Origin of the sequence: Deinococcus rubellus (assembly GCF_025244745.1) — a bacterium.
GTDB lineage: Bacteria > Deinococcota > Deinococci > Deinococcales > Deinococcaceae > Deinococcus > Deinococcus rubellus.
This window is the reverse complement of sequence record NZ_CP104213.1, coordinates 427501-644970: the sequence shown is the minus strand read 5'-3', so window position 1 is coordinate 644970 and position 217470 is coordinate 427501. Positions and strand designations below refer to the sequence as shown.

235 protein-coding genes, 4 tRNA genes, 2 other RNA genes and 1 pseudogene (1 of these 242 only partly in view) are annotated in these 217470 nt (G+C 64.8%); 97 read left to right on the top strand and 145 right to left on the bottom strand.

The features are described 5' to 3' along the window. Positions 1 to 26 precede the first annotated feature (26 nt). From N0D28_RS03440 to N0D28_RS03415, 6 genes are all read left to right on the top strand, one after another. Positions 27 to 269 (top strand): helix-turn-helix domain-containing protein, encoded by a 243-nt coding sequence (locus N0D28_RS03440; protein ID WP_260560986.1) that lies wholly within the window; start codon positions 27 to 29, stop codon positions 267 to 269. Beyond that, entirely contained in the window at positions 266 to 505 is a 240-nt protein-coding gene (locus N0D28_RS03435) for a GIY-YIG nuclease family protein (protein ID WP_260560985.1), read from the top strand. Before N0D28_RS03440 ends, N0D28_RS03435 begins: the two co-directional genes overlap by 4 nt. Positions 506 to 652: 147 nt before the next feature. After that, positions 653 to 805, top strand: coding sequence for a hypothetical protein (locus N0D28_RS03430; RefSeq protein WP_260560984.1), 153 nt, complete (start codon positions 653 to 655; stop codon positions 803 to 805). A 243-nt stretch (positions 806 to 1048) separates the two neighbouring features. Next, positions 1049 to 4300, top strand: coding sequence for a type I restriction-modification system endonuclease (hsdR, locus tag N0D28_RS03425; RefSeq protein WP_260560983.1), 3252 nt, complete (start codon positions 1049 to 1051; stop codon positions 4298 to 4300). 57 nt (positions 4301 to 4357) lie between these two features. Next, complete coding sequence (locus N0D28_RS03420; protein WP_260560982.1) at positions 4358 to 5833, top strand: class I SAM-dependent DNA methyltransferase; 1476 nt, start codon at positions 4358 to 4360, stop codon at positions 5831 to 5833. Further along, positions 5830 to 6366 (top strand): DUF1016 N-terminal domain-containing protein, encoded by a 537-nt coding sequence (locus tag N0D28_RS03415; RefSeq protein WP_260560981.1) that lies wholly within the window; start codon positions 5830 to 5832, stop codon positions 6364 to 6366. Before N0D28_RS03420 ends, N0D28_RS03415 begins: the two co-directional genes overlap by 4 nt. Positions 6367 to 6379: 13 nt before the next feature. Here N0D28_RS03415 and N0D28_RS03410 read toward each other — a convergent pair. Further along, positions 6380 to 7389 (bottom strand): IS630 family transposase gene (locus N0D28_RS03410; protein ID WP_376777651.1). Its coding sequence is split into 2 segments (ribosomal slippage): positions 6380 to 6915 and positions 6915 to 7389, totalling 1011 coding nucleotides; the frame shifts between segments, so codons are not numbered across the junction. Positions 7390 to 7475: 86 nt separating this feature from the next. Here N0D28_RS03410 and N0D28_RS03405 point away from each other — a divergent pair. Continuing rightward, a complete protein-coding gene (locus tag N0D28_RS03405) occupies positions 7476 to 7916 on the top strand; it encodes a PDDEXK nuclease domain-containing protein (protein WP_260560979.1) in 441 nt (146 codons plus the stop codon). Then, positions 7906 to 9468 carry a restriction endonuclease subunit S gene (locus N0D28_RS03400; RefSeq protein ID WP_260560978.1) on the top strand — a complete coding sequence of 521 codons (1563 nt, stop codon included), beginning with the start codon at positions 7906 to 7908 and terminating at the stop codon, positions 9466 to 9468. Before N0D28_RS03405 ends, N0D28_RS03400 begins: the two co-directional genes overlap by 11 nt. Positions 9469 to 9640: 172 nt before the next feature. On the opposite strand, the gene N0D28_RS03395 is transcribed toward N0D28_RS03400, so the two are convergent. After that, the gene (locus tag N0D28_RS03395; protein ID WP_260560977.1) at positions 9641 to 10675 is read right to left on the bottom strand and encodes an SIR2 family protein; all 1035 of its coding nucleotides are present in this window, start codon (positions 10673 to 10675) and stop codon (positions 9641 to 9643) included. Between the two features lie 66 nt (positions 10676 to 10741). Between N0D28_RS03395 and N0D28_RS03390 the strand changes: the two genes are divergently transcribed. Both N0D28_RS03390 and N0D28_RS03385 read left to right on the top strand, forming a co-directional pair. Beyond that, a complete protein-coding gene (locus N0D28_RS03390) occupies positions 10742 to 11182 on the top strand; it encodes an IS5 family transposase (protein ID WP_260559548.1) in 441 nt (146 codons plus the stop codon). Beyond that, positions 11140 to 11619 carry a transposase gene (locus tag N0D28_RS03385; RefSeq protein ID WP_260561831.1) on the top strand — a complete coding sequence of 160 codons (480 nt, stop codon included), beginning with the start codon at positions 11140 to 11142 and terminating at the stop codon, positions 11617 to 11619. The genes N0D28_RS03390 and N0D28_RS03385 overlap by 43 nt, the downstream gene beginning before the upstream one ends. 27 nt (positions 11620 to 11646) lie before the next feature. Here the strand turns inward: N0D28_RS03385 and N0D28_RS03380 are convergent, their stop codons facing one another. The 5 genes from N0D28_RS03380 to N0D28_RS03360 all read right to left on the bottom strand — a co-directional run bounded on the left by N0D28_RS03380 (position 11647) and on the right by N0D28_RS03360 (position 13153). Beyond that, a complete protein-coding gene (locus tag N0D28_RS03380; protein ID WP_260560976.1) occupies positions 11647 to 12180 on the bottom strand; it encodes a hypothetical protein in 534 nt (177 codons plus the stop codon). A 97-nt stretch (positions 12181 to 12277) separates the two neighbouring features. Continuing rightward, positions 12278 to 12676 carry a hypothetical protein gene (locus N0D28_RS03375; protein ID WP_260560975.1) on the bottom strand — a complete coding sequence of 133 codons (399 nt, stop codon included), beginning with the start codon at positions 12674 to 12676 and terminating at the stop codon, positions 12278 to 12280. After that, positions 12673 to 12858, bottom strand: a complete 186-nt coding sequence (locus tag N0D28_RS03370) for a hypothetical protein (RefSeq protein WP_260560974.1) — start codon at positions 12856 to 12858, stop codon at positions 12673 to 12675. Before N0D28_RS03370 ends, N0D28_RS03375 begins: the two co-directional genes overlap by 4 nt. 119 nt (positions 12859 to 12977) lie before the next feature. Next, a tRNA-Val gene (locus tag N0D28_RS03365) sits at positions 12978 to 13052 on the bottom strand. A 27-nt stretch (positions 13053 to 13079) separates the two neighbouring features. After that, positions 13080 to 13153 (bottom strand) — tRNA-Cys (locus N0D28_RS03360). A 127-nt stretch (positions 13154 to 13280) separates the two neighbouring features. On the opposite strand from N0D28_RS03360, the gene N0D28_RS03355 reads away from it, so the two are divergent. The 4 genes from N0D28_RS03355 (at position 13281) to N0D28_RS03340 (ending at position 18181) form a co-directional block, all read left to right on the top strand. Beyond that, positions 13281 to 14609: a glycogen synthase gene (locus tag N0D28_RS03355; protein ID WP_260560973.1), complete on the top strand. Its 1329-nt coding sequence runs from the start codon at positions 13281 to 13283 to the stop codon at positions 14607 to 14609. 360 nt (positions 14610 to 14969) lie between these two features. Then, entirely contained in the window at positions 14970 to 15761 is a 792-nt protein-coding gene (locus N0D28_RS03350) for an RNA methyltransferase (protein WP_260560972.1), read from the top strand. A gap of 141 nt (positions 15762 to 15902) precedes the next feature. After that, a complete protein-coding gene (locus N0D28_RS03345; RefSeq protein WP_260561830.1) occupies positions 15903 to 17642 on the top strand; it encodes a GAF domain-containing sensor histidine kinase in 1740 nt (579 codons plus the stop codon). A 44-nt stretch (positions 17643 to 17686) separates the two neighbouring features. Continuing rightward, positions 17687 to 18181, top strand: coding sequence for a YbjN domain-containing protein (locus N0D28_RS03340; protein WP_260560971.1), 495 nt, complete (start codon positions 17687 to 17689; stop codon positions 18179 to 18181). 7 nt (positions 18182 to 18188) lie between these two features. Here N0D28_RS03340 and apaG read toward each other — a convergent pair whose 3' ends face one another. Then, positions 18189 to 18593 carry a Co2+/Mg2+ efflux facilitator ApaG/CorD gene (gene apaG / locus N0D28_RS03335; RefSeq protein WP_260560970.1) on the bottom strand — a complete coding sequence of 135 codons (405 nt, stop codon included), beginning with the start codon at positions 18591 to 18593 and terminating at the stop codon, positions 18189 to 18191. Positions 18594 to 18645: 52 nt separating this feature from the next. On the opposite strand from apaG, the gene N0D28_RS03330 reads away from it, so the two are divergent. Then, on the top strand, positions 18646 to 19731 hold the full coding sequence (locus N0D28_RS03330; protein WP_260560969.1) for a M20/M25/M40 family metallo-hydrolase: 1086 nt from the start codon (positions 18646 to 18648) through the stop codon (positions 19729 to 19731). Positions 19732 to 19944: 213 nt separating this feature from the next. Further along, a complete protein-coding gene (locus tag N0D28_RS03325; protein ID WP_260560968.1) occupies positions 19945 to 21309 on the top strand; it encodes a class I SAM-dependent methyltransferase in 1365 nt (454 codons plus the stop codon). 8 nt (positions 21310 to 21317) lie between these two features. On the opposite strand, the gene N0D28_RS03320 is transcribed toward N0D28_RS03325, so the two are convergent. From N0D28_RS03320 to N0D28_RS03310, 3 genes are all read right to left on the bottom strand, one after another. After that, on the bottom strand, positions 21318 to 21671 hold the full coding sequence (locus N0D28_RS03320) for an ArsC/Spx/MgsR family protein (RefSeq protein WP_260560967.1): 354 nt from the start codon (positions 21669 to 21671) through the stop codon (positions 21318 to 21320). A gap of 521 nt (positions 21672 to 22192) precedes the next feature. Next, positions 22193 to 23413, bottom strand: a complete 1221-nt coding sequence (locus N0D28_RS03315) for a 2,3-bisphosphoglycerate-independent phosphoglycerate mutase (protein WP_376777650.1) — start codon at positions 23411 to 23413, stop codon at positions 22193 to 22195. Between the two features lie 98 nt (positions 23414 to 23511). Beyond that, a complete protein-coding gene (locus N0D28_RS03310; RefSeq protein WP_260560966.1) occupies positions 23512 to 23739 on the bottom strand; it encodes a hypothetical protein in 228 nt (75 codons plus the stop codon). Between the two features lie 492 nt (positions 23740 to 24231). Here N0D28_RS03310 and N0D28_RS03305 point away from each other — a divergent pair, with 492 nt between their 5' ends. Then, positions 24232 to 24957, top strand: a complete 726-nt coding sequence (locus N0D28_RS03305) for a tetratricopeptide repeat protein (protein WP_260560965.1) — start codon at positions 24232 to 24234, stop codon at positions 24955 to 24957. 56 nt (positions 24958 to 25013) lie between these two features. Here the strand turns inward: N0D28_RS03305 and N0D28_RS03300 are convergent, their stop codons facing one another. The 47 genes from N0D28_RS03300 to N0D28_RS03070 form a co-directional block, all read right to left on the bottom strand. Next, the gene (locus N0D28_RS03300; protein ID WP_260560964.1) at positions 25014 to 25403 is read right to left on the bottom strand and encodes a hypothetical protein; all 390 of its coding nucleotides are present in this window, start codon (positions 25401 to 25403) and stop codon (positions 25014 to 25016) included. After that, positions 25403 to 25720, bottom strand: a complete 318-nt coding sequence (locus N0D28_RS03295) for a PadR family transcriptional regulator (protein WP_260560963.1) — start codon at positions 25718 to 25720, stop codon at positions 25403 to 25405. Before N0D28_RS03295 ends, N0D28_RS03300 begins: the two co-directional genes overlap by 1 nt. Before the next feature lie 66 nt (positions 25721 to 25786). Further along, complete coding sequence (locus N0D28_RS03290) at positions 25787 to 26224, bottom strand: hypothetical protein (protein WP_260560962.1); 438 nt, start codon at positions 26222 to 26224, stop codon at positions 25787 to 25789. A 239-nt stretch (positions 26225 to 26463) separates the two neighbouring features. After that, positions 26464 to 27714 (bottom strand): M24 family metallopeptidase, encoded by a 1251-nt coding sequence (locus N0D28_RS03285; RefSeq protein ID WP_260560961.1) that lies wholly within the window; start codon positions 27712 to 27714, stop codon positions 26464 to 26466. Between the two features lie 119 nt (positions 27715 to 27833). After that, positions 27834 to 28043 carry a type II toxin-antitoxin system antitoxin gene (locus N0D28_RS03280; protein ID WP_260560960.1) on the bottom strand — a complete coding sequence of 70 codons (210 nt, stop codon included), beginning with the start codon at positions 28041 to 28043 and terminating at the stop codon, positions 27834 to 27836. Between the two features lie 6 nt (positions 28044 to 28049). Further along, the gene (locus tag N0D28_RS03275) at positions 28050 to 28967 is read right to left on the bottom strand and encodes an SPFH domain-containing protein (RefSeq protein WP_260560959.1); all 918 of its coding nucleotides are present in this window, start codon (positions 28965 to 28967) and stop codon (positions 28050 to 28052) included. A gap of 118 nt (positions 28968 to 29085) precedes the next feature. Beyond that, complete coding sequence (locus tag N0D28_RS03270) at positions 29086 to 29502, bottom strand: CBS domain-containing protein (RefSeq protein WP_260560958.1); 417 nt, start codon at positions 29500 to 29502, stop codon at positions 29086 to 29088. A gap of 75 nt (positions 29503 to 29577) precedes the next feature. After that, the gene (locus N0D28_RS03265) at positions 29578 to 30963 is read right to left on the bottom strand and encodes an MDR family MFS transporter (RefSeq protein ID WP_260560957.1); all 1386 of its coding nucleotides are present in this window, start codon (positions 30961 to 30963) and stop codon (positions 29578 to 29580) included. A 171-nt stretch (positions 30964 to 31134) separates the two neighbouring features. Next, positions 31135 to 31446, bottom strand: coding sequence for a ComEA family DNA-binding protein (locus N0D28_RS03260; protein WP_260560956.1), 312 nt, complete (start codon positions 31444 to 31446; stop codon positions 31135 to 31137). Between the two features lie 94 nt (positions 31447 to 31540). Then, on the bottom strand, positions 31541 to 32905 hold the full coding sequence (locus N0D28_RS03255) for a sensor histidine kinase (protein WP_260560955.1): 1365 nt from the start codon (positions 32903 to 32905) through the stop codon (positions 31541 to 31543). A gap of 35 nt (positions 32906 to 32940) precedes the next feature. Further along, positions 32941 to 33609, bottom strand: a complete 669-nt coding sequence (locus tag N0D28_RS03250; protein WP_260560954.1) for a response regulator transcription factor — start codon at positions 33607 to 33609, stop codon at positions 32941 to 32943. A 132-nt stretch (positions 33610 to 33741) separates the two neighbouring features. Then, the gene (rplQ, locus tag N0D28_RS03245; protein ID WP_260560953.1) at positions 33742 to 34092 is read right to left on the bottom strand and encodes a 50S ribosomal protein L17; all 351 of its coding nucleotides are present in this window, start codon (positions 34090 to 34092) and stop codon (positions 33742 to 33744) included. 60 nt (positions 34093 to 34152) lie between these two features. Continuing rightward, the gene (locus tag N0D28_RS03240) at positions 34153 to 35154 is read right to left on the bottom strand and encodes a DNA-directed RNA polymerase subunit alpha (protein WP_260560952.1); all 1002 of its coding nucleotides are present in this window, start codon (positions 35152 to 35154) and stop codon (positions 34153 to 34155) included. A gap of 12 nt (positions 35155 to 35166) precedes the next feature. Continuing rightward, the gene (rpsD, locus tag N0D28_RS03235; protein ID WP_260560951.1) at positions 35167 to 35784 is read right to left on the bottom strand and encodes a 30S ribosomal protein S4; all 618 of its coding nucleotides are present in this window, start codon (positions 35782 to 35784) and stop codon (positions 35167 to 35169) included. 169 nt (positions 35785 to 35953) lie between these two features. Further along, positions 35954 to 36343: a 30S ribosomal protein S11 gene (gene rpsK / locus N0D28_RS03230; RefSeq protein WP_124869575.1), complete on the bottom strand. Its 390-nt coding sequence runs from the start codon at positions 36341 to 36343 to the stop codon at positions 35954 to 35956. A 3-nt stretch (positions 36344 to 36346) separates the two neighbouring features. Next, a complete protein-coding gene (rpsM, locus tag N0D28_RS03225; protein ID WP_260560950.1) occupies positions 36347 to 36727 on the bottom strand; it encodes a 30S ribosomal protein S13 in 381 nt (126 codons plus the stop codon). After that, positions 36727 to 36840, bottom strand: a complete 114-nt coding sequence (rpmJ, locus tag N0D28_RS03220; protein WP_109824866.1) for a 50S ribosomal protein L36 — start codon at positions 36838 to 36840, stop codon at positions 36727 to 36729. The genes rpsM and rpmJ overlap by 1 nt, the downstream gene beginning before the upstream one ends. Positions 36841 to 37012: 172 nt before the next feature. Further along, positions 37013 to 37315 (bottom strand): translation initiation factor IF-1, encoded by a 303-nt coding sequence (infA, locus tag N0D28_RS03215; RefSeq protein WP_260560949.1) that lies wholly within the window; start codon positions 37313 to 37315, stop codon positions 37013 to 37015. 69 nt (positions 37316 to 37384) lie between these two features. Continuing rightward, positions 37385 to 37978 (bottom strand): adenylate kinase, encoded by a 594-nt coding sequence (locus N0D28_RS03210; protein WP_260560948.1) that lies wholly within the window; start codon positions 37976 to 37978, stop codon positions 37385 to 37387. 157 nt (positions 37979 to 38135) lie between these two features. Continuing rightward, a complete protein-coding gene (gene secY / locus N0D28_RS03205; protein ID WP_260560947.1) occupies positions 38136 to 39452 on the bottom strand; it encodes a preprotein translocase subunit SecY in 1317 nt (438 codons plus the stop codon). Further along, positions 39452 to 39922: a 50S ribosomal protein L15 gene (rplO, locus tag N0D28_RS03200; protein WP_260560946.1), complete on the bottom strand. Its 471-nt coding sequence runs from the start codon at positions 39920 to 39922 to the stop codon at positions 39452 to 39454. Before rplO ends, secY begins: the two co-directional genes overlap by 1 nt. Continuing rightward, positions 39919 to 40086, bottom strand: coding sequence for a 50S ribosomal protein L30 (rpmD, locus tag N0D28_RS03195; protein ID WP_161883354.1), 168 nt, complete (start codon positions 40084 to 40086; stop codon positions 39919 to 39921). Before rpmD ends, rplO begins: the two co-directional genes overlap by 4 nt. Next, entirely contained in the window at positions 40083 to 40643 is a 561-nt protein-coding gene (gene rpsE, locus N0D28_RS03190) for a 30S ribosomal protein S5 (RefSeq protein ID WP_260560945.1), read from the bottom strand. The genes rpmD and rpsE overlap by 4 nt, the downstream gene beginning before the upstream one ends. After that, a complete protein-coding gene (gene rplR / locus N0D28_RS03185; protein WP_260560944.1) occupies positions 40633 to 40980 on the bottom strand; it encodes a 50S ribosomal protein L18 in 348 nt (115 codons plus the stop codon). Before rplR ends, rpsE begins: the two co-directional genes overlap by 11 nt. After that, positions 40977 to 41534 (bottom strand): 50S ribosomal protein L6, encoded by a 558-nt coding sequence (rplF, locus tag N0D28_RS03180; protein ID WP_260560943.1) that lies wholly within the window; start codon positions 41532 to 41534, stop codon positions 40977 to 40979. The genes rplR and rplF overlap by 4 nt, the downstream gene beginning before the upstream one ends. A 10-nt stretch (positions 41535 to 41544) precedes the next feature. Continuing rightward, positions 41545 to 41946 carry a 30S ribosomal protein S8 gene (gene rpsH, locus N0D28_RS03175; RefSeq protein ID WP_260560942.1) on the bottom strand — a complete coding sequence of 134 codons (402 nt, stop codon included), beginning with the start codon at positions 41944 to 41946 and terminating at the stop codon, positions 41545 to 41547. Positions 41947 to 42138: 192 nt separating this feature from the next. After that, the gene (rpsN, locus tag N0D28_RS03170; RefSeq protein WP_260560941.1) at positions 42139 to 42408 is read right to left on the bottom strand and encodes a 30S ribosomal protein S14; all 270 of its coding nucleotides are present in this window, start codon (positions 42406 to 42408) and stop codon (positions 42139 to 42141) included. Positions 42409 to 42498: 90 nt separating this feature from the next. Then, entirely contained in the window at positions 42499 to 43038 is a 540-nt protein-coding gene (gene rplE, locus N0D28_RS03165) for a 50S ribosomal protein L5 (protein WP_260560940.1), read from the bottom strand. 59 nt (positions 43039 to 43097) lie between these two features. Further along, positions 43098 to 43460, bottom strand: a complete 363-nt coding sequence (rplX, locus tag N0D28_RS03160) for a 50S ribosomal protein L24 (RefSeq protein WP_344983815.1) — start codon at positions 43458 to 43460, stop codon at positions 43098 to 43100. Then, a complete protein-coding gene (rplN, locus tag N0D28_RS03155; protein WP_109824845.1) occupies positions 43460 to 43864 on the bottom strand; it encodes a 50S ribosomal protein L14 in 405 nt (134 codons plus the stop codon). Before rplN ends, rplX begins: the two co-directional genes overlap by 1 nt. Beyond that, positions 43861 to 44148, bottom strand: coding sequence for a 30S ribosomal protein S17 (rpsQ, locus tag N0D28_RS03150; protein ID WP_260560939.1), 288 nt, complete (start codon positions 44146 to 44148; stop codon positions 43861 to 43863). The genes rplN and rpsQ overlap by 4 nt, the downstream gene beginning before the upstream one ends. 1 nt (position 44149) lies before the next feature. Then, on the bottom strand, positions 44150 to 44353 hold the full coding sequence (gene rpmC, locus N0D28_RS03145) for a 50S ribosomal protein L29 (protein ID WP_260560938.1): 204 nt from the start codon (positions 44351 to 44353) through the stop codon (positions 44150 to 44152). Beyond that, positions 44340 to 44765: a 50S ribosomal protein L16 gene (gene rplP, locus N0D28_RS03140; RefSeq protein WP_260561827.1), complete on the bottom strand. Its 426-nt coding sequence runs from the start codon at positions 44763 to 44765 to the stop codon at positions 44340 to 44342. Before rplP ends, rpmC begins: the two co-directional genes overlap by 14 nt. Next, on the bottom strand, positions 44765 to 45514 hold the full coding sequence (gene rpsC / locus N0D28_RS03135) for a 30S ribosomal protein S3 (RefSeq protein WP_260560937.1): 750 nt from the start codon (positions 45512 to 45514) through the stop codon (positions 44765 to 44767). Before rpsC ends, rplP begins: the two co-directional genes overlap by 1 nt. Beyond that, the gene (gene rplV, locus N0D28_RS03130; RefSeq protein ID WP_260560936.1) at positions 45514 to 45849 is read right to left on the bottom strand and encodes a 50S ribosomal protein L22; all 336 of its coding nucleotides are present in this window, start codon (positions 45847 to 45849) and stop codon (positions 45514 to 45516) included. The genes rpsC and rplV overlap by 1 nt, the downstream gene beginning before the upstream one ends. Continuing rightward, the gene (gene rpsS, locus N0D28_RS03125; RefSeq protein WP_161883367.1) at positions 45849 to 46136 is read right to left on the bottom strand and encodes a 30S ribosomal protein S19; all 288 of its coding nucleotides are present in this window, start codon (positions 46134 to 46136) and stop codon (positions 45849 to 45851) included. Before rpsS ends, rplV begins: the two co-directional genes overlap by 1 nt. Before the next feature lie 12 nt (positions 46137 to 46148). After that, positions 46149 to 46982 (bottom strand): 50S ribosomal protein L2, encoded by an 834-nt coding sequence (rplB, locus tag N0D28_RS03120; RefSeq protein WP_260560935.1) that lies wholly within the window; start codon positions 46980 to 46982, stop codon positions 46149 to 46151. A gap of 13 nt (positions 46983 to 46995) precedes the next feature. Beyond that, a complete protein-coding gene (gene rplW / locus N0D28_RS03115) occupies positions 46996 to 47250 on the bottom strand; it encodes a 50S ribosomal protein L23 (protein ID WP_260561826.1) in 255 nt (84 codons plus the stop codon). A 32-nt stretch (positions 47251 to 47282) separates the two neighbouring features. Further along, positions 47283 to 47900: a 50S ribosomal protein L4 gene (gene rplD / locus N0D28_RS03110; RefSeq protein WP_260560934.1), complete on the bottom strand. Its 618-nt coding sequence runs from the start codon at positions 47898 to 47900 to the stop codon at positions 47283 to 47285. Next, positions 47900 to 48523: a 50S ribosomal protein L3 gene (gene rplC / locus N0D28_RS03105; protein ID WP_260560933.1), complete on the bottom strand. Its 624-nt coding sequence runs from the start codon at positions 48521 to 48523 to the stop codon at positions 47900 to 47902. The genes rplD and rplC overlap by 1 nt, the downstream gene beginning before the upstream one ends. Continuing rightward, positions 48520 to 48843 carry a 30S ribosomal protein S10 gene (gene rpsJ, locus N0D28_RS03100; protein ID WP_109824828.1) on the bottom strand — a complete coding sequence of 108 codons (324 nt, stop codon included), beginning with the start codon at positions 48841 to 48843 and terminating at the stop codon, positions 48520 to 48522. Before rpsJ ends, rplC begins: the two co-directional genes overlap by 4 nt. Before the next feature lie 5 nt (positions 48844 to 48848). Further along, positions 48849 to 50066: an elongation factor Tu gene (gene tuf, locus N0D28_RS03095; RefSeq protein WP_260560932.1), complete on the bottom strand. Its 1218-nt coding sequence runs from the start codon at positions 50064 to 50066 to the stop codon at positions 48849 to 48851. 294 nt (positions 50067 to 50360) lie between these two features. Further along, positions 50361 to 50765: a hypothetical protein gene (locus tag N0D28_RS03090; RefSeq protein ID WP_260560931.1), complete on the bottom strand. Its 405-nt coding sequence runs from the start codon at positions 50763 to 50765 to the stop codon at positions 50361 to 50363. 87 nt (positions 50766 to 50852) lie between these two features. Then, positions 50853 to 52949, bottom strand: coding sequence for an elongation factor G (gene fusA / locus N0D28_RS03085; RefSeq protein ID WP_260560930.1), 2097 nt, complete (start codon positions 52947 to 52949; stop codon positions 50853 to 50855). 123 nt (positions 52950 to 53072) lie between these two features. Beyond that, positions 53073 to 53543, bottom strand: coding sequence for a 30S ribosomal protein S7 (gene rpsG / locus N0D28_RS03080; protein ID WP_124870153.1), 471 nt, complete (start codon positions 53541 to 53543; stop codon positions 53073 to 53075). Between the two features lie 200 nt (positions 53544 to 53743). Then, positions 53744 to 54148: a 30S ribosomal protein S12 gene (gene rpsL / locus N0D28_RS03075; RefSeq protein WP_161883397.1), complete on the bottom strand. Its 405-nt coding sequence runs from the start codon at positions 54146 to 54148 to the stop codon at positions 53744 to 53746. A gap of 251 nt (positions 54149 to 54399) precedes the next feature. Then, positions 54400 to 55404 (bottom strand): NAD-dependent epimerase/dehydratase family protein, encoded by a 1005-nt coding sequence (locus N0D28_RS03070; protein WP_260560929.1) that lies wholly within the window; start codon positions 55402 to 55404, stop codon positions 54400 to 54402. Positions 55405 to 55420: 16 nt separating this feature from the next. On the opposite strand from N0D28_RS03070, the gene N0D28_RS03065 reads away from it, so the two are divergent. The 3 genes from N0D28_RS03065 to N0D28_RS03055 all read left to right on the top strand — a co-directional run bounded on the left by N0D28_RS03065 (position 55421) and on the right by N0D28_RS03055 (position 58332). After that, positions 55421 to 55951 carry a 2'-5' RNA ligase family protein gene (locus N0D28_RS03065; RefSeq protein WP_260560928.1) on the top strand — a complete coding sequence of 177 codons (531 nt, stop codon included), beginning with the start codon at positions 55421 to 55423 and terminating at the stop codon, positions 55949 to 55951. A 49-nt stretch (positions 55952 to 56000) separates the two neighbouring features. Beyond that, a complete protein-coding gene (locus N0D28_RS03060; protein ID WP_260560927.1) occupies positions 56001 to 56504 on the top strand; it encodes a multidrug DMT transporter in 504 nt (167 codons plus the stop codon). 187 nt (positions 56505 to 56691) lie between these two features. Further along, positions 56692 to 58332 carry a GMC family oxidoreductase gene (locus N0D28_RS03055; RefSeq protein ID WP_260560926.1) on the top strand — a complete coding sequence of 547 codons (1641 nt, stop codon included), beginning with the start codon at positions 56692 to 56694 and terminating at the stop codon, positions 58330 to 58332. A gap of 40 nt (positions 58333 to 58372) precedes the next feature. On the opposite strand, the gene N0D28_RS03050 is transcribed toward N0D28_RS03055, so the two are convergent. Genes N0D28_RS03050 through N0D28_RS03040 form a run of 3 tightly spaced genes read right to left on the bottom strand, consistent with a single transcriptional unit; the run spans position 58373 to position 60138 of the window. After that, on the bottom strand, positions 58373 to 59104 hold the full coding sequence (locus N0D28_RS03050) for a GNAT family N-acetyltransferase (RefSeq protein ID WP_260560925.1): 732 nt from the start codon (positions 59102 to 59104) through the stop codon (positions 58373 to 58375). A 54-nt stretch (positions 59105 to 59158) separates the two neighbouring features. After that, positions 59159 to 59755, bottom strand: coding sequence for a ComEC/Rec2 family competence protein (locus tag N0D28_RS03045; protein WP_260560924.1), 597 nt, complete (start codon positions 59753 to 59755; stop codon positions 59159 to 59161). Next, on the bottom strand, positions 59755 to 60138 hold the full coding sequence (locus N0D28_RS03040) for a ComEA family DNA-binding protein (protein ID WP_260560923.1): 384 nt from the start codon (positions 60136 to 60138) through the stop codon (positions 59755 to 59757). Before N0D28_RS03040 ends, N0D28_RS03045 begins: the two co-directional genes overlap by 1 nt. 185 nt (positions 60139 to 60323) lie before the next feature. Here N0D28_RS03040 and N0D28_RS03035 point away from each other — a divergent pair, with 185 nt between their 5' ends. Further along, positions 60324 to 61997 carry a long-chain fatty acid--CoA ligase gene (locus N0D28_RS03035; protein WP_260560922.1) on the top strand — a complete coding sequence of 558 codons (1674 nt, stop codon included), beginning with the start codon at positions 60324 to 60326 and terminating at the stop codon, positions 61995 to 61997. 211 nt (positions 61998 to 62208) lie between these two features. After that, positions 62209 to 62652 (top strand): GlcG/HbpS family heme-binding protein, encoded by a 444-nt coding sequence (locus N0D28_RS03030; RefSeq protein WP_260560921.1) that lies wholly within the window; start codon positions 62209 to 62211, stop codon positions 62650 to 62652. 7 nt (positions 62653 to 62659) lie between these two features. Here N0D28_RS03030 and N0D28_RS03025 read toward each other — a convergent pair. From N0D28_RS03025 to N0D28_RS02970, 12 genes are all read right to left on the bottom strand, one after another. Further along, positions 62660 to 63659, bottom strand: a protein-coding gene (locus tag N0D28_RS03025; RefSeq protein ID WP_260560920.1) for an IS630 family transposase whose coding sequence is annotated in 2 segments (ribosomal slippage) — positions 62660 to 63190 and positions 63192 to 63659 — 999 coding nt in all. Because the reading frame shifts where the segments join, the coding sequence is not laid out codon by codon here. Between the two features lie 69 nt (positions 63660 to 63728). Then, on the bottom strand, positions 63729 to 65945 hold the full coding sequence (locus N0D28_RS03020; protein ID WP_260560919.1) for an MMPL family transporter: 2217 nt from the start codon (positions 65943 to 65945) through the stop codon (positions 63729 to 63731). Between the two features lie 121 nt (positions 65946 to 66066). Then, a complete protein-coding gene (locus tag N0D28_RS03015) occupies positions 66067 to 66891 on the bottom strand; it encodes an FAD binding domain-containing protein (protein ID WP_260560918.1) in 825 nt (274 codons plus the stop codon). A 308-nt stretch (positions 66892 to 67199) separates the two neighbouring features. Beyond that, the gene (locus N0D28_RS03010; RefSeq protein WP_260560917.1) at positions 67200 to 69614 is read right to left on the bottom strand and encodes a xanthine dehydrogenase family protein molybdopterin-binding subunit; all 2415 of its coding nucleotides are present in this window, start codon (positions 69612 to 69614) and stop codon (positions 67200 to 67202) included. A 51-nt stretch (positions 69615 to 69665) separates the two neighbouring features. Continuing rightward, on the bottom strand, positions 69666 to 70172 hold the full coding sequence (locus N0D28_RS03005) for a (2Fe-2S)-binding protein (protein ID WP_260560916.1): 507 nt from the start codon (positions 70170 to 70172) through the stop codon (positions 69666 to 69668). Between the two features lie 39 nt (positions 70173 to 70211). After that, positions 70212 to 70670, bottom strand: a complete 459-nt coding sequence (locus N0D28_RS03000) for an SRPBCC family protein (protein ID WP_260560915.1) — start codon at positions 70668 to 70670, stop codon at positions 70212 to 70214. A 169-nt stretch (positions 70671 to 70839) separates the two neighbouring features. After that, on the bottom strand, positions 70840 to 71298 hold the full coding sequence (locus N0D28_RS02995; RefSeq protein ID WP_260560914.1) for an SRPBCC family protein: 459 nt from the start codon (positions 71296 to 71298) through the stop codon (positions 70840 to 70842). Positions 71299 to 71339: 41 nt separating this feature from the next. Next, entirely contained in the window at positions 71340 to 71609 is a 270-nt protein-coding gene (locus N0D28_RS02990) for a hypothetical protein (protein WP_260560913.1), read from the bottom strand. A 58-nt stretch (positions 71610 to 71667) separates the two neighbouring features. Further along, entirely contained in the window at positions 71668 to 71931 is a 264-nt protein-coding gene (locus N0D28_RS02985; protein ID WP_312846430.1) for a hypothetical protein, read from the bottom strand. 8 nt (positions 71932 to 71939) lie between these two features. Next, complete coding sequence (gene mqnP, locus N0D28_RS02980) at positions 71940 to 72836, bottom strand: menaquinone biosynthesis prenyltransferase MqnP (RefSeq protein ID WP_260560912.1); 897 nt, start codon at positions 72834 to 72836, stop codon at positions 71940 to 71942. Between the two features lie 134 nt (positions 72837 to 72970). Beyond that, a complete protein-coding gene (locus N0D28_RS02975) occupies positions 72971 to 73675 on the bottom strand; it encodes a c-type cytochrome (RefSeq protein ID WP_260560911.1) in 705 nt (234 codons plus the stop codon). A gap of 82 nt (positions 73676 to 73757) precedes the next feature. Beyond that, entirely contained in the window at positions 73758 to 74231 is a 474-nt protein-coding gene (locus N0D28_RS02970) for a SufE family protein (protein ID WP_260560910.1), read from the bottom strand. 130 nt (positions 74232 to 74361) lie between these two features. Between N0D28_RS02970 and N0D28_RS02965 the strand changes: the two genes are divergently transcribed. Together N0D28_RS02965 and N0D28_RS02960 are read left to right on the top strand one after the other, a co-directional pair. After that, on the top strand, positions 74362 to 75222 hold the full coding sequence (locus N0D28_RS02965) for a sulfurtransferase (RefSeq protein ID WP_260560909.1): 861 nt from the start codon (positions 74362 to 74364) through the stop codon (positions 75220 to 75222). Positions 75223 to 75324: 102 nt separating this feature from the next. After that, positions 75325 to 75555 (top strand): hypothetical protein, encoded by a 231-nt coding sequence (locus N0D28_RS02960; protein WP_260560908.1) that lies wholly within the window; start codon positions 75325 to 75327, stop codon positions 75553 to 75555. Positions 75556 to 75618: 63 nt separating this feature from the next. Here the strand turns inward: N0D28_RS02960 and N0D28_RS02955 are convergent. From N0D28_RS02955 to N0D28_RS02945, 3 genes are all read right to left on the bottom strand, one after another. Further along, positions 75619 to 75695 (bottom strand) — tRNA-Met (locus N0D28_RS02955). Between the two features lie 94 nt (positions 75696 to 75789). Continuing rightward, the gene (locus N0D28_RS02950) at positions 75790 to 76224 is read right to left on the bottom strand and encodes a hypothetical protein (protein ID WP_260560907.1); all 435 of its coding nucleotides are present in this window, start codon (positions 76222 to 76224) and stop codon (positions 75790 to 75792) included. Between the two features lie 51 nt (positions 76225 to 76275). Beyond that, complete coding sequence (locus N0D28_RS02945) at positions 76276 to 76740, bottom strand: CAP domain-containing protein (protein ID WP_260560906.1); 465 nt, start codon at positions 76738 to 76740, stop codon at positions 76276 to 76278. 83 nt (positions 76741 to 76823) lie between these two features. On the opposite strand from N0D28_RS02945, the gene N0D28_RS02940 reads away from it, so the two are divergent. Together N0D28_RS02940 and N0D28_RS02935 are read left to right on the top strand one after the other, a co-directional pair. Then, a complete protein-coding gene (locus N0D28_RS02940) occupies positions 76824 to 78029 on the top strand; it encodes an MFS transporter (RefSeq protein WP_260560905.1) in 1206 nt (401 codons plus the stop codon). A gap of 179 nt (positions 78030 to 78208) precedes the next feature. Then, on the top strand, positions 78209 to 79609 hold the full coding sequence (locus N0D28_RS02935; RefSeq protein ID WP_260560904.1) for an RtcB family protein: 1401 nt from the start codon (positions 78209 to 78211) through the stop codon (positions 79607 to 79609). A gap of 67 nt (positions 79610 to 79676) precedes the next feature. Here N0D28_RS02935 and N0D28_RS02930 read toward each other — a convergent pair whose 3' ends face one another. After that, positions 79677 to 81254: an HRDC domain-containing protein gene (locus N0D28_RS02930; RefSeq protein WP_260560903.1), complete on the bottom strand. Its 1578-nt coding sequence runs from the start codon at positions 81252 to 81254 to the stop codon at positions 79677 to 79679. A gap of 82 nt (positions 81255 to 81336) precedes the next feature. Between N0D28_RS02930 and N0D28_RS02925 the strand changes: the two genes are divergently transcribed. After that, positions 81337 to 81540, top strand: coding sequence for a hypothetical protein (locus N0D28_RS02925; protein WP_260560902.1), 204 nt, complete (start codon positions 81337 to 81339; stop codon positions 81538 to 81540). 105 nt (positions 81541 to 81645) lie between these two features. On the opposite strand, the gene N0D28_RS02920 is transcribed toward N0D28_RS02925, so the two are convergent. Together N0D28_RS02920 and mutY are read right to left on the bottom strand one after the other, a co-directional pair. Next, positions 81646 to 82494 (bottom strand): isoprenyl transferase, encoded by an 849-nt coding sequence (locus N0D28_RS02920; protein WP_376777649.1) that lies wholly within the window; start codon positions 82492 to 82494, stop codon positions 81646 to 81648. Beyond that, entirely contained in the window at positions 82472 to 83554 is a 1083-nt protein-coding gene (gene mutY, locus N0D28_RS02915) for an A/G-specific adenine glycosylase (protein WP_260560901.1), read from the bottom strand. Before mutY ends, N0D28_RS02920 begins: the two co-directional genes overlap by 23 nt. 63 nt (positions 83555 to 83617) lie before the next feature. On the opposite strand from mutY, the gene N0D28_RS02910 reads away from it, so the two are divergent. Both N0D28_RS02910 and N0D28_RS02905 read left to right on the top strand, forming a co-directional pair. Continuing rightward, on the top strand, positions 83618 to 84283 hold the full coding sequence (locus N0D28_RS02910) for a DUF2270 domain-containing protein (RefSeq protein WP_260560900.1): 666 nt from the start codon (positions 83618 to 83620) through the stop codon (positions 84281 to 84283). 50 nt (positions 84284 to 84333) lie between these two features. Further along, entirely contained in the window at positions 84334 to 84804 is a 471-nt protein-coding gene (locus tag N0D28_RS02905; protein ID WP_260560899.1) for a flavin reductase family protein, read from the top strand. Here the strand turns inward: N0D28_RS02905 and N0D28_RS02900 are convergent. Beyond that, positions 84786 to 85202, bottom strand: coding sequence for a DM13 domain-containing protein (locus N0D28_RS02900; protein WP_260560898.1), 417 nt, complete (start codon positions 85200 to 85202; stop codon positions 84786 to 84788). The two genes, N0D28_RS02905 and N0D28_RS02900, sit on opposite strands and share 19 nt — an antisense overlap. Positions 85203 to 85496: 294 nt before the next feature. Here N0D28_RS02900 and N0D28_RS02895 point away from each other — a divergent pair, with 294 nt between their 5' ends. Together N0D28_RS02895 and N0D28_RS02890 are read left to right on the top strand one after the other, a co-directional pair. Then, positions 85497 to 86258, top strand: a complete 762-nt coding sequence (locus N0D28_RS02895; protein WP_260560897.1) for an RNA polymerase sigma factor — start codon at positions 85497 to 85499, stop codon at positions 86256 to 86258. Further along, complete coding sequence (locus tag N0D28_RS02890) at positions 86255 to 87529, top strand: zf-HC2 domain-containing protein (RefSeq protein WP_260560896.1); 1275 nt, start codon at positions 86255 to 86257, stop codon at positions 87527 to 87529. The genes N0D28_RS02895 and N0D28_RS02890 overlap by 4 nt, the downstream gene beginning before the upstream one ends. Positions 87530 to 87534: 5 nt before the next feature. On the opposite strand, the gene N0D28_RS02885 is transcribed toward N0D28_RS02890, so the two are convergent. Next, positions 87535 to 87714 carry a hypothetical protein gene (locus tag N0D28_RS02885; protein WP_260560895.1) on the bottom strand — a complete coding sequence of 60 codons (180 nt, stop codon included), beginning with the start codon at positions 87712 to 87714 and terminating at the stop codon, positions 87535 to 87537. A 334-nt stretch (positions 87715 to 88048) separates the two neighbouring features. Here N0D28_RS02885 and N0D28_RS02880 point away from each other — a divergent pair, with 334 nt between their 5' ends. Further along, entirely contained in the window at positions 88049 to 89377 is a 1329-nt protein-coding gene (locus tag N0D28_RS02880) for a hemolysin family protein (RefSeq protein ID WP_260560894.1), read from the top strand. Further along, complete coding sequence (locus N0D28_RS02875; protein ID WP_260560893.1) at positions 89374 to 90699, top strand: hemolysin family protein; 1326 nt, start codon at positions 89374 to 89376, stop codon at positions 90697 to 90699. Before N0D28_RS02880 ends, N0D28_RS02875 begins: the two co-directional genes overlap by 4 nt. Here N0D28_RS02875 and N0D28_RS02870 read toward each other — a convergent pair. Then, on the bottom strand, positions 90696 to 91937 hold the full coding sequence (locus N0D28_RS02870) for an MFS transporter (protein ID WP_260560892.1): 1242 nt from the start codon (positions 91935 to 91937) through the stop codon (positions 90696 to 90698). The two genes, N0D28_RS02875 and N0D28_RS02870, sit on opposite strands and share 4 nt — an antisense overlap. Before the next feature lie 91 nt (positions 91938 to 92028). Then, on the bottom strand, positions 92029 to 93135 hold the full coding sequence (locus tag N0D28_RS02865) for a hypothetical protein (RefSeq protein ID WP_260560891.1): 1107 nt from the start codon (positions 93133 to 93135) through the stop codon (positions 92029 to 92031). Positions 93136 to 93293: 158 nt separating this feature from the next. On the opposite strand from N0D28_RS02865, the gene N0D28_RS02860 reads away from it, so the two are divergent. Then, complete coding sequence (locus tag N0D28_RS02860) at positions 93294 to 94034, top strand: metallophosphoesterase family protein (RefSeq protein ID WP_260560890.1); 741 nt, start codon at positions 93294 to 93296, stop codon at positions 94032 to 94034. On the opposite strand, the gene N0D28_RS15735 is transcribed toward N0D28_RS02860, so the two are convergent. From N0D28_RS15735 to pgeF, 5 genes are all read right to left on the bottom strand, one after another. Then, positions 94031 to 94192: a four-helix bundle copper-binding protein gene (locus N0D28_RS15735; protein ID WP_512699006.1), complete on the bottom strand. Its 162-nt coding sequence runs from the start codon at positions 94190 to 94192 to the stop codon at positions 94031 to 94033. The two genes, N0D28_RS02860 and N0D28_RS15735, sit on opposite strands and share 4 nt — an antisense overlap. 180 nt (positions 94193 to 94372) lie before the next feature. Then, positions 94373 to 95605, bottom strand: coding sequence for a type IV pilus twitching motility protein PilT (locus N0D28_RS02855; RefSeq protein ID WP_260560889.1), 1233 nt, complete (start codon positions 95603 to 95605; stop codon positions 94373 to 94375). A gap of 58 nt (positions 95606 to 95663) precedes the next feature. After that, positions 95664 to 98327 (bottom strand): ATPase, T2SS/T4P/T4SS family, encoded by a 2664-nt coding sequence (locus N0D28_RS02850; protein WP_260560888.1) that lies wholly within the window; start codon positions 98325 to 98327, stop codon positions 95664 to 95666. Beyond that, positions 98324 to 98917: a YqeG family HAD IIIA-type phosphatase gene (locus N0D28_RS02845; protein WP_260560887.1), complete on the bottom strand. Its 594-nt coding sequence runs from the start codon at positions 98915 to 98917 to the stop codon at positions 98324 to 98326. The genes N0D28_RS02850 and N0D28_RS02845 overlap by 4 nt, the downstream gene beginning before the upstream one ends. 1 nt (position 98918) lies before the next feature. Further along, the gene (gene pgeF, locus N0D28_RS02840) at positions 98919 to 99659 is read right to left on the bottom strand and encodes a peptidoglycan editing factor PgeF (protein WP_260560886.1); all 741 of its coding nucleotides are present in this window, start codon (positions 99657 to 99659) and stop codon (positions 98919 to 98921) included. A gap of 120 nt (positions 99660 to 99779) precedes the next feature. Here pgeF and trmH point away from each other — a divergent pair, with 120 nt between their 5' ends. The 7 genes from trmH (at position 99780) to N0D28_RS02805 (ending at position 106585) form a co-directional block, all read left to right on the top strand. After that, positions 99780 to 100463 (top strand): tRNA (guanosine(18)-2'-O)-methyltransferase TrmH, encoded by a 684-nt coding sequence (gene trmH, locus N0D28_RS02835; protein WP_260560885.1) that lies wholly within the window; start codon positions 99780 to 99782, stop codon positions 100461 to 100463. A gap of 190 nt (positions 100464 to 100653) precedes the next feature. Then, positions 100654 to 101229, top strand: a complete 576-nt coding sequence (locus tag N0D28_RS02830; protein ID WP_260560884.1) for a TerD family protein — start codon at positions 100654 to 100656, stop codon at positions 101227 to 101229. 108 nt (positions 101230 to 101337) lie between these two features. Then, on the top strand, positions 101338 to 102696 hold the full coding sequence (locus N0D28_RS02825; RefSeq protein WP_260560883.1) for a TerD family protein: 1359 nt from the start codon (positions 101338 to 101340) through the stop codon (positions 102694 to 102696). A gap of 1 nt (position 102697) precedes the next feature. Beyond that, positions 102698 to 103987, top strand: coding sequence for a VWA domain-containing protein (locus N0D28_RS02820; protein ID WP_260560882.1), 1290 nt, complete (start codon positions 102698 to 102700; stop codon positions 103985 to 103987). A gap of 123 nt (positions 103988 to 104110) precedes the next feature. Further along, complete coding sequence (locus N0D28_RS02815; protein WP_260560881.1) at positions 104111 to 104686, top strand: TerD family protein; 576 nt, start codon at positions 104111 to 104113, stop codon at positions 104684 to 104686. Positions 104687 to 104889: 203 nt separating this feature from the next. Beyond that, positions 104890 to 105933, top strand: coding sequence for a DUF475 domain-containing protein (locus N0D28_RS02810; RefSeq protein WP_260560880.1), 1044 nt, complete (start codon positions 104890 to 104892; stop codon positions 105931 to 105933). Positions 105934 to 106021: 88 nt separating this feature from the next. Beyond that, entirely contained in the window at positions 106022 to 106585 is a 564-nt protein-coding gene (locus N0D28_RS02805; protein ID WP_260560879.1) for an RBBP9/YdeN family alpha/beta hydrolase, read from the top strand. A gap of 73 nt (positions 106586 to 106658) precedes the next feature. Here N0D28_RS02805 and trxA read toward each other — a convergent pair whose 3' ends face one another. Beyond that, the gene (gene trxA / locus N0D28_RS02800) at positions 106659 to 106994 is read right to left on the bottom strand and encodes a thioredoxin (protein WP_260560878.1); all 336 of its coding nucleotides are present in this window, start codon (positions 106992 to 106994) and stop codon (positions 106659 to 106661) included. A 123-nt stretch (positions 106995 to 107117) separates the two neighbouring features. Here trxA and N0D28_RS02795 point away from each other — a divergent pair, with 123 nt between their 5' ends. From N0D28_RS02795 to N0D28_RS02780, 4 genes are all read left to right on the top strand, one after another. Continuing rightward, positions 107118 to 107441, top strand: a complete 324-nt coding sequence (locus N0D28_RS02795; RefSeq protein WP_260560877.1) for a DUF309 domain-containing protein — start codon at positions 107118 to 107120, stop codon at positions 107439 to 107441. Positions 107442 to 107664: 223 nt separating this feature from the next. Beyond that, positions 107665 to 108288, top strand: a complete 624-nt coding sequence (locus N0D28_RS02790; RefSeq protein ID WP_260560876.1) for a LabA-like NYN domain-containing protein — start codon at positions 107665 to 107667, stop codon at positions 108286 to 108288. Beyond that, the gene (plsX, locus tag N0D28_RS02785; RefSeq protein ID WP_260560875.1) at positions 108278 to 109321 is read left to right on the top strand and encodes a phosphate acyltransferase PlsX; all 1044 of its coding nucleotides are present in this window, start codon (positions 108278 to 108280) and stop codon (positions 109319 to 109321) included. The genes N0D28_RS02790 and plsX overlap by 11 nt, the downstream gene beginning before the upstream one ends. 89 nt (positions 109322 to 109410) lie before the next feature. After that, the gene (locus tag N0D28_RS02780; protein ID WP_260560874.1) at positions 109411 to 110592 is read left to right on the top strand and encodes a mechanosensitive ion channel family protein; all 1182 of its coding nucleotides are present in this window, start codon (positions 109411 to 109413) and stop codon (positions 110590 to 110592) included. Between the two features lie 30 nt (positions 110593 to 110622). Here the strand turns inward: N0D28_RS02780 and N0D28_RS02775 are convergent, their stop codons facing one another. Further along, positions 110623 to 111498 carry an AAA family ATPase gene (locus N0D28_RS02775; protein WP_260560873.1) on the bottom strand — a complete coding sequence of 292 codons (876 nt, stop codon included), beginning with the start codon at positions 111496 to 111498 and terminating at the stop codon, positions 110623 to 110625. 61 nt (positions 111499 to 111559) lie between these two features. Here N0D28_RS02775 and N0D28_RS02770 point away from each other — a divergent pair, with 61 nt between their 5' ends. Then, positions 111560 to 112165 carry a nucleotidyltransferase family protein gene (locus N0D28_RS02770; protein WP_260560872.1) on the top strand — a complete coding sequence of 202 codons (606 nt, stop codon included), beginning with the start codon at positions 111560 to 111562 and terminating at the stop codon, positions 112163 to 112165. A gap of 45 nt (positions 112166 to 112210) precedes the next feature. Here N0D28_RS02770 and N0D28_RS02765 read toward each other — a convergent pair whose 3' ends face one another. Continuing rightward, positions 112211 to 114331, bottom strand: coding sequence for a S8 family serine peptidase (locus N0D28_RS02765; RefSeq protein ID WP_260560871.1), 2121 nt, complete (start codon positions 114329 to 114331; stop codon positions 112211 to 112213). Positions 114332 to 114434: 103 nt separating this feature from the next. Between N0D28_RS02765 and N0D28_RS02760 the strand changes: the two genes are divergently transcribed. After that, positions 114435 to 115001 (top strand): metal-binding protein, encoded by a 567-nt coding sequence (locus N0D28_RS02760; protein WP_260560870.1) that lies wholly within the window; start codon positions 114435 to 114437, stop codon positions 114999 to 115001. A 73-nt stretch (positions 115002 to 115074) separates the two neighbouring features. After that, positions 115075 to 115707: a hypothetical protein gene (locus N0D28_RS02755; RefSeq protein WP_260560869.1), complete on the top strand. Its 633-nt coding sequence runs from the start codon at positions 115075 to 115077 to the stop codon at positions 115705 to 115707. 9 nt (positions 115708 to 115716) lie between these two features. On the opposite strand, the gene N0D28_RS02750 is transcribed toward N0D28_RS02755, so the two are convergent. Both N0D28_RS02750 and N0D28_RS02745 read right to left on the bottom strand, forming a co-directional pair. Then, on the bottom strand, positions 115717 to 116265 hold the full coding sequence (locus N0D28_RS02750; protein ID WP_260560868.1) for an SRPBCC family protein: 549 nt from the start codon (positions 116263 to 116265) through the stop codon (positions 115717 to 115719). A 12-nt stretch (positions 116266 to 116277) separates the two neighbouring features. Further along, positions 116278 to 116835, bottom strand: a complete 558-nt coding sequence (locus tag N0D28_RS02745) for a DUF1802 family protein (protein WP_260560867.1) — start codon at positions 116833 to 116835, stop codon at positions 116278 to 116280. Positions 116836 to 117015: 180 nt separating this feature from the next. Between N0D28_RS02745 and N0D28_RS02740 the strand changes: the two genes are divergently transcribed. Further along, positions 117016 to 117807 carry an IS982 family transposase gene (locus tag N0D28_RS02740; RefSeq protein ID WP_260560866.1) on the top strand — a complete coding sequence of 264 codons (792 nt, stop codon included), beginning with the start codon at positions 117016 to 117018 and terminating at the stop codon, positions 117805 to 117807. 217 nt (positions 117808 to 118024) lie between these two features. Here N0D28_RS02740 and N0D28_RS15620 read toward each other — a convergent pair whose 3' ends face one another. Continuing rightward, positions 118025 to 118426, bottom strand: a complete 402-nt coding sequence (locus tag N0D28_RS15620; RefSeq protein ID WP_376777648.1) for a type II secretion system protein — start codon at positions 118424 to 118426, stop codon at positions 118025 to 118027. Positions 118427 to 118722: 296 nt separating this feature from the next. On the opposite strand from N0D28_RS15620, the gene ffs reads away from it, so the two are divergent. From ffs to lon, 4 genes are all read left to right on the top strand, one after another. Next, positions 118723 to 118821: signal recognition particle sRNA small type (gene ffs / locus N0D28_RS02730), an RNA gene on the top strand. A gap of 84 nt (positions 118822 to 118905) precedes the next feature. After that, positions 118906 to 119514, top strand: coding sequence for an ATP-dependent Clp protease proteolytic subunit (clpP, locus tag N0D28_RS02725; RefSeq protein WP_260560865.1), 609 nt, complete (start codon positions 118906 to 118908; stop codon positions 119512 to 119514). Between the two features lie 57 nt (positions 119515 to 119571). Further along, entirely contained in the window at positions 119572 to 120768 is a 1197-nt protein-coding gene (gene clpX, locus N0D28_RS02720) for an ATP-dependent Clp protease ATP-binding subunit ClpX (protein ID WP_260560864.1), read from the top strand. A gap of 189 nt (positions 120769 to 120957) precedes the next feature. After that, entirely contained in the window at positions 120958 to 123399 is a 2442-nt protein-coding gene (lon, locus tag N0D28_RS02715) for an endopeptidase La (RefSeq protein WP_260560863.1), read from the top strand. A 364-nt stretch (positions 123400 to 123763) separates the two neighbouring features. On the opposite strand, the gene N0D28_RS02710 is transcribed toward lon, so the two are convergent. From N0D28_RS02710 to N0D28_RS02700, 3 genes are read right to left on the bottom strand one after another with little or no spacing between them, the layout of a single operon-like run. Beyond that, a complete protein-coding gene (locus N0D28_RS02710) occupies positions 123764 to 124654 on the bottom strand; it encodes a ribokinase (protein ID WP_260560862.1) in 891 nt (296 codons plus the stop codon). Between the two features lie 4 nt (positions 124655 to 124658). Then, complete coding sequence (locus N0D28_RS02705; RefSeq protein WP_260560861.1) at positions 124659 to 125213, bottom strand: nucleoside deaminase; 555 nt, start codon at positions 125211 to 125213, stop codon at positions 124659 to 124661. 9 nt (positions 125214 to 125222) lie between these two features. Beyond that, the gene (locus tag N0D28_RS02700) at positions 125223 to 125597 is read right to left on the bottom strand and encodes a hypothetical protein (RefSeq protein WP_260560860.1); all 375 of its coding nucleotides are present in this window, start codon (positions 125595 to 125597) and stop codon (positions 125223 to 125225) included. Positions 125598 to 125700: 103 nt separating this feature from the next. Between N0D28_RS02700 and N0D28_RS02695 the strand changes: the two genes are divergently transcribed. Next, positions 125701 to 126792 (top strand): pyridoxal phosphate-dependent aminotransferase, encoded by a 1092-nt coding sequence (locus N0D28_RS02695; RefSeq protein WP_260560859.1) that lies wholly within the window; start codon positions 125701 to 125703, stop codon positions 126790 to 126792. Between the two features lie 6 nt (positions 126793 to 126798). On the opposite strand, the gene N0D28_RS02690 is transcribed toward N0D28_RS02695, so the two are convergent. Then, positions 126799 to 127257, bottom strand: a complete 459-nt coding sequence (locus tag N0D28_RS02690) for a hypothetical protein (RefSeq protein WP_260560858.1) — start codon at positions 127255 to 127257, stop codon at positions 126799 to 126801. Positions 127258 to 127383: 126 nt separating this feature from the next. Between N0D28_RS02690 and N0D28_RS02685 the strand changes: the two genes are divergently transcribed. The 7 genes from N0D28_RS02685 to N0D28_RS02655 all read left to right on the top strand — a co-directional run bounded on the left by N0D28_RS02685 (position 127384) and on the right by N0D28_RS02655 (position 132441). Then, positions 127384 to 128028 carry a response regulator transcription factor gene (locus N0D28_RS02685; protein ID WP_161882243.1) on the top strand — a complete coding sequence of 215 codons (645 nt, stop codon included), beginning with the start codon at positions 127384 to 127386 and terminating at the stop codon, positions 128026 to 128028. Further along, positions 128021 to 128263 (top strand): hypothetical protein, encoded by a 243-nt coding sequence (locus N0D28_RS02680; RefSeq protein WP_260560857.1) that lies wholly within the window; start codon positions 128021 to 128023, stop codon positions 128261 to 128263. The genes N0D28_RS02685 and N0D28_RS02680 overlap by 8 nt, the downstream gene beginning before the upstream one ends. After that, entirely contained in the window at positions 128260 to 129123 is an 864-nt protein-coding gene (locus N0D28_RS02675; protein ID WP_260560856.1) for a serine hydrolase, read from the top strand. Before N0D28_RS02680 ends, N0D28_RS02675 begins: the two co-directional genes overlap by 4 nt. Before the next feature lie 243 nt (positions 129124 to 129366). Beyond that, entirely contained in the window at positions 129367 to 130200 is an 834-nt protein-coding gene (locus N0D28_RS02670; protein ID WP_312846429.1) for a c-type cytochrome, read from the top strand. Positions 130201 to 130231: 31 nt separating this feature from the next. Next, positions 130232 to 130885 carry a Rieske 2Fe-2S domain-containing protein gene (locus N0D28_RS02665; RefSeq protein WP_260560854.1) on the top strand — a complete coding sequence of 218 codons (654 nt, stop codon included), beginning with the start codon at positions 130232 to 130234 and terminating at the stop codon, positions 130883 to 130885. After that, positions 130882 to 132183: a cytochrome b gene (locus tag N0D28_RS02660; RefSeq protein WP_260560853.1), complete on the top strand. Its 1302-nt coding sequence runs from the start codon at positions 130882 to 130884 to the stop codon at positions 132181 to 132183. Before N0D28_RS02665 ends, N0D28_RS02660 begins: the two co-directional genes overlap by 4 nt. Before the next feature lie 63 nt (positions 132184 to 132246). Then, the gene (locus tag N0D28_RS02655; protein WP_260560852.1) at positions 132247 to 132441 is read left to right on the top strand and encodes a hypothetical protein; all 195 of its coding nucleotides are present in this window, start codon (positions 132247 to 132249) and stop codon (positions 132439 to 132441) included. Between the two features lie 65 nt (positions 132442 to 132506). On the opposite strand, the gene N0D28_RS02650 is transcribed toward N0D28_RS02655, so the two are convergent. The 7 genes and pseudogenes from N0D28_RS02650 to N0D28_RS02620 form a co-directional block, all read right to left on the bottom strand. Next, complete coding sequence (locus N0D28_RS02650; RefSeq protein ID WP_260561958.1) at positions 132507 to 132851, bottom strand: MDR/zinc-dependent alcohol dehydrogenase-like family protein; 345 nt, start codon at positions 132849 to 132851, stop codon at positions 132507 to 132509. Positions 132852 to 133026: 175 nt separating this feature from the next. Continuing rightward, a pseudogene (locus N0D28_RS02645) lies at positions 133027 to 133188 on the bottom strand (glutathione-dependent formaldehyde dehydrogenase); the annotation flags it as partial. Positions 133189 to 133394: 206 nt separating this feature from the next. Next, positions 133395 to 133712, bottom strand: a complete 318-nt coding sequence (locus N0D28_RS02640) for an alcohol dehydrogenase catalytic domain-containing protein (RefSeq protein ID WP_260560851.1) — start codon at positions 133710 to 133712, stop codon at positions 133395 to 133397. A 231-nt stretch (positions 133713 to 133943) separates the two neighbouring features. Then, positions 133944 to 134369, bottom strand: a complete 426-nt coding sequence (gene tsaE, locus N0D28_RS02635) for a tRNA (adenosine(37)-N6)-threonylcarbamoyltransferase complex ATPase subunit type 1 TsaE (protein ID WP_260560850.1) — start codon at positions 134367 to 134369, stop codon at positions 133944 to 133946. 24 nt (positions 134370 to 134393) lie between these two features. After that, positions 134394 to 136364: a hypothetical protein gene (locus N0D28_RS02630; RefSeq protein ID WP_260560849.1), complete on the bottom strand. Its 1971-nt coding sequence runs from the start codon at positions 136362 to 136364 to the stop codon at positions 134394 to 134396. Between the two features lie 84 nt (positions 136365 to 136448). After that, positions 136449 to 138089: a hypothetical protein gene (locus N0D28_RS02625; RefSeq protein ID WP_260560848.1), complete on the bottom strand. Its 1641-nt coding sequence runs from the start codon at positions 138087 to 138089 to the stop codon at positions 136449 to 136451. Beyond that, positions 138086 to 139045 carry a roadblock/LC7 domain-containing protein gene (locus N0D28_RS02620; RefSeq protein ID WP_260560847.1) on the bottom strand — a complete coding sequence of 320 codons (960 nt, stop codon included), beginning with the start codon at positions 139043 to 139045 and terminating at the stop codon, positions 138086 to 138088. The genes N0D28_RS02625 and N0D28_RS02620 overlap by 4 nt, the downstream gene beginning before the upstream one ends. 267 nt (positions 139046 to 139312) lie before the next feature. Between N0D28_RS02620 and N0D28_RS02615 the strand changes: the two genes are divergently transcribed. Continuing rightward, entirely contained in the window at positions 139313 to 139525 is a 213-nt protein-coding gene (locus tag N0D28_RS02615; RefSeq protein ID WP_260560846.1) for an SDR family oxidoreductase, read from the top strand. Between the two features lie 194 nt (positions 139526 to 139719). On the opposite strand, the gene ssrA is transcribed toward N0D28_RS02615, so the two are convergent. After that, positions 139720 to 140078: a transfer-messenger RNA gene (gene ssrA, locus N0D28_RS02610) on the bottom strand. A 155-nt stretch (positions 140079 to 140233) separates the two neighbouring features. Between ssrA and dprA the strand changes: the two genes are divergently transcribed. After that, entirely contained in the window at positions 140234 to 141343 is a 1110-nt protein-coding gene (dprA, locus tag N0D28_RS02605) for a DNA-processing protein DprA (RefSeq protein ID WP_260560845.1), read from the top strand. Between the two features lie 23 nt (positions 141344 to 141366). Here the strand turns inward: dprA and N0D28_RS02600 are convergent, their stop codons facing one another. Together N0D28_RS02600 and N0D28_RS02595 are read right to left on the bottom strand one after the other, a co-directional pair. After that, positions 141367 to 141525, bottom strand: coding sequence for a hypothetical protein (locus N0D28_RS02600; protein ID WP_260560844.1), 159 nt, complete (start codon positions 141523 to 141525; stop codon positions 141367 to 141369). Next, on the bottom strand, positions 141482 to 142240 hold the full coding sequence (locus N0D28_RS02595; protein ID WP_260560843.1) for a DUF4394 domain-containing protein: 759 nt from the start codon (positions 142238 to 142240) through the stop codon (positions 141482 to 141484). The genes N0D28_RS02600 and N0D28_RS02595 overlap by 44 nt, the downstream gene beginning before the upstream one ends. Positions 142241 to 142457: 217 nt before the next feature. Here N0D28_RS02595 and N0D28_RS02590 point away from each other — a divergent pair, with 217 nt between their 5' ends. The 5 genes from N0D28_RS02590 (at position 142458) to N0D28_RS02570 (ending at position 148166) form a co-directional block, all read left to right on the top strand. Beyond that, positions 142458 to 143630: a heparan-alpha-glucosaminide N-acetyltransferase domain-containing protein gene (locus N0D28_RS02590; RefSeq protein ID WP_260560842.1), complete on the top strand. Its 1173-nt coding sequence runs from the start codon at positions 142458 to 142460 to the stop codon at positions 143628 to 143630. 99 nt (positions 143631 to 143729) lie between these two features. Further along, entirely contained in the window at positions 143730 to 144773 is a 1044-nt protein-coding gene (locus N0D28_RS02585) for a hypothetical protein (protein WP_260560841.1), read from the top strand. 361 nt (positions 144774 to 145134) lie between these two features. Continuing rightward, complete coding sequence (locus tag N0D28_RS02580; RefSeq protein WP_260560840.1) at positions 145135 to 146481, top strand: polysaccharide deacetylase family protein; 1347 nt, start codon at positions 145135 to 145137, stop codon at positions 146479 to 146481. A gap of 36 nt (positions 146482 to 146517) precedes the next feature. Then, a tRNA-Leu gene (locus N0D28_RS02575) sits at positions 146518 to 146602 on the top strand. Between the two features lie 181 nt (positions 146603 to 146783). Beyond that, the gene (locus N0D28_RS02570) at positions 146784 to 148166 is read left to right on the top strand and encodes a D-alanyl-D-alanine carboxypeptidase/D-alanyl-D-alanine-endopeptidase (RefSeq protein WP_260560839.1); all 1383 of its coding nucleotides are present in this window, start codon (positions 146784 to 146786) and stop codon (positions 148164 to 148166) included. A gap of 89 nt (positions 148167 to 148255) precedes the next feature. Here N0D28_RS02570 and rplI read toward each other — a convergent pair whose 3' ends face one another. From rplI to rpsF, 4 genes are all read right to left on the bottom strand, one after another. After that, on the bottom strand, positions 148256 to 148696 hold the full coding sequence (rplI, locus tag N0D28_RS02565) for a 50S ribosomal protein L9 (protein WP_260560838.1): 441 nt from the start codon (positions 148694 to 148696) through the stop codon (positions 148256 to 148258). Positions 148697 to 148705: 9 nt separating this feature from the next. Further along, the gene (gene rpsR, locus N0D28_RS02560) at positions 148706 to 148972 is read right to left on the bottom strand and encodes a 30S ribosomal protein S18 (RefSeq protein ID WP_161882260.1); all 267 of its coding nucleotides are present in this window, start codon (positions 148970 to 148972) and stop codon (positions 148706 to 148708) included. A gap of 73 nt (positions 148973 to 149045) precedes the next feature. Then, positions 149046 to 149936 (bottom strand): single-stranded DNA-binding protein, encoded by an 891-nt coding sequence (locus N0D28_RS02555; protein WP_260560837.1) that lies wholly within the window; start codon positions 149934 to 149936, stop codon positions 149046 to 149048. A 153-nt stretch (positions 149937 to 150089) separates the two neighbouring features. Beyond that, positions 150090 to 150401, bottom strand: a complete 312-nt coding sequence (gene rpsF, locus N0D28_RS02550) for a 30S ribosomal protein S6 (protein WP_260560836.1) — start codon at positions 150399 to 150401, stop codon at positions 150090 to 150092. A 224-nt stretch (positions 150402 to 150625) separates the two neighbouring features. Between rpsF and N0D28_RS02545 the strand changes: the two genes are divergently transcribed. Together N0D28_RS02545 and N0D28_RS02540 are read left to right on the top strand one after the other, a co-directional pair. Next, positions 150626 to 151660: an AfsR/SARP family transcriptional regulator gene (locus tag N0D28_RS02545; protein ID WP_260560835.1), complete on the top strand. Its 1035-nt coding sequence runs from the start codon at positions 150626 to 150628 to the stop codon at positions 151658 to 151660. Positions 151661 to 151886: 226 nt separating this feature from the next. Next, positions 151887 to 152555: a response regulator transcription factor gene (locus N0D28_RS02540; protein ID WP_124870390.1), complete on the top strand. Its 669-nt coding sequence runs from the start codon at positions 151887 to 151889 to the stop codon at positions 152553 to 152555. Positions 152556 to 152645: 90 nt separating this feature from the next. On the opposite strand, the gene N0D28_RS02535 is transcribed toward N0D28_RS02540, so the two are convergent. From N0D28_RS02535 to N0D28_RS02520, 4 genes are all read right to left on the bottom strand, one after another. Next, complete coding sequence (locus N0D28_RS02535; RefSeq protein WP_260560834.1) at positions 152646 to 153041, bottom strand: Fur family transcriptional regulator; 396 nt, start codon at positions 153039 to 153041, stop codon at positions 152646 to 152648. Positions 153042 to 153108: 67 nt separating this feature from the next. Continuing rightward, positions 153109 to 154626, bottom strand: coding sequence for a potassium/proton antiporter (locus N0D28_RS02530; RefSeq protein WP_260560833.1), 1518 nt, complete (start codon positions 154624 to 154626; stop codon positions 153109 to 153111). A 105-nt stretch (positions 154627 to 154731) separates the two neighbouring features. Further along, a complete protein-coding gene (locus N0D28_RS02525; RefSeq protein WP_260560832.1) occupies positions 154732 to 155178 on the bottom strand; it encodes a response regulator in 447 nt (148 codons plus the stop codon). A gap of 155 nt (positions 155179 to 155333) precedes the next feature. Next, positions 155334 to 155999, bottom strand: a complete 666-nt coding sequence (locus tag N0D28_RS02520; RefSeq protein ID WP_260560831.1) for a response regulator transcription factor — start codon at positions 155997 to 155999, stop codon at positions 155334 to 155336. A gap of 342 nt (positions 156000 to 156341) precedes the next feature. Between N0D28_RS02520 and N0D28_RS02515 the strand changes: the two genes are divergently transcribed. Together N0D28_RS02515 and N0D28_RS02510 are read left to right on the top strand one after the other, a co-directional pair. Further along, entirely contained in the window at positions 156342 to 158003 is a 1662-nt protein-coding gene (locus tag N0D28_RS02515) for a ribonuclease J (protein WP_260560830.1), read from the top strand. A 120-nt stretch (positions 158004 to 158123) separates the two neighbouring features. Beyond that, a complete protein-coding gene (locus N0D28_RS02510; RefSeq protein ID WP_260560829.1) occupies positions 158124 to 159473 on the top strand; it encodes a VanW family protein in 1350 nt (449 codons plus the stop codon). A gap of 68 nt (positions 159474 to 159541) precedes the next feature. Here N0D28_RS02510 and N0D28_RS02505 read toward each other — a convergent pair whose 3' ends face one another. From N0D28_RS02505 to N0D28_RS02480, 6 genes are all read right to left on the bottom strand, one after another. After that, positions 159542 to 160387, bottom strand: a complete 846-nt coding sequence (locus N0D28_RS02505) for a ParB/RepB/Spo0J family partition protein (protein WP_260560828.1) — start codon at positions 160385 to 160387, stop codon at positions 159542 to 159544. After that, positions 160371 to 161120, bottom strand: coding sequence for a ParA family protein (locus N0D28_RS02500; protein WP_260560827.1), 750 nt, complete (start codon positions 161118 to 161120; stop codon positions 160371 to 160373). Before N0D28_RS02500 ends, N0D28_RS02505 begins: the two co-directional genes overlap by 17 nt. Before the next feature lie 57 nt (positions 161121 to 161177). Then, positions 161178 to 161900 (bottom strand): 16S rRNA (guanine(527)-N(7))-methyltransferase RsmG, encoded by a 723-nt coding sequence (rsmG, locus tag N0D28_RS02495; RefSeq protein WP_260560826.1) that lies wholly within the window; start codon positions 161898 to 161900, stop codon positions 161178 to 161180. Positions 161901 to 162033: 133 nt separating this feature from the next. Further along, positions 162034 to 163905, bottom strand: coding sequence for a tRNA uridine-5-carboxymethylaminomethyl(34) synthesis enzyme MnmG (mnmG, locus tag N0D28_RS02490; RefSeq protein ID WP_260560825.1), 1872 nt, complete (start codon positions 163903 to 163905; stop codon positions 162034 to 162036). An 82-nt stretch (positions 163906 to 163987) separates the two neighbouring features. Then, the gene (locus tag N0D28_RS02485) at positions 163988 to 164749 is read right to left on the bottom strand and encodes a metallophosphoesterase (RefSeq protein ID WP_260561823.1); all 762 of its coding nucleotides are present in this window, start codon (positions 164747 to 164749) and stop codon (positions 163988 to 163990) included. Positions 164750 to 164767: 18 nt separating this feature from the next. Beyond that, entirely contained in the window at positions 164768 to 165382 is a 615-nt protein-coding gene (locus tag N0D28_RS02480) for a single-stranded DNA-binding protein (protein ID WP_260560824.1), read from the bottom strand. Between the two features lie 223 nt (positions 165383 to 165605). Between N0D28_RS02480 and N0D28_RS02475 the strand changes: the two genes are divergently transcribed. The 7 genes from N0D28_RS02475 to N0D28_RS02445 are packed head-to-tail and all read left to right on the top strand — an operon-like array spanning position 165606 to position 171196. Then, positions 165606 to 166514: an ABC transporter ATP-binding protein gene (locus N0D28_RS02475; protein WP_260560823.1), complete on the top strand. Its 909-nt coding sequence runs from the start codon at positions 165606 to 165608 to the stop codon at positions 166512 to 166514. Further along, the gene (locus N0D28_RS02470) at positions 166511 to 167071 is read left to right on the top strand and encodes a CcdC protein domain-containing protein (protein WP_260560822.1); all 561 of its coding nucleotides are present in this window, start codon (positions 166511 to 166513) and stop codon (positions 167069 to 167071) included. The genes N0D28_RS02475 and N0D28_RS02470 overlap by 4 nt, the downstream gene beginning before the upstream one ends. Then, positions 167068 to 167859, top strand: coding sequence for an ABC transporter permease (locus N0D28_RS02465; RefSeq protein ID WP_260560821.1), 792 nt, complete (start codon positions 167068 to 167070; stop codon positions 167857 to 167859). The genes N0D28_RS02470 and N0D28_RS02465 overlap by 4 nt, the downstream gene beginning before the upstream one ends. Before the next feature lie 31 nt (positions 167860 to 167890). After that, entirely contained in the window at positions 167891 to 169069 is a 1179-nt protein-coding gene (locus N0D28_RS02460; RefSeq protein ID WP_260560820.1) for a sensor histidine kinase, read from the top strand. Next, complete coding sequence (locus N0D28_RS02455; protein WP_260560819.1) at positions 169066 to 169668, top strand: response regulator transcription factor; 603 nt, start codon at positions 169066 to 169068, stop codon at positions 169666 to 169668. Before N0D28_RS02460 ends, N0D28_RS02455 begins: the two co-directional genes overlap by 4 nt. Beyond that, positions 169665 to 170333, top strand: a complete 669-nt coding sequence (locus tag N0D28_RS02450) for a VOC family protein (RefSeq protein WP_260560818.1) — start codon at positions 169665 to 169667, stop codon at positions 170331 to 170333. The genes N0D28_RS02455 and N0D28_RS02450 overlap by 4 nt, the downstream gene beginning before the upstream one ends. Then, positions 170330 to 171196, top strand: a complete 867-nt coding sequence (locus N0D28_RS02445) for an ornithine cyclodeaminase family protein (protein WP_260560817.1) — start codon at positions 170330 to 170332, stop codon at positions 171194 to 171196. Before N0D28_RS02450 ends, N0D28_RS02445 begins: the two co-directional genes overlap by 4 nt. On the opposite strand, the gene N0D28_RS02440 is transcribed toward N0D28_RS02445, so the two are convergent. The 4 genes from N0D28_RS02440 to N0D28_RS02425 all read right to left on the bottom strand — a co-directional run bounded on the left by N0D28_RS02440 (position 171187) and on the right by N0D28_RS02425 (position 174122). Then, positions 171187 to 172059 carry a MerR family transcriptional regulator gene (locus N0D28_RS02440; RefSeq protein WP_260560816.1) on the bottom strand — a complete coding sequence of 291 codons (873 nt, stop codon included), beginning with the start codon at positions 172057 to 172059 and terminating at the stop codon, positions 171187 to 171189. The genes N0D28_RS02445 and N0D28_RS02440 overlap by 10 nt on opposite strands. A gap of 67 nt (positions 172060 to 172126) precedes the next feature. After that, entirely contained in the window at positions 172127 to 172366 is a 240-nt protein-coding gene (locus tag N0D28_RS02435) for a hypothetical protein (RefSeq protein WP_260560815.1), read from the bottom strand. A 508-nt stretch (positions 172367 to 172874) separates the two neighbouring features. Continuing rightward, a complete protein-coding gene (locus tag N0D28_RS02430) occupies positions 172875 to 173411 on the bottom strand; it encodes a GyrI-like domain-containing protein (protein ID WP_260560814.1) in 537 nt (178 codons plus the stop codon). Positions 173412 to 173501: 90 nt separating this feature from the next. Continuing rightward, complete coding sequence (locus N0D28_RS02425) at positions 173502 to 174122, bottom strand: DUF7079 family protein (protein WP_260560813.1); 621 nt, start codon at positions 174120 to 174122, stop codon at positions 173502 to 173504. Between the two features lie 41 nt (positions 174123 to 174163). On the opposite strand from N0D28_RS02425, the gene N0D28_RS02420 reads away from it, so the two are divergent. The 4 genes from N0D28_RS02420 to N0D28_RS02405 all read left to right on the top strand — a co-directional run bounded on the left by N0D28_RS02420 (position 174164) and on the right by N0D28_RS02405 (position 178906). After that, a complete protein-coding gene (locus N0D28_RS02420) occupies positions 174164 to 175105 on the top strand; it encodes a nucleoside hydrolase (RefSeq protein WP_260560812.1) in 942 nt (313 codons plus the stop codon). 76 nt (positions 175106 to 175181) lie between these two features. Continuing rightward, on the top strand, positions 175182 to 177083 hold the full coding sequence (locus N0D28_RS02415) for a circularly permuted type 2 ATP-grasp protein (protein ID WP_260560811.1): 1902 nt from the start codon (positions 175182 to 175184) through the stop codon (positions 177081 to 177083). Beyond that, positions 177083 to 178018 carry an alpha-E domain-containing protein gene (locus tag N0D28_RS02410; RefSeq protein ID WP_260560810.1) on the top strand — a complete coding sequence of 312 codons (936 nt, stop codon included), beginning with the start codon at positions 177083 to 177085 and terminating at the stop codon, positions 178016 to 178018. The genes N0D28_RS02415 and N0D28_RS02410 overlap by 1 nt, the downstream gene beginning before the upstream one ends. A gap of 54 nt (positions 178019 to 178072) precedes the next feature. Next, a complete protein-coding gene (locus N0D28_RS02405) occupies positions 178073 to 178906 on the top strand; it encodes a transglutaminase family protein (RefSeq protein ID WP_260560809.1) in 834 nt (277 codons plus the stop codon). A gap of 63 nt (positions 178907 to 178969) precedes the next feature. Here the strand turns inward: N0D28_RS02405 and N0D28_RS02400 are convergent, their stop codons facing one another. After that, positions 178970 to 179569, bottom strand: a complete 600-nt coding sequence (locus N0D28_RS02400; protein WP_260560808.1) for a YIP1 family protein — start codon at positions 179567 to 179569, stop codon at positions 178970 to 178972. A 134-nt stretch (positions 179570 to 179703) separates the two neighbouring features. Here N0D28_RS02400 and uvrB point away from each other — a divergent pair, with 134 nt between their 5' ends. Together uvrB and N0D28_RS02390 are read left to right on the top strand one after the other, a co-directional pair. After that, positions 179704 to 181719, top strand: a complete 2016-nt coding sequence (gene uvrB, locus N0D28_RS02395; RefSeq protein WP_260560807.1) for an excinuclease ABC subunit UvrB — start codon at positions 179704 to 179706, stop codon at positions 181717 to 181719. Positions 181720 to 182154: 435 nt separating this feature from the next. Beyond that, positions 182155 to 183348 carry a DNA cytosine methyltransferase gene (locus tag N0D28_RS02390; RefSeq protein WP_260560806.1) on the top strand — a complete coding sequence of 398 codons (1194 nt, stop codon included), beginning with the start codon at positions 182155 to 182157 and terminating at the stop codon, positions 183346 to 183348. On the opposite strand, the gene N0D28_RS02385 is transcribed toward N0D28_RS02390, so the two are convergent. Continuing rightward, positions 183248 to 183709, bottom strand: coding sequence for a hypothetical protein (locus N0D28_RS02385; protein WP_260560805.1), 462 nt, complete (start codon positions 183707 to 183709; stop codon positions 183248 to 183250). The two genes, N0D28_RS02390 and N0D28_RS02385, sit on opposite strands and share 101 nt — an antisense overlap. A gap of 163 nt (positions 183710 to 183872) precedes the next feature. On the opposite strand from N0D28_RS02385, the gene tnpC reads away from it, so the two are divergent. Further along, positions 183873 to 185222: an IS66 family transposase gene (gene tnpC, locus N0D28_RS02380; protein ID WP_260561822.1), complete on the top strand. Its 1350-nt coding sequence runs from the start codon at positions 183873 to 183875 to the stop codon at positions 185220 to 185222. 95 nt (positions 185223 to 185317) lie between these two features. Here tnpC and dnaE read toward each other — a convergent pair whose 3' ends face one another. After that, entirely contained in the window at positions 185318 to 189331 is a 4014-nt protein-coding gene (dnaE, locus tag N0D28_RS02375) for a DNA polymerase III subunit alpha (protein ID WP_260560804.1), read from the bottom strand. Positions 189332 to 189486: 155 nt separating this feature from the next. Between dnaE and N0D28_RS02370 the strand changes: the two genes are divergently transcribed. Beyond that, complete coding sequence (locus N0D28_RS02370; protein WP_260560803.1) at positions 189487 to 190470, top strand: aldo/keto reductase; 984 nt, start codon at positions 189487 to 189489, stop codon at positions 190468 to 190470. A 98-nt stretch (positions 190471 to 190568) separates the two neighbouring features. Here the strand turns inward: N0D28_RS02370 and N0D28_RS02365 are convergent, their stop codons facing one another. From N0D28_RS02365 to N0D28_RS02355, 3 genes are all read right to left on the bottom strand, one after another. After that, positions 190569 to 190838, bottom strand: a complete 270-nt coding sequence (locus tag N0D28_RS02365; RefSeq protein ID WP_260560802.1) for a hypothetical protein — start codon at positions 190836 to 190838, stop codon at positions 190569 to 190571. A 225-nt stretch (positions 190839 to 191063) separates the two neighbouring features. Further along, a complete protein-coding gene (locus N0D28_RS02360) occupies positions 191064 to 191378 on the bottom strand; it encodes an NUDIX domain-containing protein (RefSeq protein WP_260560801.1) in 315 nt (104 codons plus the stop codon). Between the two features lie 16 nt (positions 191379 to 191394). After that, entirely contained in the window at positions 191395 to 192285 is an 891-nt protein-coding gene (locus N0D28_RS02355; protein WP_260560800.1) for a P1 family peptidase, read from the bottom strand. Positions 192286 to 192458: 173 nt separating this feature from the next. Between N0D28_RS02355 and N0D28_RS02350 the strand changes: the two genes are divergently transcribed. Further along, positions 192459 to 193403, top strand: a complete 945-nt coding sequence (locus N0D28_RS02350; RefSeq protein ID WP_260560799.1) for a dienelactone hydrolase family protein — start codon at positions 192459 to 192461, stop codon at positions 193401 to 193403. Positions 193404 to 193425: 22 nt separating this feature from the next. On the opposite strand, the gene N0D28_RS02345 is transcribed toward N0D28_RS02350, so the two are convergent. Beyond that, a complete protein-coding gene (locus N0D28_RS02345) occupies positions 193426 to 194046 on the bottom strand; it encodes a DUF1684 domain-containing protein (RefSeq protein ID WP_260560798.1) in 621 nt (206 codons plus the stop codon). A 29-nt stretch (positions 194047 to 194075) separates the two neighbouring features. Between N0D28_RS02345 and N0D28_RS02340 the strand changes: the two genes are divergently transcribed. Next, positions 194076 to 194786 carry a dienelactone hydrolase family protein gene (locus N0D28_RS02340; RefSeq protein WP_260560797.1) on the top strand — a complete coding sequence of 237 codons (711 nt, stop codon included), beginning with the start codon at positions 194076 to 194078 and terminating at the stop codon, positions 194784 to 194786. Between the two features lie 55 nt (positions 194787 to 194841). On the opposite strand, the gene folE is transcribed toward N0D28_RS02340, so the two are convergent. The 3 genes from folE to N0D28_RS02325 form a co-directional block, all read right to left on the bottom strand. Beyond that, positions 194842 to 195453, bottom strand: coding sequence for a GTP cyclohydrolase I FolE (gene folE, locus N0D28_RS02335; protein ID WP_344983809.1), 612 nt, complete (start codon positions 195451 to 195453; stop codon positions 194842 to 194844). A 124-nt stretch (positions 195454 to 195577) separates the two neighbouring features. Continuing rightward, entirely contained in the window at positions 195578 to 196792 is a 1215-nt protein-coding gene (locus tag N0D28_RS02330) for an adenylosuccinate synthase (protein ID WP_260560796.1), read from the bottom strand. 159 nt (positions 196793 to 196951) lie between these two features. Beyond that, on the bottom strand, positions 196952 to 198538 hold the full coding sequence (locus tag N0D28_RS02325; protein ID WP_260560795.1) for an E3 binding domain-containing protein: 1587 nt from the start codon (positions 198536 to 198538) through the stop codon (positions 196952 to 196954). A 477-nt stretch (positions 198539 to 199015) separates the two neighbouring features. On the opposite strand from N0D28_RS02325, the gene N0D28_RS02320 reads away from it, so the two are divergent. The 4 genes from N0D28_RS02320 (at position 199016) to csaB (ending at position 203992) form a co-directional block, all read left to right on the top strand. Further along, a complete protein-coding gene (locus N0D28_RS02320) occupies positions 199016 to 200065 on the top strand; it encodes a Glu/Leu/Phe/Val dehydrogenase family protein (protein ID WP_260560794.1) in 1050 nt (349 codons plus the stop codon). Between the two features lies 1 nt (position 200066). Next, positions 200067 to 200729, top strand: a complete 663-nt coding sequence (gene udk, locus N0D28_RS02315; RefSeq protein ID WP_376777647.1) for a uridine kinase — start codon at positions 200067 to 200069, stop codon at positions 200727 to 200729. A 219-nt stretch (positions 200730 to 200948) separates the two neighbouring features. Continuing rightward, positions 200949 to 203024 carry a DUF5693 family protein gene (locus tag N0D28_RS02310; protein ID WP_260560792.1) on the top strand — a complete coding sequence of 692 codons (2076 nt, stop codon included), beginning with the start codon at positions 200949 to 200951 and terminating at the stop codon, positions 203022 to 203024. Beyond that, positions 203021 to 203992 carry a polysaccharide pyruvyl transferase CsaB gene (csaB, locus tag N0D28_RS02305; RefSeq protein WP_260561820.1) on the top strand — a complete coding sequence of 324 codons (972 nt, stop codon included), beginning with the start codon at positions 203021 to 203023 and terminating at the stop codon, positions 203990 to 203992. The genes N0D28_RS02310 and csaB overlap by 4 nt, the downstream gene beginning before the upstream one ends. 2 nt (positions 203993 to 203994) lie before the next feature. Here csaB and xseA read toward each other — a convergent pair whose 3' ends face one another. Both xseA and crcB read right to left on the bottom strand, forming a co-directional pair. Then, positions 203995 to 205182 (bottom strand): exodeoxyribonuclease VII large subunit, encoded by a 1188-nt coding sequence (gene xseA / locus N0D28_RS02300; RefSeq protein WP_260560791.1) that lies wholly within the window; start codon positions 205180 to 205182, stop codon positions 203995 to 203997. A gap of 314 nt (positions 205183 to 205496) precedes the next feature. Further along, on the bottom strand, positions 205497 to 205910 hold the full coding sequence (crcB, locus tag N0D28_RS02295; RefSeq protein WP_260561819.1) for a fluoride efflux transporter CrcB: 414 nt from the start codon (positions 205908 to 205910) through the stop codon (positions 205497 to 205499). A 30-nt stretch (positions 205911 to 205940) separates the two neighbouring features. On the opposite strand from crcB, the gene N0D28_RS02290 reads away from it, so the two are divergent. Further along, complete coding sequence (locus N0D28_RS02290; RefSeq protein ID WP_260560790.1) at positions 205941 to 206930, top strand: magnesium transporter CorA family protein; 990 nt, start codon at positions 205941 to 205943, stop codon at positions 206928 to 206930. A 9-nt stretch (positions 206931 to 206939) separates the two neighbouring features. On the opposite strand, the gene N0D28_RS02285 is transcribed toward N0D28_RS02290, so the two are convergent. Continuing rightward, a complete protein-coding gene (locus N0D28_RS02285) occupies positions 206940 to 207077 on the bottom strand; it encodes a hypothetical protein (RefSeq protein ID WP_260560789.1) in 138 nt (45 codons plus the stop codon). 65 nt (positions 207078 to 207142) lie between these two features. Continuing rightward, positions 207143 to 208075: a magnesium transporter CorA family protein gene (locus N0D28_RS02280; RefSeq protein ID WP_260561818.1), complete on the bottom strand. Its 933-nt coding sequence runs from the start codon at positions 208073 to 208075 to the stop codon at positions 207143 to 207145. 495 nt (positions 208076 to 208570) lie between these two features. Here N0D28_RS02280 and rpoZ point away from each other — a divergent pair, with 495 nt between their 5' ends. After that, a complete protein-coding gene (rpoZ, locus tag N0D28_RS02275) occupies positions 208571 to 208870 on the top strand; it encodes a DNA-directed RNA polymerase subunit omega (RefSeq protein WP_109825247.1) in 300 nt (99 codons plus the stop codon). Positions 208871 to 208994: 124 nt separating this feature from the next. Continuing rightward, the gene (gene coaBC / locus N0D28_RS02270) at positions 208995 to 210179 is read left to right on the top strand and encodes a bifunctional phosphopantothenoylcysteine decarboxylase/phosphopantothenate--cysteine ligase CoaBC (protein ID WP_260561817.1); all 1185 of its coding nucleotides are present in this window, start codon (positions 208995 to 208997) and stop codon (positions 210177 to 210179) included. A gap of 75 nt (positions 210180 to 210254) precedes the next feature. Here coaBC and N0D28_RS02265 read toward each other — a convergent pair whose 3' ends face one another. The 5 genes from N0D28_RS02265 to N0D28_RS02245 form a co-directional block, all read right to left on the bottom strand. Next, positions 210255 to 211421: a BMP family ABC transporter substrate-binding protein gene (locus tag N0D28_RS02265; protein ID WP_260560788.1), complete on the bottom strand. Its 1167-nt coding sequence runs from the start codon at positions 211419 to 211421 to the stop codon at positions 210255 to 210257. A 142-nt stretch (positions 211422 to 211563) separates the two neighbouring features. Then, positions 211564 to 212439, bottom strand: a complete 876-nt coding sequence (locus N0D28_RS02260) for an ABC transporter permease (RefSeq protein WP_260560787.1) — start codon at positions 212437 to 212439, stop codon at positions 211564 to 211566. Between the two features lie 232 nt (positions 212440 to 212671). Beyond that, positions 212672 to 213730 carry an ABC transporter permease gene (locus N0D28_RS02255; RefSeq protein WP_260560786.1) on the bottom strand — a complete coding sequence of 353 codons (1059 nt, stop codon included), beginning with the start codon at positions 213728 to 213730 and terminating at the stop codon, positions 212672 to 212674. After that, positions 213727 to 215367, bottom strand: a complete 1641-nt coding sequence (locus tag N0D28_RS02250; RefSeq protein ID WP_260560785.1) for an ABC transporter ATP-binding protein — start codon at positions 215365 to 215367, stop codon at positions 213727 to 213729. Before N0D28_RS02250 ends, N0D28_RS02255 begins: the two co-directional genes overlap by 4 nt. A gap of 307 nt (positions 215368 to 215674) precedes the next feature. Next, a complete protein-coding gene (locus N0D28_RS02245) occupies positions 215675 to 217129 on the bottom strand; it encodes a sigma 54-interacting transcriptional regulator (protein ID WP_260560784.1) in 1455 nt (484 codons plus the stop codon). A gap of 158 nt (positions 217130 to 217287) precedes the next feature. Here N0D28_RS02245 and N0D28_RS02240 point away from each other — a divergent pair, with 158 nt between their 5' ends. Further along, positions 217288 to 217470, top strand: the 5' end (the start) of a protein-coding gene (locus tag N0D28_RS02240) for a glycoside hydrolase family 10-like protein (protein WP_260560783.1). It continues 1785 nt past the right edge of the window; the window shows 183 of its 1968 coding nt (coding positions 1-183); the start codon lies at positions 217288 to 217290; its stop codon lies beyond the right edge, outside the window.

The following is a 217470-nucleotide window of genomic DNA, read 5'->3' as shown; positions in this document are numbered from 1 at the left end:
GTCAATACTCTGATACTATCCAACCTATGAACACACTTCATACTGATGGGATGGTGAGCTGGAAGCTAAAAAACACGATGGACGCGCACTCAATCACGCGCTACGCCTTGCAGAAAGAAAGCGGCGTGGCGATGAACACCTTGCGCGGGATGTACGACGGCACGACAAAGCGGCCCGATCTAGAAGTTCTAGACAGCGTGATTCGCGCCTTACGGCAGATCAGTAGCAAGGAGATCACTCTCGCCAACATTCTGGAGTGGCAAGCATGAGCCAGTTCGTTTATGTCCTAGAGGACAAAAATACACACCTGCTCAAAATCGGCATCTCGATTGATCCAGAATTTAGAGCGAAGCAAGTCAGCAAAGACTTCGGCTGCGATGCTGTCGTTTTAGGCATTCTGGAAGCTGCCGATGCACGCCGGATGGAGCAATTCATTCATGGGATGCTTGCTGATAGTCGGGTGGTTGGGGAATGGTTTGAAGTCTCAGAGCGCCAGCGTAGCTAGCTGCTGGCATATTTCTCGGATCGACCCAAAATTGATCGAATCAAATTGCCCAAGCTGGTGAGTGAGCGCGTACCAACGGAGCCTCTTTCGCGATCTCTGGGAATGGATACCAGAGCTACAGTCAAAGTTGAATTGGCAAAAAGAGAAATGACAATGGTCGAGCTGGCCGCGCAGCTTGGCATCCCTCAGCAATCACTGAGCCGCACCCTGCAAACTTCACCGATCAATCAACGCAGTCACTGGCCCGCCATCCTCGAAGCCCTCGACCTGGAGATCGTCATCCAGCCCAAGCGGCCCTGAACATATTTCCGTCCTCGAGATCAGGCAGCGCACTGAGCCGGAGGAAAAGGCCCCGCACTGCTTCTGATGGTCAGCGCAGGGGCTTCGTCACGCCGCATGGTTGAGGACTGGGTGATCTTCGAGAAATCAAAGCAGCCAGACAAGCCGCCTACTTCCGTCTTTTGCGAATCATTGTGACTTACTGTTCAGCCCGAATCCCTTACCTTGTAAGCATGCCCTACTGCCTGAAGGACACAGGCCACCATGCTTGAGGGGAATTTCAGCTTCCTGGCTCCGTACGAGCCGCAGCTGGCGCTGATGGGTGCCCTGGCTGAAAAATACTACCTTGACGATCCCAACACCGCCTTGCTGAAGATCCGGCAGTTTGGTGAACTGCTCTCGCAGGTGGTGGCCGCCCGGTCAGGCCAGCTGGGTGACCCCGATGAAAGTCAGCAAGTCCGCCTCGCCCAGTTGCAGCGGGAAGGCGTCCTGCCCAAAGAAGTCTGGCAACTCCTGACCGTGATGCGGCGCAGTGGCAACGCGGCCAACCACGCCTTCACGGGCGAACGTGAGCAGGCCCTGGAACTGCTGAAGTTCGCCTGGATCGTGGGCGTCTGGCTCATGCGGACCTTTCACGACCCGGCATACCAGCGCGGCGACTTTCTTGAACCCCAGGTGCTGCAACAACCGGGAGCCGAAGCGGCTGGCCTGAAAGCGCTGCTGGCCCAGGCCGAGGCAGGCCGGGCCGAAGCCGAACGCCGATTGGCCGAGCAGCAGGCCGCCGCGCCCCGCGACACCGCGACCATCATTGCGCGGGGCCGCCGCGCCGCCGACCACTTGGATCTGAACGAAGCCCAGACCCGTCAACTGATCGACGCCCAGTTGTGCGCCGCCGGGTGGGAAGTGGACACAGCGGCGCTTACGTACGCCAACGGGACCCGTCCGGCCAAAGGCCGCAACCTCGCCATCGCCGAGTGGCCCACCTCCAGCGGCCCCACCGATTACGCTCTATTCGTGGGCATGACGCCTGTCGCGGTGGTGGAGGCCAAACGCAAGAACAAGGCCGTCATGGGCAGCCTGGAGCAGGCCGCCCGCTACAGCCGCACCTTCCGGCTTGGCATGCCCGGCCTGACGCTGCCCTTCGGACCCTGGGGAGAGGCCGCCAATGCTTACTTCGTTCCCTTTCTCTATGCCACCAATGGACGCGCTTACCTGGCGCAGCTTCAGGCCGAGAGCGGGATCTGGTTCAGGGACACGCGGCGCGGCGTCAATCCAGCCCATCCTCTGCCCGGCTGGCATTCCCCGGCGGAACTCTGGGCCATGCTGGAGCAGAACACCGAAGCGGCGGACAGCGCTCTGGACGCTGAGCCGCTGGACTACACCGTCGGGTTGCGCCCATACCAGAAAGACGCCATCAAAGCCGTCGAGCAAGCCGTCGCGGGCGGCAAGCGGGAGATGCTGCTGGCGATGGCCACTGGCACCGGCAAGACCAAAACGGCCATCGCCCTGATCTACCGGCTGTTGAAAGCTGGTCGCTTCCGGCGCGTGCTGTTTCTGGTGGACCGCGAAACGCTGGGTGAGCAGGCGGGAAACGACTTCAAGACCACCCGCTTGGAAGGTACACGCACCTTCGCCGAAACATTTAACCTCACGGCCATCGACGGCGGCTCCATAGATACGGAAACGTCCGTCCACGTCGCCACCGTGCAGGGATTGGTACGGCGTGTGCTGGGAGAGTCTCCGCCGTCAGTGGGCACTTATGACCTGATCGTGGTGGATGAGGCGCACCGGGGCTACACCCTGGACAAGGAGTTGGCTGAGGCCGAGCTGGGCTGGCGCAGCGAGGCTGATTACGTCAGCAAGTACCGGCAGGTGCTGGAACACTTTGACGCTGTGAAAGTCGCCCTGACCGCCACGCCTGCCCTGCACACCACCCAGATTTTTGGCCTGCCCGTCTTCGCCTACACCTACCGTGAGGCCGTGCTAGACGGCTACCTGATTGACCACGATCCGCCCATCTTGATCAAGACCGAGCTCAGCGAAAACGGCATTCACTGGAAACGCGGCGAGGAGATTGCCACCTATACGCCCGGCGCGGACGCGACCGAGCTGTATCAGGCTCCCGACGACATTGGCCTGGAAGTGCAGGACTTTAACCGCAAGGTCATCGCGCAGGGCTTTAACCGGGCAGTGGCCGCCGAACTGGCCCAGCAGCTCAACCCGCACGGCCCCGAGAAGACCCTGATCTTCTGCGCCACCGACCGCCACGCCGACGAGGTGGTGCAGCTCCTAAAAGACGCCTTCCGCGAGGTCTACGGAGAAGTGGACGACAGTGCGGTGGTCAAGATCACCGGGGCCAGCGACCGTCCGCTGGAGCTGACCCGCCGCTACCGCAACGAGCTGCTGCCCACCGTGGCCGTGACGGTGGACCTGCTGACCACCGGCATCGACGTGCCGCGTATCAGCAATCTGGTCTTTCTGAGGCGGGTGGGGAGCCGCATTCTGTTCGAGCAGATGCTGGGCCGCGCCACGCGCCGCTGCGACGAGATCGGCAAGACCACCTTCCGCATTTACGACGCGGTGCGTGCGTACGAGGCCATCGCGGACTTCAGCACCATGCAGCCGGTGGTGACACAGCCCAAGCGCACCTTTTCCACCTTGCTGGGCGACATTGCCAGTGCGCCGACCCGCGAGGCCCGCGCCCTGCTGCGCGACGAGCTGAGCGCCAAGCTGGGGCGCATCAAGAACCGACTGACGCCCGCTGCCCGCGACACCTTCGAGGGCGAGACGGGGCAGACCATGGAAGCGTACCTGGCCGGACTGCGGCAACTGGAGCCGGACGCCCTGCCCGCCTTTATCGCCAAGCAGCAGGTCGTCATGGAGATTCTGGACAGTGGACGCACGCGGGGCGGCCAGCCGATCTTTATCAGCGACCACGAAGACCACGTGACCGCCGTGGTGCAGGAGTATCCGGGCGGTGTGCGGGCTGAGGATTACCTCAGCGGCTTCACGCGCTATGTGCAGGACAACCGCGACCGTGTGCCCGCCCTGCTGACGGTGCTGACCAGGCCGGGCAGTCTGACCCGCAGCAGCCTGCATGACCTGAAACGGGCACTAGACCAGGAGGGGTTCAGTGAAATAACTCTGCAACGCGCTTTCGCCAGCGTGAAGCAGGTGGACGCCGCTGCCAGCATCATCGGTTTTATTCGCGCCGCTGCCGAGAACGAAACGCCTCAGCCCTTCGACGCCCGCGTAGATGCCGCGCTGGCCCGCTTGCTGGGTTCGCGTGCCTGGACCCCGCCCCAGCAACAGTGGCTCAAACGGCTGGCTGGACAGCTCAAGGCCAATGGCGTCGTCGATCAGGAATCACTCGATCAGCCCACCAATCCGGTGGTCTTGCAGATGGGCGGCTTCGAGCGACTCAGCAAAGTGATCTTCGGCGGTGAGCTGCCACTGATCCTGACGCAGTTTCAAACGGAGGTCTGGGAAGCCGGAAGCTGGCGGCAAGGGGCCTGAAAGATTGCCCTACTGTTGCCGGTTCCAGTTCAGCCATGCGGCACAATAGACCCACCCATGACCCGAACTATCGACATTGTCCAGAAGCTCTGGAATCTCTGCAACGACCTGCGCGACGACGGTGTCACCTACCACCAATACGTCACCGAGCTGACTTACCTGCTGTTTCTCAAGATGGCCAAGGAGACCGGCCAGGAAGGTCAGTTGCCGGAAGGTCGGCGCTGGGATGACCTGAAAGCCAGGAGCGCCCCAGACCGCCTCGATCACTACCGCCAGACGTTAATCGACCTAGGAAAGCACACTGAGCCGCTGGTGCGGATGATTTATACCAATGCCTCCTCGATTATCAGCAAGCCTGCGACCCTCAGCAAGCTGGTGACGGACATCGACGCGCTCGACTGGTACAGCGCCAAGGAAGAGGGTTTGGGCGACCTCTACGAGGGCCTGCTGGCCAAGAACGCGGGCGAGAAGAAGGCCGGGGCTGGGCAGTACTTCACGCCCAGGCCGCTGATCGACGCCATCGTGGCTGTGATGCAGCCCAGCAGCGACGACGTGATTCAGGACCCGGCGGCAGGCACGGGCGGCTTCTTGATCGCCGCTGACCATTACGTCCGTGAGCACGAGGACGTCTACGGCTGGCCGGAAGCCAAGCAGCACGAATACTTTGAAAGTACCTTTCACGGCATGGAGCTGGTGGCCGACACGCACCGCCTGGCACTGATGAACCTGATGCTGCACGGCCTGGCCAACGACCCGGCCCGCAGCGGCATCCGGCTGGGCGACACCCTCAGCAACGAGGGGCGCGATCTGGGCAAGGCCAGCCTGATCCTGAGCAACCCGCCGTTCGGCAACAAGAGGGGCGGCGGCACGCCCACCCGCGACGACCTGACCTTCGTGACCAGCAACAAGCAGTTCGCCTTCCTGCAGCACATCTACCGCGCTCTGAAGCTGCATGGCCGCGCCGCCGTGATCTTGCCGGACAACGTGCTGTTCGAGAGTGGCATCGGCAAGCAGATCCGGGCCGACTTGATGGACAAGTGCAACCTGCACACCATCCTGCGGCTGCCCACTGGCATCTTCTACGCCCAGGGCGTCAAGACCAACGTGCTGTTTTTGACGCGCACGCCCGGCGAGAAGGGCGGCACCAAGGAAGTCTGGGTGTACGACCTGCGGGCCAACATGCCCCAGTTTGGCAAGCGCACACCGTTTACCCGCGACTACTTCGCCGATTTCGAGGCGGCCTTCGGTGACGATCCCACCGGGGGGCCGGACGCGCTGGCCCAGCGGGTGGATACGGTCGAGACAGGGCGCTTTCGCAAGTTCAGCCGCGAGCAGATCAAAGAGCGCGGCGATAGCCTGGACATCTCATGGCTCAAGGACGACAGCGCCGATCAGGGTGAGCTGCCCGAACCCGCCCAACTGGCCCAGGAGACCCTGACCGAGCTGAGCGGCGCGATGGAAGAGCTGCGGGCCATTTTGCTGGAGCTGGGCGAGGACGAAACGGCGCTGGAGGAAGCCGGGGTGTTGTCTTGACGCAGGCGGGCGGGGCGGCGGGTGAAGCTGACTTCGCCCCCGTCCTGACGCTAATCCGGCAGGCGCAGTCCCGCGCCCTACACCGCGTCAACCGCGAGTTGATCGGGCTGTACTGGCAAATCGGCGAACACCTCCAGCACAAGACCGAGGCGGACGGCTGGGGGCGCGGCACGGTCACGGTGCTGGCCGCCTGGATCGCGCAGGAGCAGCCGGATTCGCGCGGTTTCTCGGCTCAGAACTTATGGCGGATGCGGCAGTTCTACGAGACGTACAGTCAGCATCCAAAACTCTCAGCAGTGCTGAGAGAATTGAGCTGGACGAACCACATGACCATTCTCAGTCGGTCAAACAGCGAGCAGGAGCGCGAATTCTACTTGCAAGCCGCCATCCAGGGCCGCTGGACGCAGCGGGAGTTGATTCGGCAGATGGACGGCAGCCTGTACGAGCGTGCCTTGCTCAGTCCGGCGCAGCTCTCGCCGGTGTTGCAGGCACAGCAGCCCGCCGCCCCCGGCATCTTCAAGGACAGTTATTGATCCCGGCTGAAGTTCAAGATGGGAGATAGCTGTGCAGGAGGCGAGCAGGGAGTCGGACATACCGAACGCGCTGCCACCCAACCCGGAGGCGTGCCTTCAGTTCCTGCAAGGTGCGGGCACAGAAGTTCCCCAGGATGTTCCGCTTCATGTACGCCCACACCAGCTCGATGGGATTGAGTTCCGGAGCATACGGTGGGAGGTACTGCAGGGACAACCGAGATTCACCTGTGACGAAGGCCGTGACGGCCTTCGACTTATGGATGCCAGCGTTGTCCAGCACCACCACGATCTCTCCTGGGACGTGGGTCAAGATGTGCTGGAGGAAGCAAATAACATCGGGGCCTTTGAAGGCCCCGTGCTGAGTTTGTTGGAAAAACTGGCCAGCAGTGGTCACCGCACCGATGGTTGAGACCTTATCCCAGCTCGCTTTCCCGAGGACCACGGGGGTCTGGCCGCGCAGCGCCCAGGTCTGCTTCACCGTGCCTTTGAGACTGAAGCCCACTTCATCCAGGAACACCAGGGTCGCACCGGCAGCTACTTTTTTTTGATCTCGGGAAGGGTGGTCTGAATCCAGGTCGCCACAGCGTCCGGGTTCTGTTCCAGGGCGCGTTTGTCTGGCTTCTGGCGGGAAAAGCCCAACTGGTGCAGGATTCTGCGGACGTGATCGCGGTGATGCCAGATATCGAAGTGACGACCAATGACGTCTCTGACCCGCAAGGTGCTCCAACTGGCGTCAGGAAAGCCGTGGACCTGCGCGCCTTCGCACAGGAGACGCTTGAGTGTCTCCCGCTGTTCCCCGCAGAGCGCTGGCGCTCTTCCCGTGGTCACCGTGGCCTGCAGCGCGTCTGAACCCTGGTGCCGCAGGCGATGTTTCCACGTGCTGATGGTACTCGCCTTGACGCCCAAGAACTCAGCGAGTTCCTGGGTACTGTGCGCTTGAGTCTCGAGGAGTTCGAGGAAGTGCAGCCGACGTTCTTCGAGTTGAGTTCGGGTCAGGTGCGAGGGTAGCCAACGGTCGGTCATCTCTCCAATCTACTATCTCCAACTTCAGCTGAGATCAATACCTGCTGGACTTTCTGAACCTGCCGCAGCCGCACAACGAACAGGACTTGCAGCGCGGGCTGGTCAGCCACCTGAAAGACTTCCTGCTGGAACTTGGCCCGGACTTCGCCTTTATGGCCGAGGAATACCGCTTGCAAGTGGGCCAGCAGGACTTTTTCATAGACCTGCTGATGTACCACCGCCGCCTGCAAGCCTTGGTGGCCTTCGAGCTGAAGATCACGGCCTTTTCGCCCTCCATGATGGGTCAGCTCGACTTTTACCTGGAGGCGCTGGACCGCGATCACCGGCTGGCCCACGAGAATCCCAGCATTGGCGTGCTGCTAGCTCGCAGCGCCGACACACAGGTGGTGGAGTACGCCCTGGCCCGCAGCGCCAGCCCCGCGCTGGTGGCCCGCTACCTGACCGAGCTGCCCGACAAGACCCTGCTGGAAGCCAAACTGAGCGAGTTCTACGCCCTGGAAGAAGGAGACAAGCCCGATGACCACTGACCTGATGAGCGACGAGAGAGAAGGACTGCCGGAAGGATGGGTGGAGACGAGTTTGGGCGAAGTTGTGACTGTAGTTAGTGGTATAGGTTTTCCACATGATTATCAAGGCCAAACTAGTGGAGCTTTGCCTTTCTATAAAGTGGGTGATATCTCACGTGCAGTAAAAGAAAACAACGGACTACTAGCGGGTGCAAAAAATTATATTTCACACAGCGATCTGGTTGAACTCAAAGGCAAGACAATACCTGTGGGGACTGTCGTTTTCGCAAAGATCGGAGAGGCAATTAAACTAAGCCGCCGAGCCAGAGCCTTGAGTGAAAGCGTCATAGACAACAACGTGATGGGAGTCGTCCCATCTGGGGCAATTGATAGTGAGTATCTGTTTAAATTTATGTGTACTGTTGATTTCTCCGAAAAATCACGTTCCACCACAGTTCCATCTCTAAGAAAATCTGATGTCGAAAACGAGGTGGTTCCCCTTCCCCCCCTCCCTGAGCAAATCCGCATTGCTGACAAGCTCGACGCCCTCCTCTCCCGCGTGGAGGCTGGCCGGGAGCGGCTGGAGCGTGTGCCGAAGCTGCTGAAACGCTTCCGCCAGAGCGTGCTGAGCGCAGCAGTGAGCGGGGAACTGACGCGGGAGTGGCGTGGGGGTGAGGAAATTAGTCTCCAATCAGCTTCTCTCGGAACTATTGCAAAGTTCATTGATTATCGTGGAAAGACACCGACCAAAACCACAAATGGTGTGCCCTTAATAACTGCAAAAAATGTTAGGCAAGGATATCTGAGTTTGGAGCCTCGTGAGTACATAGCTGAGGGAAATTATTCTGATTGGATGACACGGGGCTTTCCTAGTATAGGTGATGTGCTGATCACAACTGAAGCTCCAATGGGTTACGTCTGTTCTATAAACTGGGATTATAAATTCGCGCTTGCCCAGAGAATCATATGTCTACAATTCAGAAGTAGTGTTAGTGGAAGATTTATGGCTATCTACCTTCAAAGCTTTCAATTCCAAACTGAACTTAAAGCTCAGTCCAGTGGCTCTACGGTGGAAGGTATTAAAGCGTCCCGAATGAAGGAAATTGAAGTATATTTTCCATCTCTCCCCGAACAAACCGAAATTGTGCGCCGTGTTGAAGCCCTCTTCGCCATTGCAGACCGCATCGAGGCCCGTTATCAATCGGCCCTGACCACCTTCAACCGCCTGACGCCCGCGCTGCTGGCGAAGGCATTCCGGGGCGAACTGGTGCCGCAAGACCCCAATGACGAACCGGCCTCAGTGTTGCTGGAACGCATCCGGGCAGCGCGGGCCACGTTGGGCGACAAGCCCAAGCGGGGGCGTGGAGCGGCGAAGGAGGCGGGCGGCGCTAAGCCAGATAGCCCAGCGCCAGACGGCGCAACGCCGAAGCGCCGGGGTCGGCCACCCAAAGCCAAGCCAGAGTCCTTGCCGGTAGCCAGCAGCTATGACCAAGCCGTGCAACTTCTTCAGGAGCGTAAGTTCCAGAAGGCCGAAGGAACGCGGCAAGGAGAGCTGTTCGGGGTGGAAGACTGAGCGCTGGCTGCCCAGAGCTAGTCACTGACTGGTGCTCTCGCGGCTGCTGGCGCTGAATCTGGAGCGAGCGGCTGAGCAGGAGTAAGCGCTACAAGTCCGCAACGAGAACGCCCCCTGCGCTTGCCATTGCGGCAGCGCAGGGGGCGTTCTCGTTATGCATTAATCAGCTAGATCATGTCGACTTTCGTTCAGGCGTCAAAAGCTCCAACAGTATCGGCAGATCATCATACCCGCTGTACCAGATGACGTTCAGACCTAGTTCCCGCAGAATGTCTTCTTGAGCGTGAATAAGTCGTGCGCGGGCCAACTGCTGATCAGGCTCTCCCTCGAGGGGCGGTTGGCGGAGAAGTACAAAATGCGGAATCTCGCCCAAGGTCCGTGACTGCTCCAGGAGGCGACGTACATTTGGATCATTCATGCTGAATCCGACAAAAACGCAGCAGCTTTCTGTCAGGGCTGAGAGCATGATGCGATTTGTCCAATGTCCAGGCTGGTTAAAGCGTGAGTGGTAAGTCTCTTCGTCGAAGACCACTGAATCCTTCTGGGCTGGCGTAATTACCGTTGGCGGTGGCGGCAGATACCCATGCACATGGCGTACAGGTATACCGCGGTTCCACTCTCTGGCTCCATGAAAGACTGGGTGGGCTTGAACGTCTTGCTGGTGCAGGGCGTGCTCTGTCAGCTCATCGTAATTGAATGTAATCAGCTGGTGTAGCCGCTCTTGACTCTGGAGTCGGGCTGCGAGTGCGGCTACCTGACGGGGTGCGGCTGCGTCCCATCTAAGGCCTCGGTACGTCGCCTCTCGTACTTTGTCCATAAATCCAGGTCCTGAGATTTGTCGCAGCATACGCGCCTGCACAAGAACAGAGTCCCCAAAGACGGTACCGACTTCGTCGATCGCCTGCTTGTCATTCAAAGCAGGATAGTCATAGCGCCCTCGCAACTCATTAAGCCAGAGGCGGCCGATCAGCCCATACCAGGAAGGGCCGCCAGCCGCCATCGTGGTGCCCGCTCCGACCAGTAACGAAACTGGCAGTTCACGTAATCGCCGCTGAGCTTCCTCAAGCCTGCTAAGGTCTTGAAATTCGTTCCGCTGTTCTTCCCCCAGACCAGGCGTTTGATTAGACCAGGCGCTCAAATTGCGTAAGGCGGCAACCGGCACCCGACGGCCCGTAAATTTCTCAAAGCTGATCAATTTCGTCGGCAACAGCGTGGAGACCTCCTCAGAGGCTGTTTGAAGCCTACGGGATAGCAAATTCGCTAAGCTGCCCTGATGGATCGTCCGCTTTATCCCAGCGACCTCACAGATGCCCAGTGGAAACTCATTGAACCACTTTTGCCGCCGATAGGCGAGAGCACCTTCTGTGAAACCGTTCCCAGACGGGAAATCGTCAACGGGATTCGGTACGTTCTGCGAGGCGGCGTCCAGTGGCGAATGATGCCCCACGATCTGCCCAAGTGGGAAACGGTGTACTACCACCACAATCTCTGGTCGAAAACAGGCGTGTGGAAGGCCATCAATGCAGCGTTGGTGAAGATCGAGCGTGAACGCAAAGGGCGGAAGGCTCAGCCTTCCGCCGCTGTCGGTGATTCCCAGAGCGTCAAGACGACGCAAAAAAAGGGGATCGCGGCTGGGACGGCAACAAAAAGGTCAAAGGCCGCAAGCGCCACATCACGACGGATACGGACGGCAACCTGCTCGGTTGCCGCGTGACGACCGCGAACGTTGATGACCGTGAAGGTCTCAAGCTCGTCCTCAATACGTTCAAAGCGGACGCACCCTTCGTCAAAAAGCTCTACCTGGACGGAGGATACGGGGGTGGGCCTTTTAAAGCCTGGGCGAAAACCACCACTGGGATTGAGGTTGAAGTGGTTCGTCGCCCCGATGAGGGCATCACCCTCATCGGGGGCATCGCCCAGTTGCCCACCAACACACCGACTGAAGAGCAGTTTCGATTGGCTGCGGAGATGGCACGGCGAGGCGAGAAGGGGTTCAAGGTGGTTCGCAAACGCTGGGTGGTGGAGCGAACCTTTGCCTGGCTCCTCACCTTCAGACGACTGAAGGTGGATTACGAGGAGTGTATGCCAATCTCCGAGGGCTTCATTTATGCGGCTGGGAGCTGTATTTTACTGAATAGGTTGTGCGCTTGATGACGGGCGACGCACACGGTCATACCCCTAGAATCGGGCTTCAAACAGCCTCTCAGCCAGACGTGCCATTTCATCCCAATCAAGAACGCCAAGAGCGTCATAAAAGCTGATCATGCAGCTCCCAGCGCCATGGGCCCTAGCTTGGTAGATGTATTCGTGGACGCGATACGAGACAGAGCGAGCATCCATCACCCATTTTGATTCGAATGCGACCGGCGCTGGAAGGTCCCACATAGAGCCATAAATCATGGTGCCTTCGAAATCTGAGAGTCTATCGTTGACTGTGTAACCGGCATGTTCTGCCCGCCTCTGGGCAAGCCGCCCAGCATAGTGATGGTCCACTTCCATCCCCATCTTAAAGATGCGGCGCTTCATTTCCTTTAGATAGGTCCCGCGGGCTCGAAGTGGACCCTTAAAAAATATGTCAATTAGTTTGTTGTCACGCCCCAGAAGCAGGTCAATCCAAACTTCAAAGGCTATCCTGGGTAATTTTTCGTTGAAGGCAGGGTTCTTGCTTGCAAAGACATCTGGAGGCGACAATGCTATTTCCTCGGGGTCCAAAGAATCGCTTTCAGACTGATGATCTGTATGTGGGGCATAGAAAGAGCATAGGACAATAGAAAAGCACCCTATGCTCGGGGTACCGCTTCCGCCAAAGTTACCGGGCGTCGATCACGGACCCCAGCCCTGCTTCCGCTGCCGTCGCCAGTCCGAGCGCCACCGCATCAAGTACCTTGAAGAACTCGCACGGGTGCGCCCGCTCGGCAGCCTGCGTTTCACCCTCGGGCAGTGGCACGACGATCACGGCCCCGCAAGGCGGCATGTACTCGGCGGGCATGCCCAGCAGTCGGTGCGCGGGCCAGTTGATCGGAAGTCGGTCCAGACCGTCCTCATTCAGGTAGGCCTCGTGGGTATAGAGAGCGTGGAAGGCGCAGGGCAGGCGCTCGGCCCAGCCCCCCACCGAGATCTGAATCAGCCGCAGCTGCTCGCTCTCACTGTCGGGCCTGGGGAGGCGCTGCACCTCCCCGGTCGTGTGGATGATCAGGGCGTCGCTCATGCTACCCACCCGCCAACCATCAGACCCAACTGCCCGTATAAGTACTCGCAGACCAGATCGCGCTCAGCGGCGCTCAGGATGGTGAGGCTGGGTACCACCCGATTAAGCACATCACCGGCCAGGGCGTAGTGCTCGCGGTAGCCGAGGCGGCCCAGCTCGCAACGACCGAAGAAGTTATCCATAGTCCTGGGCAGGGACCTGTGGATAACTTCGTTTTACTGCGCGTTGCTGCCAACGTTGCTGCCAGTGCTCAAAGAGGAAAAGAACAAAAAGGAAAAACGCCCTCTAGGAGAGCGTTTGTTGGTAGACCCGAGCAGATTTGAACTGCTGACCCCTACAGTGTCAATGTAGTGCTCTACCCCTGAGCTACGGATCTGTACCTGAGATATGGAGCAAAAAATTTTGGAGGCGCTGACCGGACTTGAACCGGTGGTGGAGGTTTTGCAGACCTCTGCCTTACCACTTGGCTACAGCGCCGCCGTGTGGGGCAGGGCGCATGGCCCGTTTCTCCCAGCGGCATGAATAGTAGCATGGCCTTTGGAAGGTGTCAAAACCCCCGCCGCTCTTGTTCTTCGCCTGCCAGCGGGCGGGGTAGCATACCCGCATGCGAATCCTGCACGTGGCCTCCGAGGCGTATCCGTTTTCCCGCACCGGTGGGCTGGCCGACGTGATGGTTGCCCTGCCCGCCGAACTCACCCGGCTGGGCCACCAGGCCACCGTCCTCTCGCCCTGGTACGCCGATCTGGTCGGCACACCACGCGAAATCTGGCGCGGCGGTGACGTGCGTCTGGGCGAACTGACGGAGGACGGGGTACGCTTTCTGTTTCTGGAGACGCCTGTCTTCAAGCGCCCCGGCATCTACCACCCTGACGACGTGCGGCGCTTCTCGGCCTGGGGGCAACTGGTCTTGCCGGTGCTGGCGGCCTCGGGCGTGCGCTTCGACGTGTTGCACGGCCACGACTGGGCCGCCGGGCTGGTGGTCGCCCACGCCCGCCTGCGCCACATCCCGAGCGTCTTCACCATTCACAATTTGCAGTACCAGGGCCGGTGGAACATCCATGACAGCTTCGCCTGGACCGGCCTGCCCCAGTGGCTGAACACCGAGCAGGGCGTGGAATTCTACGGTGACCTCAATTTGATGAAGGCCGGGCTGGTCTACGCCGGGCACGTCACCACCGTCAGCCCGACCTACGCCCAGGAAATCACCACACCCGAATTCGGCGAGGGGCTGCAAGGGGTACTGCAAGACCGGCTCGCCGAGGGCCGACTCTCGGGCGTCATCAATGGGCTGGACCAGGAGCGCTGGAACCCGCGCACCGACGGGCACGTACTGCCCTACCGCAGCATGACCGGCAAAGCAGCCAACGTGGCGGCCCTGCGCCAAGAATTCAAGCTCGACGACGCCCCGATTCTGAGCTGCGTCTCGCGCCTGGCGGTGCAAAAGGGCCTGGACATCCTGCTGGCGGCCCTGCCGGAAATCGTCAAAACCTGGAACGTGGTGCTGCTCGGCAGCGGCGACGTGCAACTGGAGGCCGCCTTCGCGGGCTGGGCACGCCGCTCGCCCAGAGTGCGCCACGCCACCGGCATGAACGAGGCTCTGTCGCACCGCCTGTATGCCGGGGCGCACGCCTTCGCCATGCCCAGCCGTTTCGAGCCGTGCGGGTTGTCGCAGATGATCGCCCTGCGCTACGGCACCCCGCCGGTGGCCCGCCGCACCGGGGGCCTGGCCGACACTGTGCCGGAGGAGATCGGCTTTCTGTTTGACGATCCGACCCCCGAGGCGTTTCTGGAAGCGCTCGGCCGCGCCGCCGCCCTGGTGACTAAGCCGCGAACCTGGAACGCCAGGGCCAAACTCGGCCTGCCGCTCGACTTCTCCTGGGAGGGGCCCGCCAAACGCTATCTGGAGATTTACGGTGAGGTGATGGCGGAGTAGGAAAATGGGCGAAAGGCAATCGCAAGCACTCACCTGCTCACCCCTCCCCAGCCCTCGCCACTTCCGCGACGCGTTGCCCTCAAGAGGGAAAGAGAAAAAACAGGCCGAATCCCGCCTTCCAGCTCGACTGGCTGGGCAGGTCTTCAGCACAGTGCCTACGCCATGACCGCAGGGCAGTCTGGAAAGTTGGCGCAAACGGTCAGCCGGAACACCCGGAAGCTCCAGCCATAGCGGAGTAGCAAATACCCCTTTCCCCCGTAGAGGGGCTGGGGAACAGGGGCCGACGCGAAAGCCACGAAAGCAAGGAGCCAAGGCCACACAGGCCTTCCATCCCAACCCGAACGCGCTACCATACCCGGCGTGAAGCTCGCCGTCGTCCTGGTCTCTCCCAAAACTTCTGGTAACGTCGGCGCAGCGGCGCGGGCCATGCTCAATATGGGCGCAGATGACCTGCGCATCGTCGCGCCCAGATGCGATTACAAGGACTCGGCCAGCCGGGCGATGGCGGTGCATGCTTCTCCCCTCCTGGAAAGCGCCCAGGTCTACACCGAACTCAGGGAGGCCATTCAGGACTGCGATCTGGTGGTGGGCACCAGCGCCCGCGTCCGCGCCGAACTCGCGCCGCCCCAGCACCCTGCCCAGGTACGGCCTCTGGTGCGGGCCGCCGACCTGACGGCCCTGGTGTTCGGCCCCGAGGAATCGGGCCTCAACAACGCCGACCTGGAACTGTGCCGGGTCATCATGCAGGTGCCCACCGCTGCGTATGCCAGCCTCAATCTGGCCCAGGCGGTGCTGCTGAGCTGCTACGAGTTTCTGCAATCCGAAAGCGGGCCGCCTTCACCGGGTCATGTGCCCGAAGCCGGTCAGGGGCCGAACTTCCCGACCCGCAAACTGGCCCTCAGCAGCGAGATGGAAGGACTGTACGGGCACCTGCGGGACGTGATGATGCTTACCGGCTACACCGACGCGGTGCGCGCCCGGCATACCCTGCGGCTGTGGCGGGTGGCGCTGGACCGGGGGGCGTTCAGCTCAGCGGAGGTGCGGCTCGTTCGCGGACTGCTGCGGCAGGTGCAGTGGAAGGTGGGGCGAGGGCAGCAACAGGTCACCCCATCGCAGGCGCGGCAATCGGAAGTCGCGCTGCCGGGCGAGTAGATTCGGGCCAGTCGCTCCAGACCAGTCAAGCGTCCCGCTACGGTCTCTCCGGGCCGCCTGCTCTACAGTCGGGGGGTGAGTCTTCCCCCCACTGCGCCCGCCGAGCGCCCACCCAACCAGGCGAAGAGTGCTGCGCCCAGCATGCCGCTCTCGCGGATGGTGCTGCTGACCCGCAACCTGCTGCCGCTGCTGATTGTGCTGGTGGTGTTTGCTTACGAAGAAATGTTCATTCCGCTGGGCGACGCCCGCTTTGGCCGCCTGGCGCACCTGGCCTTTTACGGGCTGGCCGGGCCGCTGGTTACCTTCTTTACCATCCAGTGGATCGCCGAGGGGGTGCAGGCCCGCGAACAGGCCGAGGGCGAGTTGCGCGGCCTCTATGCCGAGCTGAGCGCCTCGCACGAGCGCATGAGTGCCCTGCAACACCTGATGCGCGAAGTCTCTGAACCCGCCGACCTGGAGACCCTGCTGGACGTGGCAGTGCGCGGCACGCAGGCGGCCACCGGAGCCGTGTCGGTGCAGGCCGAGCTGCGCGGCAATGTGCAGAGTATGAATGGGCAAACCCTGCCGGGGCAGGTGATACAGGCGCAGAGGCCACCAGGCACTCAGCCGCGCAGTGACGGGCTGAGCCGCCGCCTGGGCGAGCCGGGGCGCTATCAGGTCAACGTGGTGCTGCGCGCCGACAGTGAACTGCTGGGCGAACTGCGGCTGAGTTTCGCCGAGCCGCCCAGCAGCGACACCCGCGAACTGATCGCTGCCATCGGCTCGGAACTCGGCAGCGCGGTGCTGAGTACCCAGCGGCGCACCCGCGACCTGATCACCCTCTTTGAAGTCGATCAGTCGATCCGCGCCGAGCGCAATATGCAGCGTCTGCTGGCCCGTGTCACCGGCAACATCGCCGGGCGGGTGCAGGCCAGCGCCCGCGCCGCCTTCCTGACCGACCAGGACGGAATGCTGCGGCTGGAATACGCCCGCGATCCTGGCGGCGAGATCCGCAGCGGCGGGGCGCTCCCCAGCTTCGTGCGCCGCATCGCCGAGGGCGGGCAGCCGGGGGTTGCCACTCCCCAGGAAGCCGCCGAGGTCTTTCCCGGCGTGCAGTCGGCCCTGGCCTTGCCGATGCACAGCGAGGACGGCCTGGTGGGCGTGATCGTGCTGGGCGGCGAGGGCACCTTCGAGAAGGAACGCACCCCGCTGCTGGCGCTGCTGGCCTCGCAGGCGACGTTGGCGGTCCGCAACGCCCGCGCTTACCTCTACTCCGAGGAGCTGGCCATCGGTGAGGAGCGCAACCGCATCGCCCGCGAGATTCACGACGGGGTGGCGCAGTCGCTGGCGTTTTGCGCCATCAAGCTCGACGTGGTGGCCCGCCAGATTCCCAGCAACCCGGCCCAGGCCGTGACCGGCGTGCAGGAAGCCGGGGCGCTGCTGCGCGAGCAGATCCGCGAGGTGCGGCGCAGCATCTTCGCCCTGCGCCCGATCGATCTGGAACGCTACGGTCTGCTGGAAACAGTTCGGCGCTACGTCCTCGATTTTGGCGAGCAGCACAGCGTCAAGGTGCAGCTCGACGTGCAGGGCGACATTCACCTTGCGCCGGGCGACGAGGCGGTGGTCTTCAGGATCGTGCAGGAAAGCCTCAACAATGTCGCCAAGCACGCCCGCGCCGCCAGCGTGGTGGTGCGCCTGAGCGGCAACCACAGTGTCCGGCTGAGCATCGAGGACGACGGCCAGGGCTTCGATCCGGCCCAGGTCAGCGGGCGGGTCAGCAGCGCGGGCGGGCTGGGCCTGGTCCAGATGCGTGAGCGCATCGAGTCGCGCGGCGGCTCCTACCGGGTCGAGAGCGAGGCCGGGCGCGGCACCCGCATTGAGGCCCGGCTGCCGCAGGGCTAGCGGCTGCGGCGCTCGCTGTCGGGGAGCTGCGCTAAGATATTTTCATGAACCGAACGAAGATGGCAGCGCTGCTGGGGGCCAGTCTGCTGGGCCTGACTCTTTCTGTGGCCAGCGCCCAGACCGGTAGCCTGCTGCGCTCAGCCACACCCGAAAGCCTGACCCCTTTCCTGAAGGCGGCGGGCTACACCGTCACCCTGGACCGCAGCGGCAAGCAGCCGTTTCTCAAACTCGAAAACACCGACGACAGCACCGATTTCTACCTCGATTTCCTGAACTGCAACGCCAGCAGTTGTGACGGCGTGTTCGCCAACGTCCTCTATGACCCCACCGACTTCAAGCAGGCCCCGACCCTCAAGCAGGTCAACGCCTGGAACCAGGACTATTCCACCCAGGCGTTTCTGGACGACGCAGGCAAGCCTCACCTGATCAGCACCTACAGCTTCGTGGGTGGTTTCACCAGCGCCAACTTCGTGGCCTGGATCAAGGATTTCTACGGCGATCTGAACGAATACCATACGTTTCTGGACAAGGCGAACTGAGCCGCTTCTAATTCAGCGTCCGTTCTTCCGGCAGTGCCAGTGCGAAGGCCGGGATCAGCGCCCGCCCCGGCTGCCCCCAGGCGTCACGCAACTCGAAGTGGCCGACCATCTGGCCCGGCACGTCTTCGAGCGTCACGAAGCTGTCGTAGACGTAAACGCCGCCCGGCGCGACGATCGGCTGCTCGCCGACGATCCCCTCGCCCTGCACCCGCGTCTCGCGCCCGCCGCCGTCGGTGATCTGCCACTGGCGGCCCAGCACCTGCCAGGAATCAGCGGTGTGGTTCTCGATGCGGACGACGTAACTGAAGACCTGCCGCCCCGGACGCGAGTACGCCTTCAGATGCGACACCATGACGCTGACCCGGACGTCGGGCGTGGCCAGTTGCGGCGAGGACGCGGCTATTTCGGACATGCAAGAAAGCATAAAGCACCCAGCCCTGAGCAGGACGCTTATGCTCATGCCTATGACCCAATCCACCCCCGATCCCGTGTCCGGTACCACCCTCAACACCGACTTCCTGCTGGCCCTGCTGCGCGAGGCCGGTCCCAGCGGCTACGAGGCCCGGCCTGCCCGCGTCTGGCTTAAGGAAGCGGGCAGCTTTGCGCGCACCCGCAGCGACTCCTACGGCAACGCCTACGCCGAGATCGGCCCCGAGGACGGGCAGCCCATCATCTTGCAGGGCCACCTCGACGAGATCGGGCTGATGGTGTCGCACATTGACGAGAGCGGCTTTCTGGCAGTGCTCAATATCGGCGGCTGGGACCCGCAGGTGCTGGTAGGCCAGCGCATCCGGCTACTCGCGCCGGGCGGCGACATTCTGGGCGTGGTGGGCAAGAAGGCCATTCACGTGATGGAGCAGGAAGAGCGCACCAAGGCCAGCAAACTTGAAGAACTGTGGATCGACACCGGCCTGAGCGCCGAGGACGTGAATGCCCAGATTCCGGTGGGCACGGTGGGCGTCATCGAGCAGTCGCCGCTGCTGCTGGGCGACAAGCTGGTGAGCAAGGCGCTCGACAACCGCGTGGGCGCGTACATCGTGCTCGAAGCGCTCCGCAAGCTGAACACTCAGAAAGTGACGCGCCGGATCGTGGCCGTCGGCACCGCCCAGGAAGAGATCGGGGTGCTCGGCGCGCAGGTCAGCGCCTACCACCTTGACCCGCTGGCGGGCATCGCCGTGGACGTGACCCACGAAACCAAGCAGCCGGGCGTTTCCGAGAAGAAGTACGGCAAAGCGCCGTTCGGCTCCGGCGCGAACCTCAGCGTGGGCGCGCTGTTCAATCCCAAAGTCACGGACGGCCTTCAGGCGGCGGGCAAGGCGGCGGGCATTCCCTTTACCCTCAGCGCCACCCCGCGCTACTCCGGCACCGACGGTGACGCCCTGGCCCTGGTGCGCGGCGGCGTGCCCACCGGGGTCGTCAGTATTCCCAACCGTTACATGCACAGCCCCTCGGAAATGGTGCAGCTCAGCGACGTGCAGGCCTGCATCGACATCATCGCGGCCTGGGTGCTGAGCTTGCCGGAAGGCGACCTCGACTTCTCGCGCCACTGAGCAGAATGGCCGCTGGGCAGGAGCAACAGACTGCGCCATTTTTGTTGTGGCATTCTTCACGGAGAGGGCCAGATTTCACTGACCCCCTGAGCTGGCCCCTATGCTTTGAACGCGGCTGCGGCCACTCCAGGTCCGTCATCTGAAGGCAGGAATACACCAGGCCCAGAGCTGCCCAGCGGACTTCGCCGCGCTTTCAAGAAGAGGAGGACTTCCTTGCAACTTCAACGTTCTTCCGTGGGCCACACGACCCGGCCATCCCTGGCCACCGCGCGTCAGATTCTGAGCCTGCTGTTCGGCCCGCCGGGCCAGCGCGCCTTTCATGTCCGCTACTGGGAGGGCACGCTGGAAGGCCCAGCCCACCCCACGCCCGCCACGCTGGTGTTCAATTCGCCCGCCTCGCTGCGGCGGATGCTGCTGCCGCCCTCGGACCTGGCACTGGGCGAGGCCTACATCTTCGGCGACTTCGACGTGGAGGGTAACCTCGAATTTGTGCTGGCCCAGGCGGTGTCTCTGGGAGACCGGCTATTGAAGCCTTTGGTGGCGGCGCGGGTGCTGGCGCTGCTGCTGGCGCTGCCCGGCGAGGCCCGGCCCACAGCGCGCCCAGCCTTCGGCGACGACAGCAAGGCCCACACCAAGGAGCGCGACGCCCACGCCATCCGCTACCACTACGACATCGGCAACGACTTCTACAAACTGTGGCTCGACGAGCGAATGGTGTATTCCTGCGCCTACTTCAACACTGGCCAGGAGAGCCTGGAAGAAGCCCAGGCCACCAAGCTGGACCGTATCTGCCGCAAGCTGAGGCTCCAGCCGGGCGAGCGAATGCTCGATATCGGCTGCGGCTGGGGCGGGCTGGCAATTTACGCCGCGCAGCACTACGGCGTCACCGTCACCGGCATCACCCTCAGCCCCTCGCAGGCCGAGATCGCCCGTGAGCGGGCCGAGGCGGCGGGCGTGGACGACAGGGTCATCATCGAGATCCGCGATTACCGCGATCTGCCCGCCACCATCCGTTACGACAAGGTCGCCAGCGTGGGCATGTTCGAGCACGTGGGCCGCGCCAAGATGCCGCAGTACTTCGCGCAGATTTACCGCCTGCTCAAGCCCGGCGGTCTGCTGCTCAACCACGGCATCGTCAAGGAGATCGCCCCCGCCTTCATCCACTGGGGCTTCGGAACGGTCGAGCGCTACCTCAACAGCCGCTCGTTTCTGCAAAACTACGTCTTTCCCGACGGCGAACTGCGGCGGCTCAGCGAGGTCAACCTGCGCGCCGAGCAAGCGGGTTTCGAGATCCGCGACGCCGAGAACATGCGCGAGCACTACGCACTGACCCTGCGCGAGTGGGTGCGGCGGCTGGAGTCCCACCACGCCGAGGTGCTGGCGCGCGGCCTGGCCGACGAGGTGACCTACCGCATCTGGCGCTTGTACATGTCGGGCAGCGCCCAGTCGTTTGCGGCGGCCCGCATCGGCATCGTGCAGACCCTGATGGTCAAGCCGTTTCCCGGCGGCGAGGCCGGATTGCCCCTGAACCGCACCGACATCGAGGGTATGCCCCTGGAGCCAGCGCCGCAGGTTTGAGCTTTGCCTCATTCCAGCATCTTCACCCAGCTCTCCTTGTCCTCGCCCACGGCCAGCAGCTTGCCGCCGCGCACCAGCGGCAGCTTCAGTGCAGCGGGAAAGTCGGCCAGCCTGGCGAGGAAGCCCTCTTCAGAGAGCCGCAGATACGGCAAGCCCGAGTCCTCGTAGGCCTTGCTGGCCTTGTCGAGCACCCCGTCAGCACCGAACTTCTGCTGAAAGCGGGCCAGTTCACCCTTGCTGATCGGCTTCAGCGCCAGGTCGACGAAATGTACCTTGACGCGCCGCTCCTTGAAAAAGCGCTCGGCAGCGCGGGTGGCCGCCGACTTCTTGAGGCCGAACATCTGCACGGTGACTTCAGGCATGCCGCTGAGTTTAATCAAATGCCCGTCATTCTTTTGCAGGTCAGTTCGGTGTGTCGCCGAAGGAGTGGAAGAGCTTTCGTCCAACAGCTCGGGTTATGACAAACTTCACCCACTGACGCCCGCCTATCTCCCTAGAATGGGCACGACACAGATGAATACGGTTCACTGCAAGTGCGGTAAAACCTGGCGATTCAGGAGCAGGCAACGCGGACTGATCGTCTACGAGAAGGCACTCCTCGGCTGGCGGCTGTGGCGAGGCGATCCCAATCCCTGGCCGGGCACGATCACCAAATTCAGGTGCAAATGCGGCTGCCATCTGGAACCGCGTTGATTCTGGCCCAAAAACAGGCGTCCAGCCGCTCCGGATTCATGGTGGGCTGGACGCCCATGGTGTGCTGGACGCCTTGGCTCGGCCTTGTCCTACGCCCGTTGGTCGGATTAAGTCGCGTCCAGCACACACACGCTGAACACGATCTAATCGGAATCCGTATTACTCTCTCCAAACAGCCGATCTCAGCGGTTCACGCTCCGTATTTCTGCAACTTCAGAGCATTTGCCATCAGGAGCGGCATCAGATCGGTGCCTTTCCGCAGGCCCAGGCTGCCCCTGAGCGCCTCGTCCTCGGTGTAGCGGGTCGCCGGATCCTTGCGCCCATACTTGCTGCGGATCAGCAGCGGCACCGGGTGCCAGGAGTGGGTCGCCAGCTTGCTCGGCGTGCTGTGGTCACCCACGATACAGAACACGTCCGGCTCCAGCGCCAGCAGGTCGGGTAGCAGAGCATCGAAGAGTTCGACCTTCTTGACCTTGGCGGCAAAGTCGCCGTCCTCCCCCGTCGAATCGGTCTTCTTGATGTGGAAGTAGAAGAAATCGTACTCGCCCCAGTACTTCCTGAGGGTGTCCACCTTACCGCCCAGCGCGTCTTCCTCGCCCTCGACTTCCAGCACGTCCATGCCGACCAGCGAGGCCAGGCCCTTGTACATCGGGTACGAGGCGATGCAGGCGGCCTTGAGCTTGTAGATCTCGTCGAAGTTGGGAAAGTGAGGCACGTCGGAGTAACCACGAAACAGCACGCCGTTGACCTGCGGTTCGTCCTTGAGAATGGCCTCGGCCTGCTGCACGAAGCTGTTGACGAGTTCGGCGGTCTTCTGGCTGGCCTCGTCGTGGGCCACCGCTGTCATCGGCCGGACGCCGATCTCCTGCGGGTCCACGTCACTGAGATTTGCGCCCAGCGGCGTGCCCTGCGCGCGAAACACCACCACGAAGCGGTGCTCGCTCTCGGTGTAGATTTCCACCGGCACGCCGCCGATCTCCGAGATTCCAGCTCTGAGTTTGGTCACGATCTCGGCGTTCTTGTCGTCACTGGGGCGTCCGGCGCGGCGGTCCTTGACGATCCGGTCGCCTTCCAGGGTGGCGAAGTTGCCGCGCACCGCCACGTCGCCCGCGCTCAGCTTGACGCCGATGCCGACGGCGCTGAGGGCCCCACGCCCCACCACGAACTTGATGGGGTCATAACCGAACAGGCTCAGGTGGCCGGGGCCGGAGCCGGGGGTGATGCCCGCACCGACGAGTTCTACCGCGCCGAGCTGCGACTGCTGGGCCAGCGCGTCCAGGTTGGGCGTCCTGGCCGTCGCCAGTTCGGTGTCGCCGTTCAGGTCCATCGGCAGACCGCCCACGCCGTCAAGGACGACCATCAGAATCTTCTCGTCGGTTTTCTTGGCCAGTTCACGGATGGTGTCAATCATGCCCAGCAGTCTACGCCGGGCGTGTCAGGCCGGGCCCGGGGCTGTCTGTGCGGCCCTCCAGAACAGAAATTCCTTCCAGCACCTCAACACACCCCAGGTCAGTGCAGCACGGTCATCCGCAGCAGACCGTAGACCGCCAGCACTGCGCCCAGCACCTGTATCCAGCGCTCGCCTTTGGCGTACCAGATGGCCAGCGCACCCAGCACGATAAACATCAGGCCGATCAGGAGGCTGGCGACGGGATCGCCGTAGCGGTTGGCCGCCGCGTAGAGGCCAAAGCCGACGGCCAGCCCCAGCATGCCGAGAACGGGGCGCAGGAGATTCATGCGGCCCAGTCTACTGAATCGCCGTCTCACTGACCGGGCCGGGCAGATCGGCCCGAGAGTCAGGGCCAGTTCAGAGCAGCGGCAGGGCGTCGGCCAAGCGCCACAAGCCCAGATCGAGGTCCAGCCAGCGGGCCAGAACCAGCACCTCACCGCCGCTGAGCCGTTCGGGCAGGCGGCCCACGTCACGGCAAACGATATTTCGAACGGCGGACAGGCCCGCACTGCGTCAACAGATGAGCATGAAGGATCACCAGCTTCTCTCTCCAGTCCAACGGCACTCCAGTTCACAGTCACTGTGGTGTATCGGTAAAAGGCGTGCCTAATGGATGTTCCTGCGAGGGAGAGAATCAAAACGGAAACCGGCGGCTCAAGTCGGCGTCAGGCAGGCATCAAACGGTTTGGCTATACTCGGTTCAGTTTTCACACTTCAACTCAATTTCGCGCGGCCAATCCACTTTCTGGGCTCTGGCCGTTCCGACTTCCGGAGGACTTATGATCAATCAACGCCGCCCGCTTTCCCGCCTCGCCCTGACCGCCGTGCTGCTCGGCGCTGCCGCGCTGGGCCACGCTGCCGCCGCTGGCCTGCCCGACGCCCAGGCGCTGCTCGACCAGGGCAAGTGGCAGGAGGCCGCCAGCCTGGCTCTGGGCCTGAAAACCGCCGAGGGCACCGCGCTGGCCGCCCAGTCCTACACCCTCGGCGCAGAGCTACTGCCCGACAACCAGAAAAAAGCACAGTTTCAAAAAGCACAGAATCTCGCCAAAGATGCCATCAAAGCCGATCCCAACAGCGCCAACGCCCACTTTGAACTGGCCCGCGCCGACGGGCGACTGGCCCAGTACAGCGGCATCTTGCAGAGCCTGGGGCTGGCCGGGGAAGTCAAGCGCGAGCTGGAAAGCGCCATCAAGCTCAACCCCAATCTGGCCCCAGCTTATGTGGCACTGGGATTGTGGAACGCCGAACTGACCGCCAAGGGCTTTATCGCCACCCAGGCCACCGGAGCCAGGCGCGACCAGATCGCCCCCAACTTCGAAAAGGCCATCGCGCTCGAACCCAACGTGCCGAGCCACAAGATGGAGTATGCCAACGCCCTACTACTACAAAACAACAAGGCCGCCGCCGCCGCCCAGTTGCAGCAGATGATCGCGCTGCCCGCCAATACCTTCTGGCAAAAACGCGACCTGGAAACGAGCAAGGCCAAGCTGGCGAGTTTGAAGTAAGCGCGCAGAGAGGTGGGGGGGCGAATCTGAAAGCGGATTCACGCCCGCTTTCGTTATCAGGGATTGGTGATCAGGCGCTGAACTTCCTGGACCGGCGCGGCTGACGACCAGCCCAGCGCTTCCCAGTTGAGGCTGCGGGCCGCCGCGTAGCCCGCTGCGCCCAGCGCCAGGGCCGCCAGCACGGTACGGAGGAGGTGGGGCCAGGCGTAGAGCTGCCCAAAAGCCTGCGCCGCCCGTTGCGGCGGCCCGAAATCGCGCAGCGCCGCTGCCCAGGCGTCCTCCACCTTCAGGCCAACAGCGTGATCAAGCATCCGCTGGTGCAGGTTGGCGTGCAGTTCGGCGGCGACGGCGGCCCGCAGCCGCCTCGGCAGGCGGCAGGTCACAGCTTGCAGGTAAGCATGCACGTCGTTCGGCACCGAATGCTCCGGCTTCGGGGAGTCCAGCATTACCACAGGGTTCTCAGCGCCTCGTCGAAGGTCTGGTACGCTTCGCGGCGGCGTTGAAGTTCGGTGTGTCCTGGCTGGGTCAGGGTGTAGTAGCGCACCAACGGTCCACCTCGGGGCGGCTGTTTTTCCTCGGCCACCACCCAGCCCTGCTTTTCCAGGCGGTGCAGCGCCGGGTAGAGGCTTCCGGCATTCAGCGTCAGGTAGCCGCCGCTGCGGGCGTCCACTTCCTTGCCGATCTCCAGCCCGTAGCGCTCGCCGCCTGACAGGACGCTCAGCACGATCAGGTCCAGATTGCCTTTGAAGAGATTGGGTTCCACCCTCCGAGTATTGGGTATCAGGTACTGATAAGGATGAGACCGCACCCATTCACGCCGGGCGAGCGATCAGTTCTTATCGCCGAAGCTCCAGATTTCCAGCTCGTCCAGCGAGTCGCCGACACTGCGCAGCTGGGCCAGGTCCTCGGCCCTGTGGGGGCGGCGCTGCACGTCGTCCTTGCCCATCGCGGCTGCCATGACCTCGGCAGGCACAGCGGCGAACAGGTGCTGGAGCTGCTCGGGCGTAGCATCGAGCAGGGCGTCGGCCAGCACCCCATCGGGCACGTCGGCGCTGACCCCAGTGCGGGCTTCGGCCAGCGCCGAGGCGTCGATGTCCGGGCGCACGGCGTCCACATCATCGAGGTCGGCGGTGCCGGGCGGCCGGATCTGCCTGGATTGATCTGTGCGGGGTTGGTCTGTGCGGGCCGAGCGACGCCGCTTGTAGACGGGATAGCGCAAGAAGGCCAGAACGCCCAGCACGATGATGATGATGAGTACATACCACATGATAGGAGTGTACCTCCAACCCCACCTTGTCACCTGCCCCCAATGGTGGTAGTGATGTCAAGAATGATACAAAAACAGGTCTTTTTTATGACACAACTCTTACAAAAGAGGCTTATTAAATGATCTGACGGTAGGTCAGTAATTTTAACAAGACCAGGCCGTTTGAATGGAAGGGTTCGGCACTAAAGAATGATCCACTTGTTATTGAGGAAAGTGGGCCGGTCAGAAGGCGAAGTGGGTCATTCCGGCTCGCCCAGACCCCGCGCCCGCACCGCTGCCCAGCTCTCCCCTGCCTGGCCCAGCACGAACGGCGCGGCCTGCACCGGGGTGGTCAGGCGCGGCCCACTGGCGGTGAGCAGCACGTCCACCTCGCTGCGGATGCCGTAGCCGCGCTCGGCCGGATAGACGCCCGGCTCGATGGTGACCGACAGGCCCGGCAGCAGCTTGCGGGTGTCGTGGGTTTCCAGGTCGTCGAGGTTGGACCCGGCTCCGTGAATCTGTACGCCAAGGCTGTGGCCCAGGCGGTGGGTGAAGTGCTCGCCCAGGCCCGCGTCATCAATGATCTGGCGGGCGGCGCAGTCCACTTCCCAGCCTTCCAGCGTGCCGGATGCCGAGCGCTCCCGCAGCAACATCAGCGCCGCGTCGCGGGCGGCGGCCACGGCAGTCCAGGCCTGCCGGTACTCCTCGCCCGGTTCACCGGCATGGCCCACCCAGGTCACGTCACCGAAGGGGCGGCCCGGCTCCTGCGCCCACAGATCGATCAGCACGCACTGGCCCGGCTGCAAGGTGGCGTTCAGCTCGCCACCTGGTTCGTAGTGCGAGTCGGCAGCGTTGACCCCAAAGCTGACATTGACCGGATGCCCGCTGACCATCCCCGCCGCCTCGATCTCGCGGGTAATGACGGCCTGCACGCCGAGTTCAGTGACCGGCGTGCCCACCTGCAAGCCCTGATGAATGGCTTCGAAGGCCAGGTCTTTGGCCCGCATCAGCACGTCCACGGCCCGCAGGTGGGCAGCCAGATCATCCTCGCTCCAGGCCAGGAAGCCTTGCAGCAGGTCGGCACTGGTCACGACGGTTGCGCCCACGCCGCGTACCCGCTCCATCGTTCCGGCGTCTACATAGCTGACATAGGGCACGGCGGCTTGGGGACTGTATTCCATCGCCACTGTCTTGCCGCCCACCAGCTCAGCAAGCCGCGCGTCGAGTTCAGTGTGGGCGCTGTAAGGCATGAAATCCACGTCCGCGCCGGAGAGCAGCCGCCGCCAGTTGCCACCCTCGATGCGGTGGTGCAGCAGCGCCGGACGGCCCGTGCGCGGCACCCACACGAAATAGCGCCGGGTCAGGAATGCCTCGCCCAGCCCCAGTAGCGTGGCCGCGTGCGGATTGAGGCCGCGAAAGTCGTAGATCAGCCAGCCGTCCAGGTCAGGGGCGGACTGCAGGGCCTGCTGAATGCGGCGCAGCGGATCGGTGGTCAGCGCAGGTGAAGTCATGCCCAGAGCATACCCTCGGGACCGGGAGCGGAGGCCAACGCAGACAGAACCAGCCGCCGGTATGTTCCGGGCGGCTGGTTCTGTCTGCGTTGAAGATGCAGGTCAATCAGATTCGAGGTTCACTCCTCAGTGTCGGCGGCTGAGGCTTCCGGCACAGAGGCTTCCAGCACGGCTAAAGTACCTTCCTTCCAGCGCCCGGCCTTCTTGACACTCTGCGAGAGCAGATATTCGATCTGGGCGTTGACGCTTCGCAGGTCATCGGCGGCCCAGCCCTCCAGGGCGGCGTAGAGGTCGGGACTGATTCTCAGGGCAAAGCTTTTGCGGCTCACGGCGACTCAGTACAGGCTGCCAGCGTTGACCACCGGCTGCGTGCCGCGCTCGCTGGTCAGGACGACCAGCAGGTTGCTGACCATCTGGGCCTTGCGCTCCTCGTCGAGTTGCACGATGTTCTGCTCTGAGAGCTGCTTGAGGGCCATCTCGACCATGCCCACCGCCCCGGCCACGATCTGGGAGCGGGCAGCGATGATGGCGCTGGCCTGCTGACGCTGAAGCATCGCCCCGGCGATTTCCGGCGAGTAGGCCAGGTGAGATAAGCGGGCTTCCAGTACCTCCACCCCAGCGTGGCGCAGCCGGGTGGTCAGCTCCCGGCCCAGCGCCTCGGCCACCGCGTCGGCATTGCCGCGCAGACTCAGTCCACTTTCCTCGTAGTTGTCGTAGGGGTACTGCGAGGCCAGGTGACGCAGAGCAGTTTCAGCCTGAATCTCCACGAAGCCCACGTAATCTTCCACGTCGAACAGGGCGCGCGCCGTGTCGACCACCCGCCAGACGATCACGGCGGCGATCTCGATGGGGTTGCCCATCAGGTCGTTGACCTTGAGGCGCTCGGAATTGAAGTTGCGGATTCGCAGCGACACCCGCTTGCGGACCGTGAAGGGATTGGTCCAGTAAAAGCCGTTGCGCCGCTCGGTGCCGACGTAGCGCCCGAACAGGGTCAGCACGCTGGCTTGATTGGGCTGCACGATGAAAAACCCGATCAGGCCGAAGAAGGCCACCACGCCCAGCACGAAGCCCAGCACCGACAGCGCCCCGCCGCCGAAGATCAGCACGCCCGCCGCCACGATGACCACCACCAGCCACAACAGCACCGCTGGCACGCCCGGCAGCCCGAAAGCGCGGCGCTCTACACTTGCCACCCCACTCTGCGGCGAGATGCCTTGACCTGCCGTCTGCGGTAATTTCTCCAATTCGCTCATATCATCCTCCGATCAGAATGATATCATATGTGCTGAGATTACGATAGGGAGAGACCGCCGAAGCGGGGAGAAGGTGCCTTTGCCCCTCTCCCCGCTTCGGTAGTGAATAAAATGCGGCTTACAGTGTCGGTGTGCTGATCCCTTCCAGCGCCTGCTGATCGGCGTCTCCGCGAGCGCGGTTGCTAAGGTCACTCAGGCTGACGATGCCCACCACCTTGCCGTTCTCGGTCACGGGCAGACGGCGAATCTGGCGCTCGCCCATCTGCGCGGCGGCCTGGCTGATCTCGGTGTCGGCGTCCAGGGTAAACGGGTCGGCGGTGGCGTGGTCAACGGCCAGCGCCCCGGGGTCACGCCCGAATGCGACGGCACGCACCACGATATCGCGGTCCGTCAGGATACCCACGAGCTTGTCAGCGTCCATGAACAGCACGTTGCCGATGTCGTTGTCGGCCATCAACGCGGCGACTTCCTTGAGGCTGGCTTGTTTGCTGGCGGTCACGAGGTCGCGGGTCATGATGGTTCGTAAAGGGGCCATACCGTCACTGTAAGCGGCGCTCAGGTGTGGGGGGTTGGGGGCAGATTAAGGCCAGGCGCAGAAACGGGTCGGCACTCAGTCCGCGCTCTGGAGAGCCGCCGGGGTCGGCAGCGGCTCGCGGCGCAGCGTCTGGGCCAGGGTCCAGGCCACCGCCACCAGTACCAGCGCCAGCACGAAGGCACGCTGGAGACCGCTCGCCAGCGCCGCGCCGCCCGATGAAATGGCCGCCTCGCCGATCAGGCTGCCCATTAGCGCTGTACCGATGGCCCCGCCCATCTGTCGCGAGAACAGAATGGCGCTGGTGATGGCCCCCAGATCGGCCCTGCTGCTGGCCTGCTGCACGGCAATGAGCAGGGTGAACATGGCAAAGCCCATGCCGCTGCCCGCCAAGAAGCCCACCGCGCTGATGGCCCACAGCGGCGCATGTGCCAGTATGGCAAACAGCACGAAGGCCACCACCAGAATGTTGAAGCCCCACAGGGTGAGCCGGGTGGTGCCCACGCGGCTGATCAGCCGGGCGGCCAGGATGCTGGTGCCGGTCCAGCCCAGCAGCATCGGCGTCAGGATGACCCCGGCGGCGGTGGCTCCCTGCCCACTGACCCCCTGCGCGAAAAGCGGCAGGTAAGCGATGGTGCCGAAATACGCCGCGCCCGCCAGCAGATTGCCCACCACGCCCACGCGCGGCAGCACTGCGCGCAGGTTTCGCATCGGCAGCAGCGGTGCGGGATGACGGGATTCCACCCACAGCGCGCCGCCCAGCACGCCCACACTCAGCACCACCACCGCCCACAGCTTGAATTCCAGTGCCCAGATCAGCAGGCCGCTGCCGAGTGTGAACAGCAGCGCCCCCAGCCAGTCGATCTGGACGCGGCCCTGCCTGGCCGGGCGGGTGTTGGGGAGGTAGCGCAGCGCCATCAGCAGCGCCGGAATGCCGAACGGCAGGTTGAGGTAAAAGACCCAGCGCCACGAAGCGTGGTCCACGATGAGTCCGCCCACCAGCGGCCCCACCAGCCCGGCGATGCCCCAGACACCGCTGAAAAATCCCTGCACGCGGGCACGCTGCTCCAGTGTGAACATCTCGCCGACCAGGGTAAAGGTCAGGGTCTGCACCGCCCCCGCCCCAACGCCTTGCAGGGCGCGGGCGGCGATCAGCACCGCCATGCTGCTCGCCGCACCGGAGATCATGCTGCCCAGCAAGAAGATGATCACGCCGGCCAGGTACAGCCGCTTGCGCCCCAGTAGATCGCTGGCCCGGCCCCACAGCGGGCTGGTGATGGTACTGGTCAGCAGGTACACGGCAAACGGCAGGGCGTAGAGGTGCTGGCCGCCGAGTTCGCGGATCACCGTGGGCATGGCGGTGGCGATCACGCTGCTCTCTAAAGCGGCCAGGGTAATGCCCAGAAGAAGGCCCGCGACGGCGAGCGTGCGGGCGCGGTCTGGCGCGGGGGCGGAAGCAGTCATGGGCGGAGCATAAGCCGCCTCTGGCCTTGAAATTGGAAGATGACTCCAAGACTGAAGGGGCCAGCCCGTTGACAGCTTCGCCAGCCCGGCACAGGTTCTTCGGCCCAACGCTGACAAAAGCGCTGGCCTCACCCGTCTCGGGTTGAGGCCAGCGCTTCTGAGAAACCTAATTCAGAAGCTCAGCATCGGCATCATTTTCATGACGTTCTTCGGCCCGATGCCCTTGACTTTCTTGACCAGCTCGGCACTGTTCTTGTAGGGCCGGTTCTTGATGATCTCGGCGGCGATCTTGGCATTCACGCCGGGGATCTTCATCAGTTCAGCGGCAGTGGCCGTGTTGACGTTGACCTTGGCCATCTTGGACGCTGGCATGGTGGTCGTGGTCGCTGGGGTGGCGGCAGGCATGGTGGCCTTCTTGGCGTAAGCGGAAACGGGCATCAACAGTAAAGCGGCGGCCAGGACGGCCAGAACAGGTTTTTTCATGGGTGGAACCTCCGCTGCTCAAGATGAGGGCGGGCGCTCAACAGCAGATGAAATGGAAAGGCGGTCAGTCGGGCCGACAGCATGGGCTTGAACACTAGACGTCCACCAAGTGCTCGGTTTCACGCGCGGGCAGCGCACCAGGGGTGGGCGGCAGGGTCACCTGCACCCGCGCGCCGCCGCCGGGGCGCGCACCGAGGTCCAGGCTGCCGCCGTGCGCCTCAACCACCTGCCGCACCACCGCCAGCCCCAGGCCAAAGCCCTCGGGGCCGCTGCTGCCGCTGCCGGGCACACCGCGCACGAACGCCTCGGTCAGCGGGCCAGGCGGAAAACCGGGGCCGCTGTCTTCCACTGTGAGCAGTGCGCCGCCGTGCAGGGGCGAAACCCGCACGTTGACCTGTCCGCCTGCCGGGGAGAATTTGAGGGCGTTGCCGATCAGGTTTTCCAGCACCCCGGCAAAGAGTGAGCTGTCCACCTGGGCAGGCGTGGAGGCCCCGTCGAGCCACAGATCAATGTCGCGCTTCAGCGCCAGCGGTTGCAGCAGATCCACCGCTTCCCCAGCCAGGTCAAGCAGGTCGGCAGCCTGGCGCTCGCCCACGTGCTGCGCCCGCGTGAGGCTCATCAGGTTGCCAGTGAGCTGGCGCAACCTCCCGGCCGTCTTCTCGGTGCGGTGCAGGGCCGCCAGCACGTCCTGCGGTGAGCGCTCGCGGGCCAGGGTGTGCTGCAAGTCGGCCAGCATGGCGGTCACGGGGGTGCGGAGTTCGTGCGAGGCGCTGGCCACGAACAGTGTTTCGCGCCGCCGCTCGGCCCGCAGCTCGGCCAGGCTGGCGTCGAGCGCTCGGGCCAGCGCGCCGACTTCGCTGCGCTCATTAATGCCCGGCACCGGCTCGGGCGTGCCGAGGTGCTGGACCCGCCGCACCAGCCGGTCCAGCGGCCTGAGTGCCCGGCGCACCGCCAACGCCGCCACCGCACCTGCCAGCGCCGAGAGCAGCAGCAGAACCAGCACCGCGATCAGGAGATAGCGGGCGAGCAGTTCCTCCAGCGGCAGCAGGCTGCGCCCCACCTGCACCACCACCTGATCCGGCCCGCTCCCAAAGCGCCGACTGGCGACCATGTACCCCTGGGTCCGGCTGAGGCGCTCGGGCTGGCGGCCTATCAGGAAGTCGGGATCGAGAACGCCCGAGGCCACCGCACCCCCGGCCCAGATCAGCACCCCGTCCTCGTAGACCCGGCCCACCGCCGTGATGCCGTCGCGCTCCAGCAGATCGTCGGCGGTATCGGGCAGCGCACCCGGCGAGCGGCGGGCCACCGCGCTCAGGGCGTCGGCCTGGGCCGTGATCTGGCGGGCGATGCTACTCAGCTCAATGCGCCACAGCAGCACCCCAGCCAGCCCACCGAAGGCCGCCAGTGCCAGAAAAATCACGCCCGCCGTCAGCAGGGTCAGGCGCAGGCGCAACGACATGCCTGAGTCTAAGGGCTGACCCGCCCGCGTAAAGGTTACTCGCCTTCAGGAAAGCTGTAGCCCAGGCCACGCAGGGTTTTGACCACGTCGTCGCCGAGCTTGCGCCGCAAATTGCGGACGTAGGTTTCCACGACGTTGGACTCGGCGTCGAAGCGTCCGTCCCAGACCCGGTCAATCAGTTCCTCACGGGTATACACCCGGCCTGGATGCGAGGACAGCACCTCGATCAGTGCGAACTCCTTGGCCGTCAGCGCCACCCGTTCGCCGCCCCGGTACACCGCCCTGGCGGTCCAGTCGAACTTGAGGTTGCGCCAGGTCAGCGTGCTCTGCACCTCGGCGCGGCTGCGGCGGGCCAGGGCACGCAGCCGCGCCTGCACCTCACCCAGATGAAACGGCTTGACCAGGTAATCGTCGCCGCCCGCGTCCAGTCCCTCGATGCGGTCTTCCACAGCGTCGCGGGCGGTGAGGTAGAGCACCGGGGCTTTGATGCCCTCGGCGCGCAGGCCCCGCACCAGATCAAAGCCGCTGACCGGCCCTTCCGGCAGGCCCACGTCCACCATCAGGGCGTCGTAAGGAAAGCTGCGGGCCAGCGCTTGGGCTTCCTCAGCGCTGCCTGCCTCGTCCACCGCGTAGCCCGCCTCACGCAGACTGGCCGATAAGGGACGGCGGATGTCGGGTTCATCTTCGATGACGAGAAAGCGCATACAGCTAGGGTACAGGGAAAGCATGAGGAGGGAGATGAAAGGTGCAGACCGGGTAGAAATGAGAATGCTTGTTAGTCGGCCCGAACGCAAAAAGCCCCCACCAACCGGCAGGGGCTTTTGCGTTCGCCTGGCTTACACCAGTTCGATCAGGGCCAGCGGGGCCGAATCGCCCCGGCGCACGCCGACTTTCAGGATGCGGGTGTAGCCACCGGGACGCTCGGCGTACTTGGGGGCCACCTCGTCCATCAGCTTACGCAGCACGGCGTTGTCCTGAATGTCCTCGGCGCACAGACGGCGGGCATGGAGGCCACCGGCCTTGGCCGTGGTGATGATCTTTTCCACGTAAGGCCGCAGCTCTTTGGCCTTGGCGACGGTGGTCTGAATGCGGCCCTCGCGCAGCAGGGCGGTGGCCTGGGCGCGGGCCAGCGCGGTGCGGGCGGAGCTGTTGCGGTTGAGCTTGCGCCCACTACGTCCGTGACGCATATTGGTTCTCCTTTGGTAGCAGACATGGCCCGCTCCGGTTTATGGGCAGGCCAGTCAGGTTCAGTCTTTGAGGGCCAGCCCGAACTGGGCCAGTTGCTGCTTGATCTCGTCCAAGCTACGCTCACCGATGCCCGGCACCTTTTTCAGGTCGCGGTCCGATAAAGCGCACAGGGCGTCCACCGAGTCGATGCCTTCTTCCTTGAGGGAATGCAGCACGCGGGTGGTGAGGCCCAGCCCTTCCAGGGTCACGCGGGGGCTGCTGACTTCGTTGCCCAGCGCGTAGTCGCCCAGGCCAATCGAGGCCACCTGGGTGGGGGCCGGATCGTACACCGGGCTGCTGATCGCCTGAGCGGGAACCAGCACCGGCATGGGAGCGGCCTCGGCCTGCACCGTCTCCACATTGCCGAACACCATCAGTTCGTCGCGCAGAATGTCCACAGCCTTATCCAGGGCGTCCTGGGGGCTGGTCGAGCCGTCAGTCCAGACCCGCAGAATCAGCCGGTCCAGATCGGTCTGCTGACCCACGCGGGTATTCTCGACGTGGTAGGCCACCCGGCGAACCGGGGTGAACATCGCGTCCACCGGAATGGAGTTGATGCGGTCTTTGGTGGAGTGCTTGTCGGCGGGCACGTAGCCCTCGCCCTCCTCGACGCGCACCTCCATCACCAGTTTGCCGTCCTCGGCGAGGGTGGCGATCACCAGATCGGGGTTGACGATCTCGGCGTCGGAAGGCACTTCAAAGGCGCTGGCTTTGACCGCTCCCTCGCCCTGGGCACGCAGGGTAAGCGTCTTGGGGCCGGGGGCGTGAAAACGCACCACCAGCTCCTTGAGGTTGAGAATGATACGAATGACGTCTTCTTTGACGCCGGGAATGGTGCTGAATTCGTGCAGCACATCCTCGATGTAGACGCTGGTGACGGCGCTGCCGGGAATGCTCGAGAGCAGGATGCGGCGCAGGGGGTTGCCCACCGTGACGCCGTAGCCCCGCCGCAGCGGTTCCAGGGTAAATTCGCCGTAGTCGCCGTCGACGCGGGCCTTGAGCTGGGGACGCTTTTGATCCACGCAGAACCTCCGTTACCGCGAGTAGTATTCGATGATGAAGTTTTCGTTGATCGGCAGTGCCAGATCCTCGCGGGCCGGAAGGCGCGAAAACACGCCAGTAAACGTCTCCGGATTCATCTCGATCCAGGGGCTGACACGGCGGCGCTTGAGGGCCTCCATGTTCTCCAGAATGAAGCCCATCTGGCGGCTTTTCTCGCCGATGCTGACCTGATCGCCGATTTTGACCCGGTACGAGGCGATATCCACCTTCTTACCGTTGACAAAAATGTGCCCGTGACCGACGAACTGCCGGGCCTGACGGCGGGTGCTGGCAAAGCCCATCCGGAACACCACATTATCGAGGCGGCGCTCCAGCAGTTGCAGGAACACCGTGCCGGTCACGCCGGGCACGTTGGAAGCTTCTTCAAAGAGGTTACGGAACTGCTTTTCGCCCATGCCGTACAGGCGCGAGAGCTTCTGCTTTTCACGCAGACGCACGCTGTAGTCGCTGGGACGGCCCTTGCGGCGCTGGCCGTGCTGGCCGGGCGCGTAGGGGCGCTTGTCCAGGTACTTCTGGACTTTCTCGGTTTCCGCAAGGTTGATGCCCTCGCGGCGGCTTTGTTTGGTGATGGAACCACGGAAACGACCCATTTTTCTCCTCAGGGTGATGGTCAAGCCAGGCTCTCGCCGGGCGACCCAAAAAGCGGCGCTCTGGACACCGTCTCCGCGTGGCGCGGATGCCGGTTTCTGTCAAATAGGGCGAGTCTCAAAAAAGCACAGGGCTTGACGGGCCAGAACGCAGCGGTGAATTAAGAACAGCTTAGGCGCGGTGCTTTTTCTTGGGACGGCAGCCGTTGTGCGGCACGGGGGTGTCGTCCATGATGGACTTCACTTCGATGCCCGACGCCTGGATGGCGCGGATGGCCTGCTCACGGCCAGAGCCGGAGCCGCGCACCACGACGTCGACGATATTCATGCCGAAGCCCTGGGCTTTTTTCACAGCGTCGGCAGCGGCGAGCTGGGCCGCGTAGGGCGTGCCCTTCTTGCTGCCTTTATAGCCGATGGTGCCGCCCGATGACCAGGCCACAGAGTTGCCCTCGACGTCGGTGATGGTGACGATGGTGTTGTTGTAGCTGGCGTGGATATAGGCCCGTCCAGCGCTGATATTGCGGCGCTTGGCGCGGGGCGCTCTCTTGGTGGTCTTGGCCATGATTTATTTCCTCGCGGCCTTTTTCTTGCCAGCCACAGTCTTACGCGGCCCCTTGCGGGTGCGGGCGTTGGTCTTGGTGCGCTGACCACGCACCGGCAGGCCACGGCGGTGACGCAGACCACGGTACGCGCCGATGTCCATCAGGCGCTTGATGTTCTGCCCGACCTCGCTGCGGAGATCGCCCTCAACTTTGTAGACCTTCTCGATGGCTTCACGCAGTTTGGTGGTTTCAGCCTCGGTCAGATTCTTGACGCGGGTATCGGGGCTGACCCCGGTCACGGCCAGCACCTGATCGGCGCGGGTCGGCCCAATGCCGTAGATGTAGCGCAGGCCGATCTGGATGCGCTTCTCGCGCGGCAAGTCAACGCCAGCGATACGGGCCATTAACCCTGCCTCTGCTTGTGCTTCACGTTCTCGCAAATCACGACAACGCGCCCGTGGCGACGAATGACTTTGCATTTGTCGCACATTTTCTTGACACTGCTGCGAACCTTCATGTCCTTCCTCCTCGCGCCGCCTGGCTGCCCCGCCTCTCTTTGGCAGGTGGTTGGGCAACGTGGCCGACGCTCGACCCCCCAAAACGCCCTTCTGGCGTGGGGAATCTGGGTTGGGCTGCCCCGAACGGACGTTCAGGCAAACCCGCGCGGTACTTTGACAGCATTCAGCCGGTTAGCGGCGGTAAACGATGCGCCCGCGCGAAGTGTCGTAGGGCGAGATCTCCAGAACCACGCGGTCTCCGGGCAGAATACGAATGTAGTGAATTCGCATCTTGCCGCTGATATACGCCAGGAGGTCATGCCCGGTGTCCAGCTTCACGCGGAAGGTGGTGTTGGGCAACGCTTCCTCGACCACGCCCTCGGCGCGGACGGTATCGGCGTCCTCCTTCTTGCGTTTGGATTCACGCCCGTCTGGTGCTCTTCTTCTCGCCACGAACCCTCCAGGCTTGGAACAAGCCAAACGTAAAGCTAGCATGCGGCTGACTGTCAGGCAAGAGGCGCGGCGTCACACTCGGGCCACTTGCCGCCAGGCAGAGCTGAATACTCAGGAGATGACCCGCTGCAAGCGCTGGTAGACCTCGTCCATGCTGCCGACCCCGTTGATGGGCCTGAGGTGACCGCGTGCAGCGTAATAATCGATCAGGGGCTGGGTCTGCTGACGGTAGATTTCCTGGCGGTGACGCGCCACCTGCTCATTGTCGTCGTTGCGGCCTGAAGACTTGCCGCGCTCCACGATGCGGGCGATCAGCACGTCGTCCGGGACTTCAAGCAGCGGCACAGCGCTGATGGGCGCACCGAGTTGCTCAAGCAACATTTCGAGTTCCTGGGCCTGGGCAGTGGTGCGCGGAAAGCCGTCGAAAATTACCCGCACCGTTTCCCTCTTGGAGAGCTGGTCACGGATCAGGGCGATAAGAAGATCGTCCGGCACCAGCTTGCCCGACTCCAGAATCGGCGCGACCTGCTGCCCGAGTTCGGTGCCGCGCGCCACATGATCGCGCAGAATATCGCCGGTGCTGATTTTAATGAGGCCATGCTCGGCGGCCAGTCGCTCGGCCTGGGTCCCCTTGCCCGCGCCAGGCGGGCCGAGAAAAATCACCACTTGGTTGCTTTCACGGTGTGGTGCTCTGTTGTGGGTCATACCTGTCCTTTCCCGGCTTCAGGGTGAAGATTGCTCGACGGTTGAACCGGGCCAGCCTGCTTGTCCAGCCAAAGTAAAGGCAACATACAGATACGGAAGAAGGCGCACGGTGAGGTGCGCCCTGTCAGGGTGAAACGGTTCAGAAGAACCCCGGCAATCAGAGGCGTCCGCGAATGCGGCCCTTGCTGATGAAGCCGTCGTAACGCCGCACGGTAAGCTGCGCTTCGAGTTGCTTGAGGGTCTCCAAGCCCACACCCACGATGATGAGAAGGCCGGTGCCGGAGAACTGGAAGGTGGTCACACCGGTCCAGCGCTCCATCAGTTGCGGCAAGATCACCAGGACGGCCAGAAACAGCGCGCCCCACAGCGAAATGCGGGTGCTGATGGTGCCGAGAAAGCCCGCCGTCGGTGTACCGGGCCGCACCCCCGGAATGAAGCCGCCCGCCTCACGCAGTTGCTCAGCGATCCGCTTGGGATCAAATTGCACGCTGTTGTAGAGGAAGGTAAAGCCGATGATCAGCACCACTTCCAGTCCGGTGTACCACGCCCCGCCTGCCGCCAGATACTGCTGAATGAAGGCCGAGACGCCCGGCGCACGCTTGGCGGTGGCCTGTTCAAGCAGGTTGGGCAAGATCAGCATGGCCGAGGCGAAGATCACCGGAATGACGCCCGCTTGGTTGAGCTTGATCGGCAGGTACGTGGCCTGACCGCTGTAGTTGCGGCCCGACGAACTGGGAGCACCGCCGCGCGCACGCGCATACTGCACTGGAACTCGGCGCTCGGCCTGGTACACGTAGACGATGCCCACGATGACTACCAGCACCATTGCCACGAAGGCCAGGATGCTCAGCACGCTGAGGTTACCCTGCCGGAATAGTGTGGCCGTCGCGCCGATTTCGGTGGGATAGCGGGCGATGATGCCTGCCGTGATGATCAGCGAAATGCCGTTACCGATGCCGACCTCGGTGATACGCTCACCGATCCACATGGCGAAGGCGACCCCTGCCACCTGGGTCAGCACCATCACCAGCAGGGTAAACAGCCCCGGCGTCCAGCCCACCGCGATGTTGGCCGGGTTGCTGCTGACGAACAGCGAGAAGACGGTGGCCTGCACCGCGCCGAGCGCAATCGCAGCGTAGCGGGTGTACTGGTTGATCTTCTTGCGGCCCTCTTCACCCTCTTTCGAGAGTTTTTCCAGGGCCGGGAGGGTGGTCGTCAGCAACTGAATCACAATGCTGGCGGTGATATAGGGCAGCACCCCCAACGCAAAGATCGAAAACTGCGAGAGGTTGCCGCCCGAGATCATCCCGATAAGGCCGAGCAGCGGGTTTGAGTTCTGCGAGAGGCTGGCGACGTTCACGCCGGGCGTGGGAATGACATTACCCAGGCGGTACACCGCCAGCAGCAGCAGCGTGAAAACGATCTTCCGCTGCAAGTCCGGAATACGGAAGGCGTCGCGGAAGGCGCGCAGCATCAGCGGGGCTTGTACTCGACGGAATGGGCGGGTTTCGGCTCGGCCAGCACAACCTTACCGCCCGCTGCCTCAATGGCCTTGACGGCGCTCTCGCTGGCAGCGTCCACGTGCAGGGTCACGGCCCGGCTGACCGTGCCGCGTGCCAGCAGCTTGACGGGGCTGCCCTTACGGCGAACCAGTCCGGCCGCTTCCAGCCCGGCACGGTCAAAGCTGTCACCCTCCAGTGCGTCGAGCTGGGCAAGGTTGACGATCTCGTAGGTGATGCCGACATTGTTGAACCCGCGCTTGGGCAGCCGCGAGATCAGGGTGCTGCGGCCACCCTCGAAGAACTGGCCCTTGCCCGCGCCGGAGCGCGACTTCTGGCCCTTGTGACCGCGCCCGGCCGTCTTGTCGGTGCCGCCGGGGCCGCGTCCCACCCGCTTGCGGGTCTTACGCGAACCGGGGGACGGAAACAGATCGCTCAGTTTCACGCTTCCACCTCCAACAGATGCTGCACTGTCTTGACCATGCCGCGAACCGCTGCACTCTCGGAGACTTCACGGCTGTCGCCGATTTTCTTGAGGCCCAGCGCTTTCACGGTGTCCACCTGATACTGGGGACGCCCGATCACGCTGCGCTTGAGGGTAATTTTCATTGAGGCGCTCCTTCTGGGGCCACCGGAACCATCGGGGTCGTGGCCGCCGGAGCCGCAGCAGGCGCGCCGCGCAGCGCACGGACCTGCTTGGCCGTCCGCAGGTTCTTGAACCCGTCGAACACGGCGTAAGCCACGTTGATCTGGTTGCGGCTGCCGATCTCTTTGCTCAGCAGGTTGGTGATTCCGGCCAGTTCAGCAATCGAACGCGGCACGGTGCCCGCGATGACGCCGGTACCCGCACTGGCGGGCTTGAGAAGCACCCGGCTGGCGGTGCTGACGCCCACGATCTCGTGCGGAATGGTGCCGTTCTCAACCGGCACGGTGATCATGTTCTTGCGGGCCACCGATTTGGCTTTCTCAATCGCCACCGGCACTTCCTTGGCCTTACCGATGCCCATGCCCACCCGGCCGTTGCGGTCACCCAGGATGACCAGCGCGGCGAAGCGGAAACGCCGTCCACCCTGGTAGGTTTTGGCGGTGCGGTTGACGTTGATCAGCTTTTCTTCGAACTCGCTGTTCTCGCTGTTGTTGCGGTCGTTTCTGCGATTAAAAGTCAAGGCCACCCTCCCGCGCCGCGTCTGCGAGCGCCTTCACGCGTCCGTGGTAGCGGTACTGGCCACGGTCGAACACGACCGCCTTGACGCCCTTCTCGGTGGCAGCGACGGCCAGCGCCTTACCGACAGCGGCGGCAGACTCGGTTTTGTTGCCTTCCTTGAGTGACTTGCCCCCGGCCTGCGCGATGGTGGTGCCGGTGACATCGTCAATCAGTTGGGCGTAGATGTATTTGCTAGAACGGTAGACGCTCAAGCGCGGACGCTCGGGCGCAGCGGCGACGCGCACCTTGCGGCGGTTGCGCAGCTTGCGGCGGGTGTTGGTTTCGTTGGCCGTGCTCATTTCTTACCCTTTCCGCCCGTGGCTCCGGCCTTACCGGCCTTGAGGGCGATTTTCTGACCGAGGAAGCGCACACCCTTGCCGTGATAGGCGTCGGGCTTGCGGACTCTGCGGACGTTGGCGGCGACTTGACCGACGAGCTGCTTGTCGATGCCCGACACGTCAATCTTGGTGGGTTCCGGCACCGTGAAACTCACGCCAGCGGGCGGCTCGATGATGACCGGGTGGCTGTAGCCGATGGTCATTTCCAGATTCTTACCGGTCAGCTTGGCACGGTAACCGACGCCGCGCAGCTCCAGGTTGATGACGAAGCCGTCGGACACGCCCTTGACAGCATTGGCAACCAGGGTGCGGGTCAGGCCGTGCAGCGAGCGGTGATCCTGACGATCATCCGGGCGGGTCACGACGATCTGGTCGCCGTCCTGCTTGACCGTCAGGTCACGGTTGAAGGGAACTGTCAGTTCGCCTCTGGGGCCTTTGACCTTGAATATGCTGTCAGCGATGCTGGCGCTTACGCCACTCGGCACAGCGATGGGTTGTCTACCGATACGGGACATACAGCCCTCCTTACCAGAGGACGCAGACGACTTCGCCGCCCACGCCTTCCTTGCGCGCGTCGCGGTCCGCCAGCAAGCCTTTGCTGGTGGACACGACAGCCAGACCCAGACCACGCTGAATGCGCGGCAGGTTCTCGTGGCTCACATAAGCGCGCCGACCAGGGCGGCTGATGCGTTCGATGTGCTTGATGACCTGCTCACGCTTGTGGCCGTAGCGCAGGGTCACGCGCAACACGTCGAACCTCATGCCCTCGTCGCGCACACGCTCGACAGCAGTGACGAAACCCTCTTTTACGAGAAGGTGAGCGAGTTGCTCTTTAAATTTGGAGGCCGGGATGTCCACGGTCTCTTTGAAGGTGCGCGTCGCGTTGCGAATGCGCGTGAGCATATCAGCGATGGGATCACTCAGCATTATTCCTCCGGGAACCTGGGGGTTCCCCGGACTTGGTGTCAGCACTCTGTCTGAGTACTGCACAATGAAACCCACTGAGGGGCCGCCAAAAACATTGAACCCGTGAGGGCAGGCGGCATTCTCGTCTTGGGAAGGGACCTCTCTGACCAGACGATCACCACTCAAACGAGCGGTTCGTATCCGGTGAGGTGTTTACCAGCTCGCTTTGCGGACGCCGGGCAACTCGCCCCGGCTGGCCATTTCGCGCAGCACGATGCGGCTGACGCCAAAAAAGCGGATGTAGCCGCGCGGGCGGCCCGTGAATTCGCAGCGGTTGTGCAGCCTGGTAGGGCTGGCATCACGCGGGAGCTGCGAGAGGCCGTAGTAGTCGCCCGCATCCTTCATCGCCTGGCGCTTGTCGGCGTACTTGGCGACCACCGCTTCACGCTGCTTTTGCTTGACAATTTTACTCGTCTTCGCCATGCTCTTGTCTCCTTGCCCGCTGGGCAATGTGGCCTCAGCAAGCATGCGCGCAGACGCAAAGTCCACGCGCAACTAGAAATTGTACTGGAATTACTTGCGGAAAGGAAGGCCCATGCCAGCCAGCAGCGCCCGACCTTCCTCATCGTTGCGGGCCGTTGTCACGATGGTGATGTCCATGCCGCGCGTCTTGTCGACCATGTCGTAGGTGATTTCCGGAAAGATGAGCTGCTCTTTGATGCCGAGGTTGTAGTTACCGCGTCCATCGAAGGCGTTGGGATTGACCCCACGGAAGTCGCGGATACGCGGCAGACCGATGTTGATCAGCTTTTCCAGGAAGACGTACATGCGGTCGCCGCGCAGCGTCACCTTGATGCCCACCGGCATTCCGGCACGCAGCTTGAAGTTGGAGATGCTCTTCTTGGCCTTGGTGATGATCGGCTTTTGCAGGGTGATCAGGCCCAACTCTTTGGCGGCCTTGTCGATCGCCTTGCTGTCTTCTTTGGCCGACCCCAGACCCTCGTTGACCACAATCTTCTCGATGCGCGGCGCGGCCATCACCGAGCTGTAGCTGAATTGCTGCACCAGCGCCGGGCGCACTTCGTCATTGTATTTTTGCTTGAGCTGCTGCATATCTTCCTTCTTCGGGCGGACGGGTCGCCCAGGACGCGCGCTCGGCGCGCCCCAGAACTTCAGTCGATGGTTTTGCCGCTCTGCGCGCCCACGCGGACTTTCTTGCCGTCCACGATGGTTTTGCGGATGCGGGTGGCCTTGCCGGTCTCAGGGTCAACGAGCTGCACCTTGGAAGCATGCATGGCCCCTTCGCGCTCGTCAATGCCGCCCGCCGTGTTACCGGGCGTGGGCTTGACGTGCTTCTTGACGATGTTGACGCCCTCGACGACGATCTTCTGGTCTTCCGGGCTGGCAAACAGCACGGTGCCGGTTGCACCCTTGTGCTTGCCCCGGTTGACGATCACGGTGTCGCCCTTCTTGACGTGCAACTTGTTGTTGTGGTGCTTGCCGGGCTTGGGGGCGCTGAATTTACCCTGCGGCATCACAGCACCTCCGGGGCCAGCGAGATGATCTTCATGAAGCGGCGGTCGCGCAACTCGCGGGCCACCGGCCCGAAGACGCGGGTGCCGCGCGGCTCACCCTGGTTGTTGATGATCACGGCAGCGTTCTTGTCAAAGCGGATGACCGAACCGTCGGCACGCTTGATGGCAAAGCTGGTCCGGACGACCACGGCCTTGACCACGTCACCGCTCTTGACAGTGCCGCGCGGGGCAGCGTCTTTCACGGAGGCCACGATGATGTCACCGACGTGGGCGTAGCGCTTGTTGCCGCCGCCGCCGGTGGTCAGGCCCTTGCCGCCGATGCCGCTGTTGAGCACGCGGATGCACATGATCTCGCGCGCGCCACTGTTGTCCGCCACGTCGAGGCGGGACTGGGGCATGATCATGCTTGGCCGCCTTCGGTTTCAACGGCGGTGGTCTCGATGCCGCGCGGGCGCTCGAGCAACTGCGTGACCTTCCAGGTTTTGGACTTGCTGATGGGACGCACCGCCAGAATCTCCACGCGGTCGCCGGTCTTGTAGTCGTTGTTCTCGTCGTGGGCCGCGTACTTGTGGCTGCGGGTCACGACTTTGCCGTAAAGGGGGTGGGCGAATCTTCGCTCGACCTTGACGCTGACGGTCTTGTCAGCCTTGTCGCTCACGACGGTGCCCTGAAGGGTCTTTCTGGCCATCTTACTTGTCACCTGCCTGGCGCTGACGCTCGCCCTGGAGGGTGAGCAGTTGCGCCACTTCTTTGCGGAGCTGACGGACCCGGTGCGGCTGGGCCAAGTTGCCCACCGCGCCCTGGAAACGCAGCTTCATCAGTTCTTCTTTGCGCGAGGCCACTTCCTTGGCCACGCTGGCCGCGTCAACGGCGCGCAACTCACTGAGCTTCATCGTAAACCTCGCGCTTGACCATCTTGGTCTGAATCGGGAGCTTGTGCCCCGCGAGCCTGAAGGCTTCCTTGGCCTGATCCTCGGTGACGCCCGAAACCTCGAACATCACGCGCCCTGGCTTGACCACGCTCACCCAGAACTCCACAGCACCCTTACCTTTGCCCATTCGGGTTTCGGCGGGCTTCTTGGTCACGGGCTTGTCGGGGAAGATACGGATGTAGATCTTACCGCCGCGCCGGAAGTGACGGCTCATCACGATGCGGCAGGCCTCGATCTGGTTGCTCTTAATCCAGGCCGGTTCCATGGCGATCAGGCCGAAGTCACCGAAGGCCACGTAGTCGCCGCCCTTGGCGTCACCGCGCATGCGGCCACGCATCTGCTTACGGTATTTGGTGCGCTTGGGAAGCAGCATCATTCACCTCCGGTCCGCCGACGGGCGGTGGGGCGGCGGCGGTTGTTGCGGTCGCCGCCCTCGGGACGGCGCTCGCCGCGCTCCTGGCGGGGGGGCTTGGCCACGGTTTCGGTTTTGCCGCCGATGACTTCGCCGTTGAACACCAGCACCTTGATGCCGATGATGCCGTAGGAGGTCTTCGCCAGGGCCGTGCCGTAGTCGATATCGGCGCGCAGGGTGTGCAGCGGCACGCGGCCTTCCAGCACCTTCTCGGTGCGGGCCTGCTCGGCTCCGCCCAGACGGCCACTCATGACCACCTTGACGCCGCGCGCGCCGGATTCCATGACGCGCTGGGCCGCCTGCTTCATGGCGCGGCGGAAGGCGAAGCGGCGCTCGATCTGCTCGGCGATCCGCAGGGCCACCAGCGGCGCGCTGGTGTTGGGGTTGGGAATCTCGGCGACGTTGACCGCCACCGTACCCGCACTGACCATGCGCTCGATCTGGCCGCGCAAGCGCTTGATGCTCTCGCCGCCCTTGCCGATCACGATGCCGGGTTTGGCCGCAGAGATGATCACGTTGACCTGCTGGCCAGCGCGCTCAATCTCGATGCGGGCAATTCCAGCGGCCTTGAGTTCCTTGTTGACGAGCTGACGGATCATCTCGTCTTCCCTGACCAGGGTGCTGTAGGTCTTCTTCCCGGCGTACCAGCGGCTGTTCCAGCCCTTGGTAATGCCGAGGCGAAACCCGTTCGGGTTGACTTTATTTCCCATTAGGCGCGCTCCTCCAGAATGACGGTGATGTGGCTGGTGCGCTTCTTGATGATGTTGGCACTGCCACGGGCACGCGGGATGAGGCGCTTGAGGGTCGGCCCGACGTCCACGAAGATCTGCGACACGTAGAGACGGTCCTCGATCATGTCGTGATTGTTGACCGCGTTGGCCTTGGCGCTTTTCAGCACCTTGTCCACAGGGGTGCTGGCCGCTCGGGGCACGAAGCGCAGCAGGTCTTCGGCGTCACGGACGTTCTTGCCGCGAATCACGTCCACAACAAGGCGAACCTTGCGCGGGCTGATACGGATGTAGCGTGCAATCGCTTTGGCCTGCATTACTTCTTCTTGCTCCCTTTGGCAGACTTTTCAGATCCGTGACCCCGGTAGCTGCGGGTCGGGCTGAATTCGCCAAGTTTGTGGCCGATCATCTGTTCGTTGACGAACACCGGCAGATGCTGCTTGCCGTTGTAAACAGCGATGGTGTGGCCGATCATCTCGGGCACGACGGTCGAGCGCCGACTCCAGGTCTTGATCAAGCGCTTTTCTTTCTTGGCGTTCTGGGCGTCCACCTTGTTCAGGAGGTGGTCATCCACGAACGGCCCTTTCTTCAGGCTACGGGGCATGTCCTACCCTCCTTACTTCCCGCCACGGCGGGTGATGATGAAACGGTCCGAAACCCTACGCTTGCGCCGGGTCTTGAGACCCTTGGCAAGCTGGCCCCAGGGGCTGACCGGCTGGCGGCCTGCTCCGGTACGGCCCTCGCCACCGCCGTGTGGGTGATCCACCGGGTTCATGGCGCTGCCTCGCTGGTGCGGTTTATTGCCCAGCCAGCGGCTGCGTCCGGCCTTGCCGAGGTTGATGTTCTTGTGCTCGGCGTTGCCGACAGCTCCGATGGTGGCGTAGCACTCGGTATGCACGCGGCGCAGCTCACCGCTGGGCAGGCGCAGGATCACGTAGTCGCTTTCCTTGCCCTGAAGCTGGATGCTGGTACCTGCCGAGCGGGCGAGCTGCGCGCCTCGACCGGGGGTCAGTTCCACGCCGTGAACAACCGTGCCCACCGGGATAAAGCGCAGCGGCAGGGCGTTACCGACCTTGGGTTCGGCCTCGGGGCCGGTCTGCACCGTCATGCCCACGCTGAGGCCCTCAGGCGCGAGGATGTAGCGCTTCTCGCCGTCGAGGTAGTGCAGCAGGGCGATGCGGGCGCTGCGGTTGGGATCGTACTCGATGGAGGCGACTTTCGCGTTCACGCCCGCCTTGCCCCGGCGCTTGAAATCGATGATGCGGTATACGCGCTTGTGCCCGCCGCCAATAAAGCGGCTGGTGATGCGTCCGTGGTTGTTGCGCCCGCCGGTTTTCGGCAGCGCTTCGGTGAGGTTCTTCTCGGGCTTCTTCTTGGTCAACCCCGAAAAATCGGCGGTCGTCATATGACGGCGCGACGGGGTATAGGGACGGTACTTCTTAACGGCCATGCTTCAACCTTCCTTAAACCAGACCCTCGAGGGCCTCGATCTTCTGGCCATCGGCGAGTTTGACCATGGCTTTTTTGCGGTCATTGCGGTTGCCGGTGTACTTACCGACCCGCTTGACCTTGCCTTCGACGTTAAAGGTCGTGACCTTGACCACCTTGACGCCGAACGCCTGCTGCACCGCGTTGCGAACGTCCGTTTTGGTGGAGCCGGGCTTGACCCAGAAGGTGTAGACACCTTTTTCCATGCCCGCATAAGCTTTCTCGCTCATCACCGGGACTTGCAGGGTTTCGTAGATGCTGCTCACTGCTGCTCACCTTCCTGAACGTCCGTTCTGGCGGGTTCCAGCACGGCGGCGTCAATAACCAGACGCTCGTGGCGCAGGATGTCGTAGACGTTGAGGCCTGCCACTGGCAGCGCCGTGACCCACGGCAGGTTGCGCGCCGCGCGGCGCACGACAGCGTCGTCCGTCACCAGAAACACGCGCTCGGAGCCGTCCATGCCGTTGTCCTTGGCCCAGCTCACGAAGCCCTTGGTTTTGTGGTCGCTGAGGCCAAAGCCGTCAACCGCCAGCAGTTTGCCCTGCTCGCTGCGGTCAGACAGGGCCATCGCCAGACCGAGCTGACGGACCTTCTTGGGCAGGCTGTAGGCGTAGCTGCGCGGCTTGGGACCGAAGGCCACGCCGCCGCCCACGAAGTTGGGCGCACCACGGTCGCCGTGACGGGCGTTACCGGTGCCTTTCTGGCTGTACATCTTCTTGCTGGTCGCACTGACCTGGGTACGGGTCTTGGTGCTGGCCGTTCCGGCGCGGCGCTTGGCAAGCTGCCAGGTCACGACCTCGTGCAGCAGGTTGGGGTTGGCTTTGGGCAACTCCAACTGAATGGTGCGGGCGTTGTTGCCCACCACGTTGATCTGAGCCATTACTTCGCTCCCTTCACGGCCTGACGCAGCTCGACGAGGCTGCCGGTCATGCCGGGGATGGCACCTTTGATGAGAATCAGGTTCTCGCTGGCGCGAATTTCCACGACTTCCAGGTTCTGGACCGTGACGCGGTCAACGCCCCAGTGTCCAGCCATGCGCTTGCCCTTGTACACGCGGCCTGGCGTCTTGCGCTGGCCGATGGAGCCGGGACGACGGTGCCACTTCTTAGAGCCGTGGCTGGCCGGACCGCCGGAGAAGTTCCAGCGGCGCATGACGCCCTGGGTGCCGCGCCCCTTGCTGATACCGGTAGCGTCGATCTTCTCGCCCTCACCGAAGATGTCCACCGTGATGGTGTCGCCTTCAGGAATGAAGTCGCGGAACTCGCGCAGATAGCGCATACCGCCCAGGCCCGCCTTCTTGAGGTGGCCGAGCTGGGGACGGGTCAGGCGCTTTTCGGATTTGGGCGAGAAGCCCACCTGAACGGCCTCGTAACCGTCATTGGACAGCGTCTTGCGCTGCACGACGGGGCAGGGACCGGCCATGACCACCGTCACCGGAACGGCGCGGTCGCCCTTCCAGATCTGGGTCATGCCGATTTTGGTGCCGAGAATCCCCTTCCTCATGCGCGCCCACCCACTGTCTTGATCTCGATGTCCACACCAGTGGGCAGATCGAGGGTCATGAGCGAGTCGATGGTCTTCTTGGTGGGGTTCATGATATCCACCAAGCGGTTGTGGGTACGGATCTCGAAGTGCTCCTGGCTGTCTTTGTCAATAAAAGGCGAGCGCAAGACGCAGAAGCGGCGAATGCGGGTCGGAAGCGGCACGGGGCCGGTCACGTCCGCGCCGGTGCGGCGCACGGTGTCCACGATCTTGCTGGCGGACTGGTCGAGCGCCTTGTGGTCAAAGCCACGCAGTTTGATACGGATTTTGGGGGCTACCATTTCACTCACTCCACGATCTTGGTGACGACGCCCGCGCCGACGGTGCGGCCACCTTCGCGGATGGCGAATCTGAGGCCCTCTTCCATGGCAATCGGCTTGATCAGGTCCACGGTAAAGGTCACGTTATCGCCGGGCATCACCATTTCCACGCCCTCGGACAGTTCCACCACGCCCGTCACGTCCGTCGTGCGGAAGTAGAACTGCGGACGGTAGCCGCCGAAGAACGCCGAGTGACGCCCGCCCTCGTCCTTGCTCAGCACGTACACGCTGGCCTCGAACTTGGTGTGCGGCTTGATCGACCCGGGCTTGGCCAGCACCTGACCGCGCTCCACGTCGTCGCGGGCGACGCCGCGCAGCAGCACGCCCACGTTGTCGCCGGCCATACCGGAGTCGAGCAACTTGCGGTGCATCTCGATGCCGGTGACGGTGGTCTTGCGCAGATCGCGCAGGCCGATGATCTCGACGTCGTCCTGGACCTTGACGATGCCGCGCTCGACGCGCCCAGTGGCGACCGTGCCACGTCCGGTGATGGTGAAGACGTCCTCGACCGGCATCAGGAAGGCCTTGTCGGTGTCACGCTCAGGGGTGGGGATGTAGGAATCGACGGCGTCGAGGAGCTCCCAGACGTTGTCGACCCACTTGTCGGTGCCGCGCGCCATTTTGGGGGTGGCGGTCAGGGCTTCGAGGGCGCGCAGGGCGCTGCCCTTGACGACCGGCACATCGTCGCCGGGGAAGTCGTACTTGGCGAGGAGTTCGCGAACTTCCATCTCGACGAGCTCGAGGAGCTCCTCATCGTCGACCATGTCGACCTTGTTCATGAAGACGACGATGTGGGGCACGCCGACCTGCTTGGCGAGCAGGATGTGCTCGCGGGTCTGGGGCATGGGGCCGTCAGCGCTCGACACGACCAGAATCGCGCCGTCCATCTGGGCGGCACCGGTGATCATGTTCTTGACGTAGTCGGCGTGGCCAGGGCAGTCGACGTGGGAGTAGTGACGCGCGGCAGTGGAGTACTCGACGTGGGCGGTGTTGATGGTGATGCCGCGCGCCTTTTCCTCGGGGGCCTTGTCGATCTGGTCGTAACGCATGGTCTCGATGCTGGCGTCAATCGAGGCGGCGGTGTAGGTGATGGCCGCCGTCAAAGTGGTCTTGCCGTGATCGACGTGACCGATGGTGCCGATGTTGACGTGGGGCTTGGTGCGCTCGAACGTTCCTTTTGCCATATTCTTACTCCTCCAAGTGGTGGGCCACATGCATAAGCAGCCCTTTGATCGGGTTGCCGTGGAACATGAAGTCCACATTGGGTTGATTCCCGCCGGGGCCATAGCGCGGAAGTCTTTGACTCCGGCCCAGCCACACGGCACGTTGCGCCAACGCTTTTCAGCGCACCGACTTCATAGAGTAGCGGACTGGTGCGAGAATGGCAAGAGGGAGGTTTCGCCGCGCCGCGCGTCGCCAATCAAAAAGGCCACCTCGCCGGGTGGCCCTTGACCCTGCCTTCAGCACACAACCCAGACTCAGCGGCCGGCGTACTGCTGCACGGCCGGATCAAATGCGCCGACCAGCATAAAGACGCCCAGCGCTGTGCCGATGGGAAAGTTCAGCAGTCCCAGAATGGCGATCACGATGGCAGCGACGCGCGCCCAGCCCTTGCCCTCTTGCACGGCACGGTAGGTGAAGAACTGAAAGACCGTCCAGGCCAGGCTGAAAAAGAAAATGATCCACAAGGTCGAGCCGGTAAAAAACCTCACCAGGCCGAGCGTCTGGGCATCTGATGCCGAAGTCGAGGAATCGTTGATGGCCGCGCCGAAGACGATGTTGAGGAGCACGCCGATAAAAGGCAAGCTCAGCATCCCCAGGATACTCAGCACCACCGAAATCAGCAGCGGAATCGTGACCCAGGAGAGTTTTTCAGGCTTCATGCTTCATCTTAACATTAACAACGTCAACGACTCGTCAAAAAAGCGGGCCATCTCCGTAGAGATGGCCCGCCCCCAAAGACTTGAGCTTTACTTCTTCATCAGTTGCTGAGCAATGTTGTTCGGCACCTGACTGTAGTGATCGAAGAACATTGAGTAGCTGGCACGGCCCTGCGTCATCGAGCGCATGTCGGTGGCGTAGCCGAACATCTCGGAGAGCGGCACCATCGCCTTGACAATCTGGGCGTTACCGCGCGCTTCCATACCCTGAATCTGGCCCCGGCGGGAGTTGAGATCGCCGATGATGTCGCCCATGAAGTCGTCCGGCACAGTGACTTCGACGCGCATAATCGGCTCCAGAAGCGCCGGAACGCCTTTCTGGACGGCTTCTTTGAGGGCCATGGAACCGGCAATCTTGAAGGCCATTTCCGAGGAATCGACTTCGTGGTACGAGCCGTCATAGATGGTGACTTTGATGTCAACGACGGGGAAGCCGAGCATCGGGCCACTCTGCATGGCTTCCTCGATCCCCTTCTGGGCAGGGCCGACATACTCGCGCGGCACAGTGCCGCCGACGATGGCGTTCTCGAAGATGAAGCCTGCACCGGGCTCCAGCGGCTCGGCCTTGATCTTGACGTGACCGAACTGGCCGCGTCCACCCGACTGGCGCACGAACTTGCCTTCAACGTCAACAGCACGCGTGATGGTCTCGCGGAAAGCAACCTGCGGCGCGCCCACGTTGGCCTCAACCTTGTATTCACGGCGCAGACGGTCCACCAGGATTTCCAGGTGAAGCTCGCCCATCCCCGCGATTGTGGTCTGGCCGCTTTCCTGATCGGTCTCGACCCGGAAAGTGGGATCTTCTTCGGCCAGGCGCTGCAATCCCACACCCATCTTCTCCTGGTCGGCCTTGGTCTTCGGCTCGATGGCCAGCTTGATGACCGGCTCCGGCACGTCGATGCTCTCCAGCAGCACGTGGTCGTCGCCGTCACCGATCAGGGTGTTGCCGGTGCCCGAGTCCTTGAGGCCGATGACGGCTCCGAGTTCGCCTGCACGCAGTTCGGTCACTTCCTCGCGGCTGTTGGCGTGCATTTTCAGCAGGCGGCCCACACGCTCACGCTTGTTCTTGGAGGCGTTGTAGATGTAAGAGCCGCTGTGCATGGTGCCCGAGTAGATGCGCACAAAGGTCAGGCGGCCCACGTAAGGGTCAGCCATGATCTTGAACGCCAGGGCAGCCAGTTGACCTTCGGGATCAGCGGGGAAGTCGTGGGTCTCCTCACTGTCTTCCAGGATGCCGCGAATGGCCGGAACTTCCAGTGGGCTGGGCAGGTAATCAATGACGGCGTCAAGGAGGAGCTGGACACCCTTGTTCTTGAGGGCGCTACCGCACAAGACCGGGAAGATCTTCTTGGCGATGGTGCCCGCCCGTACGGCGAACATCAGTTCCTCGATGGTGGGTTCCTCACCGCTGAGGTACTTCTCCATCACAGTCTCGTCGACTTCCGCAGCGGCCTCGATCAGCTGGGCGCGCATCTCGGCCACTTTGGCGTCGTACTTCTCGGGAATCGGCCCGATTTCGATATCGGTGCCCAGGTCGTTGGTGTAGGTATGGGCCTGCATCCGCACAATATCGATGATGCCCTTGAACTCGGCTTCCTCGCCCATCGGGTACTGAATGGGAGCGGGGATTGCGCCGAGGCGCTCGCGGATGTCGCTCAGGACCAGCTCGAACGAAGCGCCGGTCTTGTCCATCTTGTTCGAGTAGGCGATGCGCGGTACGCCGTAACGGTCGGCCTGACGCCACACCGTCTCGGACTGCGGCTCGACACCCTGTGAGCTGTCGAACACGGCCACTGCGCCGTCGAGCACGCGCATGGAACGCTCGACTTCAATGGTGAAGTCCACGTGGCCGGGCGTGTCGATGATGTTGATGACGTATTCCTGGTCGGTGCCGGAGTGCTTCCACTTGGCCGTGGTGGCGGCGGCGGTGATGGTAATACCGCGCTCGCGCTCCTGCTCCATCCAGTCCATGGTGGCGGCTCCGTCGTGGACTTCACCGATGTTGTGGGTGCGCCCGGTGTAGTACAGGATGCGCTCGGTGGTGGTGGTCTTACCGGCGTCGATGTGCGCGGCAATGCCGATGTTGCGGAAATGCTCCAGGTAAGCGGTGCTTGCTTTGATCGTCATTTTGAAACTCCCTGATTGGGTTGACTTGCGAGAAAGTCGAGTGCGGAAACTCGGCAGGCTACAGGCGGACAAAGCGGCGACCCAGCGAAAAACGCTACAGCCGCCGTCTGCCTTGCTGCCTGTTTACCAGCGGTAATGCGCGTAGGCGCGGTTGGCTTCAGCCATACGCTCCACGTCATCTTTTTTCTTGATGGCCCCGCCGCGCCCCTGGGCAGCGTCGAGGATCTCGGCGGCCAGTCTCTCGACGGCGGTGCGCTCGGGGCGGTTGTCCACGGCGGACTTCATCCACCGCAGGGTCAAGCTCTGGGCGCGGCGGACGCTGACTTCCACCGGCACCTGATAGGTGCTTCCGCCCACGCGGCGGCTGCGGACTTCCACGCGCGGCTTGATGTTCTCAAAGGCCTGCTTGTAGACCTTGAGCGGCTCCTGGCCGGTGCGGTCCTGAACGACGCTCATCGCACCGTAAAAAATACGGCTGGCCAGGTTCTTCTTGCCGTCTTCCATGATGCGGTTGATGGTGGCGCTGACCAGCACATCCTGATAAACGAGGTCGGGCAACAATTCACGAACTTCTGCTCTACGGCGACGGGCCATTTTGACTCCCTCTCTACGCCCAGCGCGCCGAACTTACGGCGGGGGCGGACTTCAGCGCTGCAGTTTTTCTGTTCTGAACAGGTCTGCTCGGAGCGCTTACTGATGAAGCACTGTTTTACGGTGCATTTGCTTAACTGCTCCTCATTGATTCATTGGTCCGGCCTCCGAAGAAGGCGGCAAATCAAGTGCGGCCTACTTCTTTATTTCTTTTTCGCGCCAGCGGCGGCAGCGCCCGCTTTGGGCTTCTTGGTGCCGTACTTGGAGCGGCTCTTGTTGCGGTCCTTGACGCCCTGGGTGTCGAGCGAGCCGCGCACGATGTGGTAGCGCACGCCGGGAAGGTCCTTGACGCGTCCACCGCGAATCAGCACGACGCTGTGTTCCTGGAGGTTGTGCCCCTCGCCGGGGATATAAGCAGTGACTTCAAAGCCGCTGGACAGCCGCACGCGGGCGATCTTACGAAGCGCCGAGTTGGGCTTCTTGGGGGTGGTGGTCTTGACCACCGTGCAGACACCGCGACGAAACGGGCTGCCCTTGAGGGCCGGGACTTTGCTCTTTTTCTGCAAGGAGGTGCGCCCCTTGCGGAGCAGTTGTTGGGTGGTGGGCAGGGTAAATCACTCCTCGGTGGAACTTCTGAAAGCTTGAGAGTTGACCCGGCGATCATCGCCTGGGGCGTCTTGGAGTTGAGCGTGGTCAGCATTCACGCAGCGGACTTCCGCAGGAGCTTCTGGCCCCGGTCCCGGGATCTCGCGGACAGGCCAGAGAGTTTCCAGCCGGAGTATCCTAGCGCGCCGGGGCCGGGCGGCGCAAGGGTGAAACGTCGCAATTTAGTGGATCAGCGTGGATCAGCCCAGAGTGTTCAGCGGAGCTGGGCCAGCAGTTCGGCTTCCCGCTCGGCGCTCGGTCCCGCACCTTCGGCTCCGCTGGCCTGCGCCCACTCCAGGGTATCGCGGGCCGTGTCGGCGAGGGGACGCAACGCCAGGCCCACAGCCCTGGCCCGCGTGGGTTGGATGTTCAGGACGGGTTCGCGGTGGGCATAGATCGGCCAGAGGTTGGTCGCCTCCAGACGCTCCTGTTCGGTCTGTGAAACCCAGCGCCAGATCGGCTGGCTCCCAACACCTGCCGAGACTTCATCCAGGAAAGCGCCAAAGACCAGCGGCTCGCCCACCGCGTTGAAGGTGCCGCCGATGTTTTCTTCCAGCAACTTCACCGTGAAGGCAGCCAGATCGCGGACGTCGATGACCTGAATGAAGTCCTGGCCATCGCCGGGGGCCAGGGCCACTCCCCTCTCGTCGTCAGCGGACGCCTTTGAAGACGCCACTCCTCCCCGCGCCGCCCGCATCGCCCAGTACGTGAAACGGTGGGTGTGGTCGAACGGCCCCGCCACCAGTCCGGGCCGGACGATGGTGGCCCGCTGACCGTAGACGGCCCGCACACGCTCCTCGCAGATCACCTTGAGCGCTCCGTAATCGGCGTGGATGTCCTCGCTCTCGGGGTTGTCCAAGGCGGCCAGCGCCGAGTCTTCGGTGATCGGTCGCGCCTGATCGGCGTAGACGCTGACGGTGGAAATGAACAGGTAGCGCTTCACGGCATCTTTGAGAAGCTTGGCGCTGCTGGCCACCACGCGCGGCAGGTAGCCGCTCACGTCCAGGCAGGCGTCCCAGGTGCGGCCCGCCTGCTCAAGTTCAGTCAGGGCGCTCAAGTCACCCGCGTCCCGGTCACCACGCAGGCGCTCCACGTCCGGTGGCAGATCGTCATCCGACTGGCCACGCGTGAACACGGTGACCGCGTGGCCGCGTTCCAGCGCCGCCAGAACCAGTTGCCGACCCACGAAGCGGGTACCGCCCAGCACAAGGAGATTCATGCCTCTAAGCTAGAGCATGACTCCCACCTTCTTTCTAGGCGTGACCCCGCCGCCCGACGTTGCCGCCCGCGTGCTGGCCTGGCAAACCGAACTGGAGCATGTCACTACTGCACCGCATGTGACACTGCTCCCCCCCACCGAACGGCCAGAAGCGCGCTGGCAGCAGGTCGCCAGGCAGATTGCGGCCCGCCACGCCCCCGTCCCGGTGAAGCTGGGCCACCCGGACTTTTTCGGCTCGCGGGTCATTTTCCTGCGGGTGGATGCGCCGGGGCTTGAGACGATTCACGCTGACCTCGTTCATACACTCGGCGAAGCGCCCGGCGAATTTGCGCTGGAGAACTTTCACCCGCACCTGACGCTGGCGCTGAGCTGGCGCAGCCTGAACGTGGGCTGGGCCGAAGCCGTCAGGAGCGCCAAGGCGACGTTCCACGATCTGGAGGCCGAACCACTCAGCTTCACAGCGTCGGAGCTGGTGCTGTTCGGCAAGGACGAAACCGGGCAGCCCTACAACGAGCGCGGGCGCTTTGGCCTCAGCAGGACTTCATGATTCCTTAAAACTCGCTTGACAATTATGCCTGCACCGTAATAATACGGGTATGGACAACCTCCTGAAGAAAGCGGGCGCGATGACCGCGCACCTGGACCTGTTTCAGCACATGCTTCATCTGCGCGGCCTGCTGCAACTCGCCGCCCACATGGAGGAGCGCGGCGACCGGGTGACGATGGTCTCAGCCGACAACATCACCCTCATCGGCGCGGGAATGGACAGCGCGGGCACCATCACGACCAGCAAGGGAGCCGACATCGTCTCGGGCAGTGCCTACAGCGTGCTGCGCGGCCTCAAGGGACACGACGCCCCCGAATACGCCGTGACCCGCGAGGAACTCAAGGCGCTCAATGCCCGCGCGGTGAGTGAGTTGGAAGCCAGCGACGCCATGCGCGCTTTTGGCGAGACCCTGGGCCGCATCACAGCCATGCCTGCCGCCCAGAGCGCTCCAACCCACAGTTCACCGGCCCAGACTGCTGAGGCTCCCACCGAGCGCCCCAGTCGGAATCGGCGCGGCGCGGAGGAAGCCCCCAGCGAAGCGCCTGCCGCTTAATCAGACACCGTGCTCAGCCCCGCTCCCAGTCACTTGGGAAGCGGGGCCACTTTTTTGGCCCGCTTTGAGCCCGCGTGGAAACCTGGAGGCGTATGCTGCCCTGACGCGAAATCCAGTTCTGCCGCCGCTTTCCTCCAGGAGATGCCGGAAGGGGGTCCAGTCCAGCTGCCTTTCGCGGGGAGGATGCATGACCCAGGCAGATACGGCGCAGGTAGGTTCGGAAACGGTGGATTACGTCGTGGTGGGTGCGGGGTCCGGCGGCTGCGTGGTGGCGGCGCGGCTGACCGAAGACTCCGGCACGCGGGTGCTGCTGCTCGAAGCGGGTGTGCCCGACGAAGCGCCGGAGATCGGCATCCCGGCGGCCTTCTCGAAGCTTTTCAAGTCGCCGCTCGACTGGAACTACGAGACCGAAGCACAGGCGCATCTCGCCGGGCGCAGGCTCTACTGGCCGCGCGGCAAGATGCTGGGCGGGTCAAGCAGCATCAACGCGATGGTCTACATCCGGGGCAACCAGGCCGACTACGACGCCTGGGCCGCTGCGGGCAACCAGGGCTGGAGTTACGCCGAGGTGCTGCCCTACTTCATCAAGGCCGAGGACAACGAGAACGGCGCTGATTCCTTTCACGGCGCGGGCGGACCGCTGCACGTCGAGAACCGCCGCTACACCCACGAGATCTGCGACGCCATCACGGCGGGCTTTCAGGAGGTGGGGTTTGCGGCCAACGACGACTTCAACGGCGCGTCCCAGGAAGGCGTGGGGCGCTACCAGGTGACGCAAAAGGGCGGCGTGCGGCACTCGGCAGCCAGCGCTTACCTCAAGCCCGCCCTGACACGGCCCAACCTGGAAGCCCGCACCGGGGCGCACGTAACCCGCATCCTGATCGAGCAGGGACGGGCCGTGGGCGTGGAGTACCAATCTGGGGGCAGCTTGCACACCATTCGCGCCGAGCGGGGCGTCATTCTGGCGGCCGGGGCGATCACCAGCCCGCACCTGCTGATGCTCTCCGGCGTGGGCGAGCGGGCCATGCTGGAGGCCGCAGGCGTGGCCGTCGTTCACGAGCTGCCAGGCGTGGGCCAGAATCTACAAGACCACCTGTTCGTGCCTCTGGTCTACGAGACCGACACCATCAGCATCAAGGACGCCACCAGCGAGGCCAACTTCGCGCTGTACCTGAGTGAGCAGCAGGGAATGCTGTGCAGCAACATCGCCGAGAGCGGCGGCTTCATGAAGTCCGACCCCAATCTGAACGCGCCCGATCTGCAATTTCATAACGGCGCGGCGCTGTTCGTGGATCACGGTTTTCTGGAGCTCGACGGCCACCACTTCACCCTGCTGCCGTCGCTGGTGGCCCCCCACAGCAAGGGCCAGATCCGGCTGGCGAGCAGCGACCCACAGACGTATCCGCTGATCGAACCGGACTACCTCTCGGACGAGCGCGATATGGACGTGCTGCTACACGGGATGCGGCTGGCGCGGCAGGTGGGCGAATCAGAAGCGCTCTCGGGCTACCGCACCCGCGAAGCGATGCCGGGCGAGAACGTGCAGAGTGACGACGGTCTGCGCGACTACATCCGGGCGCAGGCCATGACCATCTATCACCCGGTGGGCACCTGCAAGATGGGCCACGACGATCTGGCCGTGGTGGACGACAAATTGCAGATACGAGGGCTGACCGGATTGTGGGTCGCCGACGCCAGCGTGATGCCGAGCATCGTGCGCGGCAACACCAATGCGCCCACCATCATGATCGCCGAGAAGGCCGCCGAGTTCATCAAGGCGGCGCAGCCCACACAGAGAACCCAGGAAGCCGTCAGCGCTGACGACTGAGCGCCAGAGATCAACTGAAAAGCTGGCCCACAGGATGGGGTCAGCTTTTTTGCGGGCCGTTCCCGACAAAAACACCTGGCCGCTGCGTCGCGGGGAGCAAAGCCACCGGGTCATGTCCGCTGCGCCCGGCCAGTGCCTCGGCCTCGCGCTGGGCACGCTCCGGGCCGAGCCAGCTTTGCCAGTAGGCACGCATCGTCTCGCCGACAAGGTGCAGCGGCACGCTGTCAGCCGGTTCCAGCGGGGAGTAGAGCAGGTCGAGGTCCATCAGCGGTCCACCGTCCGGGCCACCGACGGGCTGCCAGTAAGGAATGTCCACCGTGCCGAAGCCCAGCGCGCCCAGCTTGACGCGCCTGAGCTTCGGGTCGCTGCCCACCCGCGCCTCGGCAGCGAGGTCGGCGGCGCTGAGGGTATCCAGGTGAACAGCGTCGGCAAAGACGCCTGCCAATCCAGCCTCGCGAATCACTTGCATGCGGGTGGAGTGCAGCGCGCGGGCCGCTCCTGTGCCCCGCGCCGACTGGGCCACGCCCATGAACGAGCTGAAGCCCGCGCCGCTGCCTAGCAAATGAAACAGCGTCCCGCCGATGACCTCTCCCCCGTTCTCGGCCACCAGAATGACGTTCTCGCGCTTGTCATCCTGCTGCGAGATCATCTGGCCGAAGTACTCGGCGGGGATCAGCATGTCGGGGGCATAGTAGCTAGCTTCCTGAATACGCCCGAACGCGCTCAGGGCCGGGTCGAGGGGATCGGTGACGCGGCGGACGGTGGGGGTCATACCGTCAGTCTAGAGGAGGGTCGCCAGACCGAACATCAATCCCGCCTCACAGATTCACGGCAAGGGCCAGTGCACCGTGCCCACCTGATCGGTACGCCAGACCTGCACACCTGCCGCCGCGAGCCAGTCCAGCACCTGCGCATTGGGATGGCCGTAGGTGTTGCGCCCGACACTGATAACGGCATTTTTCGGGCGGGTTTCCTGCAAAAATGCTTCCCCAGTTGAAAAGCGGCTGCCATGGTGGGCGGTCTTGAGCACGTCCAGCTGGCCGACGCCCAGTTCGCCCTCGATGGGATCGGGCAGATCGCCCAGGAAAACAGTATGGAACCTGGGGGTGTCGAGCCTGACGACCACGCTGTTGTCGTTGTCGGCCTTCGAGAAGGGCTGGCCCACCGGCCACAGCACCGTGAAATGGGCCTCTCCGGCTTGCATGCTGTCCCCCCGTCGCACCTCGCGCACTGGCACATGGCGCTCCCCGGCGGCCCGCAGCAGCACGCCCGCACCCCAGGCGGCCCCGAAGCCCAGCAGCACGCCGCCAATGACGGCCAGCGCAGCGGGCACCGGATAAGCGGGCGCGTGCCAGATCGCCGAATCTGCTGGGGAAGCCGGGGCGACGACCTCGCCGGTGGCCGCGTTCCAGCCCAGCGCCATTAAAAGCGGACCAGCGGCGTGAGCTTGGCAAGCAGCACCGGCCCCACCCCGCGCACGGCGTCGAGGTCGGCCAAGCTGCGGTAGGGCCGGGCAGCGATCAGGCGGGCCGCCAGCGCCGGGCCGATACTGGGCAACGCTTCAAGCTGTTCTTCTGAGGCAGTGTTGAGGTTGAGCTGGCCGGAAATCAGCGGCCTGATGCTGGGGGTGGTGGCATACACGGGCGCGGGATCAGCACTCAGCGGCGCGGGCAGGGCGGCGTGGGTTACCACCGGCAGGCGCGGCGATGGACTCAGCGCGGGCCACAGCGCCCAGCCGCCGCAGACGAGCGCCAGCCCGCTGAGCAGGGCCGCCAGCGGGCGCTCGAAGGAAAGGGAACCTGGCACGCTTCAGGGTGTCACGTGGGCGCTGACACAACTCGCACAGCCCTTCCCCACACCCAGTACGGTTCCGGCAGGTCACCCGTCCCCAGGTTCGGACTCCGCTAGACTGCGGGCACGCACAACCTGACTTGCTTCAGCTTTTTTGACTCACCCCGGCGTTGCCGCCGCTGATTCCCAGGAGACCCGACATGAAAAGCACCATGATGGATGTGCCGCTGCTGATTCCCGAGATCGTGGAACGCGCCCGACTGCTGTTTACCGAGCGCGAGATCGTCAGTCTGGTGGTGTCGGGCAAAAATGAGCAGGGCCAGCCGACCGCCAGCACCCACCGCACCACCTACGGCGCAGTGGCAGACCGCGCCCTGAGGCTCGCCAGCGCCCTCACGGCGGCGGGCGTGCAGCCGGGCGAGCGGGTGGCGACCCTGGCCGTCAACTCCTACCGGCACCTGGAAGCCTATCTGGGCGTGCCGAGCATGGGCGGCGTCCTGCACACCGTCAACATAAGGTTGCACCCCGATCAGATCTGCTGGATCGTCAACGACGCCGAGGACCAGGTACTGCTGATCGAGAACCTGTTCGCGGGTATGATCCCCACCATCCAGGCAGGCTGCCCCAGCATCAGGAAGATCGTGGTGCTGGGACCGCTGGCCGCACCCATCGAGGGTGTGGACGATTACGACACCTGGATCATGCAGCACGGGCCGCAGACCCGCTACCCCCAGATGCAGGAAACCGACGCAGCGGGCATGTGCTACACCTCCGGCACCACCGGCAACCCCAAGGCCGTAACCTACTCGCACCGTTCCACCATCCTGCACAGTCTGGCCTCCGCGCCCAAGGACGCCCTCAACGTGGGCCAGATCGACTCGGTGCTGCCCATCGTGCCGATGTTTCACGTCAATGCCTGGGGGCTGCCGTATACCTGCGCCATGTACGGCGCAAAGCTGGTCTTCGCCGGGGCCTTCTCGGACGGCCCCACGCTCGCCAGGCTGATGCAGGACGAGCAGGTGACCATCACGGCGGGCGTGCCGACCATCTGGATGGGGCTACTGGCCGAGCTGGACCGGGCCAGGCAAGCCGGAGAGCCGTACCATTTGCTGCTGGAAAGATTGGTGGTGGGCGGTTCGGCAGCCCCGGAAGCCATGATCCGGGCCTTCTGGGAGCGCCACCACCTCAAGCTGGCCCAGGCCTGGGGCATGACCGAGACGCACCCGCTCGGCTCGGTGAGCATCACGCCGCCGGGGACCACCTTTGGCAGCGACGAGGGCTTCGCGCTGGCCGCCAAGCAGGGCGTACCGGTGCCCACCGTGCGGCTCGAACTGATTGACGACGACAATCAGTTGCTGCCCCACGACGGCAAGAGCATGGGCCGCCTGATCGCACGCGGGCCGTGGGTCGCCGGAAGCTACTTCAAGGGCACCGGCCAGAGCAACTTCCTCACGCTGGACGGCCAGCAGTGGTTCGACACCGGAGATATCGCCACCCTGGACGCACGGGGTTTCATGCATATCCAGGACCGGGCCAAGGACCTGATCAAGTCGGGTGGCGAGTGGATCAGCAGCGTGGACCTTGAAAATGCCTTGATGGCCCACCCCGCCGTGTCGCAGGCCGCCGTGATCGCCATGCCCGACCCCAAGTGGGACGAGCGCCCGCTGGCGGTGCTGGTGCTGCGGCCCGGCCACGACCACCCCAGCCACGCCGAACTGACTGTGTTTCTGGCCCCCAGGTTCGCCAAATGGTGGCTGCCCGACGCCTATGAGGTGGTCGAGGTGATCCCGATTGGGGCCACCGGCAAGTTTCTCAAGCGCGAGTTGCGTGAGCAGTTCAAGGAGAAGACGGCCGAAGGTACGGCAGTACGCTGAGGAAGGTCACTTGTGGAAGGGCATTCGCTTTGCTCACGCACCCGTCGTGAAGGGAGGACTGGCCCTCAACAGGTGTCCGTTCATGACGATATGCCACTGGGCACGCCACTTCTCTCCTTGAGAACGCCACTCCTCCACTCTCGCCAGGACGTACTTTCTTCCTCACTCGCTCTACTCAGTAAAGCCAAAGCTTTCCAGGGAGATACTGAATATGACCAACCGTCCGGCAAATTCTGTGGCGACCCCCAACATCTCCTGTCGCGCGGCGCTTCAACTCATTCAGGCAGCCCGCGCCGCTGCCGAGCGCCTCGGCGTTGACATGGCGATTGCCGTCACCGACACAGGAGGGCACCTGCGGGCCTTCGAGCGGGCCGACCATGCGCCGTTTCTGGTGGCAGAGGTGGCGATCAACAAGGCCTGGACTGCCGCCTCGTTTGGCCGCGCCACCCATGTCTGGAACGAGATCGTGCAGAATCCGGAAGTAACCCCGCTCAACAACCACCCGCGCATGACGGCGCTGGGCGGCGGGTATCCCATCGTCGAGAATGGGCAGGTCATCGGCGGCATCGGCATCTCAGGCGGCAGCTCGGCGCAGGATCAACAGGCCGCCGAGGAAGCGCTGCGGGAAATGGGCTTCGAGGTGGGAGACTATTGATAACGGCTTAAATCGGGGTTTGAGCCATCAGGCGCTGCGGGAGTCGGATGTAGCGAATTCGTTGCCACCCTGATCGAAGCCGGGTTTTGAGTTCTTTGGTGGTCTTGGCGCAGAAGTTTCCCAGGATATTGCGCTTGATGTAGGCCCAGACTTTCTCAATTGGATTGAGTTCTGGCGAGTAGGGCGGAAGATAGACCAGTGACAGGCGCGGGTGGGTTTCCACGAAGGCTGAAACAGCCTTCGCCCGATGAATCGCAGCATTGTCGAGCACCAGAACCAGGTCACCGGAAATGTGATGCAACAGATGGTCGAGGAACCTCAGCACGTCAGGTGTTTTGATGGATCCCGATTGAGTGTGCTGCAGAAACTGACCTTTGGACGTGATCGCACCAATGGTCGATAATTTGTGCCAACTAGCGGGGAGACGCACGACGGGTGTCTTCCCACGCACGGCCCAGGTTCGCCGTACGACTCCCTTCAGGCTGAAGCCAACTTCATCCAGATAAATCAACGTTGCGCCGTCCTCGACCTTTTTTTTCGACCTCTGGGCGCGTGATCTGCACCCAGGTTCTCACGGCCTGCTCGTTCTGTTCCAAAGCGCCTTTCTGAGGTCGTTGGAGAGAGAAGCCCAGTTGATGGAGCAGCTTGCGAACGTGGTCAACGTGGTACCACACCCCGAGCTGACGACCAATGAGGTCACGGACACGGGGCGTCGTCCAGGTCTCATCCGGGAAGTGGTGAGCACGCGCACCCTCCTGCAGGAGGGTGCAGAGCTGTTGGCGTTGTTCACTGGTTAGCCGGGACGGACGACCGGTAGTAGGGGTCGCTTCTAGTCCGCCCTGGTAGCGAAGCCGTTCTTTCCAGCTGTAAATGGTATTGATCGAGACACCGAAGGTATCGGCAATCTGCTGGTTGGGTGTGTCACCTGCCTGGATTATGGGGAGCGCTGCGAGACGCCGCTCCTCAAGCTGAGCACGCGTGTATTTCGAAGGTTGCCAGGCTGCCATATCCTGCCCAGTTTAGCAACCTGAATTTATGCCCGTATCAATAGCCGCCAGGAAGGACAGCAGACCGCCTCAGTGTTCCAGCTCCACCTTCGGCAGCAGCTTGCCCAGCCAGCCCGGCAGCCACCAGTTCCACTTTCCAGCGAGTTGCAACAGCCCCGGCACCAGCACCAGCCTTACCAGCGTTGCGTCCAGGGCCACCGCCACCGCCAGGCCCAGCCCGATACTCTTGTTGGCGACCACCCGCCCAAAGGTGAAGGCCACGAAGACGATGAACATGATGACGGCGGCGCTGGTGATGATCCGGGCCGTACGCCCGACGGCCAGCACCACCGCCTCCCGGTTGTCGTGGCCGCGCAGGTGTTCTTCCTGCACCCGCGAGAGCAGGAAAATCTCGTAATCCATGCTCAGCCCGAACAGCACCGCGAACAGCAGCAGCGGCAAGCTGGCATCAAGCACACCCACGTCCTGCGGCACGCCCAGCAGCGCGGCCCCGTACCCCTCCTGCACGACCAGTGTGACCACCCCGTAAGCCGCCAGCACGGTCAGGCTGTTCATGACGATGCTCTTGAGAGGAATGAACAGGCTGCGGAAGGCGACCATCAGGAGGAGAAAGGTGCCCGCGAAGACGGCAGCGACGGCGGTAGGAATGGCACTGGTAATGGCCTTGCTGAACTCGCGCTCACCGACGGGTGCGCCGCCGAGCTGATAAGCATAGGGCGAGGCGTCGAGCGCAGTCCGCAGCCGGGTTTCGAAGGGGTCGATCTGGTCGGCGCGCAGGTAGCCGCTGGGCACCACCGTGAATCTCAGCAGCGTCCGGTCGGCGCTGAAACTGCGGCGCGATAAAGCGGCCAGATCGTTCAGCGAGCCGCCGCCGCGCAGCAGTTCTGCGTCCACGAAGGGGCTGATCACCGCCTGCACGCCCGGAAGCGCCCGCACCCGAGTCACCGTCTGCTGAAAGGCAACCCGGTCTGCTGGGCCGTATTTGTGGTCTTTCAGATCGAGAATCACCTCGAACTGCGAGAGCAGCCCACCCGCACCCAGATCGCGCACGGCGGCCAGTGCGTCGCGCGATTCCACCCCTTCCACCAGGCCCCAGGCCCCCGCGTAGCCAATGTGCATGTTGCGGGCGGGCAACGCCAGCGTAACAAGGAGCAGCACGCTGGCCACCACCGCCAGCACCGGGCGGGCCGTGACCCGGCGGGCCAATGCGGTCCAGAGCGCACTCTCGCGGGCCGACTGACCGAACTCCAGGCCTTTCCAGCGCGGACGAAGGTGTGGCCAGTTGACTTTTTCGCCCAGCAAGGTCAGCAGGGCAGGCAGCGCCGTGAGGCTGCTGAGCACCGTGAACAGGACCGCCAGCACCCCGCCGATGCCCAGGCTCCGAACGAAGGGAATCGGCGGCAGTAGCAGGGCCGCCATCGCCATCGCCACCGTGACGCCGCTGAAGGCCACGCTGCGCCCGGCGGTCAGCACGGTGCGGTAGGCGGCCCGCTCGCTGCCCCCACCCCCTTTCAACTCCTCGCGGAAGCGGTTGACCATCAGCAGGGCATAGTCGATGCCCGCGCCCAGCGACAGCAGCGTGATGATGCTCTGCGCGAAGGTGCTGGTCGGAATTAGGAAGGTGAGCAGATACAGGCCCGCCATCGCCGCCGTGATGCTCAGCAAGCTGATCAGTAGTGGCAGCCCGGCGGCGATCAGCGCCCCGAACACGAACAGCAGCACCATCCCGGTCAGCGGCAGGGCCGTCAGCTCACTGCGCTTGGTATCGCCCTCGGCAAACTCGGTGAAGTCGGCGGCGATGGCCTGCCCACCAGTCACCCGGATGTCGAAGCCGGGGGCTTTTTGCGTCTGGACATACTCGCGCACCCGGTTCAGCGCGGGCGTCGCGCCCTCGAACAGCGGAATCTGGGCCAGCGTCAGGGCCAGGGTGTCGTCGGCACTGCTGGCCTTGACTGCCGTCTGGGCGTCGTAGGGCAGCACCCGCGTCACGCCCGGCACTTTTTTCAGGCCCGCGATAAAGGTGCCGTACTGTTTGGCCGACTGCAGCTGGGTGAGCGGCTGGGCCGACTGGGTAACCAGCAGCACGGTGTTGGAATCGCGCTCGCCGAAGCGGTCGGCCAGCAGGGCCGTCACCTTGCCGCTCTCAGAGTTGGTGAGTGCGCCGGGGTCGGCAGTGAGACGGGCAGGCGCGAGGCTGGCGGGTACGGCGCAGATCAGCGCCAGCACCCCCCAGATCACCAGCACCAGCCAGGGACGGCGGGTCACGAGTCGGGCCAGAGGTTGCATTGCCGAGCAGTAGAGCATGGCCCGCCCGACGGTTCTGGCACAAACCCCACGCACGGCGGCGGAAAACGAAAATGGCCTGCCCCGAATCGCCGGGAGCAGGCCCTCAACTCAAGTCAGTGCCTCAGCGCACCCGCATCAGCGCGCGCCGCGCGAGCACGCCCGCCAGGTGCGCCCGGTACTCGGCGCTGGCAAATCGGTCACTCAGCAAACTGCCCGCATCCACCGCGTTTTCGGTGGCCCGCTTGATGTTCTCTTCGCTCAGATCGCTGCCGATAGCGGCTTCCACCTGGCTCAGCCGCACGGCTTTCGGTCCGGCTCCGGTCATGGCAACCTTGACACCTTCGGGAGAGGCGACCACTGCCACGCCGACGATGGCGTAGTGGCTGGCCGGGTGCCGGAACTTCTCGTATGCGCCCTTGCCCACTTGACGCGGAATGTGAATCTCGGTGACGATCTCGCCTTCCTGCAACGCCGTCTCGAACATGCCCAAAAAGTAATCGTCCACGCCCACGACACGCTCACCGCTGGCCGACTTGAGCTTGAACTGAGCGCCCAGCGTCAGCAAGCCCGCCGGATAATCGGCAGCCGGGTCGGCGTGCGCCACCACACCGCCCACGGTGCCCCGGTTGCGGACCATCGGGTCGCCCACCCAGCGGGCCATGTCGGGCATGAGCGGCGCGTACTCAGCCACCGTCTTGTCATAAAGCAGTTCGGAGTGGGTCACGCCCGCGCCCAGAATCAGCGTGTCGCCGTCGGTGCGAATGCCGCGCAACTCGTCGAGCGCTGAAATATCGATCAGGGCCGAGGGCGATGCCAACCGCAGCTTCATGGTGGGAATCAAGGAGTGGCCGCCCGCCAGCAGCTTGGCGTCGGGGTTGTCAGCAAGCATCTGGAGGGCATCTTGGACGCTGGAGGCGCGGTGGTAGTCAAAGGGAGTGGTGTACATGTGGCTCCTTACAGTCGCGCTTGTGGTGGGTGGCGTGTAGCTTGTGGAAAGGGACGGAGGGCACTCGCGTTGCTCACCACTCGTCGTGAACGCACGTCCGTGAGGAGGCCACTCCTCACCCCTTTGTCCCTACGGGACATCTTTCCCCTGAAAAGGGAGAGGGGACAGAGAGCTTCGCTGTTGGCTCCACTCCCTTGAGGAGAACGGGTCGCAGAAGCGGCGAGGCCGGGACTGGTACAGCTCGTAGAGAGGGGGTGAGCGAGCACAGCGATTGGCCGTTGCCGCCATCCACACCCCACTCCCCAGGCTCAGTCGTCCGCCGCCTGTCCCAGCTGCTGCACGCCGCCCTTCATGGCCCGCCAGACCTTCTCGGGCGTGAACGGCATGTCCACATGGTGGTGGCCGAAAGCCTGCAGCGCGTCGTTGACCGCGTTGGCGACGGCGGCAGTGCTGGCAATCGTGCCCGACTCGCCGATGCCCTTCACACCCAGCGGATTGTGCGGGCTGGGCGTCACGGTGTGGTCGATCTCGAACATGGGGAGGTCTTCAGCGCGGGGCATGCTGTACTCCATGAATGAGCCGGTCAGCATCGTGCCATCCTCGTCGTAGACCGTTTCTTCCAGGATGGCCTGCCCAAAGCCCTGGGCAATGCCGCCGTGAACCTGCCCTTCCACCACCAGCGGGTTGATCAGTGGGCCGCAGTCGTCCACGCAGACATATTTGATCATCTGCACGTGGCCGGTGTCGGCGTCCAGCTCGACCACCGCGATATGGGTGCCGAACGGGTAGACGAAGTTCTTGGGGTCATACATGTACTGGGCTTCCAGGCCCGGCTCCATACCCTCGGGGAGGTTGTGGGCCAGGTGGGCCATCAGCGCCACATCGAAGAACGACTTGCCGCCCTCCGGCACGCCCTTCACCTTAAACTGCCCGTCAGCGACCTCAATATCTTCGGGAGCCGCTTCCAGCAGGTGCGCGGCAATCTTGGTGGCCTTGTCCTTGATGCGGCCCAGCGCCATTTTCAGAGCGCTGCCGCCGACCGCCGCCGAACGCGAGCCGTAGGTGCCCCAGCCGAAGGGCATCTTGCCGGTGTCGCCGTGAACGATGACCACATCTTCCATCGGAATACCGAATTCCTCGGCGGCGATCTGGGCAAAGGTGGTTTCGTGGCCCTGACCGTGCGAATGGCTGCCGGTCAGCACCTCGATCTTGCCGGTGGGCATCACCCGCACGACCGCACTTTCCCACTGCCCGGCCTGAGCGCCGAGTTGCCCGACCAGCGCCGAGGGAGCCAGCCCGCAGGCTTCCACGTAGGTCGAGAAGCCGATGCCGATGTAGCGCCCGTTCTTGCGGCCCTCGGCCTGCTCTTTAAGCAAGTCCTGATAGCCGACCATCTTCAGTGCTTTGTCGAGCGCAGGTTCGTAGTTGCCCGAGTCGTAGACCAGCGCCACCGGGGTCTGGTACGGGAAATCTTCAGGCTGGATGAAGTTCTTGCGGCGCAGTTCGGCGGCGTCCATCCCCAGTTCGGAAGCGGCCTTGCTGACGATCCGCTCGACAAGGTAGGTGGCTTCCGGGCGTCCGGCTCCCCGGTAGGCGTCCACCGGCACGGTGTTGGTAAAGACACCCGTGACCTTGGCGTGCACCGCGCCGAACTTGTAGACGCCGTTGAGCAGCGTGCCGTAGAGGTAGGTCGGCACAGCGGGGGCGAAGGTGGTCAGGTACGCGCCCATGTTGGCGATGGTGTCCACCTTGAGGGCCAGCATCTTGCCGTCCTTGGTCAGGGCCAGTTGCGCCTCGGACTCATGATCGCGGCCCTGCATGTCGGACACGAAGCTCTCGGAGCGGCGGGCGGCCCACTTGACCGGGCGGTTGAGCTTCTTGGCGGCAAACAGCACGATCACTTCTTCGGGGTACTGGAAGATCTTGGAGCCGAAGCCGCCGCCCACGTCCGGCGAGATGACGCGCAGCTTGTGCTCGGGAATGCCCAGCACGAAGGCCGCCAGCATCAGTCGGTGAATGTGCGGGTTTTGCGAGGTGGTGTGCAGCGTGAATTCCTCGCTGGAGCGCTGGTACTGCGCCAGGCTCGCGCGCGGCTCGATGGCGTTCGGCACCAGTCGGTGGTTACGGAGCTTGAGGCTCACCACATGGTCGGCCTGCTTGAACAGCTCGTCGGCAGCGGCGGCGTCGCCAATTTCCCAGTTGAAGGCCACGTTGCCGGGCGCTTCGGGATGCACTTCGGCTGCGCCCTGGGCCAGTGCCTGGCTGCCCAATGACACGGCGTCCAGCGGCTCCAAGTCGACCTCAATGAGGGCCACGGCGTCCTCAGCCAGTGCCCGCGACTCGGCAATGACCACGGCCACGATGTCGCCCACATAGTGCACTTCGCCGTGAGCAATCGCCGGGTGCGGCGGAATCTTGAGGTCGGGCAGCAGCCAGCCGGTGGGAATGCTGCCGACTTTGGCGTCGGCCAGGTCCTGCCCGGTCAGCACGCCGTGGACCCCTTTCAGCGCCAGGGCGGCTGAGGCGTCGATGGTGCCGATCCTGGCGTGTGCGTAGGGGCTGCGGAGCATCGCCGCATGAAGCTGCCCATGCACGTTGATGTCATCGGTGTAGTGTCCCTGCCCGGTGATGAAGCGCGGGTCTTCCACCCGTTTCATCGCCTTGCCGATGTATTTCTGCGGCCCTTCGGGGGCCTTGTAGTTGGAATCGGGAAGCTGGGTCATGGTGCTCCTTTCAGGTGTGGTGGGGGGGATTGGTGAGCGCCAGCAAACTTCTCAGTCGTCCGCCGCCTGACCCGCCTCCGCGCCTTTCTCACGCATGACTGCCGCCGCCGAGCTGATCGCCCTGACGATGTTGTGGTAGCCGGTGCAGCGGCAGAAATTCCCGCCGAGTTGCTCTCTGATCTCGTCTTCGCTGGGGTCGGGATTGCGGCGGATGATTTCAGCCGAGGCCATGATCATGCCCGGCGTGCAAAAGCCGCACTGCAACCCGTGCTGCTCCCAGAAGGCGGCCTGAATCGGGTGCAGCTCGTCCATGCTGCCGATGCCCTCGATGGTCTGCACGTTCATGCCGTCGGCCTGCACGGCGAAGATGGTGCAGCTCTTGACCGCCTCACCGTTCAGGCTGACGGTGCACGCCCCGCACTGGCTGGTATCGCAGCCGACGTGGGTACCGGTGAGTTCGAGTTCGTCGCGCAGAAACTGAACGAGCAGCATTCTCGGCTCGACCTGCGCGGGGGTGGGCGTGCCGTTGATATTGATGGTGATCGGGACAAGACTCATGCGGCCTCCTTGGCTCTGGAACTTGAGTAAGCAAAAAAATCAAGCGGTTTGCGGCTGGCTGGCTTCTTTGTCCAGATTGGCAAAAAATATGTCGGCCTGCTGCTGGGTGATGCCGCCAATGAGGCGTCCGGCCAGGGTGGCCAGCATCCCGCGCAGCTTGGGTTCGCCTTCCCAGTCGATCTGGGTTTTGCCGCCCTCCAACTCGCTCAACTTGAGGGTGCCAGTGGCGGTGACGATGCCGGTGGGACTCTTGGCATCAATGCTCAGCGTCATCTGCTGCGGCGGCTGGCGGTCTGTGATGGTGACTTTGGCCTGAAACTTGCCCTTGACCGGCCCCACCGACACGTTCAGAACGGCGTTGTACTGATCTTCACCAGTGGCAGTCATCTCAGTGACGCCCGGCACACAGCGGGCCAGCACATCGGGGTCTTGCAGCAGCGCCCAGACCCTCTCTTGCGGTGCGGAAATGGTATGTGATCCCTGAACTTGCAAAAGCACCTCCGGGAGGATGAGAACGCGGTTCAGCCGGGCTGAAGCCGAGCATCCTTGAACTGAGTTGAAGACCGTTTTACATTAACACTTCCGGCCCGCGCGCGGGAGCAGCGCAGCCCACACAACGCGCCTGCTGGGGCGAACTTGGTCCCAGCGGGCACAATCCATCAGAACTTCAGGCTTCCTGGCTCAGCCGCCCGAAAAACCGGTCCGCGTAGCGCTGCCCCGCACCCGCGTCCCTGGCCTTGCTCTCGATCAGTTTGCCGCCCACCCCGGCCAGCAGGCCCGACAGCCGGGGCGAGGCCACCCAGTCCACGCGGGTACTCTCGCCCAGATCGGTAAAAATCATCTGGGTGTGCAGCAGGGCCGTGCCGGTGATGGTCTTGCCCTCCACCTCCAGGTCCATGCGATCCGGCGACTGCGCCCCGAGGACGCGCACAATGGTCTTGAAGCGGCCCTTGACCGGCCCGACGTTGACGTTGAGCACGGCGCGCATCTGCCCCTCGCCGTCCTGGGCCGCGTCACTCAGGCCCGGCACGACGCGCGCAAGCACCGCCGGGTCTTGCAACATGGCCCAGACGCGGGCGCGGGGAGCGGCGACGATATTGCTGCCTTGAAAGGTGTGCGGTGACATGCCCGCATTGTGCCCCAGGCCAGTGAGTTCAGGCAGTGGGTTCAGGATTGGGCGTCGGGGTCAATCCCTTCCCGCCGTTCCAGTTCGCGGTTGGTCTCCACGCTCTGCGACTCGGCGGCCTCGTCGCCCATCAGGTGCTCGACCTGCTCAGCACTGAGGTGCTTGCCAGGGTGAACGGTTTGCAGATGCGGAGCCTCGGGCAATTCGCCCGGCAGGTCGCCCTGCCCGGCGTGTACGTCTTCCTGCGGGCGGGTCGGCGTCAGGTCGGCAATGAGATTGAGGTCCAGATTCAGGTCGTTTTCGTTCGGCATACCCAAGCATGCGCCCGTCAGGTCAGTGGACGTGTCAGCTCCGGGTTGAGAATCTGGATCAGATCAGCTCATCCAGCGTCGGTTGGAGCCAGCCTGCGGCTTCCAGCAGCGGGTCGGCCCGCTCCAGGGCGAAAGTGCCCTCCACCTCGCGCTGAAGGTGAATCAGCACCAGTCCAGTCAGGCGCTCCAGGTAGGCCCACCCGGCGGACCCGGCAGCCTGATCGTCGCGGGCGCGGCGCAGCAAGGTCAGCGCCTGCATCTCGTCGCCTGCCCGGAACGCCTGGGCCGCTTTCGGGGGCAGCAGTTCTGGCGTGCTCCTCAACCCCCCGTTCAGCGCAGGGTCCGCCACGCCACGTCTGCCACCACGCCCGCCAGCATGGTCAGCGCCAGCCACATGTTGGCGTCGAAGAAGGCGATGTTGGCCCTGGTGAGGTCGTTCGGGTTGACCAGCCGGTGCTCGTAGAGCAGAATTGCACCCATCGCCAGGGCCGCCAGGAAGTACCAGAAACTCGCACCCAGCACCACACCCAGCACGATCAGCAGCATGAAAGTCAGGGCATGGCTCACAGCAGCGATCTTGAGGCTCAGCGGGATGCCAAAGCGGGCCGGGATACTCTTCACCCCGCTCTCGCGGTCGAAGTCGTAGTCCATCGTGGCGTAGATCACGTCCAGGCCCACCATCCAGAAAATGACGATGGCCCACAGAATCCAGGCCCCCGCCCCGAACTGTCCGGTCACGGCGACCCAGCCACCTGCCGCCGCCGCACCGTCGGTGACGCCCAGCCAGACGTGGCACAGCCAGGAAAAGCGCTTGATGTACGGGTAGCCGATCAGGAACACCACCGCGACGGGCAGCAGCGCCAGACACAGCGGATTGAGTTGCGCCGCCGCCAGCGTCATCACGGTCAGGCTGACCACCACCAGGCCCCAGGCCTGGGCCGGACTGACTTTGCCAATGGGCACTTCCCGGCCCGCCGTGCGGGGGTTTCTGGCGTCGATGGCGCGGTCAATGACCCGGTTTGCGCCCATCGCGGCAGTTCTGGCCCCGGCCATCGCCAGCGTGACCCAAATGAGCGTCGCCAGGCCAGGCCAGCCGGTGCCGCGAAACTCCTGCGAGGCCAGCAGCATCCCAGCGTAGGCAAACGGCAGGGCAAACACGGTGTGCTCGAATTTGACCAGGGCCAGGTAGGTCTTGAGGTTGGGGCGTGCAGGGCTGGAGGCGTTCACGATACGGCCATGCTACGCCTGCCCGCCGCCGCATAAGGCGCACGGAGGCACACACTCGCCTCGCTGACGGTCCAGATCAGCAAACCAGCAAAAAGCGCCCACAGCTGGAGCCGGGGCGCTCGGCAGGCAGCGCGCTACTTGCTGGCCTTATCCATGTCGCTACTTCCCATGCTGCTCAGGTAAGCGGTCACAGCGCTCAGCTCATCTTCAGTCATCTGGGCAGTGACGATGTGCATGGCGTTGGGGTAGGCGATGTGGTAGTCCGGCACGCTCTTGAACTCGTGCAGCACTTCCAGGGTGTACTTGGGCGACTGGTGGGTGATGCTGGCGATATGCAGCTCGTTGTTGCCGCGCCCGTCCACACCGTGACAGACCACGCAGGCGGTGACGTTGCGCTCCACTGCGCCCATGTTGTAGAACTGCTGACCCTTGGCGCTCAGGGCGGGATTGGCCTCCCAGGGGCCTCGGGGCGTCTGCTGGCCGTAGTAGGCTGCCAGATCCACGATGTCCTGATCGGTCAGCTGGGCGGCGATCGCCTGCATCACCGGGCTGGGGCGCAGCTTGGCGCGGAAGGCCGCCAGTTGCAGGGTGGTGTAGCTGGGGACCTGGCCGCCCAGCGAGGGCTTGTCCTCTTGCTGGCTGTGTCCCATCGGGCCGTGACAGCCCTGACAGCTCCCGGTCAAGGCTTCGCCGTGCAGAGCGTCGGGCGGGCCAGCCTTGATCGCCAGCGGATCGCCCGACGGAGCCGCGCCCTGACTCTGGGCGGTGGTGAGACCCACCGCGAGGGCAGAGAGGGTGAGAACAGGCAGCCACAGGGCAGCACGGGGCATTCGGCGCATAAAATGTTCCTCCGCTCCCAATTCTAGGACAAATGCCCCAATCTGCCCACACAACGCTCATCTTATGAGAAGTGAATGAAGGTCAGCTTAAAGGCTCTTGCTTCACCTGGGTCTTGAGCCGCATCAGAATCGCGCCCATGCCGCGCAGGCGCATCGGCGTGATCAGCTCAGACAGGCCCATCTCCATATAAAACTGATCGGGAATGTTCAGGATCTGCTCGCGGGTGGCTCCCGAGAGGCCCTCGGCCAGAATGCCCGCGTAGCCGCGCACGGTGGGCGCTTCCTCCGGCACCTTAAAGTACATCGCCACGCCGTCGCCCTGCGGTTCGGTCACCAGAAAAAATGGCGAGGCGCACTCCGGCACCGGCTGCATGAATTCGGGGTGCTCAGCGTACTTTTGAGGCAAGGGTGGCAGCTTCTTGCTGTATTCGAGGAGTGCCTGGAGTCTCAGGGCTTTCGGAGCCGTGCGAAACAGGTTCACGATGTCTTGCAGCTTGCCAGGCAGGGCCTGGGCTGTCTCGGTGGGGGTCGTCTCGGTGGGGGTCGTCTCGGTCATGCTTCACTGTAACGCTGGGGGGCGGCACTCATGGTGAGGCGCTGACTAGTTGACTCTTTTTGTCAATGAAGCCGGAATCCAGTTAAACTGGGGACCGTCAGGCCGCTCTCAGGCCTCGAAGGAGAGAATCATGGAATACGTCAAGGACGTGCTGGTCAGCACCGATTGGGTGGCCGACCATAAAAACGACGCAGGTGTCCGGTTGATCGAGGTCAACGAGGACATCCTGCTCTACGAGACTGGCCACATCGAGGGAGCCGTCAAGGTGGACTGGCAGGGCGACTTCTGGACCCCGGTGATGCGCGAGTTTATTTCCCCGGACGAACTCTCGGCCTTTCTGGGCAGTCTGGGCCTCAAAGAGGGCGACACGCTGGTCATCTACGGCGACAAGAGCAACTGGTGGGCCTCGTACGCCTACTGGTTTCTGAGTTACAGCGGCGTGCAAAACCTCAAGCTGATGAACGGAGGCCGCCAGAAGTGGGTCGCCGAGGGCCGTGAGATGGTCACCACCCCCACCGACGTGACGCCCACGACGTACCCGGCTCTCAAGCGCGACGAATCACTTCGTGCCTACCGCGACGAGGTCAGGGCGCACATCGAGAAGGTGCAGAGCGGTGAGGGCGCAATGGTGGATGTCCGCAGCCCCGACGAGTTTTCCGGCAAGGTAACGCACATGCCCGCCTACCCGCAGGAAGGTGTGCTGCGCGGCGGCCACATTCCCGGCGCGGCCAACATTCCCTGGGCGCGGGCCACCAACGAGGACGGTACCTTCAAGAGCGCCGACGAACTGAGCGCCCTGTACGGCGGCGAAGGCGTGACACCCGACAAGGACGTGATCGCCTACTGCCGCATCGCCGAGCGCAGCAGCCACTCCTGGTTCGTGCTGCGTGAACTGCTGGGCTACCCCAAAGTCCGCAACTACGACGGCTCGTGGACCGAGTGGGGCAACGGCGTGGGCCTGCCCATCGAGAAGACCTACCAAGACGTCTGAATTCGGCGAGCAGGGCGTGGCGGAGCGGCCCCAGAGTAGGGTGCTGCTCCGCTTTTCGCTTGACTTTTCACTGGGCACTGCGACTTTGCTAACCTGGGCCGTATGACCACACCGAAGATGCTGCTTGTGGGCCTGGGCACTTCGCTACTGCTGCTCTGGGCAGGACTTGGCTTCACCTTCAGCTTGCTGGGGGCAACGGTCGTCATGGCAATGATCAATCCGCAGGCAATGGTGCAGCGCGACCTGTTCACGCGCCCCGTTCTGCTCCGCAAAGCGGCGCTTCTAAGCACGGCGGTGGGTGGATATTTTCTGATTCAGTATCTGCGTGGATAAGCAGTCATCAGTGAAGGGCAAGGAGGGAGTGACCACGGCGGCCATTCCCTCCTTGCCTATTTTTGGTGGCGATATCCGGACTTGAACCGGAGACCTAACGATTATGAGTCGTTCGCTCTAACCAACTGAGCTACATCGCCATGTATCCTCCCGCCCCAGAAAACCGGGCAGGCCATGAGACTTTAGCGGAGCCGCGCCCAGAATTCAAGCCTTGAACCCACTGCGACCCGCGACTCAGCTCACCAGAAAGCCGTGCAGAGGCGGCTGGGTCTCGAAACTCAGCCAGTCACCGACCTCCAGCGCGGGCAGCGGCGTGAAACTCGACAGCACCAGTGGCAGCCGCGCCTCGACCACCACCGTGAAGCGCGAAGCCAGGCGCGTGATTTTGCCCGCGCCCTCCACGCCGGAAATGCCGACCACCGTCAAGCGGGCGTCATCGCTGCTGGGCCGGGGACCGAGCAGCGAGAAGCGGGCAAACGTGCCGTGCACGATCACGCGGGCGTCGCCGGGTTTGGCGGTATACGGCCCGGTGCGGTCAAACAGGTAGAGGGTACGGCCCCCCGACACGAATTCCATCAGCGGGCTGCCTTCCGGCTGTGGGTAAAGCTGCCCACTGGCGGCGTCGGCCCCAAAACGCAGCACGAAGTCCTCGACGGACGTTTCCAACATGGGAGGGATTGTAGAGCACCCGGAAGGCCGTCTCCCGAATGGGAAGGGCGATCAGTTACTCAGCACCATCACATAGGCGGTGCCGCGCCCGGCCTGCACGATGCTCATACCCGCCTTGGTGTACACCGGATTGGTCATGGCGTAGCAGTGAACGGGCGAGTTACGCCACCAGTTCACGGCCTGCTGGGCATTCAGGCCCACACTCAGGTAGATGATCTCGCTCATGTTGCCGCCGCGCACGCCGGTCGACGCGGCCCGCACGCGCGGCGAGCTGCCGTTCGCCCCGGTGTGGCTGATGCGCCCGGTCTGGGCCATATAGCTGGCCTGCAAGCGGGCCGCAGCGTTGTTGGCGGCAGTCCAGGTCAGCGGGGCGCTGCGGGGTCGCGAAACGCCAGCGCAGCGGACGCCCTGAGCACGCAGGGCATTGACGCCGCCGAGCAGCGCCGACTCGGACCCCGCCGCCCACCCCTGGCCGAGCGCCACCAGACCCAGCAGGGCCAGCAAATGTGATCTCATGCCCGTCACCTTAATGTCGCGCTGATGAAGAACATGAAGGCGGGTCCCTGCTGACCCCAGACCCGCCGCGCTAAGTTGGGGGCGTGCTGTGGACCCGGCCCGCCGTCACCCTGCGCCTGATCGCCCTGCTGCTGATCAGCGAATTCGTGCGGGCCGGGCTGATCGTGGCCTTTTTGCCGCTCACCGCCGGGAAGTACGGCCTGAGTCTGGCGCAGGTGGGCAGTCTGGTCGGGGCGCATTACCTGATGGACGCGCTGGCCAAGGGGCCAGTGGGCTTATTGACGCAGCGCCTGGGCATCGGCGGCGCGCTGATCGGCAGCAGTCTGCTGGGACTGGCCTTCATTCTCGGGGTGCTGGGCGCAGTGGGGTTCTGGCCGCTGCTGGCGCTGGCGGCTGTCTGGGGCATGGGCTACGCGGTGCTGTGGCCCAGTGTGATGGCGGTGTCTCAGCAGTACGCCCTGCCGGGCCGCGAGGCGCGGGCACTGTCGCTGACCAACCTCAGCGTCGCGCCGGGAATCGCGCTGGGCACGCTGGGCGTCGGGCAACTGATGCTGCGCTCGCCCGCACCCGTGCCCGCGCTGCTGCTGTGGGCGCAGGGCGCGGTGATTGTGCTGGCCCTCAGCTTATGGCGGCAGCGGCTGGACAGTGATCAGTTGGACAGCGGCCCCACCGCAGGTCGCCCGGCCAGAGACTGGCTCCTCCAGTGGCGGCGGGTCGCCTCGCTGCTGCCCGCCGCCTTTGCCCAGATGCTCGCGCCTGGGCTGTTTGTAACTCTTTTTTATCCGCTGCTGGCACGATTGGAGCTGAACCTGGGTGACTTACTGGGGCCGGGGCTGCTCGGCGGGGCATCTCTGCTGGGCGCGTTGCTGCTGTCGGGCCGCCTGGCCGATCACTACGGGCCGCGCCGGGTGCTGGGACCGGGGCTGCTGCTGCTAGCCCTCGCCTTCGGGCTGGCGGGCCTCTCGGCCAGCTTCCTGACCACTTGGCTATGGCCGCTGTGCGCCCTGATCGGCGCGGGCTACGGCGCGTTCATGGCGGGCTGGAACGGCCTGGTGGGTCAGACCCTGCCGCCGCAGCAACGCGCCGCCGCCTGGGGCGTGGTCATGGCCACCGAGGCGCTCGGCTACTCGCTGGGGCCGGTACTGGGCGGCGCGGTGTGGGCCAGCGGCGGTGTGAGGGTGTTCTGGCTGGGCGCAGGCGTGTTTTTGCTGGCGCAGCTCTACTACTGGCTGCCGGGCCGGGCGCTGGGCCAGGGCCGGGGCAGCACAGTGGGTGCTTCGGAGGACTGAACGGCTTAGCCCGGCGGCCCAGTCCATGCGTCATTTGGCGCAGGCGAACGCGGGCGTGGTGCGGCAGACTGCCTTCGCAGGCCAAACCGAAGGAGGGCCACCATGCGGCAATCTTCAGACCCACGCGAACCCGCAGTGCGGCCCCCGACGACCCCTTCACACCCCAGGTAGACACCCCCATGAACGGCAAACACATCACCAAACTCGGCTTCACCAACACAAGTATCGGCCTGGCACTCGCCGCCGCCCAGCTCAGAGAGGACACGGGGCTGGGTCGTCAGGCAATTCTGGACGAACTCTCGGCAGTCAAATCTCAGCCCGCCGCCTACCAAACGGGCGAGTATGCGGCGCTGGCACACGAACTGCTGGCCCAGCAGACCCACACCGCATTCCACGCCGCCGATGCCCTGCGCCCTGCCGCGCTGCCCTATGCCCAGTTCGGCGCAGAGCTGATCGAGGCAAATGCGCGCGCCCAGATGGACGTGGCCATGCAGCTGCCGATTGCCCGCGCCGGAGCGCTGATGCCCGACGCCCACGTGGGCTACGGCCTGCCGATTGGCGGGGTGCTGGCCACCGAGAACACAGTCATTCCCTACGGGGTCGGGGTGGACATCGGCTGCGCCATGCACCTCTCGGTCTTTGCCGTCCCCCCGGAGCATCTCAAGACCGCTGAGGCCCTGCACCTGCTGCAAAAGCACACCCGCTTCGGCGCGGGCATCGGCTTCGAGCGCCGCGAACGCCTGGGTCATGCCGTGCTGGACGAGGCCGCCTGGGACGAGCAGCCGGTCCTGCGCCGCCTGCACGACAAGGCCGCCGAGCAGATCGGCAGCTCGGGCAGCGGCAACCACTTCGCCGAGTTCGGCGCGTTCACCCTGAGCGCACCGGAAGCGGGCCTGGAAGCCGGAACCTATCTGGCCCTGCTCTCGCACAGCGGCTCACGCGGTTTCGGGGCGCAGGTGGCGGGCCACTTCACCAAACTGGCCGAGAGCCTGCACCCGGCCCTGGATACCAGCGCCAGGAAACTCGCCTGGCTCGACCTGGGCAGCGAGGCGGGCGAGGCATACTGGCAGGCCATGAATTTGGCAGGCCGCTACGCGCTGGCCAACCACGAGCAGCTTCACGCCCGCCTCAGCCGCGCCCTGGGCGAAGTCGCCGCGCTGAGTGCCCGCAACAGCCACAACCTGGCCTGGAAGGAAACGGTGAACGGCGAGGAGCTGATCGTTCACCGCAAGGGAGCCACGCCCGCCGCCGCCGGGCAGCTCGGCCTGATTCCCGGCAGCATGGCCGACCCCGGCTACCTGGTGCGCGGCAAGGGTTACGCCCCGGCACTGGGCAGCGCCTCGCACGGCGCGGGGCGGCAGCTCGGACGCAAAGCGGCCCAGGCGGCACTCAGCAAATCGGTGGTCAGCGCTTACCTCAGGGACCGGGGCGTGACATTGATCGGCGGCGGCGTCGACGAGGCTCCCCAGGCCTACAAGCGCATCGAGGCGGTGATCGCGGCCCAGAGCGAGCTGGTGGAGGTGCTGGGCGAGTTCCGACCCCGCGTGGTCCGGATGGATTCGGGCAGCGAGGACATCTGAGCGGTGAGGGGTTCAGGAGAGACCTCCGTAGAGCTTCGCCCCTTTGACCCTCAAACGTTTTTGCCCCTCAGTCGGCCTGCACGGTGCCGAGCAGCGCCTCACCGTACTTGCGGACGCGCTCCGGCCCCATGCCGCGCACCTTGCGGAGTTCGGTCTCGTCGCGCGGGGCACTGCGGGCGATCTCGGCCAGGGTGGCATTGCTGGCGATGATGAAGCGGCTGATGTCCTGTCGTTTGGCCTCGGCGTTGCGCCAGTCGCGCAGACGGGCGTAGGTGGCGCGCTGCTCGTCGCTGAGGCCCTCGGTGGGGTCCTTGCTCTCGGCCGGCGGCAAATCAGGTGTCAGGACAATCTCGGGCAGGTCCGCCTCAGATTGAGACGCCTCAGCATGAACCTCGTCCGGCTGCTCCGCACCGACCTGGGCGGCCTGCGGCTCGGCTGACCTGGGCTGAAAGTCGCGGCGGCCCCGGCGTTCCCGCTGCGGTGCGTTGCGCCGGGTCTGCGGCGGCTCCGGCTGAAGCGCGGCGTCCGGCAGCTCGGCCCCGGGTTCCTCATTCTCCATCGGCCCGTTCGTGAAGTCGTGGCGACCCGCCTCGGCAGCGGGCGACTGCGCCTGGCTGGCTTCCAACTGAACCGGCTCCTGGCGGGATGATTCGTCGCGCCGGGATTCCGGCTCCGGGTGCGGCGCACTGTCCGAAAAGACGATCTCCGGCACGTAATTCAGCACTTCGGGCGGTGCTGTCTTGATCACAGCCGTTTCGGCAGGCGGCTGAACGGGCTGGATCTGGACCTGAGCATGCTGGGCCGGGGAAGATGGCTCGGCCAGCACAGATTCAGCGCGGGCAGGCTCGGCACTGGCCGGGCGGCTGACCGACTCGTCACCGCGCAACAGTGCCAGCACCGCGTCCAGCCCCTGCACGCCCGGCGTGATCAGGGTGCCGATACCCACGTTGCGGGCGGCGGCCAGCACTCCACCGATGGGCTGGTGGGTGTCGGCAGCGCTGTCGGGTGAGAGCAGCAGGGCAGTGGGTCCCGTCGCCTGGGCCGCTCCGCCAAAGCGTTCCAGCAGGGTCGCGGTGGTGCGGGCGGCGCGGGCCAGGCGCAGCGGCAGGCTGGCCAGGTCGCGCAGAATCATCGCCAGACTCAGGTCGCTGGGCGCGGGGGCGGCGCGCTGCGGAGCCGGTCCCTCACCGAAGAGGGCCGCCGCGCTCACGTCGCCGAAGCCGCTGAGGGTCGCGGCGTCGCGGTAGACGATCAGCGTGGCCTCGCGCTCCAGCCAGCCGCCGCCGGGGGCCAGCGTGGCGTCCACGATCACTGGCACGTCAGCCCGCTTGGCCCGCTTGAGGGCGCGCTCGTCGGGTTCCAGCAGCCACACCGCCTTCGCGCCGCGCCAGTCGGCGTCGGTGGTGGCCACCGCCAGTCCCGCCGAGGCGAACACCTCGCGGCTGACCCCCAGCCGGGCGTCCACCCGCAGGGTGCCGGGGCCAAAGTGGGCGGCCAGTTGGCGGGCCAGCGCGGCCTGATCGGCCAGCAACAGGCCCCAGGCGGCTCCTTCGAGGTCGGCCAGGGCGAGGCTGAGGCGGGTGTGCGGGTCGCCCGCTTCGGCGTGCAGGCCGGGCAGGCGGGCATCGGGGGGAACGGCTGTCATGCTCTCCATTGTGACGGATGCGGGGCGGGGCCGTCAGTAGTGCGCCGGAAGGTGGCAGAGAAAGGCGAGGTTAAAATGGGGGGTGGACATCAACGTCATTCAATGTGTCTTCAATGTATTTTCTCAGTGGTTCAGCCCAACGACACAACCCATCCTGGGATTGAGCCTGTTGGCACTGATGCTGCTGTGTTGGCTGCTGTCTGACCTGCCGCCCCGCGCCTGGTGGGCCTTGCTGCTGCTCTACCCGCTGCTGGCCTTCTGGCCTGTACCACTGTGGTCAGCCTGATGGCTGAGGACGGGGTTGGACGGGCGCGGTAGCCGCTTGCCGAACCGACGGTTTCTATCCTGCTGTAGCTCTTTTCTGAACCACCGTTTGCGGTCCTGGCTGTGTCTATTTTCCAAACCGCCGTTTGCGGTCCTGGAAGTCACGCAACGCCCGCAGGAAGTCCACCCGCCGGAAGCCCGGCCAGTACACGTCGCAGAAGTAGAACTCCGAATACACGCTCTGCCACAACATGAAGCCCGATAGCCGGATCTCGCCGGACGTGCGGATAATGAAATCTGGGTCGGGCACGCCCGCCGTGTACATCCGGGCGCTGAGGTGGTCAGGGTGCAGTTCGGCGGCGACCTCGGCCACGCTGCGGCCCGCCTCACTCTGGCTGGAGAGGTGCGCTTTCACCGCGTCCACGATCTCCTCGCGCCCGCCGTAGCCCACCGCGATATTGAGCAGCATGCCGTCGTAGTGACGCGTCTTCTCTTCCAGTTCAGAGAGTGCTTGCGTGACGTTGCCGGGGAAGTCCTGATGCTGCCCGATGGCCCGCACCCGCACCCTGTTGGCGTGGATTCGCTTATCCACCGCCAGCTTGCGGGCCTCGCGCTCGAAGAGGGTCATCAGGTGGGCCACCTCGTCAGGGTCGCGCTTGACGTTGTCGGTGCTCAGTACCCAGATGGTCGCCACCGGAATGCCGAGCTCCAGACACCACTGCAACACCTCGTGGGCCTTGTCGATGCCGAATTCGTAGCCGAGTTCGCGCTGCATGCCAGCCACCCGGGCAAAGCGCCGGTTGCCGTCGAGAATCAGGCCAAGGTGCTGCGGCAAGCGGGCGTGCGCCTTGACCTCACGCTCCAGGCGCTGGGCGTACCACCAGTAGAGTGGCTTTGCAGCAGCATCGCGCCATTTCAGCGCGGCCTTGGCCCCGCTGCGAATGAGGCGGTTGCTACTCTTGCTGCGGGTACTCACGCCCACATTCTACGCCTTGAGTTGGCGCATGCGGAGGCTTTTCCCAGAGCTGGCCCTGCCCGCTCAGCAGCGCCAGCGCCTTATGATCGAGCCGCGAGAGGGGACGCGCTCCAACAGCTTCCCCCATCAGTTCCGACTCGGCGGCGTAGACCTCCAGCGTGATCTGGAGGTGGGTCATGCTGTGGCTGACAGTGCCGAGAAATAGGGGCGAACGGGCACTCAGGCGCGTGAGTAGTCTCTCCAGCGCCCCCTCGCCTTCCTCGATAGGCAATCCGTAGAGGCCGCCCAGCAGCGGGCCGACCCGCTGCTCAAGGTAGGCCGACTCTGCGTTCCCGATCAGTAGGGCCACCGCCCGCACCACCTTGACTGGCGAACGTTTCTTGGCGACGGGATAGGCGGCCGGGTCACCGCTTCGCCGGGCCACACAGTGCGCCGAGAGTGGGCAGGCCGGACAGTTCGGACGTCTGGGCGTGCAGATGGTCGCGCCCAGGTCCATCAGCGCCTCGTTCCAGTCGCCGGGCCGGTGCGGGTCGAGCAGAGCGTCGGCCTGAGCCTGTACCCACTTCTCGCCCGGCTGGACCTCGGCATACAGGCGCGCGAGCACCCGCCGCACGTTGCCGTCGTTGACGGCCCGCGCTTCCCCGAACGCCAGACTGCTGATGGCCGCCGCCGTGTACGGCCCCACGCCGGGCAGGGCCAGCCAGCCGTCATAGGTAGTCGGCATTTGCGTTTCGGCAATGATCCTGGCAGCTTTGTGCAGGTTACGGGCGCGGGCGTAGTAGCCGCAGCCTTCCCAGGCTTTCAGCACGTCCTCGGTGGGTGCGTCGGCCAGCGACTGCACGTCAGGGAACTGCTGAACGAAGTTCTCGAAATACACCCGGCCCCGCACCACCTGGGTCTGCTGGAGCAAAATCTCGCTGACCCACACCCGGTAGGGGTCGCGCTGGCCGCCCCCGTCCACCGTCCGCCAGGGCAGATCGCGGGCGTGGCGGTCAAACCAGGCCAGCAGCGCCGGGCGCAGCGTTTCTGGCCCGTCAGGTAAAGTGTCCAGATCAGGCATGACCCGGTGAGTGTAGACGGACTTCATTTGCCCCGCCGCGCCCTGGGTTACGCTACAGGCCGTATGCCCCGCCTCGCCTCCCCCACCGGGCCGCTGCCGCTGACGGCGGCGAGCTACAGCACCAACGAGGCCAACGCGCTGATTCACCTCTACCGCGCCGAGGTCGGCAAGATGACGGCCTACCGTCAGCGGCTCGACATGACCACCAACTGGTCGGTGGTGACGACAGCGGGCCTGGCCAGCTTCGCCCTGGGCGACAACAACAACAGCCACGTGGTCTTTCTGTTCGCCATGCTGATGAACTATTTCTTTTTGCACCTGGAGGCGCGGCGCTTCCGAACCTTCGAGATCAGCCACCACCGCACCCGCATCATGGAGCGCTTTTTTTATCCGGCCATGCTGGGTGACAAGGTCGACCCCGACTGGCACCAGCTGCTGCTCGGCGAACTGGCCAAACCGCGCAGCCCGATGAACCGCTGGGACTCCCTGGGCTGGCGGCTGCGGCGCAATTACCTGTGGATCTATGTGGGCATTCTGATCGCCTGGATCGCCAAGCTCGACACCGTCCGCAACAAGGAAGTGGCCTTCACCTCCACCACCCTGGTAGACGCTGCCCACATCGGCAGCTTTCCCGGCTGGGCGGTGTGGATGCTGGTGGGGGTGTTTTACCTGTATCTGCTGCGCCTGACCGTGATCGCCAGCAAAGCCTACCCGCTCGAAGAAGGCTGAGCCCTGGGAGGTCAGCTCGGCGAACCCGCCCGAGCGTTTAACATACCGGCATGACCTCCTCCGCCTTGCTGCCGCACGAGTTTCGCCAGACGCTGGGCCGCTTCGCCAGCGGTGTGACCATCATCACCGCCGCCCACGCGGGCGAGAAGCGCGGCATGACCGCCAACGCCTTTGTCAGTGTCAGCCTGACTCCGCCGTTGATTCTGGTGGGCGTGGACAAGCGGGCCAGCATGCATGCCGCCCTGGAAGAGGTCCAGCGCTTCGGCGTCAGCGTGCTGAGTGTGGCCCAGCGCCATCTCAGCGACCACTTTGCCGGAAGGCCGCAGGCGGTGGACGTGCCCTGGTTCGACCACGAGGGCCTGCCGCTGATCGCAGGCGCGGTGGCGCAACTCGTATGCCGCAAACACAGCAGCGTGGACGCGGGCGACCACACCCTGTTCGTGGGCGAGGTCGAGTACAGCCGCTACACCGACGACGACCCGCTGATCTATTTCCGGGGCGACTACCACGAACTGGGCTGAATGCAAGAACTTCCCCAATCAGAATGCAGTGAGGACGTCCGGACCAAAGAACCTTGTTTCAGGGCGGCAATTCCGAACGCGGCGCTCACCTGACCGCACCACAGCACACTGCTATTGAACCCTAGGTCTTTGGGCAGGTCGTTGACCACCACCGTGAAGTATTTGCCTGCCACTTTCAGACTGGTGGCTCCCCTCTTCACACCGCTCTGGTCCTGATACAGCCACACCTTGAGGTCGGGCGCGGGTTCGGTCTTCAGGCCGGTGATGTTCAGCAGGGAGTGGCCGCCGTTCCTGCTCCACCTCACCTTAACCGCTGGTGGATGCTTCCAACGATTTGAAGTTGCCCTGGCTTGGCCCATGCTGGCACTCATGGCTGCGTCTTTCATGGTGTCGCTCATGGTTTTGGCAGGGTCGACGGTGCCAGGCAGGGCGCTCAGGGTCAGGATAGGTGCTCCTTAAAGGCAAGTAGGCGGCGAAGCAAAACGGCAGGCATCAACGCCGGAAAAGCGGCGCTGGGAAGGGAAAGTCAGGTGATGGGTGTGCCGCTTTTGCCCACAGGTATGCCGGAATCAGCCGGGAAGGTTCATTCGCTTTCGCGGCGGCTGTCTAATCAGATTTTTGGCAGCCTCAGCCCGACCAGCCTTTGAACTTTCCAGGCGGCGGCGGCGTATCTGTAGGTAGTGAGGAGAAGCATGATGCTCAGCGTTGCGGCAACGGGGTGGAGTGGTGCGCGGTTCCCGGTGGGTGAAGCGGCGCAGCGGCGAGGCTGGTTGCCCCAGACTCGCGCCACGAAGCTGGGCGCGACTTTGCCGGGTGATACCTTGAGCACCATGTGGACGAGCGACGCTGCCCAGGCCGAAGTCGGGCCGGTGCCCAGCGACGCTGAGCTGATCGCCCGTTTCGCCATGCGTGACGAGGCTGCGCTGGGCGAACTGTTTGACCGCTACAGCGCCGCCGCCCACGGTCTGGCACTTTATATCCTCAAGGAAAATGCCGCCGCGCAGGAGATCGTCCACGATTCGTTTCTGAAGGTCTGGAACAAACCGCAGCTCTTCGACCCACAGCGGGCGGCCTTTTCCACCTTCATCCTGACGGTGGTGCGCCACGCGGCCATCTCCAGGCTGCGCGGGGTGCGTTTTCACCTGCCGCTGGAAGACGAGGAGGGCCTGCCGCTGCCGCTGGCCGACGAAAAGGTGGACTTGCTGGGCCTCAGCGAGCAGCGTCAGGTGGCCGAGCGGGTGCAGGCAGCGCTGCTCGCCCTCAAACTCCCCCAGCGTGAAACGGTGGAGCGGGCCTACTACCGGGGCGAGACCCGCGAGGCGATTGCCGAGGCGATGGGCGTGCCGGTGGGCACCGTCAAGAGCCGACTCAAGTACGCGCTGGAGAAGTTGCGCGGGGTGCTGAGCGACCAGGGACCGGACAAAGAGTCAAACGGAGGAGGTGAAGACCAGTGACCGATTGCCAGCACTGCCGCAACGAGCTGGACGCCGTGCTGATCGGCATGGCCGACGCCGAAACCGTGCGGGCGGTGAGGGCGCACCTCGCCGAGTGCCCCGACTGCACCCACGAAGCTGCCCAGATGCAGCGGGTGCTCGACAGCCTGCTGCACGCCCCCCCCGCCGTGCCGATGCCCGCCGGAGCGCGTGAACGGCTACTCGCCAGCGCCCTTGCCCAGATCCAGCAGACCCCAGCCGAACCCATCCAGCTCACGGCGCAGGCTCCAGCATCCCGGCCTTTCGTCCCGCCGCAGCGCCTGCCGGTCACGCCCACCGCGCCGCGTCCGGTAAATCGGCAATCCAGGCTACCGGGCCTCTGGCTCACGGCAGGTCTGGGCGCGGCAGCGGCGCTGGCGGCCTTCGTGCTGTGGCCTGCTGCGCGCCCCAACCTGGCCCACGCCGATGTGGTTGTCGCTGCTGGAAACGTGCTGGTGATGGCCCGCAGCGCAACCTCGAACTACCCGCTGGTCATCCGCGCGCCGGGCGGCGGGCTGCGCGGCGTGGCCCTGAGACAGCCGCTGCCCGCCTGGTACACCAAGGGCGTCTACGCGGGCGGGCGGGCCTACCTGCTCGACGCCGCCAACGAACGGCTGGTGGTGCTCAACGTGGCGAGGGGCAACATCGAGCGCACCTACCCGGTGCCGGGCGGGGCAGCGGGGCTGGCCGTCAAGGACGGCAGCGTGTTCGTCAAGTCGGCGGCCAGCGGCGAACTCAGAATCTTCAAAGGTGAGAGCTGCTTTATCAACAAGCTGGCCAAGACCACCACCATGCCCCAGGCCGATTATATGGACGCCGTGCTGCCGCTGCCCGAGCGTATCCTGACCACCCAGCACACCACCGGGCAGGTCTTCTCGCTCTCCCCTGACGGCGAGAAGCTGCTGGCGACCTACCACGTCGGCGGCGCGCCGGTGGGTCTGGCCGAGTGGCAGGGCCAGGTGCTGGTACTGGACGTCCAGGGACGGTTACTGCAACTCGGCCCGGACGGTCAGATCGTGCGGACCCTCAAGCTGGCCGGGCACCCCGACAAACTCAGCGTGATGAAGGATCAGGCCTACCTGACGGACCGGGGCGGCATGGTCAGTGTGGTAGACCTGGGGGCATTCCGGGTGTCCGGCGAGCGCAAATTCGGCAAACCGATGGACATCACGGCCATGCCGAACGGGAACCTGGCCCTGGCCGACGCCGAGCGAGGCGTGCTGATGCTGCGCCCCGATCTGTCGGAACTCTGAGCGGCTTATTTTTTGGTCGTGTTGGTGGTGGTCGTCGAGGTGGTGCCCTGCGGCTGTCCGCTGGAGTCGAAGCTCTTGGTGGTCGTCGTCGAGGAGTCGGTGGTGGCCTTGTCGCCACTCTTGGGCGCGCACCCGGCCAACGTCAGGGCCAGGATCAGCAGGGCCACAGATCTGAGCTTGTTCATGGTTTTATTGTCTACGCCCGGCGGCAGCACGGATGAAGAGGTTCAAAAGAAGTCTTATAGTTACGGATTCCGGTGAGACCAGCAGGCAGCCCCAAGAAGTGCCGTTCTGCCCACGGCGACGCGCGCATGGGCACGCCTGGCCGCTTCTTGTGGGGTGTCCTGGAAGAAAGTGGAATCCGTAGAAGAGGCCGTGCGCCGTGCCCAACTGAAATGCCGCGCCCTGCGGCAGCGCCACAAACCCGCTAAACTGTTCGGATATGCTTTTGTCCCAGATGGCCCGGAGCACCCCCGAAGCTGAGGAGCCGCCGAGTTCACGGCAGGCCCCGGCGTTCGTGTGAGCGCGCCGCTCAATTTCTTTGTACCAGTGGTGATCGTGCTGGTTCTGACTGCCCTCAACGCCCTGTATGTGGCCGCCGAATTCTCGACGGTGGGCGCGCGCAAAAGCCGGGTGCAGGAGCAGGCCGACGGCGGCAATGCCAGCGCGGCGGCCCTCAGCGAGGTTTTGCGCGACTCGCGCCGCCTCGACGATTATGTGGCGGTGTCGCAGGTGGGCATCACCCTCACCAGCTTGATTCTGGGCGCATATGGACAGGCCCAGATCGCGCCGCTGCTCACCCCCGCGCTGGGGCGCTTCGGCGGCCTGGCCACCGCCACCCTGATCGTGCTCCTGATCATCACGGTGCTTCAGGTGGTGCTGGGCGAACTGCTGCCCAAGACGGTGGCGCTGCGCTACCCCGAGCGGCTGGCCCTCTCACTGCTGCACTTCATGCAGCTCAGCCTGCTGCTCTTCAAGCCGCTCATCGCGCTACTCAACGGCACGGCCTACGCAGTGCTGCGGCGCTTCGGGCTGATCAGCGGCGAGTCACACCTGCATGTGCATTCGCCGGACGAACTGCAAGACCTCTTCAGCGCCAGCGCCAGAGGCGGGCTGATCGACGCCGCTGAGCGCCAGATGCTCGCGGGCGTGCTGAATATCGAGGAACGGGTGGTGCGCGAGATCATGACGCCGCGCACCCGGTTGATCACGGTGGGCCATGCCGAGCACCTGGCCGACGCACTGGGGCGGCTCTCCAGCAGCGCCTACACCCGCTTTCCGGTCATCGGCGAGGGCGGCACCGACGACGTGCTGGGCGTGGTCAACCTGCGGACCCTGTACCTGCGTTCGCGCCTGCGCCCCGAGGCGCGGGTGGCAGATATCATGTATAAACCGCTGCTGGTGGCCGACGTGACTGCCGTGCCGCTCCTGTGGCGCAAGCTGCGCGAGGCGGGCCGCCACAGCGCCATCGTGGTGGACGAATACGGCGGGGTCGCCGGGATGGTCACGCTGGAAGACGCCATCGAGGAGATTTTCGGCGATCTGCAAGACGAGTTCGATCAGGAAGACGAGGCGTTCAGCCGGATCGGCAACCGCCTGAGCGTGCGCGGCGATTTGTTGATCGAGGACGTGAACGACGAGTTCGAGCTGGACCTCCCCACCGAGGAGGCCGACACCATCAGCGGGCTGATCTGGGCCGAGATGGGACGGCTGCCGATGGTTGGTGACGAGGTGCGGGTCGGCGAGGTGGTCTTGAAGGTGGACAGCATGGACCGCCGCGCCGTGCGCCGGATCAGCCTGGACGCGCCAGGCACAGCGGAAACCAACCCCAGAGGAGCGCAGGCATGAGCGTCCTGAGCGGGTATGTTCTGCCGCTGCTGATCGTGCTGGGGCTGGTGATCATCAACGGCGTCTTCGTCTCGGCGGAGTTCTCGCTGCTCTCGGCGCGCCCTTCAAAGCTGCAGGGGTTGGCCGAACGGGGCAGCGGCGCGGCCCGCTGGCTGCTGCGGGTGTCGAGCACGCCGCGCGGCAAGGACCGCTACCTCTCGGTGGCGCAGCTCGGTATCACGCTGGCCAGCCTGGGCCTGGGCATGTACGGCGAGCACGAGATCGCGGGCTGGCTCTACGGCCCCTTCGAGCGCCTGGGCCTGGGGGCGGTGGCAGCGCACTCGGCAGGCACACTGATCAGTCTTCTCGCCATCACGTTCATGCACATCGTCTTCGGCGAGATGATTCCCAAGGTGCTGGCCCTGCAACTCCCCGAGACCACCAGCCTCACCATCAATCCGCTGATGCGGCTGTGCGGGCTGATCTTCGCGCCGCTGGTATGGCTGCTGAGTGGCATGGCCAACGGGCTGATGCACCTCCTCGGCATCCGCGATCCGGGGGCGGCCAGCTTGCTGTACTCCAGCCGCGAACTGGCCATCGTGGCCCGCGAGAGCGCCGAGGGCGGCCAGATTGACAGGGGCCAGCAGAGCCTCATCGAGAACATCTTCGCGCTGGAAACCCACACCGCCGCCGAGCTGATGACGCCGCGCACCCGCCTCAAGGCTTTGCCGATTCAGGCCAGCGCCGAGCAGATTCACGCCCTCATCGCCGAAGCACCGCGCAGCCGCTTCCCGGTCTACGACGGCGACCTCGACACGGTGGTGGGCGTGCTGCACATCAAGGACTTCATCCGGGCGCAGAGCAGTCTGCCGAGGGCCGAGGCGGGCCGGGCCGCCTTCAACCTGCGCCGCCTGCTGCGGACCCTGCCCAGCGTGGCCGCTTCCGAGACCGCCGAGGATTTGCTGGCCCTCTTCAAGCGCGAACGGGTCCACGCCGCGCTGGTGGCCGACGAGTACGGCGGCACGCTGGGCTTTGTCACCATGGACGACCTCATCGAGGACGTGATCGAGCAGGAGGACGACAGCTGGATCATCACCAACCCCGACGGCTCCTACAGCCTGGACGGTGAGGTAACCCTGACCGAGCTGCGCGAACTGGGCCTGCCCCTGGTGTCCGACGACGCCAACACGGTGGCGGGGCTGGTGCTGGCCGCTTACGGCACCCTGCCGCCGCCGGGCATCACGGTGCATGTGCAGCACATGGACCTGACCGCCGAGGCCGTGGAGGGTCTCAGGATCACGCGGGTGCGGCTGCGTCAGGTGGAACCCGAGCTGGGCAGCTAGCGCCGGGCCAGCCGCCGGTACACCCCCGGCGTCAGCAGGCCCACCAGCAGCAGGCTCAGCGCGATGACGGCCATACCGAGGCGCAGCGACGTGAGTTGCGAGACGAAACCGATCAGCGGCGGCCCGGCCAGAAAGCCCGCGTAGCCGATGGTGGCGACCCGAGCGATGCCGCGCCCGGCCAGGGCGTGCCCCGCCGTGCCGTAGAGCACCGGCACCACGTTGGCGATGCCCAGCCCGAACACCAGGAATCCCAGCGCCGCCAGCAGAGGGTTGAGCGTCAACAGTCCCAGGCTCAGGCCCACGCCGCTGACCAGTGCGCCCACCTCGACCACCCGGCGGTCCCCGTAGCGGCTGCGCCAGCCGTCACCGAGTGACCGTCCCAGCGTCATCGCCAGCGTGAAGGCGGTGTAGGCCGCACCCAGCGCCGCGCCCGAGACGCCCAGCACGTCACGCGAGTACAGCCCGCTCCAGTCGCCCAGCGATCCCTCGCCCAGCATCCCCAGAAAGCAGAGGGTACCCAGCAGCCACACCAGACTAGTGGGGCTGGAACGGGGGCCAGGACTGATCTTGGCAGGCGCAGTCTCAAGCGTTCCGATTTCAGTTGACCCACTCCCGGCGGTGGTGGTTTCGGCAGCCAGCTCGTCGGCGCTCCTGGGCAGGAGGCGCGCTCCCGCCAGCACCACCAGCACGCCCATACCCAGGGTGATGATCAGGGCGTGCGGCCACTGGCCCAGACCCGCGCCGAGCAGCAGGCTGCCGAGGGCCGCGCCCGCCAGGTTGCCCAGACTGTAGGCCGCGTGAAAGCTCGACAGCACGGGCCGGGCCAGCGCGCGCTCGACAGCCACGCCCTGGGCGTTCATGGCCACATCCATCACGCCGTTGCTGGCCCCCAGCACCATCAGGGCGGCGAACAGCAGCCACAGGTTCGGTGCGGAAAACGGCAGCAGCAGGGCCAGCATCAGGCACAGTCCCGCCCAGACCGTCACACGGCGGGTACCGAAACGGGCTGCCAGCCGCCCGGTCTGCGGCATGGCGATGAGGCTGCCCACCGACATGCCCAGCAGCGCGACACCGACGCTGGCGGGCGAAAGGTGCAGCGCACTCTGCACGCCCGGCACCCGCACGACCCAGGTGGCGATCACCATGCCGTTGGCGAAAAAGACGGCGCTGGTGGCCCAGCGGGCGCTCAGGGCACGGGCCGGGGAGACGGCGGAAGAATGGGCAGGGAACACGCTCACCCCGGCATCCTGACACGCCGGGCCAGGGCCGGGTCAAGCGCGGTAGAGACTGGCGACAGAGGGGCTGGGGATGGGAGGCTGGTGATCTGCTCTAGCGAGCGGCGCTGCTGGCCGTCAGGGTGAATTCCAGATGGGCCTGCAACTGGGCGGGCACCCCCGGCACGTCGAGCACCAGGTCCAGGCCCGCCGACTGGGCGCTGTCACTGGTCTGCGGCAACCCGTCGGGCCGGAAACTCAGGCCGCCCTGTCCGCTCCAGTCGGTCACGGTCAGGCGCAGAGTACTGGTCTGGGAGGTGCTGGTCTGAGCGCCAGCGCCCTGGGCGCTGAGGGTCCAGGGCCGGGCGGCAAAGCGCTGCTGATAGCTCAGCACTCCGGCCTTGCTGCGGCCCAGGAAGGTGGTGCCCACGTCGAGCAGCAGTGGCTGGGCCCGAATCTGGTCGGCCACGGCCGCGCCGCCCAGCGCAGCGGCCAGATCACCCAGCAGCCCGCTCAGGTCAAGGGCCTGCACCAGATTGCCGGTCCCGCCAGAAACCAGATTGAGGCCGTAGAGACCGGCCTGAGCGTTCTGGCCGAAGCTGTTCAGGCGCTGATCGGAGGGCAGGGCGTCGTAAAAGCGCTGCGCGGCCGGGTCGTCCGCTGCGATCTGGGCGTCCAGGGTGGTGCCGTCCGGCGCGACACTCTGGGTCAGCCGGACCGTCCGGGGCGCGGGCGCAGCGCTGCCCAGACTCAGCGGCGCGGCGACCCAGGTGCTCAGCAGCACCATGTTGCCCTGGGCATCTGTCGGCTGCACTTTCAGAAATTGCTTGCCTGCCACGGCGGGCTGGGCGCGGCTGATCAGGTGCTGCAAGGCAGGCATCTGGCCGCTGAGCGCCGTATTGAGGTCAGCCACCCTGGCGCGGTCAGCGGCGCTCAGCACTGCGCCGGGCCGGGCCACCACCTTGAGGCTGAAGGCCGTCACCTGCACCTGACGGGTGGTGGCGTACTCCAGCGTCGTGCCGGGCGCGGCGTGCAGGCGCAGCGGCGCGGTATTGGTTGCCACGTCCGGCAGAGCGGGCTGGGCGGCGGGCGCGGGCGTCGCCGGAATGCTTAGCAGCTGTGCCTGGAGCTGGAGCGTCTGGGCCTGAGCCTGGGCCGTGCCGAGCAGTGCACTCAGACACAGGCTCAGGAGCGCGGCCCTCTTCCTCTGAACCGGGTTCATGGGGGTCAGCTTACCCGGACGCGCATGAGAGACCTGCACACTGACCCTGGGTCTGATCCGAAGACTGACTTCCGCAACTTTATCCGGCAGCACACCCGGCGGGGGCCATTGGGCCTGGCCGGACCATCCGCCGGAGCGCGCAGGCTAGACTGAAGGTCATGAGACTCGCCGTCATCGCAGATTTGCACGCGAATCTGGAGGCGACCCTGGCCGTTCACGAGGATTTGCGCCGCCGCCAACTGTCCGAGATCTGGGTGCTGGGCGACGTGGTAGGCAAGGGGCCGCGCCCGCGCGAGGTGCTCGAATGGGTGCGTCAGTACGCCACCCGCACCGTGCAGGGCAACTGGGACGCGCGGGTGGCGGGCGTCACCAACCGCCCGCAGGACCTGTGGCCGCGCACCCGCCTGAGCGCGGCCGAGCTGACCTACCTTGCCGAATTGCCCTTTGGCATTGAAGAACAGTTCGGCGGCGCATGGTGGCGCTTCGTCCACGCCAGTTCCAAGGGGGTCTTTCACCGCCTGTACCCGCACAGCAGCCTTCAGGAACAGCTCGAAGCCTTCGCGCCGCAGCCGCATATGGGGCTGCGCGAGTACGCCGACGCCTTGGTCTACGCCGACATCCACGAGGCGCTGATGATCGATGTGGAGGGCCGCCCGCTGATCAACTGCGGCTCGGTGGGCAATCCCCTCGACAGCACCCTGCCGAGCTACCTGATTCTGGAATTTGCCGAGAGCGGGCCAGGCTACAGCGCCCAGTTTGTGCGGCTGACCTACAACCGCGACGCCGAAATCAGGGCCGCCGAGGAGAGCGGCATGCCGTTTACCCGCGAGTACATCGCCGAGTTGCTGACCGGGGCCTACCAGAAGCGCCGGGCCAGGGGCGGCGAGGGACCGGGTTAAGCCGCCACCATCCGGCAGGCCGCCCCGCACTCAAGGCAGGCTTCGGCGCACAAGGCCGCCCCATTCAGATCGCTGCCGCACATCGTCAGCCGGGCCGTGAGCGCGCACGTATCGGCACAGTCACGGTCCCGCCGAATACACTCGGCCATCATCTTCACGTCGTTTTCGGCCAGACATGCCGAGGCGCAGTGTTCGCAGGCGCACAGGCAGACGTTAACTCTGATTCTGGGTCGTGGGCGCAGTCTAGCGGGCCACGCTACTCCAATTGCCGGGAGCTGACTCAAGGTGCAGTCGTTCCCTCTTCAGCAAATGCCAGCGGACACCAACCCAGTCCGCGCTCAGCGCCGCCCGAACGGTTTGTCGCCGCTGCGGGTCTCGGGAGCGCCGTAAGCGCTGGGCACCGCCTCACGCCCACCGTTGCTGCGGCCCGCCGCTGGGCTGGCCGGGCCATTGTAGGAGTTGCTCAGGCCCGCGCTCGGCACCGCGTTGGGGTTGCCGCCGCCGGGATCGCTGGCCAGCCGGGTGAATTCCTTGGGGTCCACGGACCGCTCCAGACCCGCGTCGTGGCTGATGATCCGGCGGCGGTACAGCCCCGCCAGGAAGGCGTCCATCGTCACCATGCCCTCGCGCGAACTGGTCTGCATCACCGAGACGATCTGGTAGGTCTTGCCCTCGCGGATCAGGGCACGCACCGCCGGGGTGGCGACCAGCAGTTCGTAGGCCAGCACCCGGCCCCCGTCGAGGCGCGGAATGAGCTGCTGGGTCATGACCGCCACCAGGTTGTTGGCGAGCTGCACCCGGATCTGGGCCTGCTGTTCTTCGGGGAACACGTCCACGATGCGGTCAATCGATTCGGGGGCCGAGTTGGTGTGCAGCGTTCCCATCACCAGGTGCCCGGTTTCAGCGGCGGTCACAGCGGCCTTGATGGTCTCGTAGTCGCGCATTTCGCCCACCAGGATCACGTCAGGGGCCTGCCGCAGCACCGCGCGCAGGGCATTGTCAAAGCCGTAGGTATCGGCCCCCACCTCGCGCTGGTTGACGATACTCTGCTTGTGCTGGTGCATGAACTCGATCGGGTCTTCGATGGTGACGATATGCAGCTTCTTGTTGACGTTGATGTAGTCGAGCATGGCCGCCAGGGTCGTGGATTTGCCCGAGCCGGTGGGGCCGGTCACCAGCACCAGGCCGCGCGGGGCGTTGGCGATCTCCACGACGCTCTGCGGCAGGCCGAGGTCCTGCACGCTCTTGATCTTGGTGGGGATCAGACGCATCACGCCGCCGACGTAGCCGCGCTGCATGAAAGCGTTGACACGGAAGCGGGCCTGCTCGCCCAGCGCAAAGGAGAAGTCGAGCTCGCGCTTGTCCTCGAACTGGCGCTGCTGCTTGTCGTTCATCATGCTGTACATCAGCTTGCGGGTGTCGGTTGCGCCCAGCACTGCCATGTCCTGGTGCCCGTAGACGCCCGAGAGCTTGAACTGAGGCGGCAGGCCGACGGTCAGGATCACGTCGGAGGCGTCTTTTTCGGCGGCGATCCGCAGAATGTCGGTGATGTCGGGGCCGAACGTTGTCATGGCGTCTCCTTGAAACGGGTCGAACGGGCAAAGCAGAAAAAACGGAGAAAACGGGCAGTCAGTTGCTGGTCACGGCCAGCACTTCTTCGAGCGTGGTCAGGCCGATCAGGGCCTTCTCGACGCCGTCCTGGCGCAAGGTCTTCATCCCGCTCTGGGTGGTGGCGACCTCACGGATCTCGGCAGCGGTCTGGTGGGTCCCGATGGCGCGGCGAATCGGGTCGTCCACCACCATCAGTTCGTGAATGCCCATGCGGCCCTTGTAGCCGGTGCCGCCGCAGCGCGGGCAGCCTGCGCCACGTTGCAGGTTCGCGCCCCGGAGTTCGCGCTCGCCGATGCCGAGCCGCCGCAGCACTTCCGGGTCGGCGTTGGTGGGGCGCTTGCACTCGGTGCAGACCTTGCGGACCAGCCGCTGCGCCAGCACCCCGATCACCGAGGCCGAGATGTTAAACGGCTCCACGCCCATCTCTTCCAGACGCGTAATCGCCCCCGGCGCGTCGTTGGTGTGAAGCGTCGCCAGCACCAGGTGGCCGGTCAGCGCCGCCTCGGTGGCGATCTTGGCCGTCTCGGTGTCGCGAACCTCACCCACGAAGATGATGTCAGGGTCCTGGCGCAAAAAAGCCCTCAGGGCGCGGGCGAAGGTAAAGCCCGCCACCGTATTGACCTGTGATTGGATGATGCCGGGAATCTCATATTCGATGGGGTCTTCGATGGTGGTGGTGTTCTTGTCGGGCCGGGCGATGCGCTTCAAAGTCGAGAAGCTGCTAAACGACTTGCCCGACCCGGTGGGGCCGGTCACCAGAAAGATGCCGTTGGGCTTTTCGATCACGTCGAGAAAGCGCTGGAAATTGTGCTCGGAAAACCCGAGCTGCTCGACTTCGGGAATGTTGCTGGCTTTTTGCAGCAGGCGCATCACGGCCTTCTCACCGTAGACGGTGGGCAGGGTCGAGAGACGCAGATCGAGGTCGATGCTGCCCTTCTTGAAGCGCACCCGGCCGTCTTGCGGCACGCGGCGCTCGGCGATGTCAAGGTTGCCCATGATCTTGATGCGGGCCAGCATGCTCTGGGCCGCGCCCCTGGGCAGCTCCATGTGTTCGCGCAGCGAGCCGTCGATGCGGTAGCGCACCCGCACGCTGTGCTCGGTGGGTTCGATGTGAATGTCCGAGGCGTCTTGCAGGGCGGCCTCACGGATCAGGCCGTCGATTACCCGCACCACCGCATTGTCGTCGAGTGACGAGAGGTCGACGCTCTCCTTTTCTTTGTCCTTCTGACGGCTGGACTTGGCCAGCTCCTCGTTGAGCTTGGCCATGTCCTTGTCGCCGAAGTACCGCTCGATCAGGCGCACGATGTCCTTCTCGGCCATCACGGCGGGCAGGATCTCGCGCCCGGTGATCAGCTTGAGGTCGTCGAGCGCGAACACGTTGCGCGGGTCTTTCATGGCAATGACCAGTGACTCGCCTTGCAGCCGCATCGGGACCACGGTGTAGCGCCGGGCGGTGGCCTCGGGAATCATCAGGGCGACCTTGGTGTCGGGCGGCGAGGTCACCGGATCGACGAACTCATACCCCAGTTGGGCGGCCAGCGAGCGCGCCAGCATCTCGGGGCTGAGCTTGCCCGACTGCACCAGGGTGTCTTCGAGTCTGCCGCCCCCAGCGTTCTGTTTGACCAGGGCCGCGTCGATCTCCTCGCTGCCCGCGAAGCCCAGGTCCATGATGACCTCGCCCAGCGGCTTGACCTTGCCCTGGCGGGCCTGCACCTGAAGCGCCTCGCGCAGTTGCGCCCGAGACAGAGTCCCCTGCTGCACCATCGCCTCGCCGAGTCTCCCCTTTTGCGGGTAGGCGCGGTCGATCAGGGTATCCACGTCGCTGGGCCGGGCCAGCATCAGCCTGACCTTGTGGCCGATCAATGCCTCGATGTCCTCACGCCGCCGCAAATCGCCGGTAATGACGCTGACGACGTTTCCATCCTGACTGACCGGCACCGAGGCCAGCCGCAGGGCATCGGCACGCAGCAGCAGCCCCAGCACCTCCTCGGTGGGCTGGTATTCACGGGTGTCGCGCACATACTGGCTGTCTTCCTGCTCAGCCAGCGTCTCGTAGAGCTGGTCTTCGGTCAGCAGCTTGGAGCCGAGCAGCACCGTACCGAGCGACACGCCGCTGCTGCGCTGCTGCTCCAGGGCCGACAGGACCTGCTCCTCACTGACGTAGCCGCGCGACACCAGGCGCTGGCCCAGCAGCGACAATCCCGACGCCCTGCTCTCGCTCAGCGCCGGAATGGGCAGGCCGAGTTCGGGGTAGAAGCTGGCAATCGCCCAGGCCACCTGCTCGCGCAGCGCCTGGTACGGCTCGATGATGTAGCCGCTCTCGTCTTCCATGGTCTCGATGGCGACGTTGTTGAGGGCGTCCACGAAGGCCACCCGCAGGGTGTCGTTTTCCAGCGCGAACGGCACCCCCTGGGCCTGCACCGCTGCCGAGGCCGGAATGCTGGCAATGGCATGCGGATCGGGCGTCAGGGCGGTGAGGTCGACCAGCGGCAGCCCGAAGGCTTCTTCCAGGGCGCGGGCGATGCGCTTCTCGCCCACGACGCCGCCGTCGATCAGGATATCGGCCAGGCGGCCTCCCACCTCGACGTGGCGGTCGAGCGCTTTTTGCAGGTCAGTGTCGTTGACGTAGCCCTGCTCCAGCAAGATGGCCCCGAGGCGGCGGTCTCCAATCGAAAGGGTCACAGTGTTTTCTCCGGTTTCATCTGGGTTCTCCTGTCTTTGCCGTACCAGTCGTGGCCGTAGCGTTTGAGGACCAGCCGCTCCAGACGGCGGGCCAGGTGGGTATGCGGCAGCGCGTTGTTGACAATCGGGTGCACCATGATGGTGTACATCCCGGCGATGTTGCCGCCCAGGATGTCGGTAAACAGCTGGTCGCCGACCATGCCGACCTGCGAGACCGGGAGCTGCATGGCGGCCAGCGCCCGGCGGTAGGAGCGTTGCAGCGGTTTGCCTGCCAGACCCACCCCCACGAAGTCGAGCTTGTCGAGCCAGAACTGCGCCCGCCTGGCGGTGGCGTTGCTGAGCAAATAGAGCTTGATCCCGGCGCGGCGCAGTTCGGCAGCCCAGGCGATGATCTCGGCGCGGTCCTCATAACTGCCGTAGGGAATCAGGGTGTTATCGAGGTCGAGCAGCAGCCCGCGCAGGCCGCGCTCCTCCAGAAAGGCCGGGGTGATCAGCTCCACGTTTTCGAGCAGTTCGCGGGGCCGCAGCAGGCCGCCGCCGGGCCGGGGCAGCGGAGACACACCGCCAATCAGATCGTTGACGCCGGGCATATCAGGCCCGCCTCAGACCGATCAGGGCCAGCATCCGCCCAGTGCGCCCGGCGTCGCGGCGGTGCGAGTAGAAGGCCGGCTCGAAGGTGCAGCGGCCAGAGAGCCAGATCTGCGGGTCCAGCAGGCCCGCCTCAAGCAGCACCTGCCGGTTGGCTCCAGCCAGGCCAAGCTGCCGCTCCTGGACGTGCGCGCCCAGACCTGCCGCCGTGAATTGCCCGGCCACGTCTGCGCCCACCTGGTAGCGCGCGGCACTGATGCCCGGTCCCACAGCGGCCCGGATGCGCTCGGGGCGTGCGCCGAGGCGCAGCATGGCCGTGACCGTCCGCGCCGCCACCCGCTCCAGCGTCCCCTTCCAGCCCGCGTGGGCCGCGCCGATCACGCCCGCCTCGGGGTCTTCGAACAAAATGGGGAAGCAGTCGGCGGTAAGAATGCCCAGCAACGTACCGGGGCGGTCACTCACCTGGGCGTCCGCCGTCTGGGTCACGTCCGGCTGGGCCTGCACCACGTCCGCGCCGTGAATTTGCCACAGTAGCGCCAGGTCCGGCGGCCCAAATCCCAGCGCGGCCAGGGCGCGGCGACGGTTCTCGGTGACGCTCTGCGGGTCGTCCTGCACGCCGCCGATGGCCCGGCCGTCCATATTCAGGCCGCCGCCGTCGTTCGGCGCAGCGTAGACGCCCTCCGAGACGCCGCCGAAACGGGTCGTGAAACTGTGAGGCGAAGTCAGGTTCGGGGCGTGAAGCATTAGAAGTTCAGTATGGCCAGGCATCTCTCACTGGATTCTGTCAAGACCGGGTAGTGGGGGGGGTGGCAGGGGTCACGGTGCCGAGAAGCCGACCCCGGACGCGCCTGCTAGCCTGCACCCATGACGCCCGAACGCTACGCCAAGATTCAGCGGGTGCTTGCCCTGCGCCAGCCCACCCTCACGGTGCTGATGGACGAGGTCAACAAGCCGCACAACTTCAGCGCCATTCTCAGAACCTGCGACGCGGTGGGCGTGCTGACGGCCCACGCCGTGCCGCCGAACAACGGCCGCGAATCCGGCCACCTGCCGACTTTCAATGCCACCTCCGGCAGCGCCGAGAAATGGGTGAACGTTCAGGCCCACCCGGACGCCGTGAGCGCCGTGCGGGCCTTGCAGGCGGGCGGGATGCAGGTGCTCGCCACCCACCTCTCGCAGCGCAGCGTGGATTACCGCGAACCGGACTACACCCGCCCGACCTGCCTGCTGCTGGGCGCGGAGAAATGGGGTGTGTCGGACGAGGCCGCCGACGCTGCCGACGCCAACATCGTCATTCCGATGTTCGGGATGGTGCAGAGCCTGAACGTCTCGGTGGCCGCCGCGACCATTCTGTTCGAGGCACAGCGCCAGCGCCTGGCCGCCGGACTGTACCAGCAGCCGCAACTGGCTGCGGCCGATCTGGCACGCCTGACGTTCGAGTGGGCCTACCCCGACCTTGCGCCGCTCTACCGTGAGCGCGGCGAAGCCTACCCAGCCCTCGGCGAGCGGGGGGAACTGCTTCCTTCCGGCGCTCCTCAGTCATGCTGAGAAGATGAGAGGGGCCTTGCTAAAACATGATGGTTTTCACAATCTGTCCAGGCAAAGTGATCTCTACACTGGAATCTGGACAGTCTGACGTTTTCAATCTCTGCCCTGGCTCCCTCTCCGGCGGTGGTGGGCATGGGCCGCACGCCCTCAGCTCTACCGTTTGGTTCTACTTGTTTCAGGAGGAATCCCTATGCCCGTATCTCTCACCAAAGGCGGCAACGTCTCGCTCAGTAAGGAAGCACCCGGCCTCAAGAAGATCAGCGTGGGTCTCGGCTGGGATACCCGCCGCACCGACGGGGCCGATTTCGACCTCGATGCGATGGTCTTCTTGGTCAATGACACGGGCAAGGTGCGCAACGACCAGGACTTCGTGTTCTTCAACAACAAGACATCGAGCGACGGCTCGGTGGTTCACCAGGGCGACAACCGCACCGGGGCCGGTGAGGGCGACGACGAGGTCATCAACGTGGACCTCGATAAGGTGCCCGCCGACGTGCAGAAGATCGTGGTCGCGGTGGTCATCTACGAGGGCCAGACCAGAGGCCAGAACTTCGGCATGGTCGAGAAGGCCTACGCCCGCGTGCTCAACGGCGACGGCGGTGCGGAGATCGCCCGCTACGACCTGACTGAAGACGGCGGCACTGTGACCGCCATGATCTTCGGCGAGGTCTACCGCAACGGCGGCGAGTGGAAGTTCAAGGCCATCGGCCAGGGCTTCAACGACGGCTTCCAGGCGCTGGTCAAGAGCTACGGCGTCAACGCCTGAGCGGAGCCCTTTACCAATCCCCACTGACGCCCCACTGCCCTCGCCTCACGGCGGCAGGTTTCGGGGCGTTCGCTTACCCCTTCTAGCCCCGGATTCAAAAGGAGCGCCATGCAACTCGCTACCGGCCAGCGCGTGCCGCTCGCCAGCCTGAACATCCAGCAGGACGTGGACCTGACCTTCAGCGTCTCCGGCTTGGCCAGCCGCTACGCCGCCGTGTGCTTTGTGCTCGGCGCGGACAGCCGACTGATCCAGCCCGACGCCACCGTGTCGCCCGCCCAGCCACGCAGTCATGACGGCGCAGTGACGTTCCAGGCGGAGCGCTTCAGGGTAGAGCTGGCCCGCCTGTCGCCCGGCGTGGAGCGGCTGGCCTTCGGCCTCGTGCCGGAGAACGGCGATCTGCGCGGAGTCGGGCGCGGCGAGGTCAGCCTCAGCGCCCCAAGTGGCCCGTCCGCCGCGAGCTGGACCTTCAGCGGCTCCGACTTCGGCAACGAGCGGGCCATCATCGCCCTCGAGCTGTACCGCCATCAGGGAGCCTGGCGACTGATGGTCAACGGACAGGGTTTCGCCGACGGCCTCGGCGGACTGATGCGGCATTTCGGCGGCAGCGGGGTGCCGGATCTGCGGCCCGCCGCGCCGCCCATCCCCACGCCTGCACCGCCGTCCCCACCCGCCCCGGTTCCCCAGCCTCCAACGGGCGGCCTCAACCTGTCGCGGCACGGACGCTCTGACGCGCCCACGCCGCTTGCGAGTCCGGCCAGCCCTCCGTCCGGCGGGGGGCCGCTGAGCCTCAACCGGAACGCGTCCGCGCCTGCCAGTTCCTCTTCAGCACGGCCCATCTCGCTCACCAAGATCACCCTCGACAAGCAGGGCCAGAGTGCGCGCATCAGCCTTCAGAAGGCCGGGACACAGCGGGTGCATGTCAACCTCAACTGGGACGCCAAGCCCACCAACGCGGCCCCCAGCGGTGGCGGCGGCTTCCTGAGCAAGCTGCTCGGCAGCGTGACCGGCACGAATGCGGCCGCCGACCTCGACCTGGGCTGCATGTATGAGCTGGCCAGCGGCGAGAAGGGGGTCATTCAGGCCCTTGGCGGCAACTTCGGCAACGCGGGCGGGCCGCCCTTCATCAAGCTCGATCAGGATGACCGCTCCGGTGCGTCGGCAGGCGGCGAGAACCTCTATATCGAGCGCCCCGACCTGATTTGCAAGGTGCTGATCTTCGCCTTCATCTACGAGGGTGCGGGCAACTTCAGCGAGGTCGGCGGACGGCTGAGCTTCAACGATCCGCAGGGCAACGAGATCAAGATGCAGCTCTCCAACCCCGCCGCCCTGCCGTTCTGCGCGGTGGCACTGGTACAGGCCCAGGGCAGCGAGCTGGTGATTACCAAGGAGGAGCGCTACTTCTCGGGCCACCGCGACTGCGACGAGGCGTTCGGCTTCGGGTTCAGCTGGAAGGCGGGGCGCAAATAATATGACCCAACTGCAAGCCGGTGAAAAACGTAAATTCTCGGACGTGGGCCTCACGAGTCCGCTGACTGTCACGGTGCGGCACGGCCTGGCGGGGCTGGACATCAGCGCCTTCGGCCTCAGTGCCGAGCGCAAGATGGCCGGGGACGACTACATCGCCTTTTACAACAACCCGCGCACGCCGCAGGGCGAGATCACGGCGCAGCTCGGCACAGATGAAGCCAACTTCAGCGTCGACCTCAGCAAGCTGCCGCCCACCATCGAGCGGGTGATGTTCACCGCGACCCACGACACTGCGCCTGTCGCCAGCGCCCCGCAGCTCCTGGTCACACTTGGCAGCGTCAGCTTCGATGCCAGGCCCGCCCTCAAGAGTGAGAAGGCGGCCATGCTGCTCGAACTCTACAAACACTCCGGCGAGTGGCGCGTCGGGGCCGTCGGGCAGGGTTTCAACGGCGGCCTGGGCGACCTGATCGTGTACTTCGGCGGCGAGGTGGAAGCGCCCGGCCAGGCCCCCGCCGTGCCAGCACCGCCCCCACAGCCCGCCGCTCCCGCCGTCAGCCTGAAAAAGCAGACCCAGGTCCGGCTCGACAAGGAAATTGCCGAAAAGGCCCCGCAGCTTCTCTCTCTGGTCAAGCAGGCCGAGGTCAGCCTCAAGAAGCGCGGGCTGGACGAACACACGGCGCGGGTGGCCCTGGTGCTCGACATCTCGGCCAGCATGAGTACCCTCTACCGTCAGGGCGTGGTGCAGCGGGTGGCCGAGAAGACCCTGGCGCTGGCCAGCCGCTTCGACGACGACGGGCGCATGGACGTCTTTCTGTTCGGCCTCCAGGCCCACGACGCGGGCGACATCGGCATCGAGGGTATCGCCGGGGCCGTCGAGCAGCTGGTGAAACGCTACCCGCTCGAGGGCGGCACCATGTACGCCCGCGCCATGCAGGAAGTCCGCAAACACTACTTCGGCGCTGCCAAACCCCGCAAGACCGCCCTGATGGAAAAGACACCCGTGTACGTCATCTTCATCACTGACGGCGAGACCTTCGACAAGAAGGAATCCGAGGCGCAGCTCAAGGAGGCCAGTCTGGAGCCGGTGTTCTGGAAGTTCGTGGGCGTGGGCCGCGAGAAGTTCGCGTTTTTGCAAAAGCTGGACGATCTCTCGGGCCGCTTCATCGACAACGCCGACTTCGTGCAGATCGAGAACATCGACACCTTGCCTGACGGCCAGCTTTACGAGATGCTGCTTCAGGAATACGACAGTTACCTGACCAATGCCAAGCGGCAAGGGCTGCTGGGCTAAAGCTGTTGAGTTAACGACACTTAAACGAGCGGCGACAACTTTTCATTCTCACACCCCGTAATGCTGTACGTTGACGGAACCGCGATTTCACCGTCTCAACCCTTTTCCCAGGAGGAAACAACCATGCCCATTACACTCGCCAAAGGCGGCAACCTCTCGCTGAGCAAAGAAGACCCCAACCTGACCCAGGCCATTCTGGGCCTCGGCTGGGACGTCAGGAGCACCGACGGCCAGGACTTCGACCTTGACGCCAGCGCCTTTTTGCTGAACGCTTCGGGCAAGGTTCGCGCCGATTCCGATTTCATCTTCTACAACCAGATGCGGAGCACCGACGGCTCGGTGCAGCATACCGGCGACAACCGCACCGGAGCCGGTGAGGGCGACGACGAGCAGATCAAGATTGACCTCTCGAAGGTGCCCGCCGACATCCAGACCGTCTCGTTCACGGTCACCATCCACGATGCTGAGGCCCGCCGCCAGAGCTTCGGGCAGGTCCGCAACGCCTTCATCCGGCTGGTCAACGAGAAGTCCAACAACGAGATCGTGCGCTTCGATCTGGGCGAGGACTTCTCCACCGAGACCGCCGTCATCTTTGCCGAGATCTACCGCAACGCGGGTGAGTGGAAATTCCGCGCCGTTGGGCAGGGCTTCGCGGGTGGTCTGGGCGCACTGGCCCGCAACTACGGCATCAACCTGTAACGCACAGAGTAACGCTTCCAGCGATTTCTGCTTCATCTGCCACTGAGTAAACTATGATTCAAGCCTTCGCCGCAACGCGGGATTAATTTCCGCCGCGCGGCGTTTGTGGTGGAAACTAGCGCCGGAACACCGCGCCGCAGCGCGTCACATTCGTCAAAGTTGGTTGGCTGCGGCGCGAGGCCCAGCAGGGAGTAATCACAGCTATGGGCAACACCATCACGAGGGAATTTAGTTTTGCAGGCATCATCACGGTCATCGCCGTGGCGCTGGCGGCCTGGTACGGCCATTACACCGGGGGCTGGGAGCGTGCCTTCAATGACATGCTGCTGGTGCTGGTGCTGGGCATCATGGAGATCTCGCTGAGTTTCGACAACGCCGTCATCAACGCCTCAGTCCTCAAGAACATGTCGGCCAAGTGGCAGCAGCGCTTTCTGGTGTGGGGCATTCTGATCGCGGTGGTGGGCATGCGCCTCATCTTCCCGATTCTGATTGTGGCGCTGAGCGCCGGGCTGGGCTTCATCGAGGTGGGCAAGCTGGCCCTCAGCAACCCCGAGCAGTACGCTCTGGAACTCGAAAAAGCTTCGGTGACCATCAGCGCGTTCGGCGGCGTGTTTCTGCTGATGGTGGCGCTCAATTACTTCATCGACACCGAGAAGGACGAGCACTGGCTGATGCCGGAAAGCCGCCTGGCCGGGCTGGCCCGCGTGGAAGCCGTGCAGATCGTCATCGCCATGCTGGCCCTGATGGGCGTCACCTTTTTTCTGGTGCCGATCGAGCAGCGCCTCACCGCGCTGGCGGCGGGCATCGTGGGCCTGCTGATCTACCTGGCGGTCAACGCGCTGGGCGGCCTCTTTGACGTGGACAACATGGCGGCCAGGGCAGGCGCGGCGGGCTTCGCCTCGTTTCTCTATCTGGAAGTGCTGGACGCCAGCTTCTCGCTCGACGGCGTGATCGGGGCATTCGCCATCACCAAGGAAATCGTGATCATCGCGGCGGGCCTGGCGATTGGCGCGGTCTTCGTGCGCTCAATCACCCTGTTTCTGGTCCATCAGGGCACGCTGTCGCAGTACCGCTTCCTGGAACACGGCGCGCACTACGGCATCTTCGCGCTGTCACTCATCATGCTCTACACCATGAGCGGCGCGCACGTTCCCGAGTTCATCACCGGCCTGATTGGCGTGGCCTTCATCGTGGCGTCCATCCTGTCCAGCCTGGCCGCCAACCGGCGCGGGGGCACGGCCAGCTAGCTTCTCTCTTGTGATTCGAGGAGCCGGAGCCAGCACGCTGCTGAGTCCGGCTCCTTTTTGCTGCACCCGCAGGCGCTAGCATTCCCACATGACTCCCCGACTGATCTTCGCGCCCGGCCTCGGCGGCGGCAGCCCGCAGCACTGGTACAGCCTCTGGCAGCAGAAGTTCGGCGGCGTGCGTGTGGAGCAGGACGACTGGAACGCGCCCACACCTGAGACCTGGGCCGCCCGCCTGAGCGACATGGTGGAGGCGACGCCCGGCGAGGTGGTGCTGGTGGGCCACTCCGCCGGGGTGCTGACCATCGTGCAGTACGCCCATCTCTACCCGGTGCCGGAGCGGGTGCGTGGGGCCATTCTGGTGGCTCCCGCCGATCCGGAACAGCCGGGCACGCTGGAGGCGCTCAGGCCGATGGCCCCGCTACCGATGCAGCCGCTGCCCTTTCCGGCGCTGGTGATCGCCAGCGAAAACGACCCCTACGTTTCATTTGAGCGCGCCGCCGCCTTTGCTGAAGCCTGGGAAGCCGAGCTGGTCACGGTGGGCGAGGCCGGGCACCTCAACGCCGAGAGCGGACACGGCGAGTGGGAAGACGGCGAGATTCTGCTGGGCGAGGCGCTCCACGCCTGGACGCCGCCGGACATCGTGCACTTTTAGGAGAAGGTTTTTCGGAGGCATCAAGCCAGCAAAAAACCGCCCCCGAAGGAGCGGCCCATTGATTTGAAATGGTTCAGTTGGTGCCGACGGCGCTCTCGACGTGCTTGTTGAGCAACTGCTCGAAGGCCCGTTTGGGCTGCGCGCCCACCACACCCTCCACCGGCTGGCCGTCCTTGAACAGAATCACGGTGGGAATGCTCATCACGCGAAACTGCATGGCCGTCTGCTGGTTGTCGTCCACGTTCAGCTTGCCGACCTTGACCTTGCCCTCATACTGCCCGGCGATTTCCTCGATGACCGGGGCCACCATCCGGCAAGGGCCGCACCAGGGGGCCCAGAAGTCCACCAGGGTCAGCCCGCTCTCGATCTCGCTCTTGAAGTTGCTGTCGCTCAGCTCTACGGGTTTCATATCAACAGTGTACGTCGCCTCACCTGTAATGACATGTGTGACAGGTTGGTTTTGGTCCCTCACGGTCTTGAGCGGTCCTTTAGTTGCTGGCGGGACGGGGGTGAAGGCAGGCAGACTGAGCAGGTGAGCGGTTCAGAATTTCGAGCGGGCGCGCGGCTCTTCAACGGGGGCCACTGGTGGGAAGCCCACGAAGCCTGGGAAGCGCGCTGGCTGCTCGCGCGCGGCGACGAGCGGGCCTTCCTCCAGGCGCTGATTCTGCTGGCCGCCGCGCTGCACAAACGCTGGGCGCACGGCAGCCTGACCCACCGCAACTTCGACAAGGCCGACAGGTACCTCCAGGCGTTGCCCCCACACTACGGCGGCGTGGACCTGGTCAGTCTGCGCGGCGAGGTGTGGACTGCACTCCAGCAGCCCGGCTTGCGGCCCCAACTGCCGCTGGACGGCTGAGGCGTTCCTGAACACCTGGCACGCCTGAACACAAACCCGCTATCCTGTGGTTTGCGCCAGCGGCCCTCCCCGGCTGCTCTGCCTGGCTGCACTTCTACCGTGCTTGCTATTCGAGACTTCTCTATTCAAGCCCTATTTCAACATCGTATTGGCCGTGCGGCTGCCCAGTGAAGCCCCCACCCGGCAGGCTAACCCCGGAGCACCGCTGCGGCCCGGAGGACGTATGGAACACCCTGAGCGGATCGGCCTGTTTATTGACGGAGCCAACGTGTACGCCGCCGCCAAGCGGCTCGGCTGGAATTTTGATCACCGCAAGATCCTGGAGCACTTCGCCGGCCTGGGACGGCTCTACAACGCCTTTTACTACACCGCCGTCCCCACTCCGGTGGACGACAAGCAAAAGCGCTTCATCGACGCCCTGACTTACATGGGCTACACCGTGCGGACCCGCACCCTGCGCGAGAACACCGACGAGCACGGCGACACCCACCGCCGCGCCAACCTCGACATCGAGATCGTGACCGATCTGCTGACCACTGCCGACCTCTACGACGTGGCCGTGCTGCTGACCGGCGACGGCGACTTCGAGCGCCCGGTGGAAGCGCTGCGGACGCGCGGCAAGCGGGTGATCGTCGCCTCGATTCCCGAGATGACCAGTTACGAGCTTCGCAACGCCGCCGACGAGTATGTGGATTTCAAGGACATCCGCGCCGCCGTGGAGCGCCCCGGGTACCGTCTGCCCAGCGAGGGCGGCAACGCCAGCCGGGACACCACCGCCCGTACCGAGCGCACCGAACCGCGTCCCTTTTATGTGAGCAGCGCCCTGGACACCGAAGATGACCGCTGAATCGGCCCTAACCCCCACCCCAGCTGCCAATGCCGCTGGCCTGCCGCTGGCCCTGGACGCGGTGGGCGGCGATCACGGAGCCGTGCCGAACGTTGACGGCGCGGTGCAGGCGGCCAGAGCCGGGGTACGGGTCATGCTGGTGGGCGACCGGGTCAAGCTGCACGCCGAACTCAGCAAGTACCCCGGCGCGGCGGGCCTGCCGCTGGAAGTCGTGGACGCGCCGGACGTGATCGGCATGGACGAGCACGCCAGCGACGTGCGCGGACGCAAGGACGCCAGCATCAACGTGGCGGCCCGGCTGGTCAAGGACGGCCAGGCGGCAGCGCTGATCAGCATGGGCCACAGCGGCGCGACGATGGCCGCCTCGCTGCTGATCCTGGGGCGGCTGCCGGGCATCGACCGCCCCGCCATCCTGACCCACATTCCGGCCAAAACCGGCACGGTGGCGCTGCTCGACGCCGGAGCCAACGCCGACGTGAAGGCCACGTATCTGGCGCAGTGGGCGCGGCTGGCCAGCACCTACCTCAAGGTGGTGGAGGCGCGCGAGAACCCGACGGTGGGCCTGCTGAGCATCGGCGAGGAAGACCACAAGGGCAACGCCGTGACGCTCGAAGCCCACGCCCTGCTGCGCCAGCAAGCAGGCATCAACTTCTACGGCAACGTGGAGGGCGGCGACCTCTTCAAGGGAACCACCGACATCGTCGTGACCGACGGCTTTACCGGCAACATCGTGCTCAAGCTGGCCGAGGGCGAGGCGCGGGTGCTGTTCGGCTGGATCAGGGAAGCCCTGGGCAGCAGCGCCCGCAGCAAGCTGGGCGGCCTGTTGGTGCGCGGCGGCCTGAGGACCGTGGCCGAGAAGATGGACCCCGGCACCTACGGCGCGAGCATCTTGCTCGGCGTGCGGGGCCTGAGCTACATCGGGCACGGCAGCGCCGACGCCAGGGCCGTCAAGAATGCCCTGCTACGGGCCGCGCGGGCACACCAGTCGCGCCTGATCGAGCGCCTGAGTACCGAGCTGAGCGGGCCGAGCTGAGTAGGGATCTGCCGGGCAGCTGACCGCCAGCCCAACTCTTGAGCGGCCCACTGTCGACCCGCTCATCAACCCATGAGAGGCTGGGCCACATGCTCGACCTTCTCATCGCTCAACTCTCCAAACCCTGGGTGTGGCTCAAGGTGGTGGCGGTGCTGCTGGCCACTTACGCCGTCTGGCGGGCCGGGCAAAGCCTGTTGCGGCTGCTCAGGCCGCACGTCGGCCGCAGCCTGTTGAGACTGATCAAATGGCTGTGGCTGGCCGTCTGCCTCTTCTCGGCACTCTCGGTATCGGTCTACGCCGTGTATGTGCCGGTACCGATTCTCTTCGACGCCGGGCAGATCATCACCTCCTGGTTCCGGGACAGCGCCGGGCAACTGGTGGTCATCGTGGCGCTGGCCCTCATCAGTTGGCGGCTCATCAGCAGCCTGTCGGCACGGATCGTGCCGGGCGACGAGTTCAACCGCCGGGCGGTGCGGCTCTCGACCCTGCGCGGCGTGGTGGAAAGCACTTTGAGGGTCATCATCGTGCTGATCGCGGCCATCAGCGTCTTGCAGGCCATCGGCATCAACGCCACCACCCTGCTGGCGGGGGTCTCGGTGTTCGGGCTGGCGGTGGGCTTCGGTGCGCAGAGCCTGATCAAGGACGTGTTCAACGGCTTTTTCATTCTGCTCGAAGACCAGTACGGAGTCGGCGACGTGATTGCCGTCAATAGCGGCTCGCTGAGCGGCAATGTCGAGAAACTCAATCTGCGGGTCACGGCGCTGCGGGCGCTCGACGGCACGGTGCATATCGTACCCAACGGCCAGATTCAGACCGTCAGTGTGAGCAGCAAGGACTGGTCGCGGGTGGTCGCCACGGTGGACGTGACCTACACGGCCAACATCAATGAGGCGCTGCGGGTACTCGAACAGGTCTCTCAGGGCCTCTACGCCGACCCCGAATGGCGCGGCAACTTTCTGGACGGGCCGGAGGTGCAGGGCGTCACCAACCTGGCCGCCGACGGCATCGAGTTGCGGGCACTCTTCAAGGTGCAGCCCAAGACCCAGTACGCCCTGCACCGCGAGTTCAACCGCCGCATCAAGATTGCCATGGATCAGGCGGGCATCGAGATTCCCTTTCCGCAGCGCACCATCAGTATGGGCGACGCGCCGATCTCGATCCGGCTGGTGCGTGACCAGCCCAAACCCGATCTGTCCAAGCAGGAGATCAGCGCCCCACACCCGCGCCCCGGCGAGAGCCGCGACCCGGAGAGCGAGGAGGCCCGGGACTAGAGCAGTGTCGGCGCGCGGTATCCGCTCCAATCAGACGTTTTGTAGTGCCGCCGTCATCAAGGCTTGCAGCTTCTGGCGCACCACCGCCTGATCCTCACGCAGCTTGACCACGCAGCCGAGCGTTTCCTCCACGACCTCCGGCGTAAGGGCCGCGTGATGCAGGGCCACCAGGGCCTCGACCCAGTCGAGTGTCTCGGCAATGCCGGGGGTTTTGGCCAGCGGCAGGGCGCGCAGGTAAGCCGCCGCGCCGACCACCTGGCGGGCCAGCCGCCCCTCCACACCCGGCAGGCGCGTCCGCACGATGTCCAGCTCAGCCTCGGGCGTGGGGTAATCGACCCACAGGTACAGGCAGCGGCGGCGCAGGGCGTCACTCAGGTCGCGCTCGCGGTTGCTGGTCAGAATGACGTGGGGGCGGCTCCTGGCCGTCACGGTACCGAGTTCGGGAATGCTGACCTGCCACTCGGCCAGCAGTTCGAGCAAGAAGGCCTCGAACGCCTCGTCAGCCCGGTCCACCTCGTCGATCAAGAGCACCGGGGCCACGTCCTGGCTGATGGCGTCGAGCAGTGGGCGGCGCAGCAGAAACTCGGGGCGGTAGAGGTCTTGCTCGCTCTCGCGCTGGCCCTGGCCTTCCAGCAAGCGCAGATGCAGGAGCTGGCGCGGGTAATTCCACTCGTACAAAGCAGACTGGGCATCGAGGCCCTCATAGCATTGCAGCCGGATCAGCGAAGTGCCCAGCGCCGATGCCAGCGCTTTGGCGGCCTGGGTCTTGCCGACGCCCGCCGGGCCTTCGAGCAGGAGCGGCTTGCCCAGCAGCGTCACCAGCCGCAGGGCGGTGTTCAGGGCCGGGGAAGGCAGGTAGCCGGTGGCCGCAAGGGCCGCGCCGAGGTCGGCTGAGGGTGATGACATGGTTGCCGCTCAGGGTAGCAGGCGCTGGGCTTCTCAACTGCGGGCCGCTAAACTAAAGGCCATGAACAGTCCGGTCTGGGGCGTGGTGCTGGCAGCGGGACTGAGTCGCCGCCTGGGGCAGCCCAAGCAACTGCTGGCGCTCGGCGGCGAGACGCTGGTGCGCCGGGCCGCCCGCGCCGTACTGGCAGCGGAGTTTGCGGGCGTGGTGGCGGTGGTGCCGCCAGGCGAGCTGGGCATCCGGATACGCGCGGTACTGGCTGACCTGCCGCTGGTTTTCACCGAATGCCCCCGACCCGACCTCGGTTTATCGGAGAGCTTCCGGGCGGGCCTGGCGGCGCTGCCCGGCGGAGTAGCGGCAGCCCACTTCGCGCTGGCTGACATGCCCTTCGTGACGTCCCAGCATCACCGGGCGGTGCTGGAGCTGTTCCGGGAAACGAACGCACCGCTGGTGCTGGCCCGCTACGGCGCTGAGGGCGTGCGCGCTCCGCCGCACCTGTTCCGGGCCGATCTGTTCGGCGGTTTTACCCAGTCGGGCGACCACGGCCCCAAGCACCTGATCCGCGAGTACAGTGCGCAGGCGGCCTGGGTGACGCTGCCTTCGGCAGCGCTGCGCGACGTGGACACGCCGCAAGATTGGGCGCGGCTGACGGATCAGGCTGGAAGTTGACGCCATGCTGCGGGGCATGGTGGTGGGGGAAGTCGAAACCTGCCCTCACGGCCCAACGTTCAGCGTCCCCACGTCCACCGCTGTCTGGTCCGGCCCCAGGGTGACGGTGGCCTTCGCACCCGGCTCGCCCACCTCGCCGCCCAGGCCGTTGCCGCTGCGGTCAAAGCCTGCCAGCACCTGAAACGCGCCGTCCGGCAGGTAGGCGTTGAAGCGGCCCGCGTTGTCGAGCGGCGGCGTGAAGGTGCTCGCCTCGCCCAGAATGCTCAGCGTGAAGACGTTGCTGACAGCGGGCGCGCCCAGGGCCGCCGCCGCATTGATGACGCCGAAACCCGTATCGTTGTCGCGGCCCGGCACGCCGAGGTCGGTGGCGGTGGCCTCAATGCGCTGCAAGGCTGCCGCCGGGGTACTGACCACACCCTTGCTGAGCAGCAGCGCCACCAGCGCGCTCACCTGCGGCGTGGCCTGCGAGGTGCCGGACTCGAACTGGTAGGTGGGTTGATTTTTCTGGTAATCCCAGGAGGTCGAGAAAACCGAATCGGACACCGGCTTGCCACCGAGCATCAGGTTCATGTTGAAGGTGGGGTTGCTGGGATCGGCCCCACCGTACGCGGCCAGCGCCACCTGGGGATAGCTCTGGCTGTACTCGGCGTGCAGCGGCAGGCCGCCCACATCGGGCCGCACCGAGGCCACGCTAACGGCCCCCGCGCAGGCCGCCGGATAGTACGGCTGGGTGCCGCCGCCGTTGCCCGCCGCCACGACCACCAGCGATCCCCGCTGGGTGGCGTCGGCGATGGCGTCGCACAGCGGCTGAGCCTCGGCCACACTGATCGGACCGCCCAGCGACAGGTTGATGACCTGGGCCGGGTGCGGGTTGGTGTACGTCACACCCTGAACCGTCACCGGCTGGCCCGCAGCGTAGTTGACCGCCAGCGCCACGTCTGACTCCGAGGCGTTCCCGAAGCGGTCGATCGCCCGCACCGGCAGCACCTTGATGGGTGCAGTCAGGGCCGCGCCCACCACGCCGCTCTCGCTGCATCCGGCACAGGGCGAGGCGAAGGTGCCCTCGCCTGCCACGATGATGCCGCTGACGTGGGTGCCGTGGCTGCCGTCCACGCCCGCTTCACCGGGGTCGGTGGGATCGGTGTCGGGGCCGAAGGTGTCGCTGGTCACCAGGTCGAGCGCGCCCTCGCTGCTTTTCCACAGCCGCCCGGCCAGGTCAGGGTGGTCGAAGCGCACCCCAGTATCGATCACCGCCACCGTCACCGGCTTGAGGTAAGGCGTGGTCTTCATGTCGCGCCACACCGCGCCGTAGCCCATCAGGCGGTAGGCATACTGCAAGGGCGCGTACTGGTCGGCGGGCGCGTAGGGGGCCTGCACGTCGAGCGCCTGGCCCGAACCGGGCTGGGTTGGGAGGTTCTGGGCACGCAGTACGGCGTTCGGCACCGCGTACTCGACGTTCGGATCGGCCCTGAGCGCCGTGAGGGCCGTCGCCTGGGCCTGGGCCTGGGCCTGGACGTTCTGGGCTTGCAGGATCTGACTTTGCGGGGTCCGACTTTGCAAGAACTGAGGCTGCACGACCAGGGTGCGGCCTGAATACGAGTTCAGGCCCAACGACTGCGCCCTGAACAATCCAGTTCCAGAAAACCCGTTTCCTCTCAGGGCCGCCGCAAAGGCCGCGTCCGTTTTGTATTTGACGATGATGCCCTGGGCGCTCGGCTGGGGGCCGGGCTGGGCATTCACCCGCAGCGGCGCGGGCGTGGGCAAAGCCTGTCCCAAAGCGGCGGCCACGCTCACCTGACCGCTGAGGTGGTAGAGATCGGCGCTCACGGTCAGGGTCGCGCTGCCCGCTGCGCCAGCGGGCGTTTGCCAGCCCAGTTTGACCGGCGTGCTGAGCCGCACCTGATCGGCGGTGTGCGGCGCGCCCGCGCTGCGGTTGATGCGGAAGGTGGTCTTCACGTCGCCGCTGCCGCTGCTGGGCGAGGCGGTGAGCCAGGCGGGCAGGCCGCTGATGAGCCAGCTTCCCTGAAAGGACGCCTGATACGTGGCGCTCAAAGCAGGTCCGGCGACCACCACCGCGTCACTGAGAGCACTGGGCGGGGCCGGTTGGGGGCAGGCGGTCAGCAGGGCGCTCAGGCCCAGCAGCGCAGTCAGGTTCAGGCGGTTCATCTGGCCTCAGCATGCCGCTTTTCGGCTGACGGGGGATGAACCAGATTGCCGGGCTTGCCTCCGCATTGACCTGCGGGGCGGGCGGTGCGGCACAATACCCGGCATGCCAAGCGGGCGCGTTCACAACATCATCAATACGGCGACTTACGGCGTGATCGCCGCCGCCGCCGTATGGGGCAGCCAGCAGCAACTGATCGTCATTACCCCGGTGCAGGGCCTGGCCTTCAGCGCTGCCTACGCCGCCGGAACCTTCCTGCTCTCTCCTGACCTCGATCTGGCCGAGGGCCGGGTGGACAGCAAGCGGCGCTGGGGCTGGCTGGGCTTCGTGTGGGTGCCGTATGGCCGGATGTTCAGTCACCGGGGGCTGTCACACACCTGGCTGCTGGGACCGCTGACCCGGCTCGTCTATCTGGGCCTGATGCTGACCATCGTGTGGGCGCTTCTCAGCGCTGTGTGGCCTGCTTTGAAGTGGCCTCCGCTCGGCCCGTCAGAATTCAACCTGACCTGGCTGCTGCCGCTGGCGCTGGGCTACTACGTCAGCCAGTGGTTGCACCTGATTGCCGACGGCGTGCGGCCCGACCACGGCATGCGGCGCGGTCAGCAGAAATTCAGGCAACTGCGCGGCAAGGCGCGTCGGTTGTCCCCCCAGAAATCGGGCCGCTGGAAATAACCCTGACCTGTGATTCACTCATTCGCCGCCCCCGGCACATCTGCCCCGGGACCCCGGCGCTATGCTCACCCACATGCGCGCTTTATTGCTGCTCGCCCTCGGTCCGCTGCTGCTCAGCGCCTGCTCGTCCAAAGGAATCACCCAGGTGCGCGCCCAGGTGCGGGGCTGGTCCGGCGGCGCGGGGCAAATCAGGGTGCTGGCCCGAGATCAGACGGTGCTGGCCAGCACCAGCCTCGACAGCGCGGGCCGCTTTACCCTGCCGCTGCCGAGCGCCCAGGCACTGTCGCCTTTCCTGCGGCCCAGTCTGCTGGCAGACACGCCGCCGAATTGCACCAGCAGCGTCACGTCCAGCGATCCGGCAGCCCAGTTTTATCAGATCAATCAGCTCAGCGCCTTTCCGGCGAGTGGCACCGTTCCCCTGCCCCTGGTGAGCCAGACCCGCAGCGACAATCCGGGCGGGGCCCAACGCCTTGACCAGCGCACCCTGATCTACGCCAGCACGGCGACGCGGGTGCAGGGCGAACGGCGCTGCCCGGTCACGCCCGCATCCGGGGCGGCGGCGCAGGCCACCACCAGCTTCGCCCTCAATCTCAAGGCCGGGTGGAATTACGCCGTGAGCCATCAGGGTCAGGATGCTGGCGGCACCGGCACCGCCCGGCTGGAAAGCGTGGGCGACGACGGCTTCGAGGGCTGGGCAGCCCTGTAAGAGCTGGAGCTACTTGGGGGCCCGCTGCCGCTTGCCCTTACGTTTGGCCGCTTCCTTCTCGGCACGCATCCTGTCCTGATACTGCTTGGCGGTGTCTTCCATCAGTTGCGCGCCCTGCTGATCGACAGCACGCTGCAACTCGATCAGGGTGCGCCCGCTCATGTTGCGAAGCTGCGCCTCGATCTGCTTCTCGATGAACTTGTAGCGGATGGTCGCGTTGGTGCTGAGCGTGACCTCGGTGCCGCCGGGAATGTTCTTGAAGACCCAGCCCTGGGTGTACCTTTCCAGTGGCCCGAACGGCTTGAGCGCTTCCCAGCCGCCACGAAACGGAGCCTGAATCTGGCCGTACTTGGCGGTGTATGACAACCCCAGCAGTCGGCGCTCCAGCTTGATTTTGACCAGCGAGCCGCTGATGAGCTTCTCGTCGCCCACATAGCTGGCTAAGCGGATATTGGGGTCCCAGCGGGTGCGGCGCTTGGGGTCAAGCGTCAGCCGGAACAGCACGTCGGGCCGCGCCCGGATGACGATGGTGTCTTTGAAACTGAGGGTCTGGGACATGATCTGCCCACTCTAGCGCCTGACGTGAAGGCGATCCCTGACCTCGCCGCGCAGGTGCTCCAGCGCCGCCTCAGCCAGCGCGGGCGCGGCGGCAGGCACCTCCAGGCCCAGCTCCAGCGGCACCCAGCTCACGCAGCCGAGCATCTCGGGCGTCTCGCTGATCGTCAGCGGTGGCGTCAAGGGAAAGACGCGCAGCACCAGGGCGTGCAGCCAGGGCCGATTGCGGTAGTGAAATCTCCGCTCGACGGCGGCGGCATTCAGGGCTTGCAGGTCTTCGAGCGCCAGCACCTGCTCCAGCGATTCGATCTTGTAGACGTCCAGCACCTCGGCGCGGGCGGGCAGGGCGATCTGGCCCGGCATAGGGTCGGGGCGCAGCAGCGGCTGAAACTCGGGGCGCAGTTCCGCCGGGTTCTGGTGTAGGAAGGTGGGATAGAGCAAAAACGCCCGGTGCTCGGCCTCGAAGCCGCCGTGCGTTTCCATGATGCCGCCTTTGCGGAGAATCACGGCGGTCTGGCCGCTGGTGAGGGCCTGGGCCTGGGCGTCCCATTCTTTGAGGGCGGGGAGGGTCATGGGGAGAGGGTAGCGGAAAAGAACGAACTTAAAGTGGCAGACGGACCCAGAGAAATGAGGGCCGCCCAGTAGTTACGACTTGGACTTGATTGATGTAGACACTGAACTAGGACAGATACATAAAGCCACCGCAAATAGGGGTTGACAACTGATGAGCAGGTATGAAAATGGGACGGTGTTATGGGCCGTCCCGATCTCAGTTTACCGCCGATCCCCAGCAGCTTCCAGCGCCTCACGACCTGGCTGAGCCCACAGATGCCAGAGAAATTGATCCATCGCCACGAGAAAATTTCGGATGCACAATTGGTGGCCGTCGCGGTGCTCCAGCACCTCCATAAAGCGGTGTATTTCAGCCGCTGGTGGGCGATGTTGAAGACCAATTTCTTTCCGTGGTTCCCCTCAGAAGTCCAGGCGCGGGTGCGCCTGGAGCGCTTGACACCCGTCATTGAGCGCGTGAGCGTTGAAGTCGAGCAACTCGACTTCAGTGTGATCGATTCCGCACCGCTGCCCACTTGCCTCTTCAAGCGGGCAAAACGCTGCAAATTTCCAGGTGCCGCGTATGGGTTTAGCACCGCTGGGATGGTGTATGGATACAAGGTACATGCCTGGACGACGCTGAACGGCAAGATTGCCAAATATGAACTGCACCCAGCCAACGTCCACGACTTCGTCGTTGGCTGTGAGATGAATGTTGACTGGCCCGCCTATGGTGGGCCAAAGCAAATTGGGGACAAGGGCTATCAATCTGGAACGTACCGCACACCGCCGAAAACGAACGCCAAGACGCCGGACCCGCGTTGGAAGGAAGAGTATGCTGCCGCCCGCAAGATCATCGAATCGGCCTTCTCCGTTCTCGTGGGCGCGGGGTTGCGCTGGGGGCAGGTCAAAACCAAGTTGAGCTTGCGGCGGAAAGTCGCCCTGGCCGTGCTCGCCTACAATCTCAAGTTTCGTGATATCGACCTTTCACCATAATCCGATGCTCAGGTCAGCCCCTATTCGCGGTAAAGCCGGTAGCCAATAGGTCTGATCCGCTGGCATTACCGAAATGATTATAATATCCAAGAGAAGATTTATTATGGTAAAGCCTTAACTGCTCTTGATCGTACTCCATTTTTTATTCATTACACTAGAGAGTCTATAGCTAACAAAAAAGCCGTCCCGGAGGACGACCTTATTATTAAACTATAAGTTACTTAGCGGCGACTACAGTGAGTGGGCTCTTGCCAGTGCTGCCACCATCGTAGGTGACGACAGTCGTGTAGGTGGCAGCGGTACTAGTGCACGTAACATCCGTGATCGGAGCAGGAGCATTCACAGACGCAGTGGGGGTAGCATTACCTGATGCTACGGTGACGACCTTGCTAGCGAGGGTGCAGGTAGCATCTGCACCAGTCGAGTTTGGATTGCCGACTTCCATAGCAGCCATCGCGGTGAGCACTTGGCGGGCCACGGCTGCAGCTGCCACATCGTTGGCTTTGGCGCGAGCACCCAGCAGGTTGGGGATCAAAACGGCGGCCAGGATGCCGATGATGGCGATGACGATGAGCAGCTCGATGAGGGTGAAGCCCTGGGTACGGTTCTTGTTATTCATGCTGTTCTCCTGGGTAGCGCTCGCAGAAAGAGAATTAAATAGCTGCGTTCGCCTGTTGCTATTGCGGCGGCGTCGGTGTCTCCTTCGCTGCTGAGTGAATGGTAAACGCCGCACTCTTACACAGCTCTTACGATCTGAGGCTGTGGTGGCCTGCCCTCGACCAGTGAGACCGGAGCCGTCTCAGCGCACGTTTTCCCTCTCCCCCTGGTCTGCACTGTCGACGACGGGAGTGTATGTCTGACAAAGACCAGCAGGCTTCCCACCCCGCCCCCGCAGGTGCTACACTGCCCTCCGCATTGCTGGCGTAGCGCAGCGGCGACGCTCGAACCTGGTCAGGGCCGGAAGGCAGCAGCCATAAGAGATGATCGCTGGGTGCCGTTACTCACCGGCAATGCTTTTTCGTGCCTGTATTTTTGGTCCCCGCAGAGGGGCGAACGTCGCCGCATCAGCGCACGTTTTCAAGGCAGACCCGCGCTAGAATGCCCGGCATGAGTGTTATTCCTTATGTGATCGAGCAGACCGGGCGCGGCGAGCGGATGTACGACATCTACTCGCGCCTCCTCAAAGACCGCATCATCTTCCTCGGCACGCCGATTGATTCGCAGGTCGCCAACACCGTCGTGGCGCAGCTTCTGCTGCTCGATTCGCAAAACCCCGAGCAGGAAATTCAGATGTATATCAATTGCCCCGGCGGCGAGGTCTACGCGGGCCTGGCGATGTACGACACCATGCGCCACATCAAGGCCCCCATCAGCACCATCTGCGTGGGCATCGCCATGAGCATGGGCAGCGTGCTGCTGATGGCGGGCAACAAGGGCAAGCGCCACGCCCTGCCCAACTCGCGCATCATGATCCACCAGGGGTCCAGCGGCTTCCGGGGCAACACCCCCGACGTGGAAGTGCAGGCCAAAGAGACCCTCTATTTGCGCGACAAACTGGTCAATATCTACCACCAGCACACCGACCTGCCCAGCGAGAAGCTGCTGCGCGATATGGAGCGCGACTACTTCATGTCGCCGGAAGAGGCCATGAAGTACGGCCTGATCGACTCGGTGGTCGAGAGCAGCCGCGAACTGGAGAAGGCTTGAACCGCCGTCTGTTCCTCATAAATTTGGTGCTCTCTATACCTGTAAAGGAGGCCGCCCGTGGCTGACCGTTGTTCGTTCTGTGGCCGCAGCCACCCCCAAATCGTCCAGCTCATCGAAGCTCCGGGCCGCACCGCCTTCATCTGCAACGAGTGTACCGAGCGCGCCTTCGATCTGGTCAAGCAGCAGCGCAAGGCGGGCGGCGAGTTCAACCTCGACGAGTTGCCCAGCGCCAGGGAAATCAAGACCTACCTCGACGAGTACGTGATCGGCCAGGACGAGGCCAAGAAAGCGCTGGCCGTCGCGGTGGTCAGCCACTACCAGCGCCTGGCGCACCCCGACGTGGGCCTGCAAAAGAGCAACATCCTCTTGATCGGCCCCACCGGCACCGGCAAGACCCTGCTGGCCCAGTCGCTGGCCGAGATGCTGGAAGTGCCGTTCGCCATTGCCGACGCCACCACCTTGACCGAGGCCGGGTACGTCGGTGACGATGTGGAAAACGTCATCGTGCGGCTGCTCCAGGCCGCCGATTACGACGTGGCCGCCGCCGAGCGCGGCATCATCTACGTGGACGAGATCGACAAGATCGCCCGCAAGTCGGAAGGCACCTCGATCACCCGCGACGTGTCGGGCGAGGGCGTGCAGCAGGCGCTCCTCAAGATCATCGAGGGCACGGTGGCGCAGGTGCCGCCGCAGGGCGGCCGCAAGCACCCCCAGCAGGAACTCGTTCAGGTCAACACCAAGAACATCCTGTTCATCGTGGGCGGGGCCTTCGACGGTATCGCCGACATTGGCCGCAGCCGCACCAACGTGCGCGGGCTGGGCTTCGGAGCCGAGCACAAGGGTGACGAGAAGGCCGAGCTGCGTTTCCTGCCGGAAGATCTGGTCAAGTTCGGCCTGATTCCCGAGTTCGTGGGAAGATTGCCGCTGGTCGTGCAGCTCCAGGACCTCGACGAGGAAGCGCTGATCCGCATCCTGACCGAGCCGCAGGGAGCCATCATCAAGCAGTACCAGGCCCTCTTCGGCTTCCAGAACGTGGACATCAGTTTCACTGAGGCAGCCCTCAAGGAAGTGGCCCACCGCGCCGCCGCCCGCAAGACCGGGGCGCGCGGCCTGCGGGCGGTGCTGGAAAAGTCCATGACCGATCTGCTGTTCGAATTGCCACTCGAATCGCTGAAAAAGGTGACCTTCGACGCCGAGAATATCGATGATCCGCTTAAGGTACTTGAGTCTAAGGGACTCAAGAAGTCTGCATAAAACAAAGCAGTTTAGATTACAGCAGCCCTCCAGCCTGCCCGTTAGAATTCCGGCATGTTGGAGGGCGTACTCTTTTTTACCAGCGGCTACTGTTTATCCAAGAACACCTGAGCTGAGGGTACGCCGATGTCCCAAGCCGTCTCTATCTCCGGCCCTGCAAGTTTGAGCGCCGGTTCTCAAGGAGCAAACATGATCTGGGAACTTCCCGTTGTCGCACTCAGAAATATGGTGATCATGCCCGGCGTGACCATGAACATCGACGTGGGCCGCCCCAAGAGCAAGCGGGCGGTGGACGAGGCCCAGTCGGCAGACCGCCGCGTCCTGGTGGTCACCCAGAAGGACGCCGCCACCGACGATCCGATGCCCGGCGAGCTGTTTGAGATCGGCACGCTGGCCGTCATCAAGCAGGTCGTGCGGCTGCCCGACAACACCTATCAGGTGCTGGTGGAGTCGCAGGAGCGCGTGAAGATGCTCGATCAGGTGCCCGGCAGCTACCTGCGGGTGCGCGTCGAGACCCTGGACACCCAGCCCGGCAACCCCGACGAGCTGCGGGTGCTGATGCAGGAAACCAAGTCGTCGTTCGAGGAATACCAGCGCCAGAACAAGACGCTGCGGCTCGACAACTACCAGCTCGAGGGCATCAAGACCCTGACCAGCGCGGGCGCGCTGGCCGACCAGATCGCCCACCACGCCACCTGGACGCTGGAAGAGAAGCAGGCGGTGCTGGACGCCAGCGGTGAGCAGCCGCGCCTGATGCTGGTGCTGCAACACCTGACCCGCGACCTCGAGCGCTTCAATATGGACAAGAAGGTGGCCGGGCGCGTCAAGGAGCAGATGGACGCCAACCAGCGCGAGTACTACCTCAGAGAGCAGATGAAGGCCATCGGCAAGGAACTGGGCGGCGGCGAGGAAGGCCCCGCCGAGGTTGAGGCCCTGCGCGAGAAGATCGAGGCTGCCGGAATGCCCGCCGAGGTCAAGGAAAAGGCCCTCAAGGAGCTGGCCCGACTGGAGCGCACGCCCGGCGGTAGCCCCGAAGGCACCGTGGTTCGTAACTATATCGACTGGCTGACCGATGTGCCCTGGAGCAAGCGCGACGAGGAAATTCTGGACATCGTCCGCACCCGCACCATTCTGGACGACGACCACTACGGCCTGGATGATGTGAAAGAGCGCATTCTGGAATTCCTGGCGGTGCGGCAGCTGACCCACAAGCCCGACGAACTCGACGAGAAGGGCGAGAAGAAGCAGCGCACGGCGGAAGAGCGCATCGAGGATTCCGAACTGCGCGCCCCGATCCTGTGCCTGGTCGGCCCTCCCGGTGTCGGCAAGACCTCGCTGGGCAAGAGCATCGCCCGCAGCTTGAACCGCAAATTTGTGCGGATGTCACTGGGCGGCATGCGTGACGAGGCCGAGATTCGCGGCCACCGCCGCACCTACATCGGCTCGATGCCGGGCCGGATCATCCAGGGCATGAAGAATGCCAGCGTGGTCAACCCGATCATGCTGCTCGACGAGATCGACAAAATGGCGTCTGACTGGCGCGGCGACCCCTCCAGCGCCATGCTGGAAGTCCTCGATCCCGAGCAGAACCACACCTTTCAAGACCATTACCTGGAAGTGCCCTACGACCTCTCGCAGGTTATGTTCATCACCACGGCCAACAGCCTCCAGACCATCCCCCGACCCCTCCTCGACCGCATGGAGATCATTCAGATTCCCGGTTACACCATGCCGGAGAAGCTCCAGATCGCCAAACGCTACCGCCTGCCCCGTCAGTTGCGTGGACACGGGCTGGAAGGCCGCCTGGAAGTCACCGACGCGGCGCTGCAACGCATCATCGAGGAGTACACCCAGGAAGCGGGTGTACGAAACGTGGACCGGATGATCAGCAAGCTGGCCCGCAAGGCCGCCCGCGCACTGCTGGAAACCCCCTGGGAAGGTGTGAGGACAGTGGACGCCGAGAACGTGCCGGATTACCTGGGCATCCCGATGTTCAAGCCCGACCGGATGGAGAAGGAAGCCCAGGTGGGCGTGGCGCAGGGCCTGGCCTGGACCTCGGTGGGCGGCACCATGCTGGTTGTCGAGGCGCTGGCGACCCCCGGCAGCGGCAAGATCATCATGACCGGGAGCTTAGGCGACGTCATGAAGGAATCGGTGCAGGCCGCCGTCGCCTACCTCCGCAAGCACGCCGCCGAGTACGGCGCAGACCCGGAGTTTTACAAGAATATGGACCTGCATGTCCACTTCCCTGACGGCGCAACGCCCAAGGACGGCCCCTCGGCGGGCATCACGATTGCCACCGCCGTCATCAGCGCCATCACCGGACGCCCCGCCCGCATGGACATCGCCATGACCGGCGAGATCAGCCTCAGGGGCCGGGTGCTGCCTATCGGCGGCGTCAAGGAAAAGCTGCTGGCAGCCCACCAGGGCGGTATCCGTGAGGTCATCGTGCCCAAAGACAACGAGCCGAACCTACAAGACCTGCCCGAGAGCATCCGGGGCGAACTCAAGATCCACACCGCCAGCAACGTCGGCGAGGTGCTGGCGAGAATCCTGCTGAGCGCCCCCGAGCAGCCGGTGTCGCCGCCCCCGACCCTGAGCAAACCTGCCCAGCCGGGAGCGCCGAGCTAACGTTCTGAACTGGAAAACCCACCTCTCCCCTGCTTCACGGCGGGGGAGTTTTTTGTAGGCGTGAGAAAATAGCCTTGCCATGAAGCTCAACCGTCGGCGCAAAGCAGACCACTCCACCGGCTGCTGCTGATCGCCGCTCCGTTCGTGCTGACCTTCAACCCCATCAAGGAGTGTCGTCAGCACTGTCCCGACTGCGGACTGGAGCGTGTCCGTCTGGAGGCGTCAGCGTCGCTGGCCCTGCCAGCGCGAGAAGATTAGCAAGACGCATATTGGGAAGACTTGCGGCACGCCGATCCCGATTCGGTGGTATGGCAGTGCCGGATGTGCGGGGCACGGTTCAAGCAAGACAGCCTTCTTACCGAAATCAACTCTTGAGCGCTGCCTTGATCTCTTCTCCCGTCGGCATGGCCGCCTGCGCCCCCAGCTTGGTGCAGGCCAGTGCCCCGGCCACATTCGCAGCCTTGAGCGCGTCGGCCAGCCCCACGCCGCCCGCCAGCCAGGCTGCCAGCACGCCGCAGAAGGTGTCACCCGCGCCAGTGGTGTCCAGCACCTCGATTTTGTGTGCGGGTTGCTCAAGCACCTGATCTGGAGTGACGGCCAGGGAGCCGCGCCCGCCCAGCGTGACAATCACTGTCCCTACACCGCGCGCCAGCAATGACCGGGCCGCCGCCTCTTCCTGATGTTCCGGCCCGCCCGCAAGCTGGGCGAGTTCGTGCTCGTTGACGATCAGCAGGTCCAGCAGCAGCCACAGTTCGTCAGGCAGTTCGCGGGCGGGGGCGGCGTTGAGCATGACCTGCGCGCCCGCCGCTCTGGCCCGCCGGGCGGCAGCCAGCACCGTGGCCTCCGGAATCTCCTGCTGCATCAGCAGGTGGGTCACGCCGGAGAAGTCGGCAGGCAAATCGGCTGCCGAGAGCCGAGCGTTGGCCCCGCTCGCCACCGTGATGCTGTTCTCGCCGTCATCCGAGATGGTGATCAGGGCGACGCCACTGGGGACATCCAGTTCGCGTAAGTGGGTCAGGTCCACGCCCGCCGCCGCCAAAGCCTCACGCGGCACCGGGGCAAAGCTGTCGTGGCCCACCGCTCCGCAGAACGCAACGGACGCGCCCGCCCTGGCCGCCGCCACCGCCTGATTGGCTCCCTTGCCACCAGGCGCGATCTGGGCGTCGTCGCCGAGCACCGTCTCGCCCGGCTGGGGGGCCTGACGCACCCGCACCAGAATGTCCGTGTTGAGGCTGCCGACGATCAGAACGGTCATGGGGTCAGTCTATCCCCGCCGTTTCCACCGGGTAACGCTCTTGCCACAGCTTCCAGCCCTCGTCGGGAAAGGCTTTTTTTGCTTCCGGGGCAAACAGCGCCGCACCCTCATGTTCCAGATCAGGTTCGGGGCAGGCCACCACCTCGGTTTCCCGCATGGCAGGGTGGTCAGCCCAGGCGATCAGGCGTCCCGATCCGCCCCAGGCGTCACCCGTCGCCCACACCAGCCTTCCCAGTTGCAGCAGCGACGAGGCTCCGCCGCACATCAGGCAGGGTTCCAGGCTGGTGTAGAGGGTCAGCGATTCGGGGTCTTTGAGCTTCCCGGCCTGAAAGAACACGTCCATCTCGGCGTGTGACACGCTGGCGTCGCCCACATGCTCAGCAGTCTGCGCTTCGCCCACGCGGTTGCGGCCCCGGAAGACGATCTCGCCGTCCGCATCGACCAGGACCGCCCCGACAGGCGAACTCCCCGCCTCCTGGGCCTCGCGGGCCAGCTTGAGGGCTTCTTGCAGGTAGCGGCGGTGCGACTGGGTATGAAGAGCGGGCGACTGGGATGACATGGCGACAGTTTAGGAAGAAGGCGGCCCGCCGCTGGACTCATCGGTATTCGGCGTTCCTGAAGATTCGGCCTGTGGACCGGGTGGCGGTGCTGGGAACGGCCCCGCCGCCGCGTCGACGACGGTCAGCGAGCGCAGCGTCTCACCCTGGTGCCAGCCGTACTCGGGCGTCCTGAACCCCAGGCCCTGCGCGATGGCCTCGGCGGTGGCGTGGTCGGGCGTGTCGTCCAGGCTGAAGAGTAAGAAGCGCGAGCCGCCCGGCGCGATGCGGCAGTACAGGTCTTCGCCGATCTGGACCTGCTGGGTGCGTTCCAGGTCGCGGGCACGCTGCTGGGCGCGGCGCAGCACGTCCCTGATCTTGACGGTATCGGTGGGGGGCAGGGCCATACACCCAGGGTAACGAGTTTGGCGCGCGGCGTGTGCGAACTTGCCGCACCGAACAGAAGTCAGACGGCTGAAGTCATCTGGGAAAAAGGTTATAACCGGAAGTATGACCACTTCCCCCGCTCCCACCCAGGCTGCGCCCCTCTCCGGCGTGCGCGAGGCGGTGCGGCGCACCCCGGCTTATCCGTTTACCGCCATTGACGCGCCGATCAAGCTCGACCAGAACGAGAGCGCCCTGGACCTGCCGCCGGAGCTGCGCGCGTTGGCCCTGGAGCGGCTGGCGACCCAGGAATGGAACCGCTACCCCGATCTGCACGCCGACACCCTGCGCCACAAGATCGCCGCCTTCGAAGACTGGGACCCCAGTGGCGTGGTTGTCACACCCGGCAGCAACGTGCTGATCAAGCTGCTGACCGAGCTGGCGGGCCTGCATCAGACGGTGCTGAGCGTGCAGCCGACCTTCTCGGTCTACACCCTGGAATCGAGCCTGCTCGGCGCAGAGACGGTGCTGATGCCGCTCAATCCCGACTTCTCGCTGCCAGTGGAGGCCCTCAGCGCCGAGCTGGGCGGGGGCGGGCCGGGCCTGCTGTTCGTGACCCAGCCGCACGCACCCACTGGGCACCTCGACGCCGAGGCCGACGTGCGGGCCGTGCTGGACGCTGCCGGAGAGGGCTGGATTGCCGTGCTGGACGAGGCCTATCACCAGTTCTCGGCCTTGGATGGCCGGGCGCTGGTGCGCGGGCGCGAGAACCGGGTGTCACTGCGAACCTTCTCCAAAGCCTGGGGTCTGGCCGGGCTGCGGCTGGGCTACGCGCTGACCTCACCCGCCCTGGCTGCCCACCTGCAAAAGCTGGTCAGCGCCTTCAACGTCAATATCCTGACCCAGACGGTGGCCGAGGTGGCGCTGGAGCACCCCGGCTACGTGCGGGAGCGGGCCGCCCAGACCATCGCCGAGCGGGAGCGGGTGCTCTCAGCCCTGCGACATCACCCGGTCTACACGGCGCTGCCCTCGCAGGCCAATTTCTTCTTACTCCGCACGCCCGACGCCGACGCTGCTTACCGGCACCTGCTCTCGCGCGGCATCCTGGTGCGCCGCCAGGACAAGCTGCCGATGCTCGAAGGCTGCCTGCGGATCAGTATCGGCACACCGGAACAGAACGACGCCCTGCTGGCGGCACTGGGCGAGATCAGTCAGTAGTCTGGATCAGCGCCGATTGAAATCGGGAATCAGCAAAGTTCTCAAGGCGCTCTTGCTGCCGAACACCGGGAACAATTCCTGCTTGAGGTAGGAATTGACCACCGCGTCGTGAATGCTGGGCGGCAGGGTACCCGCCGGATACTGGTTGCTGACCGGATCAATCGGGAAGCCCAGCGCGAGTGACCCCACCAGCACCAGCCCGGCCAGAAAGCCGCCCACTGCCCCGACTGCCAGATGCCAGGTTTCAATGACCGGGCCGACCAGCCGCCGGGCCAGCCAGGCCACCCCGAAGCCCAGCAGCAGCGCAGCGGGCAGGGCGACCCAGCCACTCAGCAGGGCGTTGCAGACAAAACAGACGGCCACGATCCCCACGCCCCAGGCCAGGCCCGCCAGCCCGCGCCGGGCTCCCAGGGCGGTGGTGGCGGCCAGCAGAGTCACGAGCAGGGCGTCAAACCAGGTAATCACGCTGGACAGTTTAAGGCAAGGAGTCTTGCAAGAGGTTCACAGCCGCCCGCCTGCCGCCTCTGTGTATGGGCCGGGCCTGTAACGTTTGGCCCACTGCCGACGCCGAAGCGGGGGTAGACTGCACGCATGATTCGTGTGCTGCTGGCCGATGACCACGCCCTGTTCCGCCAGGGGTTACGAAGCCTTCTGGAAAGTGAGGGGATGCGCGTCATCGGAGAAGCCGCCAACGGACGCGAGGCCATTCGCTACGCTGCCGAGACGCACCCCGACGTGATCCTGATGGACATCCAGATGCCGGAACTCGACGGCGTCAAGGCCACCCAGAACATTCTGGAAATCGACGCCAACGCCCGCGTCATCATCATCACCATGTACCGCCAGGACCGGTACGTGTTCGAGGCGGTCAAGGCCGGAGCGCGCGGTTACATCCTCAAGGACGCCGACGCCGCCACCCTGATTGACGCCATCGTGCGCGTCGCGGGCGGTGAAGCCCTGCTCGACCCCGACATGGCCCAGAATGTGCTGGATGATTTCCGTGACAAGCGCGAGGTGCTGCCCAGCGGCAAGCACGCCGACCTCAACGAGCGCGAGACCATGATCCTCAAGCTGCTGGCCCAGGGCTTTTCCAACCAGGAGATCGCCCTGCGGCTCGACATCTCCGAGAAGACGGTCCGCAACAGACTCTCGGAAATTTTCACCAAGTTGCAACTCAACAACCGCACCCAGGCCGCGCTCTACGCCATTCGGGAAGGCATCGCCAACCTTGAGTAGAACACCCAGCCCGCGTGCCGCGCGTCCCACCGTCCAAACGTACCGGGCCGGTTGCGCCCGCACCTGGGCACTCACCTCCGCCGAGCCGGACCTGGCCTACACCGACCTCACCTTCCCTGAATGCCCTGACTGCCCGCACCGGGTCACGCCGGACGGCGGGCCAGACTTCTGCACACTCAGGCCGCAGGGCACGGCCCATCCGTTCGCCGCGCTGGCCTCCCTGAAGCTGACGTGACGCCCAAGGAGCGCGGTCAGGTCTTTTTGGAGCAACTCCGCGCCCAGGGGTATCCCGGCGAGGTGGGACTGCACGTCAGCACGCTGGACGGGCAGCTCTTGGCGACGCTCAACGCCGACACGGTGTTTCCAGCGGCCAGCACCATCAAGGTGCCGCTGCTGCTACTGGCGCTGGAGCGGATTCAGTCGGGAGAACTCAACCTGAAGGAACGTTTCGAGCTGCACGCCGAGGACCAGGTGAACGGAGCGGGTGTGCTGCATGAACTCGGTGCGGGGCTGCGGCCCAGCCTGCAAGATCTGCTGACGCTGATGATCATCGTGAGCGACAACACCGCCACCAATCTGGTGATCGGGCGTCTGGGGGTGGAGGCGGTGAACGCCTGGCTGGACGAGCAGGGCTGCCCCCACACCCGGCTCATCGGCAAGCTGCAACTACCGCCCGGTCAGCACAACCCAGCCCAGCGCCGGGGAGAGCGCAACCGCACCACAGCCTCTGAGCAGGCCCGGTTGCTGCTGGGGTTGTGGAACGGCAAGCGACTGGACTCGGTTCACCGTGAACTGGCCCTCTCAATTCTGGGCCGCCAGCAGTACCGCGACATTCTGGCCCGCCCGATGCCGAAAGACGCCCAGGGCGAACCCCTCTACCCGACATATACCAAGAGCGGCGAACTCAGCGGCGTGCATCACGATGTCGGCCTGCTGCTGCTTCCCAGCGGGCTGTGCGTGGCCCTGCTCAGCCGGGGCGGCAGCGACCTGACCGGGCACCCCGACAACCGCGACGCGATTGCGCTCTCGGATACGCTTTACCCGCTCCTGGCCGCACTCGGCGGGGTTTATGAGTGGGTGGGCGGGGACATTTAGACCACTCATTTTTACATACATTGAGTGGACGCCAAGTCGCGCCGTTCTGGGTGCCCCGCTTCAGTGGAAAACTCGACTGGGCGCGTTGCCAGCGCTCTTGGGGCCAGTGCGGGCGTGGTATGCTGGGCGCGGATTTAGGAAAAAAGCGCGGCGCAGTCAGCGTCACTTCACGCATGAGGGAGAAAGAACGTGGAACGGAACGACGCAGTGATGCCCTCGGTCGCGATTGTACTCGCGGCGATTATGTGGATTACGCTTCTCTTTTTATTCAACCAGGAAACTGCCCCTGAGCCGGTCAAGATTGATCCGGCCCTCAGTGCGGCAGCAGCCAAGGACTGGCCTGTGCTGGGCAAGGCGATCTTTACCCAGGGCAACGCTGCCGAGGGAGCCGGAGCCTGTGCAGGCTGTCACGGCCTCAACGGGCAGGGCGGCGTGGGCCCGAAGCTGGCCGGACAGGAAGTCATTTTGCAGGACCCGGTGCTGGTCCATACCCGCGTGGTCAACGGTAAAGGGGTGATGCCCGCCTATCAGGGCAAGCTCAGCGACAAAGAGATCTACGCCGTGACCAACTACGTGCTCAACTCCTGGGGTAACAAGGCCACCCCGCCGCTCGTGACGCCTGCCGTGGTCGCCGCCGCCGCCAGCACCATCAGCCCCGATGTGCTCAAGAACCGCTCGCGCTTCGTGCCCGAAGAGATCAAGCTGCCGGAAATCACGCTCGTCACCTTCATGCTGCTGTGCCTGACCTACGGCATCATCGGCCTGTACAGCGTCTGGGCCGAGGGACAGGAACTCAAGCCCGGCATTCACAAGACCCGCAGCTCACCGCTCTCGATGCTGGCGATGATGGCCACATTGATCGGCGTCATGGTGTTCGGGGTGCTGTTCGCCCGCCAGATTCTGGTTGACCTGGCCGGGTGGTCCGCCGACCCGATCGTCAAACCCGATGTGACGGCAGAAGGCTTTTATTCGGCGATGGTCGTCCTCCTGCTGGGCGTGGCGGCAGGCCTTTACAAGAAATACTTCATGGACAGCGAAGTGCTGATCGAAGACTCCAGCGGTGAGTTCCCGTGGTAAGCGGGGTTGCCGCGGGCATGGTGAAAAACTTATGACCAAGTACAGACGTGCAGACCCTGAAATTTCCCGGCGCAAGTTCATCAATGTGGCGCTCGGCACCGCTGGAGCCGTGGGCGGCCTCGGCTTGGTGACGGCGCTGGCCGGAGTGCGCCCCCCCAACCGCATCACCTTTGCCAAGTTGCCTGCCGTGGACGGCGACATCCTGGTGCATGCCGAAGGCCCCAACAACGGCCTGCCGATCAAGGTGGCCGACCTCAACGACAAGATCACCCGCGCCTGGCCGCAGGGCAAGGACAACAAGGGCAACACCGTCATCAAGAAGGACGAACCCAACAACCTGCTGATCATCTACAAGTTCCCGGTGGCCGAACTGGTGGCCCCCACTGACCTCAAGGGCACCGATCAGGGCGTGGTCGCCTACAGCGGCATTTGCCAGCACCTCGGCTGTCAGGTGGGCGACAACGCCTCCAAGCCTGAAACCATTCTGTGTCCCTGTCACTCCGGGGCGTATGATCCGCGCGCGGGATGTAAGGTCATCGGCGGGCCACCGCCCAAACCGCTGCCGCAACTCCCGATCAAACTCGACGGCGACGGCGTGATGGCCACTGCGCCGCTGGAAGGTCCCTATTTTGGCTTGACGGACAGCGACTGGAAAGCGCTGCTTGAGGAGGCGAAGACTCTATGAACCAGTGGCTCGACGAACGGCTTCACATCTCGCGTTTGAACGACAAGTTTTTGCGTAAAGCCTTTCCGGTTCACCACAGTTTCTTCCTGGGTGAAATCACGCTGTTCTCGCTGATCGTGTTGATCCTGACCGGCGCGATTCTGGCGCTGTTCTACGAACCCAGCACGGTGCTGGTCAAGAACCCGCTCGACCCCACCTCGGTCAACCTGGTGCCCGCTGCCTGGGCCAGCGCCATCAACATCAACGCCATGCCGTTCGGCGACATGCTGCGGCGGATGCACCACTGGATGGCCAACCTGATGATGGGCGCGGGCCTGATGCACATGATGCGCATCTACTTCACGGGAGCCTACAAGAAGCCCCGCGAGATCAACTGGTGGATCGGCCTGCTGCTGATCATCTTCACTGCGCTCACCGCCGTCACCGGCTACAGCCTGCCCTACGACAACTTCGCCTTCACCACCCTCAAGGTCGTCGTGGGCATCGCCTCGAGCATTCCCTGGATCGGCGAGTGGGTCGGCCAGGCCGCCTTTGCGGGCAAGTTCCCCGGCCCCGGCATCATCTCGCGCGTCTACGGCTACCACATCATGCTGCTCCCCGGCATCCTGCTGGCCCTGACCGGCGCGCACATGCTGCTGATGATCAAGCAGAAGCACACCCAGCCGCGCTACGCCAAGGAGCTGGCCTACAAGAAGATCGTGGGCGTGCCGCTGATCACCCAGCAGACCCCCATCATGCTGATGCTGGCGCTGGTCTTCACTGGCCTGGTGATGCTGTTCGCCGCCTTCATCCCGGTGCACCCCGTCGAAGTCTTCGGGCCGCCGAGTAACCAGTCGCCCATCGTCAAGCCGGACTTTTACCTGCTGTGGGTCTTCGGCATCCTGGCGATCCTGCCGGGCAGCCTGGAATTCAATCTGTGGGGCGGGGTGTTCAACGCCGAGTTCTTCGGCGCGCTGGTCACGCCGGGCGTCATCATCGGCTTGCTGTTCGCCATTCCTTTGATTGACCGCAGCAGCGAGAACCAGTACTACGCCGAGAATCCCACCGATTATCCGGTGAGGCTGGGACTCGGGATCGCCTTCTTTGTCATGATCGGGGTCTTCAGTGTGGCAGGCTACCGACCTGAGCTGGTGCAATCGGGCATCCTCCAAGAAAGCAACGCCAACATCATTCTGTGGATTCTGGCGATTGCCCTGCCGGTGATCAGTTACTTCGCGGTGATCGGCATCGTACGCGGCATCCGCAAGCTGCGTGAGGCCGACGAGCGCGAGATGCAGGCCGCCGCCGCCGACGATTAAACCAACTCAAATCAGGAGGGCCGGACAGGGTAACTTGTCCGGCCCTTCTTTTATGCTGTGAGGGTGAGTGATCTTGAACTTTATCTGGCTGAGCAAGCCCGCCGCCTCGGCCTCTCTCCCCTGACGCTGGGCGCGGCCAGTGCCGAGACGCTGCATACTTACTGCGCGGCAGTACTTCACGAACTTGCGGCGCGGGGGCTGCTTGAGGGCGAGAGCGAGATCGGCTGCCACACAGCAGCGCGGGCAACGGGGAACTAAAAAGAAGGTTAAAAGCCGAAGAATCTGGGAGACGACACCCTCCAGACCCTTCGACCCTCAGATGTTCAGACTTCCTTTCGGGCCTGCTGCGGCTCCAGCTCCACCTTGATCCAGCCGGGCTGGCGCTTGTCGAACGCCTTGTAGGCGCTGATGGCGTCCTGAGTCCCCTCATCCTGGGTCAGAACTTTGGTGGGATCAATCACGCCAGCAGCCACCATGTTGACAAGACGGGGAATGTAGGCACGGTGGTCACAGTTGCCCATTCGGAGGGTCAGGTTCTTATTCATGGCCTTGCCAATGGGGTAACTGGTCGTGGTGGGCGAGTCCACCCCGATGATCCCGATCTGCCCCGCCTTTTTGACCACTTCCACTGCCCACTCCAGCACCTGCGAAAGGCCGTCGCCGGGCACCCACTGACCATCCTTGGTGGGCTTGGCGTCGGGGGCGTTCTGCTAGACCTGGGCCTTGAACTGCCTTGAGCTGCTCGGCATCGGGCTTGGCCGGGCCGCTGTAGGCGTGCTGGGCGTCGATGCCCACCACGTCAATCACGGAGTCGGCTCCCACCCCGCTGGTCAGGCGTTGCACGGCCTTCACCGGGTCTTCGGTGTCGAAATTGACGGTCTCAGCCCCGTTGCGCTGGGCCATGTCGAGTCGGTCTGGCAGCCAGTCCAACGCGATGATGCGGGTCGCGCTCAGCAATCTGGCCCTGATGATGGCGAACTGACCCAACGGCCCACAGCCGAACACGACCACCACGCTGTCCTCCTTGACACCCGCAACATCGGTCCCAAAGTAGGCGGTAGGGAAAATGTCGGAGAGCAGGACGGCCTGATCGTCGCTGACAGTACCAGGCAACTTGATCAGGCCGCTGTTGGCGTGGGCGATGCGGGCCTTCTCGGCTTACAGGCCGCCAAAGGGGCCGGAGTCCTTGGGGTTGCTGTAGAAGGCCATGCCTACTGAGGGGCCGTTGGGATTGGGCGTTGTCGCACTGGGCGGTGTTGCCTTCCCGGCAGGGAACAGGAGCCGCAGGAGATGGTGGACGGAATAACCATCCGGTCACCCGGCAGAAAGTTGCGCACGTCGTCGCCGACCTGCTCGACCACGCCCACGCCCTCGTGGCCGAGAATCGTGCCGCGAATGAAGTGCAGGTCCATGCCGCAGATGGCGCTGGCGGTCAGCCGCACCACCGCGTCCGTCTTCTCCTTGAGCCAGGGTTCGGGAACATCGTCGAGCCAAATATCACCAATGCCGTGCCAGAGCACTGCTTTCATACTGCCCCTCTGGAACTGTTGAACAAACAGCCCAGATGTAGAGCCTGATGGCTGCGGCTGGATGAATGGACAGACAGGCAGACCTGCAAAAAGAAAACTGGAGCAGCGAGAATGGTCCAGAGAGCGTAAGAGGCCGTATGGTGTGAGTGGCAACCCCAATTCAGTGCAAGACCGCTCGATTTAAGAAAGGTTGAGAAGGAGCCAGAGGACCTGACCCAGTGGCTTAGGCCGTCAGCGCTGCCGTGTCACCCGCCGCCCCAACCCACTGCCCAGGTGTTCCAGCTTCAGCACCCAAGCGTCGGGGAAATCGTCGTAGAAGGCCTCTCCCCATTCGATCACGCTCAGGCGGGCCTCGTCGGTCAGGCGCTCCAGGTCCATCTCGTAGAGTTCCTGGGGGCGGCGCACCCGGTAGGCGTCCACGTGCAGCACCTGACCCTGCGGCGTGGGATAGAGCTGCATCAGGGCGTAGGTGGGGCTGCTGACCAGGCCGCCGAAGCCCAGCGCCGCGATCAGCCCCTGGGTCAGCGTGGTCTTGCCCGCGCCGAGTTCGCCCTCCAGAAACAGCACCGTGCCGACGGGCAAGCTAGGCAGGAGGGAAGCCCCGAAAGCCCGCTGGGCAGCGTCGCTGTCAAGTTCAAGACTCTGGCCTGGCTGCATGGAGGGCATGATATCCGCTGAGAATTATTCTGGAAAGGCACTCAGGCGCGCTCGGGCGTCCTCGATATTCGCGCCCTGGGCCGCCCGGTGACCGCCGACATACGGCACCAGCAACCAGACGCCGTCCAGGGTATTCAGGTGTACCTCGGCGTCCCCGATGGGCGGCGGCAGTTCGGCGAGCTGGGCACTCAGGCGGGCCAGTGACCACGCCTGCGGGTCCGGCGCGCCGCGTATGACTGAACCGCCGCGCAGCTCCCACAGCCCTGTCGGCAGCGGCGCAGCAGTGATGAGTTCCTGCTGCGGTTCCTCGTCGAGCCCCAGAGCATCGAGCAGGCCGGTCAGGGCGTCCTCGCCGAACTGGGCGGTGACCTCGCGGGCCACCTGAAACTCGGCCCTGGCCTCACTCAGCAGCGCCTCGGCCTCGCTCAATACCTGGGTGTAGTGGGCGCGGCCATCGGCGGACAGCTTGCCGAGCTTGAGGTGGGCGCGCAGGGTATCGGCCAGGCGGCCCAGGCGCATGATCGTCTCGCCCGCCAGATGACGGTAGCGGCCATATTCGTCGAGCACCTGCTGAGCCCGCAGGTCGTAGGCCTCGCGCTCCTGGGCCGCTGCGCCCTTGCGCTGGTCAATCACGGCCCACAGGGCGCTGAGGTCAGCCATCTCGCCGCGCTCCAGCGCCTGGGCCGCCTGCGACAGATCACCCTGAAGACCCTCGATGACCGGCAGATCGCGGGCCGCCTGCTCGATTTCCAGCAGCTCGCGCTGGCTTTCCAGGGCATCCTCGGCGCTCTCGCCTTCACGCTCCAGCACCGGCAGGCTGCGCGCGAGCAGGCGAAGTTCGTCGGTGGCGAGGCTGCCCGAGGCCAGTAGACCCAGCGCCACCGAAACGCTGAGCTGGGCCTGCTGCACCGCTCCCAGCGAGGCGTCGAGTTGCACCAGCCGGGCTTCCAGCTCACCGAGTTCGAGTTGCTGGGCGTCGAGCTGGGTCGCCTGGGCCGCCTCAAGGTCGCCGCGCAGGCGCACGAAACGCTCCTCGCCGACCAGGTGACCACTTTCCAGGCGCTCTCTGGCGGCCTGCACTTCCAGGTTCAGGGCCGCCTCGACGCGCAGCAGCGGAGCGAATTCGCGGCTGAGATCCGAGAGCGCCCGGACCTCGTGGACGCGGTCCATCTCGCGCATCTCCTGCACCACATCGTCGCTGGCCTGCGGAGCGGAGCCGTCCACCGCCAAACCCACCACCGATGAGGCCACCAGCTTGCGCAGGTCAATCGTCAGGCCACGGGCCCGCTCCACTTCCGAGGGCAGCAGCGCGCCCTCATTCTGGGCCGCCTCGATGCTCTGGAGCAAGCCGCCGAGGCGGCGCACCTTGGGACCGCCCACCCCCTCGACGCGGCCAAACCCGGCGCGCAGCTCGGCCAGATCGCTTTCCTGCATCACCAGAGCTTCGGCCAGGCGCGCCGCCAGGGTCTCACGCAGCTCCTGGCCCTCGGAGAGCAGCTTGTCCGGCAGCGGCTTGCCCGCGTCCAGTTCGCCGTGCAGCACCACGCTCAGGGCGCGCAGGCGTTTGACTTCCGGCCAGTCGAAATACAGCGCGTAGGTTTTGAGGGCGTCTTCGAGCTGGACGACCTGCGCCCGCTGCTCGGGCGTGGCCGCCGGAAGCTGAGGGGCGGCGTGCTCCGCCCGATCTGCTTTGCCCCGTTCTGCCAGCGCCGGGTCGCCGAAGAGGGTCGGGGTGGCGGGCCGGATCAGCGGGGTGGCCGGAGCCGAGCTGGCGAGCTCTGCCAGTACCTCCTCGATGCGGCGCTTGGCCAGCGAGGCAGGCACCGTCAGTTGGAGGCGGCGAAATACGTCGCGCTTGAGAATATCGGCGAGCTGGGCGGGCGAGAGCTGCTCGGCGCGTAGCGAGCGGTCCTGCGCCGCGCTCTCGATCAGCCGCTCCAGCGCCCGCGCTGAAATGAGGTCGCCGAGCTGGCGCACCGCTTGCTGGTAAGACATGCTAATTCTCCTTGAGGACGAACCCGGGAACGGCCAGCAGCCGCAGCTTCAGTCCCCGCTTTCCGCCCGGCACCAGCCGCGCCATCAGATTTCCTCGTCCCATTCCAGACTGCTCTGGGTTTCGGTTTGCAGCGGCCTGGCATTGGCTCCGAGTAGCCCGAACTGGAGGCACAGGCCACGGAAGCCGTAAGTCAGCGCTGTCAGGGCCAGCAGCAGGCTCAGAATCCAGACGGGGCCACCCCAGGCGTTCTGGGTCAGGGTCAGGTTGGTGAGACTACGCAGCGCGCCGACGCCCGAGAGGTCGCCCAGAAAGCCGAGCAGGCCGCCCACACCCTCCAGCAGTGCGGGCAGCAGCAGCAGGATCAGCCCGCCCAGAATGGCCCGCCAGTAGGGGTTGCGGCTGCCGAAAGCCAGGTTGAGCAGATAGAGCGGGTACGCCGAGAGGAGCGCCAGCACGAAGAAGAAGATGGCGCGCACGCCGCCGCCGAAGCTGCGCGAGACGCTGGCAGCAGAGGCGTTCAAAACGCTGCCGGGCTTGGCACTCGCCTCAGCCTCGACGTTGCCGAGTTCCCCGATCAGCGACTGCACGTCGCCGGGGCGCAGGCCACTGCGGGTCTTCAGGGTGCTCAGGTCCTGGGCCAGCACCGGGTAGCTGACGCTGCGGCTGAGCGTGCTGGCCTGGCCCAGCGCCCGCTCGGCGTCGGCCAGGGCCTGACGGGCAGCAGGCTGGTCGGCCACCGCCGCCGCACTCAGGGCGCGGCCCAGATTCGCGTAAACCTGGTCGACTCCAGCTTCGCCACTGCCGGACAGCGGAGCCGTGGCGATGGGCTGGCCGACCGGGGTGGGAGACGCAGCGGGGGCGGTCTGGCTGGGAATGGTTGAGCCGGGCGTGCCCTGAGAAGTCGCCTGGCTCGGCGGCAACACGGCTGACGCGCTGCCGGGCGCCGCGCTCGCTCCAATCACGAAGCGGGCTGCACCAGCGCGCAGGGCTTGCAGGGCGCTGCGGGCCGCACCGCTGTCGCCGCCGCCCAAGGCGCTGAAGGCGCTGGCAAACTGATCCACCTGTAAATTGCCCGCTGCGGGCGCGCCCTGCGCTGCCGTGAACCAGCTGGCGGCGCGGGTCAGGTTGAGGTAGGCCCCGGCGCGGTCCGCGAGATTGACCGCCCCCAGATAGCCCTGCACCTTGCGGGCGGCGGCTTGGTCGAGCAGGCGCTGGGCCTGCGCTGCATCCCGGCTGACCGACTTGAGAAACAAGCTGCGGCTGGCGGCGTCCAGACCGAATTCCTCGGCCAGCAACCGGCTCTGGTTTTGCAGACTGGCGCTCTGACCAGCCGGTGGCGCGGCGCTCTGGGCAGCGGCCAGGGCACTGAGGGTCTGACTGTAGAGCACCGCCCGCATCAGCCCACGTGCCTGCGTGACCTGGGCCTCCAGATCGGCGGCGCTGCGGGCCAGCGAGGCGCGCGAGGACGAGAGCGAGGCGTCCAGACCCTGCGCGAGGAGATCGCTGCGGATGGTGGGCTTGAGGGTATCGAGCGCCTGCTGGGCTTTTTGCAGATCGCCCAGGCTTCGCGCCTTGCTGAAGGCCCGGTCCTGCACGGCGTTCCCGAGGGCCACCTTGAGCTGGCGGTAGGCGTCCAGATTCTGCGCGCCTGCACTGCCGAGCAGCGACAGGCTCAGAAGCAGCGCCCCACCTCGCAGGATGCTCGGACGATCAGACGCGCTCATGCCGCCACCTCGATCTGCTGCAGCTCGCTCAGCAGCCGCCCCACGTTGACATCGCCGCGCGCCAGCAGGGCCACGCAGTACTTGCCCAGCACCCGCATGCAGACGGTGGCACTGCCAAGATCGGCGCTGAGGAGCCTCAGGTCGCGCTGCCGAAACAGCATGGCAGTGGCGGCCACCACACTGCCGAGCTGCGGCGCACCCTGCGGCGCGCGCACGCTCAGCACCTGGCCGTCGGTGCTGCACAGCACCACCGTCTGCACGCCCGCGTGCCGGGCCAGCTCGTAGAGCAGCGCGTCCTGGCCCTGAGGGGTCGCCAGTTCGTAGCGCTTGTGGGCCGCTTGCAGGTGGGCATATTCAGGATCGCTGAACTCGAAGTCGTCCGCACCGAACTCTTCGACGCTTGACTCCTCGGCACTGGCGGCGAACGCCTCATCTTTCAGATCGGTCTTCGGGGCCTTGGCAGCGGATTGGTGGGCACTCAGGTCGGTCACGCTCTCCTCTTTTCGGCCCGCTTCGGGGACCGGTGATGTGGCTTTGAAACGAGCGTCAGGCAGTGCAGGGCTGGGCGGCGGGCGTCTGGCCGCAGTCGGCGGTGCACGGTCCGGCCTGTCCTCAACGCCGGGCAGGTGACCGTCATCACTCCAGATGGTGTCGTCTTCCTGATCCCAGGTCACGGTCCGGGCGTTCTGGTCAAACAGAGTGGAGGATCTGAGATCGTTGCGCTCAAGTCGGCGCGAAAGCGCGCGCAGCTTGTCGAAGGCGGCGGTGCCGGGCAGCACCTGTGAAAGTCGGCGTTCGAGCGGTCCAGCCAGCACCCGCTGCATATCCCGCGCCGTGACCGTGTCAGGCGAGAGCCTGAGGTCTCGCAGCGAATCTCTCAGCATCGTCTCGGCAGCACGGCCCGACACCACCTTCGATAAGGAGCGTGAGGTGAGTTGGAAGACGGGGTTCGGCATGAGTTAGTGAAAGTATAAAGACGGGCGCTTACATCTTTCTCTCAGAGGTATCCGCCCGGTCAGCCGACTCCGCTAGACTCGCTTTCATAACACTCTTCAGGTCGGTATTACAGGCCAGAAGGCTCCTCATTCCCGGGGCCAGCAGCAGCAGTGGCGTGGCGGCGGCCCTGCTGGCCCGCTACCCGGAAAACTTCGATTAAGCGGGTTGCGGGCGCTGGCCGCTGCCGGGCTGGGTACCCATGGGCCAAGCCATGCCAGCGGCGCGAGATGATCCCGACCAACGCACTGGACCCAGCCCTCACGGCGCAGGCCAGTTTGCCCGATCTGATCGCCAGCCGGGGTCACCTGCTCCTCGTCGGCAACGTGGCCAGGCGGGTCATCAGCCCTGGTCCTTACAGCGCCACCAAAGAGGCGGTGCCGAGCATGGGCGAGAGTATCCGCAGGGAGGTCTCAGCCCAGGGCGTTGGATGGCCAGCGTGAACTCTCCAATGTTCCGGCAGCGTCAGAGAATCGTCAAAATAGAAGGTGCATCAGTGCAGCGTCCATTGAATGACAGCGTGAACAGAGATAATTCAAACTGCCTCCATCTCTTTTTCCGCGTCCCGCGTGCCACCTGCCCGAGGGCGGTCATAAGAAAGCGCCGCCTCCCTTGAATGGAAGCGGCGTTTCATCTGTGGTGGAGGCGGAGAGAGTCGAACTCTCGTCCGAAAACCCATTCAGCGTGACTCTACGTGTGTAGCCTGAGTATGAATTGTCGGGGCGGGGCTGGCCCACAGGCAGGCTTCCCTTTCCTTAACCCTGTTTGTTTTCGCGCCCGGTCCCAGGATGTAACCGGAGCTAGCCATTGTTTAAGTCAGCTCGCGTAGCGCCAATGGCAAGGCTCTAACGGTTGCTGCGCTGGGGTTTAGGCAGCGTAAGCGTACTGCATTTCTTGGTTGCCAGTTAAAGGCTTTGCCGCTTTTTTACGAGGCCAACGGCCACCTCGACACGCAACACATCCTTCAGAGATCCCCGTCGAAACCGGATCGCCCCCAGACTTCGTCAGTATATACCGGCGGCGCGGACATTGCCTTGAGGAAATGGCTTACGGCGTCTCACCGGAGCGTCAGTCTCTTCTACCAGGACCGTGCGGATGAGAGTGGGAGCCGTGTCGGGAAACTGTCAGGCCCACTTGCCTAGTGTGAGCGGATGAGCTGCCTGGACGCCCCCGCACCCACCCCCGCCACCGACCCGGACGCCGAGTTGCTGGCCCTGCTGACGCTGCGCCTGACGCCGGGACTGGGGCCGCGCCGCATCGAGAACCTGCGGCGGCATTTCGGCTCGGCCGGGGCAGTGCTGGCCGCACCCCTGACACGCCTGCGCGAGGTGCCAGGCCTCGACAGCAAGTCGCTGAGCGCCGTCGGCATGCCGGGCGTGGGGGTGCGCGCCGAGCAGGAACTCAGCCGCGCGCGGGAAGCCGGGGTGCAGGTGCTGGGCCGGGGACTCAGCGGCTACCCAGAAGCTCTGGAAGCGCTGCAAGACCCGCCCGCCGCATTGTGGGTGCGCGGCCCCGACGTGCCGCTGGAGGTGGTGCCGCGCGCAGTGGGCCTGGTCGGCACCCGCGCCGCGAGTGAGCACGCCCTCAGGCTCACACGCCAGCTCTCGGGCGACCTGGCCCGCGCCGGGGTCAACATCGTCAGCGGCCTGGCACGCGGCATCGACAGCGCGGCGCACCTGGCGGCCCTGGACGCGGGCGGGGTCAGCACGGCGCTGCTCGGCTGCGGGGTGGACGTGATCTACCCGGCGGAGAATGCCCGGCTGGCCACACGCCTCACCCTGGTCAGCGAATACCCAATGGGCACCCGGCCCGCCACCCACCACTTTCCGCAGCGCAACCGTCTGATCGCCGCCCTGAGTGCGGGGTCGGTGATCGTCGAGGGCGACCTCAAGAGCGGCGCGATGATCACGGCGACGCACGCGCTGGAATGTGGGCGCACAGTGTTCGCGGTGCCGGGCCGGGCGAACGATCCGCTCTCTGCCGGGCCGCACCGACTCCTGCGCGAAGGTGCGGTGCTGACCGAGCACGCGGGCGACGTGCTGCAAGAACTCGGCTGGGGCGAGGCTCCTGCTGCTGTCAATCTGGACCTGACGCCCGAACAGGCACTGGTCTACACGGCCCTGCCGGAAATCGGCGCAGCGCTACTCGACGACATTGTCTCGCGCAGCGGGCTGGACATGAGTCAGGCCCAGCTCGCCCTGACGATGCTGGGCCTGTGCGGTCTGGTGGATGAGCAGGGCGGGCGCTACCTGCGGCGCTAGCTGCGTCAGACCAGAGGCAAGCTTTACTGGGTCGGCAGTTCCAGGGCAATGCCGCGCAGCGTCAGGTTGCTCAGGCTGGTTTTCAGGATGGCCGCGCCACTCGTCAGGTTGAGGCTGTAAAGCTGGGTGCTGCCAGCACTACTGACGCTGAGGTACGCCTCCGTCCATGCCCACGATGTCAAAGCCGGTATTGGCGGTAGCGTCGATGCCCAGCGGCCCCACCGTGTTGAGGGTGCTGAAGTTGCCTGCCGGAGCCGGGAGCACCGTGCTGGTGTGCTTGACCAGGATATCGAGGTCAGCGTCCACGCTGTAGAGGGTGGTGGCAGTGGCCTCGGGCTTGAAGTTCTTGAAGCTGTTGGTGTAGGCGGCGGCCACCAGGTTGGGATTCTTGCCCGCGTTGGCGTCGCCCGCCAGGTACATCAGTTGACCGTCCGCCGTGACGGCACCCGCCGTCGCCGCCGTGGTGGCCGGGGTCAGGCGGTAATTCATGTCACCCGCCGACAGCACCCGCAGCCGCTGGGCCGCCGGGTTGAAGTCAATCACTTCGGGCGTGCCCACACCGGTCGCGGCGGCAACCACAGTGAAGGTCGCCGCGCCGCTGGCCGGATCGATGGTGTAGAGCTTGCCGCTGGCGCTCAGGCCCGTCAACGCACCACCGTTGGTATTGCTGTCGATATCGGTGAGGCGTTCGTCGCCCAGCCCGGTAACGTCTCTGGTGGTCAGACTGGCGGCAGGGTTGCCCAGGCCGAAGACCGCCAGTCGACCGCTGCCGGTCAGGCCATACACGACCCGGCCCTGGGGCGCTTCAGGTGTCGGCACGACCACCGACTTGGGTGAGCAGGCGGCCAGGCTCAGAGCGGCCAGGAGGGCAGCGGACGGCAACATCAATCGGTTCATAAGGCTCCTTTGAAAAGAAAAAAATGGGGACAGCCATGCCCCGAAGAGGGCAGCGAGGTACTGAGGTATATCCGTCCCGATCTTGGACTGGATGTAGATCCACGCAAATCTAAATTCCAGATGAAATTGTGTGGATTCTGCCCTGGCCCATTCCAGATCCACACGAAACCAAACCGACTTCACTTCAGACCTAGCCGTGTGGGCGCAGACTGCGGGCATGAGTGCGCCCACCTCCCAACCCGTTGGCGACCCCACTGAGCTGACGCCGACTGCCGCGCCCGACGCTGCTGCACAGCTGGCCCCGGACACAGCTCCAGAACAAACCCGCGTGCCCGCCCGACGCCTGGTGGCGCTGGACGCCTGGCGTGGCCTCACCATCCTGCTGATGCTACTGGTCAACAACGTTTCCTTGGGCCGCTACACCCCCGACCAGCTCGTTCACGCGCCCTGGGGCGGCGGCCTGACCCTGACCGATCTGGTGTTTCCCTGGTTTCTGTACTGCGCCGGGGCGTCTCTTCCCTTCTCGCTGGGCAAACGGGCAGCTGGTGACGGCAGCTGGTGGCCGGACCGCGCCACGGTGTTCAAGCTGATTCAGCGGGCCATACCGCTTTATTTGGTAGGTGCGCTGCTGACCAGCGTGGAGAATCAGGCCCCCACCCTGGGGCTGGGCGTGCTGCAACTCATCGCCCTGGCCTCGCTGTGCGCCGGGCTGATGGCCCGCTTTCCGGTGCGCTGGCGGCTGGGCGTGGCGCTGGTGCTGCTGGTCGTCTACCGGCTCTTTTTGCTCAGCGCGCCGTTCAGCGAGGCCGACAACGCCGTGCAGCGGCTCAACGCCATGTTCCTGAACGACTTCGGGCTGCGCGGTCTCACCTCGGTGGTTCCGGCCACTGCGCTGGTGCTGCTCGGCAGTGTGGCGGCCCAGCCGCTCAAGAACCGCCGCCGCGAGGTGCCCTTGCTGCTGGCCTTCGGTGCGGCACTGGCCCTGGGCGGCTGGCTCTCCGCCGACGCCCTGGGATTCAACAAGGCCGTCTGGACCCCGGCCTACATCCTCTACTCGGCAGGGCTGGGCACGCTGGGGATGCTGGCCCTTTACCTGATCGGCGACGCCCGCCGGGGCCAGTTCGCCTGGCTGCTGAGTCCCTTCACGGTGGCCGGGCGCAACTCACTGCTGGCCTACGTCTTCCCGATTCTGCTCAAGCTATGGGTGCTGGCGGTCTGGCAGGTCAACTGGACCGGCAAGTCGCAGAGTATTCTAGGCGCGCTGCTGACCCTGGCGCAGCGTGGCCTCGGCGTCCAGGCGGGCGGCTGGGTCTACAGCCTCGGCTACGTCGGCGCGTTCTGGCTGGGGCTGTGGGTGCTGGCACGGCGCGGCTTCATCTGGAAACTCTGAATCTGGCCGCCTTTCATACGCTCCTGATCGAGACTGAATAAGATGGACTGATGGTCTGTTCCTTTGTCGTCTCACCTCTCTTTCAAAAGCAGGTTCCCCATGACTAAATTCAGATGGCTGTCCCTCATGGCGCTCTTGGGCGTGACCCAGGCTGCCGCGCCCACTCCTTCTCCCAGCGACGCGGCCTACGCCTACAGCAGCCCCGCCTTCAAGGCGCTGACCCAGGACTCGTATGCCGTGCGCGACCTGACTTCGCCCGACTTCTCAAGCTGGCTGGAGAGCAAATACGCCGCCGCCAATCTGCCGCTCGCAGGCGGCAAGACCCTGCTGGCAGGGCTGGCGGCGCGCAAGGCGGCCCTCGCTGCGGCCAGCGGCGAAACGCGCGATCAGCTCGCCCAGGACACTGCCCAGTGGGCGCACACCTTCATCAAGAAAATCCTGCCCAATTTCAGCCTGGAGCGCGGTTATGAGTTCGCCTACGCGGTCAAAGCCGGGCAGCGCCAGTGCCTGCTGCAATCGCTGCTGATCTCCGCACTCCTCCAGCAAGCGGGCCTGGACGCGGGCAGCGTGATGGTCTGGCAAAACGACCAGGGCCAGGAAAGCAACCTCGGGCACGTGGTCGCCCTGGTGCGGCTGCCCTCCGGCAAGGCAGCGCTGCTCGACGACGCCAGCGACCCGAAACCCTTCATGACCCACCAGGGGCTGCTGATCCGGGACGGCGGGGCCTACCGGTTCGCGCACCCGGTCTATAGCGGCCAGCGCATCACCGGCTTCACGCGGGCCGACACCCAGGCCCCCATCGCGCTCAGCGCCGCGCAACCGCTCGACCTGGCCTACCTCAAGTCGCAGATCAACTACTACCGGGGCGAGCGCGCACCCGGCGGGTTCATGGGCGCGGGCGGCAACTACAGCGGCAAGAGCGACGCGGCGGGCCTGGCCCAGAGTGCCAAATTCCTTCAGAGTGCCGTCAAGGACAACGACCAGAATGCGCTGGCAACCTACGTGCTGGGGCTGGTGGAGCGCAAACTCGGCCAGACGGCCCAGGCCAAGGCCCACCTCCTGGCCGGTGCCAAGCTGTATCAGGCCCAGGGCCACCTACCCGCCGGTCCCGCCGACGCTTTGAAGTGGGCGCAGGCCAACTGATCCGGACTCCCGATTGAGAACAGCGTTCGGGTGCTGCCCGGTCCAGGAGAGCGGCGTCCTCGGGGAAGGCTGAGACACTTATCGCTGCTGTTTACGCTGAAATTCCGTTCAAGACGAGATGGAACCATATCCGGCAAAAGCGCCAGATATGGTGCAATTGAGTGTTGCCCGGATGAACTGCCTGCTCCGCAACAACTGAGAAATGTCTGGCACGGTACTCTTCAGAGGCTGGCTATCTGGGCCAGCAGACTTCTCCCCTGGTTTGCCGAAGGCCCAGCACTGAAGGCACCGCCCTGAATCCCCAGCGCCGTGCTTACCGAACGGCTGCTTACTCCTCCCCCCCATTTCGGAGTCCCACACCATGCTGATCTCTTCCCGCGCCCTGGGGCTGCTCTCACCCCTGCTGCTGTGCCTGACCCTGGCCCAGGCGCAGACGCCCACGCTGATTCCTGCCACACCTCTCTCAAATCCACTCCCCGCCGCGACGCATGCCAAACCGCTGCGCTTGCCCGGCGAGACGCAGCCGATTGCGCCCGGTACCCGCCGCGCGTCGCCCATTCCCGAGCTGATACTCAACCCGCCGATGCCGCAGGTGCGCCAGATCCAGTATCTCAGCAACGGCCATATCGAGGTTGCCAGCGCGGTGCTGCTCCTCCAGCCTGGCGAGGTGGCGCAGGCCCGCAAACTGGCGGCCACGGCAGCGGCCCGCACGCTCGGCCTGCGCCCCAGCCTCGTTGAAGTCGATGTCAGCGTCTACAACAAAACCGGGTATGGCGGCTTCGGCGGCCCGCTGCCGATCCTGACCCTCAGCGCGCCGCGCGCCCGCCTGCAAGAGGTGGCGGCCTGGGCGGCAGGCGGGACCTACGAGCGGGCCTGGGAAGCGCTGGGCAGCACACCGCCCAATCCCGGCAACGCGGACCGGATCGCCGACAGGGTGCGCGAGCAGACCATCAACTTTTTCGGTGATGTCAACCAGACGCTCTCCGACGCCCGCACCCGCACCGCCAGCCGCGCCAAGGGCGGTATTCAGGACGGCCTGCTCTACGGCGGCAGCGTCCTGAAGCCGGTGGCAGCCCTCACTTTCGACGACGCCCCGCACCCGATGTATGAGCCGCTGCTGCTCGATCTGCTGCGCCGCGATCAGGTCAAGGCCACCTTCTTCGTGATTGGCCGCAACGCCCGCGCCTACCCCTACTTCGTGCGCGACATGGTGCAGCAGGGTCACGAGGTCGCCAATCACACCTACCACCACGTAAGGCTCCCCGCCCTCTCGCTGACCGCCGCCATCACCGAACTCAGCCTCACCAACCAGACCCTGCGCGGCCTCACCGGACAGCCAGTCAAGTATTTCCGGCCCCCCGGCGGCGACTACACGCCCCAGACCCTCGACGCCGCGCGGGCGCTGGGCCTCACCACCGTCTTCTGGACCGACGACCCCGCCGACTTCCAGAATCCCGGCGACAGCGTTCTGGAAAGCCGTTTTGACCGCAGGCTGCACCCCGGCGGCATCATCTTGCTGCACGACAACGCTCAGGAAACCCTCAATGTCTTCGGAGCGTTTCTGGCCTATGCCAGGAAGCGCGGCGTGTCACTCGGCACCGTCAGCAGCCTGCTGAACGGCAAACCCCTCCCGCTGCTGGGCGCTGCCGGGAGAGGCAAGCACGGCCTCCGCAAGACCAGCGTTGACAAGTTCGTGCTTGGCCATTAAACTCTACTTCGCTTGCTCATTGAGAGCTTGCCCTTTGCTGGGGTGGCGAAATTGGTAGACGCGCACGCTTGAGGGGCGTGTAGGGCAACCTGTGTGGGTTCAAGTCCCATCCTCAGCACCAACATAAAACGAACAGTCCAGCTTCTTATCAAGCTGCTGAACCCGCCGGAAGACCTCGTCTGGCGGGCGTTTTTTTGGCTGCTGGTCAAGTGCTGATGGAATCAGGGCTGGGGCGTGCGCCTCGCTTGCAACTCCTTTCCTGTACAGCGCTCACCGCCGTGAACTTCTGTTAGCCTGTTGCGGTGCGCTCCCTGCTCTGGTACCCCCTGCTGCTGACCTGTCTGGTGACGGGTTCAGCGGTAGGTCCAGCGGCAAACGCGGCGGAAGTGACGCTGCGCGCCGTGCTCAGCCCGGCAGTGTCGGCGCTGCTGGCCCACCCGCCCAGTTCCGTTCACCTCGGCCTGCTGGTGCGCGACCTCGACACCGGCAAGGTGCTGGAAGCGGCCCGGCCCGACGAACTGTTCGTGCCCGCCTCCACCATGAAACTGGTCAGCATGGCTGCCCGCCTGACGCAGGGCGGCCCGCAAAGCCGCTACAGCGTGGAGGCGCTGGCCCCGGCACAGGAAGTCAGCCGCCACGCCAAAAGCCTCAGCCGCCTGAGTCTGCGCGGCCTGGGTGATCCGAGTCTGAGCGTCACCGGGCTGTATTCGCTCTCGTCGCTGGCACAGCAACTCGCCAAGAGCGGCATCGAGGAAGTCGGCGAACTCAGTGTTGCCCCCACCATCGACAGCACCACCTGGCCCGCACTGCCGCTGGGCACCCCGCTGGTGCCGCTGCGCCTCCAGGAGTACCCCGGCTGGAACGACACCCCCGAGAACTACGCGGGGCGGGTCACGGACGCGTTCGCCGGGCAACTGCGGGCGGCAGGCATCCGGGTGGGCGCGGCGGCGAGCGGGCTGGGCCGCCTGGTGGGGCAGCAGAGCGCGCAGCAGTTCGGGCGGGTGACGCCGGGGTATTCCGCCACACCCGCGTCCACCGCCGACGTGCCTGAAGTCAGCCTGGCCAGCGTTCAGAGTGCGCCGCTGATCGCGCTGCTCCGCCAGACCCTCAAGCCGAGCGACAACGTCTGGGCCGATCAGCTTGCCGCCCGCCTGGGCCAGGTGCCGGGGCAGGCCAGCACCGCATCTCTGACCCACGCCGGCATGCTGGCGGGCCTGCGCCGGTTTCTGATACAGGTCGGCGTGAAGCCCGCGCCGCTGAGCCTGAGTGACGCTTCCGGACTGTCGGAGGCCAACCGCCTGACCCCGCGCACGCTGGTCACGGTGCTGGAGCGGATGTACGATCTGCCGATCACCGCCCTCAAAACACCGCTCACACCCGCCGAGGCGTTCGCCCAGCGCAAGAACCTCTTCATTGAAGCCCTGCCGCGCGGCGGCACCGGCATCTCCAGTGCGGCGGCCAGGGCCGAGGGCGGCACGCTGGCCGGGCGCTTCGTCGGCAGCGGGCTGGACGTGCGGGCCAAAACCGGCACGCTGCCGGGGGCGTCCAGCCTGGCGGGTTACGTGCGCGGCAAATCGGGGCACGTGCTGGCCTTTGCCATCATGGTCGACCAGGCCCCCGGGAACACCCTCGATTTGCGGGCCTATCAGGACAGGCTGCTCAAGGTCATCGCGCAGAGCCACTGAGCAGTACCCAGCAAAATCAAAGAAGCGCCTCGCCCAGTACTGGGTGAGGCGCTTCTCAACATCTGGTGCGTCAGCTTTGCAGCGTCAGCTCACTTCTTGGCGTGAACGACCAGCTTGAACGGCACGCTCACCTCGGGGTGGGCGCGGTAGCTGACCTCGTACTCGCCGATGTCCTTGACTGCTTTGGGCATGTCGAGCTTGCGGCGGTCCACGACGAAGCCCTTCTCGGCCAGCGCGGCGGCCACATCGGCGTGGGTCACGGCACCGTAGATCTTGCCTTCACCCGCCTTGACGCTCAGCTCCACGCTGAGGTCCTTCATGCGCTCGGCGAGGTTCTCGGCGTCCTTCTTCTCCTGGGCCAGCACCTTGTTGCGCGACTTGATGCGGGCTTCCAGGCTCTTGAGGTTACCCTGGGTGGCCGGGAGCGCCATGTTCTGGGGAATCAGGAAGTTGCGGGCGTAGCCGTCTTTGACGCTTACCACGTCGCCGACCTGGCCCAGTCGGCCGGGCTCGAGCAAAATAATCTGCATGGCTTATCCTTACTTCCGAACCAGTTTCTCGGTATAGGGCAACAGAGCCATCTGACGCGCCAGTTTGATGGTCTGGGCGATGCGGCGCTGGTGCTTGGCCGAGAGGCCGGTGCGGCGGCGGGGCAAGATCTTGCCGGTGTCGGAGACGAACCGGCGCAGCATCTTGACGTCTTTGTAATCGGTAATTTCCAGCTCGCCGATGGCGAACGGATCAACCTTGGGCTTGCGGGGACGCTTGGGTCCCTTGCCACGCGGTTTACGGTCAGTCTGGGTCATGGTTTCCTTGTTGAAACAGCATTACGGCAGCTTTGTGCTGCCACTGACCTTTCGTCTCAAGCCTGGTTGCGGCTCAAAACGGCAGGTCTTCTTCCGGCGGAAAATCGTCGAGGCCCTGATCAATATCCAAGCTGGCCGAACGGTTCCCCTGCGGCGAGGCCGCCCGCGCCGGTGCAGCGTTGCTGCCCGTGCGCGTCGGTGCGCTGCCCGTGGCCATCGTACGGGGCGCGCCGGAGGTGGCTGCGGGTGCACCGGCACCCACGCCTCGGGCCAGAGCTTCGACTTTCGTCGCCTCTACTTTGGTGGTGTTGCGCTTGTTGCCGTCTTTGTCCTGCCAGCTGTCGTTGACCAGCCGTCCCTGCACCAGCACCGGGTCGCCCTTGCGCAGGTTCTGGCAGGCTTCGGCCAGTTCGCGCCACAAGGTGATGTCGATCCAGTGGGTCTTTTCCTGCTGGTTGCCGTTGCGGTCTTTCCAGGTCTCGTTGACGGCCAGTCCCAGTCCCAGCACCGCGTCACCCGTGGGGGTGTAGCGCAGTTCGGGATCGCGGGCCAGATTGCCGATCACGATGACGGTGTTCCAGCCGCCGCTCATCCGCACGCCGCCACCAGCGTCTTGCACCAGTTCGGCTTCGCTGCCCAGAGACTCCATTCGCAGCGCCTTGACGCGAACCTGTGAACGCTTGCCGCCTTCGGGGGCTTCCCACTGGCTGTAGTCCAGGGTGCCTTCCACGATCACGGGATCGCCAGATTTCAGGTTGCGCTCCGACTGCCACTCGGCGGGTTTGCCGAGAATGCTGACGCGGTGGTACCAGGGCAGTTTGCGCTCCTTGCCGTCGTTGCCGATCAGGTGGTCTTCGCCAGCAACCGTGGCTTCGAACACCGGCACCCCGCTGGGGGTGTAGCGCAACTCGGGATCGCGGGCGAGGCTGCCAACCAGATAAACATGATTCATTCCACGGGCCATGTGCGTGTCTCCTTGCGTGTCAATCGTAGCTAATGGGCTTGAGTATGGTTGCGGGCGCTTGGCCTTCGTGTGTCCTCACATCGAAGTGCAGCCAGATTAACAAAGGCAGTTCATTCTGTCAAGAGCGTAAAAATTGGCAGACTCAGGTCCGGCTTACGCCTTCTTGGTCTTCCATTCGGGACGGTCCTTGACCACCAGCACCCGGCGCACGTTGTCGCGCAGGCGCAGGCTGGCCGCGATGTCCTTTTCAGGATCGCCGCTGGCCTTGATGGTGTACATCAGGTAGTAGCCCTCGCGGTCCTTCTGGATCGGGTACGCCATCCGGCGGTTTCCAGCGTCGTCGAGATTCGTCACTTCAGCCCCGGCGTTTTGCACGGCGTTGCTGATGTAATCCTTCTCGGTCTGAAGCTGCTCACCGCTGAGGGTGGGGTTGAGAATCAAGTTGAGATCGTATTGACTTTGCATAATTTCACCTCCCTCTTCGCGTACTTGGCCGGTAAACTCCGCTCTGTAGTTGAAAAACAGCAACGTGGCGGCACGCAACTCGAAATTGTAGCAGGCCTGCGCGACGGGTGCAAAGCCTTAAGACGCCCCAGCCCCCGGACGCTTTTCAGGATGTGACGTTTTCGTCTTGCGTAGCGCTGACAGCATCATCGCCAGGACAGCAAGGAAACTGTTACACTTCTCATATGCCGCGTATTCTGGTGGTGGACGACGACGCTGCCATCCTCAAACTGATCAGCGTGATTCTCTCGCGGGCAGGCCATGAAGTCCGCACCAGCAGCCATCCGGTGGAAGCGCTGGAAATGCTCAATGTCTTTACCCCAGATCTGGTGATCAGTGACGTGGTGATGCCGTACATGACTGGCCTGGAATTTCTAGAACAGGTGCGGGCCAACGAGAAGCGCTCGGCCCTGCCGTTCATGCTGCTCTCCAGCCACGCCGAGCGCGGCGACGTGCGCCGGGGCATGAACCTGGGGGCCGACGATTACCTGCCCAAGCCGTTCACGCCCCAGGACCTGCTGACCGCCATTGACGCCCGCCTGAGACGGGCCGGGCTGGCGGCGCGGGGAGCCAGCGGCACTGAGGCCAAGGCGCTGGGCACCGCCCAGGTCATCTGGAAAGGCGAGAGCGTGTCGTGGGTGTCGCGCAAGGCGCTGGAGCTGTTCTTTTATCTGCTGGAACACAGGGAAGTCACCAGTTGGCAGGCCGCCGAGGCGTTGTGGCCTGAGAAGGACGAGGCCAGGGCCAGCAGCCTCTTTCACACGACCCTGCACCGGCTGCGGCGCTCGCTGAGCAACGAGGCGGTGGTCAGCACCAACCGCCGTTACACCCTGGCCGACGACATCAACCCCAGTTACGATGCTCAGCGCTTCGAGCTGCTGACCAAGCAGGCCGAGGCAGGTAGCCTGGGTCTGGAAGAGCTACGCGAACTCGCCAGCCTCTACGGCGAATTTCTGCCGGGCGTGGATTCGCCCTGGGCCGACGATGTGCGCTCACGCCTAGAGCAGCGCCAGCTTTCGGTTCTGAGCCTGGCCGCCCGCGCCGCCGGGGACGCCGGACGGGTCAAGGACGCCGCGCAGTTTCACCAGCGGGCGCTGACCATCGATCCGCTCAGCGAGCAGGACTGGAACGGGCTGGCCAAGGCCCTGAGCGCCTTGGGCGACCCGCGCGCCCGGCTGGCGGCGCAGCGCGAAGCCTGGTGGGCTGTCGATTTCGAATAACCGCATCCATATCCATTGACTCCAGCAAGCTGAGCGGCGTGTCAGAGCGGGCAGTACGGCCTCCCTCTGGGCCAAGTTCGCATGAAGTTCACCAAGAGCCTATTAAGGGAGCATAAACCGACGGAAGCGCTGCGCTTCACCGTTGGGGCCACGGCCTTCATTAAGATGGCCCGTAAGCATCGAAAAGGCGCTGGGGTCCTCTCCACCCCAGTGAAGATGACCATCCATGGAACAGCGCATCCTCCTGATTGAAGACAACCCCGACATCACCCGCGTGGTGCAGTACGAACTCGAGCAGGCCGGTTACCGGGTGCTGACCGCCCCGGACGGCGTGACGGGCCTGACCAGCGCCCGCGAGAACGCCCCTGATCTGGTGATTCTCGACCTGGGTCTGCCCGACTTCGACGGCGCGGAAATCGCCCGCCGCCTGCGCAAAACCAGCGCCGTGCCGATCATCATCCTGACGGCGATGGACGCGGTGGACCGCAAGGTGAACTTGCTGGAAGCCGGGGCCGACGACTACATGACCAAGCCCTTTCACCCTGAAGAACTGGTCGCCCGCGTCAAGGTGCAACTGCGCCACCAGCAGCACGGCGAGGTCATTCAGATCGGCGCGCTGGAAATTCACCCACAAAAGCGGCTGTGCCACTACAACGGCCACGAGGTCCGGCTCTCGCCCAAGGAGTTTGACCTGCTGACCTTCCTGGCGCGGCAACCAGGCCGGGTCTACTCGCGCCAGGAGATCGAGCGCGAGGTCTGGAACGGCGAATTGCCCAGCAACAGCAATGTCGTGGATGTGCACATGGCCAACATGCGTGCCAAGCTGCGTGACCTCGACGGCTACGGCATCATCCGCACGGTGCGCGGCATCGGCTACGCCCTGAAAACGCCCTGAGCACTTCTCTGCCAGAAAGGTCGCCTGCACCCCAGCTCAGTACGGGGGCAGGCGAATCCCTTTATGGTGGCGAGCTTTGAAAGAGAAGGCTCAGTGGTTCGGTTTGTTCTGACAGGCGACACACACCCCATGCACTTCCAGGCGCACATCCGAGACTTGGAAGCCGCCGGGCAGCAACGTTCTGGGCAGGTTCGGCAGCTCCTGCACTTCAATGTCGAAAATCGCTCCGCAGGTCCGGCAGACGGCATGGTGGTGGTGATCGTCACGCCTGAAATCGTAGCGGGTGGCCTGCCCGGCACGTTCGATGGTCACGGCCACACCATCGCGCACCAGCGCGTCTAAGGTCCGGTACACCGTGCCGAGACTGAGGCTGGGCAGTTCGCGCCGCACTTCCTGATGAATCCAGGCGGCGTCGGGGTGCGTGCGGGTGGTCCGCAGGGCCTGGAGCACCGCCTGCCGTTGCCGCGTATTTCGCACCATCGTCATACCGCCGAGTCTAGCAAAAACCGGCGGGCTGCCTTGTGAGGCTGGTCAGGCTCTGACCCACCAAGTTTCAGCGGGCCGATCTGGCCGATTTCTCCTTGCGGCGCGGCGGACCCAGCGCCGCCCGAACCGTACCCTGGTGGCCCAGCTTGGTCTGCACCGCTTTCAGATCGTCGCCGAGTGCCAGCACCAGCACGCTGTCGCCTGCCTGCAAGGTGGTGGCCCCCTTGGGCACCAGAAATTCGCCGCCCCGGTGCACCAGAATGACCAGCGCGTCGGGCGGCAGCTTGAGGTCCATGATGCGCCGCCCGTCGGCCTCGCTGCCCGGCCCGACATCCACCTCGGCCATGTCGTTTCTGCCGGTGCCGGTGGGCCGGTAGGCGATGGGATACACGGGCCGCTTGGGCGTGTCCTCGCGCACCCTCAGCCAGCGCGCCACCAGCGTCAGGGTGGTGCCTTGCAGCAGCACACTGGTCAGCACGATGAAGAACACCGCATTGAAAAGCAGGTTGGCATTTGGCACGCCCGCCAGCAGTGGGAAGGTCGCCAGCACAATCGGCACCGCGCCGCGCAGCCCCACCCAGGCCACCATGCTCTTGTCGCGCTTGGGCATCTGCGAGGCGGCCAGACTGAGATACACGCTGACGGGCCGGGCCACGAACACCAGCACCAGTGCGCAGGCCAGCGCCAGCCCGGCGGTGGGCAGCAGCTCGTGCGGATTGACCAGCAGGCCCAGCATCAGGAACATCCCGATCTGCATCAGCCAGGCCAGACCGTCGAGGAAATCGAGCACGCTGCGCTTGTGGATGAAGTCGGCGTTGCCGATCACCAGCCCGGCGATATAGACCGCCAGAAAGCCGCTGCCGTGCAAGCTGGCCGCCGCGCCGTAGGTCATCAGCGCCAGCGCGATCAGCATCACCGAGTAAAGGCCCTCGAACTGCAAATTCAGCTTGTTGATGGCCCACAGGCTGGCCCGGCCCAAACCGTAACCGAGCAGCGCCCCCAGCAGCATCTCCCGGAGAAACTGTGGCGCAAGGCCCAGCACGCTCTGTCCAGGGTCCTGGATCAGCGCAATCAGGCCCAGCGTCAGGAAAACGGCCATCGGGTCGTTGCCACCGGATTCGAGTTCGAGCAGCGGGGTAATTTCGCCCCGTAAGCCCAGGCGGCGTTCCTTGAGTACGGTGAATACGGCGCTGGCGTCGGTGGAACTGACCACCGCGCCCAGCAGCAGGGCACTCAGCCAGGGCAGCCCGAAGGCGAGGTGGGCGAACGCGCCCATGACCCCGGTGCTGAGCAGCACGCCCAGCGTTGCCAGCGACAGGCTCTTTTTCAGCACCGGGCGCACCAGCGACCACTCGGTACTTAGGCCACCCTGAAACAGGATGAAGCACAGCGCCACCGTTCCGGCCCACTGCGCGAACAGGTAATTGCTGAACTCGATGCCGCCGGGACCGTCGCTGCCTGCCAGCATGCCCACGCCCAGAAAGAGCAGCAGTCCCGGCACGCCCAGCCGCCCCGACGCCTTACTGCCGACGATGCTGGCCAGCAGCAGTGCGCCCGCGATCAGGATGTACAGACCGCTGTTCACCTTGCGGCCTTCCAGTCAGACGGCAGCGAGACTGAAGTCATGACCGCAGTATGACGGCAGCGGCGCACAGGAAGAGAAGTCAGAAAAGCAGAACCTTTCGCCTGACTACAGGCGGTTGGGCAGCCGGGCCACCTGGCCCCAGAACTGTACCAGCGCGCCCACCATTTGCCGCAAGCCGTCGGGATCGCTGGGCTTGATCAGGTAGGCGCTGGCGTGGGCGTGGTAGGCGCTGCGAATCTCCTCCTCGGTGTCGCTGCCGCTGAGCATCACCACCGGCAGGCGGCGCAGGCTCACATCATCGTGGGCCTTGAGCGCCGAGAGCCAGTGCAGACCGTCCTCGCCGGGCAGCGCGCCGTCGAGCAGCACCAGGGCGATGCGGGGGTCGCGGGCCAACGCGGCGCGGGCCTGAGCACCGTCACGCGCCACGTGCAGTTCAATGGGCGAGTGGGCACGCTGAACCTCACCGAATGCTGTCCGGATCAGATCGATGTCGGCCTCACTGTCCTCAATCAGCAGAACATGCAGCGGCCCGACGCGCCTGGAGGTTTCCATTCAGCCTCCGGCACGCGGCAGCGCAGCGCCCATGTACAGGGTGATCCAAATCAACATTGCCTCAAGATAAACGCCTGTTGGTGAGGAGATTGTCAGCTTGGCCCGAGTTTTGTGAAGCCCGTCCGGTTCACTCGGACTGCGAGATATGAACGCCCTCAGCTCCGCAGCGCGTAGCCCACGCCACGTACGGTCCGCAGCAGGCCGTAGCCGTCGAGGTCGCGCAGCTTGGCGCGCAGATTGGCCATATGCACGTCCACGACGTTGCTGCCTTCAGGCAACCGGCCCTGCCAGATGTCTTGCCCGATTTCCTGGCGCGAGTAGACCCGGCCCGGCTGGCGAATCAGGAGTGCCAGAATGTCGAACTCCTTGGGCGAGAGCCGCAACTCCTCTCCCTTGTAGCGCACCAATCTTTTTTGCGGGTCGAGTTCGAGGTCACCCAGTGTCAGGCTCTCGGAGCCGCGCTGGCGAAGCTGCACCTTGATGCGGGCCAGCAGTTCGTCGGGGTGAAACGGCTTGATGACGTAGTCGTCGGCTCCCAGGCCGAGCAAACGCACCCGCTCCTCAACAGTGTCGCGGGCCGTGAGCACGATGACTGGCACGGTGCTGTTCTTGCGCAAGCGCTGGACCACGTCACCGCCGTCGAAATCCGGCAGGCCCAGGTCGAGGAGAATGAGTTCGGGCGGCTCTTCGCGTGCTTTGATCAGGCCAGTCATGGCTGTGTCGGCATGGTCGATCTCAAAGCCCGCGTCGGTCAGGTCGAGGCGCAGCACGTTGGCAATATCGAGGTCGTCCTCGATCACAAGGATGCGTTGGCGGGTCACCTGGACATTGTACCTGAGACGCCACAGTTTCCTGCGGAATGGGGCGTCTCACGAAATAGCCGGGTGAGGCGGGCGGCTTCGCAGGGGAGAAAGGGATCAACAGACGGGTGGATCGCCGCGCTGCCGCCGGGTTCGTGTTAGTCTGACACCACTGCATCTGCGGATGCCTCTTCATTGTTTTCGTGCAGGCTTTGACTTGAACCGCATTCTTTGAAACAGGAAACAGCAACGCTTTAAGCAGTTCTTTTGATTTGATTTCTCCCCCGACCCGGCATCTCCGGCTTTGGCCGAAACCCAAGTTCACCCACCCCGGCCCTCAACTGGCTGGGCACAAGGAGCAGGATGACCAACCTCAACCCCAACCCCAACGCCGACGCCCTGGAGATCATTCCTTTAGGCGGCATGGGCGAAATCGGCAAGAACATGTTCGCCTACCGCTACGGCGACGAGATTCTGGTCGTCGACGGCGGCCTGGCCTTTCCCGAGGCCCACCAGCTCGGCATCGACCTGATCATTCCCAAGATCGACTATCTTCAGGAACACGCCGGGCTGATCAAGGGCTGGATTCTGACGCACGGCCACGAGGACCACATCGGCTCGCTGCCCTACATCATGCCCCGGCTGCCGCGCGTGCCGATGTACAGCGCTGCGCTGACCCTGGGACTGTTGCGCGAGAAGCTCAGCGAGTTCGGCATCAAGGAAGCCGACACCGATCTGCGCGAGGTCGAACTTGATGCCCAGGTCCGTATCGGGCAGCATTTCGTGGTCGATTTCTTCCGCATCACCCACTCGATTCCCGACAACATGGGTTACATCTTGACCACGCCCGTCGGCAAGGTCGTGCACACCGGCGACTTCAAGATTGACCGCACGCCCACCGACGGCAAGCTCAGCCAGCTCGACCGCATCGAGAAAGCCGGGGATGAGGGCGTGCTGCTCCTCATCTCCGACAGCACCAACGCTGAGCGCCCCGGCTGGTCGACCAGTGAAGCCGAGGTGGCCGAGAACCTGGAAGCGCTGATCAAGGCGGCACGCGGGCGGGTCTTTATCACGACCTTCGCCTCGCAGACCCACCGGGTGCAGAACATCGTCCGCAGCGCCGAGAAGCTGGGCCGCCGGGTCATCATGGAAGGCCGCAGCATGCTCAAGTACGCCCAGGTCTCACAGCAGCTTGGTTATATGGAGTTCAGAGATCCGCTGGTGACCAGTGATGAGGTGGGTGATCTGCAAGACTCGCAGGTGCTCTACATCTGCACCGGTTCGCAGGGCCAGCCGATGAGCGTGCTCTCTCGCCTGGCCTTCGGCAACCACGCCAAGATCGCCCTCAAGCGCGGCGACACCGTCATCCTGTCGAGCAGCCCGATTCCCGGCAACGAGGAAGCGGTCAACACCGTCATTAACCGGCTCTACGAGATCGGTGTGGACGTGCTGTATCCGCCCAACCAGAAAGTCCACGCTTCCGGGCACGGCAGCCGCGAGGAGCAACTCCACATTCTCAATCTGGCCCGGCCCAAGTACTTTTTGCCCTGGCACGGCGAGCCGCGTCACCAGATCAACCACGCCCGCCTGGCCCAGACGGCGACCCGCCCGCCGCAGCGCACCCTGGTCGCCAAGAACGGCGACATCGTCAAGCTGACCCCGGACGACTTCAAGGTGGTGGGCACCGTTCCCGCAGGGGCTGTCTACGTGGACGGCCTGGGCGTCGGCGACATCAGCGACGACATCATCATGGACCGCATGAGCATGAGCCAGGAAGGCGTGCTGATCATCACGGCGGTGCTGCACCCCACCCCGCACATCGAATTGGTGTCGCGCGGCTTTGTGCGCAGCAACCGCGAACTCGAAAACCAGATCCGCAAGGTGGCGCTGGAAGCCGTTGAGCAGGGCACCCGCGAGAAGAAGCGCCTGGAAGACATCCGCGACGACATGTACGGAGCAGTCAGGCGGTTTGTCCGCAAGGTAACGGGCCGCAACCCGGTGCTGATTCCGCTGCTGGTGGACTGAAGCAGTGAGCTGAGTGGTATGGGTCAGCGGGCGGGTCGGTGTGGGCTGGCCCGCTTTGCTTTTACACACTGGCCCAGCCGCCATCACGTTTCTGCGCCGACACCGTGAAATACTCTGCCCATGCCGCGCGTTTTCCTTTCCGCTTCCCTGCTGCTCACACTGGCGCTGCTTGCCTCGCCACTGATCCACGCCCAGGAGATTCCCCCCACACCTCTCCCCTCCCCCACCGCGCCGGAGTCGCCGCCGCAACTCCCTTCGGCGGAGCCTGCGCCCACTCCGGCGAATACCGCCCCGGCAGTCACGCCCCCGGCAGTCACACCAGCACAGCCTGCTCCCGCTCCAGCGGTGCCCGTCAAGCCCGTATCTGCCGCGCCCAAGCCAAAGGCCACCGACAGCCTGACCCTGCGCTTCGAGGCCAGCTTTCCCGCCGTGGTGGACGGCAAGAAAACCAGCCTCCCCTACCGTGAGACGCTGATCATTCCTCCGGAGCGTCTGGTGCAGTTGCGCGCCCAGGGCAAGGTGACAGCCAGCCTGGACGCCGACCTCAAGGCGCTCCTCAGCCGCGTCACCGGCCCGGCCCGAGATGCCCGCTTCGAGGTCCAGCCAGACGGACAGTGGGCCATCGTGCAGCACAACAGCTTCACGGTAGACGCGGCAGCAGCCCGCAGCACCCTGGCAGCGGCCCTCAAAGATGGACAGACCACCCTGATCAAGCTGATACCCACCGGCAGCGTCGCCCCAAAGCGTACCCTCGATTACTTTGTTTCACGTGGAATTACAGCGTTTCTGGCAGGCGGTCAGACCGGCTACGACGGCTCCAGCCCGGCCCGCATCACCAACATTCACGTGGGCACACAGGCCTTTCAGGACAAGTTGTTCGAGGGCGACACTTTCTCCTTCAACCGGATGCTGGGGCCGATCACGACCAGGGCAGGCTTCGTGACTGGCCTGGTAATTGCCGGAGAGCGCACCGCATCGGGTATCGGCGGCGGCATCTGTCAGGTCAGCACCACCGTGTTCCGGGCGCTCTACGGTGCTGGCCTGCCGATTACCGAGCGGCGCAACCACAGCTATCAGGTCTATTACTACGATCCGCAGGGCCTGGACGCCACCATCTACCAGCCCAGCCAGGACCTGCGCTTTGCCAACGACACCGGCGGCGCACTGTGGTTCCAGTCCGACTGGGACGATGCCCAGAAGCTGCTGGTGGTGCGGGTGTTCGGCAAGGCGCGCGATTTCGACGTGCAGGTGCAGGAGCCGCGCATCCTCAGCACCACGCCCTCACCGCCCGACAAGATCATCACCGACGCCACCCTCAAAAAAGGCGAACGCAAGCAGGTAGACTGGGCGGCCCAGGGCGCAGTGATCGAGGTGGACCGCCTGTTTGTGCGGAACGGCAAGACCTTCAAGCAGGACACCCTGAAAAGCAGCTACCGTCCCTGGCCGAACATCTTCACAGTTGGCCGCTGAACGAACCGTATTGGAACTGGGCCGCCCCGATCATGCCGGGCGGCCCTTTCCATTTACTTTGCGGGCGCTTACTCCTCGGTGTAACCGAGCACGTCCAGAATCCGGTCCAGCTCCTCGCGGGAACTGTAACTTAGTTCTAAGCGGCCCTTGTCGTCGCCCGTGATCTTGACCTTCGTCCCGGTACGGCGGCTCAGCGCCAGCTCGACCTGCCGCCAGGGCCGGGGCGGGTTGACCTTGATCGGCACGCTCTCCCCTCCCCGGCGGCGTTCCTCACGTTTGAGCGCTTCCGCACCGCGCACGTTGAGGTGTCGGGTCCGAATTTCACTCAGTGCCCAGGCCCGGTCCACTTCCGGCAGGGCCAGCACCGCGCGGGCATGTCCGGCACTGATCTCACCGTTTTCCAATGCCGCCAGTGCCTCGGGCGGCAGGCTCAGAAGCCGCAAAGCGTTGGCCACGGTGCTGCGGCCCTTACCCACCGCTTTGGCAACGCCTTCCTGGTTGTGGCCCTGGTCAAGCAGGGTCTGGTAAGCCCGCGCCTCCTCCAGCGGCCCCAGGTCCTCGCGCTGCAAGTTCTCGACGATGGCGATTTCCAGGGCCTCGCGGTCGGCCAGGTCTCGGATAATCACCGGCACTTCGCTTAGGCCCGCCAGTTGCGCGGCCCGCCAGCGCCGCTCGCCCGCCACGATCTCGAAATGCTCGCCGCGAGGGCGCACCAGCAGCGGTTGCAGCACCCCTTTGTCGCGGATACTCTGTGCCAGTTCGGCCAGCGATTCCGGCACGAACACCTGGCGCGGCTGGTAAGCGGCCTGCACGATCTGCTCGATCTTGAGGCTCTGGGCGCTGAGCGGCGCGGCACTGACCGGACGGCTGAGCAGGGCATCGAGGCCACGTCCCAGGCTAGATTTTTTCGACACGCTGCATCACCTCCTCGGCCAGGCGCTTGTAGGCCGCTGCACCACTCGACAGCGGCGCGAACTGGTTGATGGCCTTGGCAAAGCTGGGCGCTTCCGAAAGCCGGACATTGCGGGGAATGACGCTCCAGAACACCAGCTCGCCAAAATGCTGCCGCACGCTCTGCTCGACTTCTTGCGCCAGATTGGTGCGCCCGTCGAACATGGTGATGGCCACGCCCAGCACCTTGAGCCGGGGATTGAGCGCAGCCCGTACCCGGTCCACCGTCTCGGTCAGCCCGGCCAGACCCTCCAGCGCGTAGTACTCGGCCTGAAGCGGAATGAGCAGGGCGTCGGCAGCCGCCAACACGTTGATGGTCAGCGGCCCCAGACTCGGCGGCGCGTCAATGATCGCCACGTCGAAGTCGCTGAGCTGCTCCAGCACGGCGTGCAGGGCATACGGCTCGTCGGCCAGCTCCACGCCCGCTCCAGCCAGATCAGGCGTTGCCGGAAGGACGCTCAACCGCTCCTGCCCCGTGCCCACGATCAGGTCGGCAGTCCGCTCCGGGCTGCCCAGCGCCTCGTACAGGCCTGCCTCCACACCCCGCAGACCCAGACCACTACTGGCGTTGCCCTGCGGGTCCATGTCGATCAGCAGCACCCGCCGTCCCCCGGCAGCCAGATACGCCGCCAGATTGATGGCCGTCGTGGTTTTTCCCACGCCGCCCTTTTGATTCACGATTCCCAGCGTCTTCATTTCATCTTCACATCGTCACCTTCAGGGCAGGCGGATGATCCGACCTGACCGCCGCCTTCAGAATAGCGGTTGTTTGCCGGGCACACCCTCACGCCGGGGGTAGTTGGCCAGCGTCGTGCCCAGCTTCCGCATCACCACCAGGCTGCGTGGGTCGTGCGACACCGGCAACTCGAACTGTTTCACATGAAACAGCTCGCCGCCCAGCTCGGCAGCCGCCCGGCGTCCAGCTTCCAGTTCCTCTGGGTTGAGCTGGCCTTTCTGGGCAATCAGCAGGCCGCCAGTCTCCAGCAGCGGCAGTCCCAGTTCTGCCAGTACTGGCAGGGCCGCCACCGCCCGCGTCACGACACGCTGATACTGTTCGCGGTGCGCCGGATCGCGCCCCAGGCTCTCAGCCCGGCTCGCCAGCACCTGCACCTGGCCGAGCTGAAGCCGGGCCGCCGTGCGGGCGATATACTCAGTCTTCTTGCGGGTGGCGTCCACCGCCAGAATCTGGAGCTGCGGATAGACAATCGCCAGTGGCAACGCTGGAAAGCCCGCGCCGCTGCCGAGATCGAGCAACCGGGTTGCCTCGCCGAGCCAGCCATCCAGGCCGCAGGTCAGGGAATCAATGAAGTGCTTCAGAATGATGTCGCGCTCAGCCGTCAGGGCTGTGAGGTTCATCTGGGCATTGCCTTCGAGCAAAGCCGCCTGAAGTTCGGCGAACGCAGGCAGATGCGGCCTCAGATCAAGACCTAATTCGAGGCCACCCTGCAACAGCAGCGCCTCACCCTCGGGGGTCATGACCGCACCCCACACTGAAATTGTTTGTCTCTTGCCATGCCCTTGCCTCGTCCGTCACAGTTTCACGTGAAACAGCCCACCTGTCAAATGGTTCGCTTCCTGAAGCTTTGTTTTGGCCACCATCAGACCGTTTTCAGAACGATGTTTCACGTGAAACACGATTGCGTTGGTCGGGACCATGCTGTTTGATATAGATCAGCAAGCTGGAGATGTCAGCGTGACGTACACCCGGCAAGCGTGCCGCCTGGGCCACCGTCTGCGGCTGGGCACGCCTCAACTTCTCGCGGGCCTCGTTGGACAGTACCGGCACCGCCGCGTAGTCCACACCGCTCAAACTGAGGCCGCGCGCCCGGCCCTCGGCGGCCAGCTGACGCTTGGCGCGCTCAATGTACCCGGCGTACTTCACCCGGATTTCCAGCGCTTCCCGCTCATCAGGACTCAGGACAGGCAAGTCCAGGCCCATCGCCTCGACATCGCCGAGACTGAAATCAGGGCGGCGCAGCCATTGATCGGCGGGCTGGCCCTGGAACCGCTGACCCTCCATGGCGCTCTGGCCCGCCTCGATCCGTCGGTACTTGGCCTGCACCCGACCAAGTTGCTGTTCTGGCACCAGACCCAGCTCAAATCCCTGCCCAGTCAGCCGTTCGTCCGCGTTATCCTGGCGGATCAGCAAGCGGTGTTCGACGCGGCTGGTCATCATCCGGTACGGCTCGTCGCTGCCCCTCAGCGTCAGATCATCAAGCATGACGCCGATGTAACTTGTTTCACGGGAAACAATCGGGGCGTCGCCGTGACCCTGGAGCAAACCGAGCGCGCGCCGGGCCGCCGCCGTGCCCGCAACCAGCCCCTGAGCCGCCGCCTCCTCGTAGCCACTGGTGCCGTTGAGCTGGCCCGCTGTAAACACACCTGGCAAGAGGCGCGATTCGAGATGCAGGGTCAGCTCGGTGGAATCCACCACGTCGTACTCGACGGCGTAGGCGTAGCGGTGGATCACGGCCCGCTCGAAGCCCGGCAGGGTCCGCACCAGCTGATCTTGCAGGCGGGGCGGCAAGCTGCTCGAAAAGCCCTGTAAATACACCTCACTGGTATCGAGGCCCTCGGGTTCGACGAACAGTAAATGACGGTCATGGTGGGCAAACCGCACGACCTTGTCCTCGATACTGGGGCAGTAGCGCGGCCCCAGGCCTTCGATGTCGCCCGCATACATCGGCGATTCGTGAAGGTTCTCGTGGATCAACCGGTGCGTTTCGGGGGTAGTGTGGGTCTGCCAGGTGGGGGAGCGGGCGGCGTTTGGGCCGGAATGGCCAGTAAAACCGCGCGGCTGGGGATCGGCAGGAATCTCCAGCAATGCGGCAAAGTCCACCGCATCGGCCCGGACACGCGGCGGGGTGCCGGTCTTGTAGCGCTTGAGAACGTGCCCGGCGCGGGCCAATGGAGCCGAGAGGAAGCGCGACGGCGGCTCGCCCTGCCTTCCCTCGCCGCGCGACTGTCTGCCGTACCAGGTCAGGCCGCGCAGGAAGGTACCCGCCGCAATGACCACGCTGCGGGCCTGGAAGCGGCGGCCATCGGTGGTGACGACCTGCCAGCCCTGAGCATCTGGCTCCAGGTCCGCCGCCTCGCCGCGCACGATCTGGAGATTGGGCACGTCGAGCAGCAGCTCCTGGGCGCGCTCGGCGTAAGCGTCGCGCTCGTTTTGCACCCGCAGTGACTGGACGGCGGGTCCCTTGCTGGCGTTGAGGGTGCGGGTATGAATGGCGGTGTCGTCGGCCAGGCGGGGCATCAGGCCGCCCAGCGCCTGGATCTCGAACACCATCTGGCTCTTACCTGGGCCGCCCACTGCCGGGTTGCAGGGCATCCTGCCGATGGTCGCCGGGTTGCTGACCAGCAGAGCGACAGAACCGAACTTGGCGGCGGCCCAGGCGGCCTCGATGCCCGCGTGCCCGCCACCGATCACGATGACATTCCAGCAGCGCGGCGCGGAGGAGGAAGTGTGGGGCACAGTCATTGGATCAGTCTAGCGGGCAGGGGAGGGGCCGGGCGTGCCAGGTGTGACACTCAAGTTTCTGCGGGCACTGGGTCTGGACAGCTCAGAACGGCACGGCCCGCACACTCAGCACCGGATTGTGCTGGTCGGGGTCGAGCAGCAACTCCAGGTACTCGCGGTCCGGCAGAGCGTCGATCATGGCGAAGCAGGCCGCTTCCTCCAGGTGAATACCGCCGTGCATCTGGGTGTGGCCGTAGATGCCGTAGGCCAGGTCAGCCATCATCACGTATTCGGGGGTGTCGTGCCACCAGCGTTTGGGCCCGTGATCGGTGTAGAACAGATCGTCGTAGTACGCGAAGGCGGGCAGCGGCCCCACGTGGGCAAATTGCACCCGGCCCACCCGCAGCTCGCGCAAAAACCCCTGAAACCAGTGGCGCAGGTGGTCGGGCAAGACCACGCCGCCGCGCTCCGGGTCGAACTCATCATGGGTCAGCCCACCGCTGGTGCCGAGCTGGTAGCGGTGATGGACCACGCCGTCGTCGTGGTTGCCCAGAATGAAATGCACTGAGGTGGGCGCGGACTTCTGAAAGGCCTGCAGCTTTTCGAGTTCGCGGACCTGCTGGCGGGCGGCAGCGAAGAGATGGTCCTCGTTGCGCGCGTCGAAGGTGCTCAGACCGGTGAGCCGGGCATACTCGCCAAGGTTCTTGGGATGCACCAGATCACCGATAAACACGACCTGATAAAAGCCCTGACGCACCGGGGGGGTCGGCTGGCCGTGAGCGTCAGCGCAACTTGCCGCCCGGAGCGCCGCCCACATGGTGTCGAAGTCGGCGTGAACGTCGCCGATGGCAATAAATTTACGGATGGTCATCTGCTGACTCGCCTAGCGCCGCTGAAGGGCCTGAAGCTCTTTGTAGATGGCCCGGCTCTCGTCCACCGTCTCGCCGTAGCCGCGCAGCAGCAGCCGGGTGGCCTCGCCGCCCTTGCCCGCCTCGCGCAGTTGCTCCATCAGGGTATCAATGTGGGCGCGTGCCCTGCTCAGCTGGGGGTCAAGCGGCACCTGAGGCGGCAGGGGGCGCGGCGAGTCACGGCGCGGCTGGGAAGTGGGCAACTCGTTCAGGCCGCCGAGTTCGCTGACGTTGGGACCATCGTCGGGATCGTACTCGACCCAGGGCGCTTCCAGCGTGCTGGACACCCCGAAGTACCTGAAAGCGTCGGCCAGCGCCAGTTTCTTGGCGTCTTCCAGGCTGTGCCCACCGCTGAGGCCCTCACGCACCGCGCCGCCCAGGCTCAGGCGGGCGCGGACCAGCGGAGGCGCGGCGGCGTCGCAGGCCCAGGTCAGCCCCCAGGCCGCGTCGGCGGCACTCAGGTGCTCGGCCAGGGTATCGAGGTCGGGCACGGGCAGCACGCGGGCCTGGTCACCGCGTACCTCAGCCACCGCCCAGGCACTCAGGGCGGCGCGCAGCGCCTCGCGGACGACATCGGTGGCATCGGACATGCCCAGCAGTCTAGCGAGTTTCGGCCTCCTGCGGCGGCGGCTTAAGCCACGTTCAAGGCGCGGCGGATGGGGGGTGGGGAAGGAGAGCGGCCCAGCACTGAATTGAATCGGCGCTGAGTTGAATCAGCCCTGGGTTGAATCAGCACTGGGGATGACACCTGTCACCTTCCAGCCCTGACGCCACTCACTACACTGACGAATCATCCAGGACCACACTGAACCCATGAATGACGTGGTTTGCTTCGAAGGAATTTCCCAGCGCTTCGGCCCGGTCATGGCCCTCACCGATCTCAACCTGGAGCTGAAGGCCGGGCAGCTCAGCGCCCTGCTCGGCCCCAACGGCGCGGGCAAGACCACCGCCATCGATCTGATGCTGGGCCTGAGCCAGCCGACGTCCGGCACGGTGCGGGTGCTGGGCGCGGACCCCCGCGAGGTCAGCACCCGCACGGGCATCGGCGCGATGCTTCAGGACATCAACGTGCCCTCCGGCCTCAGCGTGCGCGAACTGGTGGCCCTCTACGCCGCACTCTACCCGCAGCCGATGACGGTGGACAAAGCGCTCGCGCTCTCCGGCTTGGTGGAGCAGGCCAAACAACGCGTCAGCGGATTGTCGGGCGGCCAGAAGCGGCGACTGAGCTTCGCGCTGGCGGTGGTGGGCCAGCCCAGGCTGCTGCTGCTCGACGAGCCGACGGCGGCGATGGACGTTCAGGGCCGCGCCGCCTTCTGGCAGGGCATCGCCGAGCTGCGCGAAGGCGGCTGCACGGTGCTGCTGACCACCCATATGCTGGAAGAAGTAGACCGCACCGCCGACCGGGTGATCGTGCTGAACAAGGGCCGCGTGGTGGCCGACGGGACGCCGGGGAGTGTGCGGGAGCGGGTGGGCCTCAGCCGGGTACGCTTCATTAGCGTCCTCAGCGCCGCCGAGTTGCACGCCTTGCCGGGAGCCGAGACGCTGGACATCGGGCAGGCGGGACAGGTCACCTTCAGCACCCGCACGCCCGAAACGCTGGTACGGGCCGCCCTCAGCGCCGCACCCGAGTTGAGCAACCTGGAAGTCACGCGGGCCAGTCTGGAAGACGCTTTCCTGAGCCTGACCAACGACCAGTTGACTTCTGCGGCGGTGAGCGCATGACTGCCTCGCCCATTCATCCCAGCTTATGGCCGATTCTGGGCGGCGGCCTGCTGACCATCTGGATACTGGTTCGGCGCTTCCGCTATACGGTAGGCGCGCAGCCGCTGGACGTCCGTGGTCGCCGCCGCCTGAACACCCGCTCGATCATTCTGGGCGTGCTGCTGCTGCTGACCTTGGTTGCGCCGCATACGCTGACGAGCTACGGCGCAGGCGCGGCGGGATTGCTCATCGGTGCGGGGCTGGCGTGGTGGTCACTGCATCACACCCGCTTTAATCGAGATGCGGCGGGCGCGGCCGTTGGCTACGTCCCGAATGTCTGGATCGGCAGCGCGGTGTTCGTGCTGTTCGTGGCGCGGCTGCTGTGGCGGGTGGTGCCGGTTGTTCTGGGAGGCCAGTTTTACAACCCGTCGGGCAACGCGTTTGACCCCAGCCAGTTCAACGCCAGCACCTTCACCTCCGGCAGCCCGCTGACCTTCGCCCTCTTTGCCGTGTTCGTCGCCTACCAGATCGTGTACAGCTTCGGCGTGCTGAGCCGCGCAAAAGGAGCAACTGTATGACCACTTCTAACGTTCCGGCCACTGCCCGCCACATCGCCTCACCCCTGCGCCCCTTCATGGCCCTGGCCCGCGCCGAGGTTGTGAGGCTGCTGAGAAACCGTTCTTATCTGATTCCGGCGTTGCTGCTTCCGATTCTGTTCTTTGCGCTGTGGGGGCTGCCCAACGCCAGCGGCAAACTGAGCGGTGTCAACGCCGGGCAGTACATGCTGGTGTCGTATGCCGCCTACGGGCTGATCACCACGGCCATGTACGGCTTCGGGGTGGCGGTGGCTTCCGAGCGGGCCTCAGGCTGGTGGCGTCAGCTCCGAATCGCGCCGGTTTCGCCCGTCGCCATCTTCGGAGCCAAAATCACTGCCTCACTGGTAATGGGCCTGCTCAGCTTCGTGGCGCTGTGCCTCTTCGCAGGGCTGGTCGGACACGTCTGGCTGAGCGTGCCGATGTTTTTCAGCGTGCTGGTGCGGCTGCTGCTGGGCATGGTGCCGTTCGCGCTGCTGGGGCTGGCACTGGGCCTGCTGGTCGGGCCGGACGCGGCAGTGGGCGTCGCCAACCTGATCTCGCTGCCGATGATGTTCGCCTCGGGCATCTTCATTCCACTGGAAGTGGCCCCCGCTTTCGTCAAGACGATTGCACCGTACCTGCCCGCCTATCACTACGGTCAGCTCGGCTGGAGCGCCCTGGGAGCCGGACAGGGTGCAGAATGGACGCACTGGGCCTGGCTGGCCGGGTACTCTGCCGTGTTCCTGCTGATCGCCCGCTGGGCGGCAGGCCGGGCCGAGACACGGCGCTGAGCGGTAGGGGGTAGGCCGCAGGGGAGGGGAGATGCAGACACCGGGAGTCGTCAAGAAACCCAACTGGGGACGCTTCTGGCGTCTCTTTCCGCTGGTCTGGCTGGTGTATCTGTACTTCCCCATCTCGGGAGTGCTCAGCAGCAGCACGCCGGAGATCATCAAGCTGCTGATCATGCTGGGCGTCGCCGTGTTTGTCTGGTTGTGGATGCAGCTCTACAGCCAACGCGAGGCCCGCGTTCGCCACGCCCGACACCTGGAGACTCATCAACTGTGGGTGCTGGCAGGCTACCTGTGGTGCCTGGTGATGTTCGCCGGACTCACGCTGCTGCCCGGCGTGCTCAGCGGCAACGGCTTTACCTTTCTGGTCTACGCTGCCGCCGTCGCCGGATTCCAGCGCAGCTTCCGGGTGGCGCTGTGGGGATTGATCGTGGCTGTTTTTGCCATGTTCGTGCCGGGCTGGCTGGGTGCGCCGCCACTGGGCGTGCTCGACATCGTGCAGGTGCTGCTGCTCTCCAGCTTCGCCATGTACGGCAACCACGCCGGGTTCCGTCAGGGCATGGCCCAGGAGCGCCTGGAGGAAGTGCAACTGGAAAAGGAAAAGCTGGCCGCCGACGCCGAGCGCGAGCGGATTGCCCGCGACCTGCACGATCTGCTGGGCCACACGCTGAGCGTGATTGTGCTGAAAAGTGAACTCGCCAGCAAGTTGGCCGAGAAGAATCCGGCCCGCGCCATAGAAGAGATCCGCGAGGTGGAGCGCATTTCGCGTGAGGCCCTGAGTGAAGTCCGCGCCGCCGTGCAGGGCTACAAGGGCAGCGGCCTGAGCGCCGAACTGGCCCGCAGCAAGGTGGCCCTGGACGCGGCGGGTGTGCGCCTGGTGCTGGAGCGGCCCCTGCTGGAACTGCCGCCCGCCACCGAAGCCGGAATCAGCATGGTGCTGCGCGAGGCCGTGACCAACATCGTGCGCCACGCCCGCGCCCAGAGCTGCACCGTCGTGATTGAGCAGCGCGGCGAGGCGTACTGGCTGGAAGTCAGAGACGACGGGGTGGGCGGCCTTGGCCCCGAGGGCAGCGGCCTGACTGGCATGCGCGAGCGGGTGCGCGCCCTGGGCGGCGAGCTGAAACGCGAGGGCGAGGGCGGCACGCGGCTGAGCGCCCATTTTCCCGTTGCCCAGCCCTCACAGCGGTCCGCACTCAAGAAGGCGACGGCGTGATCCGCGTTTTGCTGGCCGAGGATCAGGCGCTGGTGCTGGGCGCACTCTCGGCGCTGCTGTCACTGGAAGACGATCTGGACGTGGTGGGCGGCGCGGCCAACGGTGAGCAGGCACTGGAACTGGCCCTGGCGCTCAAGCCGGATGTACTGGTGACCGACATTGAAATGCCCCGGCTGAGCGGACTCGATCTGGCCGCCAAAGTGCGCGAGAGCCTGCCCGCCACCCGCGTCATCATCGTAACCACCTTTGCCCGCAGCGGCTACCTGCGCCGGGCGCTGGACGTGGGCGCACGCGGGTACCTGCTCAAGGACGCACCCGCCGCCGAGCTGGCCGACGCCATTCGGCGCGTCCAGGCAGGCGGGCGGGCGATTGATCCCACGCTGGCCGAGGAAGCCTGGGAAGCCCAGTCGCCGCTGACCGAGCGTGAGCGCCAGGTGCTGGCTGAGGCTGAGAGCGGGGCCAGCACCGCCGCGATTGCCCACACCCTCAAACTCTCGGAGGGCACCGTCAGAAACTACCTCTCGGAGGCCATCGGCAAGCTGGGCGTGGGGGGCCGGGTGGAGGCGGCACGGGCCGCCAGAGAGAAGGGTTGGCTGTGAAAATCACGGCGCTGGAACTGGCCTGCCACAATCTGGAGGCGCAGAAACAGTTTTACGCGGAGATCCTGGGGCTGACCCTACTGGAAAGTTCCGACTCTGGATTTTCGGTACAGGTGGGCCGCACCCGCCTGACTTTTCGTTTACGGCCGGAGCGGCACGGCGTGTATCATTTCGCCTTCAACATTCCTGAAAATCAGGTGGCAGAGGCCAAGAGCTGGATTCAGCAGAGAGCAGCGCTGCTGGAAGAAGACGGCAACGACGAATTTACCGCCAGCGCTGCCTGGAACGCCCGGATGTTCTACTTCCGCGACCCGGACGGCAATATTCTGGAGTGTATTGCCCGCCACCGCCTTGCCAATGCTTCGTCGCAGGCATTCGGCCCCGCCAGCTTGCTGAATGTCAGCGAGATCGGCTGGCCTGTTGGGGACGTGCAGCGAGATGTGGAGCGTCTTCAACAGCAACCTGGGCTGAGCGTCTTTGGAACCCCCTCCAGCGCCTTCACGCCGCTGGGCGACGACGAGGGACTGCTGATCGTCGTTGAGCTTGGGCGGCCCTGGTTTCCCACCGCGCAGGCGGCGGCCCACTTGCCACTGCGCCTGACCCTGGCCGACACCGCCAGAGACCTGGAACCGGAGTGGGAGGCCGCACCCGGGAGGGTGACATGAGACTGCTCACCGACACCGATGTGGCCCGCTTTCCCATCGCCCAGGCAGTCGAGGCGATGCGGGCGGCCTTGCGCCTCCATGCCCAGGGCCGACTCACCGCACCGCCCCGCCTGAGCGCCGCTGGGCTGACCTTCACGGTGGGCACGACACCGGACGCGTTCGGCTTTCGGGTATATCCCGTTGTGAAAACGCCACGCTCAGACCAGTTGGTGGCCGTCTGGAACACCCAGGGCCAGGTGGAGGGCGTGATCGTGGGCAGCACGCTGGGGCCGCTGCGAACCTCGGCGCTGGGCGCGGTGGCCGCCGATGTGCTGGCCCGCCCGGATGCTTCGCGCCTCGGCCTGATCGGCAGCGGCACCCAGGCGAAGGCGCATGCTCTGGCCGTCGCCACCGTGCGCCCACTCTCGCAGATTCTGGTGTACAGCCGCGACGCGGCCCACCGCCAGAAGCTGGCTGCCGAGCTGCGCGCCCTGGCCCTGCCCGCCGAGGCTGCCGCGAGTGCCGAGCAGGTCTGCGCCGAAAGTAACTTGCTCACCTTAGCGACCAACAGCGCCCAGCCCATCATTCAGGCCGACTGGGTGCACCCCGGCACGCATGTCTGCACGCTGGGGCCGAAGGAAAAAGAGGGCTGCGAGTTTCCGCCGGAGTTGGCCGAGCGCTGCACCCTGATCGTCACCGACAGTCCGGCACAACTGGCCGCGACTCCGGGCGGGCCTATCCTCTCCGCCGCAATCATGAGAGCGCTGAGCGAGTGCGTCCAGAGCCCGCCACCCCGCCGTGAGGAGGACATCACCCTCTTTCTGTCGGTGGGGCTGGCGGGCACGGAAGTGGTGCTGGCGCAGAAACTGTTCAGTCAGGCTTGATCTCTTGGCACAAACGGCCAGGCCACATCGCCCACCACATCATCCGGGCCGGTATCGTTCCAGGCGCGGTTGTAAACCTCACGCGGCGACAGCTGACCACACTGACCGAGCTGGTTGCCGTAGGCCCGCGCCGCGTCGTAGGCCGCCAGAATCTGCGGAAAGACGAATTGCGCCTTGGTGAGGGTGACGTAGGCTTCATGGTGGGCGCTCTCTCGGCGCAGCACGAACTCGCCTTCTGCCACGAGATCGCCCCTGTAGGGAAAGCAGATCTCCACCGGGCCATCGCTGTCGTTGTTGACCTCACCGTGATAGATGGCAAACATCGGCCCGGCCACCTGAGCGCCCTGCTCGGTGATAAAGGGCAGCAGCTTACTGGAATCTTCAAACAAGCCCTGGAGGTCTTGCACCAGCACCCGGCGTGTCATGGAGACGATCTGCTGCTCCGGCACGAAGCGCTGCTGAAGGGTGAAGGTGCTTTCTGAAAGGGCGCTCTGGGACATATCGCTACTCCTTTGATCGGTGAACACCTGGCCCAGCAAATACTCGGCCAGCTCGCGCCGCTGAGCGTAGGCGGCTTCCACGCTTTGCCACAGCTGCTCAAACCGCGCCCGGCGCTCGCTGCTCGGCGCGTCCAGCACCTCGGCAATGGCGCTCAGCGGCAAATCGAGTTGACGCAACAAGCTGATCTGCCTGGCCCGCTCAAGCTGCGCGGGGTCGTAATAGCGGTAGCCGCTGGCGTCGTCGGTGTAGGCGGGCGCGAGCAGGCCGAGCGCGTCGTAGAGCCGCAGCGCCTTGATGCTGAGGCGGCTGAGGTGCGAAAAGGCCCCAATCGTCATGCTGGCGCGGGTTGATATGTTCGGCATCCTTCACCCTCCGGAGGTAAGCGCAGTGTGCAGCCTGCCCCAGGGGACGAGTCAAGCGCCGGGCAATTTAGACCCTGGCCAGCCAGACCCAGGCCAGCAGCGCCGCGCCGCCGAGCAGCAGCCAGCTTGCGGTGCGCGGCACGCTCAGCAGCTCGCCCGTGGGCGGCAGACGCCGCAACCGGGGCAACACGAAGTTGACCCACACCAGCAAGATGCCCGACCCGAAGCTCGCCGCGCCTGCCGAGGCCAATGTCAAAAAGAGGTCGCGGGTGCCTACCAGCGTCGCCAGCACCGCCACCAGACCCACCAGCAGGCAAGGTTGAAAGGCTGCGCCACAAGGGTTCCAACGCCAGGCCCTGCACCACCTCATGCACGTCCCCGAACGGCGCAAACGACAGCGCCAGCAGGTATCCCGCCGCCGCAAAGAGGCCGGTGTGGCCCAGCAACCACCAGAAGTACCAGGCTGTGCCAATGGCAGGCGTGCGGCGCAGCACGTCAAGGCCGACCATACCCTGCGCGGCGCTGGCGAGCGGTCCAGCCAGCGCGATCAGCCGCCGCCCCAGCTCGCCAACACTCGCCTCGTCGTAATTCATCACCGCGCTGCCGACAGACACGCTGCGTGCACCCAGCGCCAGCGCCAGCCCAGCGTGCCCCAGGCCCTCATGAACCAGGCTGCCGAGCAAGTCCACCAGCAGCGAGACGACCCATCGTGTTCGGTCGGGCAGAAGGGCGCATGGAGGTCTCCTTGAATCAGGTAGATGGGGTTGGCAGTTTCTCGACCCAAGTATGCCCCTCACCGCTTGCTCCACCTTCACTTAGGGAAACAGCCGCCCGCGCGTCTCGGGCCGCAGCTTGTTCATCCACTTCATCGGTAGGGCCAGCTCGCCCACGACCTCATCTTCGCCACGTGTGTTCCAGACGCCGTAATCCACCTGACGTAGCGGCCCCAGCACGTCGCCATTGGCCTGTGCCGCTTGCTCCACCCCGAGCCGCGCTCGATTAAACAGGGTCGAATCCTGAAATTCCCTCTTGGTGAGTGGCAGATACGCTTCGCGGTGGTCGGGGTCGAGGCGATTAGTCAGCCCCTCCGGCACGCTGAGGTCGCCCTGGTACGGCACGCAGACTTCCACCGGGCCGTCGCTGTCCTCGGTCACGGGGCGGTGGTAAATGACGGCCACCGGGCCGAGTTGCTCCAGACCCTGATCGGTCAGCACTTGCGGGAGGGCCAGGCTGGCTCCGCCGACGAAGTTCTCCAGGTGTGCCGGGCGCAGGCGGTTGACAGCGCAGAGCATCATCTGGGCCGGAACGAAGCGAAATTGCACCGAGGTCACAGCAGGCGTGGAAGCAGTCATGCCTCATGGTAAGCGGAAGGTGCAACACAGCAGTGCGTCAGGCATTGGAGCGGCACGAACTGATCAGCACCCGCGCCGAACTTGCCGCACTCATCCGGGGGAGCGGGTCAGCAGCTCATCTACCGCCTGCTCAGCTGCCGCTACGCTCTCGTGGCACAGGAGCAGCGGGCGAAGGGCAGGTTCCAGGGCCGTCCAGGAAGCCGCCAGGGTCGCCCGACTCGCTGAAAGGAGGTCGGGGTGCGGCAGCTCCGGCCAGAAATAAGCGCGGGCCAGCCAGTGCCACACCTGGGCCTGCCGGCTTCTCTCAGCGGCAGGAAGCACCAGCAGCCGCGCCCGCAGCAGCATGACCACCTGAAACCAAGGCTGCATCTCGTTGCCCCAGACCCGCACAAAAAGCTTCGAGAATGACCAGCGCTCCAGCCGGTGCCGGATGGCCCGCCGCCGCATGATCCGGTCTTCCAGCCAGTCGAGGTCAAAGTAGGCCCACTCCCCGGCCACCAGCGTCAGGTTGAAGTGCAGCGCGGGGGTAATTTCCTCTCGCCAGATTTCATCCAGCGCGACTTCATCCAGGCCCGATTCCACGAGCGTGCGGGCGATCAGCGGCAGACTGGGGCGGGTGTCGGTGTCCAGAAATAGTTCTCCCAGGGCGTCCCAGACGGGGCGGTGCACAGCGAGTTCGGCAGGAGTGAGAGGCAGGAAAGGGGTAGACATCGGCCTGGCTTTAGTCTGGCGCAGCGTGCCATCCTTTCGCCATGCCCACTCCCGCGCCCCGCCCGGTTATCCTCGACGGCGACCCCGGCCACGACGACGCCGTGAACATTCTGCTGGCCTGCTCCAGCCCCGAGCTGGAGGTACTGGGCGTGACCACCACTTACGGCAACGTGGGCCTGGAGCGGACCACCTACAACGCGCGGGTGGTCCGCGAACTGATCGGGGCCAGCTTTCCCATCTACCCCGGTGCAGACCGCCCACTGGTCGTCCCACGCCTGAGTGCCGAGGCGGTTCACGGAGAAAGTGGCCTGGACGGCCCCGATCTGCCGACGCCCACGCGGGAAGCCGAGAGTCTGCACGCTGCCCAGTTCATCATCAACTCGGTGCGCGCTCGGCCCAATAAAATTACCCTGCTACCCACCGGCCCGCTGACCAATCTGGCGCTGGCCTTTCGCCTCGCGCCCGACATCGTACCCCGGGTCCGCGAGGTGGTCTGGATGGGCGGCAGCCTGGACACCGGCAACTGGACGCCCAGCGCCGAGTTCAACGCCCTGTGCGATCCGCACGCCGCCCGGATCGTCTTTGAGAGCGGTGTGAAACTCACCATGTTCGGCCTCAACGCCACCCACCAAGCGATTGCCAATCCGGCGCGGGTGGCAGCCTTCCGGCAACTGGGCACGCGGGTGGGCGAGTTTACCGCCGTGCTGCTGGAATTCTTCGCCGAGCACCACCGCGAACGCTACGGCTGGGACGGCGGGGCACTGCACGACCCCATGACAGCGGCCTACCTGAGTGCCCCGGAGCTGTTCGGGGTGCAGCCTATGTGGGTGGACATCGACACCACCGAAGGCCCCAGCGCGGGCCGGACGGTGTGCGACGTGTGGAAGGTCACCGGCCAGCCGCCGAACGCGGACGTGGCCCTGACGGTGGACGCCGACGGCTTTTTCGCGCTGCTCACCGAGCGCCTGGGCCGCTACCCATGACTTGAGGTTGTTTGCATGAACCCTCACGCCCAGGCCCCGTTCCGCTATCCTGAGCGCACGTCTGGGGAGGAAAAGCATGCAGAACTACCAGCAGGGCGAGCAGTTCTTTGACGAGATGTTTACCCCACACGGCGATGTCCGGCCCCACTACCAGGGTGTGCAGGCCTATCTGGAGCGGCTCGGTGTGCCGGAGTTCGAGCGGCGGCGCTCACTCCTCGATCTGGCCTTTCGCAACCAGGGCATCACCTTCACTGTCTACGGCGACAGCGCCGGAACCGAGCGCACCTTTCCCTTCGACCCGGTGCCGCGCATCATTCCGGCGGGCGAGTGGGCCACCCTGGAAACGGGCCTGACCCAGCGCGTCAAGGCGCTCAATGCCTTCCTACGCGACATCTACAGCGACGCCCAGATTCTCAAGGACGGCGTGATTCCCAGCGAACTGGTCTACACCTCGTCGCACTTCCGGCGCGAAGTTCACGGTCTCAAAGTGCCGCTGGGCGTCTACACCCACATCGTCGGCAGCGACCTGATCCGCGACGAGCAGGGCAACTATCTGGTGCTGGAAGACAACCTCAGATCGCCCAGCGGCGTCAGTTACCTGCTGGCCAACCGCGCTGCCATGACCCGCATCTATCCGGGCATGTTCGATTCGCAGGGCGTGCGCACAGTGCAGCACTACCCCACCGAACTGCTCAAGGTGCTGAGTTCGCTCAGCCCGCGCGCGCCCGAGGCCACCGTGGTGCTGCTGACGCCCGGCATGTACAACAGCGCTTACTTCGAGCACGCTTACCTCGCCCAGCAGATGGGTGTGGAACTCGTCGAGGGCCGTGATCTGTTCGTCGACAATGGCCGGGTCTGGATGCGGACCACTGCCGGGCGCACCCAGGTGGACGTGATCTACCGCCGCGTGGACGACGAATTTCTCGATCCACTGACCTTCCGGCGCGACTCGGCGCTGGGCGTGCCGGGACTGGTGGAGGTCGCCCGCCAGGGCAGGGTCGCCATCGCCAACGCCATCGGTGCAGGGGTGGCCGACGACAAGGCGGTTTACGCCTATGTGCCGCAAATGATCGAGTATTACCTCAACGAAAAGCCGATTCTGGGCAACGTGCCGACCTTTCTCGGCTGGAACCCCGACCATCTGGCGCACATGCTCGAAAACGCCAGTGAGATGGTCATCAAGGCAGTGGGTGAGGCAGGCGGCTACGGCATGCTGATCGGCCCGGCGTCGACCAAGCAGGAAGTCGCGGACTTTCTGGTGCAGGTGCGCGAGAACCCCCGCAACTACATCGGGCAGCCGGTGATCGGATTGTCTCGCCACCCTACCTTCTATCCCGACTCCGGCGACTTCGAGGCGGCCCACGTCGATCTGCGGCCCTACATTCTGGTGGGCCGGGAAGTCAGCATCATCCCCGGCGGCCTGACGCGGGTGGCCCTCAAGCGCGGATCGCTGGTGGTCAATTCGTCGCAGGGCGGCGGCTCCAAGGACACCTGGGTGCTCGACCACGACGGCCCGGTGCCCAGCCAGATTCAGAGCCAGTTTCAGGGCGCACCGCTGCAAGGCGGACTGGTGCCGCCCGGTCAGCCACACGCCGTGTCGGGACCGGCCCAGCGGCACCTGCAAAACATGTCGCCGGGGCAGGGCCAATCCCAGGGCCAGTCTCAAAGTCAGTCTCAGTCGGGCAGCGGCTCACAGTCGCAGAGTCAGTCGCAAGTCCGCCCGCCCCAGGATCAGGAGGAGCCGCCCATCGGCCACGCCGAGCCGCCCGCTACCGACAACGACCATGCCGCCCACCGCTTCGTGCCGGGGGCCGAACTGCCCGAGCAACTCGCCGAGCAGCGGGAACACGAAGTGCCAGACGAGGGTACCAGTGAAGCGGCTTCTGGCCCGCCTGAAGCTGAGCCGCCCGATTCCAGTCCACCCGATCCGAGTGTAGTGCCGGGGATCGAACAGCCCGATCCCCAGGGAGACGTGTAATGCTTTCTCGCCTCGCCGAATCGCTGTACTGGATTGGCCGCTATGTGGAGCGCGCCGAGAACACCGCCCGACTGCTGAACGTCAACTACTACGCCACCCTGGAAGCGGGCGGGCGGGTCAGCGAGGAGTGGTTGCCGCTGCTGGAAATCTCCGGCACCAAGGGCGGCTTCTCCGAACAGTATGGCCGCGCCGACGCCCACAGCGTGGCCGCCTGGCTGGCCTTTGACCGCCGCAATGCGTCGAGTATCGCCTCAAGCCTCGCGCGTGCCCGTGAGAACGCGCGAGGCCTGCGCGACCGAATTCCCAGTGAGATGTGGGAAGAACTCAACCGCGCTTACCTTGATCTGTGCTTTCAGAGCGCCGACGTGCTGGCCCGCGACGGGCTGTTCGAGTACTGCTCGGCGGCCCGCGACGCCTCGCAGATGTTCTTCGGTATCGCCTTCGCCACCCTGCCGCGCGACGAGGGCTGGTCGTTCATGCGAACCGGACAGATGCTGGAGCGCGGCGACAATCTGCTGCGGCTCCTTCAGGTGCGCTACAGCGTCCGCAGTCCCAGCACCCCGGCCCAGGCTGCCGTGGACGACCACCGCTGGATGGCGGTCCTGAAAACCGTCTCGGCCTATGAAGCGTTTCGCAAGAGCGAGCACGGCGGCTTAGAGCCGCGCGCCATCGCCCGCTTCCTGCTGCTCAATCCTTACTTCCCGCGCAGCGTCCGCTACAGCGGCGAGAACCTCCACGACGCCCTGGTGCAGATCGAGCGCATTCACCCCAATGCCCATCCCACATTGCTGCGCGAGGCCAGGTGGCTGATGGCCCGGCTCGAACACGCCAGCGTGGACGACATCCTGGACGGGCAGTCACCCAGCCTGGACACTCTGCTGGGCGACTTCAACGCCATCGGCTCGGCCATCTACGCCGCTTACTTCACGGTGTAGTCGCCAGGCCCCGCTGTACGCGCCCGCTTTTTCCCGTATCCTCACCGGAGAGTTATGCGCGCCGATATTCGTCACGTCACCGAGTACTCCTACAAAGAACCCGCCTGGGATTCTTTCAACGAGGTGCGCCTGCATCCCGAGGCCAGTGCCCGTCAGCAGCTCAAAAGTTTTCATCTGCTGGTCGAGCCGGAAGCCAGCAGCGTGACCTCGCACCGCGATTACTTCGGGTCGCTGGTCCACCACGTTCACGTTCACGAGCGCCACAGGGTGCTGCGGATCGAGGCCCAGGCGCTGGTCATCACCAAACCCCTGACGCCGCCGCCCCCCGTGCCGCTGAGTGCTCTGGACGATCTGCGCGGCGAGGTCACCGAATTCCTGATTCCCAGTCCACGGGTGCCCCGGGGCGAGTGGCCGGAGGTGTTCGGGGTCACCCGGCCCGGCTCCAACGACGACCTCTCGGCCTTCCTGGGTAACCTGACGCACCAGCTCTTCAGCCAGTTCACCTACAAACCGGGGGCCACCAGCGTCCGCACCACCATTCAGGAGTTCGCACAGGAGCAGCGCGGCGTCTGCCAGGATTTCACCCACGCCATGCTGGGCATCTGCCGCACCCTGGGCATTCCGGCGCGCTACGTCAGCGGCTACCTGTATTCCGGCGGCGAGATGGTCGGCGCAGACGCCACCCACGCCTGGCTCGAAGCGCTGATTCCCGGCGTGGGCTGGACCGGATTTGATCCCACCAACGACGTGCTGGCGGGTGAAAAACACATCAAGATCGGGCACGGGCGCGACTACCCCGATGTGTCGCCCGTGCGCGGCACCTTCTACGGCGGCGGCCAGGGCAGTCTGGATGTGGAGGTGCGGGTTTACGGTGAGCAGCCGCAGTAGGGGAGAGGAATCAAAAAAAGCCGCCGCCCAGCGCACCGGGCGGCGGACAAGTGCCGAGCTGGATCAGGTGCCGCTGAGCACAGCCCCGGCGATGAACACGCTCGCCAGCAGCCCGCCGACGATGGCATAGACCAGAAAGTAGGCCAGACCCGAGAGCACCAGCAGCGCGATGCCCTCGCCGTTGGTACGGATGTTCATGCTCGACTGCACTGCCAGAAAGCCGAAGTAGATAATCGCCAGCGAGATCAGGACGTTGGCCAGCCAGCCGAGAATCGGAATGATGCCGATGACGGTGCCCAGGATGCTCAGCGGCACGTAGAAGAGGGCAAAGGTGTAAGCGACCTCGGCGTAGGTGCCGGTGCCCTTGAAGAGCGACTTGCCGATGGCATAGACCGCGCCAGTAAACACTGCGAAGCCCAGCGGCACCAGAATCAGGCGGGTCAGGAGCTGGCCGAAAAAGGTGACCTCGCGGTGAAACGGCGCAAAAATGGCGGCGATCACCGCCGACACCACCGCCGCAACCAGTACGTACAGGTAAGCCGACTGCACGCCCCCACGCCACTCGAACTTCTCGAAGGTGGCGACGCTCGGCTGGCTCAGGACCGCCGTACTCTGACTGAACATGGTCTGGATACTGGGGTTGAGCTGAGGGGACTTTTGCATACTCTCAATTATGAACATGGCCGGGTCAAAGTTGCGTCAAACCCTTGGGCAAAGCTTGAGCGTTGTCAAATGGCTTGAGGCTCAATTGTCCCTACTGCTTCTGTCATGGCCGTAATGTGGCGTAGACTGGAGGGATGCTCAGGGTCCAGTCGGAGTACACGCCCGCCGGCGATCAGCCGACCGCCATTCGCAGCCTCGTGGACGGCCTGGAGAGTGGCCTGCGGTATCAGACGCTGCTCGGCGCGACCGGCACCGGCAAGACCTACTCGGTGGCCCAAGTCATTGAGCAGACCGGACGCCCGGCGCTGATCATGGCCCCCAACAAGGTGCTCACTGCCCAGCTCGCCGCCGAGTTCCGCGAGTTTTTCCCGACGGCCGCCGTCGAGTTTTTTATCTCGTATTACGATTACTACCAGCCGGAAGCCTACGTGCCGGGCAAGGATCTGTTCATCGAGAAGGACGCGGCCATCAATCAGGAAATCGAGCGGCTGCGGCACTCGGCCACCCGCAGCCTGCTGACCCGGCGCGACACCATCGTGGTGGCCTCGGTGAGCTGCATTTACGGGTTGGGCGATCCGGCCGAGTACCGGGCGCTGAACATCATTCTCAAGGTGGGCGAGAAGATGGACCGCGACGAACTGCTCAGCCGGCTGGTGACCATGCAGTACGAGCGCAACGACATCGAACTGTCGGCCGGAAAATTTCGGGCCAAGGGTGAGATCATCGAAATCTGGCCCAGCTACGACGAGCAGCCGCTGAGAATTCAGCTGTGGGGCGACGACATCGAGCGCATTCAGATCGTTCACCATGTAACCGGCGACAAGCTCGGCGACCTCGACGCCACCGTCGTGTATCCGGCCAAGCACTACGTCGCCAGCGCCAGCAACGTCGAGCGGGCCATCGTGACCATTCAGCAGGAACTCGACGAGCGGCTGGAATACTTCAACTCGGTGGGCAAGCTGCTCGAAGCCCAGCGCCTCAAAGAGCGCACCTTGTACGACCTGGAGATGATGAAGGTGCTGGGCTACTGCTCTGGCATCGAGAACTACTCGCGCCACGTGGACGGTCGGCGGCCCGGCGAGACGCCCTACACCATGCTGGACTACTTCCCCGACGACTTCGTGACCTTCATCGACGAGTCGCATGTGACGGTGCCGCAGATCGGCGGCATGGCCAACGGTGATAGGGCCCGCAAGCAGACGCTGGTGGACTACGGCTTTCGGCTGCCCTCGGCCATCGACAACCGCCCGCTCAACTTTCAGGAGTTTTCGGGCAAGACCGGGCAAACGGTGTTCGTCTCGGCCACCCCCGGCCCCTACGAGCGCAAGGTCAGCGACAGCGTGGCCGACCAGATTATCCGGCCCACCGGCTTGGTCGATCCGCCGGTCACGGTGCGCCCGATTCAGGGCCAGATCGAGGATCTGCTGGGCCTCATCCGTGAGCGTGCCGAGAAAAAAGAGCGGGTGCTGATTACCACCCTGACCAAGCGGATGTCGGAAGACCTCACCGAATACCTGCTGGAACGCGGCGTGCGTGCCCGCTACATGCACTCGGACATCGACTCGGTGGAGCGCCAGGTGATTATCCGCGACTTAAGGCTGGGCCACTACGACGTGCTGATCGGCATCAATTTGCTGCGCGAGGGGCTGGACCTGCCCGAGGTTTCGCTGGTCGCCATTCTGGACGCCGACAAGCCGGGCTTTCTCAGGAGTGACCGGGCACTGATTCAGACGATTGGCCGCGCGGCGCGCAATGTCAATGGCGAAGTGATCCTGTACGGCGACAACGTCACGCCCGCCATGCAGACGGCGATGGACGAAACCTCCCGCCGCCGCGAGAAGCAGACCGCCTACAACATCGAGCACGGCATCACGCCGACCACCATCGTCAAGGGCGTGCGCAACGTCATTCGCGGCGAGGAAGTGGCCGAGTTGCCCGCTTCGGGCGACCTCAGCAGCGACAAGGCCACCCTGACCATGCAGCTCACCGACCTCGAACTCGACATGTGGCAGGCGTCCGAGGACCTCGACTTCGAGCGGGCCGCCAGCCTGCGTGACCAGATTCGAAGCATTGAGGCCAAATTGCAGGGCAAGAACTTCGAGCAGCCCACCGTGCCGGGGCAGAAGGTGAGGAAGCGTGGGCGGCGCTGAGCAAGGCTGAGAAGGTTCGGCGTCAGTAGGCAAAGTTGGTGAAATCTGCCTACTGACGCCGAACACCTTGAGCATCTAGACGGGTAACTGAAGTGTGCATCAGTACTGGAACTACTTCTCGACTTCAGCCACTTCTGCTGCCTTCTCTAACAGCCACGCTGCGCTGAGTTGCTGAGGCGAAACTCCTTCCTGCACAGCTCGCCGCTCTATCTCAGCCCAGACCTCACGCGGAATGCTCAGCGATACACGTACTGCCGCACCCAACTTGCGGCCCGCGCCGCGACGTTGCCCACCCCAGCCGCGCTCAGAAGTCACACAGACATTCAAGAGAATCACGGCGCAAAGGTCAAGGTCAGTTCAATAGGCCTCGCTAACTTGATTTATATAAAATAATCAAGTAGCGTGCAGTCATGGACAGTAACTCGGAAACTCCCAATGTCCGGGGACAATGCTCTTACAATCAAGGCGTGGACTCCCGTGCGTTTCGTTGAACTCTTCGCCGGAATCGGCCTGTTTCGCCTGGGTCTGGAGTACGTCGGGCCAAGCTGGCAATGCATTATGGCAAATGACAACTCGGAGATGAAAACCCGTGCCTACCGGCTCAATTTCGTCACGGCACACCTGATTGAAGATGATGTGGCCCACACCAGCGCCGCTGACATTCCGCCGGATACCGAACTCATTACGGCTTCCTTTCCCTGTCAGGATGTGAGTCTGGCAGGCAACCGGGTGGGCCTGAGCGGAGCGCGGACGGGCAACTTTTACCAGTTCACCCGCATTCTTGAGGAACTGGTGCAGGCTGGACGCCCCCCGGCCCAGGTGCTGCTTGAGAATGTGACCGGACTGCTCTCCAGTCACAACGGGGCCGACATTCGCAGCGTACTGGAAGCGCTGAGTGCACTCGGTTACGGGTTGGATATTCTGCTACTGGACGCTGTCCATTGGCTACCGCAATCGCGCCCGCGAATTTTCATTGTAGGCCGTTACGGTCAGGGTGAGCACTTTGTCCCCTTCACCTTGTCACTACACCCCGCAAGGCCTACACCGATTGAGCGGGTGATTCATGCCAACGCCGATCTCAACTGGTCATTTCTGGAACTGCCCGCACTGCCAATGCGCCGCCAGCAACTTGCCGACTTGGTTTCCACCGATGTTGACGGCGGCTTCAAGGGCACTGAACTTGAGCGTGAACTGAGCTACATCCGGGGCGCTTCGCTGACACGACTTCAAAAGGCACAGCAGGCCAGCGCCGAGGATGGACAGGCACGCCATCTGGCAGGCTACCGGCGAATGCGAAACAATCTGGTGTGCCTAGAATTACGCGACGATGGGCTGGCCGGATGCCTGCGTACCGCGACAGGCGGTAGTTCGAGGCAGCTGCTGGTGGAAGTGACACCGAATCAGACCAGCATCCGCTATATGACACCCCGCGAATACGCCCGCCTGATGGGGTTGCCGGAAACCTTTGCGTTGCCTACCAACACACGCGAAGCCCTTACCTGTCTAGGCGATGCGGTGGCGGTGCCCGTTATTCGCTGGCTGGGTCAAGTCCTTGAGGCACAAGCAGCGCCTCACCACGCGCACGCGCCTGAGCTTGCTCCTGCACTGTCGGCGGCACTGGCTGGGTGAGCTGGCCGTCTTCAAGACACAGCAGAATCTGGCCCTCACGCACCACCACACCATAAGGAATATTTTTGCGAAAACGCTGTCTACGATTGAGATTATTGGCGTCATAGTTACTCAGCAAGCCTTCGCGCCAGCTCTCAAAAAGCGGTTTCAGCGCAGCGCCAGACACAAGCCTTACGGTCACCGTGTTATCGTCATAGCTCACAAATACGTGGGCGATGGTGTGCTCGGCATCCAGTTTGGCAACGCCTGTGTTGAGGTGGTACTGATACTCAAAAGAACTGCCCACCCGTGCCGATTTAACCTCAGCGGCGGCGAGGTCATGGCCATATTTGGTTTCGGTGTTCTTGGACGATTTGAGCAAAATGGCTGTGAACAGTTCCCAGTCCTCCGAAGAACCAGGTCGGCCCTCACTGAAGCCATATGATTGACGAATTGTAACTACTCAGCGAGGTAGCTCAGTCTCCTTGCTACAGTTGGACATCTGCGAAGTTCCCTGTCCCAACTGTGAGCGCCTTGAGGCCCGGATTCGTGAACTCGAAGCGCAGGTGGCTCAGTTGCTCGGACGGCTCCGGGACCTCGAGGCCCGGTTGGCACAGGACAGCACGACGTCCAGTCAACCACCGAGCAAAGACAAGCCGTGGGTACCCAAGAGTGAGCGCCAGAAGACCGGCCGGTCTTCTGGCGCTCAACGTGGTCATGTCGGTAAGACCCTCAAGATGGCGGAGCACGTGGATGAGGTCGTCTCCTTACCGTTGACCGGATATTGCGCCTGTGGACACGCGTGGGAGAGCGTCAGTGCCCAAGGGCACGTAGCACGGCAGGTCATGGACCTGCCAGAGCTGCGTTTGCAGGTGACCGAGTACCGCGCGGACGTCAAGGTCTGCCCAGGGTGTCGGCACCGCCAGCACGCATCCTTCCCTGACGACGTTCCCGGCCGGGTTCAGTACGGGTCTCGGGTTCATGGGCTGGCGGTCTCCCTGAATGCGGCACACTTCATACCACTGGAACGCACCACGGAGATCCTCGAAGCGTTGTGTGGAGCGCATCCCAGTGAAGGCACCATTGTCCTGAACCTCCAATTGGCTGCTGACCGCCTCATCGACTTCGAGACACAGCTCAAAGCCGCGCTGCTCAATCAACCCGTCCTGCACGCCGATGAGACCGGCAGCAAGGTCAACGGCAAGCTGCAGTGGATGCATGTCGTGAGCTGCGCGCAGCTCACCCTGGATGGCCAGCATTCCCAGCGGGGCTTCGCCGCGCTGGAAGCCATGAATGTCCTGCCGCAGTTCAAGGGCATCCTGATGCACGACGCCTGGAGCACGTCTTTCAAGCTCTCCGCGAAACACGCACTCTGCGGGGCACACCTGCTGCGCGAACTGCGTGGCCTCGCCGAGCATCACGCTCAAGTATGGGCGGGAGAGCTGCGAGACGCGCTGCGCCTGGTGTACCACCAGCAGAAGGATGGGACGATCACTCCCGACCTCGTGATCGCCTTCGAACAGCAGTTCGATGCCCTGCTGGACGCTGGACTGAAGGCCAATCCTCCAGCACCTCCGGTCCCTGGGAGACGAGGCCGAACGAAACAGACACCAGGCCGCAACCTGGCCCTGAGGTGCCAGCAGCACCGCGAGGCGGTGCTGCGCTTCCTCCACGACGAAGGTGTGCCTTTTGACAACAATCAGGCCGAACGGGACATCAGGCCGTGGTGCGTTAAACGCAAGGTCTCTGGGGGCTTCCGATCCAAGGAGGGCGGCCAGCACTTCGCCCGTATCCGGAGTGACATCTCGACGCTCCACAAGCAGGGATTGAACGTCTGGCATGGCCTCGTCAGCGTGTTTCGCAGTGAAATCATTATGCCTAGTTTTTGCTGCTGAGTAGTTACGACGAATTGTTCTCTTGTGTTGATACGGCCTGGCGATGAATTCCTCATAAAACCAGAGGGCGAAAGGGAAATCCAAATCTAGTCCGCTCAAGCCTGCATCCCCTTCCCCGCCTGTCGGTTCGCCCAGGCGGGCGGCTTGGGCGCAAAGCGGCTGAGAATGGTGGCCTGATCGTAGGCCAGATACGACTTGCTCCAGGGAAAGGTCTTGTTGAGTTCCCGGATGGCGTCGCTGCTGCCCACCGGACGCTCAAGCTGGTACACCACGAACTGCTCGCCGCCTTCCATCCGCAGAAAGGTGGGCATGCTCCCGGCGTGTTCGTCCAGCACACTCTGAAACTCGCCCAGGGCGTCGGGACTGGTCTGCTCCAGATCAATGTCCACGTACATGACCTTAGGCACGTCGGTCAGTTGCTCGGCGGTGATGACTTCCTCGGCGACCACCCGCATGCCGCCCTCCTCGCTCTCGATCTCCACGATGACCAGGGCGGGCGTGTCGTTGATCAGCTTGTCCTGAATGCGCTCATAGGCGCGCGAGAAGCCGACCAGTTCGATGGTGGCGCTCTCGTCGGCCAGGTTGAAACGGGCCATCATGCCGCCGGACTTGGTGGGCTTTTTCACCACGTTCTCGATCATGCCGGCCAGCACCGCCTTGACCCGGGGGCCGCGCCCGCCCACGGCGGCCTTCTGCGGCTGGGCGGCGAACCAGTCTTCCAGCGCGGCGATGCGGACGGTGGCGGCCTCGCGTAGCCCCTCGTGCTGCTCTAAGGGGTGGCCGGAAATGTAGAGGCCCAGGGCTTCTTTCTCCAGGCTCAGCTTTTCCAGTTCGCCCAGCGGTGTCACATTCTGACGCGGCCTGGGTTCGGGGGCGGTTTCGGCCATCCCGAAGAGGGCGTCCATGCCCGAGTTGAGCATTGAGGCCGCACCCTGCGCCCAGGCCAGGGCGTCTTCTAGGCTCTCTAAGAGTTGTTTGCGCTCCCCGAAGGCGTCAAAGGCCCCCGACTTGATCAAGCTCTCTGAACCTTTACGGTTGCAGGTCTTGTGGTCGATGCGTGAGCAGAAATCGGCCAGCGACTTGAAGCGCCCGGCCCGCTCCCGCTCGTCCAGAATCTTGACTACCGCGTTCTCGCCCAGCCCCTTGATGGCGTACAGGCCGAAATAGATCTGCTCGCCGTGAACCCGGAAGTCCGCGCCGGATTGGTTGATGTCCGGCGGCAGCACTTCCACGCCCATCTTGCGGGCGTCGGAAGCGTACTCGGCGACCTTGTCCGAGTCGCGCCGCTCGACGGTGAGCAGGGCCGCCATGAACTCGACCGGGTAGTTGGCCTTGAGCCAGGCGGTCTGGTAGGTGATGACGCCGTAGGCCGCCGAGTGGCTCTTGTTGAACCCGTAGTTCGCAAACGAGTCCAGCAAATCGAAGAGCTTGTTGGCCTCTTCCTTGGGCACGCCCTTGCCGCCCGCACCTTCCACAAAGATCTGGCGCTGACGGGCCATTTCCGCCGTGTCTTTCTTGCCCATCGCCCGGCGCAGCAGATCGGCCCCGCCCAGGCTGAATCCGGCGACTTCCGAGGCGATCTGCATAATCTGTTCCTGGTACACCGGAATGCCGTAGGTTTCCGACAAGATTTTTTCGAGCCACTGCGCCGAGTTGGGAAAGCCGTCGCGCACATAGTCCACTGTATCCAGACCGTGATGGCGGCGCACATACGTCGGAATGTTTTCCATCGGGCCGGGGCGGTACAGCGCCGAGAGCGCGATGATATCGGCCAGGCGGCGCGGCTTGAGTCGGCGGGAAGCGTCGGCGATGCCCGCGCCTTCGAGCTGAAAGACGCCCTTGGTGTCGCCCCGGCTGAGCATCTCGAAGGTCTTCTCGTCGTCGAAGGGAATGGTGTCGAAATCGACGTCCTGGGTGCTGAAGACCGGCTGGGATTCGCGCAGAATCCGCTTGGCCTCATCCAGAAACGACAAAGTTCTCAGGCCCAGGAAGTCCATCTTGATCAGGCCAATGTCTTCCACCGCTTTCATGTCGTACTGGCAGACCATGCCAATGCCGGAAGTGTCACGCATCACCGGCACCAGATCGGTCAGCTTGTCCTTGCCGATGACCACGCCCGCCGCGTGAACCGAGGCGTGACGGGTCAGGCCTTCGAGTTGCTGGGCAAATTCGTAGGCTTCCAGCAGTTGCTTGTCTTCGGCCAGCAATTGCTGAATGTCCGGCACAGCGTCGCGGGCCTGCTCCAGCGAGAAGCTCTTGCCGAACTTGATGGGGATCAGCTTGCTGACCTTATCGACCTTGGCATATTCGAGTCCCATCACACGGGCCACGTCTTTGAGACAGGCCTTACTCGCCATCGTCCCGAAGGTGGCAATCTGGGCCACCTTATCTTCGCCGTACTTCTTCTGCACATAATCGATCACTTCGACGCGGCGGGCATCATTGAAATCAATGTCCAGATCTGGCATCGAGATGCGGTCGGGATTGAGGAAGCGCTCGAACAGCAGATCGAATTCCAGTGGATCGAGGTTGGTGATGCGGATGGCGTAACAGACGATCGAACCTGCCCCCGAGCCGCGCCCCGGCCCCACGCTGATGCCGTGATCCTTGGCCCAGTTGATGTAATCGGCCACGATCAGCAGGTAGTCGGGAAAACCCATGTTGTTGATGACGCTCAGCTCGTACTCGGCGCGGCGCAGCAGCACCAGCGCGTGCGTGTGGTGGGCGCGGCAGGTCTTCTCCGCCTCACTGCCAGGGTCGAGCTGAATGGCCGTGTCGCTGGCCTCGCCTTTGGAGCGCTGCCAGTCGGTGCAGGCGTAGTCGGGCAACGGGCCGGACTCCGCCGCCTGCTCCATCACCTCAAGCGCCGGGTAAGGCGTGTATTTCTCGCCCGCCACCTTGCCCCGCGCTTCCCACTCGCTGCCCATGAAGGCGACCAGGGTCAGCAGAGTTTCCAGATCGCAGCTCCGGGCATCGCAGCCCTCAGTGCGCGCCAGTACCCGCTCGCGCTCGCCCACTTCCAGCGCCGCCAGGCTCCGCACGGCGTACTCGCGCAGCAGCGCCTCCGTGACGTGGTGCGGGTAGCGCTTGAGGCTCCCGGCGTAGGTCTGCACGCGCAACTCCTCGGCCATGGTGCGGCCCTCAGGAATCGGCAGGGCGGGCATCTGATAGACCCGTTTCTTGCCTACCGGCAACTCCACGCTGCACAAATCAGCGATGTTGGCCGAGTTGTCAAAGATCTGCTCACCCCATTCGGCCACCGGCAGGGCCATCTGCATTTCTTCCAGTGTCTTGACATAAAACTCGTCGCAGGGAAACTTGAAGCGGTTCTCGTCGGCCATGACCGCCTTGGTCTGAATGGCGAGCAGCGTTTCGTGGGCAGTGGCGTCGGACTTCTTCACATAGTGGCCGTCGTTGGTCGCCACCATACCGATGCCGAGTTCGTCGGCCCAGGCTTTGAGAACCGGGTTGTTCTTCTTCTGTTCCGGCAGCCCGTGATCCTGAATCTCGATGTAATAATTCTCGCCGAACAGGTCCCGGTACCACAGCAAGCGCTGTTTGGCCTCGGCCTCGCGGCCCTGCATCAGCAGTTGCTGCACTTCCGAGCCGAGGCAGCCTGAGAAGGCGATCACGCCCTTCGAATGCTCCTCTAAAAGTTCGTGGTCGATGCGCGGCTTGTAATAGTACCCCTCAGTGTAGCCGCGAGAACTCAGGCGGCAGAGGTTCTGATAGCCCTCGAAGTCACGGGCCAGCAGGGTCAGGTGGAAGATGCCCTTCTCGCCGCTGACGCCGGGCTTGCGGTCGCGCCGGGTGCCGTGGCCGGGCACCACATACGCCTCGTAGCCGAGAATCGGCTTGACTTCGGCAGCCTGGGCGTAGTTGTAGAAATGCACCGCGCCGTGCATGTTGCCGTGATCGGTCATGGCACAGGCGGCCTGGGTACCGTCCGGCGTGACTTCCTTGACCCATTTCAGCAGGTCCTTGAGCTTGGCCGCGCCGTCGAGCAGCGAGTACTGGGTGTGTTGGTGCAGGTGAGCAAACCGCTTGGGCGCGCAGCAGGAGCCGTCGGGCAAGTGGATGTGCGGAGCAGTGGCGTCGGCGGCGGTCATGCGGCCAGTCTACGGCGGGGGCAGAATCGGGAGGGTGATGGCGGTGGTTGACGGCAGTGATGGACCGCTATGGTGAGCAGCAGGCATCGGGGAACATCCCTAAGCTAACCTTCACGACCTGCCCGCCGCCTCCAACACCGCGATATAACCCAACCATGCAATACCGCAACTTAGGCAAGACCGGCTACAACGTCTCCAGCATCAGCTTCGGGGCCTGGGCCATCGGCGGCACCTGGGGAGAAGTCAGTGAGGAGAGTGCCATGAGCGCCCTGCACCGCGCCCTCGATCTCGGCATCAACTTTTTTGACACCGCTGATGTGTACGGTGACGGGCACAGCGAACGCCTGATCGCCCGGTTGCGGCGAGAACGCCCGGAAGCCTTCTACGTGGCGACCAAAGCCGGACGCCGCCTCAGTCCGCACGTGGCGGGCGGCTACAACGCCCAGAACCTGCGCGGCTTCGTTGAGCGCAGCTTGCAGAACCTGGAGACGGACACCCTCGACCTGCTGCAACTCCACTGCCCACCGCCGGAAGTCTACGGGCGCGACGAAGTTTTCGGCGTGCTGGATAGTTTCGTGCAGGAAGGACTCCTGCGGGCCTACGGCGTCAGCGTGGAAACGGTGGACGAGGCGCTGACCGCCATCAAGCACCCCAACGTGGCCACCGTGCAGATCATCTTCAACGCCTTCCGGCTCAAGCCCGCCGAACAGTTCTTCGCCGCAGCGCGGGAAGCTGGTGTCGGCATTCTGGCCCGCGTGCCGCTGGCAAGCGGTCTGCTCACCGGAAAAATGACGGCCCAGAGCCATTTTGCTTCAGACGACCACCGCAGTTTCAACCGGCAGGGCGAGGCGTTCGACAAGGGCGAGACGTTCTCCGGCGTGGACTTTGAAACGGGCCTCAAGGCCGTCGAGGAACTGCGCCCGCTCGTTCCCGAAGGAATGACGCTGGCCGAATTCGCCCTTCGGTGGATTCTGATGTTCCCCGAAGTAAGCTGCGCCATTCCGGGAGCCAAAAACGCCGCCCAGGTGGAGGCCAACGCCCGCGCCGCCGAGCTCCCACCGCTGAGCGGGGACATGATGCAGGGTGTGGCACGCGTATACGACCACCTGATCCGGCCCCAGGTTCAGGACCTCTGGTAACCTTCCAGCAAAACTGAGCCCTCTCCGGTACGTCACCTGGGAGGGCTCAGTTTTGCTGTAGTCCGGTGTGGCGCGCCAGAACCATCCCAGCGCTCTGTTTAGCCGATCAGCCCGTCAGAGCGTTCGCCGTCGCCCTCGGCCAGCAGGCGGAACTGCATGGCCTTGTCGCGCAGGCCCATCTGGGCGTAGCACTCCGAGAGCTTGAGGGCGAAAAACCGCATGGCCTGAGCGTCCTCTCGGCGCTCGGCGGACTCCAGGCAGGTGCGGTAGTGCATCACCGCCAGGTGATACTGCGCGCCTTGCACGGCACTGGCCGCGCGGCAGTGAAACATTCTCAACGAAACGATATCGGTGGGCTGGCGGTTCATCTGCTCAGCAGTGTAGTTGAGCGCGTGAGGACTGAATGAAGCGTATTGAACGGTCAACGACACTCAGGTTTGATGAGAGCGGGGCATCTGGCCTTGGCACAGCAGCTCCAACGTCCGCCGGCTAACCGGACCAAGCCGCACTGGCAGAGCGTCCAGCGCAAAGAATTGCAGCTCCAGACCTTCCACGCCGTCTGCCACCGGCTGGCCCGACCAGTCCCGGCAGAGCTACACGGCGCTCACCTGGAAAAACCCGTCTCCGTTGGGAAGACGGACATATGTCACGGGGCCGCTGATCACCGCCAGAAGCTGCAACCCACCCGCCACGAGGCCAGTTTCCTCCAGCAACTCGCGGCGGGCCGTCTCTTCCAACTCCTCGCCCAGCTCAGCGATGCCGCCGGGAAGTTCCCAGAACCCGGTGTCACTGCGGCGCTGAAACACAATCTCCTGACCGCGCATAACCACCAGGCAACTGCCCGCCAGATTGACCGGGCGCAGGCCGATCAGGGCGCGCAGGTCACGGACATAATCAAGCCTACTCATCTCAGTATTTTGCACATCATTCCCGCTGTGACAGCACTGCGTCGGCCACTGCCAGGGCCACCGCGTCCTGCACCAGTGCGCCGAGCAGCAGCGGGTCGGCCTCGGGCAAGGCGGCGCTGCTGAGCACGAAGGCGCTGTCACCGTCCCAGTAGGTATGGCTGGGGCGAATCACGCGGGCCAGTGCGGTCTGGGCAGCGTCGGCCAGCCGCCGGGCGTCGTTCTTGCTGAGCGTGTGCTGGGTCACGACGGCGATGAGGGTGGTGTTCTCCAGGTCGTTGGGCGCAAAGGCCGCCGCGCCCGGCCCCACCCCCGGCCCGGCCAGTAGCTCGCCGCCGGGGCTGTACACGTCGCCAATTGGATTGACCACCGCCAGCACACCCACACTGACGCCGTGCCGTGACAGGTACACGCTGCCCAGGCCGCCCGCCGCCGTCTGCGCAGGGCCGAGATACTTCCCGATACTGGCCCCGGTTCCGGCCCCCACCCGGCCCCGGTTCACCGGCTCACTGCTGGCTGCCTGGGCCGCAAGGTAGCCCTGCGCCTCGCCGGGCCGCGCGTCTGGGTCACCCATGCCGAGATCGTAAATCACGGCGGCGGGCACAATGGGCACGCGGGCAAAGTGGGTCGGGTGGCCGATGCCCCGCTCTTCCAGCCAGCGCACCACGCCGCCCGCCGCTGAGAGTCCGAAGGCACTTCCGCCCGTCAATAACAGGCCGTGAACGCGCTCCACCTTCTTTTCTGGAGAGAGCAGCACACCCTCGCGGGTGGCCGGGCTGGGGCCGAGGAAGCTGGCCGAGGCCACCGCACCTTCCGGCGGCGGCAGAATCACGGTGCAGCCGGTCTGGCCTACAGGGTCGGTCCAGTGGCCCACGCGAAAACCGGGAACGGCGGTGAGGGTGGTGTTCATGCCGGGTATTGTCGTTGAAATGCCGGGAGCTTGACGTGAAGTCGGGGGCACGTTGCAGGTTAGAGGCGGAGGAAGATTTCATCTGGGTGTTACCGTCGCCTGTCCTACACACCCCGGTGCGGCTTTCGGCCAGAGTGGAGCCGAACACCCTTCACCCACAAGGAGAGCTGCCTATGCCCGATGACCGTCAGGACCTGTTTCGCTATGTCGTTGAGGAGTTCGCCGAGGATTACCGCGAGGGAGAAATGGAGCGCCGGGAGTTTTTGCGGCGCATGACGCTATTGGGCGGCGGAGCGATAGGCGCGCGCACCCTGCTGACCTCACTGGGCATCGCTGGCGTCAGCGCTGCCGAACTGGCCCAGGCCCAGGCCGCGCCGCCCCAGCCGGACCAGGCCAGCGGCGCGGGCATGGTGGACCCGCAGGACCCGTCCATCTCGGTGGGCCCGGTGACTTACCCGGCCAACGGCTTTACCAACCTGGCGTACCTGGCCCGGCCAGCGGGTGGCGGCGCGGCACCCGGCGTGCTGGTCATTCACGAGAACAAGGGCCTACAACCGCACATTCAGGACATTGCCCGCAGGCTGGCCAAGGCCGGGTACATCGCGATGGCCCCCGATCTGGTATCCAAGATCGGCGGCACGGCGCAGTACCTCGACACGGCCCGGGTGTCCAGTTATCTGGCCCAGACTTCCGGCGACGAGCACGTGACCAATCTGCTGGCCGCCCTTAAGGTGCTGGAAGCGCAGCCCGGCGTGCAGGGTGTCGGCGCGGTGGGCTTTTGCTTCGGCGGCGGGCTGACCTGGCGGCTGGCGACGGCTGCGCCCGAACTCAAGGCGACGGTGGCCTTCTACGGCCCCGCACCCGACCTCGCCAAAGTGCCGGACATCAAGGCAGCGGTGCTGGGCCTCTACGGCGCGCTTGACGCCCGCATTGACGCCGGGATTCCCGCGCTGGAAGCAGCCCTCAAGGCGGCCGGAACCACCTACGACCTCAAGATCTACGACGGCGCGAACCACGCTTTCAACAATGACACCGGCCCCAACTACGTGAAGGCCGCCGCCGACGCCGCCTGGGCACAGACGCTGGCCTGGTTTGGTCAGTACCTGAAACAAGCCTGAGTCGCCAGTTTGGCAGCTCCCCTCACAGCCGCTCGCCTGCCCGCACCTCGGCCCCCAGCATGTTCTGGGGCGGGGCCAGCGGGCAGCTCCACTGCGGGTCGTAAAAGCACGACGGGTGGTAGGCGAAGTTGAAATCCAGCACCAGCCGCCCGTCCTCCAGGCCACCGAGATCCGCGCCCTTCACGGTGTCGAGCAGGTAGCGCCCGCCGCCGTAGCTGGTCTGGCCGCTGCCCGCATCCCGAAACGGCACGAAGAGGCCGCCGCCGTACACGTCGATCCAGTACATGTCCAGCGTGCCGAGCGCCTGAATACCGTTATCGAGCTGGACACGGCCCACCCGTGAGAGCGGCATGTCGTGGCCCGCCGAGGTCCGCGCCACGAATCTCTCCGGCGGCAGATCGGTCTGGACGGCGGCGGTGAAAGCGTAGGCTGGGTCATACGGCCACACTGGCAGCGCCCTAAAGTCGGCCCGTGCTTCCGGCGTCAGCGGCGTCTGCGGGTGGTGGGCGAACAGCCTATTGCGAACCTGCTGCCAGTGGGCGTGGGCGGCCTGCGGCTCGGCGGCGTGCAGGCGGCGCACCTCGGCGTAGAGGGTCTGGAGTTGCCTGCGCCAGTCAAGCAAGGTCAGGAACGTTTCAGCCATAGGTCATGCTAAAGGCTGTACGCTCAGCCATGCCGACTGCGCCGCTGACTGGAGAAGTCATTTCGTTCGTTTCAGAAGACCGCACCCTGGAAGGCTACCTGGCGCGGCCTGCCGTGGCCACCGGCCCCCTGCCGGGCATGCTGGTCATCCACGAGATTTTCGGCCTCACCGACGAGATCAAGGCGGTGGCCGAGCGGATGGCCCAGGCGGGCTACGTGGCGCTGGCGGTGGACCTGTTCGCCAACCAGAATAAGGCCGTGTGCATGGCGCGGATGTTCGCCGGGGTGTTCGCGGACAGCCTGGACCACCAGGGCGCACGCGACACCCGCGCGGCCCTGGGCGTGCTCTCAGGGCTGCCAGGGGTAGACGCTGGGCGGCTGGGGGCCATCGGCTTTTGTCTGGGCGGCAGCCTGGCGATTGCCCTGGCCTGCACCGACGACCGGGTGCGGGCAGTGGCTCCGTACTACGGCTTCAACCCGCGCCCGCTGGAGGCTGTGCGCCGCGCCTGCCCGGTGGTGGGCAGCTACCCGGGACAGGACGTCACCGCCGGACAGGGCCGGGCGCTGAAAAGCGAACTCACGGCGGCAGGCATCGCCAACGACATCAAGGTGTATCCGGGCACCCGCCACTCCTTCGCCACCCCCGGCCCCAGTTTCGACGGCGTGGCGAGCGTGGACGCCTGGAACCGGGTAATGGAATTTTTCGATGAGCACGTGGTGGGCGCACCAGGCCCATCCTGAAAAGCAGAACGCGCCGCACCTGTTCGGGCGAGGCGCGATGTTCGGGCACTGAAACTCAGCGGCTTCTGAGGGTCTGCTGCACGGCGCTCATGAATTCGGCGCGGGTGCGCGGGTCGTCCTTGAACACGCCGCGCATGGCCGAGGTGCTGGTGCTGGAATTCTGCTTTTGCACGCCGCGCATGGCCATGCACAGATGGGTGCCTTCCATCATCACAGCCACGCCCTGCGGCGCGAGGAGTTCTTCCACCGCGTCGGCGATCTGCGCGGTGATGCGTTCCTGCACCTGCAACCGGCGCGAATAGAGATCCACGATCCGGGCGAATTTGCTCAGGCCCAGGATCTTGCCGTCAGGGATGTAGGCGATGTGGGCGCGGCCATAAAACGGCAGCATGTGGTGCTCGCACATCGAATAGAACTCGATGTCCTTGACCAGCACCATCTCGGACCCTTCTGCCTCGAACACGGCGTCTCCGGCGGCGTCGTGCAGGGACTTGGTGTAGCCCGCCGTCAGAAAGCCCCAGGCTTTGGCAACCCGGTGCGGGGTCTTGAGCAGGCCCTCGCGCTCGGGGTTCTCGCCGATGGCTGAGAGCCAGTCGTGGGTCAGTCCGGACAGCCCCGGCACTTCCTGTTTTTCGTCGGCGGCACTGATCAGTGGGTAAACGGTCAAGCGTCACTTCCTTTGGGGCCACTAACTGACAGCCCGGTTGAATACCGCCGAGTCTAGCCCCGCCGCTGCCTCAGCAATTGTCAGAGTTGTGTCAAAAGGGCAGTGTCAGAAGGCCAGTGAAGCGCTATTCCCAGGTCACCGAGCCGTAGGTCTGCTCGCGGGCCGGGCCTGCCGAGAAGATGACCACCGGACACTGCACGGTGTCCTCGATCAGATCGAGGTAAGCCTGGGCCTCTCTGGGCAGGCTGCCCCGGCTGTCCGCGCCATCGGTGGTGGCCCAGCCGGGCATCTCACGGTAGACGGGCTGCCCCGCCGCGTCGTAGTCGGTGGCGACCTTGAGCGTCGGAATACCTGCCAGCACGTCCATCTTATTGATGACCAGCCCGTCGAGGCCGTTCACGTCCACGGCATATTTCAGCAGCGCCAGATCGAGCCAGCCGACCCGCCGCGCCCGCCCGGTGGTGGTGCCGAACTCGTCCCAGGGCTGCGAGCCGTCGCCGCGCAGGCGGTGCTCCATCTCGCCGAACAGCTCGGTAACAAAGGGGCCGTTGCCGACGCGGGTATTGAAGGCCTTGGCCACGCCGTAGACCTTGTTGATGGCCTTGTGGCTCACCCCTGCGCCCACCAGGATGCCGCCCACGCTGGGATGCGAACTGGTGACGAACGGGTAGGTGCCGTAGTTGAGGTCGAGCAGGGTGGCCTGCGCGCCCTCGAACAGCACGTTCTGGCCGTCCTTGATGGCCTGACGCAGTTGCGCCCCGGTATCGGCCACGAACGGCACCAGCGCGTCACGGATCGGCAGCAGGTAGCCCAGGGCGTCGCTGACGCTGCCCCAGCCCGCCGATGCCGTGGAGTTGGGCTTGGCCTCCAGCAGGCGCTCGACCCGCTCGCGCAGCACTGCGAGGTCGGCGAGGTCGCCGAAGCGAATCCCCACCCGCCGCGCCCGGTCCGCGTAGGCCGGGCCGATACCGCGTCCGGTGGTGCCGACAAAGTCCTTGCGCCCGTCCACGTACTTGTGATGCGGCAGCACCAGGTGGGCGCGCTCGCTGATGCGCAGCTCGGGATTCAGGCCGCCGTCGAGCAGATTCTGGCGCTCGGCCAGGAATTTCTCGGGGTCGATCACCATGCCGTCGCCCAGCACGCTGACGGTCTGTTCGTGCAGCACGCCGCTGGGCAGCAGGTTGAGCTTGAAGGTCTGGCCTTTTGCCGTGACGGTGTGCCCGGCATTGGCCCCGCCCTGGTAGCGCACCACGAAGTCGGCTTTGGGAGCCAGAAAATCGGTGATCTTGCCCTTGCCCTCGTCGCCCCACTGGGCACCAATAATTGCAATTCCGGGCATGTATCCCTCCAGCCGCGCGGCCCAATTTGTGCCAAAAAAAAGCACGGCGCACGGCACCGTGATTCAATTTAGCTGAAGTTGGGGGAGTGGGGACGATGGCGGTACGGACAAGGCAGGGCGCGCCGAAGCAACTGCCCTGCCTGATCTGTCCTAGACCGCTTACACCAGCAGCTTGACTGGCGCGCCGAGCAGCGCCGAGACCTCGGCCAGGAAGCGCGCGCCCTGCTGCACGTCGATGTCGCCGTTGAGACTCAGGGCGGCCTGACCATCCACCACGCGGCCCAGCGACAGCGTGACGGCGTGCGGGTAGTGCAGGTCGTCGAGGTCGAGCGCCCCGGCGTCGAGAATCAGCAGGTCGGCCTGAACCTGACCATTCAGCGCAGCGCTGGGCTGAGCGTCCTGAAGGGCCTTGATTCCGCCGCGCAGATCGCCGCTGAGGTCGGCGCTGAGCGCCTGTCCCTGGGCATTGGCAACTGCCAGGCTGGAGAGATTGAGCAGTCCCAGGTGACGCTGGGCCGCGCGGGCCACCATCAGGGTCAGTGGCAGGTCGCCGAGCAGTTCGGTGAGCTGTTCGCGGGCGCTGAGCAGGGCGCTCAGATCGGTATTGCGGCGCAAGTAGGTGCCGGACCAGGCGGCGACCTGCGGCTGGACTGACGACGAGGCATACGGCTGGAGAGCGGGCAGGGTAGGGACACTCTGCGGCTCGGCCAGCACCGGCAGTTCCACTTCCGGCATGGTTTCCGGCTCGATGACCTCGCCCAGCACCGGGGCGGGCGGCAGCAGGCGCTCGTCAAAGCTGGAGTCGCTGCTGATCGGCGGCACCACGTCGGCATAGACCGGCCCGGCGACTTCGAGTTCCGGCAGCACCTCGGGCAAGCTGACCGGGGGCTGGATCTCGGCAGGCTGAGGCACCGGAGGCTGGGCCAAGGCGGCGGGCATAATGGCGGGCGGCGTGAAGGTGGGCTGAACCGGAACGGGCCGCACCGGGGTCGACTGAACTGGCGTGGGCTGAACCGGAGCAGGCTGAGACTTGGGCGCGTCGTTGCGGCGGTACAGACTGGAGAGCAGACCGCTGAGCAGGCCACCCGTCGCCGCAGGCCTGGCGGGCGCGGTAGGCACGGTGGGCGGGGGCATCGGCGCTTCGTCTTCCAGCTCGAACTCGTCGTGATCGGGCGTACCGTGATCCTGCGTCTGCTCGGCAGCGACCAGCGGGACCGGTTCCGGCTCGGCTGCAACCACTTCAGCAGGCTCCACTTCGATTGGCGCGGTTTCGATTGCCGCGATTTCGACGGGTTCCACTTCGAGAGGCGCAACTTCGATTGGCGCGGTTTGGGTAGGCTCGGTCCGGACTGGCTCCACCTCGGGCAGCGGGGCCAGCAGTTCCGGCTCCAGTTCGGCCATGACTGGCTCGGGCGGCATTGGTGCGGCCACGATCCGCTCAGGCATGACGGGCTGCGCCGCCGCCTGCATCTGACCTTGCTGGGCCTTGAGGAATTCGGCCAGCTCCGGCTCGACCCCAGCGCGGCTGAGCAGTTCCGGTGACGAGTAGGCGGCCAGTTCGGCGGGCGAGGGCATCGGATCGACCGGTGTCAGCGGCGCGTCTTCCTCGCCGCTCATGACGCGGGCCAGATAGGCCAGAATATCGGACTCGGTGATCAGTCCCGCCTCGCCCGTGCCGTGCAGCGAACGCCACTCGATTCCGTTTGCCTCAGCCAGAACTCTCGCCAGCGGCGCAATTGTCTCCATGTCTCTCCTCACGTCCTTTTTCTGCGGCGGTGACTTTATCTCCTGCTCAAAAGCCCTGCCTTGCGAAACCACTCTCTGCTCTGGGCCTTCTCAGCACATACTCGTCAATGCTGCTCCGGCAACGCTGCCGACTCGGGGGGGGTCAGTTTCTAGGGTAATCCAACCTGCGTATCCTCGGGTTCGGTGCGGGCGGCGCGGCCTGCTGGCCAGCGCTGGGCCGCTGCGAGAAGTTGGGGGAAGCCGGTGCAGTGTTCAATTCCGCATCACTCTAAATCGCCATGTCTTACAAATCTCATCCCAACAACCCTCGGCGGAGTCACTCTCAGCCGGACCACTCTCAGCTGGGCAAAGGTCATCCCGGCACCGCTCACTCCTTATGCAGGCGGTCCGGGGGCATGCTAGCGTTGGGCGAGAAGGTGCCCACTGCTCCCGACTTCCCACGGTGAGGTCGGGGCTGGGCGTTCGGGGAGCCTGAAAATGCTGATGTTTGACGAAATGCACCGGCGTGGACATGAACAGGTCACGTTACTCTCGCACGCCCCCAGCGGCTTGCAGGCGGTGCTGGCCATCCACTCGACGGTGCTGGGACCGGCCATCGCCGGATGCCGTCTGGTCTCGCTCGACGAAGATCTGGTGCTCAAGGGCGCGCTGGCACTGAGTGAATCCATGACCCTCAAGGCCGCGCTGACCGGGCTGAACTACGGCGGGGCCGCCTGCGTGCTGATCAGCCCCGAGAACCTGCTGACCGAGGAGGGGAGTGACGCCCAGGGCCACGCCCGCGAGGCGCTGTTCCGGGCGCTGGGCCGCCAGATCAGTCACTTCGGGGGCCGCCTGATTCTGACCGAGGACGTGCGGGTCTCGGGCCAGGACATCGCCTACGTGGCCCAGGAAACGACCAGCACCATGGGCATGAACACCGACACCGCCGCCGCCACCGCTTACGGCGTCTACCGGGGCATCAAGGCGGCGGCGCGCTTCACGCTCGGCAGCGAGAGCATGAGGAATGTGCGGGTGGCGATTCTGGGCGTGGGCACCGTGGGGCGGCAGCTGGCCGAATTGCTGCACCGCGAGGGTGCGCGCCTGAGCGTGGCCGACATTCAGCCGGAGCGGGCCGAGGAACTGCGCACCCACCTCGAACACGTGCAGGTGCTGAGCGTGGACGAGTTGCTCGACGCGCCGTGTGACGTGCTCGCGCCGTGCGCCTTCGGCTACAGCATCCGCAGCCAGGACGTGTCCCGGCTCCAGTGCCGCCTGATCGCCGGGGCCGAACACCACCCGCTCTCGCGCACCAGCGAGGAACTCGCCCGTGAGGCCGGAATCGCCTACATTCCCGACTTCGCCATCAACGGCGCGGGACTCATCGCCTCGGCCCGCAACCTCAGCGCCGAGCAGGCCGGAGAGCAGATCTACGGCGTCGTCTCGCGCATCGTCGCCCTGGCCGAGCAGCACCATAAACCGCCGCATCTGGTGGCCCGCAAGCTGGCCGAGCGCCGCATCGAACTGATCGGGTCGCTGGGCCGGGCCTGAGATGACACCTGAGTCTTTGCACACTCCCTCTCCGCAGAGTCCCCCTCACCGATCTCCCTTCGTCATCGGGGTGGCGGGCGGTTCGGGCAGCGGCAAGACCACCGTGACCCGGCGCGTCATCGAGACGGTGGGGGCCTCGGGCGTGGCGGTGCTCAACCAGGACAACTACTACCGCGATCAATCGGACATCACCCCCGAAGCGCGGCGGGCCGCCAACTACGACCACCCCGCCGCCTTCGACTGGGCGCTACTGCGCTCTCACCTTGACGCTCTCTTGTCGGGTGTGCCGATTGACATGCCCACCTACGACTTCACCCAGGACACCCGCTCGGCCCAGACCCTGACGGTGTTGCCCGCCCCGGTGGTGGTGCTGGAGGGGTTTTTCGCCTTATATGACGCCGAACTGCGCGCCAAACTGCACCTCAAGGTCTTCGTGGACGCCGACCCCGACGTGCGCTTTATCCGGCGGCTGGAGCGCGACACCCGTGAGCGGGGCCGCAGCCAGGAGAGCGTGATCCATCAGTACCTCGAATACGTGCGCCCGATGCACCTGAGTTTCGTGGAACCCACCAAGCGCTACGCCGACGTGATCATCCAGCACGGCGGCCTCAACGAACCGGCCCTCGATATGCTGGCGGCCAGAATCCGGGCGGCGCTGTTGTAACTGTCCTGACCAGGAACTGGTCCAGCCGGGGGCCGTCTCATCTAATCCCCAAACTTAAGTTTCTCTTCACGCTTAGAATGGGGTGCTAGCGTGAGTGGCTTACGCCTGATACTCACGGGTGTACGGCGCTGAGCGGCCCTCCCTTTTTCGTTCATGTCCTTGCTGAACATGCCCCCGCCCGAGTTTTCCCGAGTCAACACTCCCGATCAAGGACAGTCCATGACCAACGCCAGCCCCACCCCGCCCGCCAACGCCCTGAATGCCCTGCCCACACCGACCCGCTCCCGCTTTCAGCCGCTGCTGCTGGGGGTGCTGGCCCTCAGCCTGATTCCCGCCGGATGGCTGGCCGTCAGCCGAGTCGCCTTTGAAAACAGCGAAAAAAACGTGGCGCTGGTGATGGACTACCCGGCACTCTCGCAGCAGGCCAAGGAAACTGGCCAGGACCCCAACGCCCTGCTGCTGCGCTACAAATCGCTGGGCGTCAACGGCGTGGCGGTGTTCGAGGACGTGGTCGCCTCCACCATTCAGCACGGCGACGCCTACTTCCTGAGCGGGGCCGAGTTGCAGGCCCGCAACCCCGGCGCGAAGGGCATCAACCCCGAGTGGTCATACATGAGGTCAATCAAGCCGGGTGTGGTCGAGAATCTGGTCAACAGTTTCGGCTACATCTCCAACGCGGGCGCGATCAGTCAGGTGCAGGCCGATAACGTCTCGCTGGCCAAAGCCGATAAGAAAGAGCTGCCTGCTGCAATCTACAAGCCGCTGGCCACCAACACCCTCAATGTAGCGGGGCAGAAGTGGGTCGGCTGGGCGGTGGACCCGCGCTACCTCCCGGCGGGACCCAATACCGAGCAGATCAAGCAGTTCAAGGCCGAGGGATTTGTCGTGGTGTACCGTCCCTGGCCCGACCAGCGGGTGCGTGACCCTGGCAAGAACTGGCCGGACGTGCCGTTCATCTCGTTTACCGGCGCAAAAGTCATTGGCGCGGGCAACCCCAGGGTGATGCAGGACATCAGTGATCGGCTGGGCAAGCGCGTGCCGACCATCATCGAGAACAGCGTGCAGCAAGGCCTGGCCGAGTTGATCAAAGACCGCACCGCCGCGAGGATGTTCAGCCTGAATCCGAGCTGGCAAAACAGCCTGACGCCCGACGAGGTCGCCAGCAAGTTCGCGCTGGCCGCCCGCGAGCGCACCCAGCGCATTCTGTACCTGCGCCCCTTCCCGACCCAGGGCGAGACCGAACTCTTTCTCAACGACCTGACCCGGCTGCTGGATGCCCGCAACATCAAGATCACCCAGCCGGTGATCGAGAACTACGCACCGAGCGACGCCCTGCGCTGGCTGAGCATGCTCGGCACCCTGGCGGCGCTCCTGCTGCTGGCGCTGAGCTACCCACTGCCGCGCCTGGGCCTGATTGTGGCAGGACTGGCCCTGCTCGGCGCGCTGGGCCTCAACGGCTTTCAACCGTATCCCGGCCTGGCGCTGGTGTCAGCCATTACCTTTCCGGCACTGGGGCTGGTCCTGCGGCGCAAACAGATGACCGACTGGTATGTGGCCACCGGCTTCAGCTTGCTGGGCGTGCTGTATGTCAGCGCACTGGGCACCGACAAGAACAGCATGCTGGGCCTGGACCCCTTCAGCGGCGTGGGCCTGACGCTGGTGCTGCCGATTGGCCTGGTCGCATTGAGCTTTCTGCCGCGCCAGGACATTCGCCAGACCATTGCCGATCTGTTCGCCATCCGCCTCAAGCTGGGCGACGTGATCATGATGGGCGTGGCGCTGGGGGCCTTCGCGGTGGCGGTGCTGCGGCGCGGCAACACCTCAGCGGTGGGCGTGAGTGACACCGAGGCCAAAATTCGCCAGGACCTTCAAGACGCCATCATCCGCCCGCGCTTCAAGGAAGTCTTCGGCCACCCGCTGCTGCTGCTGGGGCTGTCGGGCACGCTGCCGGGCTACTTCACCATGCTGGCGCTCCTGGGCGGCCTGGAAGGGCAGGCCAGCATCCTCAACACCTTCTCGCACTTTCACACGCCGCTGATGATCAGCCTCACGCGGGCGCTGATCGGGCTGGCCACCGGGCTGCTGCTCGGCTACATCGGGGTCTGGGTGCTCAGAATGGTCATTCGGATCTGGAACAATTACGGCGGCTGGAACGGGGGCCGTCCGCCCTCGGGCACGCCGATTTCGGGCGTGTCCGCTGCTCAGCCCAGCGCCCCGCGCCGCCCGCTGGTGCCGCGCACCGAGATGCGTGCCGACGACGCGCTGGGCCTCGGCGACCTGGGAATCAAGCCCTGAACGTCACGGTGAGCGGGTTTTACGGCTTCGGGAACACCGGAGACGAGGCGATTGCCCTGGCGATGTCGCGCGAGCTGCAAGCCGCCGGGCACGCGCCGCTGCTGCTCTCACAGACGCCTGCCCAGACGGCCCAGCTGTATGGCTGCCGCAGTGCGGCGCGGATGAACCCGCTCTCCCTGCTGAGGGCTGTGGCGGGCTGTGAGGTGCTGCTTTCCGGCGGCGGCGGCCTGCTGCAAGACAAGACCAGCGCCCGAAATCTGACCTACTACCTCGGCGTGATCCGGCTGGCGCGCACCCTAGGCAAGCGCCCGGTGGTGTTCAACCAGAGCATCGGCCCGCTGAGCGACTCGGGCAGCGTGCAGGTGGCACGTGCCCTGCGCGGCCTGCGGGTCATCGTGCGCGACCGGCGCAGTCTGGAGACGCTGGCCGGGCTGGGCATTGAGGGAATGCTGGGCGGCGACCCGGCCCTACTGCTGAGGCCCGGCGAGGGCATCTTGCGAAACGAGAAGACGGTGGTGCTGGCCCCGCGCGGCGACGTGCCGGACGCCACCGCGCGCCTGCAAACGCTGGCCCGCGACCTCAAGGCGCAGGGGCGGCGCACCGTGGCCCTGAGCTTTTACCCCTACGAGGACGACGCGGCAGCCCACTCGCTCGGCGCAGACGAGGTGATCAGCACCCGAGAGCCGCAGGTGGCACTCGATACCGTCGCGGCGGCGGGCGCGGTGGCCGGAGTGCGGCTGCACGCCCTGATTCTGGCGGCGGCAGCAGGCACGCCGTTCGTGGGCCTGAGTTACGATCCCAAAGTCAGCGGCTTCTGCGCCGATGCCGGGGCCGTCAGCGTGCCGGTAGACGTGGACCCGGCGACCCTGCTGACGTTGCTGGCCTCCCAGCGCCAGCCCGACTGGGACGCCATCAGCGCCATGAAAGCGCGGGCGCGGGAGAGTTTCGCCTGGGCACTGGCGAAGTAGCCTTACTCTGCCGCTACCCTCACGCCCACTTCCCCGTCCCGAAACCCCAGCCGCAGCGCCTGACCCGCCGAGACCTGCGCTGCCCGCGTCACCACGCTTCCCGCAGCGTCGCGCACCAGAACGTAGCCGCGTGCCAGGGTGCGCTCCGGGGTCAGTCCCAGCACCTGACGCATGGTGGCGTCCAGGCGCTGCGCTTCGCTGTCGGCGCGTTGCAGGGCTGCCCGGCGCAGCCCGTCGTGACGGCGCTCGGCACTGTTCTCGGCGTTCCGGAGGACCTCGCGGCACAGTGAGCGCACCGCCGCGTAGCTCTCCAGGGCTTCCTGCACCCGTTCCAGAATGCTGCCGACGATGAAGGCTGCCGCCTTGCTGGGCGTGTCGGTGCGAACATTGGCGAGTTCGTCCAGAATGGTGTCGTCACGGGCATGCCCGATGCCGGTGATGACCGGAATGGGGAAGACGGCCACCGCGCGGGCCAGCGCCCCAGTGTTGAGCCAGGCCAGATCGAGGCTGGCCCCGCCGCCCCGGATGATCACCAGGGCGTCGGCGGCTTTCCCCTCGTGGGCGGCGCGGGCCTGCTCCAGTGCCCGCAGCAGACTGGCCTCAGCAGCCTGGCCCTGAAAGGTGGCCTCCAGATACACCACGTCCAGCACGCCCGTCGCCTCCAGGCGGTCCAGCTCGCCCCGGAAATCGCCCAGGCCCGCCGCGCCCGCCGGACTCAGCACGATCAGCCGGGTGAAGTCCTGCGGGGCAGGCAGGCTGCGGTTTTTGCCCAGCAGCTTCTCGCGGGCCAGCGTCTTCCTGAGTTCGTCGAGCCGCAGCGCTGCGTCGCCCAGCGTAAATTCGGGGGCGGCGTCCAGAATGTGCAGTGAAAAGCCGTACTGTGGGTGAAATTCGGCAGTGACGAACAACAGCACGCTCATTCCGGCCATCAGGCCGCCTCCGGTGGCGCGGCGGAACTTGCCTTCCAGGGCAAAGCGCTCGCGTGCCCACAGGGTCGCCCGGCACTTGGCGACCTCGCGACCGTCGGCACCCACCTGCACCAGATCGAGGTAGAGGTGGCGGCGGTCGGTGAGTGAGGCGATCTCGGCACGCACCCACACTGCGCCGGGAATGCCGCGCGCGAGCACCTGCTCCACGTAGGCCAGCAGATCGCGCAGGTTGAGAGAAGTTTGGGACGCGGCAGCAGGCATACCTGCAGGGTAGCGTGAAAGCGGCTTAAGGCCCATGCCTGTGAAAGAAAGGGAAGGGCCAAGTACGTCCCTGCTGCCATTTCGGGCTTCTGCGTCCTGGGCAGAGCGGCTTCTTGACCAAAACCGCGCCGACGACGACGCCTGGTCACACCTATCGGGCCTGCCCGCAAAAAGCGCTCCATCCCTATCGTCGTGAGCGGCACCTGTAGAGGGCCATTCCTCCCCTTGAGGACGCCACTCCTCCACTCTCGCCAGGACGTACTTTCTTCCTCACTCGCTGTGCTCGGTGAAGTTCAAGCTTGACAGAGAAATACTTAGCGCAGCGCCGCCACCCGCCCCAGGACCGCCGCCGCCAGGCCGAAGCCGATGGTCAGCAGCACGTAAAGGGCCGCCCGTCCCCACTCGCCGCGCAGCATCAGGGCGTTGGTCTCCACACTGAAGGTGGAAAAGGTGGTGTAGGCTCCCAGAAAGCCGGTGCCGAGCGCCAGCCGCAGCTCCGGCGGCCAGGCGGCGCGGGCCGGGTGGCTCAGTCCCACCCGGGTCAGCAGGTAGCCCAGCGCAAACGCGCCGGTGACATTGATGAGGAGGGTCGCCATTGGAAAGGTGGCCCAGGCGTAGCGCGTGCCCAGCGATGCTATCCACAGGCTCAGGCCATAGCGTGCCAGTGCGCCCACCGCACCGCCCAGCGCTACCAGAATGGCTCCTTGCCAAGTCACGCCCAGCAGCATAGCGCCCACACCTGGAGGTTAAGATTGGGGGTGATTCGCGCCAAGACGCTCGGCGGTCAGGAAGTCGATGTTTTCAGTCTGCCAGCGGGAACGCTGCCGCAGGGGATCTGGGTCGACCTACAAGACGCCGCGCCGGAAGAGCTACAAAAGATTCAGTCCCTCTTCCCACTGCACCCGCTGGCGCTGGAAGACGCACGCGAGGAGGGGCACTGGAGCCGCTTCGAGACGTACCCAGCCCACGATTTTCTGACCTACCGCACGCTGGCCCGCGCCCAGGAATGCGACGAGTTCACCGAGCGCATCAGCATTTTCGTGTTTCCCGGCAGCGCCGCCCTCCGCGAGACGGCCCCTGGGCATTCGCCACCCGCGCCGGGGTTGCCGGGGAGCGTCCTGACTTTCTCCCGACACGCCACCATCTACCTGGAGAAGGTCTGGAGCCTGGCGGGGCGCGATTCAGTCAATACGCCCGCCGAGGTGGCCTACGAGCTGATCGATCACGGGGCCGACACCTTTGCCACTTACGCCAGCGCCCTGGAAGAACGCATCGAGGCGTTGCAGGAAAAAGTCTTCCAGGATGAGCGGCTCAACGTCACGGGGGCGGTGTTCGGCTTCAAGCACAACCTCGCGCGGGTGCGTCACCTGGCCAGCGAGGCCCGCGAGGCGGTACTGCTGCTGGTCCGGCACGGCCACGCCGAGGGCGGCGACCAGATCCGTTACCGCGACGCCCTGAGCAACCTCGACCGGGCCGTCTCCAGACTCGATGCCCAGCGTGAGGCCCTCACCAACCTGCTCGACACGGCCCTAGGCTTTCAGGCACAGCGCATGAACGAGGTGATTCGCACCCTGACGGTGGTCAGCACCATTTTCCTGCCGCTCACCTTTCTGGCGGGGGTATGGGGGATGAATTTCAAGCTGATGCCAGAGTTGGAGTGGCATTACGGCTACGTGCTGGCCTGGGGCAGTTTCGTTCTCACCGGACTGCTAATGGCCGCTTATTTCAAGCGACGGGGCTGGTGGTGAGGGGCAAGCTCAGCGCCAGCGCGCCCGCACGTACATCAGTCCCACGCCCAGCACCGACCACAGCGCGCCGCGCCAGTCGCCGGAGACGAGCTGCACCACTCCGATTGCAAAACTCAAAACCCCGCCGACCAGTCCCCAGGTGCCCATGCTGTGAGGCTACGCCGGAGCGGCTTGCAGCGCTCTGACAGGGCCAGCAAAAGCCAGCATCTGGGCTAGAACACGTCGAAGCGCTTCATCAGCCAGACCACCAGCGTCAGCACCAACCCCATGAAGACGAAGATCGCCAGCGTCATCCAGGCCCTGTCCTGATAGGGCAGCGGCACGTTCATGCCGAAGATGCCGGTGATCAGGGTGGGAATGGCGATCAGAATGGTGCTGATGGTCAGAAACTTGACCACCTGGTTGACGTTGTTGCTGATGATACTGGCAAAGGCCCCGGCCATGCTGGTCAGGATGTTGCTGGCGATGCCGACCATTTCGATGGCCTGCAAATTCTCGATCAGCACGTCGTCGAGCAGGTCCTGGTCTTCCTCGTACATCTCGAAGATACGGTCGCGCTTGACCCGCTCCATCATGGCCTCGTTGGCGCGCAGGCCGGTCATGAAGTACACCAGGCTCTTTTCGAGCTTGAGCAGTTCCAAGAGTTCCTGGTTGCGCGTCGAGTTTTCCAGCTTATCCTCGGTGCGGTCCACCTGCTTGTTGATGTGGCGCACGTCGATCAGGAAACGCTGGGCATTTCTGAGGAAGAGTTGCAGCGTCAGGCGGTTTTTCTTGGCGGTGCTGACCTGGCGCACCAGACCGCTCACCACGTCCTTGACCACCGGATTGGGCATCGAGCAGACCGTCACCAGGCAGTGGTCGTTGTGCAGAATGCCGAGCGGCACGGTGTCGTAGGGAATGTCCGAGTTCTCGCCGAGCCGGTAACTGGTCTGCATGATGATCAGCAGTTGGTTGTCCTCGCGCTCAAAGCGGCTGCGCTCGTCGGGGTCGAGCGGGTAACTCAGGTAATCGAGATCGAGGCCGGTCTCGCGGGCCACGCGGGCGAGTTCCTCGGCGCTGGGCGCGGTGGCGTCAATCCAGCAGCCGTCGGTGTACTGATCCAGCATATTCAGTTTGCCGCCCACACTGCGGTAGTAGGTCAGCACGGCCCCGCACCTGGCGGACAGCACGGAAATGGGTGGGCGCTCAGGGGCGTGAGGTTCAGCGAAACAGAAATGAAAGCGGGGCAGGGCATGGCAGCCTCCAGGCCGAACAGCTCAGGCAAGGTCGCAAAAGGGGCAAGGGGGGCAGATGGCGCGGCTTGAGGGCCGAACTGGGGGGCTGTTCGTTCTCACTAATCACATCGTCACCTGCCTCTGGCTGATCTCCTGCGCGGCTGCACGCCTGACTGTTAAGGTCGGCGACCCACGCGACGGACCATCCTAGCCCAGGCCAGCAGTGCGGGGCAAGCCGTGAGCAGTATGCCCAGCAAAATGCGCTAGAATAAGCGGCTGACCTGACGGCCCGCGCTGTGGCTGCCTTTCTGGCGGCTTCTCTGGAGGCGGGGCTTTTCTCCGTCCAGTGTCCCGTATGCGGGCAGCCTGCGGGCACGGCGCGTTCTTTGAGTGGTTTTCCTTCAAGCCCGTTTCACCGAGGTATTTATGGCCGAAAAAGACATTGACAAGCTCCTATCCCTGACCGACAGCAAGTACCGCTTATCTGTGGTGACGGCCAAGCGCGCCATTCAGCTCAAGTCCGGTGCGCCGAGCGTGCTGGCCCCCGACGTGAAGGCCAGGACCCACAATCTGGTGACCCAGGCCATGCGCGAACTCGCCACCGGCAAGCTGACGGTGGGCGAGCAGCTCATCGACGAGAGCCGCTTTCAGCAGGATTACCAGCGCCAGAGGCAGGCTCAGCTCCAGGCCCAGCTCAACGCTGAGCGCGAACGCGAACGCGACTGAGCGAACAAATTCCTGACCAAAGCCGCCGCCTGACTGTGGGCGGCTTTTTTGGGCCTGCGCTAGACTCGGAGCCGTGACTTCCTCCGAGAGTTCCCGCCGCGCCCTGGTCATCGTGGGCGGCAGCATGGCGGCCATCAAAGCGCCCAGCACCCTGCGGCGGCTGCGCGAGGCGGGGTTCAAAACCGACGTGATCGCTGGCCGCGCCGCGCTCGAGTTCGTCACGCCGCTGAGCCTGTCGACCGCCGCAGGCCGCGAGGTCGCCACCGACGACACCTGGTTCGCGGCGCGGCCCGACGCACAGCACCTGACGCTGGCCCGCGCAGACGTGACGGTCCTCGTAGGGGCCAGCGCCGATCTGCTGGCCCGCGCCGCACACGGCCTGGCCTCCGATCTCGCCAGCGCCACCCTGCTGAGTGTGCGCGGAAAAGTGCTGTGGGTGCCCGCCATGAACCAGCAGATGTGGTTGCACCCGGCGGTGCAGGCCAACGTGCAGACGCTCAGACACTGGGGCCACCGCTTTCTCGGCCCCACTCACGGCACGTTCGGCACGCTGGGCGAGGGCACGGGCTGGGGCCGGATGGCCGAGCCGGAGGAGATCGCGGCGGCGGCGCTGGCTCTTCTTTCCCAGACTCCAGACCCCACACCCCACAGCCCAGACCTGCAAAATCTCAAACTCGTCGTCTCCGCTGGCCCCACCCGCGAGTACCTCGACCCGGTGCGCTTCATCTCCAACCCCAGCAGCGGCAAGATGGGCTACGCGGTGGCGCTGGAGGCCCAGGCACGCGGCGCTTTGGTGACCTTGGTCAGTGGTCCGGTAAATCTGCCCGACCCGCCGGGCGTGGCAGTGATAAAGGTGGAGAGCGCCGTGCAGATGCATGACGCCGTGCTGAAAGCCGCCGCAGATGCCCAGATCGTCGTGATGACGGCGGCGGTGGCCGACTACCGTGCCGCCGAGCAGAAGACCGAGAAGGAAGCCAAGACGGCGGGCGAGGTCAGCATTCAACTGGTGCCCAACCCCGACATTCTGGCGGCGCTGGGCCAGCAGAAATCGGGGCGGGTGCTGATCGGCTTCGCGATGGAAACGCACGCGGGCGTGGAGCGGGCGGCCCTCAAGGCGCGGCGCAAGAATGCCGACTTCATCCTGCTCAACTACCCCACACAGCAGGGCACGGCCTTCGGCGGCGACGACAACCAGGTGACGCTGGTGCGGCCCGACGGCACATCCGAGGCGTGGCCGCGCCTGAGCAAGCGCGAGGTGGCCGCCCGGTTGCTGGACGAGGCGCTGAAGGTGCGGCAGTCGGCCCGGTAAAGCCGTATCTCCTCGACGGCGACATGAAAAAGCGCCGCAGGCACACGGCCCCGGCGCTCGTTCAGAAGGGTCTGTTTACTTCTTCGGCTCGTCGGCGACCTGGCCCACCACGCCGGGCGCGACCCACGACATGCTGTTGAGGTCAGCGACGCTCATGGTCTTGCCAGCGGGCACGCGCAGCACACCGTTGCGGTCCTTGATCGGGCCAGTGAGGGGATCAAACGTCTCGCCTTTGCTCATCTGGGCATTGAGCGCCATCACCCGGTCATAGACGCTGACCGACTTGCCGCCGACCATCATCCTGGCAGCCTTGAGCTGCGGCACGAACTTGGCGTTGAAGGGCAGACCGTTGTCCGCGCCCATCTCGACGGCTCCCTTGCTCAGCAGCCACCAGTAGTCCACGTTGGCGAGATTTTTATTCGTGTAGGTGCCGTTGTGGACCTTGGTCAGGAAATCGATGTAGATCTTGTCCCAGTGGGCGATGTGGCCGCTCACCACGTTATTGGGACTGAATTTCAGCATCGGGTTGTAGTGGCTGAACGTCGGAATGTTCTTGGCTCCGGCGGTCTGCACCCCGGTGGCCGAGTCCTCGGCGCTGGTCAGCACGTCCGCGCCCTCGGAGAGCAGCGCTTCGCTGGCCTCGCGGGTCTTGGCCGGGTCAAACCAGGCGTTGATCCACTTGACGTTAACATTGGCCTTGGGGTTGACTGCCCTGACGCCCAGCGCGAAGGCCGAGAGGTGACGTTTGAGTTCGGGAACCGGGTAGGTGCCAACAAAGCCGATCTTGCCGCTCTTGCTGAGCGCCCCGGCGACCAGACCGTTGAGGTAATAGACCTGATAGAAGTCGGCCATGTAGGTCGCCATGTTGGGGTTGCGCTTGAAACCGGCGTTGTGCGCAAAGATGATGTTGGGATACTTTTTGGCGGCGGCCAGGGTGTCGTCCATGTAGCCGAAGCTGGTGGTGAAGATCACCTGGCAACCATTCTTGGCGAGCCGGTCGATCACCGGGAGCGCCTGGCCTTCCGGCACGCTCTCCACGTACTGGGTTTCCAGCCAGGGCAGGGCCTTCTCGGCGGCCTTGCGGCCCTGGTCGTGGGCGTAGCTCCAGCCGATATCGCCGGTGGGGCCAACGTAGATGAAGCAGGCCTTGAGCTTGGCGTTGGCGTCCTGGGCGCTGGCCTGGGTCGTGGCGGCGGTGGTGAGGGCGAGGGCCAGGGCGAGCAGCGTCTTGGTCTTATGCATGGATCTCCTTCGACAAAGATGAGGGCGAGTCTGAAGCTGAGCTTAATGTAGAGCATTTTGAGGACGAAGTGCACGTCCGGCTTGCCCTGCTGCCGACCTCGCCCAGCAAACATGCGCGCCGTGTTGCCTGAGACGCTCTCACTCAGCGTTCACCGCGCGTGTAGGGTCTGCCCAGCGCTTCGGGAGCCGAACCCTGCTGTCCGCGCAACCCGGCGAAGGCCAGCACCACGATAACCAGCAGGTACGGCATGGCCGCAAAAAATTCGGTGGGAATGAACGTCTTGCCCTGGAGCCGGAATTGCAGGTAATAGAGCAGCCCGAAAAAGATGCTGCCGAAAATGGCCCGCAGCGGATTCCAGCCCACAAAGATGACCAGCGCCACCGCGATCCAGCCCAGTCCCGCTGTCATGCCGTCGGTCCAGGAGGGACGGTAGACGAGTGACAGGTACGCGCCCGCCAGGCCTGCCAGCGTACCTCCGAAGGTGACGGCTCCGTAGCGGATCAGGTTGACGTTGAGGCCCAGCACGTCGGCAGCGGCGGGGTTCTCGCCCACCGATCTGAGGGTCAGACCGGCGCGGGTGCTGGTCAGCCAGAAGGCCAGGACCAGCGCCAGCACGATGGCCCCGATGGTAAAGGGCCACTGACTGGGCTGCCCAAGCAGCGGAAAGCCCTCGTATTTCTTGCCGAGCAGCCCGGCCACGCCCAGGCCCAGCAGGGTCAGGCTCAGGCCCGACACAAACTGGTTGGCCCGCAGTGTGATGGTGACGAAGGCGTGCAGCAAGGCCGCCAGCCCGCCCGCCGCCATTGCCGCCAGAATGCCCAGTGCGATGCTGCCGCTGCCCGGCGAGCCGTCGCCGTAAGCCACTGCGAAGCCCGCCAACGCGCCGAGCGCCATCATGCCCTCCACGCCCAGGTTGACCACCCCAGCCCGCTCGTTGATGACGGCCCCTAACGACGCCAGCAGCAGCGGCGTGCCGAAGGCGAGAGCGCGTAGGAGGGCGTTTAAGAGTTCATCCATGTGACTCCTTTTGGGGATGTGGGAGGTGGGTTACAGGTTGTGGGAAAAGAAGGAAGGGCAACCGCCGGCGCTTACCACCCCCTCCCCAGCCCTCTACTCCGTAGCAGTCTGGCCAGTTCCACCCGTGAAGAGGGAGGGAACCAACAGCGAAAAGCGCTCGATCTTTGCTCCTCCCCATTGAGGGGGAGGCTGGGAGAGGGTGAAATGAGCGAAGCGATTGCCCTTTGCAGCATCACTTCCCAAACTTCACCCGGTTCTTCACGAACACCTCGCTGGCGATCAGGCTCATCAGAATGACGCCGGAAAAGACGTCAGTGATCCGGAACGGCAGGTTCAGGTTGATTTTCAGCACGTCGCCGCCCGCCAGGATGACGCCCATCAGCGGCGCGGTGATGAGGCACAGCAGCGGATTGCCGCGCGCCAGCCAGGCCACAATGACAGCCGTAAAGCCGTAGCCCGAGGAAATCTGGCTGGGTTCGAGCAACTTGTGGTGAATCCCGGCCACCTCGCCCACGCCCGCCAGGCCCGCCGCGCCGCCAGTGATCATGGCCATCCTGAACAGCACCCGGCTGACGCTGATCCCGGCGTAGCGGGCCGCCCCCGGGTTCTCGCCCGCCACCCGAAGCTCGAAGCCGCCAGTGCTGCGTCCCAGAAACCACTGGAGGGCCACCGCCAGCAGCACGCCCAGCAGCAAGGTGGGCCAGCCGACCTGGGTGCCGGGCAGCGTCGGCAACTGGGCAAACACAGGAAAGTCGTCGGTGTAGATGAAGCCGCGTACCTTCTGGCCTTTCCAGGGGCCATTGATCAGGTAGATCAGCAGGTAGGTGGCGACGTAGTTGAGCATCAGGGTGGTCAGAATCTCATTGACCCGCAGCCGGGTTTTGAGGAAGGCAGCGATCAAGGCCCACAGTCCGCCTGCCAGCGCCCCGCCCACGAACATGGCAGGCAGCATGACCAGCGGCGGCAGCGGCGTGAACAGCGCGATGCCGCCCGCTGCGATGGCCCCCAGCAAAAGCTGGCCCTCCGCGCCGATATTGAAAAACTGCGCCCGGAAGGCCAGTGTCAGGCCGATGCCGATGAGCAGCAGCGGCGTGCCCCGGCGCAGCACCTCCGACCAGCCGCTCCAGTCGCTCACTGTCCCCTGGAGCATGGCGGCGTAGGCCTCAAATGGATTGGTACCCGCCGCCAGGAAAATCAGCCCGGCCACCACCAGCGCGAATACCAGCGCGCCCAGCGTGACCCAGGCCACCCGTCCGCGCGGTGGATCGGCAATCGGAACGAACCGGATCACGCCCGCAGCTCCCCGATGTGGTCGGGTTCGTCCGGCCCGGCGTTCTCGACCAGATCGCCCGGCCCGGCTCCGTGCGGCAGACCGTCAGCGTTGGCCGCGCCTCCGGCCATGGTCAGTCCGATGCCCTCGCGGGTGGCCGACGCCGCGTCATACGGCCCCAGCAGTTCGCCGTGGTACATCACCGCAATGCGGTCCGATAAGGCCAGCAGTTCGTCGAGGTCCTCGCTGACCAGCAGCACACAGGCTCCGCGCCCGGCGGCGTCCATCAGGGTGCGGTGGACCTGCTCGGTGGCCCCGATGTCCAGGCCGTAGGTCGGATGCACCGCCAGAATCACCTTCGCGCCCCCCTGTCCCGACAGATCGCCCAGCTCGCGGGCCAGGATGATCTTCTGGATGTTGCCGCCCGACAGCAGTCTTGACGCGGTGTCTATCCCCGGCGTGCTGATGTCGAAGGCCTTGACCATCTGCCGGGCGTGGCCGTCCAGCGCCCCGAGGTCGCGCACAGCTCCACGCGCCAGCGGCGGCTTGGCATAGTCACGCAGCGCCAGGTTCTCGGCCACGCTCATGCTCGGCACCGTGCCCATGTGAATGCGGTCCTCGGGGATGTGCGCCACGCCGGACTCGAAAATGGCCCGTGCATCCCGGCCCAGCGACGCACCGTCTAAAGTGATCTGGCCGCCCTGAAGGTCGTGCAGGCCCGCCATCACCTCGACAAGTTCGCTCTGGCCGTTGCCTGCCACGCCCGCCACGCCGACGATCTCCCCGGCCCGCAGCACCAGATTCACACCGCGCAGGGCGGGCAGGCCCCGGCTGGAGAGCGCTTGCAGATTATGGGCGGCCAGCCGCACCGGGGCCGCGTTCAGATCGGGCGGCGTCCGCCGCTTGCGCTCGAAACTCACCGAGCGGCCCACCATCATCTCGGCCAGGCTCTCACGGGTGGCCCCCCGCGTGGGCACGTTGCCGGTCACCTTGCCTTTTCGCAGCACCGTCACCCTGTCGGTGATTTCCATCACCTCACCGAGCTTGTGCGAGATAAACACCAGACTCCTGCCGTCGTTGCGAAGTTCGTTCATCACCTGAAACAACCCACCGACTTCCTGCGGCGTCAGCACACTGGTCGGCTCGTCCAGAATCAGCACCCTGACGCCGCGCAAGAGAGAGCGCAGAATCTCGACGCGCTGCTTTTCGCCGGGCGAGAGCTGAGCGACCCTGGCGTCCGGATCAACGTGCAGGCCGTACTTCTGCGAAAGTTCACGGATGCGTCCGGCAATGCTGCGGGCCGGAAACAGGCTGCTGCCACTGCCCAGCGCCAGATTCTCGGCGACGCTGTGCCGGGCCACCAGCATGGGGTGCTGCGGCACCAACCCGATGCCGAGTTTGAGCGCCTGGGCTGGGCTGCCGATGGTCACGGCCCGCCCATCCACCAGCGTTTCGCCCTCGTCGGGGCGGTACAAACCGTACATCACGGAAATCACAGTGCTCTTGCCCGCACCGTTTTCACCCAGTAAGGCCAGCACCTCACCGGCATTCAGGTGCAGGCTCACGTTGTCATTGGCAACCACGCCGGGAAAGCGTTTGGTGACGGAGCGCAGTTCGAGCACGGGCACAGCGGCGGACGAGAGATGGGGGGAAGTCATGGCGGCTCCTTGGATTCCAGAAACGACGAACACGATCACCCAGACGGCGCACAACACCTGCCGTGTCCGAGCTGCCTTCCATGCTAGAGCATGGCCCGGCAATCTCAGCCCAGAAGCTGCACCCTGTCCAGCTTTTGGTTGACAGTCTGCACGAATCTCCACTTTGAAAGTTTATCTGCCGACCTTCACCAACTGGGCGGGCCAGATCGGATCGGAGGATTCATCGGTCTGACCCAGCAAAAAAGCATGGTGCCCAAACGCTCCACCATGCTTTCCGTTTTGATGTTTTCCGTCTGACCGACTGGGCTCAGTTCCAGCGGCCCCCGGCGCGGCGCGGGGCTTCCGGCTCGGCGGCGGCGTAGCTCTCCTCGGCCCGTGAGAGCTTCTTGCGCCCGTACAGTCCTTCCAGAATGAACTCGGCGGCGCTGACCCGGTGGGCATCGCCGGACTGCTCGGCGATCTCGGCGGCCAGTGCGCTCAGGCCCGGCACGGCAGCGGCAGCCTTCAGCGCGGCGGCCACGTTCCCAGCCTGCGGAAAGCGGAACACGTTGCCGTCGTCGAACCATTTTTCCAGGGCCTTGGTGTCGGCGCTGGAATAATGGCGTCCGTAGACCTGCCCTGCCGCCTTGCGGATGATGTCCTTGGCGACCACGTCCGCGCCTCTCAATTCGCCCTCGTATTCGAGTTCGAGCTTGCCGGTGATGGCAGGCAGGCCCGCGTACACGTCGCTGACGCGCACCACCGGCTCGTCGTCGAGTCGCAGTGAGCGGGCTTCGGCGTTGGCCGAGGCGACTTCCATCAGCGAAATCGGCAGGCGCTGCGAGACGCCGCTGAGCTTGTCCACCCGGCCGTCCTCGCGGGCCTGGAAGGCGATTTCCTCGATCAGTTCGGCCATGTAGCCTGGTACCGTCACCGAGGCGTCGCGGGTCGCTTCCTGGGCCGTGATCGACATGCCCTCGTCTACCGTCCTGGGGTAGTGGGTCCGGACTTCCGAGCCGATGCGGTCCTTGAGCGGCGTCACGATCTTGCCGCGCGCAGTGTAGTCCTCGGGGTTGGCCGAGAAGACCAGCATCACGTCGAGTTCGAGCCGCACCGGATAGCCCTTGATCTGCACGTCGCCTTCCTGGAGGATATTGAAGAGGGCCACCTGCACCTTGGGCGAGAGGTCGGCCAGCTCGTTGACGGCGAAGATGCCCCGGTTGGCGCGCGGCAGCAACCCGAAGTGCATGCTGCGCACGTCGCCCAGCGCGGTGCCCAGACGGGCCGCCTTGATGGGGTCCACGTCGCCGATCAGGTCGGCCACCGTCACGTCGGGGGTCGCCAGCTTCTCCACATAGCGGTCCTCACGGGCGATCCATTTCAGAAGCAGGCCGTGGCCGTGCTCGCGCAGCAGTTCCTGGCCCTGCACACTGATGGGGTTGAGGGGATCGTCGCTGATCTCACTCTCGGCGATGGCGGGCACATGCGGGTCGAGCAGCGAGGTGATGGCGCGCAGAATCCGGCTCTTGGCCTGGCCGCGCAGCCCCAGCAGAATGAAGTTCTGGCGGGCCAGCAGGGCGTTGATTAGTTGCGGCACCACCGAATCGTCGTAGCCGACCACGCCGGGAAACAGCGTCTCGCCGCTGCGGAGTTTGCGCTTGAGGTTCTCGCGTACCTCATCCTGCACGCGGCGACTCCTGGCGTCAAAAGGAGCGCGGCCCGCGTACTCGGGCAGACGAAGCAGTTCACCGACGGTTCGTGGCTGTGAAGTGGGTTCTGACATCTTGGGGGCAAATTAGCACGCCCCCCAATGCTGGACTGTGGGTTTTGCGAGCCTTGAAATCTGTGGTCAGCTCCCACCAAGACCGGGGCCAACAGCCGCCCAGCGAACGGCCCTCACGCCCCACGCCGCCGGGTACGCTAGCGTAAGCCCGATACCGCGTGAGAAGCCGACATAGCCAGCCCCCGCACGCCCGCACCACGCCAATCCGGCCCGCCCTGCTGCTGACCCTGCTCATGGCCCTGGCGGGCGTCGGCAGCGCCCAGACCTCCGCACCCACCCTGGACCCCCCGGCAGCCCTCCCCGCCGCTTCGCCTGCTGCCGCGCCGAACTTCCTGGGCAGC

What these genes read in the sequence shown, in the direction of transcription:
- N0D28_RS03440 (WP_260560986.1), top strand. Translation starts at nt 27, where the DNA reads ATGAACACACTTCATACTGATGGGATGGTGAGCTGGAAGCTAAAAAAC.
- N0D28_RS03435 (WP_260560985.1), top strand. Translation starts at nt 266, where the DNA reads ATGAGCCAGTTCGTTTATGTCCTAGAGGACAAAAATACACACCTGCTC.
- N0D28_RS03430 (WP_260560984.1), top strand. Translation starts at nt 653, where the DNA reads ATGACAATGGTCGAGCTGGCCGCGCAGCTTGGCATCCCTCAGCAATCA.
- hsdR (WP_260560983.1), top strand. Translation starts at nt 1,049, where the DNA reads ATGCTTGAGGGGAATTTCAGCTTCCTGGCTCCGTACGAGCCGCAGCTG.
- N0D28_RS03420 (WP_260560982.1), top strand. Translation starts at nt 4,358, where the DNA reads ATGACCCGAACTATCGACATTGTCCAGAAGCTCTGGAATCTCTGCAAC.
- N0D28_RS03400 (WP_260560978.1), top strand. Translation starts at nt 7,906, where the DNA reads ATGACCACTGACCTGATGAGCGACGAGAGAGAAGGACTGCCGGAAGGA.
- N0D28_RS03390 (WP_260559548.1), top strand. Translation starts at nt 10,742, where the DNA reads ATGGATCGTCCGCTTTATCCCAGCGACCTCACAGATGCCCAGTGGAAA.
- N0D28_RS03375 (WP_260560975.1), bottom strand. Translation starts at nt 12,676, where the DNA reads ATGAGCGACGCCCTGATCATCCACACGACCGGGGAGGTGCAGCGCCTC.
- N0D28_RS03370 (WP_260560974.1), bottom strand. Translation starts at nt 12,858, where the DNA reads ATGGATAACTTCTTCGGTCGTTGCGAGCTGGGCCGCCTCGGCTACCGC.
- N0D28_RS03355 (WP_260560973.1), top strand. Translation starts at nt 13,281, where the DNA reads ATGCGAATCCTGCACGTGGCCTCCGAGGCGTATCCGTTTTCCCGCACC.
- N0D28_RS03345 (WP_260561830.1), top strand. Translation starts at nt 15,903, where the DNA reads ATGCCGCTCTCGCGGATGGTGCTGCTGACCCGCAACCTGCTGCCGCTG.
- N0D28_RS03340 (WP_260560971.1), top strand. Translation starts at nt 17,687, where the DNA reads ATGAACCGAACGAAGATGGCAGCGCTGCTGGGGGCCAGTCTGCTGGGC.
- apaG (WP_260560970.1), bottom strand. Translation starts at nt 18,593, where the DNA reads ATGTCCGAAATAGCCGCGTCCTCGCCGCAACTGGCCACGCCCGACGTC.
- N0D28_RS03330 (WP_260560969.1), top strand. Translation starts at nt 18,646, where the DNA reads ATGACCCAATCCACCCCCGATCCCGTGTCCGGTACCACCCTCAACACC.
- N0D28_RS03320 (WP_260560967.1), bottom strand. Translation starts at nt 21,671, where the DNA reads ATGCCTGAAGTCACCGTGCAGATGTTCGGCCTCAAGAAGTCGGCGGCC.
- N0D28_RS03315 (WP_376777650.1), bottom strand. Translation starts at nt 23,413, where the DNA reads ATGATTGACACCATCCGTGAACTGGCCAAGAAAACCGACGAGAAGATT.
- N0D28_RS03310 (WP_260560966.1), bottom strand. Translation starts at nt 23,739, where the DNA reads ATGAATCTCCTGCGCCCCGTTCTCGGCATGCTGGGGCTGGCCGTCGGC.
- N0D28_RS03305 (WP_260560965.1), top strand. Translation starts at nt 24,232, where the DNA reads ATGATCAATCAACGCCGCCCGCTTTCCCGCCTCGCCCTGACCGCCGTG.
- N0D28_RS03300 (WP_260560964.1), bottom strand. Translation starts at nt 25,403, where the DNA reads ATGCTGGACTCCCCGAAGCCGGAGCATTCGGTGCCGAACGACGTGCAT.
- N0D28_RS03290 (WP_260560962.1), bottom strand. Translation starts at nt 26,224, where the DNA reads ATGTGGTATGTACTCATCATCATCATCGTGCTGGGCGTTCTGGCCTTC.
- N0D28_RS03285 (WP_260560961.1), bottom strand. Translation starts at nt 27,714, where the DNA reads ATGACTTCACCTGCGCTGACCACCGATCCGCTGCGCCGCATTCAGCAG.
- N0D28_RS03275 (WP_260560959.1), bottom strand. Translation starts at nt 28,967, where the DNA reads ATGAGCGAATTGGAGAAATTACCGCAGACGGCAGGTCAAGGCATCTCG.
- N0D28_RS03270 (WP_260560958.1), bottom strand. Translation starts at nt 29,502, where the DNA reads ATGGCCCCTTTACGAACCATCATGACCCGCGACCTCGTGACCGCCAGC.
- N0D28_RS03265 (WP_260560957.1), bottom strand. Translation starts at nt 30,963, where the DNA reads ATGACTGCTTCCGCCCCCGCGCCAGACCGCGCCCGCACGCTCGCCGTC.
- N0D28_RS03260 (WP_260560956.1), bottom strand. Translation starts at nt 31,446, where the DNA reads ATGAAAAAACCTGTTCTGGCCGTCCTGGCCGCCGCTTTACTGTTGATG.
- N0D28_RS03255 (WP_260560955.1), bottom strand. Translation starts at nt 32,905, where the DNA reads ATGTCGTTGCGCCTGCGCCTGACCCTGCTGACGGCGGGCGTGATTTTT.
- N0D28_RS03250 (WP_260560954.1), bottom strand. Translation starts at nt 33,609, where the DNA reads ATGCGCTTTCTCGTCATCGAAGATGAACCCGACATCCGCCGTCCCTTA.
- rplQ (WP_260560953.1), bottom strand. Translation starts at nt 34,092, where the DNA reads ATGCGTCACGGACGTAGTGGGCGCAAGCTCAACCGCAACAGCTCCGCC.
- rpsD (WP_260560951.1), bottom strand. Translation starts at nt 35,784, where the DNA reads ATGGGTCGTTTCCGTGGTTCCATCACCAAACAAAGCCGCCGCGAGGGC.
- rpsK (WP_124869575.1), bottom strand. Translation starts at nt 36,343, where the DNA reads ATGGCCAAGACCACCAAGAGAGCGCCCCGCGCCAAGCGCCGCAATATC.
- rpsM (WP_260560950.1), bottom strand. Translation starts at nt 36,727, where the DNA reads ATGGCCCGTATCGCTGGCGTTGACTTGCCGCGCGAGAAGCGCATCCAG.
- rpmJ (WP_109824866.1), bottom strand. Translation starts at nt 36,840, where the DNA reads ATGAAGGTTCGCAGCAGTGTCAAGAAAATGTGCGACAAATGCAAAGTC.
- infA (WP_260560949.1), bottom strand. Translation starts at nt 37,315, where the DNA reads ATGCTAGCTTTACGTTTGGCTTGTTCCAAGCCTGGAGGGTTCGTGGCG.
- N0D28_RS03210 (WP_260560948.1), bottom strand. Translation starts at nt 37,978, where the DNA reads ATGACCCACAACAGAGCACCACACCGTGAAAGCAACCAAGTGGTGATT.
- secY (WP_260560947.1), bottom strand. Translation starts at nt 39,452, where the DNA reads ATGCTGCGCGCCTTCCGCGACGCCTTCCGTATTCCGGACTTGCAGCGG.
- rpmD (WP_161883354.1), bottom strand. Translation starts at nt 40,086, where the DNA reads ATGAAAATTACCCTCAAGCGCAGCGTGATCGGGCGTCCCCAGTATCAG.
- rplR (WP_260560944.1), bottom strand. Translation starts at nt 40,980, where the DNA reads ATGAGCACGGCCAACGAAACCAACACCCGCCGCAAGCTGCGCAACCGC.
- rplF (WP_260560943.1), bottom strand. Translation starts at nt 41,534, where the DNA reads ATGTCCCGTATCGGTAGACAACCCATCGCTGTGCCGAGTGGCGTAAGC.
- rpsH (WP_260560942.1), bottom strand. Translation starts at nt 41,946, where the DNA reads ATGCTGAGTGATCCCATCGCTGATATGCTCACGCGCATTCGCAACGCG.
- rpsN (WP_260560941.1), bottom strand. Translation starts at nt 42,408, where the DNA reads ATGGCGAAGACGAGTAAAATTGTCAAGCAAAAGCAGCGTGAAGCGGTG.
- rplE (WP_260560940.1), bottom strand. Translation starts at nt 43,038, where the DNA reads ATGCAGCAGCTCAAGCAAAAATACAATGACGAAGTGCGCCCGGCGCTG.
- rplX (WP_344983815.1), bottom strand. Translation starts at nt 43,460, where the DNA reads ATGCCGCAGGGTAAATTCAGCGCCCCCAAGCCCGGCAAGCACCACAAC.
- rplN (WP_109824845.1), bottom strand. Translation starts at nt 43,864, where the DNA reads ATGATCATGCCCCAGTCCCGCCTCGACGTGGCGGACAACAGTGGCGCG.
- rpsQ (WP_260560939.1), bottom strand. Translation starts at nt 44,148, where the DNA reads ATGGCCAGAAAGACCCTTCAGGGCACCGTCGTGAGCGACAAGGCTGAC.
- rpmC (WP_260560938.1), bottom strand. Translation starts at nt 44,353, where the DNA reads ATGAAGCTCAGTGAGTTGCGCGCCGTTGACGCGGCCAGCGTGGCCAAG.
- rplP (WP_260561827.1), bottom strand. Translation starts at nt 44,765, where the DNA reads ATGCTGCTTCCCAAGCGCACCAAATACCGTAAGCAGATGCGTGGCCGC.
- rpsC (WP_260560937.1), bottom strand. Translation starts at nt 45,514, where the DNA reads ATGGGAAATAAAGTCAACCCGAACGGGTTTCGCCTCGGCATTACCAAG.
- rplV (WP_260560936.1), bottom strand. Translation starts at nt 45,849, where the DNA reads ATGCAGGCCAAAGCGATTGCACGCTACATCCGTATCAGCCCGCGCAAG.
- rpsS (WP_161883367.1), bottom strand. Translation starts at nt 46,136, where the DNA reads ATGCCCCGTAGCCTGAAGAAAGGGCCGTTCGTGGATGACCACCTCCTG.
- rplB (WP_260560935.1), bottom strand. Translation starts at nt 46,982, where the DNA reads ATGGCCGTTAAGAAGTACCGTCCCTATACCCCGTCGCGCCGTCATATG.
- rplW (WP_260561826.1), bottom strand. Translation starts at nt 47,250, where the DNA reads ATGAGCGAGAAAGCTTATGCGGGCATGGAAAAAGGTGTCTACACCTTC.
- rplD (WP_260560934.1), bottom strand. Translation starts at nt 47,900, where the DNA reads ATGGCTCAGATCAACGTGGTGGGCAACAACGCCCGCACCATTCAGTTG.
- rplC (WP_260560933.1), bottom strand. Translation starts at nt 48,523, where the DNA reads ATGAGGAAGGGGATTCTCGGCACCAAAATCGGCATGACCCAGATCTGG.
- rpsJ (WP_109824828.1), bottom strand. Translation starts at nt 48,843, where the DNA reads ATGGTAGCCCCCAAAATCCGTATCAAACTGCGTGGCTTTGACCACAAG.
- tuf (WP_260560932.1), bottom strand. Translation starts at nt 50,066, where the DNA reads ATGGCAAAAGGAACGTTCGAGCGCACCAAGCCCCACGTCAACATCGGC.
- N0D28_RS03090 (WP_260560931.1), bottom strand. Translation starts at nt 50,765, where the DNA reads ATGAAGCCTGAAAAACTCTCCTGGGTCACGATTCCGCTGCTGATTTCG.
- fusA (WP_260560930.1), bottom strand. Translation starts at nt 52,949, where the DNA reads ATGACGATCAAAGCAAGCACCGCTTACCTGGAGCATTTCCGCAACATC.
- rpsG (WP_124870153.1), bottom strand. Translation starts at nt 53,543, where the DNA reads ATGGCCCGTCGCCGTAGAGCAGAAGTTCGTGAATTGTTGCCCGACCTC.
- N0D28_RS03070 (WP_260560929.1), bottom strand. Translation starts at nt 55,404, where the DNA reads ATGAATCTCCTTGTGCTGGGCGGTACCCGCTTCGTGGGTCGGCAACTG.
- N0D28_RS03065 (WP_260560928.1), top strand. Translation starts at nt 55,421, where the DNA reads ATGACTCCCACCTTCTTTCTAGGCGTGACCCCGCCGCCCGACGTTGCC.
- N0D28_RS03060 (WP_260560927.1), top strand. Translation starts at nt 56,001, where the DNA reads ATGGACAACCTCCTGAAGAAAGCGGGCGCGATGACCGCGCACCTGGAC.
- N0D28_RS03055 (WP_260560926.1), top strand. Translation starts at nt 56,692, where the DNA reads ATGACCCAGGCAGATACGGCGCAGGTAGGTTCGGAAACGGTGGATTAC.
- N0D28_RS03050 (WP_260560925.1), bottom strand. Translation starts at nt 59,104, where the DNA reads ATGACCCCCACCGTCCGCCGCGTCACCGATCCCCTCGACCCGGCCCTG.
- N0D28_RS03045 (WP_260560924.1), bottom strand. Translation starts at nt 59,755, where the DNA reads ATGGCGCTGGGCTGGAACGCGGCCACCGGCGAGGTCGTCGCCCCGGCT.
- N0D28_RS03035 (WP_260560922.1), top strand. Translation starts at nt 60,324, where the DNA reads ATGAAAAGCACCATGATGGATGTGCCGCTGCTGATTCCCGAGATCGTG.
- N0D28_RS03030 (WP_260560921.1), top strand. Translation starts at nt 62,209, where the DNA reads ATGACCAACCGTCCGGCAAATTCTGTGGCGACCCCCAACATCTCCTGT.
- N0D28_RS03020 (WP_260560919.1), bottom strand. Translation starts at nt 65,945, where the DNA reads ATGCAACCTCTGGCCCGACTCGTGACCCGCCGTCCCTGGCTGGTGCTG.
- N0D28_RS03015 (WP_260560918.1), bottom strand. Translation starts at nt 66,891, where the DNA reads ATGTACACCACTCCCTTTGACTACCACCGCGCCTCCAGCGTCCAAGAT.
- N0D28_RS03010 (WP_260560917.1), bottom strand. Translation starts at nt 69,614, where the DNA reads ATGACCCAGCTTCCCGATTCCAACTACAAGGCCCCCGAAGGGCCGCAG.
- N0D28_RS03005 (WP_260560916.1), bottom strand. Translation starts at nt 70,172, where the DNA reads ATGAGTCTTGTCCCGATCACCATCAATATCAACGGCACGCCCACCCCC.
- N0D28_RS02995 (WP_260560914.1), bottom strand. Translation starts at nt 71,298, where the DNA reads ATGTCACCGCACACCTTTCAAGGCAGCAATATCGTCGCCGCTCCCCGC.
- N0D28_RS02990 (WP_260560913.1), bottom strand. Translation starts at nt 71,609, where the DNA reads ATGCCGAACGAAAACGACCTGAATCTGGACCTCAATCTCATTGCCGAC.
- N0D28_RS02975 (WP_260560911.1), bottom strand. Translation starts at nt 73,675, where the DNA reads ATGCGCCGAATGCCCCGTGCTGCCCTGTGGCTGCCTGTTCTCACCCTC.
- N0D28_RS02970 (WP_260560910.1), bottom strand. Translation starts at nt 74,231, where the DNA reads ATGACCGAGACGACCCCCACCGAGACGACCCCCACCGAGACAGCCCAG.
- N0D28_RS02965 (WP_260560909.1), top strand. Translation starts at nt 74,362, where the DNA reads ATGGAATACGTCAAGGACGTGCTGGTCAGCACCGATTGGGTGGCCGAC.
- N0D28_RS02960 (WP_260560908.1), top strand. Translation starts at nt 75,325, where the DNA reads ATGACCACACCGAAGATGCTGCTTGTGGGCCTGGGCACTTCGCTACTG.
- N0D28_RS02950 (WP_260560907.1), bottom strand. Translation starts at nt 76,224, where the DNA reads ATGTTGGAAACGTCCGTCGAGGACTTCGTGCTGCGTTTTGGGGCCGAC.
- N0D28_RS02945 (WP_260560906.1), bottom strand. Translation starts at nt 76,740, where the DNA reads ATGAGATCACATTTGCTGGCCCTGCTGGGTCTGGTGGCGCTCGGCCAG.
- N0D28_RS02935 (WP_260560904.1), top strand. Translation starts at nt 78,209, where the DNA reads ATGAACGGCAAACACATCACCAAACTCGGCTTCACCAACACAAGTATC.
- N0D28_RS02930 (WP_260560903.1), bottom strand. Translation starts at nt 81,254, where the DNA reads ATGACAGCCGTTCCCCCCGATGCCCGCCTGCCCGGCCTGCACGCCGAA.
- mutY (WP_260560901.1), bottom strand. Translation starts at nt 83,554, where the DNA reads ATGCCTGATCTGGACACTTTACCTGACGGGCCAGAAACGCTGCGCCCG.
- N0D28_RS02910 (WP_260560900.1), top strand. Translation starts at nt 83,618, where the DNA reads ATGCCCCGCCTCGCCTCCCCCACCGGGCCGCTGCCGCTGACGGCGGCG.
- N0D28_RS02905 (WP_260560899.1), top strand. Translation starts at nt 84,334, where the DNA reads ATGACCTCCTCCGCCTTGCTGCCGCACGAGTTTCGCCAGACGCTGGGC.
- N0D28_RS02900 (WP_260560898.1), bottom strand. Translation starts at nt 85,202, where the DNA reads ATGAGCGACACCATGAAAGACGCAGCCATGAGTGCCAGCATGGGCCAA.
- N0D28_RS02895 (WP_260560897.1), top strand. Translation starts at nt 85,497, where the DNA reads ATGATGCTCAGCGTTGCGGCAACGGGGTGGAGTGGTGCGCGGTTCCCG.
- N0D28_RS02885 (WP_260560895.1), bottom strand. Translation starts at nt 87,714, where the DNA reads ATGAACAAGCTCAGATCTGTGGCCCTGCTGATCCTGGCCCTGACGTTG.
- N0D28_RS02875 (WP_260560893.1), top strand. Translation starts at nt 89,374, where the DNA reads ATGAGCGTCCTGAGCGGGTATGTTCTGCCGCTGCTGATCGTGCTGGGG.
- N0D28_RS02865 (WP_260560891.1), bottom strand. Translation starts at nt 93,135, where the DNA reads ATGAACCCGGTTCAGAGGAAGAGGGCCGCGCTCCTGAGCCTGTGTCTG.
- N0D28_RS02860 (WP_260560890.1), top strand. Translation starts at nt 93,294, where the DNA reads ATGAGACTCGCCGTCATCGCAGATTTGCACGCGAATCTGGAGGCGACC.
- N0D28_RS02855 (WP_260560889.1), bottom strand. Translation starts at nt 95,605, where the DNA reads ATGACAACGTTCGGCCCCGACATCACCGACATTCTGCGGATCGCCGCC.
- N0D28_RS02845 (WP_260560887.1), bottom strand. Translation starts at nt 98,917, where the DNA reads ATGCCCGGCGTCAACGATCTGATTGGCGGTGTGTCTCCGCTGCCCCGG.
- pgeF (WP_260560886.1), bottom strand. Translation starts at nt 99,659, where the DNA reads ATGCTTCACGCCCCGAACCTGACTTCGCCTCACAGTTTCACGACCCGT.
- trmH (WP_260560885.1), top strand. Translation starts at nt 99,780, where the DNA reads ATGACGCCCGAACGCTACGCCAAGATTCAGCGGGTGCTTGCCCTGCGC.
- N0D28_RS02830 (WP_260560884.1), top strand. Translation starts at nt 100,654, where the DNA reads ATGCCCGTATCTCTCACCAAAGGCGGCAACGTCTCGCTCAGTAAGGAA.
- N0D28_RS02825 (WP_260560883.1), top strand. Translation starts at nt 101,338, where the DNA reads ATGCAACTCGCTACCGGCCAGCGCGTGCCGCTCGCCAGCCTGAACATC.
- N0D28_RS02820 (WP_260560882.1), top strand. Translation starts at nt 102,698, where the DNA reads ATGACCCAACTGCAAGCCGGTGAAAAACGTAAATTCTCGGACGTGGGC.
- N0D28_RS02815 (WP_260560881.1), top strand. Translation starts at nt 104,111, where the DNA reads ATGCCCATTACACTCGCCAAAGGCGGCAACCTCTCGCTGAGCAAAGAA.
- N0D28_RS02810 (WP_260560880.1), top strand. Translation starts at nt 104,890, where the DNA reads ATGGGCAACACCATCACGAGGGAATTTAGTTTTGCAGGCATCATCACG.
- N0D28_RS02805 (WP_260560879.1), top strand. Translation starts at nt 106,022, where the DNA reads ATGACTCCCCGACTGATCTTCGCGCCCGGCCTCGGCGGCGGCAGCCCG.
- trxA (WP_260560878.1), bottom strand. Translation starts at nt 106,994, where the DNA reads ATGAAACCCGTAGAGCTGAGCGACAGCAACTTCAAGAGCGAGATCGAG.
- N0D28_RS02790 (WP_260560876.1), top strand. Translation starts at nt 107,665, where the DNA reads ATGGAACACCCTGAGCGGATCGGCCTGTTTATTGACGGAGCCAACGTG.
- plsX (WP_260560875.1), top strand. Translation starts at nt 108,278, where the DNA reads ATGACCGCTGAATCGGCCCTAACCCCCACCCCAGCTGCCAATGCCGCT.
- N0D28_RS02780 (WP_260560874.1), top strand. Translation starts at nt 109,411, where the DNA reads ATGCTCGACCTTCTCATCGCTCAACTCTCCAAACCCTGGGTGTGGCTC.
- N0D28_RS02775 (WP_260560873.1), bottom strand. Translation starts at nt 111,498, where the DNA reads ATGTCATCACCCTCAGCCGACCTCGGCGCGGCCCTTGCGGCCACCGGC.
- N0D28_RS02770 (WP_260560872.1), top strand. Translation starts at nt 111,560, where the DNA reads ATGAACAGTCCGGTCTGGGGCGTGGTGCTGGCAGCGGGACTGAGTCGC.
- N0D28_RS02765 (WP_260560871.1), bottom strand. Translation starts at nt 114,331, where the DNA reads ATGAACCGCCTGAACCTGACTGCGCTGCTGGGCCTGAGCGCCCTGCTG.
- N0D28_RS02760 (WP_260560870.1), top strand. Translation starts at nt 114,435, where the DNA reads ATGCCAAGCGGGCGCGTTCACAACATCATCAATACGGCGACTTACGGC.
- N0D28_RS02755 (WP_260560869.1), top strand. Translation starts at nt 115,075, where the DNA reads ATGCGCGCTTTATTGCTGCTCGCCCTCGGTCCGCTGCTGCTCAGCGCC.
- N0D28_RS02750 (WP_260560868.1), bottom strand. Translation starts at nt 116,265, where the DNA reads ATGTCCCAGACCCTCAGTTTCAAAGACACCATCGTCATCCGGGCGCGG.
- N0D28_RS02745 (WP_260560867.1), bottom strand. Translation starts at nt 116,835, where the DNA reads ATGACCCTCCCCGCCCTCAAAGAATGGGACGCCCAGGCCCAGGCCCTC.
- N0D28_RS02740 (WP_260560866.1), top strand. Translation starts at nt 117,016, where the DNA reads ATGGGCCGTCCCGATCTCAGTTTACCGCCGATCCCCAGCAGCTTCCAG.
- N0D28_RS15620 (WP_376777648.1), bottom strand. Translation starts at nt 118,426, where the DNA reads ATGAATAACAAGAACCGTACCCAGGGCTTCACCCTCATCGAGCTGCTC.
- clpP (WP_260560865.1), top strand. Translation starts at nt 118,906, where the DNA reads ATGCCCGGCATGAGTGTTATTCCTTATGTGATCGAGCAGACCGGGCGC.
- lon (WP_260560863.1), top strand. Translation starts at nt 120,958, where the DNA reads ATGATCTGGGAACTTCCCGTTGTCGCACTCAGAAATATGGTGATCATG.
- N0D28_RS02710 (WP_260560862.1), bottom strand. Translation starts at nt 124,654, where the DNA reads ATGACCGTTCTGATCGTCGGCAGCCTCAACACGGACATTCTGGTGCGG.
- N0D28_RS02705 (WP_260560861.1), bottom strand. Translation starts at nt 125,213, where the DNA reads ATGTCATCCCAGTCGCCCGCTCTTCATACCCAGTCGCACCGCCGCTAC.
- N0D28_RS02700 (WP_260560860.1), bottom strand. Translation starts at nt 125,597, where the DNA reads ATGGCCCTGCCCCCCACCGATACCGTCAAGATCAGGGACGTGCTGCGC.
- N0D28_RS02695 (WP_260560859.1), top strand. Translation starts at nt 125,701, where the DNA reads ATGACCACTTCCCCCGCTCCCACCCAGGCTGCGCCCCTCTCCGGCGTG.
- N0D28_RS02685 (WP_161882243.1), top strand. Translation starts at nt 127,384, where the DNA reads ATGATTCGTGTGCTGCTGGCCGATGACCACGCCCTGTTCCGCCAGGGG.
- N0D28_RS02670 (WP_312846429.1), top strand. Translation starts at nt 129,367, where the DNA reads ATGTGGATTACGCTTCTCTTTTTATTCAACCAGGAAACTGCCCCTGAG.
- N0D28_RS02665 (WP_260560854.1), top strand. Translation starts at nt 130,232, where the DNA reads ATGACCAAGTACAGACGTGCAGACCCTGAAATTTCCCGGCGCAAGTTC.
- N0D28_RS02660 (WP_260560853.1), top strand. Translation starts at nt 130,882, where the DNA reads ATGAACCAGTGGCTCGACGAACGGCTTCACATCTCGCGTTTGAACGAC.
- N0D28_RS02640 (WP_260560851.1), bottom strand. Translation starts at nt 133,712, where the DNA reads ATGAAAGCAGTGCTCTGGCACGGCATTGGTGATATTTGGCTCGACGAT.
- tsaE (WP_260560850.1), bottom strand. Translation starts at nt 134,369, where the DNA reads ATGCAGCCAGGCCAGAGTCTTGAACTTGACAGCGACGCTGCCCAGCGG.
- N0D28_RS02630 (WP_260560849.1), bottom strand. Translation starts at nt 136,364, where the DNA reads ATGTCTTACCAGCAAGCGGTGCGCCAGCTCGGCGACCTCATTTCAGCG.
- N0D28_RS02625 (WP_260560848.1), bottom strand. Translation starts at nt 138,089, where the DNA reads ATGAGCGCGTCTGATCGTCCGAGCATCCTGCGAGGTGGGGCGCTGCTT.
- N0D28_RS02620 (WP_260560847.1), bottom strand. Translation starts at nt 139,045, where the DNA reads ATGCCGAACCCCGTCTTCCAACTCACCTCACGCTCCTTATCGAAGGTG.
- N0D28_RS02615 (WP_260560846.1), top strand. Translation starts at nt 139,313, where the DNA reads ATGATCCCGACCAACGCACTGGACCCAGCCCTCACGGCGCAGGCCAGT.
- dprA (WP_260560845.1), top strand. Translation starts at nt 140,234, where the DNA reads ATGAGCTGCCTGGACGCCCCCGCACCCACCCCCGCCACCGACCCGGAC.
- N0D28_RS02595 (WP_260560843.1), bottom strand. Translation starts at nt 142,240, where the DNA reads ATGAACCGATTGATGTTGCCGTCCGCTGCCCTCCTGGCCGCTCTGAGC.
- N0D28_RS02590 (WP_260560842.1), top strand. Translation starts at nt 142,458, where the DNA reads ATGAGTGCGCCCACCTCCCAACCCGTTGGCGACCCCACTGAGCTGACG.
- N0D28_RS02585 (WP_260560841.1), top strand. Translation starts at nt 143,730, where the DNA reads ATGACTAAATTCAGATGGCTGTCCCTCATGGCGCTCTTGGGCGTGACC.
- N0D28_RS02580 (WP_260560840.1), top strand. Translation starts at nt 145,135, where the DNA reads ATGCTGATCTCTTCCCGCGCCCTGGGGCTGCTCTCACCCCTGCTGCTG.
- rplI (WP_260560838.1), bottom strand. Translation starts at nt 148,696, where the DNA reads ATGCAGATTATTTTGCTCGAGCCCGGCCGACTGGGCCAGGTCGGCGAC.
- rpsR (WP_161882260.1), bottom strand. Translation starts at nt 148,972, where the DNA reads ATGACCCAGACTGACCGTAAACCGCGTGGCAAGGGACCCAAGCGTCCC.
- N0D28_RS02555 (WP_260560837.1), bottom strand. Translation starts at nt 149,936, where the DNA reads ATGGCCCGTGGAATGAATCATGTTTATCTGGTTGGCAGCCTCGCCCGC.
- rpsF (WP_260560836.1), bottom strand. Translation starts at nt 150,401, where the DNA reads ATGCAAAGTCAATACGATCTCAACTTGATTCTCAACCCCACCCTCAGC.
- N0D28_RS02545 (WP_260560835.1), top strand. Translation starts at nt 150,626, where the DNA reads ATGCCGCGTATTCTGGTGGTGGACGACGACGCTGCCATCCTCAAACTG.
- N0D28_RS02540 (WP_124870390.1), top strand. Translation starts at nt 151,887, where the DNA reads ATGGAACAGCGCATCCTCCTGATTGAAGACAACCCCGACATCACCCGC.
- N0D28_RS02535 (WP_260560834.1), bottom strand. Translation starts at nt 153,041, where the DNA reads ATGACGATGGTGCGAAATACGCGGCAACGGCAGGCGGTGCTCCAGGCC.
- N0D28_RS02525 (WP_260560832.1), bottom strand. Translation starts at nt 155,178, where the DNA reads ATGGAAACCTCCAGGCGCGTCGGGCCGCTGCATGTTCTGCTGATTGAG.
- N0D28_RS02515 (WP_260560830.1), top strand. Translation starts at nt 156,342, where the DNA reads ATGACCAACCTCAACCCCAACCCCAACGCCGACGCCCTGGAGATCATT.
- N0D28_RS02510 (WP_260560829.1), top strand. Translation starts at nt 158,124, where the DNA reads ATGCCGCGCGTTTTCCTTTCCGCTTCCCTGCTGCTCACACTGGCGCTG.
- N0D28_RS02500 (WP_260560827.1), bottom strand. Translation starts at nt 161,120, where the DNA reads ATGAAGACGCTGGGAATCGTGAATCAAAAGGGCGGCGTGGGAAAAACC.
- rsmG (WP_260560826.1), bottom strand. Translation starts at nt 161,900, where the DNA reads ATGACCCCCGAGGGTGAGGCGCTGCTGTTGCAGGGTGGCCTCGAATTA.
- mnmG (WP_260560825.1), bottom strand. Translation starts at nt 163,905, where the DNA reads ATGACTGTGCCCCACACTTCCTCCTCCGCGCCGCGCTGCTGGAATGTC.
- N0D28_RS02480 (WP_260560824.1), bottom strand. Translation starts at nt 165,382, where the DNA reads ATGTCCGATGCCACCGATGTCGTCCGCGAGGCGCTGCGCGCCGCCCTG.
- N0D28_RS02475 (WP_260560823.1), top strand. Translation starts at nt 165,606, where the DNA reads ATGAATGACGTGGTTTGCTTCGAAGGAATTTCCCAGCGCTTCGGCCCG.
- N0D28_RS02470 (WP_260560822.1), top strand. Translation starts at nt 166,511, where the DNA reads ATGACTGCCTCGCCCATTCATCCCAGCTTATGGCCGATTCTGGGCGGC.
- N0D28_RS02465 (WP_260560821.1), top strand. Translation starts at nt 167,068, where the DNA reads ATGACCACTTCTAACGTTCCGGCCACTGCCCGCCACATCGCCTCACCC.
- N0D28_RS02460 (WP_260560820.1), top strand. Translation starts at nt 167,891, where the DNA reads ATGCAGACACCGGGAGTCGTCAAGAAACCCAACTGGGGACGCTTCTGG.
- N0D28_RS02445 (WP_260560817.1), top strand. Translation starts at nt 170,330, where the DNA reads ATGAGACTGCTCACCGACACCGATGTGGCCCGCTTTCCCATCGCCCAG.
- N0D28_RS02440 (WP_260560816.1), bottom strand. Translation starts at nt 172,059, where the DNA reads ATGCCGAACATATCAACCCGCGCCAGCATGACGATTGGGGCCTTTTCG.
- N0D28_RS02430 (WP_260560814.1), bottom strand. Translation starts at nt 173,411, where the DNA reads ATGACTGCTTCCACGCCTGCTGTGACCTCGGTGCAATTTCGCTTCGTT.
- N0D28_RS02425 (WP_260560813.1), bottom strand. Translation starts at nt 174,122, where the DNA reads ATGTCTACCCCTTTCCTGCCTCTCACTCCTGCCGAACTCGCTGTGCAC.
- N0D28_RS02420 (WP_260560812.1), top strand. Translation starts at nt 174,164, where the DNA reads ATGCCCACTCCCGCGCCCCGCCCGGTTATCCTCGACGGCGACCCCGGC.
- N0D28_RS02415 (WP_260560811.1), top strand. Translation starts at nt 175,182, where the DNA reads ATGCAGAACTACCAGCAGGGCGAGCAGTTCTTTGACGAGATGTTTACC.
- N0D28_RS02410 (WP_260560810.1), top strand. Translation starts at nt 177,083, where the DNA reads ATGCTTTCTCGCCTCGCCGAATCGCTGTACTGGATTGGCCGCTATGTG.
- N0D28_RS02405 (WP_260560809.1), top strand. Translation starts at nt 178,073, where the DNA reads ATGCGCGCCGATATTCGTCACGTCACCGAGTACTCCTACAAAGAACCC.
- N0D28_RS02400 (WP_260560808.1), bottom strand. Translation starts at nt 179,569, where the DNA reads ATGCAAAAGTCCCCTCAGCTCAACCCCAGTATCCAGACCATGTTCAGT.
- uvrB (WP_260560807.1), top strand. Translation starts at nt 179,704, where the DNA reads ATGCTCAGGGTCCAGTCGGAGTACACGCCCGCCGGCGATCAGCCGACC.
- N0D28_RS02390 (WP_260560806.1), top strand. Translation starts at nt 182,155, where the DNA reads ATGTCCGGGGACAATGCTCTTACAATCAAGGCGTGGACTCCCGTGCGT.
- dnaE (WP_260560804.1), bottom strand. Translation starts at nt 189,331, where the DNA reads ATGACCGCCGCCGACGCCACTGCTCCGCACATCCACTTGCCCGACGGC.
- N0D28_RS02370 (WP_260560803.1), top strand. Translation starts at nt 189,487, where the DNA reads ATGCAATACCGCAACTTAGGCAAGACCGGCTACAACGTCTCCAGCATC.
- N0D28_RS02365 (WP_260560802.1), bottom strand. Translation starts at nt 190,838, where the DNA reads ATGAACCGCCAGCCCACCGATATCGTTTCGTTGAGAATGTTTCACTGC.
- N0D28_RS02360 (WP_260560801.1), bottom strand. Translation starts at nt 191,378, where the DNA reads ATGAGTAGGCTTGATTATGTCCGTGACCTGCGCGCCCTGATCGGCCTG.
- N0D28_RS02355 (WP_260560800.1), bottom strand. Translation starts at nt 192,285, where the DNA reads ATGAACACCACCCTCACCGCCGTTCCCGGTTTTCGCGTGGGCCACTGG.
- N0D28_RS02350 (WP_260560799.1), top strand. Translation starts at nt 192,459, where the DNA reads ATGCCCGATGACCGTCAGGACCTGTTTCGCTATGTCGTTGAGGAGTTC.
- N0D28_RS02345 (WP_260560798.1), bottom strand. Translation starts at nt 194,046, where the DNA reads ATGGCTGAAACGTTCCTGACCTTGCTTGACTGGCGCAGGCAACTCCAG.
- N0D28_RS02340 (WP_260560797.1), top strand. Translation starts at nt 194,076, where the DNA reads ATGCCGACTGCGCCGCTGACTGGAGAAGTCATTTCGTTCGTTTCAGAA.
- N0D28_RS02330 (WP_260560796.1), bottom strand. Translation starts at nt 196,792, where the DNA reads ATGCCCGGAATTGCAATTATTGGTGCCCAGTGGGGCGACGAGGGCAAG.
- N0D28_RS02325 (WP_260560795.1), bottom strand. Translation starts at nt 198,538, where the DNA reads ATGGAGACAATTGCGCCGCTGGCGAGAGTTCTGGCTGAGGCAAACGGA.
- N0D28_RS02320 (WP_260560794.1), top strand. Translation starts at nt 199,016, where the DNA reads ATGCTGATGTTTGACGAAATGCACCGGCGTGGACATGAACAGGTCACG.
- udk (WP_376777647.1), top strand. Translation starts at nt 200,067, where the DNA reads ATGACACCTGAGTCTTTGCACACTCCCTCTCCGCAGAGTCCCCCTCAC.
- N0D28_RS02310 (WP_260560792.1), top strand. Translation starts at nt 200,949, where the DNA reads ATGACCAACGCCAGCCCCACCCCGCCCGCCAACGCCCTGAATGCCCTG.
- xseA (WP_260560791.1), bottom strand. Translation starts at nt 205,182, where the DNA reads ATGCCTGCTGCCGCGTCCCAAACTTCTCTCAACCTGCGCGATCTGCTG.
- crcB (WP_260561819.1), bottom strand. Translation starts at nt 205,910, where the DNA reads ATGCTGCTGGGCGTGACTTGGCAAGGAGCCATTCTGGTAGCGCTGGGC.
- N0D28_RS02285 (WP_260560789.1), bottom strand. Translation starts at nt 207,077, where the DNA reads ATGGGCACCTGGGGACTGGTCGGCGGGGTTTTGAGTTTTGCAATCGGA.
- rpoZ (WP_109825247.1), top strand. Translation starts at nt 208,571, where the DNA reads ATGGCCGAAAAAGACATTGACAAGCTCCTATCCCTGACCGACAGCAAG.
- coaBC (WP_260561817.1), top strand. Translation starts at nt 208,995, where the DNA reads ATGGCGGCCATCAAAGCGCCCAGCACCCTGCGGCGGCTGCGCGAGGCG.
- N0D28_RS02265 (WP_260560788.1), bottom strand. Translation starts at nt 211,421, where the DNA reads ATGCATAAGACCAAGACGCTGCTCGCCCTGGCCCTCGCCCTCACCACC.
- N0D28_RS02260 (WP_260560787.1), bottom strand. Translation starts at nt 212,439, where the DNA reads ATGGATGAACTCTTAAACGCCCTCCTACGCGCTCTCGCCTTCGGCACG.
- N0D28_RS02250 (WP_260560785.1), bottom strand. Translation starts at nt 215,367, where the DNA reads ATGACTTCCCCCCATCTCTCGTCCGCCGCTGTGCCCGTGCTCGAACTG.
- N0D28_RS02245 (WP_260560784.1), bottom strand. Translation starts at nt 217,129, where the DNA reads ATGTCAGAACCCACTTCACAGCCACGAACCGTCGGTGAACTGCTTCGT.